Raw genomic sequence first — 223,126 nt, 5'->3', positions numbered from 1 at the left:
CGGCTTTGAAAACCTGTGCATGGCCCGCTAATGCTGGGCCATGCCACTCCATCTGATCAAGCTTGCCGTCGGCTGCGACTCCGTCAAGGAATTGAAGGGGTGGGTCGCCGAACGGATGCAGACAGCCAAGAAAAAAGGCCTGCCGCAACACCACATCCACATCACCCGCATGGTGCCGAAGCGCGACGCCGAGATTCTCGCCGGCGGATCGCTCTATTGGGTCATCAAGGGCGAGATCGCCGCACGTGAGAAGATCATCGGCATCGAGCCATTCCGGGACAAGGATGGCATCGGACGCTGCCGGATCGTGATGCAGCCGAAGGTCATTTCGGTGTCGCCGCGACCGATGCGTCCGTTCCAGGGCTGGCGCTATCTCACCGAGGATTCCGTGCCGCCCGATCTCGGCAAGTCGGCTGCGGGCACCATCGCGGCGATGCCTGAGCCGATGCGGCGGGAGCTGCGCGATCTCGGACTGCTCTAAACCGCGACATTGTCGATCAGCCGCGTCGTGCCGAGCTTGGCGGCGACCAGGATTCGCAGCGGCCCATCGTTGCGCGACGTGACAGGGGCCAGCGTCTTTGCGTTGCGCACCTCGAAATAGTCGAGTGCAAAGCCGGCAGCGGCGATGGTCTCGGCGCCACGGGCCATCGCGGGTCTGATCGCTTCGCCGGCGCGAACGCGGCCGGCACTGTCCTTCATGGCGCGGTAGAGCACGGTCGCGGTCTGGCGTTCCTCGGGCGAGAGGTAGACGTTGCGGGAGGACATCGCGAGCCCGTCGCGCTCGCGCACGGTGCGGGAGCCGATCACCTTCACGCCGAGGTCGAGGTCGCGTGCCAGCTGCGTGACCACGCGCAATTGCTGAAAGTCCTTCTCGCCGAAGATCGCGACGTCGGGCCGGCATTGCGTGAACAGCTTGCCGACGACGGTGGCGACGCCGCCGAAGAAGTGCGGGCGGAAGCGGTCCTCGAGGCCGGCCAGCGCCGGTCCCTCCGGGACGATGCGAGTCGCAAAACCCTCCGGATACATCGCCTCGACGCCGGGGTGCCAGACGATGTCGACACCCTCGGCTGCGAGCTTGGCGATGTCGGCTGTCCAAGTCCGCGGATAAGCGCCGAAATCCTCCGATGGCGCAAACTGCGTCGGGTTGACGAAGATCGATACGACGACGCGGCTGCCGCGCCGCTTGGCGAGGCGCACCAGCGACACATGGCCGTCATGGAGTGCCCCCATGGTCGGCACCAGCGCGACCGTGGCCGTTCGCTTGCGAAGATTGTCGACGGCGCGTCGCAGGGCGGGCACCGTGCGGGTGATCAAGGGGCTTGGTGACATCAGAGCTCGGGAAGGTTGGGGTGGGCGCCGCCAGCCGCGCAGCCGGCTAACCTTAACAAGCGCCGGCCGTGGACGCCATGCATCGACATCGGGCACAGCACGTGCTGACAGCGAGGATGTCGCGCCATTGTGGGCTGGATCACGCAGGCGAGGCCGCGCGCGATTCATGATGACCATCATCGCACTGTGATTTCGTTATCCTGTCACGCATTTCACTTGACCGCAGACGCGGCCAAATCGAAGATATTGCTTAAGGGGTGTTGAGGATCGCCATGCTTGTGCAGGCTAGCCAAAGCCAATCTGGCTCGGCGCACGTTGTTGTGCTCGGCAATGAGAAAGGCGGCTCCGGCAAATCGACCACCGCCCTGCACATCGCGGTTGCGCTCCTGAAGGCCGGTCAGCGCGTCGCCACCATCGACCTCGACTGCCGCCAGCAAAGCTTCACTCGTTACATCAACAACCGGTCCGCCTGGGCGCGCCGCACCAAGCTCGACCTCGAGCTGCCGGTGCATCGCTGCATCAAGCTCGGCGAGACCATGCTGATCGCCGAGAACGAGAATTCCGAGTTCCAGCAGTTCATGGAGGCGGTCTCGGCGGTCGAGAGCAGTTTCGACTTCATCGTCATCGACACACCTGGCACCGACAGCTATTTGATGCGGCTGGCCCATTCGATGGCCGACACGCTGGTGACGCCGATCAACGACAGCTTCCTCGATTTCGACGTGCTCGGCACCGTCGACCCCGCCAACTACGCGGTAACAGGGGAAAGCCATTACGCCGAGATGGTGCGCGATGTCAGGCGCAAGCGCCGTCAGCTCGACGGCTCGACCACCGACTGGATCGTGGTGCGCAATCGCCTGTCGATGCTCGGCTCGCGCAACAAGCAGCTCGTCGCCGATGGGCTGAAGGATTTGTCGCTGCGGCTCGGCTTCCGCTACGTCGACGGCTTCGCCGAGCGTGTCGTCTATCGCGAGTTCTTTCCGCGCGGCCTGACCGCCCTCGACGAGATCGACGAGGCGACGCTCGGGATGCGACCCAATCTCGGCCACCTCACCGCGAGGGAGGAGGTCACGAGCCTGCTGCGCCAGCTCAAGCTGCCGCTCGACGAGCGGGGCCGGCGACGTGCGGCAAATCGCGCCGAGTGGTTCAGCCAGGTGGACAAACCGCTCGAGGTCCACGACATCCTAGGCGCCTGAAGCGCGATGACATCGGGTTGAACCGTCATCGCGTTTTAGCTCTTTGTTTGAGCATGATCTCCGCACAAAACGCGTTCCGCTGATGTCGCGAGGGAAAAACCGCTTCACACTTTTCCGGATCATGTTTTAGGCGCGGTACGTCGCTACTTCCGGTCGATCAGGGCCGGCCGGTTCCCGCGGGAACCGGCTGGGCCTGAAGTTTGTTTTCACCTAGTATTCACCGTGAAATTGAACCCGATCGTGACGGGGTGCGTCGGATGGTCATCTGTATCCCGAAGTAGCGGTATCAGACGCGGTGCCCACCAAACGTGTGCGTCGCACAATGAAAGGGCTGTCGGTTCACAATATTTAGCCTTCCTGTCACGCGCCTGTGACATATATTCGGGAATAGGCGACCAGGGGCCGAAGAGCCTCGGAAGAAACACGATTTTCAACAGGGATCAGGCCGCACGGCCTGAGGCTGAGGACGAAAATGAAGCGTGGAATTGCCGTTCTGGTTTCTGTGGGAGCCCTCTTCAGTGTCGCCTATTTCACGGCGAGCAAGTGGGCCATCAAGCACGAGACCATCACCTTCTACGACGCTTCGCGCGACAATCGTCCCGTGCCTGTCGACATCGCAATCCGTCGCGACAAGGAAATGCAGGCCAATGCCGGCATGATCACGCTTCCGGTCGCGGTGATCAATCACGGCAACACCGTCAAGAACACCGAGTACGGCTTCCTCGCCAACATCTTCGCTGCGCGCGGCTACATGGTCGTGAGCCCGCAGCACGATTTGCCGACCGATCCGCCGATGGTGACCAAGCCCGGCGAGCTCTATGTCGGCCGCCTGCCGCAGATCCTGCGCGGTGTCGCCAATATCCATCTGGCGATGCAGGAGATGAAGAAGGTTCAGCCCAACGCCGACTACACCAAGGTGACGATGGTCGGCCATTCCATGGGTGGCGACATCACGATGTATTTCGCCAAGCAGTATCCGGACGAGGTCAAGAAAGTCGTGACGCTGGACAATCTCCGCGTCCCCTTCGTCACCGCCGGCAAGTTCAAGATCCTGTCGTTCCGCTCCCACGATCCGCAGTTCAAGACCGATCCGGGCGTGCTGCCGACCGACGAGGAGTGTGAGAAGGCCGGTATCCAGGTCGTGAAGACCGACTTCCAGCACAACGACATGCGCGACACCGGTCCGGACGATGCCAAGAATTCGATCCAGGGCATGCTCGATAAATTCCTGAGCGATACCGATAGTTCGATCGCGCCGGTCGACACGACGTCGTCGCCGCCGAAGGTGCTGGAGCCCGGTCCGGTTGCCCTGATGGCGCCCGCCAAGAGCTGATCCTGGAACAGCTGATCCGAGAAGAGCTGATCTGAAGAGCTGACCGAAACAAGTCTCAAAGCCTCCGCCGGCCCCGCCTGCGGAGGCTTTGCACATTGACCGGGCAGGGCACGCTATCCACATTGGTGGCGAGACACCAAGGGCGATGCCAGATGTCCGGCGATCCCATCAAACCGCGCCATAGCGATCCCGTGTCCGAGAGAGCCGAGAGCGACGGCGCGCTGCCGCAGGCAAAGACCTCGACCTCGGAGGATGTCGCCGCCTTCGTCGCCAAGGCGCGTGCATTGTCTCCGCATGCACCGGGTGCGAAGGGCCGCTTGATCTTCGCGCTGGATGCGACGATGAGCCGGCAGCCGACCTGGGACATGGCCTGCGCGCTTCAGGGTGACATGTTTCGCGAGGCTGCGGCGCTTGGCAGCCTCGACATCCGACTGGTCTACTATCGCGGCTACAATGAATGCCGCGCGACGGGGTGGATTTCCGACAGCAGCAAGCTGGCAACACTAATGAGCAAGATCGATTGCCGCGGCGGCGACACCCAGATCGGCAGAGTGCTGACCGATGCGCGGCGCGAGGCGGTTAGATCAGGCGTACGTGCCGTGGTCTTCGTCGGTGACGCCATGGAGGAAAAGGTCGACGCGCTCTGCGCCAAGGCCGGCGAGCTCGGCATGCTGAAGGTGCCGGTGTTCCTGTTTCAGGAAGGCCATGATGCGGTCGCCGAACAGGCGTTTCGCGAGATCGCGCGTTTGACCGGCGGTGCCTGGTGCCGGTTCGATCCGGGCGCGGCGGCACAGCTCCGCGAGCTGTTGCGAGCCGCCGCCGCCTATGCCGCCGGCGGCCGCGAGGCGTTGCTGCGATTGGCGAAGACGACGGGCGGAGCTGCACAGTTGATCGGACAGATGAAGTGAGGCTGGCCCCTCCGGTTCGGCGCGACAGCATGCTTTTTGGCAATTGGGCGACTATATTCACGCCATGACTCTGATCGCCGGCGTTGTCGCCGTTATCACGCTCTATTTGTTGCTCCAGATGTTCCGCGCCGCCAATCCGGCGGTGCTGGCGCGCACCATCAAGCTCGGCGGGGGTGTAGTTGCGCTCGCGGTCGCCGCCTTTACCGGCTTGAGGGGCGAACTGGCGGTGGCGATCCCGCTCGGACTTTTCGGAGCCGGACTGCTCGGCTGGACGCCGCTCGCGAATGCGGGCTTTGGCAATGTCGGAGGGCTGTTCGGTGGTGGCGCATCGCGCTCTTCCGGTCGGGCCTCGCGCGTGCGATCGCAATTCCTGGATATGCGGCTCGATCACGATTCCGGCCAGCTCTCGGGCGAGATCGTCTCCGGGCCGTATGCCGGGCGCAGCCTCGACGAGTTCGATCTTGCCGGCCTGCTGGCGATGGTCCCGGCGTTCGACGCCGAGAGCGTGGCCTTACTTGAAAGCTATCTGGACCGCCGGTTTCCCGCCTGGCGTCAGAACACGCAGGGCAACGCGGCAGGGGGGCAGCGCCGCACGGCGGCGAGCGGCAAAATGACGGCGGAGGAAGCCTATCAGATCCTTGGCTTGCAGCCGGGAGCGGGGCGCGACGACATCAGCCGGGCGCACAAATCCCTCATGAAGAAACTGCATCCCGACCAGGGGGGCTCGACGTACCTCGCTGCCCGGGTAAACGAGGCCAAGGATACTCTGCTTCGTACGCATAACGGCTAACTCCGGCACTACGCCACAAACGCCCGTACCGCGTGAGCTTCCTTGCTCTGTTTGCCGTCGCCCCGATGCCCGCCATTGTCGGCGTGGTCGATCCCTTGGGTAAAGTTTTAACCGTAAATTCTTGACGAGAGGTTGTCGCGGAACAGCCTGCAGCGCCACCACGTCCCCAAAAACAAAAATGCCCGCGCAAGGCGCGGGCATTTTGATTCGAAAGGATCGAGAGATCAGTTGCGGACGGTCATGCAGGAGATGTCGGCGCGCTTCAGCGTCTTGCACACGGCTTCGGCCTGGTCCCGTTCGAGCCCGGCAAAGCGGGCGCGGTAGAGCTTGCGATTGTCCCTGGCGACGACCGGCTCGGTGAACGGATCGGCCTTGCTGAGCAGGCCACGGGCCGAGCTGCGGGCAGCTTCAATGCGCTGCTGGGCCTCGCTCTCGCTCTCGAGCGCGCCGACCTGCACGATCCAGCCGCTATGGGTGACGGCTGGCTTGCTGGCGCTCATCTGGATCGGCTGCGGCGCCGGATCGGCGGAGGCAAGCTTGGCAACCGGCGCGGGCGCCGGTGCGGCAGCTGTGGCCGCCGGCAGGACGCCAAGAACGCCGTTGCCGGTGCCGAAGCCTGCCGGCTGCGGCGGCAATTCGGCTCGGGCGGGCTCCGGCTTGTTGACGATGTCGGCCCTGGCGACGACGGCGCCGGACGTCTCGGCGACGTCACCGCGGGCCGGAATCGTGTTGGTGACCTGCGGTGCGACCTGCGTCGGGGCGGCGGAGGCGACCTTGACTGCGCCGGCCTTGACTTGAACCGTCTTGACCCGGACCGGCTTCATCGGCTCGGACGAACCCGGAATGAGGGCAAGCGGCTGGCTCGAGATCACGCCGTTGGTGAGAGGCGCCGGCTCGATCTTGGACTCGGTAGGCTTGGCTTCAGGCTTGGGCTGCACCGGCGGCATCGCTGCGGTTGCAGCCGCCAGCGCCGCAAAGCGCGAGGCGGGACGCGGCGCGGGGGCCTCGGGAGCAGGAGCGGCCGCGACCTGGACCGGAGGGACGGGGCGTGCCGGGGTCTCCGATGCATCGGCGACGTCGGTGCTGGCATCGGCACTATTGCGCTCGGTCACTGCGGCAACCGTGTGGGTGGTTGCGCCCTTCTCGAGATTCTCGGCGAGCAGATTGCGCATGATGGCATCGCGCGAGCCGCCGCTGCGACCGCCAAGCACGACGCCGATGAGGTGGCGGTTGCCACGGCGCATCGAGGTGACGAGGTTGAAGCCGGAGGCGCGGGTGTAACCGGTCTTGATGCCGTCGACGCCCTCGACGCTGCCGAGCAGGTGATTGTGGTTGCGGATCTGCTCGCCACGCCAGGTGAACGAGGTGGTCGAGAAATAGCGATAGTAGCGCGGGAAGCGCTCCTGGATGGCACGGCCGAGCGTCGCCTGGTCGCGCGCGGTGGTCACCTGCTCGTCGTTGGGCAGGCCATTGGCGTTGCGATAGACCGTCTTCGACATGCCGAGTGCGCGCGCCTTGCGCGTCATCATTGCGGCGAAATCGTCCTCGTTGCCGCCGATCGCTTCCGCGATCACGACAGCGGCGTCATTGGCCGAGCGGGTGACGAGGCCCTTGATCGCGTCCTCGACGCGGATGGTCTGGCCGGCACGCAGGTTCAGCTTGGTCGGATCCTGGTCGGCGGCGTGCTGCGACACCGGCAGCTCGGTATCGAGCTTCATCTTGCCGGATTCCAGACGCTCGAACAGAAGATAGAGCGTCATGATCTTGGTGAGCGAAGCCGGATGGCGAATGCCGTCGGGGCTGGTCGATTGCAGCACCGCACCGGAATTACCGTCGACGATGATCGACGCGAATTGCGGGCTGTAGCTCTCGGAGGCCTCGTGATGCACCCGGTGGTGCGCATAGTGGCGCCGATAGCGCCGTGCGTCGGCTGCATCGGTCGTGAAGATGACGGCTGTGGTGACCGTGAGAAACCCGAAAACGCCAACCCGCGCCAAGCGCGAGGAAGACCAGTTGCTACGAAGCATGGAACCCCGTCCCCGTTTGTGACTTGATCACCGGCTCGTGAGGCGAAATTGTGCCCTGCGGACCCGGGATCATTACCTGCTCAGGCTGTCCCTCCGCTGGTGTTCACTGCGGGGGACGTTGGGCCTAAGCCGCTGTTCTGGCTAAGGTGATGTTCTCAAACGGCTTTTGGCCGCCTGCGGAAGCGAACACGTCCAGGGAATCAGGGTAGGGGCTGGCGGTTTCCAAAAGCTTAAGAAACCCTTGCGGGAAAGCCCGGGAATTTCCGTAACTGGTCTCGATTTTTTGTGCGTCGCACAAGATTCTTGACTTTTTTGTGCATTGCACTAATTGTGGGCAGAGTCAGGGAGCCGGGGCTTCCGGACGCGAGCCAGGGAAAAAGGATTCCAAGATGTTCAAGGTTGAAGACTTCCAGAACTACGGGAAAGAGCATTTCGAGACCTACGTTGCCTCCGCAACCTCGGTGCAGCACGGCCTCCAGGCGATCGCCAGCGCCTATGGCGACTACACCAAGAAGTCGTTCGAAGACACCAAGTCGTTCGTCGAGAAGCTTTCCGGCGTGAAGTCGCTGGACAAGGCGCTTGAAGCGCAGACCGATTTCGCCCGTTCCGCTTACGAAACCTTCGTCGCGGAATCGCAGAAGATCGCAGGCCTCTACAGCGACCTCGCCAAGCAGGCGTTCAAGCCGGTTGAGACGGTCGTGTCGAAGTTCACCCCGGCTGCCCACTAATTTTCTGAACTCCTGATCACAAAGCCCGGCTGCATCAGCCGGGCTTTTTTATTTTGCACGAGGCTCTCTTCGCATAGCGCTCCCGGTGTAGGTCCGCGGTGAGCGTGATGTTCGGCAGCGCGGACGTATCGACGAGCAGCGCATTGAAATAGGGCCGCCTTCGTCAAAGGCGGCTGTCAGCGGGCCGGCGAAATATGACGACGGCGTCATTGTGGTCTTGCTGGATCTCACGCCTCAGCGTTGAACAACGGATGAAGCGGACCGTAGAAACCCGGAGGAATGGCCGGGCCGAAACGTCGCGGTCATGTCGATGTCGGGTTCCTGATCAGCGTGTTCTGAACAGGCGGGCGGGAAGTTTTTGTCAAACCGGTCTGGATTGACTAACCTTGTCCAGGATCGCCCGGACCGGGAATCGGGGCGCCGCGGCCGCATCGGCTGGGCCTTTGCACGCTTGCGGCGAGCCGGGGGCGGGCCCATATTGCCTGCAATCGATCCGGCTCGACCGGACCGGTTGGAAGCGGCGATCCGACAAGGCGGCGCGCCGGCGCGAGACCCACGCGTGTGGGCGGCGCGGCGGACCGTCAGACGCTTCCGTGGGGAATTTGAACGCCTGAGCCATGCTGCAATTGACTTCCAGACTCGACCTGTCCGCGGCGGCCGCCGCCCATGCTCCCCGGATGAGCAACGACGAGAACCGTTCCGGTGGCCCGGCGGGGCCGAACACGTCTGTCATTACCAAGGTCAAACCCAAGACCAAGCGGCCGAACCTCTATCGTGTGCTGATCCTGAACGACGACTACACGCCGATGGAGTTTGTGGTCCATGTGCTGGAGAAATTCTTCCAGAAGGACGTCGAGGCCGCGACCAAGATCATGCTGCATGTCCATCATCACGGGATCGGCGAGTGCGGTGTGTTCACCTACGAGATTGCCGAGACCAAGGTGACGCAGGTGATGGATTTCGCCCGCAAGCACCAGCACCCCCTGCAATGCGTGATGGAAAAGAAGTAACCGCGCGTTCGAATCCGGCGTTCCTTGGAGTGCTTCTGTTCGTGCGGTGTGTGACGCCAGCGCATGCCGCGGCGTGATCCGGCCGACTCAGCGCCGGCGTCTGTCCTGCCCAAATGGGCAGTTTTGCCCAAATCGGAACGGGTTTTGCATTGAGGATGCGGTGGGCGCGCAATGCCCGTAGAGTCGCGGAACCGGTCTTTTGCCGCGATCTTGTATAACTATATGTGACAAAGGTTGTTGTTGCCTGACCGGGCGATGGCGATCATGATGGTGGGGGCCATAGAGGACGCGAATGCCGACTTTTTCCCAAAGCCTTGAACAATCCCTGCATCGTGCGCTGGCGATCGCCAATGAGCGTCATCACCAATACGCGACGCTCGAGCATCTTTTGCTCTCGCTGATCGACGACTCCGATGCAGCCGCGGTCATGCGCGCCTGTAGCGTCGATCTCGACAAGCTCCGCACGAGCCTTGTCAATTATCTTGAGACCGAATTCGAGAATCTGGTGACGGATGGCGCCGACGACGCCAAGCCGACCGCCGGCTTCCAGCGCGTGATCCAGCGCGCGGTGATCCACGTGCAGTCCTCCGGTCGTGAAGAGGTGACCGGCGCGAACGTGCTGATCGCGATCTTCGCCGAGCGCGAGAGCCATGCCGCGTACTTCCTGCAGGAGCAGGACATGACGCGCTATGATGCCGTCAACTATATCAGCCACGGCATCGCCAAGCGGCCGGGCGTCTCCGAGGCGCGGCCCGTGCGCGGCGTCGACGAGGAAACCGAGACCAAGGGCACCGACGACTCCAAGAAGAAGGGCGAGGCGCTCGAGACCTATTGCGTCAACCTCAACAAGAAGGCGCGCGACGGCAAGATCGATCCGGTGATCGGACGCAATTCCGAGATCAACCGCGCCATCCAGGTGCTGTGCCGCCGGCAGAAGAACAATCCGCTGTTCGTGGGTGAGGCCGGCGTCGGCAAGACCGCGATCGCGGAGGGCCTCGCCAAGCGCATCGTCGACAGCGAAGTGCCAGAGGTCCTGGCAGCCGCCACCGTGTTCTCCCTCGACATGGGCACGCTGCTCGCGGGCACGCGCTATCGCGGCGACTTCGAGGAGCGCCTGAAGCAGGTGCTGAAGGAGCTCGAGGCGCATCCCAACGCCATTTTGTTCATCGACGAGATCCACACCGTGATCGGTGCGGGCGCGACCTCGGGCGGGGCGATGGATGCCTCGAACCTGCTCAAGCCGGCGCTCGCCTCGGGCACGATCCGCTGCATGGGCTCGACCACCTACAAGGAATATCGCCAGCACTTCGAAAAGGACCGCGCGCTGGTGCGGCGTTTCCAGAAGATCGACATCAACGAGCCGACGGTCGAGGACGCCATCGCCATCCTCAAGGGCCTCAAGCCGTACTTCGAGGACTACCACCGGCTGAAATACACCAATGAGGCGATCGAGGCTGCGGTGCAGCTGTCCTCGCGCTATATCCACGACCGCAAGCTGCCCGACAAGGCGATCGACGTGATCGACGAATCAGGTGCGGCGCAGATGCTGGTAGCCGAGAACAAGCGCAAGAAGACGATCGGCATCAAGGAGATCGAGACCACGATCGCTTCGATGGCGCGGATTCCGCCGAAGAGCGTGTCGAAGGACGATGCCGAAGTGCTCAAGCATCTCGAGCAGACCCTGAAGCGCACCGTGTTCGGCCAGGACAAGGCGATCGAGTCGCTTGCCGCGTCGATCAAGCTGGCCCGTGCCGGCCTGCGTGAGCCGGAGAAGCCGATCGGCTGCTATTTGTTCTCGGGTCCGACCGGCGTCGGCAAGACCGAAGTCGCCAAGCAGCTCGCGGCGACGCTCGGCGTCGAGCTGCTGCGCTTCGACATGTCCGAGTACATGGAGCGGCACACCGTGTCGCGGCTGATCGGCGCGCCTCCCGGCTATGTCGGCTTCGACCAGGGCGGCTTGCTCACCGACGGCGTCGACCAGCATCCGCATTGCGTGGTGCTGCTCGACGAAATCGAGAAGGCGCATCCGGATCTCTACAACGTGCTGCTCCAGATCATGGACCACGGCCGGCTCACCGACCACAACGGCAAGCAGGTCAACTTCCGCAACGTGATCCTGATCATGACCACGAATGCGGGCGCGGCGGATCTGGCCAGGCAGGCGTTCGGCTTCACGCGCTCCAAGCGGGAAGGCGACGACCACGAGGCGATCAACCGGCAGTTCGCGCCGGAATTCCGCAACCGTCTCGACGCCGTCGTCTCGTTCGGTCATCTCAGTGTCGAGGTGATCGGCACCGTGGTCGAGAAGTTCGTGCTTCAGCTCGAGGCGCAGCTCGGCGACCGCGACGTAACCATCGAGCTGTCCGAGCCCGCCAAGACCTGGCTGATCCAGCACGGCTATGACGAGCAGATGGGCGCGCGGCCAATGGCCCGTGTCATCCAGGAGCACATCAAGAAGCCGCTGGCCGACGAGGTGCTGTTCGGCAAGCTCAAGGGCGGTGGCCACGTTCGCGTCGTCCTGGTCAAGGACGAGGCCGACGAGACCAAGGAAAAGATCGGCTTCGAGTTCGTCGAGGGGCCGGTCACCCCGAAGCAGGAAAAGCTGCCCGCCCGCAAGCGTCCGCCGGGCAAGCCCAACAAGCCGGGCGGCCCCGGCGGCTCCAAGGGGCCGACCTCGAAGGGCCCGCTGGTCAAGGCTTGATCGGCGCATCATGAATCGAAAAGGCCGGCTGCAGAGCCGGCCTTTTTGTTTGAGTCGCCGTCTGTGGTGGGCGGTGTTATTCGCCCCGCAGACGCTGATCGTCCTGTACGCGGACGTGCTCGGCGCCGCGCGCGCCGGCCGGCGACAGCCGCAACATGCTCAGCACGGCGCCGCAGAGCGCAAATCCGACGCCGACGAGCAGAGCGATCCGGGTCCCGTCGACCGGATAGCGGCCGAGGAACAGCGCAACCAGCGCCGCACCCGTGGTCTGGCCGAGCAGTCGCGCGGTGCCCAGCATGCCGCTGGCGCCACCGGCGCGCTCGCGCGGTGCGGCCGCGATCATCGTGCGGTTGTTGGGGGTCTGGAACAGGCCGAAGCCGGCGCCCGCCAGCGCCATCCGCCAGACCACGTCGAGCGGGGTCGGATTTGCCGGCAGGAAAGCGAGTGCGCCGAGGCCACAGGCAAACAGTGTCAGCCCGATGCCGCCGAGCAGGCCGGCTGGATAATGCTCGACCAGGCGGCCGGCGAGGGGAGCCGCGCACGCCACGGCGATCGGCCATGGTGTGATCAACAGACCCATATGCACGGCCGAATAGCCGAACCGGCTCTGGAGGTAGAAGGGGATCGCGACGAAGGCCAGCATCTGCCCGCAGAAAGAGGCGATCGAGGTCGCGATCGACAGTCCGAACACCGGGATGCGCAGCAGGTCGACCGGCAGCAGCGGCGACTTCATGTGCGTCTCGCGGTAGATGAGGAGCGCGCCGGCGACGATCGCAATCGCGAACTGGACGAGGCAGGTGAGCGTCGCCTCGCCATGACCGACGCTGTCGATCGCGGCGATGCCGACGCCGAAGGTGATCGCCGAGAGCGCCGCGCTCTGCCAGTCGAATGAATGGCTCGCCAGGATCGTGTGCGGCAGGCTGCGCAGGCCGAGCACCAGCGTGACCACGCCGAGCGGCACATTGATGGCGAACAGCCAGGGCCAGCTGCCGACCGCGAGGATGCCGGCGGCAAGCGTCGGCCCGACCGCGGCGGAGAAGGCGACGACCAGCGCATTAAGCCCGATGCCGCGGCCCAGCAGGTTGCGCGGATAGGTGAAGCGGACCAGCGCCGAATTGACGCTCATGATGCCGGCTGCGCCGAAGCCCTGGAGGATGCGCGCGATCGTGAGCAGCGGCAGCGTGTGCGCCAGCGCGCAGAAGGCTGAGGCGAGCGTGAACAGCGCAAGGCCGACCAGATAGACGCGGCGATAGCCGACGATCTCGCCGAGCGATGCCAGCGGCAGCAGCGAGATCGTGATCGCAAGCTGATAGCCATTGACGATCCAGATCGAGAAGGCCGGGCTCGCGTTCAGGTCGGTCGCGATCGTCGGCAACGCAACATTGGCGATGGCGCTGTCGACGACGGCCATGATGATGCCGAGCGCAATCGTCAGCACCGCCCGGTTGCGCTGGGGTTGCGGCAAGCCGTCGGCATGCTCGATCGGGACAGACGACATGGTGGGGGCGTGCTTGATTCGAGCCGTGAGTGTCCCCTCGATTAGGAAATTGCGCTGTCCATCGCAACCCGGCAGGACACGGCCGGTTCCTGTGCCGGAAGCAGGTCTGGCAGCGCTGGGGACATGGATCGGCGCGCTGTTCGCACACTCACCAGCGCGAGGTCGCCTTGCCGTAGACGTAGAGTGCTATCAGCCCAATCGTGACGGCCGTAGAGAAAATTACGATGCGGCGATCCCAGTCGATCCGTGTCCGCTCTGCACGGTCGAGATTGAGGGCTGTGAACAGAGCCTTCATGGCAAATCGGCGCATCGGATTGCCTCGTGGGGCCAGCATGGTGCCATGGTCAGCGTGGACCGGATTGATGCAGCTCAAGCCGGCTCTTACCGGAGAGCCGATCACACCGGCGGCGGATTGCGGTCGGAGAAGGTCCCGCGCTGGTGCCAGTACGGATAGGGCAGCGTCACCTTGCTCGCCGCGTCGAGCTTGGCGATTTGGTCCTTGGTCAGCGACCATCCGACCGCGCCGAGATTCTCGCGCAATTGCGTTTCGTTGCGGGCGCCGATGATCAGCGTCGACACGGTCGGGCGCTGCAGCAGCCAGTTCAGCGCGATCTGCGAAACGCTCTTGCCGGTCTCCCTGGCGACCTCGTCGATCGCGTCGACGACGCGATAGACGTGTTCGTCTGGCACGGGCGGCCCGAAATCGGCAGTCTGGGGCAGGCGGCTCACCTCAGGCCTCGGCTGGCCGCGGCGGATCTTTCCGGTGAGGCGGCCCCATCCGAGCGGTGACCAGACCACGGCACCTAACCCCTGGTCGAGGCCGAGCGGCATCAGCTCCCACTCATAGTCGCGCCCTACAAGCGAATAGTAGGTCTGGTTGGCGACGTAGCGCGGGAAGCCGTGCTTGTCGGCAATGGAGAGCGACTTCATCAGGTGCCAGCCCGAGAAATTCGACACGCCGACATAGCGGATCTTGCCGGCGCGCACGAGCACGTCGAGGGTGGCAAGCACCTCTTCCGGCGGCGTCATGGCATCAAAGCCATGAAGCTGGAACAGGTCGATATAGTCCGTGCCGAGACGGCTCAGCGAGCCGTCGATGGCCGCGAGCAGATGCTGGCGCGATGAGCCAATGTCATTGGGGCCGTCGCCAAAGCGGAAGGTTGCCTTGGTGGAGACCAGCACCTTGTCGCGCCGGCCCTTGATCGCTTCGCCGAGCACGCGTTCGGATTCGCCGAGCGAATAGACATCGGCGGTGTCGAACATCGACACGCCGGCTTCCACACAGATGTCCAGAAGGCGCCGCGCTTCGGTCGCGTCGGTCGTCCCCCAGGCCGCGAGGCGGCCGACGCCGCCGAACGTGCCCGTGCCAAGGCTCAAAGCGGGCACCATGAGGCCGGATCGGCCCAAGCGTCGGTGTTCCATCGAACTGCTCCTCGGCTAGCCGCTGATTGATTGGCGCGGCCCTGGGGAGAGATCGTAGTGCAAGCAGATGTGTTGTCCTACGGCGCGTTGACATACCCGCCTTGCTGGCGGAATGGCCTACTCGTGCAGACGCATGTCATCGAGTTGGCAGATCCTAGTGCCGTAGCTGGCTTTGCCTGTAGTCGCGCGGCGACATCCCGAAATGCTCGCGGAAGACGCGGCCGAAATGCGAGACGTCGTTGAAGCCCCAGGCAAACGCGATCTCGCTGATGTGGCGATGGGCGAGCAGGGGCGAGGCGAGGTCGCGCCGGCATTGCGCGAGACGTTCGGCAAGCACATGGCGTTGGAATGAAGTGTCCTCGTCGGCGAGGAGGTCGTTGACGTAGCGGGGCGAGATGCCGAGAGCAGCGGCCGTTTCGGCCAGCGAGAGATCGGGATCGGCGAGGCGCGCGCGGATATGCGCCTTGAGCCGGTAGAGCAGGGCGGAGCGATGCGTCGAGGACGGCAGTGATGTCCCGCCCAGCCGTTCGCTCAGCGCCATCGCCAGCAAGTCGACCGCCTGCTCGGAAAGGGCGGCCGCACTGCTCGGCGCGAGCCGATCCGCGCTTTGGCAAAGCTTGAAGATGAAATCATAGGCGAGCCGCTCGAGCGGCGCATCGGTCCCGAACGTGATCGCGGTGAGCGTCTCGGTGCCGCCCAGCCGCCGCTGCAGCATCTCGCGCGGCACCTTGAAGATGGTTTGGGAGAACGTGTCCTTGAACTTCAACTCATAGGGACGCGTGGTGTCGTAGAGCGCGAACCCGCCGGGATGGATCACGGTCTCGCGGCCGTCCTGCACCACGCCGCCATCGCCGCGATTGCCGAGTGCGACGAGGACATAGTCCTGATCCGAACGTGCGATGCGCGAGGGCGTGCGGAAGACGTGCTGGCGCTCGGAGCAGACCTCGGAGCAGACGGCCTTGCCGAGCGGGGCCTGCGTGACCGAGCCGTGAAAGGCGCTGCCGAGGTCGGACTTGCAGTCGAGCCCGACGAACACATCGCAGACGATGTCCTGCCAGAGAGCAAGCCGCCGGTAGCCCGGGCTGCCGTCTGTCGTGAACTGGATTGTCATTGTCAGGCCTCCCCTTCACGTCCAGCAAACCGCATGGGTGACACAGATCATGCCTGATCGCAGGCAAGTTCCATACCGGGTCGCGCTCCCTACTCGTGTTCTTGCCAGTCGAGTTTTTGTTCCGCCGTGGTCGAGCGCGGCCGCCCGGCTTGGCCCAATAGACTGCATCGGACGTGGTTTTGGATCAACCGGCAAGGGAGGCGGCAATGGGCATCGAACATCCGAAATACAAGGTCGCGGTGGTGCAGGCAGCGCCAGCCTGGCTCGATCTCGACGCCTCGATCGACAAGTCGGTCGCGCTGATCAGGGAGGCCGCCGAGAAGGGCGCCAAGCTGATCGCATTTCCGGAAGCGTTCATCCCCGGATACCCCTGGCATATCTGGCTGGACTCGCCGGCCTGGGCGATCGGCCGCGGTTTTGTGCAGCGCTACTTTGACAATTCGCTGGCCTATGACAGCCCGCAGGCGGAGCGACTGCGCGATGCGGTGCGGAAAGCTCGGCTCACCGCGGTGATGGGCCTGTCCGAGCGCGACGGCGGCAGCCTTTACCTGGCGCAATGGTTGATCGGACCCGACGGCGAGACCATCGCAAAACGCCGCAAATTGCGACCGACCCATGCCGAGCGGACGGTGTATGGCGAGGGGGATGGCAGCGATCTCGCGGTCCATGCGCGGCCCGACATCGGCCGCCTCGGCGCGCTGTGCTGCTGGGAGCATCTCCAGCCGCTGTCGAAATACGCGATGTACGCCCAGAACGAGCAGGTGCATGTCGCGGCCTGGCCGAGCTTCTCGCTCTATGATCCGTTCGCGCCGGCGTTAGGGGCCGAGGTCAACAACGCCGCCTCGCGCGTCTATGCGGTGGAAGGCTCCTGCTTCGTGCTGGCGCCGTGCGCGACGGTGTCGCAGGCCATGATCGACGAGCTCTGCGACCGGCCGGACAAGAATGCGCTGCTGCATGTCGGCGGCGGGTTTGCCGCGATCTACGGGCCCGACGGCAGCCAGATCGGCGACAAGCTCGCGCCGGACCAGGAAGGGTTGCTGATCGCCGAGATCGACCTCGGCGCCATCGGCGTCGCCAAGAACGCAGCCGATCCCGCCGGGCATTATTCGCGGCCCGACGTCACGCGGCTGCTGCTCAACAAGAAGCCGTACAAGCGGGTCGAGCAGTTCGCGCTGCCGGTCGACACCGTCGAGCCGGTGGAAATCGGCGCGGCAGCGAGCTGATCGCTGCGATCGAGGGGAGGGTATGATCATGGAATCCGCAATTCCCGCGCATCTCGAAACCCCGCGCACGCGTCACAAGCGCGTGCCTGATGATTATCAGCCGCCATATCCATCTTTCGTGGCGCGCTACAAACCCGGAGTGAGCCGCGTGGTGATGGCCTATTTCGGGGTGCAGCATCGTGGAGCGCTATCGGCGGCTGCGACGGAAGCGCTCGCCGAAATCGGCAGGCTGTTTGCCGGTGAGGGCGGTCCCACGCATTGGGACCGCGCGCACTATGTCGACCAGGCCGGACACGCCAACATCGTTTCGGTGGCCTATTGGGACGACATTGCACGCTTCGACACCTGGTTTGCGCCGGCGCGTGAGGCGTGGACCGGAGAGTCGCGCGACGGCATCGGCACCTTCATCGAGGCATTGCGCCCGGCGGTGGCACGGCACGAGACGCTATTCTCCTCGTTAGGCAGGCCCGAAGGCGTTGCGGCTATCGCCGAGGGCATGAGCGGTGAGGTGCAGGAGCATGCTTATTGGGGCGGCATGCGCGATCGCATTCCGCTGTCGCAGACCGACCCGATGTCGCCTGGTGGCAATCCTGAGCTGATCCGTGACGGTGCACGCCTGCGGGTGAAGGCGCACGACAATCTCTGCCTGATCCGCTCCGGGCAGGACTGGAGCGATACGGAAGCGTCGGAACGCAAGCTCTATCTCGACGATGTCGAACCGGTGCTGCGCGAGGGCATGGATTTCCTGCGCGATGACGGGCTCGGAATCGGTTGCTATGCCAACCGCTACATGCGGGTGCTCTCGGCTGACGGCAAGGCAAGTGAAAAATCATACGGCCAGAGCTGGTGGAGGAGCTTGGCTGCACTGGAGCGCTGGGCGGAATCGCACCCGACCCACGTCAAAATCTTCGGCGCGGCGATGAAATATCTCTCGACGCTGGGGCCGTCAGCGAAGCTGCGGCTTTATCACGAGGTTACGGTGGCGGCTGCTGATGAGCAGTTCTTCGAATATCTGAACTGCCATCCGAAGACGGGAATGCTTGCGGCGGTCGAGACGGTTGCCGCTTAGGCGACGCAGTGGCCGAGCAGCTCCGGATGCACCGCGCAAATGTGATGCGCGCCGGCATCCCTGAGCTCGGCCTCGCTGCCATAGCCGTAGAGCACGCCGATCGCCGTCATGCCGTTGGTCCGGGCACCGACCACGTCATGGCTGCGGTCGCCGATCATGATGGCACTGGCGGCGTCGACCTTGGTCTCCTCGAGCGCGTAGCGCAGCAGGTCGCGCTTGTCGACGCGAGTGCCGTCGAGCTCCGAACCAAACACCCGCTCGAAATATGATTTCAGGCCGAAGTGCTCGATGATGCGGCTTGCATAGACAGCGGGTTTGCTGGTCGCGACGAACATGCGCGCGCCCGTTGCGGCGATCGCCGCCAGCGTGTCGTGGATGGCCGGATAGGGTGTGTTCTCGAACAGCCCGACCTCGGAAAACCGTTCGCGGTAGAGCAGAAGCGCCTGGTCGGCCAATGCGTCGGTTCCGGTCAGCTTCTTGAGGCTCGCATGCAGCGGCGGCCCGATGCACCAGGTCAATTCATCCTGGCTAGGGACCGCTTGCCCAAGTTTTTTCAGGGCGTACTGGATCGAACCGGTGATCCCGGGCTTTGGATCGGTCAGCGTGCCGTCGAGATCAAAATAGATTGTCTGCATCCTGGCCGGGCTCAACGTTGCTAATTCCCGCCGTTGCTAGTTGCCTTGGGGGCCGAGTTCAAGGGCCGAGTTTGGGAGCGACATGGCATTCGTCGGGGCTCAGAAGCGGATCTGGTGGCTGCTCGCGGCGGCGTTCGTTTGCACGCCGGTGCTGGCCGAGGATGCTCCGGTCCCTCCGACGCAGCTTGGCCCCGAGGCGCCGGCAAAACCGGCAGGGAACGAGCCTGCGCGCGAGAGCGACACGCGGGAGTCGATCTGCCTGATCGTCGAGGCGGCCGCGCGTGACGCCAATCTGCCGCTGGAATTCTTCGCCCGTGTGATCTGGCAGGAAAGCCGTTTCCAGGCCGATGCGATCGGACCAGTGACGCGCAGCGGCGAGCAGGCGCAGGGGATCGCGCAGTTCATGCCGGGGACCGCAAGCGAGCGCGGGCTTCTCAACCCCTTCAATCCGGTTCAGGCATTGCCGAAATCCGCCGAGTTCTTGAACGAGCTGCGCAACCAGTTCGGCAATCTTGGCCTCGCCGCCGCCGCCTACAATGCCGGTCCGCGGCGGGTCCAGGAATGGCTCGCGGGCACTGGTCCCATGCCGGAGCAGACGCGCAATTACGTCTATGCCATCACCGGCGCGAGCGTTGATACATGGGCCAAGGCCGGCAGCAGCGGCAAGGGACCGCCGAGCTCGCCGCCGACGAGCTGCCGCGACCTGATGGCGCTGCTGAAGCGCGCGCCGAACCCGTTCGTCGCAGAACTCGAGCAGCATGTCGAGCTCGCCGCTGCGAAGATCTGGGGGGTTCAGCTGGCGGCGGGCTTCGACCGCAACAAGGCGCTGGCGATGTATTCCCGTGCCGTCACGCGGCTTAGCGGCGTGATCGGTGAGCGCGATCCGAGCCTGCTCAGTTCGGTGGTGCGCAGCCGCGGCTCGCACGCTTTCTACCAGGTGCGCATTGGTGCCGATACGCGAAGTGAGGCGGACGATCTCTGCAACCGCATCCGGAAAGCAGGCGGGGCTTGCTTCGTGCTGAAGAACCGCGGCGTGAGCGGATAGGCGGTGCGCTTCTCACCTCCTGTCATTGCGCGGCGCCCCGGAATGACGGCCGTTGGCTGTACGCGCATGCCAGCCCCGCCGCGGGCTTCCTTGACGAGGCGACCGGCATTGCCCGTTATGCAGGCACGATTCCGCAACCCTCGGCCAAGCTCCCGTGGCGCTCCCTCCGCTCGATTCCCCGCAATGGCAAAGTTCCTGGCGCGCCTTCGCCTGGGGAGTGCGCTCGATCACGCAGACGATCCTCACGCTCGTCCTGTTCGCGACCTATCTCGGCATCGGCGCGCTCGCGCATGACACCCATTTCAGCCTGCTCTGGGCGCTCTGCTCGACGCTGTTCGTTTGGGCGGGGCCGGCGCAGATCATCCTGATCACGACGCTCGGCTCCGGCGCCACCATCATCCAGTCGGCGATCGCGGTCACGGTCAGTGCGATCAGACTGTTTCCGATGGTGGTCTCGGTGCTGCCCCTGATGCGCACGCCGACGACCAAGCGGCGCGAGCTGTTCTTTGCAGCCCATCTCACGGCGGTGACGCTGTGGGTCGAATGCCATCGCTTCCTGCCGCTTGTGCCGCGCGAGCGGCGCATCGCCTTCGTCAACGGGCTCGGCTTCGGCCTGGTCTCGGTGTGTCTCACCGCGAATACGGTCGGCTACTTCCTCGCCGCCAATCTGACGCAGGCATTGGGCGCCGCGATCCTGCTGCTAACGCCGCTATCCTTCCTGTTTTCGACTGCGCGCAACAGCCGCGAGGTTGCCGACGTGGTCGCACTTGCGCTCGGCATCTTGCTCTATCCGCTGGCGGCGAAGATGAACTCCGGCCTCGACATCCTCGTCAGCGGCGTGGCCGCCGGCACCATCGCCTATGGCGTGCACTGGTGGCGCGAGGTGCGCGCATGAACGCTGCGCAACTGATCGGCGATTGGCATGCGCTGGTCGTGCTGTTCGTCGCCGGGGTCGTGCCCAACCAGATCTGGCGCATGCTCGGCCTGTGGTTCGGCGGCGGCATCGATGAGGGCTCGGAGTTGCTGGTTTGGGTGAGGGCGATCGCCACCGCGATCCTCGCCGGCGTCATCGCCCAGATCGTGGTCCAGCCGCCCGGCGCGCTCGCCAGCGTGCCGGATGGCTTGCGCTATGGCGCAGTGGCCGCCGGCCTCGTCGTCTTCCTGCTGACCCGCCGTTCGATCTTCGCGGGCGTTGTCGCCGGCGAAGTCTTCATGCTGGCCGGCAAGTGGTGGTTGGGCTAAAACCACCAGCGAATAGCCAAGGAACCGGAAATATGGTTCGCGAAAACGAGCTCCGCGAGGGCGAAGTCGCCATCGAGCTGCCGTCCACGGAAGATGCCGGCCTCGTCTTCATCGGCCGCATCCGCACGCCCTGGACCTCGCGGCTGGAGACCCCACGGCAGGGGCGCCAGGACGGCCCGATCTGCCGCCTCGAGATCTTTGAGCCGTTCGTGCCGGCGATCAAGGGCGTCGACTTCTACAGCAATCTCGAAGTGCTCTACTGGCTCGACCAGTCGCGTCGCGACATCGTGCTGCAAAGCCCGAAGAACAACGAGAAGACCCGCGGCACCTTTTCACTACGCTCGCCGGTGCGGCCCAATCCGATCGGCACCTCGATCGTCAAGCTGGTCGGCATCGAAGGCAATGCGATTCTGGTGCGCGGCCTCGATTGCATCGACAATACGCCACTGATCGATATCAAGCCGGATCGCTGCGAGTTCACCCCATTGGCCGCGGCGCGGGCTGGGGATTCCCAGACGGAGTGACGGTCAGGCTTTCAGCGCCGCGATCAGCTTGGCCGCGTTCTCTTCCAGTACCTTGACGTCTTCCTTGCGGCTCGCGGGCGGCAGCATGGCGACGCCGTCGTGCCGGGGCAACACGTGCATGTGGAGATGAAATACGACCTGTCCGCCGGCGGGCTCGTTGAATTGCTGCACGGTGATGCCGTCAGCCTTGAATGCCTTCATCGCGGCCGCGGCGATCTTGTGCGCGCCGCGGGCGACGTGGGCGTAGTCATCCGCCTTGATGTCGAGGATGTTGCGGGCAGGGGCCTTCGGGATCACCAGCGTGTGGCCCGTTACCCGCGGCATGATGTCGAGGAAGGCGAACACATGCTCATCCTCGTAGACCTTGTGGCAGGAAAATTCGCCGCGCAGGATCTTTGCGAAGATGTTGTTCGGGTCATAGGCGGTCATGGCGGCGGCTCCCGGGGATATTGAGCTCAATTTTGCGCTTACTGTCACCAGCCGCACCGGCGCGTCAAGGCGCCTCGTCGATGCCTTTCCGGAACGGGCCGAGCTCGGCCAACTCCCGCCCAGCCTCCGCAACATAGGCGCGCTCGCGCTTGAGGTAATCGTCGATGGCGCGACGCAGGCCCGGATCGGCGATGAAGTGGGCGGAATGGGTCGTTCGTGGCAGGTAGCCGCGCGCGATCTTGTGCTCGCCCTGCGCGCCGGCCTCGACATGCGCAAGACCATGTTTGATCGCAAAATCGATGGCCTGGTAGTAGCAGACCTCGAAATGCAGGAACGGATGATGCTCGACTGCGCCCCAGTTGCGGCCGAACAGCGTGTCCGAACCGATGAAGTTGATCGCGCCAGCAATCCAGCGGTCGTTGCGACGGGCCATCACCAGCAGCACATCCTCGCTCATGGTGTCGCCGATCAATGAGAAGAATTCGCGCGTGAGGTAGGGCCGGCCCCATTTGCGCGAGCCGGTCTCCATGTAGAATTTGAAGAAGGCGTCCCAGGCGTCCTCGGTGATGTCCTTGCCCGTGAGCCAGTGAATGCTGATCCCTGCGGCAAGCGCATCGCGCCGCTCGCGCTTGATGGATTTGCGGTGGCGTGAGTTCAGGGTCGCCAGGAAATCGTCGAAGGTGGCAAAACCCTCATTGTGCCAGTGGAACTGCTGGTCGGTGCGCTGGAGGAAGCCGTGCTGGGCGAGCAGCTTCCACTCCGCCTCGCGCGCGAACGTGACGTGCACCGAGGACGCCTTGCTGACACCGCACAGCGCCACCAGGCCGCTCGCCAGCGCTTCCATGATGCGCTCGCGGTCGACGCCGTCGCGCACCAGCAGCCGCGGCCCTGTGGCTGGTGTGAAGGGAACAGCGACCTGAAGCTTCGGATAGTACCGGCCGCCGGCGCGCTCATAAGCATCCGCCCAACCGCGGTCAAAAACGTATTCGCCCTGGCTGTGTGATTTCAGATAGCAGGGCACGACGCCGGCGACGCGGCCCTCGATCTTGGCCACGAGGTGCCGCGGTCCCCAGCCGGTGCGGATCGTGGCCGAACCCGATTTCTCGACCGCGGAAAGAAAGGCGTGAGAGACGAACGGGTTATAGGCGGGCTTTAACAGGCCGAGCGAATCGCCTGGAGGCCCGGATGAGGTTCCCAAGCCATGCCCGTTGCAGGCCTTTTCGTTGAGAGCCTTGCCAGGATTGGCGCAGGCGTCCCAATCCTCCGGCGAGACTTCGCCAATGGACGGGACCGCCTCCAGGGTGATTTCGGATGATGCCATTGCGCCCAAGATCGTGCATTGCAGCAGCGACTTCAAGGGTCCGGACCATCAAGCTTACGGGACGAAGCCCTCGAAGATCATCTGGTCGGCATATCGCGCGACCCGCGTCCGCTGCTCTGATGTGCGGGTGGTCCAGCCGAGCAGGGCGCAGCCGAAGATGTTCCGGGCGATCCAGGGGGCGGGCGCGGGCAGGTCGTCGACCCTGAAGGCGACGAAATGCGGCTGGGTCTGAAAGCCGTGACGCAGGTACAGCATGGTGTCGCGCTGTTCCTGGGTCAGGTACGCCCAGTACTCGTCCTCATAGCTCCGCTGCGCGACGATGCCGCGCGGGCGGGAGGGCAGCAGCTCGCGCAGCGCCAGCACCTGGTCGGGGTCAAAGGACATGCCGACCGCATGGCCCCGATAGGACGCCAGCACCTCGGCCATCCGCTTCACCAGCTTGCGGTCACCGTCGAAATGGCTCTTCACCTCGATCACCAGCGGCACGCGGCCGTCGACCATGGCGCAGAGGTCAGTGAGCGACATCATCCGCTCGGGCGTATCCTTGAACGTGATGGCCTTCAGCTCGGCGGCGGTCTTCGCGACCACCGGGCCGCTGGCGTCGGTGAGGCGGCCGAGCGCATGGTCGTGATGCACCATGGCCTCGCCGTCAGCGGAGAGCTGAATATCGACCTCGATCGCAAAATTGCCTGCGATTGCGGCCTGTACCGCCCCCGGCATGTTCTCGACGATGCCACGGGAGATGTCATGCAGGCCGCGATGGGCGACCGGCCGCGCTGTCAGCCAATCCGGAGCACGCATGAACGTCAGGCGACCTCGAACACGCCCTCGACCTCGACCGCCGCATCCGCGGGCAGCGAGGCGACGCCGACGGTGGTGCGGGCGTGGCGGCCCTTGTCACCGAACGCGGCGACCATCAGGTCGGAGGCGCCGTTCAGCACCTTCGGCCCGTCCAGGAAGTCCGGCGCCGAGTTGATGAAGCCGCCGAGGCGCACCACGCGCGTGACCTTGTCGAGGTCGCCGAGTGCGGCCTTGACCTGCGCGAGCAGATTGACGGCGCAGCCGCGCGCGGCTGCAGCGCCGTCCTCGATCGAGACGCCGGCGCCCAGCTTGCCCTTGGCGATCAGCTTGCCGGCGGGATCGAAGCAGACCTGGCCGGAGACGAACAGCAAATTGCCGGTCCGTACGAACGGGACGTAATTGGCCACGGGAGAGGGGGCCTCGTGCAGCTTGATGCCCTGTTCCGCCAGTTTCTGCTCGACCATGCCTGCCATGTCTCGACCTCGATGTCTGAAAACTCGTCCAAGCCCGGTGCGTCTGGGAACTGCCCGGGCGGCCCTGTTTCGCCCATCGTGCCGCCACATGCAAGCAAGCGGATTTGTCCGCGAGAGGCTGGCGCGCACTGCATTTTCCTGAGGCAGATCAGAAGGTTCGACGGAGGGGCGCAACTTTAAGTGAAGCCGCCGTAGTTGCGACGCAATGGAACGGTCATTATTGTGTCGAATCTGCGCGTCCCCAGGGAATAGATATGGTGCACCTTTTCCGGACTTCACTCGGTGTGATGGCGCTCGCGGTGGCCACTCTCGGCGCCGGTAGCGGCGCGCATGCCGCGAACGGTCCGTTCCTCGCGCACCAGGCGCTCTATGATCTCAGCCTGGTCAAATCGCGCTCCAATTCGATCAACAGCGCGCGCGGCCGCATCCTCTACAATTTCGCCGGAAGCTCTTGCGAGGGCTACACGTCCGAATTCCGCCAGGTCTCCGAGCTCGACAGCGGCGAGGGCAAGGTCACGCTGAGCGACCTCCGCTCCAATTCCTGGGAGGATGCCGCCGGGAAAAGCTATCGCTTCAAGATCGAGACGCGGATGAACGAGGCCGAGGCCGGCCTCGTCGACGGCTCGGCGGAGCGCGACGGCGACCACATCAACGTCAAGCTCAAACTGCCGGCGCCGAAGAGCTTCACCCTCGACGGCAAGATCGTGTTCCCGACCGAGCAGATCCAGCGCATCATTGCCGCCGCCAAGGACGGCAAGTCGCTGCTGGAGCTCTCCGTCTATGACGGCTCCGATGACGGCCAGAAGGTCTACAATACGCTGACTGTGATCGGTCAGCCGATCCCCGCAGACCGCACCGCCTCGCCTGATCCGTCGACGTCCGACGAGCACATGAAATCGCTGACGCGCTGGCCGGTGACGGTCAGCTATTTCGACCGCGAAGCCCAGCAGAAGGAAGGCGAGCAGACGCCGGTCTATGCGATGTCGTTCGAGCTCTACGAGAACGGCGTCTCCCGCCAGCTCGTGCTCGATTACAACGATTTCGTGATCTCGGGCGCGATGGGCAAGTTCGACGTCAAGGACAGCAAGCCCTGTAATTGAAGAAGCCTTGTAATTGAGCGGCGACACTAGCCCGGAGCGCCATCTCCGGTTACGCTCCCGTCCAACCATAAACGTCGGGAGGAAGCGTTGCCCAAGCTTGATCATCTCCGCCCCAGCGGCGTGCACCACAATCCCGCTTATTCTCACGTCGTCACCGCCTCCGGGGCGCGAACGATCTACATCTCCGGCCAGGTGTCGGTGGACGAAGAGGGGCGGATCGTCGGCGAGGGCGATATCGCCGCGCAGACCACGCAGGTGATGCAGAATCTCGGCCACGCCTTGAAGGCAGCGGGCGCCACCTACGCCAACATCGTCAAGATCACGACCTTCGTCGTCGGCTACAAGCCGGAGCTGCGCCCGATCATCGGCAAGGCCCGCTCGGCCTTCTTCGAAGGCATGGAGCCGCCGGCCTCGACGCTCGTTGGCGTCTCCGCGCTGGCCGCGCCGGAATGGCTGATCGAGATCGAGGCGATCGCGGTGGCGGATTGAGGTCGCAGGCCGCTTTCGCAAAAACTTGAAAACAACCCCATGCACAGTAGAAACGCCGCCTCGAACGGCGCGCCATTTCGTTTTTGCAGAATTTCCTTTGACCCGTCGGGCAAAACAGGAGTACTATGCCATCATGGCCGTTCGCGGCGGCTGATCCGCATGGGCAGGCCTTTGGCCGTTCGCAGCGTGATCCGCTGAACCGGCCAGACGTCGGCGTCCGCAGACAGGCGCATATCGAAGTTCCGGATCAGGACGGCCAGGATGATGGTGGCTTCCTGCAGCGCGAAAGAAGAACCGATGCAGGTCCGTGGACCGATACCGAACGGCAGATAGGTGAACCGCGGAATGGTGGACCGCGCCTCCGGCAGGAAGCGCGACGGGTCGAAAACATTGGGCCGGTCCCATATGGCCCTGTGCCGGTGCAGCACGTAAGGCGCGATCACGATCAGCGAGCGCCGCCCGACTTTGACGTCGCCCAGCAGGTCGCTCTCGAGGGCAGAACGGCTCAGCGCTGCGATCGGTGGGTACAGGCGAAGCGCCTCCTCCACGACCGCTCTGGCTACGACAAGCCGGTCGGCCAGGCCGTCCGGCGAAGAGAGCTCGCGCTCGGCCTCTTCGCGGACGCGCGCGCGCCACTCGGGCGATTGTGAAAGCAGAAAGAACGACCAGGTGAGCGTATTTGCCGTGGTCTCGTGACCGGCTGAAAGAAACGTCAGGATGTTCGAGCGGATCTCCGTCGAATCCAGCCGCTGGCCTGTCGACGGATCGAGCGCCTTCAGCAAGAGCGTCAAAAGATCGTCGGGGGCGTCTTCCCGGGCAAGCCGTTCGTGCCTCATCTGAACGATCCTGTCGATGATGCCCTCGAAATAGGCCATCGTGCGCCGCAGGCGTCCGTGGCCGGGACGCGGCACGAAGGTGGGCACCCCGAGCAGATCGAGAGCTCCGATGCGCCCGACCACGTCGAAGTAAGCGGTCATCGCCGAGCTGAATTCGCCGAGGTCGCCGCCGATTCCGTCGGAGAAGATCGTCAGCGTGAGCACCCTCAGAGTGATCAGAGTCATCTCCGCGGCAACGTCTATCGTGGTTGCTCCCAGCTTCGACCATTTCACCACCAACTCGTCTGCTGCCGTCAGCATCGCTCTCGTGAACGAATTCACCGTCCGCCGCGCGAACAACGGGGCGAGCGCCCTGCGCTGGATCTCCCACCGCTCGCCCTCGACGCTGAGCAGTCCGTCGGCGAGGCCCGAGGAGAGAATCCGGCGCTGGATCGCGTCTTTCGGATAGTTCTTCGCATTGTCCATCAGCACGCGCTTGATGGCTTGCGGCTCGTGAACCAGGAACGCGTCAAGGAAAGGAAGGCGAAGCTTGCAAATCGGATCGCGAAAGAAATCTTCGCTCCAGCATTCGAGCGGATTGCGCTTCAGCCGGATCAGGATGTCGACAAGGCCCAGCCGGCCCTGTGGAGGAACCGGCGCGGGTGGGCAGGGTTCGTTGCGATGCAACATGGGCCGTGAATGACTGAACCAGAATGTCGGAAACGGGAAAAATCGGCAAAAAGTTCCTGTTTCACCTTTTACTTGCCGCGGCCGCACTGATCAACCGCGTACACTTCCTTCGCGCTGACGAGAAGCGTAGGCTGCATCCGGAGCCATCGCGCAAGGTGATGTGCTACGACTCCGACATTCGGAACGACGACCATCTCCACCCTGACGGACCCGCAGCTTGACGATCCAAGTTCGGCTCTCGTTGGCTTCAATCATCAGCCTCGGAATGTCCGCCGACTGACTTAAGGCGGACTAAGATTCTACAAGCATCGTAAGCCTGCTTGTGACCCGATAGTGAAATGCTTAGCCACGCGACAGCCGCTCGGGCTTGCGCAGGGAAACAAGGGGCTCCCCGAAGCAGACGAAGGGTTGGGAAGCTTCGCAACAGCCGAACCGTCGTGGTGGGCCTGAGATTGACCGGAGCGCAATGACGTTCGTGGTGAGCTCCTAACCAGTGTTTCTGACCGCCTCAGCTAAAATGGCGTAAAGCTGCTGCCTGTTGAACTCCTTTGGCGGCTGGCTCTCTGCTGTATTCGACGCCACCTTCCGCGCGACGGGACGGGCGCAGGCTGCCGACGACGGCGTCAGCTTCGGGGCCGGCCTTATCTGGGGCCGAGCTGTGGGCGGCTTATGGCCCCGCTTGAGGCCCAAACGGTTCAGCATACCGCAGACCGCGTTACGGCTGCAGCCGAGGTGTCGCGCAATCTGCGCCGCGCTCTGTCCTGCGGACCAGAGCTTTTTGAGAAGCGCTATGTCTTTCGCATCCCAGCCCATGGTAGATATTATAACGCTGACTGCCAGACACCGGCTAGTCTAGTCTTCGTCCGGCTCGCGCACGACCGCCGGTTCGTCAGCATCATCTTCCTCGTCTTCGTCTTCGTCCTCCTCGTCCTCGTCGGGATTCCTGGGTGGCATCAAGCTGTGCGTCAGCATGAGTAGTGCCCGGCCGATCGCTGCAGTGGAAAATGCTTCGCAGGTGTGTTGCTTCATGTCCGTGTGCTCCTTGAAAACATATGCGCAGTCGCAAAGTCTTTGCCGGCAAACGCCGGTGCCAGGGCGCGATCGCCGCAAACGTGATGCGGGTCAGGTTGACTGCATCATCAGCGGGCGGCAGGCCATGCAGCAGGCAGCGTTTTCGGCTACTTGATGCCTGAGGACCCATTAGGCTCTATGTTTACCAAAACCTCGCCGGCAGCGATTTCAGGAACCCCAAGATCGAGGTCATGTAGACTGGCTTGAACAAATGCCAGTATCTTGGCGTTCGCCGCGTTGGCACTTTCGCGATCGTCAAAAATCATCACCGCGATACCGACGCCGTCGCCCGCATCCAGCACATGGTAAGATCTGAATCCCTGCGATTGCCTTAGGATCTCGCCAACGCCGCTCCGAGCGCGACGAGCGGCGTCCGCTACCGAACGAACCTTGCTGTACTTGCGAATGACCATGTACATGGGGCCACCACGCGCCCTTTTTCCAACAGGAGCCATCCTCGCCCTTGAAGGGGCGAGGTGCTGAGGCTCAGGAGCCCTCGAACTTGAACGATACGTTGAGCTTGGCGCGATAGGCCTCGACTTTCCCCTTGTCATCCAGTTGCATATCGAGCTTGACCACCTCTGCAACGCGAAGATCTCGGAGAGATCGAGCAGCTTGCTCGACCGCATTAGCGGCCGCCTTCTCCCATGAGTCGGTGCTGGTACCGACCAGTTCTATGACCTTGTAGACGCTGTCGGGCATATTCGTCCTCCTAATCGGTAGGAGCAGGAAGTCTAGCACCAGGATCTCGACGCTGATACGTCTCGGGAATGCGGCGGAAAGGGTCCGACTGGCTGTCACTTTCCTGTTCGGCCCGATGGCTTCGGGATCAGGACCTCGTACCCATTGAACAGGTATTCGATTGGGGGTCCCGCTCTACTTCTCGAAACTCGGCCACTTGCACCACAACTGAGCGATGCCGAACGGTCGCCCGTCATTACAGTGACCAAGATAAGCGGAGTTCATTGCACTTTGACCCATAGAAAGTCGGCCCCGAAAAATTGGTACGCCACCGCGTCCAATTCCAGAATCCCTCGATACCTGACATCAGACGTTCATCGGAGGGATCGATCGGACGCCTCGCGGGTCGATGTCCCGGTTCGAGGCGACGTGGTCGATCTCGCCGCGTGAAATCCCGATGTCCATCAGTTCCGCGTCATTTAGATTGGCCAAGACGGCGCATAATCTTTCGCGTTTGCGCCGCTCTTGAAACGCATCCCAATATCTCTCCAGGAAGCCGATAATTCGCCCCGCAAAAACGAGCCGTCTGGCCCGCCCCGTTGCACCATAGGTCGTGCTCATTGTGCAATCTCCGGATTCTTCAACTTGGCCGGCACGCGCATCAGCGTCGCGGTGCAATCCTCGAGATCGAGTAGACAGCAACGGACAGGATGACGACCGAAGCCGATCAGACCCGCAAATGCATCCGGTTGGATTATCGCGCTGACAATCCGACTGATGCCTGCTTCGCAACGATTGTAGCCGCCGTCACCTTGGAGCGCGGAGCCAAGACTGCAATCTGATGGGGGGAGGCGGACATGCCGTTGAGCATAAGCGTTGGTGTGGGCGCCTGCTCCTCAACATTCGTTCCTCCTATCAAGGCAACTTGGTGTGCCGTGATCGGGAAGGCCGCAAGTTCAAACGTTGGAAGCTCCGCAGCCGACGCTCTGGCTATACTGAGGAGAGCTGCAATAGCTCCGATCGAAAATAGCTTCTTCATGGAAATCTCCTACGCAAAGAAATATTCGCAGCACGACTTCCGTGTTCACTCTAGCCGGTTTCTCCGGCGTCCCCTGTGAGCCAGTTCACGTGTCGCATCGAATTCCGATGCACGTTATCAGCGAAGCATAACCAACTGCCGCACGTGGTGCTTAGTCGGATACCGCCGAACGAAAACGGTCTTCGCTTACTCGTGAAGTGCAGTAGCGCTGACCTGTTAAATTCGTAATGCGATTGAACTATGGGAAATCCGTCGGGACCCATAAGTGAACGGGCTAACACAACGCCCTCGGCGCTTACGCGTAAGGTAATCCTGGAATTTGCAGTATCCCAGAGCGGAGAGGAAATCCCAAGCAGTCACAGAACCAAATTCAAGGAGTTTTCCTATGGATTATTTTAGTGAGGATTCCGCCCACGTTACCAAGCCGTTTTCACTAGACGAACCTGCTGCCAGAACTCACGAAGACAGGATCACTCACAGGCGCTGGGCGAGAGCTGTCCTAGCCTTGTACGCCGTCTTGTTCTTCGCTGGCGCTGTCGCGATTGGTCTCCACCAGAGCATGGTTATGTCGGGTGGCATGGAACAACACGCCACCTTGCGCGACGACAATCGATCAGCTCACTAACTGTCATTTCACCACACACACCATCGCCTCGTCTCAGCACGCTCATCGAGCACAAACTGGAAGGACTTAGGTCATGGCAGCTAAAGCATATACTCACGCGCCGTCAGCCCAGCTAACAAGGGATTACGACGGACGGATTATCGCCGGCTACTGCGTCCTGGGGATTATCGCCCTAGCTGCGCTATGTTTTGCGGCAGCTGGTCCGGGAATTGGCGGGGCTGCTCTTGCTCTCATGGTGGCTATGCCTTGATTTGACAGCGCACGATGCGAGGGCTCTTAATACTCTTTGTCGTTTTCGCGCTGATGTTGGCGGCGCGCGGCCAGCATCAAACTGATTTCTTGCCGCGCGCGACGGCGCCTATGCCGCCAGTCAACGTGCCCTAGCTTTGACCCCATGTCGCCTCCTTGAAGTGGCTGAAAGCGCGGCGTCCCTGCCGGTGAACCCCCGGTAACCTGCGACTTAGTTGGTGCGCCCATGACGAAGGCGAGATACTTCGAGATCGGGGTGGACTGCCTCGAAATCATCGCGGTGTTGCTTGCGCTCCTTTTGGCCGTGTACGTCTCCATCTGGGCCGGCCTTCTTCTGCTCGGGGTGCTCCTCCTGGGATTGGTCTCGCTGATTTGCAACTATGATGCCTGGGTCGTGCGACGTCTATCGACGCTGGAAAACCCGCTGATCTTGCCGCTATGCAGAACTGGATTCGTTGGCAGGCACCGGCGAATGCTGAGGCTGCTCCCGTCAGAGCCGCGATGTAGGTTCTGCATGGTGCCGTTCGGTGGCCTGGGCAAAGTGTTCGGCATCAGGCCGTCGCCGCCCAACCCAAACTACTGCCGGAGCTGCTTCGAAGCCTTGCCGACAACAACTCATGAGCTGAAAGTCGGAGTGCTTTTCGCCGACCTACGTGGGTTCACCTCGTGGTCCGAGACCCACACCTCGAGCGCCGCAGCTGACTTGGTGAGCGCTTTCTACGCGAGAGCTAATCGGGTGCTCACCTCCGATGACGCCTTGGTCGACTTCATAGGTGACCAAGTCATGGCTATCTACCTTGTCGATATGCCCTCGCTCGGCGCGCGAACGGCGGACATCATGGTCGCAGCGACGAGACGGCTGATCCAGGCCGAGGGGAAGGTCACGGAGTCGCTGCCGGTTGGTGTCGGGATTCATATGGGCAAGGCGCAAGTTGGCTCCCTGGCCACAGGAGGATCGAAGAATTTTACAGCTATCGGGGACGTGGTGAACACGGCTGCACGCCTGCAGAGTGCGGCCAAAGCTAATGAGATTCTAATTTCCGAGACGGTTTACGATGCCCTTTCTGAGAAGAAGCCGCAGGCAGACCGCGCAACTTTGGAACTGAAAGGAAAGGCCGAGCTGCTGACAGCCTTTATCTTGCGTTAGCCGCCACTTGGCCGGATCAATCCGCCGTGCGGCTGCGGCAGCTATGGCTCCTTTGGCTGCAAACCAGAATCTTAAGTTGCAAGTCTTCGAATTAGCCTCGCTGCTGACGTGGACACAATTGCCCCCGAGCGGTCGAACATGGTTTGCGCGCTTGTGTTGAACAAGCCGAGCGCCTTCTGGGAGCTGTCGTCCCATTTGCCATCGACGCTGCCGCCGTAGCAGCCGACGCGTTTCAGTTGTTGCAAAAATCTTTCCCAGGGTTGAATCCCGGAGACGTGCACTCCGCGATGGCCGGGCCCGAGGCAATCACCAGATACAAGAAGCAAAGAGGACCCAATCTCGACAACATACCGATCCCTTCCGGCTGCCGCCCAAAAATCGCAAGCCTTAGGCCGCACCTTCCTCGACCGCTGGAGCCAACCTCGGGGTGGAAACCAGTGCGGCGAAGGCCCCGAGCAGCGGGATGGCGATAAAAAGCGCGACGGCTGCGACGTTGAAGGCGATGCCCGCACTGCCGGCCCGGTGCGCGAAGACGCCGGCGATCGGCGGCAACGCCAGCATGCTGCCGTAGAACGCGGAGAAGTAGATTCCCATTCCGACCGCGCGCGCCTGGACGGGAAGCGCCCATGTCGGCAGGCTGGCGAAGGTCGCACCGGACAGACCGGCCACCAGCCCCAGTGCTGCGAAGATGAGAACGTCGTGGTCGGACAGCGGAATGGCTGCCATCCCGAGCGCGGCGAGCAGGAGGGACGCGGCAGCGATCCAGATGCCGGCACCTCGCCGGATCGCAAGCGCGCCGCCGAGTGGGATGGCCGCGATGGTGACCCACAGCGCGACGCTGACGTGAGAGGCGGCGATCTCGGCCGTATAGCCCCTCTCGGTGAGAAGCAGCGGACCGAACGCAAACGCATTGGCGAAAGTGGCGTTGGCAGTGCCAGCGACGAGGCCTGCAATGACCACCGCGGCCGTGACGGCCGCGCCTGGGAAGGCCGCGGACAACGGCACGACCGGCCGCGCCTGCTTCGGCAGCGCGAACAAGAGGATCAGCGCCATCAGGGTCAGGATCACCATCGCTACCGACGCGCCGATCAGCCCGAACCTGTCCGCGATCGGCGGCAATGCGACCAAAGCCAGCGCTATCCCGCACGGCCACGAGCCGGCGAACGCCGCCATCGCAAGGCCGAACTGCCTCCCAGTGAATAGATCGGCGATCATCTTGGTGCCGGCGATGGTAAACACCACCGCCCCCGTGCCCGCGACGATTCTGGCCAGCAGGCGCGCGTTCCAGTCGCTCGACAGATCGACGACGGCGCCGGCGAACATCAGCGCCGCGCAGAGGAGAAGCGTCGTTCGTTCGCCAAGCCGTTGGACCACTATTCCGCCGGGAAGCGCAACCAGGACGCTGGGTGCCAGATAGGCGCCGACCAGGATGCCGAGCCGGGCGTAATCGAGGCCCTCAGCTCGAAGCAGCGGGCCGAGCGCTCCGACGCTTTCGAACTGCATGCCCATGACGCAGCGCGCGGTGAAAAGCAGCGCCAGAATTCGCCATTTCGATTCCACGTGGCCCCCCGGTCCAACGATTGCATCCGGCCAGTGTCACGTCGAAGCTCCCGCGAAGCAAGCCGCGATCTCGGCTTGACCCAAGAATCTGAGCCCAAACACCGAAAACTACGGGACAACCCGGTTCCAATCGCATGGGTTGAGCAGAGATCAGTCGGCCAGCGGCCTATGACACGGGCCCCGCCGTGCAATGACGATGTGGAGGCAGGTCGCCATCACTCCTGCGCCTTCTCGGGCCCCTCGTACGCAATGCCGCGAATGACGGCGTCATTGCCGAACTTCTTGCGCAGGCTGTCCACCGCACGCTCGGCATGCGCGGCGCGGCGGTCGAGCATGTCGGTGTCGTCGGCGGGCGAGCCGTCGCGCAGGGCGCTGACGCCGGCGCCCATCAGGCGGAAGGCGGTGCCGTCGATCTCTTTCGTCAGCATCTCGCGGCAGATCGAGAAGATCTTTGCGGCAAGCTGCGTCGGGGCTGCGATCGACTGCGAGCGGGTGCGTTGGCGGAAATCGGCGGTCTTGAGCTTCAGCGTGACGGTCGAACCGGCAAGCTCGCTGCTTTTCAGCCGCGACGATGTCTTCTCGCACAGCCGCCACAGGATCTTCTCCAGCGTCGCGAAATCGCGGATGTCGGTCTCGAACGTCGTTTCGCTGGAAATCGTCTTGGCGCCGCGATCGGGCTCGACGCGGCGATCGTCGATGCCGCGTGCGAGCCGCCAGAGCCGGCGGCCGTCGCTGGGAAACAGCCGCATCAGCTCGATCTCGTCGGCCTTTTGCAGATCGGCAATGAGACGGAAGCCGCGCTGCATGAGACGTTCTTGCGTTGCGGGGCCGACGCCGAAGATGAAGCCGACCGGCTTCTCGGCCAGCATGGTGCGCGCTTCCTCCTGGTCGAGCGCGGCAAAGCCGCGCGGCTTGTCGAGATCGGAGGCGATCTTGGCCAGGAACTTGTTGCAGGACAGGCCGACCGAGACGGTGATGCCGACGTCGCGCTCGACCTCGCGGGCAAAGCGCGCCAGCACCTTTGCCGGGATCATGCCGTGCACCCGCTCGGTGCCGGAGAGATCGAGGAAGGCCTCGTCGATCGAGAGCGGCTCGACCAGCGGCGTCAGCGCCTGCATGGCCTGCCGCACCTCGCGGCCGACGCGGACGTACTTCGTCATGTTGGGCGGGATCACGGTCGCATGCGGGCAGGCCTCCAACGCCTTGAACATCGGCATCGCCGAGCGGACGCCATAGGTGCGCGCGATGTAGCAGGCCGCCGAGACCACGCCGCGTTTGCCGCCGCCGATGATGACGGGCCTGTCGGCGATGTCAGGATTGTCGCGCTTCTCGACCGTCGCATAGAAGGCGTCGCAATCGACATGGGCGATGGTCAGCCCTGCAAGCGCGCGGTGGCGGACGAGGCGGGGGGAGCCGCAGGCGGAACAGCGCCGCCCGCCCATGTCCTGATCGGCCAGACAATCCCGGCAGAAGCAGCGGGGCCCGGCCGCCTCCAGGGCGGTCACGGCACGTCGCGCTCCCAGCTGCGGTCGCCGAGCGCATCGCCCAGCACCTGCCGCGCTGCGGCAACGTTGGTCGGATGCAGTTCCGAGGCCTTGGCAAAGGCCTTGACGGTGTCGTCATCGCGCAGCACGAAATCGAGCACGCTGAGCAGGAAATGCGGGTCCGAGGCGGCATTCCGGAGCGTTTCCGGGCCGACCCCGGTCTCGGCCAGGAACAGGCCCAGCCTTTCAGGCTCGCCGGCGACGAAGGACAGCGCCTGAATCGCAACGATTTCAGCGACTTCGCGGGGGTTGTGAACAGGCTTTTTCACGGGCCCGGTTTGCCTTTCCGTTAACTTTCGGTGTCTACTTTGGACTATGCCCGAGTCTCGAGACTGAGTCTTTATGTTGAGGCTTGGGCGTGAGCCTTGCGGCCCCAGACAAGCAACTGGAAACCACATCGCAGAAAGTGGCCCCTCGGGTTTAACCAAACTCAAGCGACTCTGGGGCTAGTTTGAATCCAGTTTTCGAAGCGCCGGAAAGCGGCGCCTGAGGCGTTACCATGCATCGGTCGTCGGGACCAAACAGGAGGGCGGGATGGCTAAGACCGTCCTGATCGTGGAAGACAACGAGCTCAACATGAAGCTCTTCCGCGACCTGTTGGAGGCGCATGGCTACCAGACCTCCGGCACCAGCAACGGTTACGAGGCGCTCGACCTCGTGCGCAAGATGCGGCCCGACCTCGTGCTGATGGATATCCAATTGCCCCAGGTCTCGGGGCTCGAAGTGACGCGCTGGATCAAGGACGATCCGGAGCTGCGTTCCATCCCCGTCGTCGCGGTCACGGCCTTCGCGATGAAGGGCGACGAAGAGCGCATCCGCGAGGGCGGCTGCGAAGCCTATTTGTCCAAGCCGATCTCGGTCGGCAAATTCATTGAGACGGTCCGGCGTTTTATCGGGTAGGGAGTGAGTTTCGGTGTCCGCGCGTATCCTTGTCGTCGATGACGTTCCCGCCAACGTCAAGCTCCTCGAAGCTCGTTTGTCGGCCGAATATTTCGACGTGATGACCGCCTCGAACGGCACCGAGGCGCTGGCGCTGGCCCGCCGCGCCGAATGCGACATCATCCTGCTCGACGTGATGATGCCCGACATGGACGGCTTCGAGGTCTGCCGCCGCCTCAAGACCGATCCGGCCACCCACCACATTCCCGTCGTCATGGTCACCGCGCTCGACAGCCCGGCCGATCGCAATCGTGGTCTCGAGGCCGGCGCCGACGATTTCCTGACAAAACCCGTCTCCGACGTCGTGTTGATCGCGCGCGTGCGCTCGCTGACGCGGCTGAAGATGATGACCGACGAGCTGCGCATGCGCGCCATCACCTCGCTCGAGATCGGCATGCAGGCGCCCGAGCGCAGTGCTGTCGCCGATACCGGCAAGGGCGGCCGTGTCCTGCTGGTCGACGATCGCGAGTCGTCCTATCAGCGGCTGGCGTCGATCCTTGCCGCCGAGCACACTGTCGACGTCGAGCCCAATCCGACCGAAGCGCTGTTCCATGCGGCCGAGGGCAATTACGACCTCCTGATCGTCTCGCTCGATCTGAACAATTTCGACGGCCTCAGGCTTTGCAGCCAGGCCCGCTCGCTGGAGCGCACGCGCCACGTGCCGATCCTGGCGATCGCGGAAGCGGAGAATTCGACCCGGCTGCTGCGCGGCCTCGAGATCGGCGTCAACGACTATCTGCTGCGCCCGCTCGACAAGACCGAGCTGCTGGCGCGCGCCCGCACGCAAATTCGCCGCCGCCGCTACACCGATCATCTGCGCGACAACGTGCAGAATTCGATCGAGATGGCGATCACCGATGCGCTCACCGGCCTGCACAATCGCCGCTACATGGAGAGCCATCTGGCAACGCTCGCCGAGCAGGCCGCGACGCGCGGCAAGCCGCTGGCGCTGATGATTCTGGACATCGACTATTTCAAGTCGATCAACGACAATTTCGGCCATGACGGCGGCGACGATGTGCTGCGCGAATTCGCGGTGCGCGTGCGCAAGTCGATCCGCGGCATCGATCTGGCCTGCCGCTACGGCGGCGAGGAGTTCGTCATCGTGATGCCGGAGACCGATTTGCACGTGGCAGGCATGGTCGCCGAGCGCCTGCGCCGCTCGATTGCCGGCGAGCCGTTCACCGTCCACAAGGGTACCAAGCGCGTCGAGGTGACGATCTCGATCGGGCTGACCACGCTGGAGCAGAAGGGCGAGGCGGTCGCCGACGTCCTCAAGCGCGCCGACATGGCGCTCTATCGCGCCAAGCATGATGGACGCAATCGCGTGGTGTCGCACGCGGCGTGAGACGGCGAGGGGCGCGCTGCGCGCCACATCCACCGGCGTCGTCCTGGCGAAAGCCATAACCACAGGAAGTGGTTGTAGCGCGAAGCTGGCAACTCCGAGTATTCGGGCAAAACAGGCGCATTTTGGCATGATGGGGTTCTGGCACCTGATACGGCCCGCGCTCATCACCATCTCGCGGGACGAGCCGCGAGTTTCCGCAGTTCATCGAGGAGCTTGATCGCTGGCGCGGGCAAGATTCCCTGTCTTCGTTTGAAAGCCGTCAGCGTTCTTGCGCTTGTGGCTCCCGGGATGTTCAGGGCGTCCACCATGCGAGCGCGGCGCTCGGCGTCGTAGATCGATTCCGGCATCCAGCCAAGAAAGCCCGAGCGAGCGATCAGGCTCTTCAGGACGAGGGTTGACCTGGTCTCGACAACGATGTTGGGCAGCCCTAGACCACGGGTGCGGAACACCCGCAGCAAATCCTCGTAGGGCGCGGTGCCGCGTGGCGTGATCGCCCATTGCTCCGTCATCGTATCTTCCAGTGTCAGCTTCCGCTTGCTGCGCAGCGGATGACGGGTGCCGGCGACCACGTGGCTCTGATCCTGCCAGCGGCAATCGGCGAGGGCTTCGATCTCATCGAGCGTCTCGGTCGCGGCACCCAATGCGAGATCGATCTCATTCTTGACGAGGGCCTCCGCAAGCCGGTCCCACACGCCTTCGATCACGAAGACGGTGAGGTTGGGCCACTTCTTCAGGACGGCGCTGATCGCCAGCGGAAGAATGAGGCTCGCGATGTTGCCGACGGCGCCGACGCGAATTGTTCCCTTCGCAAGTCCGCGCATCGCATTGATTTCTTCGGTCGCGTTTTCAGCCTCGCGCAGCAGTAGCGTTGCATGTGGAAGCAGGGCGCTGCCGACGGCCGTCAGTTGCATCCCCTTGGAATGACGCTCGAACAGCGGCGCACCAACCTGCCGCTCGAGGCGACGTACAGTGCGGCTGAGCGCAGGCTGCGTAATGTGCAGCAGGTCCGCGGCACGACCGAGGCTGCCGGCCGAGACGATCGTCATGAACGCGTTCAACTGTCGCAAATCGAAGGTCATGCACAAAGGTAATGACTTTGCCGTAAAAAGGCAATTTCAAAACAAGTCTCCGCTTTCCATAATTCGCGCCGGCCGGACGAAGCCGCCAACAACGCCGTCAAGAACATTTGGAAACGCCTATGCAGGAAGCCATACGCTCTGCGACCGACCGTGCGCGCTCGCAGGCCACGCACCTCACTGTTCGTGACGCCGTCTGCGACCTGATGCGCCGGCTCGGCATGACCACGGTGTTCGGAAATCCGGGGTCGACCGAATTGCCGCTGTTCCGGAATTTTCCGGACGACTTTCGCTACATTCTAGGCCTGCAAGAAGCCGTCGTGGTCGGAATGGCCGATGGCTACGCGCAGGCAACCCGCAATGCCGCGTTCGTCAACCTGCATTCGGCGGCCGGTGTCGGCAACGCGATGGGAAACATCTTCACCGCGTTCAAGAACCGCACGCCGATGGTGATCACGGCTGGTCAGCAGGCACGCTCCATGCTGGCCCTTGATCCGTTCCTTGCCTCGCGCGAGGCGACCGAGCTGCCAAAGCCATACGTGAAATGGAGCATCGAACCTGCGCGCGCCGAGGATGTGCCGCACGCGATCGCGCGGGCCTACTATCTTGCAATGATGCCGCCGCGCGGGCCGGTGCTGGTGTCGGTCCCGGTCGACGACTGGGATCGTCCGTCGGAATATCTGCCGGTCCGCCTCGTCAGTCAGCAGATCCGGCCCGATCCCGATGTTCTCGACCAGATTGCCCGGGCCCTCGACGGCGCGACGAGCCCGGCCTTCGTCGTCGGCGGTGCGGTCGACCGCGACTCGGCGTTCTCTGAAGTGGTCCGTCTGGCGGAAGCTCACAATGCCCGTGTCTTCGTGGCGCCGATGTCCGGCCGGTGCAGCTTTCCCGAGGACCATCGCCTGTTCGCCGGCTTCCTGCCGGCCATGCGGGAGAAAATTGTCTCTCTGCTCAAGGGCGCGGACCTCGTCTTCGCGATCGGTGCTCCGGCGTTCACGTATCACGTCGAGGGCTTCGGGCCACACGTGCCTGCCGGCGCCACGCTCGTCCAGTTGATCGACGATCCCCAAACCGCGACGTGGACGCCGCAGGGCATGGCCGCCGTCGGCAGCATACGGCTCGGGCTCATCGATCTGCTGGAACGGGCGAAGCCGCCTGCGCGTCTCGCGCCTCCACCGCGAGCGGCTGTGCCGCAGGTCCAGCCGACCGCTCCGCTATCGACGGCCTATCTCTTCCAGTCGCTCGCCGAGCGGCGACCGGCCGAGAGCATCATCGTCGAGGAGGCGCCGAGCGCGCGGTCGGTGATGCACGCTCATTTACCCATTGTCCGCAGCGAAGGCTTCTACACCATGGACAGCGGCGGACTCGGCTACGGCATGCCGGCGGCCGTCGGCGTCGCCTTGGGAAAGCGGGGCACGCGGGTGATCGGCGTGATCGGGGACGGCTCGAGCCTCTACTCGATCCAGTCGGTCTGGAGCGCGGCCAAGCTCTCGCTGCCGATCACCTTCGTGATCGTCAACAATGGCCGCTACGCCGCGCTGCAGGATTTTGCTCCGTCGTTCGGCTTTGCCTCGCAAGAGCCAGTTCAGGGCACCGACCTGCCGGACCTCGACTTCGTGGCGATTGCCAAGGGAATGGGCTGTCCCGCAGTCCGCGTCGACAATGCCGAGGCGCTGCATGCCGCGCTGGACAAGGCCTTTGCCTCGGATGGGCCGATGCTCATCGACGTTGAGGTCGACGATCGCCTGGCAGCAAAACAAATCGAGAAGGAAGGGGAGAAAACCATGAACACGATTTCCATGCTGATCGACGGAGAGCCGCAGCAGGCTAGCCATGGCGCAACCTTCGAACGGAAGAACCCGCTCGATTCGACCGTTGCGACACGGGCTCCTGCGGCGACCGCGGCCGATGCAGTTGCGGCGGTGCGGGCCGCCGCACGCGCATTTCCGTCCTGGTCTGCCGTCGGCCCCTCCGAGCGGCGCGCGCTTCTGACCAAGGCTGCGCATTGCCTCGAAGCCAAGGCCGATGCCTTTGCGGCGGCGATTGCCGCGGAGACAGGCGGGTCGGCGCTATGGAGCGGCTTTAATGTCCATCTTGCCGCCGGCATGCTGCTCGAGGCCGCCGCCATGACGACGCAGATCGGCGGCGAGATCATTCCGTCCGACGTGCCGGGGAGCCTGGCGATGGGCGTGCGCCGTCCGGCCGGCGTTGTCCTCGGCATGGCGCCCTGGAACGCACCGGTCATTCTCGGCGTGCGCGCGGTCGCATGGCCGCTCGCCTGCGGCAACACAGTAGTGCTGAAGGGCTCGGAGCTTTGCCCGGCGACGCATGGTCTCATCGTCGAAGCGTTGCGGGAGGCGGGCTTTCCCGCCGGCGTCGTCAACTACGTCACCAATGCGCCGAAGGATGCCGCCGCCGTCGTCGAGGCGATGATCGCCGAGCCCTCGGTTCGCCGCGTCAACTTCACCGGCTCGACCCGTGTCGGCAAGATCATCGCCGGCGTCTGCGCCAAGTACTTGAAGCCCGTCGTGCTCGAGCTTGGCGGCAAAGCGCCGCTCGTGGTGCTCGACGACGCCGATCTTGACGCCGCGGTCAACGGCGCCGCCTTCGGCGCGTTCGCCAATTCCGGGCAGATCTGCATGTCCACGGAACGGATCATCGTGGACGAGAGCATTGCCGATGTGTTCGTCCAGCGCTTGGCCGATAAGGCCGGCAAGCTGCCGGTCGGTGACCCCAGGAAAGGCCCGGTGGTGCTTGGCTCCGTCGTCGACATGGCGACGGTCGCTCGCTGCAACGAGCTGATCGACGATGCGCTCGCCAAGGGCGCGAAGCTGCTCTGCGGCGGCAAGGCGGACTCGACGCTGATGCCGGCCACTTTGCTCGACAACGTGACGGCCGACATGCGGATCTACAGCGAGGAATCCTTCGGTCCCGTCAAGCCGATCGTTCGCGTCAAGGGCGAGGAGGCCGCGATCGTCTGCGCCAACGACAATGCCTACGGATTGTCGTCGGCCGTATTCACCACGGACTCCGCCAGAGGCATGCGGGTGGCGGCGCGGATCGAATCCGGCATCTGCCACATCAACGGTCCGACCGTGCATGATGAGGCCCAGATGCCGTTCGGGGGTGTCAAGGACTCTGGCTTCGGGCGCTTCGGAGGCAAGGCCGGCATCGCCGAGTTCACCGAGCTGCGCTGGATCACCATGCAGACCTCCCCACGTCACTATCCGTTCTGAACAGAAGGCGAGAGATCATGAATCTCACGGGTGCACGCGCAGCGAATGCAATAGACGTCGGCCAGTTGCTCGACGAGGGTCCCTTCACGGCGTTCCAGAAGATCGTGGTCCTGCTGGCCGCGCTGTCGATCGTGATGGACGGGTTCGACGGTCAGCTCATCGGATTTGCGATTCCGGTGATCATCAAGGAATGGGGCGTCACTCGCGGGGCGTTTGCGCCGGTGGTCGCTGCCGGCCTGGTCGGCATGGCGATCGGCAGCGCATGTGCGGGATTGTTCGCGGACCGCTTTGGCCGCCGCTGGGCGGTGATCGGCAGCGTCCTTGTGTTCGGCACCGCGACTTGCGCGATCGGCCTTGCGCCGGATCTCCTGACGATCGGCTGCCTTCGTTTCGTCGCCGGGCTTGGCATCGGCGGTGCCTTGCCGACCTCGACGACGACGACCGCGGAGTTCACGCCGCTCCGCCACCGCACTTTGGCGGTGACGGCAACCATCGTCTGCGTGCCCCTGGGCGGGATGCTCGCGGGCCTGTTCGCCAGCGCCGTGCTCCCGGCCTTGGGCTGGCGTGCGCTCTTCTTCATCGGCGGCTCGCTGCCGCTGATCCTCAGTCTGCTGCTGGTGTTGGGCCTGCCGGAATCGCCGCGCTTCCTGGTCCGCCGCTCGGCGCGCTGGGCGGAACTGTCAGGCTTGCTCGCGCGCATGTCCCGGACGATCCCCGCGGACGCGACGTTCAGCGACAGGATCGAACAGCGCGCGGAGCAGCGCAAGGGACTGGCCGCATTGTTCGAGACGGGGCTTGCTCGCGACACCATTGCGATCTGGTGCGCGTTCTTCATGTGCCTGCTCGCCGTGTATAGCGCCTTCAGCTGGCTGCCGACGATGCTGACCTCGGAGGGCCTCGACGTGGCGGTGGCAGCTTCCGGGCTGACCGCCTACAACATGGGTGGCGTATTCGGCGCCTTGTTCTGCGCTGTCGCCATTGCACGCTTCGGGTCTCGCTGGCCGCTTCTGGCATGCTGTATCGGCGCGACCGCAAGCGCTCTCGTCATCCAGCAGCTCGGCACGAAGGACCACACGTCATTGTTAATTGCCGGCCTCGGCGTGCACGGGCTGTTCGTCAATGCGGTGCAGTCGACCATGTTTGCGTTGTGCGCCTATGTCTATCCGACGGCCGTGCGCGCGACCGGGACGGCGTCGGCGCTCGCCTTTGGCCGATTTGGTGCGATCCTGAGCGCGTTCGCGGGAGCTGCCGTGATCACTTCGGGAGGTGCGTCGGCCTATCTGCTCATGCTCGGCGGGGCCATGATCCTGGTCTTCGTCGCGCTTGCGGCCGTCAGGCGCCACATTCCGCCTCTTGAGAGGCCTCAAGCCGCCGCTGTCGCAATTCCGGCGAACGATCTGCAACGATCATGATCGAGACAATGCAGGGCAGGGACACCCTATGATGTCGAAACCTCGGGCGGTACGAACTGGAATACAATGTTCTGACGGGGTGATCTCTGCTCGGTTGTTGCGCTCGGCTATTCCCACAAACTCTGCTGTCATTCCCCGCGACCCGGCTACGCCAAGGCTTCGCCGGGGTTGAGGTCTAGGGGCGCCGAAGCTTTAGCGTAGGCGGCAGGCGGCAGGCGGGGATCCAGTACGCCGCGGCGTCTCGATTCAACTACAACTGCCTCTGGAATACTGGATCACCCGCTTTCGCGGGTGATGACACCGAGAGGTGCGGCGACACCGGTTATTGGGATGACCGCTTGCCCTTCACCGGCTTCGCATCGCCACCCACATCCACGCCGGCATTCCGCAGCAACACCTTGGCCGCTTCCTTCGCCGCGCGCGCCATCGCGGGATCGTCACGCACTAAATCCTGGGCGATCGAGCCGTCGACCAGCAGCACGAGCTGCGTTGCGAGCGCGTCCGCATCGGCGACGCCGAGCTCGGTCAGTCGCTCGCGAAACCAGACGCGGCGGCTTTCCTTGAAGGCGATGGCGATCTTCTTCACCGCGCGGTCCGTGGGCCCGAGCTCGGCGACCGCATTCACGAACGGGCAGCCGCGAAAATCCTTGGACGCAAAGCGCCGTTCCAGGGAATCGAAGGTGGCGAGGATCTGCTCGGCCGGCGGCTTGTCGGAGGGGCGGGCGCTGACGAAGCGGCGCTCCAGATAGGCCGCGATCAGCGCGTCCTTGGACGGGAAGTGGTTGTAGAGCGTGCGCTTGCTGATGCCGATCTCGGCCGCGATGGTATCGACGCCGATGGCGCGAATGCCTTGCAGATAGAACAGCCTGTCGGCGGTCTGAAGGATCCGTTCCTTCATGTCGGATTTTTCGGCGGACGGCATAACACAGACCTGTGTAACAAGCACCTTGACAGCGCCCGTTACCTATAGACTAATTACACAGGTCTGTGTAACCAAAATCGACCGATCATGCAGATGCCGGCGCGCGGCCAGCGCCCATGAGGGAGAACAAAAATGCCCCTGTTGCAGGTCCTGCGTCCGACATTGCCGATCCTGATCGGCGCCTCGATCATGCTGACGCTGAGCATGGGGCTGCGGCAGTCGCTCGGCATCTTCATGCCGCCGCTGACGCACGACATCCATCTCTCGGTGTCGGACTTCACGCTGGCGCTCGCCGTGCAGAACCTCGCCTGGGGCTTCCTCCAGCCGCTCGCCGGGGCGATGACGGTGCGCTACGGCTTCCGCCCGATCATGATCGCGGGCGCGCTGATGTACATCGCCGGCCTCGCTTTGATGGCGACGGCGAACGGGCTCGTCAGCATCATGATCGGCGCCGGCGTGCTGATCGGCACTTCGCTGGCCTGCACCGCGGCTGCGATCGCGATGTCGGTGGCGGCGCGCGCGGTGCCTGCGACGGTGCGCTCGACCGTGCTCGGCATCGTCTCGGGCGCCGGCTCGCTCGGTGCGCTGCTGTCGGCGCCGATCGGGCAGATGCTCAACGAGGGTTTTGGCTGGCGCATCGGCCTTGCCGGCTTTGTCGTCATGTCGGTGCTGATGATCCCGGCCGCGTGGTACGCCGGCCGGGTCGATGCCATTCCGCTGCCAAAGCCTGCTGCCGACGATATCGGCGATGCCACGGCCGCCTCCGTGACGAGGGCCGCGTTCGGCAACGCCTCCTTCGTGGTGATGACGTGCGCCTATCTCGTCTGCGGCATGCAGCTCGTGTTCCTCACTACGCATCTGCCGTCCTATCTCGCCATCTGCGGGCTCGATCCGATGCTGAGCGCGCAGACGCTCGGCATGATCGGCGGCTTCAACGTGCTGGGTTCGCTGTTCTTCGGCTGGGCCGGCCAGCGCTGGAACAAGCTGGCGCTGCTGGGCGCGATCTACCTCCTGCGTTCGCTCGCGCTGGCCTGGTACTTCATGCTGCCGGCGACGCCGTTCTCGACGCTGCTGTTCGGCGCCATCATGGGCTTCCTGTGGATGGGCGTCGGCCCGCTGGTTGCCGGCGCCGTCGCCGAGATGTTCGGCCTGCGCTGGCAGGCGATGATTCAGGGCCTGGCCTTCATGAGCCACCAGATCGGCAGCTTCCTCGGCGCCTACGGAGGAGGGCTGATCTATGACACGCTCGGCTCATACTCCATGGCCTGGCGCATCGGCGTCGCGCTCGGCCTTGCCGGCGGCATCGTCCAGATCGCATTCGCGCTGATCAAACCGACCGCGCCGCCCTTGCTGCGAACCGCGTAGGCATCATCAGCCGCTGCTCATCCGTTGGGCGATGCGCACCTCTGTGAAGCAGCGCGTGGCGCGGCTTCCGCACAGCAGCAAACTGGAATCGAAGCGCATTCAGCAGCTTGATTGAATCGTTTCGATGGTGCGAATCTTGCATCTCTCCTTTCGCCTGGAATTGGAACCGCGTCTAACGCTTTCCGATCTGGCGACAAGGGAAAGGCCGATAAGCCATGAGGCTGGTCGATGCCAGTCTCCAGACATCGACGCTCGACGACCTCATCGCGTCGAGCCTCGATCATTTTGCCCCGAAAATCCGAGCCGATCACGCTGGCGCTGTCGCTCCGGCGCGAATGATCATCCCTGCGGTTCCATGCAGACAATGCCCGGAAGCCAATCTCTCGCGATTGATCTCTTGAGACTTGGGAGGACGATGATGGAGTCGAGAACATCCACGCGCCAAAGGCTCGTGACACTGGTGGTCGCGCTGTTGGGAATTGCGCTTCTCTACCTCGCCCTCGGCGAGGTTGCGCTCGCCGAGGATGCGGCCCCGCCCGCCTGCGGCGGCAAGATCCTCGAAAAGTGCACGCCCAATTCCGGCGACACCGCCTGGATGCTCACCTCCGTTGCGCTGGTGCTGATGATGACGATTCCGGGGCTTGGGCTGTTCTATGGCGGCATGGTGCGCAAGAAGAACGTGGGCGACACCGTGATGACCAGCTTCGCGGTGACCTGCCTCGTCACCATCCTGTTCGCGATCCTGACCTACAGCCTGGCCTTCCGCGCCGGCACGCCGTTCATCGGCGGGCTGGACCGCATGTTCCTGAGGGACATCCTCAGCGACATCGGCAAGGGCGGGATCGGCAATCCCAATCCGCTCGCGGCGACGATTCCCGAAAGCGTCTACATCTGCTTCCAGATGACGTTCGCGATCATCACGCCGGCACTGATTGCAGGGGCGTTCGCCGAGCGGATGAAATTCTCCGCGATGCTCTGGTTCATCGGCCTGTGGGCGATCTTCGTCTACGCGCCGATCGCGCATTGGGTGTGGGGCCCCGACGGCATCTTCTCGTCCGGCAACGACGCCGCCTGGGTCAAGGTGCTCGATTTCGCCGGCGGAACCGTCGTGCATATCAACGCCGGCGTCGCGGGCCTGATGTGCGCCATCATGCTCGGCAAGCGCAAGGAAACGGGACCGGCGCACAACATGGTGCTGACCTTCATCGGCGCCTCGCTGCTGTGGGTCGGCTGGTTCGGCTTCAACGCGGGCTCCGCGGTGACGGCAGGCATGCAGGCCGGCATGGCGATGCTGGTGACGCAGATCGCAACGGCGGTCGCCGGCTTCACCTGGATGCTGGTGGAGTGGTCGCTCAAGGGCAAGCCGACGGTTGTCGGCATCTGCTCGGGCGCGGTCGCGGGCCTCGTCGCCATCACGCCGGCGTCCGGTTTCGTGGGCCCGGTAGGGGCCTTCGTGATCGGCATCGCGGCCGGCGTTCTCTGCTACTGGGGATGCACCGGGCTCAAGGCCATGTTCAGCTATGACGACGCGCTCGATTGCTTCGGCGTCCATGCCCTCGGCGGCATCGTCGGCGCGCTGCTCACCGGGGTCTTTGCCGTCGAGCAATATGGCGGCACTGCGGGCGTGCTGGAAGGAAATCCCGGCCAGTTCGTCAACCAGTGCATCGGCGTCGCTACCGTCTTTGTTTACGACGCCGTCGTCAGCCTGATCATCCTCTCCGTGATCAAGCTGTTCGTCGGTTTGCGGGTGTCGGAGGATATGGAGCGCGACGGTCTCGACCTCGCACTGCATGGCGAGGTCGTGCACTAGCTGCGGTAGTAGCGCCACATCCGCAGGAAGGTGCGATGGATCATGTCCGGCGGCTGATCGAACGGCTCGACATTGATCCGTACCATGTTGGTGTGGCTCATCCGCCAGGGCAGGCGCATCAGCCAGCGCCAGGACGGTTGCTTGCGCCAGTCGGCCACGAGCGCGCTGGTGAGCGGTGCGTTCAGCACGATCTGGAGTTCATGCACCGTCATGGCGCGCTCGGCGATCTCGACGAGATCGATGCGCTCGATGGCGCGCCACCGGATCAGGCCGAAGGCCTGGATGAAGATGCCGTATTGGTTCGCGCCGATCGTGGGCCGGCCGGTCTCGAGCAGCGGAATGTTGTAGTAGGTGAACCCGGCCGCGAGTGCCGCGAGCGCAAGCCAGTAGATCGCGCCGGTGAGAAGCGCAGCCGTGCAGAAGATCGCGGCGAGCGCCGCCGTGACGTAGACCGGAAAATAGGTATCGTCGCGGCCGTAAGCGACCGAATAGCCACCGACATGTCCCTCGTCCAAGGCTGCGATCATGGATTTGGAGGCTACGACCATTGGTCGCAAATAAAAACGGGGTCGCGAGCGCCCCGTAAAACTCGGCAGCATTGGCCGATCTTACTTTGATCTCGCCGACTTGGCCGCCTGCGCGCTCATCAGGCAGGCAGGAGGGACGCCTGATCCTCCCTTGCGCGCCACGCGGCGATCTGCTTTTCGAGTTCGCGGCATACGTCGTCCACCACGCTGGCCCAGTCGCCGCGCGTTGTTTGCCTGAACAGCCGCATCGATCGATACCACGGGCTGTCGTCGCGCTCGATCAGCCAGCGCCAATCCGGATTGAAGGGCAGCAGCGTCCAGACGGGCGCGGCTAGCGCGCCGGCGAGATGGGCGACGCTGGTGTCGACTGTGATCACCAGATCGAGACAGGAGATCAGCGCCGCTGTTTCGCTGAAGTCGGTGAGATGCTCCGTAAGGTCGACGATGTCATGGCGTTCGGCGAGGAAGGCGCGGTCCTGATCGCGAACGCCTTTTTGCAGGGAGACGAACTGGGCGTCGCAATCCAGCAGCGGCGCGAGCGTGCGCAGCGCCATCGATCGGTTGTGATCGTTCTTGTGGTCAGGATTGCCGGCCCAGACCAGGCCGACGCGGAAGCGATCGTGAGCGCCAAGCCGCTGTTCAAGCCGGTCTTCCCACGCTGTCATTCGCGTTGCCGGCGGCGCAGGAACGTAGCCGTGCGCGAGCGGGATCGTATCGAGCCGCGTGCCGCATGCCAGTGGCAGCGTTCCCAGGGGGCAGTGCAAGTCGAATTCCGGCGTCGAGGAGCGGCCGATGCATTCTGCGACCCCTTCGATGCCGCCCAGAAGCTGTTGGATCGGAGGCTCGACCTCGAGAATGACGCGCGCGCCTGATGCCGCCACCATGGGCACATAGCGGGCGAACTGGATCGCATCGCCCAGCCCCTCGTCGGAGTGCAGCAGGATGGTCTTGCCTGCGAGCGGCTGGTCGCCACGCCAAAGGGCTTGCGAAAATCCGCGATCGACCAGGCCGACTGAAGGCAACCGCCAACGCGCCTCACGCGCAACCCAGCCGTGCTCGAAATCGCCAGTGAGGAGCTGAAGCGTCGCCAGATAGAACAGCGTCTGCGCATCATCAGGTGCGGCGGCGAGCGATTTGCGCAGGGTCGCAAAGGCCTCGTCCAGCATTTGCAGATGCAGCAGGACCACGGCCTTGTTGTTGAGCACGGCGCGGAAATCGGGGCGGAGCGCGAGCGCGCGATCGAAGCAGGCAAAAGCCTGCTCCAGCCGGCCAAAGCGCCAGTGCAGGAGGCCGAGATTGTTGTGCGTCTCCGCAAGGTTCGGATCGAGCGCGATGGATTTTTCGTAGTCGGCCTCTGCTTCGTCGAAGCGGCCCAGCACCGAGAGACAAACGGCGCGCATCTGATGCAGGGCCGCGGAGCTTCGGTTCAGCCTCTCGGCGATGTCAAAGCATCTTACGGCTTCCGCATGCCGTTCGAGTTCAAGCAGCAGCATGCCGCAATTGTGCGCGGCTTCCCAATAGTGCGGATTGAGCTTCAAGGCCTGCAACAGGTGCTGCGCCGCTTCGTCCTTGTGCCCGAGCTGCCAGAGCAGGTTGCCGAGGTGATTCCACAGGCCGGCATCGTCCGGCGTCAGGCTCAAGGCATGGCCGTAGTGGTGCCGTGCGTCCTCGAGCCGGCCCTGTCGCTCCAGCAATGTGGCGAGGCTGAGGAGATACTCGGCCTTCGGCGCTTGCCGGACGGCTCGGCCGATCCATTCCTCGGCGGCGTCAGGCTGCTGCGCGTGAAAACAAAGCGCACCCAGGAGATGGAGCGCATCCGGGTGCTGCTCATCCAGTGTCAGCGCCTGCTGGCAGCACAGCTCGGCCTCGGCAATTCGCCCCGACTGAAAATGCGCAAAGCCGGCCTGGCAGAGTGCGGCCGGCGAGGTTCTTCCGGTTTGTTTGGCCGCCGCGGCCCGGCGCTGTCTGCGATTCATGAATGGTTGGAGCGGTGGTAGTCGGATCCACTCTAACCACGCCAGGATTTCGCGAGGCTGGCGGTGTGCTGCGCTCGCAATGACGTGTGGAGAGATCGGACACGCAAAAGAAAACGGGGCCCCGAAAGGGCCCCGCAAAACGTATCGACGCTTTCGCCGATCTTACTTGATCTTGGCTTCCTTGAACTCGACGTGCTTGCGCGCAACCGGATCGTACTTCTTCTTGACCAGCTTGTCGGTCATGGTGCGCGAATTCTTCTTGGCGACGTAGTAGAAGCCGGTGTCGGCCGAGGACACGAGCTTGACCTTGATGGTGACCGCTTTGGCCATGTTCTGAACCTCAGAAAATCAGGGGAATCTGGAGCCGGCCAAACGGCCCGCGTTGGCCGGCAACCTAGCCAGAAACCGGGGGAAGTCAAGGATTTAGGGCCGGAAAACCACTCAAATCGGGCCGATTAAGCCTCGAAGAAGCGGTTTTTCGGCCGGGGCAGGCCCAGATTCTCCCTCAAAGTGGCCCCTTCATACTCTTTGCGGAAAATCCCGCGCTTCTGCAGCTCCGGGACCACCTTGTCGACGAAATCGTCCAGACCGGCGGGCAGGAACGGGAACATGATGTTGAAGCCGTCGGAGCCACGCCCGACCAGCCATTCCTCCATCTGGTCGGCGATGGTCTTGGCCGTGCCGACGAAGGACAGCCCGCCATAGCCGCCGACACGCTGGGCGAGCTGGCGCACCGTGAGCTTGTCGCGCTTGGCGAGGTCAACCATGCGCTGGCGGCCGCTCTTGCTGGCGTTGGTCTCGGGGATCTCGGGGAGCTGTCCATCGGGATCGAAGCCGGAGGCGTCGGTGCCGAGGATCACCGAGAGCGAGGCGATGGCGCTGTCGTAATGCACGCGGCTGTCGAGCAGGGCGCGCTTCTCCTTGGCCTCGTCGACGCTGTCGCCGACGACGACGAAGGCGCCCGGCAGGATCTTGAGATGTTCAGGGTCGCGGCCGATCTTCTCCATGCGGCCCTTGATGTCGGCATAGAGCTTTTGCCCGTCGGCGAGGCTGCCGCCGCCGGTGAAGACGGCTTCCGCAGTCTCGGCCGCGAGCTGCTTGCCGTCTTCCGACGCGCCGGCCTGCACGATCACGGGCCAGCCCTGCACCGGGCGGGCGATGTTGAGCGGGCCGCGCACCTTCAGATATTTGCCGACGTGGTCGAGCACGTGCATCTTCGACGGATCGAAGAACAGCCCGCTCTCGACGTCGCGCACGAAGGCGTCGTCGGCGAAGGAATCCCACAGGCCGGTGACGACGTCGTAGAATTCGCGGGCGCGCTTGTAGCGCTCGGCGTGCTCCATGTGGTCGTCGAGGCCGAAATTGAGCGCCGCATCCGGGTTCGAGGTGGTGACAATGTTCCAGCCGGCGCGGCCGCCGCTGAGATGATCGAGCGAGGCGAAGCGGCGGGCGACGTGATAGGGCTCGTCGAAGGTGGTTGAGCCCGTCGCGATCAGCCCGATTCGCTCGGTGACGGCGGAAAGGGCGGAGAGCAGCGTGAACGGCTCGAACGAGGTCACGGTGTGGCTGCGCTTGAGCGCGTTGACCGGCATGTTCAACACGGCGAGGTGATCGGCCATGAAGAAGGCGTCGAACTTGCCGGCCTCGAGTTTTCTGATCAGCGTCTTGATGTGCGAGAAGTTGAAATTGGCGTCGGGCCAGGCCCCGGGATAGCGCCAGGCGCCGGTGTGGATGCTGATCGGGCGCATGAACGCGCCAAGCTTGAGTTGCCGTTGTGCCATCGCGCCCAAAATCCCGTTCTGGTGTTGTTGGGGAAAGACATAGGCACGCGGCGGAACTCCGCCATTGGGATGGCTAAGAAGAATTTTTTGTTTTTTGCGACACGTTCAGCACGTTTCCGTTATTCCGGGGCGCCGCGTTAGCGGCGAGCCCGGAATCCGTTGGGCCGCGGTGACCGTCGAGCCATGGATTCCGGGCTCGCGCCAAGGGGCGTGCCCCGGAATGACGGGGAGAGAGCAAGCCGTCGAACCAATCCGGCACCCGCGCCGACCAAGCCATGACCTTCGCTCCCGAGGAGACCTTTCATGGCCAGCGCAATGACCGTAGACGGCGGCATCGTCCGGATCGACCGACCGATGCCGTGGTTCGGCCGGCTGCTGTCGCTGCCGCTGCTGGCGGCGGGCTTCTATCTGCTGTGGAATGTCGCGCTCGGCCTGCGCCAGGATTTCTCCGGCTTCGGCCGGCTTGCCGACGACCTTGTGCCGGTGCTGGTGTTTTCGGGCCTCGGGCTGCTCGTCGGCATTCCCGGCCTGATCCTGCTGACCTTCCGCAGCTTCGTCGTGCTCAACGCGGCTCTGCGCCAGATCGTCGTCACCAGGCAATTCGGCCCGCTGAACTTTCGCAAATCGCGCGATCTCGCCGATTATCACTTCATCAGCATCACCGACGACTACGATCCCGAGCTGACGACCTACGACGTCAATCTCTGCGGCAACAAGGGCACCGAGCCGATCACACTGCAGAGCTTCACCAAGCGCGAGGATGCAAACAAGCTCGCCAGCGAACTCGGCCGCGTCTTAAAGCTGCCGGCGCGCGATTATGTCGGCACGGAGCCCGACGCGGATTAGAAAAAGCACGCAGTTGTCATTCCGGGGCGCCGCCAAGCGGCGAGCTACGATGCGCAATTGCGCATCTGAGAATCCATCGGGCCGCAGAGACTGACACGGGATGGATTCCGGGCTCACGCTGCGCGCGCCCCGGAATGACAGGTCAGCTCAAAATATCCTTCTGCATCTTGCCGCCGTAGAAATGGAAGAACGGCACCGGCGCGTCGTGGCGCAAGGGGCCGGTGGCAAGACGGGTGTGGAGCTCGTTGAGCACATTCCGCGTCATGGGATGCAGATCGGCGAGCGGCCTTGAGCCGAGCTCGACCCAGACCAGTTCGACCAGCTCCGCATCCGCATGGATCACGCCCTCGACGTGATGGGTGATCGCCGACGCATCGGCGGTGAAGAAGCGCGTGTCGAACCGCTTGACGCGGCCGGGCGGGGTGATTGCGCGGGCGATCAGGAACAGGCTGGAGGGATCGGGCAGGAGGCCCGCATCGGCGAACGGCTTCCAGGGGCCTTCGAGCCTCGCCTTGCCTTCAGCCTTGCGTCCGAGGCAGAGGCCGGTTTCCTCGCAGGCCTCGCGGATCGCGGCGATCGCCAGCGATTTGGCGCGCGAGGCCGGCGTCTTCGGGCTGCCCTTGGCGAGATTGGCCTCTAACTCTGGCGTGATGGGGGCCGCACACGGCACGCGATGATCATCCTTGTCGACGCGGCCGCCGGGGAAGACGAATTTTCCGGGCATGAACACGACCTTGTCGTGGCGCTTGCCGACCAGCACCTTTGGAATTCTGCCGCTGCGATCGACCAGGATCAGCGTTGCCGCATCCCGAGGGCGGAAATAGGGATGGTGATCGGCTTCCTTTTCCTCGTGGACTTTGGCCTTCTCGGCTGTCTGCGCCGTATCGCTCATATCCTCACCCAGACGGTTCTTGCTTATTGCTTACACAGGCGGAATACCACCCGGCGGGTTCTCGTCAAACCCGTGCATGCGCAGAGCCCATTGCAAGCCGACCACAGCTCCCTTCACCGGCTGCAGCAGGGCGAGCGAGGCGAAGAAGGTGAAGGGCAAATAGGCCACGAAGCTGAGCCAGACCGGCGTCGTGTAATTGGTTTCGATCCAGAGGATGGTGGGCACCACGATGTGGCCGACGATGACGATGACGAGATAGGCGGGCAGATCGTCGGCGCGGTGCGGCGTGAAGTCGAGGCCGCAAGCTGCACAATTGTCCGCCGTCTTCAGGAAGGCGCGGAACAGCTTTCCCTGGCCGCAGCGCGGGCAGCGGCCGCGAAAGCCGCGCTTCATCGCCGCCCAGAGGTCGCGCTTCTCGATGAGGCCAGTCTCGCGCGTCCAGATTTTTGGCGCCGTGCTCATGGTCACCAAGTCTTGCCCTTGTTGCCTTTGCTCTTGCCCTTGTTCTTTCCCTTGTTCATTCCCTTGCCCTTCGCCTTGCCGGATTTCTGCTTTGATGGCTTGCGTTTTTTATCCGGGCTGCGGCCGGGATGGGCCTTGAAGGAGGGGCGGCGTTGCGGATTGGGGCGCCTGCGATCGCGCGGGCTCGTCTCGCTGGAGGACGACAGCAGCTCGAAACGCAGCGCGCCGGCAACGGGGGCAGCTTCAATCAACCTGATGTCGACGACGTCACCGAGCTGGTACATGGTGCCGCTGCGCGTGCCGATCAGCGCGTGGCGGCTCTCGTCATAGTTGAAATATTCCGTGCCGAGGGATCGGATCGGGATCAATCCGTCGGCGCCGGTGTCGCTCAGCTTCACGAACAGGCCGGCACGGGTGACGCCGGAGACGCGGCCCTGAAAGGTCGCGCCGATGCGGTCGGCGAGGTGATGCGCGATCAGGCGGTCGACGGTCTCGCGTTCCGCCTTCATCGCGCGCCGCTCGGTCAGCGAAATGTGGGCCGCGACTTCGCTTAAAGTTTCCGGCGTCTCGCTGTCGGGCAGGGCGCCTTCGCCGAGCCCGAGCGCGCGGACCAGCGCGCGGTGCACGACGAGGTCGGCATAGCGACGGATTGGCGAGGTGAAATGCGCGTACCGACGCAAATTCAGGCCGAAGTGTCCATAGTTTTCCGACGAATATTCCGCCTGGGCCTGGGCGCGCAGCACCACCTCGCTCACCAGCGGGTAGTAGTCATGGCCTTCGAGCTGGGCCAGCACGCGGTTGAACAGGGTCGGGCGCAGCGCGCCTGATTTGGTGAAGGGGACGTCGAGCGTCTCCAGGAATTCTGCGAGCGCATGGACCTTCTCCAGCGTCGGCTCGTCATGGACGCGGTAGATCAGCGGGAGCGACTTCTTCTCCAGCATCTCGGCGGCCGCGACATTGGCGAGGATCATGAACTCCTCGATCAGCTTGTGCGCGTCGAGACGCTCCGGCACGACGACGCGGTCGACGGTGCCGTCGCTCTTCAAGAGGATCTTGCGTTCGGGCAGATCGAGATTGAGCGGATCGCGCTCATCGCGCGCGCGCTTGACGCAGGCGTAAGCCGCATAGAGCGGCCTCAGGATCGTGTCGAGCAGGGGACCGGTGGTGTCGTCCGGCCGGCCGTCGATCGCAGCCTGCGCCTGCGCGTAGCTCAGCTTCGCAGCCGAGCGCATCAGGATGCGATGAAAGCTGTGCGACTTCTTGCGGCCATCAGGGGCGATGATCATGCGCACCGCGAGCGCGCCGCGCGGCTCGCCCGGCACCAGCGAGCAGAGATTGTTGGAGATGCGCTCGGGCAGCATCGGCACGACACGGTCGGGGAAATAGACCGAGTTGCCGCGGTCGAGCGCGTCGCGGTCGAGCGCGGTGCCCGGCCGGACGTAGAAGCTCACGTCGGCGATGGCGACGTCGACGATGAAGCCGCCCTTGTTGTTCGGATCAGGGTCTGCTTGCGCATGCACCGCGTCGTCGTGATCCTTGGCATCAGGCGGATCGATGGTGACGAGGGGGACGTCGCGCCAGTCTTCGCGTCCCCTGAGATTCGCAGGCTCCGCCGCTTCCGCCTCGCGCTCGGCGGCGGTGGAGAACTGCAAGGGGATGTCGTGGGCGTAGATCGCAATCAGGCTGATCGCCTTCTCCGACTTGACCGAGCCGAGCTTCTCTTTGACGCGGCCTGAGGCTAGGCCAAAGCTGCGGGTGCGGACGATGTCGACACTGATGAGGTCGCCGTCCTGCGCGCCCTTCGTGTCGGCGGCGGCGATATTCAGCTCGCGGTCGGCCATCTTCTTGTCGACGGGGATGAGCCGTCCGCCGCCTTCAGGCAGCGCGCGGAACACGCCGAGGATGCGGCTCTTGACCTTGTCGATGAGCTTGATGATACGGCCGCGATAGGCCGGGCCTTCGCCCTCGTCCGTGCGCTCGACCCGCAGCAATGCGCGGTCGCCGATTCCGGCGGCGGTGCCGGGTTTGGGCCGGCGCGGCATCTCGATCAGGATCTTTGGCGGCTCGCCGCTCTCGACCTCGTCCCATTCGGCGGGGGAGGCGATCAGCTCGCCGTCGCGGTCGCGGCCGGTGATATCGGCGAGCAGCGTCGGCGGAAGGACGTCCGGCTCGGAGACCGTATGGCGTTTCTTCTTGATGGTGCCGTCGTCGGCGAGCTCGCGCAAAATGCGCTTGAGCTCGATGCGGTCGGCGTTCTTCAGGCCGAACTCGCGCGCGATGTCGCGCGTTCCGACCTTTCCTGGATGTGCCTTGATGAAGGCGACGATGGCTTGCCTGTCGGGAAAGCCACGGTCTTTCTTTGGTTTCACTTAACCTCTAATTCTTGCCGGCACTCTTCTTGGCCGGAGCCTTGGTGGCGGCGCTCTTGGTCGGCGACGTCTTGGCAGTCGTCGACACGGCAGCGCGCGCCTTGCTTGTGGATTCGGATTTGGCCGCGGCTTTCTTCGCGGCCGGTTTCTTTGGCTTCGGCGCGGTGTCGTCACCGTCCGCAGCCTGCTCTGTCGTCTTTTTGGCCTTGGCCGGCTTCGCGGCCTTCTTGGCCTTCGCCTTGCCGCCGCCCTTTCCGCCCCCTTTGGCCGCTCGCTCGTCGATCAATGCGATCGCCTGCGCCAGCGTTACCGTGTCCTTTTCGAACTCGGCCGGGATGGTCGCGTTGACGCCGCCCGCGGTGACATAGGCGCCATAACGGCCGCTCTTCACGGTGACGGTGCCGAGGGTGGGATGATCGCCGAGCGCCTTGCCGGGATCGGCACCAAAACGGCGGCTCGGGCCCTTGGCGACCTTCTCGGCAATCAGCGTCACGGCGCGGTTGAGGCCGATGTCGAAGACTTCGTCGCCGGCCTCGAGGCTGGCATAGGTCTTCTCGTGCTTCACGAACGGCCCGAAGCGGCCGAGGCCCGCCGTGATCGGCTGGCCGGTCTCGGGATGCTTGCCGATCTCGCGCGGCAGCGACAACAGCTTGAGCGCAAGCTCCAGGTCGACATCGCTGGGCGAGGTGCCCTTCGGGATGCCCGCACGCTTCGGCTTCTCGCCTTCCTCATAATCCTTCTGCTCACCGAGCTGGATGTAGGGGCCGAAGCGGCCGGCCTTGACCCAGACATCGCGGCCGGTCTCCGAATCCTGGCCGAGCGAGCGGTCGGCGGTGGTCTCTCCGTCGGCGGCGAGCTGACGGGTGTAGCGGCATTCCGGATAGTTCGAGCAGCCGACAAAGGCGCCGAACTTGCCGGCCTTCAGATTGAGCCGGCCGGTGCCGCAGCTCGGGCACTGCCTGATGTCGCCCCCATCGGCGCGCGGCGGATAAATGTGCTGGCCCAGCATGTCGTCGAGCACGTCGAGCACCTGCGCGACGCGCAGATCCTTGATCTCCTCGACGGCGCCGATGAAGCCGGTCCAGAAATCCCTCAGCACCTGCTGCCAGGAGATCTCGTTGTTGGAGATGCGGTCGAGCTGCTCTTCCAGGTTGGCGGTGAAGTCATACTCGACGTAGCGGTTGAAGAAGCTTTCGAGGAACGCGACCACGACGCGGCCCTTGTCCTCGCCATGCAGGCGCTTCTTCTCGAGCTTGACGTAGCCACGGTCCTTCAGCACCTGCAGGATCGAGGCATAGGTCGAGGGCCGGCCGATGCCGAGCTCTTCCATCCGCTTGACCAGCGAGGCTTCGGAGAAACGCGGCGGCGGCTCGGTGAAGTGCTGGGTGACGGAGAGCGACTGCCGCTTGATCGCCTCGCCCTGGCTCATCGCGGGCAGGCGGCGGGAGTCTTCGTCCTCCTCGTCGTCGCGGCCTTCCTGATAAAGTGCGAGGAAGCCGTCGAACTTGACGACCTGCCCGGTGGCGCGCAGCTCCAGCGTGCGACCGCCGGCCTTGGCCGTGATGTCGACCGTGGTGCGCTCCAGCTCGGCCGATTCCATCTGGCTCGCGATGGTGCGCTTCCAGATCAGCTCATACAGCCTGGCCTGATCGGCATCGAGCCTGCGGCTCATGTTGTCGGGACGGCGCGTGAGGTCGGTGGGGCGGATCGCTTCGTGCGCTTCCTGGGCGTTCTTGGCCTTGGCCTGGTACTGGCGCGGGGCGTCAGGCACATAGGCGTTGCCGTAATCCTCGCCGATCACCTTGCGTGCCTGGGTGATCGCGGACGGATCGATCTGCACGCCGTCGGTACGCATATAAGTAATGAGTCCGGTGGTCTCGCCGCCGATGTCGATGCCTTCATAGAGGCGCTGGGCGATGCGCATGGTGTGCGCCGGCGCAAAGCCGTATTTGCGGCTGGCTTCCTGCTGCAAGGTCGAGGTGGTGAAGGGCGCCTGCGGATTGCGGCGCGCGGGCTTGGCGTCGACCGCGGTCACCGCGTAGGTGGCCGCTTCCAGCGCCTTCTTGAAGTCCTCGGCTTCCGCGCCGGTACCGATGTCGAGGCGCTGGATCTTCTTGCCGTCGGCGCCAACCAGGCGTGCCTCGAAGGCGTCGCCGCGCGGTGTCAGCAGGGTCGCGATCAGCGACCAGTACTCACGCGGCACGAACTTCTCGATCTCCAGCTCGCGGTCGCAGACGAGGCGCAGCGCCACCGACTGCACGCGGCCGGCCGAGCGGGCGCCCGGCAGCTTGCGCCACAGCACGGGGGAGAGGGTGAAACCGACCAGATAGTCGAGCGCGCGGCGCGCCATATAGGCGTCGACCAGCGCGCCGTCGATCTGGCGCGGGTTCTTCATGGCGTCCGTGACCGCCTGCTTGGTGATGGCGTTGAACACCACGCGCTCGATCTTCTGATCTTTCAGCGCGCGCTTCTCCTTCATCACCTCCAGCACGTGCCAGGAGATGGCTTCGCCCTCGCGATCAGGGTCGGTCGCCAGAATCAGGCGGTCGGCACCCTTCAGGGATTTGGCGATATCGTTGAGCCGGCCGGCCGCCTTGGGGTCGACCTCCCAGATCATCTTGAAATTGGCCTCGGGATCGACGGAACCGTTCTTCGCGGGCAGGTCGCGAACATGGCCGAACGAGGCCAGAACCTCATAGGACGAGCCCAAATATTTGTTGATCGTCTTGGCTTTCGCCGGCGACTCCACAATGACGATATTCATGTAGTTCCAGTAACTTACGGGGAAATCTCGGGCCGATTTCCTCTAGATTCGGGTCGGCCGTTTCGTCCCGAACATGGGTGGTGGGGCGGGTCCTGTCAAATCGAAGGGTGTTGAAAGCCCGCCGAATGGGAAAAGTTTCATATCGAGAAAGTTGCAAATTACCACCTTGGAGTTGTGGTCGCTGTAGGCGTAATGTCCCCGCGGGGCATGGATTCGGGTGGACTGGTGGCAAAACCAGGACGGAAACGCGCGCGCGCCGCGTCGCGCGCGCAAGCACGTTCGCGCAACGAGGAACCGGGCGAGGGCGGCGCTGACGAGGCGGTTGCCTTCATAGCCGAGCAGGTGGCCAGCTTGCGCAAGCTCGCCGAGCGCCACAAGCTGGGCGTGCTCCATTATCTCCTGGGCATGACCAAGCTGGAGGCCGATGAGCACCTTCGGCTGCGGAGCAAGCGCAAGCTGTCATGAGGGAGTTCGTAGCCCGGATGCAGCGAAGCGAAATCCGGGGCCTTTGCGCGGGAGAATCCCGGATTGCGCTTCGCTGCATCCGGGCTACGGGGGCTGTCATGCCCCGCCACCGGGTCTCGCCTTCGGCGAGCCCGATGACAGGCTCCGGCGGGGCATCCAGTACGCCGCGGCTTCTCCGTATCCTTCGCCGTCTCTGGAATACTGGATCGCCCGCCCCAGTGCGCAAACGCGCACAAGGCGGCCGATGACATCGAGTGCTTGGTTATAGCTTTGCCACAGAGCGACTAGCGCGAGGGTTGTCAGGCCGACCGCCGGCGCGGTGCCGGCCGCAGCTTCACCATTGTATCGGGATGACTGAGCAGCCGGCCGTCCTCGGCGCGCAGTTCGAGCTTCTTCACCGGTCGGCCTTTCGCGCGATCGACCAGGATGGTCGCGATCTGCTCGGGATGATCGTCGAATTCCTCGCTCCATTGCCGAAGCGCGACCAGGATCGGGAAGAGGCCGCGGCCCTTCGGCGTCAGCACATATTCGTGGTAGGCGCTGCCGTCGGAGGCGGGGGCTGTATCCAGAATGCCGTGGTCGACCATCGACCGCAGCCGCGCCGACAGGATGTTCTTGGCCATGCCGAGCTTGCTCTGAAACTCGCCGAAGCGGCGCACGCCGAACAGCGCCTCGCGAATGATCAGCAGCGACCACCAGTCGCCAATCGCCTCCAGCGATCGTGCGATCGGGCAGGCATCACCCTCAAAACTCGTTCGCTTCACCATGGTGCTGGTCCTGTCGCATTCGCCCGGTCTTGGCGCCGATCACGCGGATGTGTGGTTGCATCATAAAACCATATGCCCTAGATGGCAACATAGTTTCATTATGCAACCACTGGAGACGAGCATGAGGCTGACGAACAAGACGGCATTGATCACCGGCGGCAACAGCGGCATTGGCCTGGCAACGGCGAAGCTGTTCGTGGCCGAGGGCGCCAAGGTGATCGTCACCGGGCGCAACAAGGAGACGCTGGAGGCCGCGGCCAGGGAACTCGGCCCGAACGCGATCGCGCTGGCTGCCGATGCCACCGACATCGCCGCGACCGAAGCTGCGATCAAGAAGGGCACCGACAAGTTCGGCAAGCTCGACATTTTGTTTGCCAATGCCGGCATTCCCGGCGCCACGCCGCTGGGATCTGCGACGCTCGAGGTGTTCGAGAAGGTGATCAGCACCAATCTCACCGGCGTGTTCTTCACGGTGCAGTCGGCGCTGCCTTATATCAACGACAATGCCTCGATCATTCTCAACGGCTCGGTGATCTCGGTGCTCGGCAACCCCGGCTACTCGGCTTATGGCGCGGCAAAGGCCGGCGTGCGGGCGATGGCGCGGATCATGGCTTCGGAACTGTCGCCGCGCGGCATTCGCGTCAATGTCGTCGCGCCCGGCGCGGTCCGCACGCCGATCTGGGGCGCGGCGATTGCAACGCCTGACGCGGAGAAGGCGTTCGAGAAGCGTATCGGGCTCGCGACGCCGTTGGGACGCATTGGCGAGCCGGATCACATCTCGAAGACGGTGCTGTTCCTCGCCTCGGACGATGCCGCCCATATTCAGGGCCAGGAGATCTTCGTCGATGGCGGCGCGGTTGCCTCACCCGCCGGCGCGCCGATCTATCGCGGCTGATCAATTCAGTTTCAAACTGAATCGGCCGGCCCTCCGAAAATGGTTGCGCCGGCCGGTTCCCGCGTCTCGGGAGAGGTATTTTCTGAAGCTTGCGTGACGCGTTGAACCTTTGCGTGCGCTGCCAAGACTTTTCTACGGGCAGGGGTCATAGGACTCATTTGAGGGAGCCCGTCATGCCAAAAGCAGCACGCATTTTAGCTCCGATTTCAGACCCGCGTATTTACACTGAACGCTCCGCAGTTCCTGCCAAGCACTCCGATATGTCTGAGTTCATCGGGGTTGCCATCTTCTCCGGCATCGGCCTGCTCATGTCGCTCGTGGCCGTAATCCTGGGCATCCAGGGCTCCTGGTTTTAGCTTCGCAAACAATCTGCCGATCTGTCAGCCGCCGCAGCACCGCTCGCGGCTGACGTCGTCGGCGTAGCCTCAGGCCGCCTGCAGACCCGTTGCGGCCTGGAGGGCCCCCGCAAGCGCCTTTTCGCGATGTTCGGGCCCGAGATTGACGCCGTCGGCGGAGATGAATTCCAGGCTCGTGATCCCCATGAAGCCGAACACCCAACGCAAATAGGTTTCCAGATGTTCGCCGGCCGCGTACGGCGTCTCGGCGCCATAATGACCGCCGCGCGAAATCGCCACGATCACGCGCTTGTCGCCAACAAGGCCTTCCGGGCCGCTCGCGTCATATTTGAACGTCTTCCCCTTCACCAGCACGCGGTCGATCCAGGCCTTGAGCTGGCTCGGAATCGTGAAATTGTACATGGGCGCGCCGATCACGACGATGTCGGCATCGAGGAACTCATTCAGGACAGTCTCGCTCGCGGCGAGGTCAGGTCCGAGCTCCGCAGGCGCGGGTGCGCCCTGGGCGGCGGCCAAGTGGGATCCGGACAAGTGCGCGAGCGGGGTCTCGGTCAGGTCGCGGTAGACGACCTCAAGCGAGGGCGTGGCCTGCCTGAGCCGGTCGACGATGGCGGCGGAAACCTGCCTGGAGACGGAGTGGGGGCCGAGGACGCTGGAGTCGATATGGAGGAGTTTCATTGGGGTCACCCATGGTATAGATTTGTAACCCGCACTACATGAGTGACTGTCAAAAACCCCGCAAGAACGCACATTTTTGAGCCATGGGCACATCTTTGGAACCGAGACACATCGATTTTCCTGCCGAACGGAGGCCCGATCCCAACCATTCCGACTGCCGCAACGTCGCCTCGATCCTCGCGCGCGTCGGCGACAAATGGAGCGTGCTCGTGATCATGATGCTCAGCGACGGGCCGAAGCGCTTCAACGAGCTGAAGCGAATGATCAACGGCATCTCGCAGCGGATGCTGACCCTGACGCTGCGCGGGCTGGAGCGCGACGGCCTCGTCACGCGCACGATTTTTCCGACCATTCCACCGCGCGTTGATTATGAGTTGACCGATCTCGGCCACGGGCTGCAGCAGCCGGTGAAGGCGCTGGGCGAGTGGGCGATCGCGCACCAGGAGAAGATCGCGGCGGCGCGCACGCGGTTCGACGAGCGCAACAACGCCTAGATCAGCGACACCAGTCCGCCGCCGTGGTGTTCGAGCCGGCCGGCGAGCTCGAGCTCCAGCAGCACCATGCGCACGATCGCGGGTGAGGCGCCGGACAAGCGCACGAGATCGTCAATCGAGATGGGGGCGGGGCCGAGCAGGCCGGTGATCTGGTCGCGGTCGTGGCCTTGCGGATCGCTCTCGAACGGCTCGCTGTCGGGCTCGCTCGCGGGACTCATCAGCGGCCGCTCCACGATCGGCTGCACCGCATTGATGATGTCGGACGCTTCCGTGACAAGCGTTGCACCCTGCTTGATCAGATCATTGGTGCCGGCGGCGCGCGGATCGAGCGGCGAGCCGGGCACCGCGAACACTTCGCGGCCCTGTTCGGCGGCCATGCGCGCGGTGATCAGCGAGCCGGAGCGGCGTGCGGCTTCGACCACGACCACGCCGAGCGATGCGCCCGAGATCAGCCGGTTGCGGCGAGGGAAGTCGCGGGCGCGCGGCTCGTGGCCGAGCGGCATTTCCGAGATCGCAGCGCCCTGATGATCGAGGATCGCGCTGAGCAGATCGCCATGCTCGGGCGGATAGATGCAGTCGTGGCCGCCGGCGAGCACCGCGATGGTGCCGCTCTCGACGCTGGCGCGATGCGCGGCCTGGTCGACGCCGCGGGCAAGCCCTGAGATGATGATGAAGCCGGCCTCGCCAAGCTCGCGCGCGAGCTGGCCGGCGAATTTCAGGCCGGCTCCGGAGGCATTGCGTGAGCCGACGATCGCAATCATCGGCCGCATCAGCGTCGCTCTGTCGCCGCGTATGGCAAGCAAAGGTGGGGCATCGTCGAGCGTCGAAAGCCGCGCCGGATATCCGTCCTCGCCGGGCGCGAGCCAGGCGATGCCGAACTTTCGGCTTGCGGCGAGCTCGGCCTTCGCTTCATCCACGCTGCAGATGCGCCCCGACCGCTGCGCGCCGCCGCGGCGGGCCAGATCCGGCAGCCGCTCCAGCGCCGCGCGGACGCTGCCGAAATGATCGACCAGCGAGCGGAAGGTGCGTGGCCCCACATTGTCCGAGCGGATCAGCCGCAGGCGGTCGATCCGCTCTTGCTCGCTCAGCTCCACGCTCTTGTTGATGGCGTCCACGGTGTCTCCTTGCAGAGGCAGCATGGAACAACCTGAGGCTGTGAGCAAGCGTTGGCATGCGCTTGCGCGGCCTTGTCGCAATGCTAAAAGCGATGCCAATAAGAAGGGTATTGCCATGATTTCACTCGCCGATCTCCAGCGCCGCATCGAAGCGGGCGAGCTTTCGCCCGAGCACGCCATCTCCCAGTCGCATGCGGCGATCGAGGCCAAAGAGAAGGACGTCCATGCCTTCGTCCGCCACGACATCTCGGCGAAGGCGCAGGCCTCCGGTCCGCTGCGCGGCATCGCCGTCGGGATCAAGGACATCATCGATACCGCTGATATGCCGACCGAGATGGGCTCGGAGATCTATCGTGGCTGGCAGCCGCGCGCCGATGCGCCTGTCGTGATGATGTTGAAGCGGGCGGGCGCCACCATCATCGGCAAGACCACGACCACGGCGTTCGCCTCGCGCGATCCGACGCCGACGCTCAATCCGCACAATCCCGGTCATACGCCTGGAGGTTCGTCGTCGGGCTCGGCGGCCGCCGTCGGCGCCGGCATGATCCCGCTGGCGCTGGGCACGCAGACCGGCGGCTCGGTGATCCGGCCTGCCGCCTATTGCGGGGCCGCCGCGATCAAGCCGTCGTTCCGGATGCTGCCGACGGTCGGCGTGAAATGCTATTCGTGGGCGCTCGACACGGTCGGCCTGTTCGGATCGCGCGCCGAAGATCTCGCGCGCGGACTGTTGGCGATGACCGGCCGCACCGAGTTCTCCGGCATTGTGCCGGCGAAAGCGCCGCGTATCGGCGTGGTCCGGCAGGAGTTTGCCGAAGCCGCTGAGCCGGCGGCAGAGGAGGGCTTGCTGGCCGCGATCAAGGCGGCCGAGAAGGCCGGCGCCAGCGTGCAGATCATCGATCTGCCGGAAGCGGTCAAGGAAGCCTGGCGCATCCACCCGATCATCCAGGATTTTGAGGCGCATCGCGCGCTCGCCTGGGAGTTCGACCAGCATCACGACGAGATCGCGCCGATGCTGCGTGCCAGCCTTGATGAGACCGTCGGGCTGACGCCGAAGGAATATGACGACGCGCGCCGCATCGCCCGCCGCGGCCGCCGCGAGCTCGGTGAGCTGTTCGAGGGTTTCGACGTGCTGCTGACTTATTCCGCGCCCGGCACCGCGCCGGCCAAGGAGCTCGCCTCGACCGGCTCGCCCCGCTATAACAGGCTGTGGACGCTGATGGGCAATCCTTGCGTCAACGTGCCGGTGATGAAGGTCGGCGGCCTGCCTGTTGGCGTCCAGGTGATCGCGCGCTTCGGCAACGATCCCGGCGCGCTGGCGGCGGCGTGGTTTTTGGAGAATGCGCTGGCGAAATCAGGCTAGCGCGGGTTCGGCGGCGGGCAACGGGCGCTGGGTCGCGGCGGCAGTTGCGCCAAGCCAACGCTCGGCGGCCTCGCGGCCGCTTCGGTGCAGCAGGCGGATGAAGCCGCGGCCGAGATCGGTCGACGAGCGCTGCGCAAGTCCGTCAACAGAGTCTTCGGCGGCGATCTTGGAGAGCCGCAGCGCTGGCGCTGCGTGCGCCTGCGCCCATTCGATCGCTGCGATCTCGGCCTTGAGCGCGGCATTGGCCGCAATCTGGTCGAGACGGCGGTCGATCGCGGCGAGCGTGATCGGTACATAGCTGTCGCGCGTCGGCGTGACCTGGACGAGCAGCAGATCGGCAGTCGTCGATTGCTGCGCAAGTTTCAGCAGCGGCGGATTGCCGCCGAAGCCGCCATCCCAATAGGCCTCGCCATCGATCTCGACGGCGCAGTGAACGAGGGGCGGACAGGTCGAGGCGAGCGCGACATCCGCGGTGATGGCGTCGTTGCCGAAAATCTGCTGCTGGCCGTCGCGGATCCGCGTCGCCGCGATCAGCAGCTTCGGGCATTTCGCATCGCGCAAGGCGGCAAAATTCATGTCGCGCGAGAGCGCCTGGCGCAGCGGGTCGAGATCGAACGGATCGAACTGGCCGGAGCGCAGCGTCGGTCCGAAGGCGACCGAGCTTCCTGCCGGCGAGAAGCCGCCGACCAGCATCAGCGAGCGGAAAGAGGCCTCGTGCATCAACCGGGTCCAGAACCGGTTCAGCCGGTTGCGGGCACCTTCGCGGCCGCCCTCGGCAAGGCCGCAGGCGAGGAGCAGCGCGTTGATGGCGCCGGCGCTGGCGCCGCTGATGGTGTCGAATTCGATGGATGGCTCTTCCAGGAGCCGCTCCAGCACGCCCCAGGTGAAGGCGGCGAACGTGCCGCCGCCCTGGAGCGCCAGCGAGAGTTTCCGCGGCGGCCATTGCTGGGGACGAGTCCGCGCAACGGGCGCGGCTGTCGTTACGACCGGCGCGGGCGCTTGCACGATGGTAGCGGGCGGCGGCGCCGGCGGAACGGGCGCGGGTTTTGGCGCGGGAGGCGGTGTAGGCACGTCAGACCAGATATTGGTCGTCAGCAGCAGGCGGCTCGCCGCAGTGCTCTGCGAGCTACCTTCCTCATGCGTGCCGTCAATCTTCTCGCTCATTCTGAGCAACCGCGTAACGCCATGTCCACTGTCAGGATGACAGGCATGGAACCTGACCGCCACTAGCTCCCGCGTGTGGGGTGAAAGTTTCGAACAGGATTTGGCATATAATGCGGAAGAGGCGCGGCGGTATCCGTAGTTTTTCCGATCTTGGATTCGGAAGCGCTGTTTAGGCCTTCTCGCCGATGCGGCCTTCTTTTCCTGATTGCAGCCGCTTGATGTTCTCGCGGTGCATGTAGAACAGCAGCAGCGTCAGCACGACGGACAGCGAGGCCAGGGCAAGGTGGCCGAACCACCACAGGAACAGCGGCGTGATGAAGGCTGCCACCAGCGCCGAGAGCGAGGAGTAGCGGGTGGTGAAGGCCGTCGCGAGCCAGATCAGGCAGAATACCAGCGCTGCCGGCCAGAACAGGCCGAGCAGGATGCCGATATAGACGGCGACGCCCTTGCCGCCCTTGAACTTGAGCCAGACCGGGAAGAGGTGCCCGAGGAAGGCGCCGAGACCTGCCAGCATCGCGGCATTGGGGCCGGCGATGTAGCCTGAGATCACCACGGCCGCGGTGCCCTTGAGCGCGTCGAGCAGCAGGGTTGCCGCGGCAAGGCCCTTGCGGCCGGTGCGCAGCACATTGGTGGCGCCGATATTGCCGGAGCCGATCGAGCGCAGATCCTGCGTGCCGGCAAGCCTGGTCAGGATCAGCCCGAACGGAATCGAGCCGAGGAGGTAGCCGATGATGAGGGCCACCGGCAGGAATGCATCAAGCCCCATGGCGGCCTCTCCATGGCTGACATAACCAGCGCCCATTAGACATGCTCGTAAACCGTTCGTCCGCCGACGATGGTCCTGATGGCCCGGCCTGTAAAGCGGGCTTCGTCGAACGGGGTGTTCTTGCAGGGCGATTTCAGTTCGGCGGGATCGACCACCCAGGGAACATCAGGGTCGATCACCACGACATCGGCTGGGCTGCCCACGCGCAGGGTTCCGCCCGGAAGGCCAAGCAGTTCGGCCGGCCGCGTCGACATGGCCCGGATCAGCGTCTTGAGGTCGAGCTCCTCATTGTGGACCAGCCGCAGGCCCGCCGGCAGCATGGTCTCGAGCCCGATGGCGCCGGGAGCCGCTTCCGCGAACGGCAGGCGCTTGACCTCGACGTCCTGCGGATTGTGGTCGGACATGATGACGTCGACGAGGCCGGAGGCCACCGCCTCGACCAGGGCGCGGCGGTCGTCCTCGGTGCGCAGCGGCGGCGACAGTTTCAGGAAGGAGCGGTAGGGGCCGATGTCGTTCTCGTTCAGCGCAAGATGATTGATCGAGACCGATGCGCTGACGGCAAGGCCGGCGTCGCGGGCGCGCTTCAGGATCTCGAGCGAGTCGATGCAGGACAGCGAGGCCGCGTGATAGCGGCCGCCGGTCAGCGCGACCAGGCGCATGTCGCGTTCGAGGATGACGGCCTCGGCGGCCTTCGGGATGCCCATCAGGCCGAGGCGCGAGGCGAACTCGCCCTCGTTCATCACGCCTTCGCCGACGAGGTCCGGGTCTTCGGTGTGATGCACGATCAGCGCGTCGAAATCGCGGGCGTAGGTCAGCGCGCGCCGCATCACCTGCGAATTGGTGACGCTGCGGTCACCATCGCTGAAGGCGATCGCGCCGGCGGCCTTGAGCAGGCCGAACTCGGTCATCTCCTCGCCGCGCATGCCCTTGGTGAGCGCTGCCATCGGCTGGATGTTGACGATCGCGGTGTCGCGCGCGCGGCGCATCACGAAATCGACGGTCGCGGAATTGTCGATGACGGGCGATGTATCCGGCTGGCAGATGATGGTGGTGATGCCGCCGGTCGCGGCCGCCTGGCTGGCGCTCGCAAAGGTCTCGCGATGGCTGAAGCCGGGCTCGCCGACAAAGGCGCGCATGTCGACCAGGCCCGGCGCCACGATCTTGCCGGAGCAGTTGATGACGTCGGTCCCCTCGGGGACGCCGGCCGCCCCAATGCCGCGGCGGGTCTCGCGGATGATGCCGTCGGCAATCAGGACGTCGCCGGGGCCGTCGAAATCCCTGGAGGGATCGACGACGCGGGCGTTGGCGAGCAGGATCGGGCGGCGGTCGATCAGCATGGGCATCACGCGTTCGGCAGGTTACGGGCGAGTGCTTCCAGCACCGCCATGCGCACGGCAACCCCCATCTCCACCTGTTCGCGGATCAGGGACTGCGCGCCGTCGGCAACCGCGGTGTCGATCTCGACGCCGCGGTTCATGGGACCGGGATGCATCACCAGTGCATCGGGCTTGGCGTAGGCGAGCTTCTTCTGGTCGAGCCCGAAATAATGGAAATATTCCGATGTCGACGGCACGAAGGAGCCGTTCATGCGCTCGCGCTGCAGCCGCAGCATCATCACAATATCGGCGCCGTTGAGGCCCTCGCGCATGTCGCGCGCGACCTCGACGCCCATCCGCTCGATACCCGGCGGCAGCAGCGTGGAGGGGCCGACGACGCGGACACGAGCGCCCATGGTGTTGAGCAGGATGATGTTCGAACGCGCCACGCGCGAATGCAGCACGTCGCCGCAGATCGCAACCACGAGGCCCTCGATCCGACCCTTATTGCGGCGGATGGTGAGCGCATCGAGCAGCGCCTGGGTCGGGTGTTCATGCGCACCGTCGCCGGCATTGATCACGGAACCGTCGACCTTGCGCGCCAACAGTTCCACCGCGCCGGAGGCGTGATGGCGCACCACCAGGATGTCGGGGTGCATGGCGTTGAGCGTCATCGCGGTGTCGACCAGCGTTTCGCCCTTCTTGATGGACGAGGAGGACACCGACATGTTCATGACGTCGGCACCCAAGCGCTTGCCCGCGAGCTCGAACGAGGATTGGGTCCGGGTCGAGGCTTCAAAGAAGAGGTTCACCTGCGTCCGTCCACGCAGGACGGTGCGCTTCTTGTCAACCTGGCGGTTGAGCTCGACATATTCTTCGGACAGGTCGAGGAGGCCGGTAATGTCGGCCGCGGAAAGGCCCTCGATGCCCAGCAAATGCCGGTGGCCGAGGACGAAGGTCGATTTCGATGTCATTAAAGCGAGAGCTATAGGCGCGGATGGCTGATGGAGCAAGGGCCAATGCCGGGGCGGGGAGTTATCCCCTGCGGACTCTGTTACACGCTCATTCCGGGATGGCGCGCAAGCGCCAGACCCGGAATCTCGAGATTCCGGGTCCGATGCTTTGCATCGCCCCGGAATGACCCGGAGGCATCGTGAGACTAATTCCTGCTGCATTCGTATCAATCGTCTCAATCTCCGCCGCCCACGCCCAGTCACTCCCCGGCGGCTTCGTCTATCTGCGGGAAATCGATCCCAGCATCATCCAGGACATCCGCTACGCCACGCCGAACAATTTCGTCGGCCGTCCGCTCGCCGGCTATGGTGCCGGCGAATGCGTGGTGAAGCGCGAAGTCGGCCTGCGGCTGAAAGCGGTCCAGCAGGAACTGGCGACGCAGAACCTGTCGCTGAAAATGTTCGACTGCTACCGGCCGGCGCGGGCCTCGCTCGACATGGTGAGATGGTCGCAGAACGGCCGCGAGACCGCGGCCGATCGGCGTTACAATCCGAAGATTCCCAAGACCGAGCTGTTCCGCCTCGGCTATATCGCGAGCCGCTCGCAGCATTCCACGGGCGCCGCGCTCGATCTCACGCTGGTCGATCTCAAGGCCGACAATTCCGCCAGGATCGATCCGTCAAGGTCCTACGCTGATTGCACGGCGCCGGTCGCGGCGCGGCTGCCGGAAGGCAGCGTCGACATGGGCACCGGCTATGACTGCACCGATGAGAAAGGGCATACCGCAGCACCGTCGATCTCGCCCGATCAGCGCGCCTGGCGCAGGCGGCTGGTGGCTGCGATGGCGAGGCAAGGCTTTGTGAACTATTCGAAGGAGTGGTGGCATTTTTCCCTGCCGGGGGCGGGCGGGGCGGCCTATGATTTCCCGATCCAGCCGCGGCGGAACTGATTCCGGCCCGAGACACGCCATGACACAGCCTGTATTCGCGACCCACGAGGTCTTCAATCAGTCGCCGCCATTCGAGGACGTGAATCTGTTCACGGTCGATCAGCCGCTGGTCGAGGCCGTGAAGGCCAATGGCGGCGCCGCCGCGGAACGGGAGCTGTCCGAATTCGGCAGGCATTGGGGCTCGGCGGCGATGGCCGATCGCGGCCGCATCGCGAACGAGAACACGCCCAAGCTCCGCACCTTCGATGCCAAGGGTAATCGCCGCGACCAGGTCGAGTTTCACCCTGCCTATCACGAGCTGATGGCGCACAGCGCGCATGCCGGCGTCCACAATTCGACATGGACCGCGGACGGCAGGCCTGCGGGCGACGCGGCCGAAGTCATTCGCGCCGCGAAATTCTACATGGCCGCGCAGGTCGAGACCGGGCATCTCTGCCCGATCACGATGACGCGCGCCTCGGTCGCCGCGCTGGCGATGCAGCCGGATCTGCTCGGCAAGGTGATGCCGGTGCTGTCGACGAGAAGCTACGATCCGAGCTTTGTGCCGTGGTGGGACAAGCGCGGCATGACGCTCGGCATGGGCATGACCGAGAAGCAGGGCGGCACCGACGTGCGCGCCAACATGACGCGCGCGGTGCGCGACGGCAGCGCCTATCGCATCACCGGCCACAAATGGTTCATGTCGGCGCCGATGTGCGATGCGTTCCTGGTGTTGGCGCAGGCCGAGCAGGGGCTGACCTGCTTCTTCATGCCGCGCTTCGCGCCGGATGGATCGGTCAACGCGATCCAGTTCCAGCGGCTGAAGGACAAGCTCGGCAACCGTTCGAACGCATCGTCCGAGGTCGAGTTCGTCGGCGCCTATGCCGAACGCGTCGGCGAAGAGGGCAAGGGCATCCGCACCATCATCCAGATGGTGCAGCTGACGCGGCAGGATTGCGCGATCGCCTCAAGCGGCCTGATGCGTTCGGGGCTCGCGCATGCGCTGCATCACGCCCGTCACCGCAGCGTGTTCCAGAAGCATCTCGCCGATCAGCCCTTGATGCAGGCCGTGCTCTCGGACATGGCGCTGCATGTGGAGGCGAGCACGGCGCTGGTGATGCGGCTCTGCCGCGCCTTCGACCGCACGCCGCATGATGCTGCGGAGGCCGCCTATATGCGGCTGCTGACGCCCGCGATCAAATACTGGACCTGCAAGAGCGCGCCGTCATTCCTTTACGAGGCGATGGAGTGCCTGGGCGGCAACGGCTATGTCGAGGACGGCATTTTGGCGCGCCACTATCGTGAAGCGCCGGTCAATGCGATCTGGGAAGGTTCTGGCAACGTGATGTGCCTCGACGTGCTCCGCGCGCTCTCGCGCGAGGGCGAGGCGGCGGTGGCGGTGCTGCAGGCTCTCGGGGCCGAGACGAAAGGCCTGCCCGGGGCAGGCGAGGCCGTCGCCTTCATCGGCAAGGCGTTTCGCCGCACTGACGGCGAGCGCGTCGCGCGGCTCGCGGTCGAGAAATTGGCGCTGCTGGCTGGCGCGGCCGCGCTCAATGGCGTGTCACCGCATCACGCAGAACTGTTCGCCGCCACGCGCCTCGCCATCCATCACGCCAGCATGTACGGCGCCGTCGAGCTCGACAACGGCGACGTGCGTGCGCTGCTCGAGCGGGCGCTGCCGTGATTATTGATCCGTCATTCCGGGGCGCCCAAAGGGCGAACTATGGTGCGCCGTTGCGCACCAGAGAATCTCGAGGTTCCGGGTTCGGTCCTCCGGACCGCCCCGGAATGACGGTGCGCAGCCAACGAAAGTCTCACTGATGGACTCCCTCAATCCCGACCATCCGCCGCTGACCGAGACGCCGGCGCAGCCGCGCGTCTGGAAATTCTGGGGCACGGCGTTGTGGGGTTTCATGCTCCTTGTCGCGATGTTCGTCGGACAGATCGGCGCGGTTGTGTGGCTCGTGGTGAGTCGCGGTCTGCCGCTCGATCTCGCATCGATGCAACTCGTCGGCGCTGAGCCTCAGGCGCTCGCACTGTCGGTCATCACCGGGCTGCCCGCGACGCTTCTCGTGGCGTGGCTTGCCATTCGCATCAGGAAGGCCTCCTTTGTCGATTATCTCGCACTGCATTGGCCGTCATGGCGGCAAATCCTGCTGGGTGCGGTCGGTCTCGTCCTGATCGTGCTCGCGTGGGAAGTTGTCTCGCGTTCGCTGGGCCGCGAGGCGACGCCTGGCTTCATGACCGATCTCCTCAAATCCGGCCGCGACAAGGGCGGCGCGATGCTGCTTCTGTTCGCCTTCAGCGTAGCCGCGCCGATGTCGGAAGAGGTGCTTGCGCGCGGCTTCCTCTATCGCGGCTGGTCGGAGAGCTTTCTGCGTGTGCCCGGCGCGATCGTGCTGACGTCGCTGGTGTGGACGGTGGTGCACATCCAGTACGATCTCTACTTCCTTGCCGAGGTTTTCTCGATCGGCCTGTGGTTCGGCTATATGCGCTATCGCGCGGGCTCGCTGTGGCTCACCATCGTGCTGCACGGACTGAACAACATGACCGCGGTGGTGCTGACGACGTGGCTGGGGGGCTAGCTCAGCGCTCGCAATGACCGAGAGAGATGTGCTCCGCCGATGACGGGTTCTACGCCACCAGCGCGATCGCGATCGGCATCGTGATTGCCGCCAGGATCGTCTGCAGCGTGATAATCTGCGCCAGCAATGGTGCATCGCCGCCCATCTGGCGAGCCAGCACATAGGCGCTCGGCGAGGTCGGCACCGCTGCGCAGATCGCGACGATCGCGAGGTTGGTGCCTGTCAGCCCGAACCAGGCGGCAAGCGTCAGCGCAAGCACCGGCATCAGCACCAGTTTGAACGCCACGCCGATCGTCGCCCCCAGGCTCGGACGGAGCAGGCCCTTGAGCTGGAGGCCGGCGCCGGTGACGAGCAGGCCGATGGCGAGCGAGGAGCGGCCGAGCGCGTCGGCGACCTCGTGCCAGATCTTTGGCAGCGGCAAATGGACGACATTGATGACGATGCCGATGGCGCAGGCCCAGATCAGCGGATTGCGGATCACGGTCATGGCGATGGCACGCGCGGATTGCTTCTCGGGCGAGGCGTAATGCGCGAGCACGGCGACGCTGAACACGTTCACCAGCGGGATGATCGCGACCATCGCGACCGAGGCCAGCGCGAGCCCGACCTCGCCGTACAGATTGGCGGAGACGGACAGCGCCACATAGGTCTGCCATCGCGTCGCGCCCTGGAAGATCGAGGTGAAGGCGGCACCGTCGATGTCGAGCCGCGACAGGGCCGGGCGCAGCGCGAGGCACAGCAGCGACATCGCCAGCGCCGACAGCAGCAGCGCGCCGCCGACGCCGGCGACCGGAACTTTTGAAAGATCGGCCTTCACCAACGTCTGGATCAGCAGCATCGGGAACAGCACGAAATAGGTCAGCCGCTCCAATCCGTGCCATTGCGTGTCGAGGCGCATCAGGCTGTGCCTGAGCACCACGCCGAGCACAATGAGGATGAAGACCGGCAGCAGCGCCGCGACCACGACGGCCATGAATCAGCCATTTCCCGATGCTGCGCGAAGATTGGCGAGCCGGTCGAGCGCGCCCTGCAGGATGAAGATGGCGGCGTGCTCGTCGATCACCTCGGCGCGCTTGGCGCGGCTGACATCCATGCCGATCAGCTCGCGCTCGACCGCGGCGGTCGACAGGCGCTCGTCCCAGAGGCCGATGGGCAGTGGGGTCAGATTGGCCAGATTGCGGGCAAACGCCCGTGTCGACTGGGCGCGCGGGCCCTCGCTGCCGTCCATGTTGATGGGCAGGCCGAGCACGAAGCCGACCACCTTGCGCTCGGTGGCGATGGCGAGCAGGCGGGCGGCATCCTGCTTGAACTGCTTGCGCTGGATGGTCTCGACGCCGGTCGCCAGCCGGCGGTCCGGATTGGACACGGCAACGCCGATGGTCTTGGTGCCGAGGTCAAGGCCGACAAGTGCGCCGCGTTCGGGCCAGTGGGTTGCAGCATCGACGAGGGGCAGGATAAGAGCGGGCATGGACTAGCGCATATCATGCCGCGATGGTTTCGTCGTCCTGCTTCAGGCAGGCGGCAAACCCGAGGAGCGCGCTGGTTTGATGGCCGGCACGGCGCTGGATGAACAGCGTGTCGACGCGCGCATGCGACGGGCCCAGCGCGTGCATGGTCACGCTGCCGGTCATGGCGCTGCGCTCGATCACCGCGCGCGGCAGCAACGTGACGCCCATATCGGCGGCGACGCAGCCGATCATGCCGTCCAGCGTGCCGAGCTCGAAGCGCGCCGCCGAGGGCCAGCCGAACTCGACAAAGATCTGCTCGAGGCGCTGGCGGTAGGTGCAGCCGGTGCGGAACACCAGCGCGGTCGGGCCTGACTCGGACGTAGCAGCGCGCAGCTCGGCGAGCGAGCCCCAGCGCCGTGCACTGACCAGCACCAGCTCTTCGCGGAATGCGCTTGTCACGGTGAGGTCGTCATGCGCGATCGGGCCGGCGACGAAAGCGCCATCGAGCGTGCCTTCGAGTACACCGGCGACGAGATCGGCAGTCGGCGATGTGCGCAAGGACAGGCGCACGGCGGGAAAGCGGCGGTGGAAATCGGCCAGCAACGGCGCCAGCCGCACCGCAGCCGTGGTCTCCATCGAGCCGATCGACAGCGGTCCCTTCGCCTCGCCATCGTCGCGCGCCGCGAGCAGGGCTTCGCGCGACAGCGCGGCCATCCGCTCGGCGTAGGGAAGGAGGCGCTTGCCGGCGCCTGTCAGCGCCATGCCGCGGCTATGGCGTTCGAACAATGGCGTGCCGATCTCGGCCTCCAGGGCCTTGATGCGCTGGGTGACATTGGATTGCACCGTGTGGAGCTCTTCGGCGGCGCGGGTGATGCCGCCGGTGCGGGCGACTGCAGCAAAGGTCTTGATGTCGCTCAGTTCCATGGCGTCGTTCCGCTTTTGTGATGGCAGCGTTCGCAACAATTCATTTTTCGAGAATGCTAGACGCGCCTAGTCTCCGTGTCCAGACCGGGGAGAGGCCATGCCCATTGCGACGCCGCTGACGCGGCTGTTGGAGATCAAGCATCCCGTCCTGCTGGCGCCGATGGACGTCATCGCAGGTAGCCGTCTGGTGAGGGCTGTTAGCTCCGCCGGCGGTTTCGGCATTCTCGGCGGCGGCTACGGCGAGAAGGCGTGGCTGGAGCAGGAGACTGCGAAGCTCGCCGAGTTGCGTGCGCCGTTCGGGATCGGCTTCATTACATGGAGCCTCGCCAAGCGGCCCGAATTGCTCGACATCGCGCTCGCCGCAAGGCCGTCCGCGATCATGTTGTCGTTCGGCGACCCCGCGCCGTTCGCGCCGCGGATCAGATCCGCCGGCGCGCGGCTGATCTGCCAGGTGCAGGACGAGACGATGGCGCGGCAGGCGCTCGATGCCGGCGCCGATATTGTGATCGCGCAGGGGACAGAGGCGGGCGGCCACGGCGCCTCACGCACCAGCGTCGATCTCGTGCCTGCCATCGTCGACCTCGCAGCGGGCCGTGTGCCCGTGGTGGCAGCCGGCGGCATCGCCGACGGCCGCGGTCTCGCCGCCATGATGATGCTGGGCGCAAGTGGCGTGCTGCTCGGCACGCGCTTTTATGCGAGCCTGGAGGCCGACGGCGCCGATGAGGCCAAGCGGCGCATCTGCGCGGCGAGCAGCGGCGCGACCGTGCGCGGCATCATCTTCGATCTCTCGCGCAACAATGTCTGGCCCGCGCCGTTCACGGGACGGTGTCTGGTCAATGACCACGCCCGCCGCTGGATCGGCCGCGAGGTCGAGCTGATGCAGAATGTCGCCGCAGTTTCGGCAGAGTATGCGGCGGCGAAAGCCGCGGGCAATTTCGACGTCGCTGCCGTGATCGCGGGCGAGGCGGTCGGCCTGATCCATGATATTCCGCCGGCGGCCGAGATCGTCGAGCGGATTGCGTCCGAGGCCGAGCAGCTTTTGGCCGGCCGACGCAACTCGATCGCATCGTTCGCCTGAACCAAGAGAGACGCACCATGTGGCCTGACCGTCGACTGATCGATCTGTTCAAGACCGAATTCCCGATCGTGCTGGCGCCGATGGCCGGTGTGATGGATGCCGAGTTGGTGATCGCGGCCGCGCAGGGTGGCGCGCTCGGTTCACTGCCTTGCGCGATGCTGTCGGCGGAGAAAGCGCGTGAGCAGGTTGGTCTCATCCGCCAGCGCGTCAAGGCGCCGGTGAACATGAACTTCTTCTGCCACAAGCCGGTCGATCTCACGCCTGAGGCCGAAGCGCGGTGGAAGCAGCGGCTTGCGGGATATTACACCGAGCATGGTCTCGATCCGTCGGCGCCGATCAACGCGGCGAACCGCGCACCGTTCGATGACGCCTTCTGCAAAATCGTCGAGGAGCTGAAGCCGGAGGTCGTCAGCTTTCATTTCGGCCTGCCTGACGCATCGCTGCTCAAGCGCGTGAAGGCGGCCGGCTGCCTCGTCATAGCTTCTGCCACGACGGTCAAGGAAGCGGTCTGGCTCGAACAGCGCGGCGTCGATGCCATCATTGCGCAGGGCGCCGAGGCCGGCGGCCATCGCGGCATGTTCCTGACCGACAAGATCTCGGAACAGCCCGGCACGTTTGCGCTGGTGCCGCAGGTCGTCGATGCCGTGAAGGTGCCGGTGATCGCCTGTGGTGGCATCGCTGACGGACGTGGCATCGCCGCGGCCTTCGCGCTCGGCGCCGCCGGCGTGCAGATCGGCAGCGCGTATCTGCGGTGTCCAGAATCCAAGGTCACGTCCGGAGGGCGCAAGGCGCTCGCCGAGGCGGGTGACGATTCCACCGTGATCACGAATGTCATGACCGGGCGTCCGGCGCGCGGGGTCCAGAATCGCCTGATGCGCGAAGCAGGGCCGATCTCACCCGACGCGCCGCCGTTTCCCCATGCGGCGACTGCGCTGGGGCCGTTGAAGGCGGCGGCCGAAAAGCAGGGCAGGGTGGATTTCACCAATCTCTGGGCCGGGCAGGCGATTGCGCTTGGCCGTGAGGTCCCGGCAGCCGAATTGACCCGGGATCTCGCCAAATCGGCGGTTGCCCGCATGAAAGCGCTGGCTGGATAGGGGAAAGGCGCCGGTTGCGGCGCAAAACCGGCCTCTGCTATACGGCACATAGGTTTTGCCGTGAGAGGCCTTATATAATGTCCGTCGACGCCACCACCGTCCGCCGCATCGCGCATCTGGCGCGCATTGCGGTTTCCGAGGACGAGGTTCCGCATCTGCAAGGCGAGCTCAACGCCATGCTCGCCTTTGTCGAGCAGCTCTCGGAGGTCAATGTCGAGGGCGTGGAGCCGATGACCTCGGTCACCCCGATGCAGATGAAGAAGCGGCAGGACGTGGTCAATGACGGCGGGATCGCCGACGATATCGTTGCCAACGCGCCGGCGACCGAGGGGCACTTCTTTCTGGTGCCGAAGGTCGTCGAGTAACTTGCATAGCGTTTTCGAGCGAAGTCGATACCGGTTCGCGTAAAGAAAACGCGTCAAACTAAAGAGTCTTAGGACGTGCTCCGATGTGTCTGCTTTGCGACGATGAGAAGGCCTATCAGGCCTACATGAATTACCTCGACAAGATGGAACGGCAGGGCAAGGCTGCCGATCCCAATGTCGCCGTCAATGAAGTGCTCGACGAGCTCCAGGCCGCCGCGAATGCGGCCGCCAAAAAAGACGACCCGGCCAACGACAAGACCCTGTCTCCGTTCTTCTGCAGCCCGATCAATAAATGACCGATTTGACATCGCTGACGCTCGCCGAGGCCCGCAAGGGTCTCGCCGATAAGACTTTCACGTCGCTCGAGCTGACCGACGCGCATCTTTCCGCGATCGAGCAAGCGCGCCTGCTCAACGCCTTCGTTCTGGAGACGCCCGACCAGGCGCGCGCGATGGCTCGCGAGGCGGACGCCAAGCTCGCCAGGGGCGAGGCGGGCCCGCTCGCCGGCATCCCGCTCGGCATCAAGGATCTGTTCGCGACCAAGGGCGTGCGCACCACGGCCTGCTCGAAAATCCTCGGCAATTTCGTGCCGACCTATGAGTCCACGGTGACCTCGCAGCTCTGGCGCGACGGCGCCGTGATGCTCGGCAAGCTCAACAATGACGAGTTCGCGATGGGCTCGGCCAACGAAACCTCGTGCTTCGGCCCCGTCGGCAATCCCTGGCGGCGCGAAGGAAGCAACACCACGCTGGTGCCGGGCGGCTCGTCCGGCGGCTCGGCCTCGGCGGTCGCCGCGCTACTCTGCATGGGCGCGACCGCGACCGACACCGGCGGCTCGATCCGCCAGCCGGCGGCATTCACCGCCACCGTCGGCATCAAGCCGACTTATGGCCGCTGCTCGCGCTGGGGCATCGTCGCCTTTGCCTCCTCGCTCGACCAGGCGGGTCCGATCGCGCGCACGACGCGCGATGCTGCGATGCTGCTGCGCTCGATGGCGGGGCATGACCCCAAGGACACCACCTCGGTCGACATTGCCGTGCCGGACTACGAGGCGGCGATCGGCAAGTCCGTGAAGGGCATGAAGATCGGCATCCCCAAGGAATATCGCCTCGACGGCATGCCGGCCGAGATCGAGAAGCTATGGAGCGAGGGCGCGGCCTGGCTCAGGAGCGCCGGCGCCGAGCTGGTCGAGGTGTCGCTGCCGCACACGAAATACGCGCTGCCGGCCTATTACATCGTGGCGCCGGCGGAGGCCTCGTCCAACCTCGCGCGCTATGACGGCGTACGCTATGGCCTGCGCGAGTCGGCTAAGAATATCATCGAGCTCTATGAGAACACCCGCGCCAGCGGCTTTGGCGCGGAGGTGCGCCGCCGCGTCATGATCGGCACCTATGTGCTTTCGGCCGGTTATTACGACGCCTATTATTTGCGGGCCCAGAAGGTGCGCACGTTGATCAAGAAGGATTTTGAGGATTGCTTCGCCAAGGGCGTGGACGCGATCCTCACCCCGGCGACGCCGTCGGCGGCCTTCGGCATTGGCGAGAAGGGCGGTGCCGATCCGGTCGAGATGTATCTCAACGACATCTTCACGGTGACCGTGAACATGGCGGGCCTGCCGGGCATTGCGGTGCCATCAGGCAAGGACGCACAGGGCCTGCCGCTCGGGCTTCAGCTGATCGGCCGCCCTTTCGAGGAGGAGACGCTGTTCTCGCTCGGTGAAGTGATCGAGCAGGCTGCCGGCCGCTTCACGCCCGCGAGGTGGTGGTGAATGTCGCTGATTTCATCGCGAGCCTCGACGGCGCGGCACCCGCGCCTGAGCTGAACGCGCCGCTCAGGGGTCTCTGGTGGGCTGCGAAGGGCGACTGGGACCAGGCGCACAAGATCGTTCAGGACGATAACAGCCGCGACGCCGCCTGGGTGCACGCTTATCTGCACCGCGTCGAAGGTGACCTTGGTAACGCCGGCTACTGGTATCGCCAGGCGGGCCAGGTCGCGGCAAAGGATTCATTGGAGGCGGAGTGGCAGCGGATCGCTGCCGCGCTGCTTGGGAGCAAGACATGAGCACGGCCACGCACAAGCTTCTCAAAGGCGCCACCGGTGACTGGGAGGTGGTCATCGGCATGGAGATCCATGCCCAGGTGACGTCGAACTCGAAGCTGTTCTCGGGTGCCTCGACCGCGTTCGGTGGCGAGCCGAACACGCAAGTGTCGCTGGTCGACGCGGCGATGCCGGGCATGCTCCCCGTCATCAACGAGGAATGCGTCAGGCAGGCTGTCCGGACCGGGCTTGGGCTGAATGCGACAATCAATCTTCGCTCGGTGTTCGACCGCAAGAACTATTTCTATCCCGATCTGCCGCAGGGCTATCAGATCAGCCAGTACAAGTCGCCGATCGTCGGCGAGGGCGAGGTGCTGCTCGAGCTCGAGGGCGGCAGGACCGCCACCGTCGGCATCGAACGGCTGCATCTGGAGCAGGACCCGGCAAAGATGCTGCACGACAAATTGCCGTCGCAGTCCTTGATCGATCTCAATCGCTGCGGTGTGGCGCTGATGGAAATTGTCTCCAAGCCCGACATCCGCGATGCCGAGCAGGCCAAGGCCTATGTGACCAAGCTGCGCTCGATCCTGCGCTATCTCGGCACCTGCGATGGCGACATGGAGAAGGGGTCTCTGCGTGCCGACGTCAACGTCTCCGTGCGCAAGCCCGGCGGGCCGCTCGGCACCCGCTGCGAGATCAAGAACCTGAACTCGATCAACTTCATCGGCCAGGCGATCGAGTACGAGGCGCGGCGCCAGATCGAGATCATCGAGGATGGCGGCAAGATCGACCAGGAGACGCGCCTGTTCGACGCCAACAAGGGCGAGACGCGCTCGCTGCGCTCCAAGGAGGAGGCGCATGACTACCGCTACTTCCCCGATCCGGATCTGCTGCCGCTCGAGTTCAGTCAGGCTTTCGTCGACGAGCTGAAAGCAAAGCTGCCGGAGCTGCCGGACCAGAAGAAGGCGCGCTTTGTCGCAGACTTCGGCCTGTCGGCCTATGATGCGAGCGTGCTGGTCGCCGAGCGCGAGAGCGCGGTGTTCTATGAGTCCGTGCTGGACAGGCTCGCCAACCGCACCCGCGACGGCAAGATGGCGGCGAACTGGGTGATCAACGAGCTGTTCGGCCGTCTCAACAAGGAGGGCCGGGATATTACGGACTCTCCGGTCGACGCCGAGCAGCTCGCCGCCATCATCGACCTGATCGGCGAGAGCACGATCTCGGGCAAGATCGCCAAGGATCTGTTCGAGATCGTCTGGCAGGAGGGCGGCGACCCGCGCGCGCTGGTCGAAAGCCGCGGCATGAAGCAGGTGACGGATCTTTCGGCGATCGAAAAGGTTGTCGACGACATCATCGCAGCCAATCCCGACAAGGCCGCGCAGGTGAAGGACAAGCCGCAGTCGCTCGGCTGGTTCGTCGGCCAGGTGATGAAGTCTTCAGGCGGCAAGGCCAACCCGCAGGCGGTCAACGAGCTGCTCAAGTCCAAGCTCGGCATCTAGCGTCGCGCGTTCGGACGAGGTGACGACACGCTTCGTCACCTCGCATCAGCCTCGCGATGCGACGCACGCACGCGTCGCCGATGGCGTTATCATCCCATCCGAGCGTGACGCGGCGAGGCGAATCGCAGCTCGTTCGATTCGCTCAAAACGGCGACTTGCACACGCTCAGACGAGCGCTTCCGCCGTTAAGCATGAAAATAATTTCATTGCCAAAAATCGCGACTCAGAGTCCGCGACTCCGCCTCGCGAGGCGACCGCTCGCATAGTCGCGCGCTTCATCGCATCGATCGCGCGCGATGCGCGCGTGCAGAATCATACTTGCTGCATAGTGTTTTCGTGCAATCGCATTGCACGGCCGCGTCGATACGGCGCGACGCATTTGCGATTGCGAACGCGTGTCTCTGCTGACCGGCAAATCAAGTGCGGCTGGCGCACGCGCGCGGCGTCGTCAACACTTCCTTAAGTGAGAAGATGTTTTTTTCGTCGTGTTGGTGTATTCGGGGTGAGTGCATTCGATCCCCGAATGCGCACAGCGATTAAAGCCATCTCACACATCGGAGGGCAACATGGCCAAGAAAGCGAAGAAGGCGAAGAAGGCGAAGAGCGCAGTGAAGAAGACTGCGAAGAAGACCCGCAAGGTCGCGAAGAAGAAGAAGTAACTTCGACTTCTGAAGTTGCCGGCTCCTGGTAGCCGGCACGTCATCAGCGCCTCCTAGAGGTTCTGGTCGACGAAAGAGGGTGTCGGCGAGACATCAGGTCAACGGTCGGATCGTTCGACTTTACGGTCCGGCAGAAGAAACAGAGTTTTCTTCGTTCGGTGCGGTCTCCCTCAAAAGGGCTCCGCAATTCCACAAGCGGCCTTCGGGCTCATTTGGAATCTGGTCCTGACGTGTTCGCCGACGCCCTCGTTCCCTGAGGCCGGGGTATTGCCGGCAATCCCTTTCCCCACATTGTTGATCTGACCGCGAGGCGTGCGCGCGCTGCCGCGGCCACTCTGCCCTGGATTTATCTGGGGGAAGCAAGAGCCGCGGCACGATTGCACGCTGTTCGCGCGGCGCTTCCCCATTCTCGGTGTCATCGCCCGGCTCCAACCGGGCGATCCAGTACGCCGAGGCGGCAGCGGTTGAAGCGATGGGCCGCGGTGGGCTGGATCCCCCGCCGGAGCCTGTCATCGGGCTCGCCGAAGGCGAGACCCGGTGGCGGGGAATGACGGGGCGGACGCGGTCCGCCACCGTGCGCGATGGTTATCGATGTCCGAAAACCGCAAGGTAAATCTATTCTGACGAATCGCAGAAGTGCCTGCGAATCAGGGACTTCCTAAAGTTCCCGCGTGCCCCGCGCGGCCTCGCGTTTACGTCTGCTTCATCGCGATACTTAAACTGCCATTCAAATTTGCCCGCCATCATCGCCTTCAACAAGCCGGCAAACGGCGATGGGCGAGAAGCCCTGGGGATGAGTTGAACGGCGCGCGATCCGGAAGGATCACGTACATCGGAGTTGGACGGGAGCCGCCCTCGGGGATTCGAGGGGGCAAAAGAAAAAGGGGATGCGTTATGTTTCAGGGGACTTTCGATCTCGATACGGCGACGCCGATCGATGCAAGCGCGCTGTCGGACGTTCTGTTCGAGCGCGGGATCTACTGGGCGAGCGGTCGCGCCGGCCTGGTCGATCTCGTTGCCGCGCACAAATGGTTCAACCTCGCCGCCCTCAAGGGCCGCAAGGACGCCATCGCGCTGCGCCAGGAAGTGGCCAGCCAGATGTCGGATGCCGAGATCTCGGCTGCGCAGCGCGAGGCGAGAGCCTGGGTGTCCGCGCATTGAGCCATCGCCGTTCATTGGAACGGGGACAGCGCCGTGGACCGCGCTCCATCAGTGGAGCGCCAGCCTGACGGGCGAGATCTGCCGCCGGCTTTCAGCGGTGCTTATCGGGTCGTTTGAATTGGGTGGCGGAGAGAGAGGGATTCGAACCCTCGATACAGCTTGAGACCGTATGACGCTTTAGCAAAGCGTTGCCTTCAGCCACTCGGCCACCTCTCCGGTGCGAGCCTTATGCATCTAATTGCTTGGGCTGGTCAATTTCGAAGCGCGTGTTTGGGCGCGAATTTTCCCAGCGATTTTTGCAAGCAACCCATCCGGAGCGCTGCCAAGGCCGTTTCTGCTGTCCGGAGAGATCGGGTGGGCGTCGGCGTCGGTTCAGAAAGCCAAATCAAAACAACACGATAAGAACGCTTGGGCGTTTGTTTGTGCCATTTGCGCAACACTGGCCGAGATCGGAACCCGTTCCCGCACAAATCTCATCCGCAAATGGAGCGGAGATGGCCGCTACTCCACGCTGCCGGCGCCGCGGTGCAGATCGGCCTCGATCTGAAGCCGCGTGCCGCCGCCAAAGCGGGCGCGGTAGACCTGAAGATTCTCCATGATCCGCTGCACGTAGTTGCGCGTTTCGGAGAACGGGATCAGTTCGACCCAGTCGACCGCGTCGACCTTGGGGTCGCGAGGATCGCCGTAACGGTCGATCCACTTCTTCACGCTGCCGCGACCGGCGTTGTAGGCGGCGAAGGTCATGACGTAGGAGCCGCGATAGTCCTCGAGCAGGCCGCCGAGCTCAGCCGCGCCGAGCGTGGCGTTGTAGGACGAATCGCTCTTCAGCCGAGACAGGTCATAGGTCGCGCCATGCCGCTTGCAGACATAGCGCGCGGCATCCGGCGTCACCTGCATCAGGCCATAGGCCTGGGCCGGCGAGACCACGGCCGGATTGAAGGCGCTTTCCTGCCGCGCGATCGCATAGACGATGCTGCGCTCGACCTCGGGGCCGATATGCGTGAACTGCGGAATGCCGTTGACGGGGTAGGCGTAGAAGTCGAACGGCAGCCCGCGATTGAGCGCGGCCTTGCCGACCAGCAGCATGCCGCGCGCATCGCCATAGCGCTGGGTCAGCTCGCCGAGGCCGGCGAGCGCCTCGGGATCGCCGTTCTCGCCCATATCGGCAAGCATGGGCACTGCCATCTCGCGCTCGTCGAGTTCGTAGAGCAATTGCGCCGCGCGCACGATCTCGAGCCGCTCCGCGCCGCGGCCGCGCGGCTGGCTGTTCAGCTCGATCTGCGGCAGGCCGAGCTTTGCGCGCGCGAGCTGGCCGTAATAGCTGGTCGACTGCTCGGCGGCGCGGGCATAGGCGCTGCGCGCCTCCTGCTGGCGGCCGGCGGCTTCCGCGGCGCGGCCTTGCCAATAACCAGCGCGTGCCAGCGTGGTCGGATTGACGCTGCCGACACCGATGCGGGCAAAATGCTGGGCGGCCGCGGCGGGATCGTTGAGGAAGCGCAGCGCGATCCAGCCGGCGGTGAATTCCTGCTCGGTCTTGTAGATGTCGCGCGAGGGCAGGGCCGCGTCACGTGCGATCAGATAGGCGCTGCGAAAATCCTCGGTGTCGATCATCTTGCGCGCCAGCAGGCGCCGCTCGATCCACCATTCGTCGAGATTGTAGAGCCGGTTCGGATCCTTCGGTGCCGCCAGCATCAGCTGGGCGGCCTCGGCAAACTTCTCTTCGCGGCGCAGCAGCTGGATCTTGCTGAAGATGAAGCCGGGATCGCTGTGCAGCTCGCGCGGCACCTCTTCCAGCAATGCGCGCGTGTTCGGCGCTTTCTTGAAGGAGGCAATGCGGGCTTTCGCAAGCGCGACATAGCCGGCGCCGAGACGTCGGGCGGCGCGCATCGCCGCCTCGTGCTCGCTGCCATAGAGCAGCGTGTCCATCCGCGCCTTCTGGTCGCCGGGCGTCAGCAGCGCGCCGAACTGGTCGAGCGCGTTGTTCTCGGTGTCCTCCGACATCGGATCGTTGCGCCAGGCTTCGCGCACCAGCCGCTCGGCATTGGCGCGGTCGCCGCGCGCCAGCATCGCCTTGGCGAGCACGAAGCGGCCCTTGGCCGAGACAGGGGATTCGTTCTCGAACCACGACCACGCGACGGAATCGTCGCGCCGGTCGTCCCACATCGCAGCTTCAAGGCGACGGCGCAGGAAGGTCTGCGACGGCCAGCTCGGATTGGCGGAGAGGAAGGCGCGGTAGCGTTCGACGCTGGCGCCATTGTCTTCGCTGCGCAGGATGATCCATTCGGCGAGTTTTCGCGCGACGGGATCGGAAATCGAATCTGCGTAACTGGTGGCATCGCCCGGCTTGCGCTTGCGCACGAGCTCGATGACGTTCTCCAGCGTGTCCTTGTCGGCTTGCGACGTCGATGAGGTCGCAGCGACCGCGGCTGGCGTCACAGGCTTGCGCGGTGCGGCATGCTGACGGGTCGCTGGCGCGAGCACGGGCGTTGCAACGGGTCTGGCGGAGGCTGGAGCAGGGGCAGTGGGTCTCACGGTGGCCGTCACCGCCGGCGCGGCCTGGGGCGCCGGCGCGCCAGCGGCTGGTCGTGACTTTGGTGCCGCGGCTGCAGCTGCAGGTCTCGGTTTGTCCTTTGCGGCGTCCTTGCCGGCAGGCTTCTTCGCAGCATCCTTGGCCGTCGGCGGAGTTGTTCCCTTGCTTGCACCCTTCGCCGTATCCTTTGCAGTATCCTTGGCGCTGTCCTTGCCCGCGCCCTTCGAGGTCTCCTTGGCGGACCCCTTCGCCGTATCCTTCGCGGGCTGCTTGGCGGCTGGCTTTGCGGTTCCCTTTGCCGCCTGCTTGGCGGGTTGCTTGGTGCCGTCCTCGGTCGTCTCGCTGGATTTGGCCAGAGCGACGCAGCCGACCGACAGGCCGGCCATCAGGCACAGCGCCAGACCGGCAGATCGCCATGCGGAACGGGATAAGGAGGTCACGGCGGTTCGTCGCCCCGAATCAGTCAATTGGCCCAAGACCTGTGTGTACAAGATCTGGCTTTATTTGATTGAATATGCGGACAAAATACCAACAGCCGCTTACCGTCGCCGGGTTTGCACCACCACCGCGGCAAAATCGCGGCTTAAACGGGTGCGTCACGCGGATGCAGGCCTTTTACGGGCGGGTGAGACCCGATATGAAAGGGCTTGCTCTAAAACTCGCCGCGTACGGAGGAAGTCCATGGCAGCCAAGACGAAATTCCGGGGGTCGTTCACCGCCTTGGTCACGCCGTTCAAAAACGGCTCGCTGGACGAGGCGGCGTTCCGCTCACTGGTCAACTGGCAGATTTCGGAAGGCACCAACGGCCTGGTTCCGGTCGGCACGACAGGCGAAAGCCCGACGCTTTCCCATGACGAGCACAAAAAGGTCGTCGAATGGTGCATCGAGGAGGCCAAGGGGCGGGTGCCCGTGATCGCCGGCGCGGGCTCGAACTCGACCAAGGAAGCCATTGAGCTCGCCCAGCACGCCGAGAAGGCCGGCGCCAATGCGGTGCTGGTGGTGACGCCATACTACAACAAGCCGACCCAGGAAGGCATGTACCAGCACTTCAAGGCGATCAACGACGCGATCGGCATTCCGATCATCATCTACAACATCCCGCCGCGTTCGGTGATCGACATGTCGGTCGACACCATGAAGCGGCTATGGGAGCTGAAGAACATCGCCGGCGTCAAGGACGCGACCGCCAGCATGGTGCGCGTGTCGCAGCAGCGCGCCGCGATGGGCGAGGATTTCAACCAGCTTTCCGGCGAGGATGCCACCATCATCGGCTACATGGCGCATGGCGGCCACGGCTGCATTTCGGTGACGTCGAATGTCGCACCGCGCCTGTGCGCCGAGTTCCACGCGGCGTGGGCGAAGGGCGACACCAAGGCGGCGCTCGCGATCCATGACAAGCTGATGCCGCTGCACAACAACCTGTTCATCGAGAGCAATCCGGCGCCGATCAAGTACGCGATGTCGCTGCTCGGCAAGTTCGACGAGACGCTGCGCCTGCCGATGGTCCCGGTGTCCGAGCCGACCCGCGCTGCCGTGCGCAGCGCGATGGTGCACGCCGGGCTGATCAACTGATTTTCCTGCCGGGGAGCCGTTTATGAGCGTCGACGAGAAGGGCCGGAAAATGCTCACGGAGTTCCGTGAGTTCGCCATGAAAGGCAACGTCGTCGACCTCGCCGTTGGTGTCATCATCGGCGCGGCCTTCGGCGCCATCGTCACCTCGCTGGTCGGTGACATCATCATGCCTGTTATCGGCGCGGCGACCGGCGGCCTCGACTTTTCGAACTACTACGTCCCCTTGTCGAAGGCGGTGACCGCCACCAACTTAGCGGATGCGAAAAAGCAAGGCGCCGTGCTTGCTTACGGAAACTTCCTGACGCTGACGATCAACTTCATCATCATCGCCTTCGTGCTGTTCCTGGTGATCCGCGCCATGAATACATTGAAGCGAAAGGAAGAGGCCAAGCCCGCGGAGCCGCCGAAGCCGTCGGCGGAGGTCGTTCTGCTGACCGAGATCCGCGATCTCCTCAAGAAGTGACGCGCGCGTTTCATCCAATCTGTTAGTTTCGCTGCGTATCTCGATCAGGTTTGTCTGATATGGCCGATAAGAACGAACGTCCCATCAAGGTCATGGCGGAAAATCGCAAGGCCCGCTTCAACTACGCCATCGAGGATACGATCGAGGCCGGCATTGCGCTGACCGGCACCGAGGTGAAGTCGATCCGCAACGGCAAGAGCACGATCGCGGAGTCCTACGCCGATTCCAAGAACGGCGAGATCTGGCTGATCAACGCCACGATCCCCGAATATCTCCAGGGCAATCGCTTCAACCACGAGCCGAAGCGGCCGCGAAAGCTGCTGCTGCACCGCCGGCAGATCAACAAGCTGATGGGCGCGGTCGATCGTGAGGGCATGACGCTGATCCCGCTCAAGCTCTATTTCAACGAACGCGGTCGAGCCAAGCTGCAGCTCGCAGTTGCCAAGGGCAAGAAGCTGCATGACAAGCGCGAGAGCGAGAAGAAGCGCGACTGGAGCCGTGAGAAGGGCCGCCTGATGCGGGCGAGGGGATAGGGCCCGAGAGGACGGCAAGAGGACGAGATGTCTCAGAAGAACTTGCTCGAGGTCGATTGGAGCCAAATTCCCGCTCCCGATGACGATGGCGGTGCCGCGCATCTGAAGGGGCTGATGGTGCCCGCGATCAGCCTGCTCGCAACCGATGACACCTCGGTCAATCTGGCGGCGCTACCGGGGCGCACCGTGGTGTTCGCTTATCCCCGCACCGGCGAGCCCGGCAAGATCTCTTTGGTCGACGATTGGGACATGATCCCGGGTGCGCGCGGCTGCACGCCGCAAACCTGCGCGTTTCGCGACCTGTTCGCGGAGTTGAAGGCTGCCGGCGCCGCCCACGTGTTCGGCCTCTCGACGCAGAGCAACGCCTACCAGACCGAGATGGCCTCGCGCCTGCATTTGCCGTTCCCCGTGCTCTCGGATGAGAAGCTGGCGTTCACGCGCGCGCTCAATCTGCCGACCATGGAGGTCGCGGGCTTGACGCTGATCAAGCGTCTTGCGCTGATCGTTGATGACGCCAAGATCACCCACGTGTTCTATCCGGTATTCCCGCCGGACCGGAACGCCGGCGACGTGCTGGACTGGCTGAAGGCCAATCCTGCCAAAGCCTAGTCGAGACCGGCCTTCACCTTCGCGAACACGCTGCGGAACATGTCCGGCGTCAGCACGCCGGTGTTCGTGTTGTAGCGGGAGCAGTGGTAGCTGTCGTAGAGCTTGAACGGGCCGGCCTGGTGCACGGCGCCGTGGCCGAAGGGAGCCTGGGATGCCTTCAGCTTCAGCGGCTTGAGCACGCTGTCGTGCGCAATCCGCCCGAGCGCGATGATCGCGCGCAGCTTCGGCATGGTTTCGAGATTCGCGACGAGGAACTGGCGGCAGGTGTTGATCTCGGCCGGCAGCGGCTTGTTCTGCGGCGGAACGCAATGCACGGCATTGGCGATCCTGCAGTCGACCAGCTTCAGCCCGTCGTCGGGCCGGGCCTGATAGCGGCCCTTCGCGAAGCCGTATTCCAGCAGCGTGGCGTAGAGCAGGTCGCCGGCATAGTCGCCGGTGAAGGGCCGGCCGGTGCGGTTGGCGCCCTGCATCCCCGGCGCGAGACCGACGATCAGGAGACGGGCCGTAATGTCGCCGAAAGGCGGGACCGGCGCGTTGTGCCAAAGCGGCTCCCGCGCGCGGTTCGCCTCGCGAAAGGCGACCAGGCGCGGACAGAGCGGACAGTCTCGGTCGGGGATGAGAGTCGGGGCCTTAAGGCTTGACCGGGCCGCCTCACTCCTCGAAGTCGTCATCGCCCCTCGGCGCCATCGTGGTTGCGCGCTGGAGGAATTGCGGGGCGTGGTGGCGTCCCTCGCCGCGCTCGCCGCGGTCGCGCGGGGCGGGGCGCTCGGACGGGTCGCGGCCAAGCTTGGACTGCAACTCGACGAGGTCGGTGAAGACGTCGGCCTGCCGGCGCAGCTCGTCGGCGATCATCGGCGGCTGGCTGGCGATGGTGGAGACCACCGTGACCCTGACACCGCGGCGCTGCACGGCCTCGACCAGCGAGCGGAAGTCGCCGTCACCGGAGAACAGCACCATCTGGTCGATGTGCTCGGCGAGCTCCATGGCATCGACCGCGAGCTCGATGTCCATGTTGCCCTTGACCTTGCGGCGGCCGGAGGCGTCGATGAATTCCTTGGTCGCCTTGGTGACGACGGTGTAGCCGTTGTAATCAAGCCAGTCGATCAGCGGGCGGATCGAGGAATACTCCTGATCCTCGATGATTGCTGTGTAGTAGAACGCCCGCAGCAGCGTCCCGCGGCTCTGAAATTCCTTCAGAAGGCGCTTGTAATCGATGTCGAAGCCGAGAGTTTTCGCCGTTGCGTAAAGATTGGCCCCGTCGATGAAGAGCGCGATCTTGTTGGTAGGGGAAGGTGACATTCAGTTTGCTCGCGTAGTGTGTTCGTGATTGATCGTTTTATTGTTGGCGCGGCGGCAGCGTGCCGCGCAGTTCAACGTGCTGCCGAAACCCGTCGAAACCGCAAATCCGGAGAAGTCGGGGCAATCAAGGTATAGTTATGGCGGCCCTGCTTACACCCGCCGCCACTTTCCATGGTCGCCCGGGGATCCACCCATCCCAGCCCTAATGTGGGGGTAGCAGAGCCGTTTGGCGAGGCCAAATCACAATTTGGCCTTGCGAAATCGGCCCGGCCCCTATAACTAGCCCCGATCATCCACATATTTCGTCCCACCCACAACGGAGCGACAGTCCATGGCTCGCGTCACCGTAGAAGATTGTATCGACAAGGTCGACAACCGGTTTGACCTGGTCTTGCTGGCCGCCCACCGCGCCCGCATGATTTCGTCCGGGTCACAACTAACGGTTGACCGCGATAACGACAAGAACCCTGTTGTATCTTTGCGTGAAATTGCCGACCAGACCATCTCGCCGGAGGACCTGCGCGAGGAACTGGTGCACTCCCTCCAGAAGTTCGTCGAGGTCGACGAGCCCGAGCCGGACACGGTTCCGCTGATCGGCTCCGCCGGCGCCAGCGTCGATGCGGACGATACCGAAGTTGCCGTGGAGCGCATGACCGAAGAGGAGCTTCTGAAGGGTCTCGAAGGCCTCGCGCCGCCCGAAGAGCAGCCCGAAGAGGACGAGTAATCGTCTTACTCGCGATCGTCGACTTCTTGTGATCTTATCAAAGGCCCGAACCCGCGTTCGGGCCTTTGCTTTTGTTGGCGTTTTCGTGGTTACCATAGCGTTGCTCGTTCGCGCCGCGGCTGTCAGTGAATTGATCGGCCGCAGCCGCGATCGGAGCTTAGGATGTATACAACGGGCCGCTTCCTGGTCCGTTTGAAGGCAGGACGGCATGGTGTATCGACGCCGCAGACCCACGCAGATGCTGGCCGCAACCGAATCGGTTGCCGTGGCCCCGACTGCGCCAGTGGCACGGCCGGCGAAGCCGCGCGCGCGGATGATGCGTCAATATGACCTCGTCGAGCGTGTGCGGTCCTACAATCCGAACACCAACGAAGACCTGCTGAATCGCGCCTATGTCTACGCCATGAAGGCGCATGGGTCGCAGACCCGCGCCTCCGGTGATCCCTATTTCTCGCACCCACTCGAAGTGGCGGCGATTCTCACTGATCTGAAGCTCGACGACGCCACCATTGTCGCCGCGCTGCTGCACGACACGATCGAGGACACGGAGGCGACGCGTGCCGAGATCGACCAGATCTTCGGCCCCGAGATCGGCGCGCTGGTCGAGGGCCTGACCAAGCTGAAGCGGCTCGAGCTGGTGTCGCGCGAGGCCAAGCAGGCCGAGAACCTGCGCAAGCTGCTGCTGGCGATTGCCGACGATGTCCGCGTGCTCCTGGTCAAGCTCGCCGACCGCCTGCACAACATGCGCACGCTCGATTTCGTGCCGACGGAATCGCGCCGGCGCATCGCCGAGGAGACGCTCGACATCTACGCGCCGCTGGCCGGGCGCATGGGCATGCAGGAGATGCGCGAGGAGCTGGAGGATCTGTCCTTCCGCACCCTCGACCCCGAAGCCTATTCGGTGGTGATGCAGCGGCTCGATGCGCTCGCCGAGCGTAACCGCAATCTGATCGGCGAGATCGAGGACCAGCTCTCCAATAATCTGCGTCATCGCGGCCTGGGGGCGCGGGTCTATGGCCGCCGCAAGAAGCCGTTTTCGATCTGGACCAAGATGGAGCGCAAATCGGTCGGCTTCGAGCAGCTGTCCGACATCTTCGGCTTCCGTGTCGTCGTCAACGACATCGAGGCCTGCTATCGCGCGCTCGGCATCGTCCACACCACCTGGCCGGTCGTGCCGGGGCGGTTCAAGGACTACATCTCGACGCCGAAGCAGAACGACTACCGCTCGATCCACACCACCGTGATCGGACCCGGCAACCAGCGCGTCGAGCTGCAGATCCGCACCGAAGCGATGGACCAGATCGCCGAGCGCGGCATCGCCGCGCATGTGTTCTACAAGGAAGGCGTGGGATCGCCGACCGAATTCCTCAAGCGTGAGTCCAACGCGTTCGCCTGGCTGCGCCATACCATCGGCATCCTCTCGGAGAGCGCCAATCCCGAGGAATTCCTCGAGCACACCAAGCTCGAACTGTTCCACGACCAGGTGTTCTGCTTCACCCCGAAGGGCAAGCTGATCGCGTTGCCGCGCCATGCCAACGTGATCGACTTTGCCTATGCCGTGCATACCGACGTCGGCAACAGCGCTGTGGGGTGCAAGATCAACGGCAAGTTCGCGCCGTTGTCCTCGGAGCTGCAGAACGGCGACGAGGTCGAAGTGCTGACCTCGGAAGCGCAGTCGGCACCGCCCTCGGCCTGGGAGACGCTCGCGGTCACCGGCAAGGCGCGTGCCGCGATCCGCCGCGCCACGCGGACCGCCGTGCGCGATCAATATGTCGGCCTCGGCCGGCGTATCGTCGAGCGCCTGTTTGAACGTGCCAAGATCGAATACGCCGACGACAAGCTCAAGGGCGCGCTGCCGCGGCTGGCTCGCACCTCGATCGAGGACGTCATGGCGGCTGTGGGGCGCGGTGAGATCAAGGCCTCCCATGTCGCCCGCGCGATGTATCCTGACTACAAGGAAGAGCGTGTCGCGCGGTACGGCATCAAGAAGGGTGCACTCGCGGCCAAGCTCAAGGAGAAGTCGCCGGAGCCGTCGCGCAGTCCGGTTGCGATCCCGATTGGCGGCAACAATTCCGCCCTGCCGGTGAAGTTCGCGCCGAACGGCGGTGCCGTCCCGGGTGATCGCATCGTCGGCATCGTCACGCCGGGCGAGGGGATCACGATCTATCCGATCCAGTCGCCGGCGCTGAAGGATTTCGAGGAGGAACCGGAGCGCTGGCTCGACGTCCGCTGGGACATCGAGGACTCCGCGCCGCAGCGCTTCCCGGCGCGTATCAAGGTCGAAAACGTCAACGAGCCCGGCGCGCTGGCGCAGATCGCGACCGTGATCGCCGAGCATGACGGTAATATCGACAATATCAGCATGCAGCGCCGCTCGCCCGACTTCACGGAGACGACGATCGATCTCGAAGTCTACGATCTCAAGCATTTGAGCGCGATCCTGGCCCAGCTGCGCGCCAAGGCGGTCGTCGCCAAAGTCGAACGTGTTAATGGATAGGCGTGTTTCGTCATCGCCTGTCTCTCCGAACTTGCGAGTCCTGAAATGCCTGCATCTCCGCTCCGCCTCGGCGTCAATATCGACCACGTCGCGACCGTCCGTAACGCCCGCGGCGGCCGCCATCCGGATCCGGTCCGCGCCGCGCTGCTGGCGATCGAGGCCGGCGCCGACGGCATCACTGCGCATTTGCGCGAGGACCGCCGGCACATCCGCGACGAGGACATGGCGCGGCTGAAGGCGGAGATCTCCAAGCCGCTGAATTTCGAGATGGCGGCGACCGACGACATGATGCGGATCTCGCTCGCCACCAAGCCGCATGCGGTGTGCCTGGTGCCGGAGCGGCGCCAGGAGGTGACCACCGAAGGCGGGTTAGATGCGGTCGGCCAGCAGAATGCGCTCGCGCCCTATATTGCGCGGCTGAACGATGCCGGCATTCGCGTCTCGCTGTTCATCGCCGCCGATCCCGCGCAGATCGCGATGGCGGCCCGCCTGCGCGCGCCCGTGATCGAGATCCACACCGGGGCCTGGTGCGACGCCGTCACCGACGGCCACACCGACAAGGCCGAGGCGGAATGGCAGCGGATCGTGGCGGGTGTGAAACTGGCGAAGGACGCGGGCCTCGAGGTCCATGCCGGGCACGGGCTTGACTATGCGACGGCGGAGAAGATTGCCGCGCTACCCGAGATCATGGAGCTCAACATCGGCTACTACATGATCGGCGAGGCGCTGTTCGTCGGTCTTGCCGAGACGGTGCGCCGGATGCGGGCGGCGATGGATCGCGGCCGGAGCCGTGCATGATCATCGGCATCGGCTCCGACCTGATCGACATCACCCGTGTGGCCAAGGTGATCGAGCGCCATGGCGAGCGCTTCCTCGACCGCATCTTCACCGCCGCCGAACGCGCCAAGGCGGAGCGGCGCGCCAAGAACGAGAAGATGGTGGTGGCGACCTATGCCAAGCGCTTTGCCGCCAAGGAGGCGTGCTCCAAGGCGCTCGGCACCGGCATCCGGCAGGGCGTCTGGTGGCGCGACATGGGGGTGATCAATCTGCCCGGGGGCAAGCCGTCGATGCGGCTGACCGGGGGAGCGCTGGTCCGCCTCCAGGCCCTGACGCCGGAGGGGTTCGAGGCCCAGATTGATCTGTCGATCACCGATGACTGGCCGCTGGCGCAGGCGTTCGTGATCATTTCCGCCGTGCCGCTGGCCAAGCCCTGAACGACGAGTGGTCAATTTATAATTCTTGTTACAAGTCAATGGCTTATGAGTTTTTGATGCGATCCTTGATTGCGTGGCCTGCGACAACCGTCTAAAAGTTTGCCGACGCAAATCAGGCTGGGTGAATTCGGCTTTACGCCGGAATTGGCCCTCACTATCAGAATCAGGACAATCTCCTTGGGCTGCGAGCCGGGTGGGCCGTTCGCGGAGGGAGAGCGTTCTGTGATCGCCGGCCGGAATTGAGAGAGCAATGAGCGTGACTTCAGGAACGAAAACTGAGAGCGGCGTCGGCGAAACGGTCCGGGTCGTGATCCATGCTCTCCTGATCGCGCTGGTGATCCGCACCTTCCTGTTTCAGCCGTTCAACATTCCGTCCGGCTCGATGAAGGCGACGCTGCTGGTCGGCGATTATCTGTTCGTCTCGAAATATTCCTACGGCTACAGCCACTATTCGATCCCGTTCTCGCCGCCGCTGTTCTCGGGACGGATCTGGAGCTCGGATCCGAACCGTGGTGACATCGTCGTGTTCCGTCTGCCGAAGGACGACAGCACCGACTACATCAAGCGCGTGATCGGACTGCCCGGCGACCACATCCAGATGAAGGACGGTCTGCTCTACATCAACGATACCCCGGTCGAGCGCCAGCGCATGAGCGAATATGTCGGCGAGGATCCGTGCGGCTCCGAAGGCGGCGGAATCTCGCGGGTGAAGCGCTGGAAGGAGACGCTGCCGAACGGCGTCTCCTACGAGACGCTCGACTGCGCCGACAACGGCTACATGGACAACACCAACGTCTATACGGTGCCGCCCGGCCACTTCTTCATGATGGGCGACAACCGCGATAACTCGACCGACAGCCGCTTCCTCGGCCAGGTCGGCTATGTGCCCGCGGAAAACCTGATCGGCCGCGCCCAGATGATCTTCTTCTCGATCGGCGAGGGCGAGCATGCCTGGATGTTCTGGCGCTGGCCGTGGTCGGTGCGCTGGAATCGCTTCTTCAAAATCGTCCGATGAAAGACGAAGCCAAGGACGTCGCGACCCAATCGATCGAGGCGCAAGCCGCCCCTGACGGCGAAGCTGCAACCAAGACGCTTGCGAGCAAGACTCCCGAGGGCAAGGCACCTGAAGGCAAGGCGCCGGCGAAGAAGAAGCGGACGCGGAGCAGCAAGGCCAAGGACAAGGCCAAGGCGGCGGCCGACGCCAACGCGGCGCTCGAGGCCCGCATCGGCCACCACTTCGCTGATCCGAACCTCTTGATGCAGGCGATCACGCATGTCTCGGCGCTGAAGTCCGGGCGCAAGCGCGGTGACAGCTATCAGCGGCTGGAGTTCCTCGGCGACCACGTGCTCGGGCTCGTCGTCTCCGACATGCTCTATCATGCCTTCCCGAATGCCGATGAAGGCGAGTTGTCCAAGCGGCTTGCCGAGCTCGTGCGCAAGGAGAGCTGCGCCGACGTTGCCAAGTCGCTCGGCCTGCTCGACGACATCAAGCTCGGCTCGGTCGGCTCCAGCGCCGATGCCCGCCTGCGCAAATCCATCCTAGGTGACATCTGCGAGGCCGTCATCGGCGCGATCTTCCTCGACGGCGGCCATGCGGCGGCGGACGAATTCGTCAAGCGCAACTGGACCGAGCGCATGCACAAGCCGCGGCGCCCGCTGCGCGATCCCAAGACCGTGCTGCAGGAATGGGCGCAGGGCAAGGGATTGCCGACGCCCGTCTATCGCGAGGTCGAGCGGACCGGCCCGCATCACGATCCGCAGTTCCGCGTCGCCGTCGACCTGCCGGGACTGGCGCCGGCCGAAGGCATCGGCGGCAGCAAGCGCGCGGCGGAGAAAGTAGCAGCTTCAGTGATGATCGAACGTGAAGGCGTTGGCGGTGGCAATGACGGCTGAAACAAGCGGCGAGACGCCCACTGCGACGCGCTGCGGCTTCGTCGCGTTGATCGGCGCGCCGAATGTCGGCAAGTCCACGCTGGTCAATGCGCTGGTCGGGGCCAAGGTCACGATCGTCTCGCGCAAGGTCCAGACCACGCGCGCGCTGATCCGCGGCATCGTGATCGAGAACAACGCACAGATCATTCTGGTCGACACGCCCGGCATCTTCCTGCCCAAGCGGCGGCTCGACCGCGCCATGGTGTCGACCGCCTGGAGCGGGGCGCATGATGCCGATCTCGTCTGCGTGCTGCTCGATGCCAAGACCGGCATCGACGAGGAGGCCGAGGCGATCCTCGCCAAGGCCGCCAGCGTCAATCACGACAAGATCCTTGTCATCAACAAGGTCGATCTGGTCCAGCGCGAGAAGCTCTTGGCGCTGGCGCAGGCGGCCAACGAGCGCATGAAGTTTGTCAGAACCTTCATGATCGCGGCGATCTCGGGCGATGGCGTCGACGACGTCCGCAGCACGCTTGCCGAAATGGTGCCGCCGGGCCCGTATCTTTACCCCGAGGACCAGATGTCGGACGCGCCGATGCGGCAACTGGCGGCCGAGATCACGCGCGAGAAGATCTATCAGAAGCTGCACCAGGAATTGCCCTACCAGTCGACGGTCGAAACCGACAAATGGGAGGAGCGCAAGGACAAGTCGGTGCGCATCGAGCAGACGATCTTCGTGGAGCGCGAAAGCCAGCGCAAGATCGTGCTCGGCAAGGGCGGCGCCACCATCAAGTCGATCGGCGCGGACTCGCGCAAGGAAATGATGCAGATCCTGGACGTGCCGGTCCATCTGTTCCTGTTCGTCAAGGTGCGCGAGAACTGGGGTGACGACCCCGATCGCTACCGCGAGATGGGCCTGGAATTCCCCAAAGAATAAGCAAGAACAGATCGGTATTTTATGAGCGTGCCCCGCAACGTCCAGCGTTTCGAAGCGCTGCTCTATGCCTCGCTGATGCTCGACTCGCTGTCGGTGGCGGTGCAGGACCGCACGCCATCCATCGAGATGACCGAGCAGATGATCATGACGGCGACGCTGCTCGCCGGCGGGATGATCCTGCTGCTGGTCTATTTCGTCTGGCTGGCTGCGCGCTGGCGCAAGAACTGGCCGCGCTGGGTGCTGGCAGCGGCGCTGGTGCTGTCGGCGATCTCGCTCGCTCAGATCCTCGGCGAGCGGGGCCTGGAGCTCGACAGCGCCATCGAGATCGTCTCCTGCGTGCTGACGGCATTCGGGCTGTATTTCTCCTTCACCGGCGATGCGAAGGGCTGGTTCAACGCCTAGATTTCGAGAGGTTCCGTAGGGTGGGCAAAGGCGCGCCCTTGCGCCGTGCCCACCACCTCTCTCGATCACGAAAAATGGGTGGGCACGCTTCGCTTTGCCCACCCTACGACAGCTCGAAATGCGATAAGCTTCATCCCCATGGAATGGACCGACGAAGGCATCGTGCTGGGTGTGCGGCGGCATGGCGAATCGAGCGCCATCGTCGAACTCTTGACGCGTCAGCACGGCCGGCATCTCGGCCTGGTGCGCGGCGGCGCCAGCTCGCGGCTGCGGCCGCTCTTGCAGCCCGGCAACAGCGTCAGCGCGATGTGGCGGGCGCGGCTCGACGAGCATCTCGGCACCTACGCGATCGAGGGATTGAAGCTGCGCGCCGCAACGCTGCTGGCATCCTCCCACGGTGTCTACGGCATCACCCATCTGGCCTCGATTGCGCGGCTGCTGCCCGAGCGCGATCCGCACGAGGACATCTTTGCGCTGCTCGAGCATTCGCTCGACGATTTCGACGACGTCGGCAGCGCGGCCGTGCATCTCATCCATTTCGAGCTGGCCATGCTCTCCGAGCTCGGCTTCGGGCTGGCACTCGAAAACTGCGCGGTGACCGGGGAGACCACGGATCTGATCTACGTCTCGCCGAAATCCGGCGGTGCGGTGTCGCGCGGCGCGGGCGAGCCGTGGCGCGACCGGCTGTTGCGGCTGCCGCCCTTCCTGCGCCATGGCGAAGCCGCTGACGACCTCACCGACGAGGATCTCCAGGACGGCTTTCGGCTGACCGGCCTGTTTCTGCTGCGCCATGTGCTGGAGCCGCGCGGGCAGGGCCATTCCGATGCGCGTGCCGGCTTCATCAACGCCCTGACGCGGCAGCAGGCCAAGGCGGCGCTGCCGGCGCCATGAGCAGATCGCGCTCCTGCAATACCTGATGACATGGGGTTTTCTGGAACAAAATGGGGGCTTCCGCGTTGGCCGGGCTGGTTCCACAACGGGGGACAGCCCAGATGTTGATCAAGGGTTTTGCGCTGACGGCGGCGCTGCTTGCTTTTGCGCCCGACGCAATGGCCGGCGAACCGCAACCTGGCGTGTTTCGGCGCGCCTCCTGCACCCTTGTCCGGTACTATGTGGCGAAATATTCCGCTGCGGCGGCAGAGACATGGGCGCGGTCCCATGGCGCAACCGATGCCGAGATCGAGGCGGCCCGCCGCTGTGTCACCAATATGCCGGCGACACCCCCGGCCAGCGTCCAGCCGACCGTGACGGCGGGTTGGGGAGGGTAGGAGCAGCCCACAGGGAACCACTCCCTCCTTGCCCGATTCGCTTCCACGGTTTAACCGGGCGGCATGGGAAAACGAATCGTTCCACCGGAAGAACCGGCCGAAATTCACGAGGTCCGGCTGCAGGAAGCGCTGGAAGAGCGCTACCTCGCCTATGCGCTTTCCACCATCATGCATCGCGCGCTGCCCGATGCGCGCGACGGCCTGAAGCCTGTCCACCGCCGCATCCTCTACGGCATGCGCCTGCTCAGGCTGGACCCGGGCACGGCTTTCAAGAAATCCGCCAAGATCGTCGGCGACGTGATGGGCTCGTTCCATCCGCATGGCGACCAGGCCATCTACGACGCCATGGTGCGTCTGGCGCAGGATTTCTCCTCGCGCTACCCGCTGGTCGACGGCCAGGGCAATTTCGGCAATATCGACGGCGATAACCCCGCCGCCTACCGCTACACCGAAGCGCGCATGACCGATGTCGCGCGGCTTTTGCTCGACGGCATCGACGAGGACGGCGTTGAGTTCCGCCCCAATTACGACGGCCAATCGAAGGAGCCGATCGTGCTGCCCGGCGGCTTCCCGAACCTGCTCGCCAACGGCGCGCAGGGCATCGCGGTTGGCATGGCGACCTCGATCCCGCCGCACAATGCCGCCGAGCTCTGCGACGCCGCGCTGCACCTGATCGAGAAGCCCGACGCGAAATCCAAGGCGCTGCTGAAGTGGGTCAAGGGCCCGGACTTCCCGACCGGTGGCATCTGCGTCGATTCCAAGCAGGCGATCGCTGAAGCCTACACCACCGGCCGCGGCTCGTTCCGTGTCCGCGCCAGGTGGCAGCAGGAAGAGGGCGCTCGTGGCACCTGGGTCGTCGTCGTCACCGAGATTCCCTTCCTGGTGCAGAAGTCGCGCCTGATCGAGAAGATCGCCGAGCTGCTCGACCAGAAGAAGCTGCCGCTGGTCGGCGACATCAGGGACGAGTCGGCCGAAGACGTCCGCATCGTGATCGAGCCGAAGTCGAAGAACGTCGATCCGGCGCTCATGATGGAGTCGTTGTTCCGGCTGACCGAGCTCGAGAACAAGATTCCGCTGAACCTCAACGTGCTGATCAAGGGCCGCATCCCCAAGGTCGTCGGGCTCGCGGAAGCCTTGCGCGAATGGCTCGACCATCTGCGCGACGTGCTGATCCGGCGCAGCAGCTATCGTAAGGCGCAGATCGAGCACCGCCTGGAAGTCCTCGGCGGTCATCTGGTCGCCTATCTGAATCTCGACAAGGTGATCAAGATCATCCGCACCGAGGACGAGCCGAAGCCGGCCCTGATCAAGGCGTTCAAGCTCACCGAGATCCAGGCGGAAGCCATCCTCAACATGCGTCTGCGCAATCTGCGCCGGCTCGAGGAAATGGAAATCCGCAACGAGGACCGGGATCTCCGCAAGGAGCTGAAGGGGATCGAGAGCCTGCTCGCGTCCGAAGCCGAGCAGTGGAAGAAGGTCGGCGAGCAGGTCGGCAAGGTCCGTGACATGTTCGGACCGAAGACGCCGCTCGGCAAGCGCCGCACCACCTTCGCTGATGCGCCCGAGCACGATCTCGCCGCGATGGAGGAAGCCCTCGTCGAGCGCGAGCCGGTGACCGTGGTCGTCTCCGACAAGGGCTGGATCCGCACCATGAAGGGCCATGTCGAGGATCTTTCCGGCTTGGCCTTCAAGCAGGACGACAAGCTCGGCTTCGCCTTCTTCGCCGAGACGACCTCGAAGCTCTTGCTGTTCGCCACCAACGGCAAGTTCTATTCGCTCGACGTTGCGAAGCTGCCGGGCGGTCGTGGCCACGGCGAGCCGATCCGCCTGTTCATCGACCTCGAGCAGGAGGCGGCGCCCGTCGCGCTGTTCGTGCACAAAGGGGGCCGCAAATTCCTGGTGGCGAGCCACGAGGGCCAGGGCTTCGTCGTCAACGAGGATGATTGCGTCGGCACCACCAAGAAGGGCAAGCAGGTCCTCAACGTCGACATGCCGAACGAGGCGCGCGCGATCACCGAGGTGCTTGGCGACACCGTCGCTGTCATCGGCGAGAACCGCAAGATGCTGATCTTCCCGCTCGAGCAGGTGCCGGAGATGGCGCGCGGCCGCGGCGTGCGCTTGCAGAAGTACAAGGACGGCGGCCTGTCCGACGTCGCTGTGTTCGACGCCAAGGCCGGCCTGACCTGGAAGGACTCCGCGGGGCGCGAATTCTCGGCGAGCATGAAGGAGCTCGCCGAATGGCAAGGCACCCGCGCCGACGCCGGCCGGCTGCCGCCGAAGGGTTTTCCGAAGTCGAACAAGTTCGGCAAGGTGATCGGGTAGGCGTGGCTCTCGTTCCTGATATGCAGCAATGCTCCTCCATTGCTGCATCGGTCTGCACGGTCTGATACCGTCCGTCATGCCGGTCTTTGGGAACTTTGAGAAGTAACGCGATGTACGATGTCATTGTTGTCGGCGGTGGCTCCGCCGGCGCCGCGGTTGCAGCAAGGCTGTCCGAGGATCCGGCACGACGCGTCCTGCTGCTCGAAGCGGGGCTCGACTGGCGCGCCGACGAGGCGCCCTGGGAAGTCAGGACGCCGAACCCGATCCCGATCATCCACCAGCGCGAATATCAGGAGAAGTGGCAATGGCCCGATCTGCTGACGCGCCGCGTCGCCGGGCAGGAGCCGCGATTCTATTGGCGCGGCAAGGGGCTGGGCGGCTCCTCGATGATGAACGGCCAGATCGCCATCCGCGGCGTTGCCGATGCCTTCGACGAGTGGGCAGCCAATGGCTGCACCGGCTGGTCGGCCCGGGAGGTGATGCCGCTGTTCTCCGTGATCGAGGACGATCTGGAGTTCGGCGACAACTCGGGCCATGGTCGCGGTGGACCGTTGCCGGTCTATCGCGCACCACCGGAGAAATGGGGCCCGATCGATCGCGGCTTGCGCGATGCGGCGCTCGCGAGCGGCTATCCCTGGTGCGCCGATCTCAACGGCCCTGACGGTGAGGGCGTCGCCTGCTATCCCATCAACAGCCGCGACAGCCGCCGTATCACCACCAATGAGGGTTATCTGGAGCCCGTGCGTGGCCGCGCCAATCTGGAGATCCGCGGGCGTGCGCTGGTCGATCGCGTCCTGATCAGCGACAACAGGGCGACCGGCCTTCGCGTCCACATCGAGGGGCAGGGCACCCACGAGATCAGCGCGCGCCAGATCGTGCTCTGCGCCGGCGCGATCCACAGCCCGGCGATCCTGCTGCGCTCGGGCATCGGGCCTGCGGAAGAGTTGAAGGCGATGGGCATCGCGGTGGAACGCGATCTGCCTGTGGGCAAGCATTTCTTCGATCATCCACTGTTTCGCGCCACGATCCAGCTCCACGAGGATCTGCGGCCGACCGATCCGGACACCCGCCACACCAATTGCTGCGTGACCTATTCCTCGGGTCTCGCCGAGGGCGGCAAGCGCGACATGATCCTGATCGCGTTCAATCATCGCGGCATCGGCATGCCCGGAGCGATCGGCGCCGGTCTGTTCAACGCCTATTCGCGCGGCACGCTCAAGCTGGCCTCGACCGATCCGTCGATCGATCCCATCGTCGAGGAGAACATGCTGGCCGATCCCCGCGATATGCTGCGCATGATGGATGCGGTGAAGCGGCTCGCGGTGATCACCTCGCAGCCGGCGCTGTCGGGCATCGCCGACTGGATCAGGCTCGCCGACACCGACCTGACATTGCCGCAGGCCGCCAGCCTGCCAGATCACGAGCTCGATGCATTGTTGCGGCGTGAAACCGGCGACATCCAGCATGCCGCCGGCAGCTGCCGCATGAGCGGCGTCAGTGATGCCGACGGCGTCGTCAATCCTGATGGCAGCGTGAAGGGCATCTCGGGCCTGCGCGTCGCCGACGCCTCGATCATGCCGTCCGACTGCCGCGCCAATACGCACTTCACGACAGTGGTGATCGGGGAAGCGATCGCGCGGATGATGATGCGGTAGTGCTGCGGGCCTCGTGTGCGCTGGTCCTCGCGGCTATCTCGGCGTCATTGCGAGCGCAGCGAAGCAATCCAGATCCCTCTGCGGAAAGACCCTGGATTGCTTCGCTGCGCTCGCAATGACGGAGCAAGCGGAGAGGCCATCGCTCTCCAATCTAAATTCCAAACGACAGACGCACCTTTGCCTTCTCGCGGCGAGTTGCAACGTCCATCGCGCCCGAAGGGCTTGACAGAAGCGCCTCCCGATCGCGGCTGCTTTGCCCGACCGGCGCATCATCCGTCACATGTATTGTCTCGTACTTTGGAGAAATCGTTCTTTTTCGCCCGGTGCGTAACCCTGGGAGGCGCCATAATAAGGTTCATTGAATTGATTGTACGGCGCGGCCCGGTAGTGGACCGGCGGCACAGGCGGCGTGTATGTTTGGTGAGAATTGCGCCGCTTCTTCCCTCCGGCCGTCGCACCGGCGTAATATGGGTTGAGGACGCACATCTGACCGTTGGCCGACGCCCTGCATTGGTCCATCGTCGTATAGGTGCACCGATAGTATGGACTGATTCCGCGAGAGACGACGTTCAAGCAAACGGGAAAAGCCGGATCGAATCTTTGGGCCCGTGCGTGCCCCGCTGCTAAGGCGATAGCCACGGTCAAAATCGTCAAAGCCCATTTACACATTGGAGCGTCCTCCAAGTCGGTACTCCAAGTCGGGTTCAACACACCGGTCGCACTCCCAACGTCGGCAGTATTGATCCACGTCAACGCTCGCGGAATTCCGCTTTAGATCACTCCCACCATCCGTAACGCCACGCCGGCGGCGCAGCTCCCGGCCAGCACCGTCAGCATGCCGAGCTTGAAGCGAAAGATCGCGGTCGCGGCCGCGATCGACAGCACGAGCGCCGGCAGATCGACGCTCGTCAATACCGGCCTGTCGAAATCCAGCGGAAAGGCGTGCACCGGCACGGTCTCGCGGAACAGCGTGTGCAGCGCGAACCAGATCGACAGATTGAGGATCACGCCGACGACCGCCGCTGTGATCGCGCTCAGCGCGCCGGCAAGGCCCGTATTGCCCCGCAGCCGCTCGATATAGGGAGCGCCGACGAAGATCCAGAGGAAGCAGGGCGTGAACGTGACCCAGGTGGCGAGCAAGCCGCCGAGGGTTGCCGCCAGCATCGGCGACAGCCCGCTGGGATCGCGATAGGCCGCCATGAAGCCCACGAACTGGAGCACCATGATGAGCGGGCCCGGCGTGGTCTCGGCCATGCCGAGGCCATCGAGCATCTCGTGCGGCTTCAGCCAGTGATAATGCTCAACCGCCTGCTGGGCGACATAGGCCAGCACGGCATAGGCGCCGCCGAAGGTGACCAGCGCCATCTTCGAGAAGAACAGCGCGATCTGGCTGAATACGCTGGCCTGGCCGAGCGCCAGCAGCAGAACGATCACCGGAACGAGCCACAGGGACAGCCAGAGCGCGGCGGTGCGGATCGCACGCGCGGTGTCGGGACGCACATGTTCGGGCACGGCTTCGCCGAGCATGCTGTCGATTGCGGCGTTGCTGCCGCCATGGCCATGACCCGCGGGCGCGAACTCGGTGCGGCCGGCGCGGGCGCCGGCATAGCCGATCAGGCCGGCGGCGATGATGATGACAGGGAAGGGCACCGCGAAAAAAAAGATGGCAACGAAGGCGATCGCGGCCAGTGCGATCATGATGCGATTCTTCAGCGCGCGCTTGCCGACGCGAAACACGGCCTCGACGACGATGGCGAGCACGGCGGCCTTCAGGCCGAAGAACAGCGCCTCGACGAAGCTGACATTGCCGTAGGCCGCATAGATATAGCTGAGGCCCATGATGGCGATGATGCCGGGCAGGATGAACAGCCCGCCCGCCATCAGTCCGCCCGCGGTGCGATGCATCAGCCAGCCGACATAGGTGGCGAGTTGTTGCGCCTCGGGTCCCGGCAGCAGCATGCAGTAGTTCAGCGCATGCAGGAAGCGGCCTTCGGAGATCCACTTCTTCTCCTCGACCAGGATGCGGTGCATCACGGCGATCTGGCCCGCAGGCCCGCCGAAGCTCAACGACGCGACACGGAGCCAGACACGAAAGGCCTCACCGAAGCTGATGCCGTGACCGGCATCAGCTCCTGCTTGAACGTTACGGGTGTCCATTACGCCTTCACCTTGTTGGTCGGCCAGTTGTGGGTCTCGGCCGTGGCGTCGCGGCACCAGCGATAGAAGGCGTCGTAGAGCAGCATGCCGGCCTCGAGCTGTTCGAGGTCGTCATCGTACATGCGCGACAGCCCGAGCGAAGCCGCGAGCAGGCCTGGGGCCTCCGGGGCCAGATCGGGCCGCGCCGTATCGGCGCCGCGCACCAAAGTCGCGAGCCGCAGCAGCGCCGGCGTCGCAATGCCGAACTCCTCGATCATCACGTCGAAGGTGCAGAGTTCACCGCGGTGGCTCCAGAACACGTTCTCGATGTCGAAGGGCGCAGCCTTGAAGCGCTCGCCGACCGCGACCACTTCGGGCGGCGCGACAAACAAGAACACCGCGGCGGGATCGACGAAGCGGCGGATCAGCCAGGGGCAGGCGATGCGGTCGATCTTGGGCCGGGCGCGCGTCACCCAGACCGTGCGCCCCTTGGCATCGCGTGGGGGCAGCTTGCGGGTGTCGAGCAGCGGCAGATTTGCTGCTTTCCAGCCCTCGAAACCGCCCTCGAGCGTTTCGGCCTCGGCGCCGAGCTGGCGCAGCCACGCCGCGGTGCCCTGCGCGAGCTTTTCTCCACGCAGGCAGGAGACGATGGTGCGGCGGCCGGCAAATTGCCCGCCCCATTCCGCAACCGTCTCGTGGCTGAGTTTGATCGAGCCGGGGATCAGCCGCCGGTCGGCAACAAAATCGTCCTCGGTGCGGACATCGATCAGGACAGGAGCATTGGCCGTGCCGATCAGGCGCGCCAATTTATCTGAAGATATGGTCGTGAATGTAGGCATGTTGATGCGTCCTCGTGGGAACTGAACGGGACGCGATACTTGGGCATGTCGCCTCGTGGGGAGATCGCTCAAATCCCCAGGTCATGATTACAGCGAAACCACGCCGACCTGTCAATCGCCTGATACCATGGCATTGTGCGCAAGAATGATATTCGCTCAGGCCTGGAGTGCGTGGAAGCGGAATTCTGCGGCGGGGGCGGGGTTGATCCTCGGTCGCAAAGAGAAGGCTGCAGGAAGGACCAAGGATGACCCGCAAATTCAAGCTCGCTCTCGCCATGGCCGCACTCGCGCTGTCCGCCCAGGCTGCGTTCGCACAGAAGCCGGGCGTCGAAAGGCTTTACATCATGAATTGCGGGGAGGGCGTCGCCGGCGATATCGGGCGCTGGTCACCGGGGGTAAACGAAGGCAAGTCGATGGATTTCGTCGACACCTGCTATCTCATCAAGCACAGCCAGGGCTGGTTCCTGTGGGACACCGGGATTCCCGACGCCGTCGCGACGATGCCGAACGGCCTCGTGCCGGCCGATCCCAAGGCCGTCACCTGGCGGCGCCCGAAGACGCTGGCTTCGCAGCTCGAGCAGATCGGCGTGAAGCCCGCCGACGTCAAGGTGATGGGCGTCTCGCACACGCACCCCGATCACATCGGCAATGTCGAGATGTTCCCGCAGGCGACGCTCTACGTGCAGAAAGCCGAGTATGACTGGCCCGGCGCCAACAACGAGCCGCGCTTCAAGCCCTCACATCCCGTCGAGCTGCTCGCCGGTGACAAGGACGTGTTCGGCGACGGCAGCATCACCATTCTCTCGACGCCCGGCCACACGCCGGGGCACCAATCGCTGATGGTGCGGCTGCCGAAGACCGGCGTGGTGGTGCTCTCAGGCGATGCCGTTCACTTCAAGGACAATTGGGACAACCGCCGCGTTCCCAGCATGAACGCGAACAAGGACCAGAGCGCGGCCTCGATGCAGAAGATTGCCGACACGCTCCACAGGGAAAAGGCGCAGCTCTGGATCAACCACGACAAGGCCCAGCGCGACACCCAGAAGATGTCGCCGGAGTTTTACAACTGAAACAGGATCAGCTCTTCGGTGCGGTGACCGGCGGCGGGCTTGCGTCCGGCGTCTTCTTCGGCTTCAGCGTCCCGGCATAGAACGAGACCAGCCACACCAGGAGCAAAGCCAGCAGATAGACGCCCCAGGCCTGCGGCGGCGTCATGGCCCAGCGGATCAGGCCTTTGAGGGTGCGGGGCGGGCTCTTGTCGTCGGTCATGCCAGCGCTTGTGCGCGAAAGCGGCGGCACGGTCAATCCGGCCGCTTTTCTGCGCGGATCAGGAACAGCGCGGCCAGCGCTGACAGGCTGAGCGCGGATGAGACCATCAGCACCTTGGCGCCCATCATGTCGATCAGCAGGCCAAAGGCCAGCGGCGCGATCGCCTGCGCCATCCGCGCCGGCGCGCCGATGATGCCGAGGCGGTAGCCGAAATCCTTCGGGCCGAAGATCGCCAGCGGCAGCGTTCCGCGCGCGATCGTCAAGATGCCGTTGCCGGAGCCGTGCAGCAGCGCAAAGGCGCTCGCGGCCGGCGCGCCGAAGATGGCGACGACGGCCGCGCCAATCGGGTGGGTGACGCAGGCCAGGCGGGTCGACCACAATGGATGGAAGCGGGAGAGGACGCTGGCTTCGAGAATGCGCGCGACCACCTGGGCCGGGCCGATCAACGCGCCGGCCGCGATCGCCTCGACATGGCTCGCACCGGTCGCCTCCAGGATGCGCGGAAAATGCACGGCCATGGCGCCGGTGACGGTCCAGACCGCGGCAAAGACGAAGGCGAGCAGGACCATGGTGCGGTCGAGCGGGACGTGCGGTTTCTCCGCCGTTGCCGCGGCCTGCCTGGCGCCCTTGATCGAAGGCAGCATGAAGAAATTGAGGGGCAAGCCGATCAGGACGTTGGCGGCAGCCCAGGCGAAGCACGTATCGCGCCAGCCGATATGGGCCAATCCCCAGGCGGTGAGCGGCCAGCCGACGGTCGAGGCGAATCCGGCCATCAAGGTGATGCCGGTGATCGAGCCGCGCGCTTCTGCGCCATAGATGCGGCCGAGCGCAGCGAAGGCGGCATCGTAAAGCCCCATCGCCATGCCGATGCCGAGCACGAACCAGGCGAAGGTCATCACCGCCACCGACTGGGAGAAGCCGAGCAGGACGAGGCCGGCCGCAAGGGTCAGGTTCGAGGCGGACAACACCTGCCGCCCGCCGACGAGGTCGATCTGTCGCCCGATGCGGGGCCCCAGCATCGCGGAGATCACGAGCGAGGCTGAGAACGCGCCAAAAATCCAGTTGCTGGAGATGCCGAGGTCGTGCGCCATGGGATCGGCAAGCAGGGCCGGCAGATAATAGCTCGAAGCCCAGGCCAGAGTCTGCGTGGTGCCGAGCGCGAGGATGATCGGAAGCTGGCGCTGGCTCATGTCGTCGAATTTCTGGCCTTTGGTGTCATCTTCGGCATTTGCGACCCGAGGCGAGAGCGCGTCAACAGCGTTGGCGGCATATTCGACCTGCTGGCCGTGCGAGCCTTGGTTGCGGCCTTTCGTTCGTCACGAATGCACGCCATAATGGCGTATGCAACTCACCTCCCGCCTTGCGCTGATGAACTGGGTGGCCGGCCAGGGGCTCACCGGCCTTCCCGAACCCGAACTCTTGCGCGGCTTCTGCGAGCGCTGCCGCGCTGAAGGGCTGGAACTCTCGCGCGGCCTCGTCGTCATCGACACGCTGCATCCGATCTACGAGGGCCGTGCCTTCCGCTGGAGCGACACGCCGAGCAACGAGAGCAACGTCATCGAATACGGCTCGACGGCGGATGGCGATGCGGCCAAGAACTGGCGCCGCTCGGTGTTCTACCACCTGCTCGAGCATGGCCACGACGAGATGGTGATCGATCTTGCCGACGCGCCCTCGCTCGATTTCGCGCAGATCGGCGAGCTCGCCGAACACGGTCACCGCCATTTCCTGGCCTTCGTGCACCGCTTCGGCGAGACCGGAGCGCTCGGGCAGATGGACTGCCTCTACTCCTACTGGACGACGCGGCGGGACGAAGGTTTTAGCGAAGCCGAGCTCGCCGCGCTGCGCGATCTCGTGCCGGTGCTGGGACTTGCGATCAAATCGGCGCAGCAGGTCGACATCGTGCGGACGCTGGGGCGGGTCTATCTCGGGCGCGATGCCTCCGAGCAGGTCCTGCGCGGGCGGATCTCGCGCGGCGTCACCGAGCGCATCAATGCCGTGCTCTGGTATTCGGATTTGCGCGGCTCGACCGGGATCAGCGAGAGCATCGCGCCGGACGAGATCATCCCGTTCCTCAACGATTACGCCCAGGCCGTGATCGACGCGATCCACGAGGCAGGTGGCGACGTGCTGAAGCTGATCGGCGACGGCGTGCTGGCGATGTTCTGGGGCGAGGACATGGCCGATGCGCGGCGGGCCGCGCTGCGGGCCGAGCACCTGTTTCGCCAGAACGTCGCGGCGCTGAATGCGCGCCGGGCGGCGGAGGGCCGCCCGACCACGTCCGCCTATATCGGCCTGCATGTCGGCGAGGTCTTTTACGGCAATATCGGCAGCGAGGACCGGCTCGATTTCACCGTGGTGGGGCCGACCGTGAACGAGGTCAGCCGCATCGCCTCGATGAGCCGCTCGGTCGATCGGGAGCTGCTGGCGTCAGCCGAGTTCTACAAGGGCCTGGATGCCGCCGGCCGCCGCTACCTCGTTTCCACCGGCCGCTATGCGCTCCGCGGCATCGGCCGCGCGCAGGATCTCTACACGCTCGACCCTGAAGTCGATGCGAGCGAGCCGGTGACCGGCAGCTATGAGCGGTATCTGGCGAATTAGCCCGGCTGCTTCCGCATCTCCGTCATTGCGAGGAGTCCTTGCGACGAAGCAATCCAGACTGCCCCGCCGAGAGATACTGGATTGCTTCGCTCGCAATGACGGTGCGCCTAGCAGCGCGCCGCGGCTTCGTCGCCCACCATCGCCGGCTGCCGGTCGAGCGCCACCGCCGGCGACAGCCAGATCACCAGCGCCTGCACGCCGAACACGGCTGCCGCAACATAGAGGCACGCTTCCGCGCTCCAGAGGCCGCCGACGATCGCGCCGAGCACTGATCCGAGCGGGCGGGCGCCGTAGCTCATGATGTTGATGGCGGAGACGCGCCCGAGCAGGCGCGGCGGCGTCACCGACTGGCGCAAGGTCGTGGTCGAGATCACCCAGAGGATCGGTCCGACGCCGAGCAGGAAGAAGCTCAAGGCCGCAAGCCAGGGCGAGGGCACCAGCACCGTCAGCGCCATCACCACAGCGGCAATAAAACCGGTGATCGGGCCGAGGCCGACCACGGTGCCGAAGGCGATGCGGTTCATCACGCGCGTGGCGAACAGTGCCCCGATCACCATGCCGACGCCGTACATCGTCAGCACCGTGCCGACGCCGGCCGCGGTCAGGCCAAGATGGCGCACCGCGTAGGGCACGAACACCGCGATCTGCAGAAACCAGCCGGTGTTGAAGATGAATTGGGTGATGAACACCGGCCGCAGCAGCGGATGGTGGAAGACAAAACCGGCGCCCTCGCGAATGTCCTGGAACGGATGGCGTCGTGGCACCGGTGCACGCGCGGGCTCGTAGAGGCCGGAGAGCAGCATCACGGCGATCGCTGACAGCGCCGCGGCGAAGCCGAAGGCCGGGCTCGCGCCCCACCAGCCGACCAGCGCGCCGCCGAGCGCGGGCCCGCTGGCAAAGGCGATGGTGCGCGCAAGCTCGATGCGGGCATTCGCGGCCGACAGCAGCTCGGCGCTCACCAGCGAGGGCACCAGCGCCGGCGCGGCGACGCTGTAGACGACGGTGCCACAGACGGCGCCAAAGCCGAGCAGCGCCAGCAGCGGCAGGTTGAGCGCGCCGAGCCAGAGCAGCAGCACGATCGCCGCCAGCGCCACCGCCCGCAGCGCCTCGGCACCTGCCATCAGCGCGCGGCGGGAGATGCGATCGGCCAGCAGGCCGGCGGGAATCGCGAACAGCACGAAGGGCAAAGTGAGCGCGGTCTGGAGCACGCCGGTCTGGCCCTCGGCAACGCCCAGCGTCAGCACGGCGACGATGGGGGCGGCCGCCAGCGCGATCTGCTCGGCCGATTGCGCCGTGAGGTTGGACCAAGCGAGGCGGTTGAAGGTGTCGGGAAGCCGATGGGCATTTGACATGGCGCATTTCCTGCAAACTCGTGATGCCGCCAGTATTCGCTTCCGGGAACGGTCAAACCCACCCGCTTCCCGACAGGAGCGGGCAAAGCCCGGGCGGGCAGTGGGAACCAATGCGCCTAGATGCAGTTGCAAATGAGTTGCAATAAGAATCGACTCCGGTATTCTGACCGCATGGATGCCCGATCGCCCGATCTGACCCAGGACCTGACCCAGGATGCCGCCGGCTGGCGCACCGATGCGCCGGCCACCAAGAGCCTCGCTGAGGTGAATGCCACCGTCGCCGTCCCCGCGGCCGGGGCATGGTGGCGGCGGTTGCTCGCCTTTGTCGGCCCGGGCTACATGGTCTCGGTCGGCTACATGGACCCCGGCAATTGGGCGACCGACCTCGCCGGTGGGTCAAGGTTCGGCTACACGCTGCTCTCGGTCATCCTGCTCTCGAACCTGATGGCGATCCTGCTGCAGTCGCTGGCGGCACGGCTCGGTATCGTCACCGACCGTGATCTGGCGCAGGCCTGCCGCGCCACCTATTCGCCCGCGGTGAACTTCTTGCTCTGGCTCGCCTGTGAAGCGGCGATCATCGCCTGCGATCTTGCCGAGGTGATCGGCACCGCGATCGCGCTGAAACTTCTGTTCGGCATTCCCCTGGTCGGCGGCGCGCTGATCGCAGCCCTCGACGCGTTCCTGCTGCTGGTCCTGATGAACCGTGGCTTCCGCTTCCTCGAAGCCTTCGTGATGGCGCTGCTTGCGGTGATCGCGGTCTGCTTCGCGGTTCAGATCGTCGCTGCGGCGCCGCCGGTTGCCGAGGTGCTGCGCGGCTTTGCGCCGAAGCGCGAGATCTTCACCAATCCCGAGATGCTCTACATCGCGATCGGCATCATCGGCGCGACCGTGATGCCGCATAATCTCTATCTGCATTCCTCGATCGTGCAGACGCGCGCCTATGCGCGCAACGACGAGGGACGCCGCGATGCCATCAAATGGGCGACGACGGATTCCACCATCGCGCTGATGCTGGCGCTGTTCATCAACGCTGCGATCCTCGTCGTCGCGGCCGCGACGTTCCATACCAGCGGCCATTCCGACGTCGCCGAGATCGGCCAGGCCTTCGAGCTGCTGTCGCCGCTGCTCGGCCTCGGCATCGCCTCGACATTGTTCGCGGTGGCGCTGCTGGCCTCGGGCCTGAATTCAACCGTCACCGCGACGCTGGCCGGCCAGATCGTGATGGAAGGCTTTCTCGATTTGCGTCTGCCGAGCTGGGCGCGGCGCCTGCTGACGCGCGGCATCGCCATCGTTCCGGTAATCATCGTCACGGCGATCTATGGTGAGCGCGGCACGGCGGATCTGCTGGTGTTCAGCCAGGTCGTGCTCTCGATGCAGCTTCCCTTCGCGGTCATCCCGCTGGTTCGCTTCGTCTCCGACCGCCGCAAGATGGGGCAGTTCGCGATACCGGCGTCAGTCGCTGTGACCGCGTGGATCGTCGCAGGCGTGATCGTGGTTTTGAACGTGAAGCTGCTGGCGGATACGCTGTTGGGGTGAGGACACCCACCGCTGTCGTCGCCCGGCTCGACCGGGCGACCCAGTATTCCAGAGACGGTTGCGATTGAAACGAGAGGCTGCGGCGTACTGGATGCCCCGGTCAAGCCGGGGCATGACAGAGAGTGTGAAGCAGCTAATCCTGCGGCTCGGAGGCCGTATCGCCCTGCGCATCGATGCGCAGCCAGCCTGAGGGAGCGAGGCGCTGCTGCGGCAGGAAGCGGGCCTTGTAGTCCATCTTCTTGGAGCCCTCGATCCAATAGCCGAGATAGACGTAAGGCAGGCCTTGTCGGCGCGCGCGGGCGATGTGGTCGAGGATCATGAAGGTGCCCATCGAGCGGGACACCTGGCTCGGCTCGAAGAACGAATAGACCATCGACAGACCATCGCTGAGCACGTCGGTGAGTGCGACCGCGATCAGCTCCTCGCCGCGGCCGGTGAGGCCGCTGTCGGGGCCGCGCTTGCGGTACTCGATGATGCGGGTCTCGACATGGCTGTCCTCGACCATCATGGCGTAGTCGAGCACGGTCATGTCGGCCATGCCGCCATGGCGATGGCGGGCATCGAGATAGGCGCGGAACACCGAATATTGCTCTGAGGTCGGCACCGCGCTGCGCTGCTCGCCGATGATGTCGGCGTTGCGCGCCATCACTTTGCGGAAATTGCGGGACGGGCGGAACTCGTTGGCGACGACCCGGACCGAGACGCAGGCCCGGCACTGGTCGCAGGCCGGCCGGTACGCGATCGACTGGCTGCGGCGGAACCCGCCATGGGTCAGGAGATCGTTGAGGTCGCCGGCGCGTTCCCCCACGAGGTGCGTGAACACCTTGCGCTCATGCCGGCCCGGCAGATACGGGCAGGGGGACGGCGCCGTGAGGTAAAATTGTGGGGTGTCGCGCGAATGCTGGGTCAAGGGACGTCGTGGGCCTCCGAACTGGGTATCAGCATCGCGCTACGAAAGCTCCCGGTCAATCGGTCTGCTCGGCTGGTCAGATCAGTCAGTCTAGCGGATCTAGGTTAGCAGGTCCTTGACCATCATGACCTCACCAGGTCCGTGCGCTCTGGGATACGGGCGCGCGAACGGAATTGTTGATCACGACCGTTCCCAGCACGAAATCGTGCAGCAGGCGCCGGCGGCTGTTGAAGAGGCCGACAAGCACCACGAAGGGCGACAGGAACGAGACCGAGACCCAGAACAGCACGGCGTGGGTGGCGCCGAGGACAAAGTAGCCCGGCGCGCCGTACCAAGTGCGCAGCTCCAGGTCCATGATCCGCATCCCGACCGTCGCCGACGAGGGCCCACCGATGCTGGCGCCGTAATAGACGATGGCCCAGATCACGGAGGCCGGCCAGGCCAGCCAGAACAGCGCCCAGCCGATGCCCAGCGTCACCACGCCGAACACGGCGATGAAGATGTAGCCGAGGATGACGGGAACGGAGATCACGATCATGTCGATCAGGAACGCGAACACTCGCCGAGTCGCAACGCCGCGGAACAGTTCCGGATGCAGATAGGGATCGTAGGCGTGCGGCTGCGCCCCGCCGTCATTGCGCCAGACGCCGCTGTCATCTGGCGAACCCGAGTAAGACATGAGCTTCCCTTCCGGTTTCGGATCTCTCACCCCGCAGCACATGGGCACCGTCCGGCCACACGCCAAGGCTGTCGGCCGGTCAACCCTGCAAAATATTCGGGCGATTCGACGGCCGGCGATGGCTTGCGCGGTTCATGATTTGCATCATGCTGCAGGGGCGAGGGTGCAATTCCGGCCCCGGACAGGATCATTTTCATGGGTGGTCAGATCGAATTGCGTTGCCGCTGCGGCGACGTCCGCGCCGTGGTAACGGACGTGTCGCCCAGGACGGTCAATCGTGTGATCTGCTACTGCGACGACTGCCAGGCCTTCGCCCACCAGCTCGGCCGCGCCGATCTGTTGAATAGGAAAGGCGGCAGCGACATTGTCCAGGTCGCGCCGTCGACGCTCTCCTTTGTGCAGGGACAGGACCGGATCGCGGGGGTGCGACTGAGCCCGAAGGGCCTCTACCGGTGGTATGCAAGCTGCTGCAACACACCGGTCGGCAACACGGTCTCGCCGACCATTCCCTTTGTCGGCATCATCGCGCAGGCGTTCGAGGGAGGCACGTCGGCCGTTGACGATGCCGCCGGCCCGCCGGTCGGCGCCATTCTCGGCAAGTATGCGGTGGGCGAGCCGCCGGTGGGCTCAACTGGAATTAATCTCTCTCTCATCCTGCGCGCTATCGGCAAGGTGCTTGCGTGGAAGGTGCGTGGGAAGACATGGCCGCATCCGTTCTTCAAGCGGGAGCCGCCCGAGCCGATCTATGCAGTGACGGTGTTGTCGCGGGAGCAACGCGACGCGCTACGTCCGTTGTGCGGGCCCCGGCCAACCGCGCAAACGGTGCTGTAGGGTGGGCATAGGCGCGTCAGCGCCGTGCCCACGATTTGTCGCGATCGCTAACGAATGGTGGGCACGCTTTCGCTTTGCCCACCCTACGGCACTACGAGAGCTACCCCAGCGCGCGCAGCTTCTCTGCCGCCTTCGGCGCAAAATAGCTGAGCACGCCGTCGGCGCCGGCGCGCTTGAAGGCGAGCAGGCTCTCCATCATGGCGCGGTCGCCGTCGAGCCAGCCGTTGTTCGCGGCGGCTGATATCATCGCGTATTCGCCGGAGACCTGATAGGCGAAGGTCGGCATCGCGAACGTGTCTTTCACGCGGCGGATCACGTCGAGATAGGGCATGCCGGGCTTCACCATCACCATGTCGGCGCCTTCGGAGATGTCGAGCTCGACCTCGCGCAGCGCTTCGTCGGTGTTGGCGCTGTCCATCTGATAGGTGCGCTTGTCGCCTACAAGCGTTTTGGCCGAGCCGATGGCATCCCGGAACGGGCCATAGAAGGCGGAGGCGTACTTGGCGGCATAGGCCATGATCTGCACGTCGAGCAGGCCTGAGCGATCGAGCCCCTCCCGGATCGCGGCGACGCGGCCATCCATCATGTCGGAGGGCGCGATGATGTCGCAGCCGGCTTCGGCCTGCACCAGTGCCTGGCGCACCAGCACCGCGACCGTCTCGTCGTTCAAAATCTTGCCGTCGGAGATCAGGCCGTCATGGCCGTGGCTGGTGAAGGGATCGAGCGCGACGTCGCAAAGGACGCCGATCTCAGGGAATTCCTTCTTGATTGCGCGCACCGCCTGGCAGACCAGATTGTTCGGATTGGTCGCTTCCGAGCCTTGCTCATCGCGCAGGGACGGGTCGGTGTAGGGAAACAGCGCGATGCAGGGAATGGTGAGCTTCATCGCGCGTTCGGCTTCGCGCACAGCCTGATCGACGCTGAGGCGATCGACGCCGGGCATCGAGGCGATGGGCTCGCGCTTGTTGTTGCCGTCGATCAGGAATAGCGGCCAGATCAGATCGTCTGTGGTGAGCACATTCTCGCGCACCATGCGCCGGGCCCATTCGGCCTTGCGGTTGCGGCGCGGGCGGACGGTCAGATCGAGGGCAGGGGAGGCGGTCGTGCCATCCCGGCGCGAAACCTCGCGCAGTTCGATCGGACGTCCGTATTTGATCGCCATTACACTCTTCCTCCGGCTGGAATTATTCTTATACCAGTTCGCATGGTTCCCGTCACCGCGGCTTGACCTCCCGCAAGGTGATGGCAGCCGATTGATTTTGCGGGGCGAAACAGCCAGAAGGGGGGCCATGTCCGACATATCCACCCGCGATAGTACCAATGCCAGGGATGCCGTCAGAGACAACGCCCGAGACAGCGCGATGTCGGTGGCTGCGATCTCGTCGGAGCGAGCTGAGTCCGACGACAATGTCTGGACGCGCCGGCTGGTGCTGTTCCTGCGGGTGATGGCGCTGCTGTCGATCCTCAAGGGCCTCTATCACTGGGCGCAGGTGACCGGCTTTGTCGGTGGCGAGGACGAGGCATTCGAGAACCAGTCGATGGCCTGGCAGGCCTCGACCATCTACTTCGCCGTGATCGAGCTCGTCGCCGCCGTCGGCCTGTGGCTCGCCACGCCCTGGGGCGCGGTGGTGTGGCTGACCACCGTGGTCTCGATGGCGGTGATCGAGCTGATGTTCCCGGGGATCTATGGCGGCAGCCTGATCGTCGTCGGCGTCGAGGCCTTCATGCTCGCCGCCTATCTCGCGCTCGCCTGGATGGCCGCGCGCGAACGGCCGCCGTAGCGCTGCAAACTCGTGCCCCGGACGCAATGCAGCGCGCCGCATTTGCGGCGTGATGCATTGCAGAGCCGGGGCCCATGTCTCTGCGATCTCGCTTGTAACTTCTGGGTCCCGGATCTTCGCTGCGCGCGTCCGGGACACGCGAGTGGCATTTGCCGAGTCGTGGTGACTTGGTTGACCGCTGGTTGCCTCAAATTCGAGGTAAGTTTTCATTGACCTAGCGCTTTCAGCCACAGCTCTTACGCGAGCGTTTCGAATTGGGGCGGGGCTGTTCTGGAATGCGACAACGGGGCCGGACGGAGGGTGAACAGGACCTTGCCACGGTCAACAGACGGTTGCGAAAAGTGCTTGTGGCACAGGCTTAATCCGCAATTCACTGTCTTAAATTCATGATCTCTTTATTCTCTTATTTAAGCCGATCTTCAAACGCCCCCCTTAAGTTGGACCTATCAGACGGAACACAAGTTGCGTCGAATAAGTGTCGACAAAAACGACAACAGGGGAAGTGTCATGATGAAAGCCGTCGCAACTGCGGCAGATACCGCAGAGCGCGTTTCCGGCCCGCAGGGTTCGGTGCAGTCGCTCTATCTGGAAGCTTTGACTCTGGTGGAGCGGCTGCATCGCCGGCTCCTCGACGTGATCAAGGACGAGTTCGATCGTCGTGGCCGCGCCGATATCAATTCCGTGCAGGCGCTCCTGCTCTATAACATCGGCGATAAGGAGCTGACCGCAGGCGAGCTGCGCACGCGCGGTTACTATCTCGGCTCCAACGTCTCCTACAACCTGAAGAAGCTCGTCGAGCTCGGCTTCCTCGATCATCAGCGCTCGCGCGTTGATCGACGCTCCGTGCGCATCCGCCTGACGCCGCAGGGCCAGGAAGTCCGCCGCATCGTCGACAGCCTCTACCAGAAGCACGTCAAGACCGTTGAACAGGTCGGCGGCATCTCGGGCGAGGAGTTCTCGACCCTCAACAAGTCGCTGCACCGCCTCGAGCGGTTCTGGACCGACCAGATCCTGTATCGCCTCTGAGTTCCAGAAGGGATCAAGGCCAAGCCGGCCGCAACAAGACCGGCAGGCCTCCCAACGTGCCTGACTTCCCCAAGCGCGTCGGCCCGGCTTGCCCGGACCGGCGCGTTTTGCCCTCTCTTCGCAGTTGCGAAAAAAAAGCCATCAGGGGCGGAACCGGATTCTCGCGTCGCAGTTGTCTCTCCGGATCGGAGGATGCGATGCTGGTCGAGCGCGGGCTTCAGGCTATGAACGTCGAACTCGTGAGCGATGCCTACGCCATCGCCGCGAATTACCTTCGCCGCTCCGGTGCAATCCCCGACACGCTCGCGACCAACGACCGCCTGCTCGAGATCATCGTCAAGCTGCTCCAGCACGGCGAAGTCAACAAGATCAGGCTCGCCAACAAGGCGATCACGCATTTCGAGACCCAGTCCGAGGCTCGCGCGGTTGCCTGATCAAGACTCCAAAAACATCGATGAACCAGAGGGTGCCATGGAAGCTGCCATCGACCGCATCATGCAGACCTATGACCTGCTCGCCAACCGGACGGCGGCGGCAAGCGCAGAGGCGCGGGAAAAGGTGACAAACTACCTCAATACCCTGATGGAAGCCGGCGAGAAGGACACCCACAGATTGACCGTCTGCGGCCTGACCTACCTGCGCCAGCTCGATGGCAGCGTGGACCCCGTGAAGGCGGGGTATACCGGGCTGTAGACGGGACGGCCTGAATGGCGGCAAGTCCGGTCAGCTTGACCCCCGCGGGAGCGACTTGCCGGCTTCGGTTGGGGATTGGGCCGCCTAAACCGGCCAGTCTCCATCTCCACGCCGACGCAGTCCCGTAAGCTTGCGGGCCTCCAGGTCAGCCATCTCCACCATATCTTGCATAATTCCGACGCCCGACCCGCAAATGCTTGGCCGGGGGCGGGCGATGTGGTAGATCGCGCGTGCTTCCAACCGCCACACAGGACCGACCGTAGCCCTTACCAACAGGCTGCGGCGGTGGAGATATTCGCCGATGACCTCTGCCTCCGCCAAAACCTCTGCGCCCGCTTCGTTTTTCACCGCCTCGCTCGAGCAGGCCGACCCGGAAATCGCCGCCGCCATCAAGGGCGAGCTCGGCCGGCAGCGCCATGAAGTCGAGCTGATCGCCTCCGAGAACATCGTCAGCCGGGCCGTGCTGGAAGCGCAGGGTTCGGTGATGACCAACAAGTATGCAGAGGGTTATCCGGGCGCACGTTACTATGGCGGTTGTGAGTGGGTCGACGTCGCCGAGAACCTCGCGATCGATCGCGCCAAGAAGCTGTTCGGCGCCAATTTCGCCAATGTGCAGCCGAACTCGGGCAGCCAGATGAACCAGGCCGTGTTCCTGGCGCTGCTCCAGCCCGGCGACACCTTCATGGGTCTCGACCTTGCGGCCGGTGGCCATCTCACCCACGGCTCGCCCGTCAACATGAGCGGCAAGTGGTTCAAGGCGTCGCATTACACCGTGCGCCGCGAGGACCAGATCATCGACATGGACGCGGTCGCGAGGCAGGCCGAAGAGGTCAAGCCGAAGCTGATCATCGCCGGCGGCTCGGCCTATTCGCGCGCCTGGGACTTCAAGCGCTTCCGCGAGATCGCCGACAGCGTCGGCGCTTACCTGCTCGTGGACATGGCGCACTTCGCCGGTCTCGTCGCCGGCGGCGTGCATGCTTCGCCAGTGCCGTATGCGCACGTCACCACGACGACGACGCACAAATCGCTGCGCGGTCCGCGCGGCGGCCTGATCCTCTCGAACGACGAAGTGCTCGCCAAGAAGCTCAACTCGGCGATCTTCCCGGGTCTGCAGGGCGGCCCCTTGATGCATGTGATCGCGGCGAAGGCGGTTGCCTTCGGCGAAGCGTTGCGTCCGGACTTCAAGGTCTATGCGAAGAACGTCGTCGAGAACGCCAAGGCGCTGGCCGCGGCGATGAAGAGCCACGGCTTCGACATTGTCTCCGGCGGCACCGATAACCATCTGATGCTGGTTGACCTCCGGCCGAAGGGCCTGAAGGGCAACGTCTCGGAGAAGGCGCTGGTTCGCGCCGCCATCACCTGCAACAAGAACGGCATTCCGTTCGACCCCGAAAAGCCGTTCGTGACCTCCGGCCTGCGTCTCGGCACGCCCGCAGCGACGACCCGCGGCTTCGGCGTCGCCGAATTCCAGCAGGTCGGCGGCATGATCGCCGAGGTCCTCAACGCGATCGCGCAGTCCGACGACGGCAAGGCGCCGCTGGTCGAGGCCGCGATCAAGGAACGGGTCAAGGCGCTCACGGATCGGTTCCCGATCTATCAATAAGAGGCCAAGTCTAAAGCGCGATGAGATTGGGTTGAATCATCACCGCGCTTTAGCTCTTTGTTTGAGCATGATTTTTCCGGAAAACCGCTTCACACTTTTCCGGATCATGCTCTAGGGATCAAGGTACTCGGATGCGCTGCCCGAACTGCAACAGTCTCGATACGCAGGTAAAGGACTCGCGTCCGACCGAGGATTCTTCCGTCATCCGCAGGCGGCGCGTGTGCATCGCCTGCAATTTCCGCTTCACCACCTTCGAGCGCGTGCAGCTGCGCGAGCTCACGGTGATCAAGCGCAACGGCCGCCGCGTGCCGTTCGACCGCGACAAGCTGATGCGCTCGGTGTCGATCTCCTTGCGCAAGCGGCCGGTCGAGCCTGAAAGGGTGGAGAAGATGGTCTCCACCATCGTGCGCGAGCTCGAGACCGGGGGCGAAGCCGAGATCTCGTCCGAGGTGATCGGCGAGACCGTGATGGAGCATCTGCGCACGCTCGACGACGTCGCCTATGTGCGCTTTGCCTCCGTCTACCGTAATTTCCGCGAGGCCAAGGATTTCGCCGACGTGCTCGGCGAGCTCTCCGGTGAGGAGGAAGCGCGGCTCGCCGCGATCCGCAAATGATCTTCCGCATCCTGGAAGATCAGTTCGCCGCGAGGATCCGCGAATCCAAGGATTCGGATCGCCGCTTCATGCAATTGGCACTGGCGCTCGGCCGGCGCGGGCAGGGACGCACTTGGCCCAATCCCGCCGTGGGCGCGGTTATCGTCAAGGATGGCGTCATTATCGGTCGCGGCTGGACGCAACCAGGTGGACGGCCGCATGCGGAGCGTGAGGCGCTCCGGCGTGCAGGCGAGGCGGCGCGCGGCGCAACGCTCTACGTCACGCTCGAGCCCTGTTCGCATTTCGGCAAGTCACCGCCGTGTGCCGATGCGGTGATCGCGGCCGGCATCAAGCGCGTGGTGGCGGCGATCGAGGATCCCAATCCTGAAGTGGCGGGGCAGGGCCATGGGCGCCTGCGCGCCGCCGGGGTCACCGTGGATGTCGGCCTATGCGCGGCGGAGGCGGCGTTCGACCATGCCGGTCATTTCCGCCGTATCAGGGACAAGCGTCCGCACGTGATCCTGAAGCTCGCGGTCTCGCCTGACGGCAAGATTGGCGCTGAAGGCGGCAAGCCGCTCGCGATCACGGGCGAAGCCGTGCGCAATCGCGTGCATCTTCTGCGCGCGCAGAGCGATGCCATCCTCGTCGGCATCGGCACGGTGCTGGCGGATGATCCGCAGCTCAATTGCCGCCTGCCTGATATGGAAGCGCGTTCTCCGGTGCGCGTCGTCCTCGACCAGAATTTGCGAATTCCCGCCTCCAGCCAGCTTGTTCGTTCTGCGCGCGAAACGCCGCTCTGGGTGATTGCTTCCGAGCTTGCCGAAGCGGCCGCCGCGACCCGCCTTGGCGCTGCCGGTGCACAGATCCTGCGCATGCCGCCGAATGGTGCAATCGGGCTCGACCTTCCAGCCGTGCTGCGCGCGCTCGCCGAGAAAGGCATCACACGGCTGATGGTCGAGGGCGGCAGCCGCGTTGCGGCCTCTTTCGTGTCCGCCGACCTCGTCGACGAGATCTGGCTGTTCCGCGGAGCGGAAGAGGTGGGCGCGGGCGGGGTCGATGCGCTCGATGCATTGCCCCTGTCGAAAATCACGCAGTCGCAGGCCTACAAGGTTCATGCTAGCGAGACCTTCGGCCCCGATACTCTCACCATCTACGAGCGCGCCTAGCATGTTCACCGGCATTGTCACCGATATCGGCGAGATCGTCAGCTTCAAGCCCGTGGCGCAGGGGCAATTGCACCGCCTGCGCATCGCCTGCAGCTACGACCAGACCACCATCGCCGATGGCGCCTCGATCGCCAACAACGGCGTCTGCCTTACCGTGGTCGCTTCCGGTGTCGCCGACGGCAAAACCTGGTTCGACGTCGATGCTGCCGCCGAGACGCTGGCGCTGACGACGGCGAAGCATTGGAAGCTCGGCACCAAGCTCAATCTCGAGCGTGCGCTCAAGATCGGTGACGAGCTCGGCGGCCACATCGTCGCCGGCCATGCCGACGGGATTGCGACCATCATCAGCCGCGAAGACCTGCCCGACATGGCGCGGTTCGAGCTCTCGACGACGCGGGAGCTGGCGCGTTTCATCGCCACCAAAGGTTCGATCACGCTCGACGGCGTCTCGCTGACGGTCAATACGGTTGAGGATACGACCTTTTCGGTGCTGATCATTCCGCATACGCTCGAAGTCACGACGATCGGCGGCTGGAAGGTGGGCGCTGAAGTCAATATCGAGGTCGATTTGATGGCCCGCTACGCGGCGCGGCTGACGGAAATGAAGTGACCGGCGAAGCCGGATTTGCGCTTTAAAACTTGGCTTACGCGGTCGCGGTGACTACATAACGCGCCGACCCCAGTAGAACGGATTGAACGATGGCTGACGCGCGGCGCGCACCCCTGAAGGACCAGACCGACATTTCCGGCGCACGGGCGCTTGTCGTCGAGGCACGGTTCTATGACGATCTCCAGGACGCGCTCCTGGACGGCGCGGTCGCGGAGCTGAAGGCGGCGGGGCTGACCCATGACATCATCACGGTTCCCGGCGCGCTGGAGATTCCGGCCGCGGTCGCCATCGCAGTCGACGCGGCTGCGGCGAACGGCAAGCCCTATGACGCGGTGATCGCGCTCGGCTGCGTGATCCGCGGCGACACCATTCATTTCGAGATCGTCTCGCAGGAATCCTCTCGCGCGCTGATGGATCTGGCGGTTTCGCGAAAACTGCCGCTCGGCAACGGCATCCTCACCGTCAACAACGAGGAGCAGGCCTGGGCGCGGGCGCGCGTCAGCGAGCTCAACAAGGGCGGCGATGCCGCACGCGCGGCGCTTGCGATGCTGCGCATCAAGCGCCGCCTGGCGCGGGCCTGAGCCATGTCTGATCCTAAGAAAACGGCTGACATCAGGAAACCGGGTGCGCCCGCCGAGAAGAAAGCCAACCGGCGCGGCGCGGCGCGGCTCGCGGCCGTTCAGGCGCTGTACCAGATGGACATCGCCGGCGCCGGCATCAACGACATCTTTGCCGAGTTCGAGAGCCACTGGCTCGGCAACGAGGTCGAAGGTGACACTTATCTGCCGGCCGAAGCCGCATTCTTCCGCGACGTCGTTTCCGGCGTCGTGCGCGACCAGAAGAAGCTCGATCCCTTGATCGACGAGGCGCTGTCGAAGGGCTGGCCATTGAAGCGGATCGAGGCGATCCTGCGCGCGGTGCTGCGGGCAGGGGCCTATGAGCTGCAGCATCGCAAGGACGTGCCGGGCCGTGTCGTGGTGTCCGAATATGTCGACGTCGCCAACGCCTTCGTCGACCGCGAGGAGACCGGCATGGTCAATGCCGTGCTCGACCAGATCGGCCGTCAGTTTCGCGGTGATGAGTTCGGGCGGGGGTAGGACGGGCGTAGGGCGGTGAATTGATGCGATGCTGCTGCCCCATATTCCGGTGTCATGCCCCGCGAAGGCGGGGCATCCAGTACGCCGCGGCCTATCGATTTCACATGACCGTCTCTGGAATACTGGATCGCCCGGTCAAGCCGGGCGATGACAGTTGTGTGTGGGGTTGACGCGATGACCACGTCGCACAAACCTTCCGCCGAAGACTCCCTCATCGCGCGCTATTTCAAGCCGCTGGCGACTGATCCGGGTGCACTCGCCCTGGTCGATGACGCAGCGATCCTGTCCGCATCCGGCGACGACCTCGTCGTCACCACCGACGCCGTGGTCGAAGGTGTGCATTATCTTGCCACCGATCCCCCTGATACCATCGCGCGCAAGGCGCTGCGGGTGAACCTGTCCGATCTTGCCGCCAAGGGCGCTTCACCTGCTGGTTTCGTGCTGACGCTGGCGCTGCGCAGCAAGGAGGATGCCTGGCTGAGACCGTTCGCGGATGCTCTCGGCGAGGACGCCAAGAGCTTTGCGTGTCCGCTGCTCGGCGGCGACACGGTGTCGACGCCGGGACCGCAGATGATCTCGATCACCGCCTTCGGTCGCGTGCCGAAAGGGCGGATGGTTGGACGCACCGGCGCAAGTCCGGGTGACCTTATCTTTGTGACAGGGACGATCGGCGATGCCGCCCTCGGCCTCGATGTGCTCACGGGCGGTGTGGCCGCCGCTGCGCTGACGGACCCGGCTGCTCGGGACTATCTGGTCGATCGCTATCGCGTTCCACGGCCGCGCAATGCGCTGGCGAGCATCGTGCGCGACTATGCGAGCGCGGCAATGGACGTGTCCGATGGTCTGGCAGGCGATCTTGCCAAGCTCTGTACCGCCTCTGGCGTCAGTGCCGTGGTCAATGCGCACCAGGTCCCGGCGTCACCGGCTGCCGCCATCGCGGTCTCCGCGGTCGGGTTCGAGAAGCTGGTGTCGGGAGGCGACGACTATGAGATCCTGTGCGCGGTTCCGGAAGGACGCAGCGCAGCCTTCTCGCGGGCGGCTGAGCAGGCCGGGGTCCAGGTCACGATGATCGGTACCATCCTTGCCGGCCAGGGGGCGCCGCAATGGATCGACGCACAAGGCCGCGAGATCACGCTGCGGCGATTGTCCTACAGCCATTTCTAGGCCCGGACAGGCCCGTGGTTCGCCGGGATACGAGCGCAGGCTCTCCGTTTTTCGCGATATCAGGGCAATATCGGCAACCGCAACGGACGGGCTTGATTCGGATGCCGGACGGCCAAACGATCGAGGTCGGATCCACGTCCCGCTACCCCGGGAGATCGGCCGCGTAAGGCCAGCCTCCCGCAATCCCCGCGAAAGCCTGCGGATGTATCAGCGCCGAGAGATGGGCGGCTGATGGATATGTTTCGATGACGGCGGTCATTTCGGGGGCGGGCGCGGCGCCGGCTGCTCAGGAGCGCGCGTGCGGAAGCTGCACGCTCTGCTGCAAGGTCTACAACGTTGTCGCGTTCGGCAAGCCTGCCGGCACGTGGTGCTCACATTGCGAGCCTACCCTCGGCTGCGCCATCCATGACAGCAGGCCAGGCGAGTGCGCGGCGTTCGATTGTCTCTGGAAGACCACGCCGGCGCTGCCCATGCACTGGAAGCCCGACCAGGCGAAGATGGTGCTGACGGTGCACCCCAAGACCAACAACATCCAGGTCGTGGTCGATCCTGACCTGCCATCGGCCTGGACGCGGCAGCCTTATCACAGCCAGTTGCGCGTGCTGGCGAAGAGCAACATGGCGAAAGGCCATCTTGTGATCGTGTTCATCGGCGAGCAGGCGACGCTGATCCTGCCCGATCAGGAAGTGCCGCTCGGTGTCCTCACGCTCGACCAGGTCATCTCGGTGACGCTGGAGGCCGGCGCGAGCGACAGCGTCTACGAGGTCAAAATCTTCAACCGACGCACAAGTGCTGACGGGCAGACGTGGGAATTGGCGTCTTCATCCCGGCATCCCGTGGGGGCGGCAGCTTAGGCCAAGCCTGCCAAACGTAGCGGCCGGCTGCATCGGAGCTGCCGGCCTGGCGCTCGGGACTAGGTCTAAATACTTGCCGAGATCGGCTTTTTCGCACCTATACGGCGTTGCACCCTCAATTTGATTTTGGCAAGGTTGTGGCCGACTAAAGCCGCCTGCGGGCGGCTTTGTTCAAAATCAAGGCGCCGCACCGCACGACGGACAACAAAAGGCGCCGGGGGTCGTACATCAAGGATCTGAGGCAAAAATCAAATGACAGCATTATGGTTGATAGTGCTCTGCGGAGTGCTTTCCGTCGTCTACGCGATTTGGGCGACGTCTTCGGTGTTGAGTGCGGATGCGGGGTCGCCGCGCATGCAGGAGATCGCGGGAGCCGTGCGTGAAGGCGCACAGGCCTATCTCCGGCGCCAGTACACCACGATCGGCATCGTCGGCATCGTCATCTTCGTGCTGCTCGCCTATTTCCTCGGCCTTTATGTCGCGATCGGTTTTGCCATCGGCGCCATCCTGTCGGGAGCCGCCGGCTTCATCGGCATGAACGTCTCGGTCCGCGCCAATGTGCGCACCGCCCAGGCCGCGACGACGTCGCTCGCCGGCGGCCTCGAGCTCGCCTTCAAGGCGGGCGCGATCACCGGACTTCTGGTGGCCGGTCTCGCACTGCTCGGTGTGACCCTGTATTTCGGCTTCCTGACCCATTCGCTGAAGCTCGCGCCCGACAGCCGCACCGTGGTCGACGCCATGGTGGCGCTCGGCTTCGGCGCCTCGCTGATCTCGATCTTCGCCCGTCTCGGCGGCGGCATCTTCACCAAGGGTGCCGACGTCGGCGGCGATCTCGTCGGCAAGGTCGAAGCGGGCATCCCGGAGGATGATCCGCGCAATCCGGCGACCATCGCCGACAATGTCGGCGACAATGTCGGCGACTGCGCCGGCATGGCGGCCGACCTGTTCGAGACCTATGCGGTGACCGCGGTCGCCACCATGGTGCTGGCTGCGATCTTCTTCGCCAAGACGCCGATCCTCGCCAACATGATGACGCTGCCGCTCGCCATCGGCGGCATCTGCATCATCACCTCGATCATCGGCACGTTCTTCGTCAAGCTCGGGCCGAGCCAGTCGATCATGGGCGCGCTGTACAAGGGCCTGATCGCAACCGGCATCCTGTCGCTGATCGGCATCGCCGTGGTGATCTATTATTTGATCGGCTTCGGCAAGCTCGAGGGCGTCGACTACACCGGCATGGCGCTGTTCGAATGCGGCGTGGTTGGCCTCGTCGTCACCGCGCTGATCATCTGGATCACCGAATACTACACCGGCACGGACTATCGTCCGGTGAAGTCGATCGCCCAGGCCTCGGTGACCGGTCACGGCACCAACGTGATCCAGGGCCTCGCCGTCTCGATGGAAGCGACCGCGCTGCCCGCGATCGTCATCATCGCCGGCATCCTGGTCACCTATAGCCTCGCCGGCTTGTTCGGCATCGCGATCGCGACCGCCACCATGCTGGCACTGGCCGGCATGATCGTCGCGCTCGATGCGTTCGGTCCGGTGACCGACAACGCCGGCGGCATCGCCGAGATGGCGGGCCTGCCGAAGGAGGTGCGCAAGTCGACCGATGCGCTCGATGCGGTCGGCAACACGACCAAGGCGGTGACGAAGGGCTACGCGATCGGCTCCGCCGGTCTTGGCGCTCTCGTCCTGTTCGCGGCCTACAACCAGGACCTCAAGTTCTTCGTTGCAGACAGCGCGCACCACACCTATTTCGCCGGTGTCAATCCGGACTTCTCGCTGAACAATCCTTACGTCGTGGTCGGCCTGTTGTTCGGCGGCCTGCTGCCGTATCTGTTCGGCGCAATGGGCATGACCGCTGTGGGGCGTGCGGCCGGCGCGATCGTCGAGGAGGTGCGGCGCCAGTTCCGCGAGAAGCCCGGCATCATGCAGGGCACCGACAAGCCCGACTACGGCAAGGCGGTCGACCTGCTGACGCGCGCGGCGATCAAGGAAATGATCATCCCCTCGCTGCTGCCGGTGCTGTCGCCGATCGTCGTCTACTTCGTGATTTACGCGATCGCGGGCGGCGGCCCCGCCGGCAAGTCGGCGGCATTCTCGGCCGTCGGCGCCATGCTGCTCGGCGTGATCGTGACGGGCCTGTTCGTCGCGATCTCGATGACCTCGGGCGGCGGCGCCTGGGACAACGCCAAGAAGTACATCGAGGACGGCCACTTCGGCGGCAAGGGCTCTGATGCCCACAAGTCGGCCGTGACCGGCGACACCGTCGGCGATCCCTACAAGGACACCGCGGGTCCCGCGGTGAACCCGATGATCAAGATCACCAACATCGTGGCCCTCCTGCTGCTGGCGATCCTGGCGCACTGAACCACGAAACTGGCCTGAAGACGGTGACCCCCGCGGCGCAGGCTGCGGGGGTTTTGTTTTGGGGCGAGGGGCCAGGCGTCCGCCTGTTAAGCGGCCGGTTCCAGAGCTCTCGTCTTTAAGGTTGCTTAACCCGCTGCATTCTAGAATCTTGCGAGGCTTTGGCGGCATTTTAGCGAATTTCCGTAGCACGCACGTTTGGGTCCTCTCATCCCGTCTACGGCGCGATGCGCTCTCAACATGTTCCGGCGCTCGTTGCCCTGGCGGCTGGCTGCAAGAGGAGGTTCGGTTGCGTGCACCCCCAATGAACGAGATTGAGCGTGCACTGACGGCGCATCCGGACGTGACGGATGCTGTCATCTGCGCCGAGGAGAGCGCCGATGGCCGCTCCTTCAAGGTCGCGTTCGCGGCCGTTGCTCCTGACCGCCTGAGCGCAGGCAAGTCGAAACACCTTCAGGCCGAAACCGATCGCAGGGTGACGCAATGGCGTCGGGCTTTCGATCAGGTGTACCGCCATGGCCCTGACAGTGTCGCGCCGTCGTTCGTGGGCTGGACCAGCAATTTCACCAACAAGCCCATTCCCGAAACCGAGATGATCGATTGGCTGGATTGCACGATCGAGCGTATTCGCTCTCTCGGTGCGAGGCGGATATTGGAGGTCGGGTGCGGGGTTGGGTTGCTCGTCGAAAGGCTCGCGCCTGGGTGTGAGGTGTATTGCGGGACCGATCTCTCACCGGTCGCTGTTCACCGATTGCGCGCGTTCGCGCAGTCGAAGGCCGAGCTTCGGCATGTCGAATTTCACGAGCGGGAGGCCACTGATATCAGCGGCTTGTCGCCGCAATCTTTCGATGCGGTGGTGATCAACTCCGTCGTGCAGTACTTCCCCGGCATCGAATATCTGCACACGGTCCTGGAGCAGGCCGTCAAGCTGGTGGCTCCTGGTGGCCACATCTTCGTCGGCGATGTTCGCAACCTCGAGCTCTTGCCGGTCTTTCACCGTGAGGTTCAATCCGCAAAAGCCCCGTCGGGTGTCACCCCGGCATCGCTGGAGCGCAAGATCATGCTGGCGATCGCCCAGGATCGCGAACTGGTGATCCACCCCGAGTACTTTAAAGGCATCCCCGAATTCATCCCGCAGATTTCGGTAGCCGAGATCCAGCTCAAGCGCGGATCGAGCTACGAGCTGACCCGGTATCGGTACGATGCGGTGCTGCGTGTCGATCCCGAGGCTGCTTCTGCGCGCGGCAAGAGCCGTGACCTCGCGCCGCAAACGGAACCCTGGATCAGGGCGGGGAGGGCGTTGGCGACCGACCCGATGGCCGCGGCGTTCCTCCAGCAACTCGGCATGGAGCTCAGCGATGCGTTGCGAGGGCAATTCCGCCAGGAGACATTGCCTGCGGCCGTGATTGCACTGAGCCAGCGCGATTTTGCCGACATCATGCCGGCGCCGTCGATCGTGCCTGATGATGCTGCCAACCATGAGCGGGTCGAGGCATAGCGATGGTCGCCCATAATCTGGCGCTGCATTTCGAAGCGGTTGCCGCGGCCTCGCCGGAGGCCGTCGCCCTGATCTGCGAAGGCGACAGCCTCACCTTTGCCGAGCTCAACAAGTTCGCAAACCGGCTGGCGCGATGGCTGACATCGCAGGGCGTGGACAAGGGCGCCGTCATCTGTCTCGAGCTGCCGAAGATGGTCGAAGCCTATGCGCTCGCCATGGCTTGCATCAAGATCGGAGCGCCGTACGCGTTCCTGGATCCGGTCGCTCCCGCGGAGCGCGCCCGACTGATGCTGGAGCGATGCCGCCCGGCGCTGATCGTCAGCGTGCGCGAGGGAGTTGGCAGCCGCGCATTGATCGGCGACGCCGATGCCCGCGCGGCCCTGCGCGATGCCGTGTCGCGCCTTGACGATTCGAACCTGCCGCAAACCGCTGTGATCACCGGGGTTGATCCCGCCTACGTGATGTTCACGTCGGGGTCGACCGGTGAGCCGAAAGGCGTGGTCATCCCCCATCAAGGAGTGCTGCACCTGATCGATTGGGCCAAGCACGATCTTGGCATCGGACCCGGCGACCGGCTGACGAACGTCAATCCGATTTACTTCGATAATTCGGTCTTCGATATCTATGCCGGATTGCTCAACGGCGCGGCGATCGTTGCGCTCGACGCGCTGAAGGGACGTCCGCCCGCGGAGCTGGTGTCGGAGATCACGAAGCATCAGTGCACGTTCTTCTTCGCAGTGCCGACGCTGTTCATGTTCCTGGACTCCATGCACCTGCTGAGTCCCGATTGGCTGCCGAGCGTCAGCCGGTTCATGTTCGGCGGCGAGGGATTTCCGCTGGCGCGGCTTCGCCGGTTCTACGACGCGTTTGCCGGCAAGGCGAAGCTGATCAATTGCTACGGCCCAACCGAAACAAGCTGCATCTGTAGCGGTTTCGAGATCGTCGAATCCACCTTTGACACCTCCGACGGGTTGGCTCCGCTGGGACGGCTCAATCCCAATTTCAGCTACCGGATTCTGGACGAGGACATGAAGCCGGTTCCCGCGGGCACCGCGGGCGAGCTGTGGCTCGGAGGTCCGGGCGTTGCGCTCGGCTACATCAACAATCCGCAAGAGACGGCCCGCCGCTTCCGTCAGGATCCGTTGATCCAGGGCTATCGATCGATCCTTTATCGCAGCGGTGATCTCGTCGAGGCCGAAGCTGGATCCGGTGTGCTCCGCTTTCGTGGCCGGGCCGACAATCAGGTCAAGCTTCGGGGCTACCGGGTCGAGCTCGAGGAGATCGATCACGCCCTCGTCGCGTGCAAGGGCGTCACGCGCGCGCTCGCCGTGGTGCTTCAGGATGCCGGCGGTGCAAGCCGGCTGCTGGCTGCCTATGCGGGTGCAAGACTGCCGGAGAGCGAGCTGCGCCAGCACTGCGCCGCGCATCTTCCCGCCTACATGGTGCCGGGCAGGTTCATCTGGCTGGAACACATTCCCGTCAACGCCAATGGCAAGGCAGACCGGCGTTCGGTGGCGTCACTGCTTGGTGAAGCCGTCGCAAGGGCCTCGTAGATGCCACAGCCCGCAGCGTCCACGCGCGTTGTCCGATGAGCGTCGAGAGCCAGCCCTATGATGGTGCGGCCACGGGTGTGCTCGCGAAGCCGTCGTGGCGGCTGATCCCTCAAATCGATCGTGACCCGACGCTTGTGGCGGGTGTGCAGGAAGCGCATGGACGCGTGTTGCTTTGCTGCGGGGTCGGGCTGCTGGCGCTGCTGTTCTGGCAGATCGGCATCGACTTCTCGGCCGCCGGTCTGGCGCTGGCCTGCGCCTACGCCGGGCGATACCGGCGCCTCCTGATTTTTCTCGCGACCTTGCTCCTGCTTTGGCGCAGCGGCTTCCTGGTCGACCGCACGTTTCTCGCCCGGCTCGCAATCGACGAAGGCGTCGCGGACCGGATCGATCAGCCATTGGTGTCGGCGGCCATGGTGGCCGTAACGTTCGCGCTGTTCTCCGTATTGCTGGCCATGCAGGGGGCGGGAGCCATCGTGCTCCGCCGCCCGACGCTCGGCCTGTTGGTCGCTTTCCTGGCGCTTGTTGTCGTAACGCAGGCCAGTTTCACGGCCGGCACGCCGCGTGTTCTGCTCTGGTCGTTCCTGATGACGTTCCAGCCATATCTGTGGTTCCTCGCCTACGGTCTGGTCGACGCGGCCAAGGAGCGAGTTCCGGTGTGGCAGCACCTCGGCGTCTTTCATCCCTTCTGGGGAGCAACGCTGACCCCGTTCGGGAAGGGACTGTCCTATCTTCGTCGTTTCGAGGCCAAGACGCCGGAGGAGCTCGCGGTCACGCAGCTCAAGGGCGTCAAGCTTGCGGCCTGGGTCCTGATCCTGGCGATCGGCAAGATCTGCTTCGGCGAACTCGTCCAGGGTCAGTTGCGGCTTCCGATGTTCGACGACAATCTGCTGCAATATCTCGCCGGTCATCCGCAGCCACGCCTGGTGGGGTGGGCAAGCGTTGTGGTCTTTTTTGTCGACGACCTGCTGAGCATGACCGTGTTCGGCGGCGTCATCGTCGCAACGGCGCGGCTTGCCGGCTTTCGGCTGTTGCGCAACACCTATCGTCCCCTGCAGTCGGCGACGCTCGCCGAGTTCTGGAACCGCTATTACTTCTACTACAAGGAATTGCTGGTCGATCACTTCTTCTACCCGACCTTCGTGCGCTGTTTCCGCGGCCATCGCCGGCTTCGCATGTTCTTCGCCACCTTTGCTGCGGCCTGCATCGGCAATTTGCTGTTCCATTTCATTCGCGACATTCACTTCGTCGGTGAGATGGGGCTTTGGCGCGCCGTGGTCGGCGAACAATCCCACGCGTTCTACACGTTCGTCCTGGCTGTCAGCGTGGGGCTCTCGCAGATGCGCCGCGTACCGCAGCCGGCCCCGAGAGGGTGGCTGCGCGGCCGCTTGCTGCCTTGCCTGTGGGTCTCCGGCTTCTTCTGTCTCATCCACATCTTTGATGCACCGTTGGACCGTGAGCACTCGCTCTGGCAACGCGCCGAATTCCTGTTCTATCTCCTGGGAGTCACGACATGACCACGACAGAGCGCCCTGAAGTCAGATCGCGGATGCGGCACTACATCACGCAGCGCCTCATCATGAAGGGCGATATGTCGCCGCTCAGTGACGACGATCTGCTGTTCACCAGCGGGCGTCTCGATTCCCTCGACGCGGTCGAGCTGATCATGAGCATCGAGACCGATTACGGGATCAATTTCTCCGACATCGGTTTCGACCTGACGCGCCTGGACTCGATTTCGGCGATTGCCGCTCTGGTGCAGCAGCCGTCGGCCGAGCCTGCCTAAGACCTGACCGGAAACAGGTCGGAGGTGCGGCACAGCGTTGACCACCCGAGTACCGCACGTCTATCTGCAATCCCTCCTTCTGGATGAAGCCGGAATTACGGGAATTGCGGTACAGTCCAGCACCGTCACCTCAATATCCTGGTCGCGTTTCAAGCCTGCAGGTCTCCTGCCTATTGCTGCTTTCCAAAACCGGAAGGATCTGCCGCAACTGCTTGTGCACATGCCGTTGAAGTTGGCTCGCCCGGTGCAGAGGATACAGCGAGCGCGCGCCACGCCCATTCAGGGCGGCTTGACACGTACAAACCCGCTGTTGACAATAGTTCGTACAGGTGCCCGTCAGTCCGCGACGATGGAAAAATCCCATGGCACTGCTCATTCGACCGGAAGAACTTCCGCGGTGGGTACCGGGCGAGCTGCTGCGCTGCAGTACCGGTCAAGGCTGGAAGGGTGTTGAGCTGCGGACTTACCGCTATCGTGGTCTCGACGTCCCAGTGCCCGCGATGGCCGATTTCATGATCGTCTCTTACAGGCGCGGCAGCACTATGATGGAGCGGCGTTTCGAGGGGCGCTGGACCCGGACTGAGTGTCACCCGGGGGATGTTTCGCTGTTGACGCGCTCGCAGGCCTCACACTGGCACTGGACCGAGCAGATTGAGGTCTCGCATGTTTATCTCTCGGACGCCGTGGTTTCCCGCGTGGCTGCCGACGTCCTCGAGCGACCGATCGCTGCGGTGCGGCTACACGACATATTGCGCACGCAAAGCTCGATCGTGACCGAAGTCGTCGAGGCCATATCTCGCGAAGCCGGCGGCAAGGGCATCGGCGGTGCGTTATACGTCGACGCGTTGAGCACGCAGCTTGTCGTCAATCTGCTTCGCAACTTTGCATCGGTTCAGTTTGTCGACAAGTCGGGCAGGGGCGAGCTGCCGCCGGCAACACGCAAGCGCATCGTCGACTACATCGAGGCCCGAATCGATCAGGCGCTCTCGCTCGAGGAACTCGCCGAAGTCGCCTCGATGGGCGTATGGACGTTCGGGAAACGCTTTCGCGCCTCGTTTCAGAGTAGCCCCCACCAATACGTCGTCGATCGCCGGCTCGAAAAAGCGCAGCAGATGCTGGCTCTTGGTCGATTGCCGCTGAAGGCGATCGCGTCGGAATGTGGCTTCGCCGATCAGGCCCATTTGACACGCGTCATGCGCGCACGGCTGGGGCGGACGCCGGCCGCCCTGAGGGACGACAGCTCTCGCTAGCGCTCCTTCACCTGATCCTTCAACAGACTCACCGGTTCATTCAAGACGAGGCTGCACGTCGCTTCTAACGTTCCTCCCCACGCCGAATGGTCATTCGGTCGCTCAAGCGGCCGATACAAAAGAGGGGAAACGTTATGGGCACCTTGTTGGAGCCGACACATGCGTCGCGTGCGGACGCACCGACAACGCGGTTGGACGCGCTGGTCATTGGCGCCGGTATCGCCGGTCTCTATCAGTTGTATCGCCTGCGCGAAATGGGACTGAACGTCCGCGCCTACGATACGGCATCGGGGGTGGGGGGCACCTGGTACTGGAATCGCTATCCGGGGGCGCGCTTCGACTCCCAGGTCGAGGTCTACCAATATTGGTTCTCCGAAGATCTGTACAGGGCCTGGAAGCCGAGCGAACGATTTCCCGCGCAGCCGGAGACCGAACGCTGGCTGAACTTCGTCGCGGATCACCTCGACTTGAAAAAGGACATTCAATTCAACAGCCGCATCGCCTCAGCGCACTATCGCGAGAAGGACGGCCGCTGGACGGTCACGACGGACGCTGGCGAGAAGATCGACACTCAGTACGTCCTCGCCTGTTGCGGCATGCTCTCGGCCCCGCTCGTCGACCGCTTTCCCGGCCAGTCGACGTTCCGAGGTGAGATCCACCATACGGGACGATGGCCGAAGGCCGGCGTCGATCTCAAAGGTAAGCGCGTCGCGGTGGTCGGCACCGGTGCGACCGGCATCCAGGTCATCCAGACCATCGCCTCAGACGTGGCCGAAATGAAGATCTTCGTGCGGACGCCGCAATACGTGGTGCCGATGAAAAATCCGCGATACAGCCAGGCCGAATGGGACGTTTGGGCCAGTCAATTCCACGACCTGAAGAAGCGCGTCCGTTCGACCTTCGCCGGCTTCCATTACGACTTCGAGAACCGTCCCTGGGCGGAGCTGACGCCCGGAGAGCGCACGGAAGTGCTGGAAAAGTTCTGGAAAGAAGGCTCGCTATCGATGTGGCTCGCGACCTTCCCGGAGATGTTCTTCGACGAATCGGTCAGCGCCGTCGTGTCCGACTTCGTACGGGGCAAGATGCGTGAGCGCCTGCGCAACGACCCGAAACTGTGCAACCTCCTGATCCCTTCTGACTATGGCTTCGGCACGCATCGCGTGCCGCTCGAGAACGGCTATCTCGAGGTCTATCTGCAGGACAACGTCGAAGCAATCGACTGCCGGTCCACGCCGATCGAGTGCATCGTACCGGAGGGTATCCAAACCTCCGACGGTAAGGTTCACGAAGTCGACGTCATTATCCTCGCTGTCGGTTTCGACGCCGGATCCGGCGCGCTGAGCCGGATCGACTTCCGCGGCCGCGACGGTCGTTCGCTGAAGGAACAATGGAAGCAGGAGATTCGTACCGCCATGGGCCTCCAGGTCCATGGCTATCCGAACTTGTTTACGACAGGCGCGCCGCTCGCACCTTCAGCGGCACTCTGCAACATGACCACTTGTCTGCAGCAGCAAGTTGACTGGATCACCGACTGCATCGGCTACGCGCGAACGCAAGGCAAGCAAACCATCGAGGCCACGCGGGAGTTCGAGGACAATTGGGTGAAGCACCATGACGACACCGCTGCCGCGACGCTCGTGATCAAAACCGACTCTTGGTACATGGGCTCCAACGTCGACGGCAAGCCGCGCCGGCTGTTGTCCTATATCGGAGGCGTCGGCAACTACAACAGACAATGCGACGAGCTGGCCGCCAACGGCTATCCCGGTCTCGCGATGAACTGACTCCAGTCCGAAGGAAAATTCAAATGAGCAACAATCCCTATTACGGGCCTGAAGGCCACGGCCCCTACGAGATGATCGACATCGGCGACCTGCCGCTCGAGGATGGCGGCACCATTCCCAACTGCAAACTCGCCGTCGCTACACACGGCGCGCTCAACGCTGCGAAGGATAACGCCATTCTCGTTCCCACCTGGTATTCGGGCACGAGCAAGATCATGGAGCAGGCCTATATCGGCGCGGGCCGGGCGCTCGATCCTGCGAAGTACTTCATCATCGTGGTCAACCAGATCGGCAGCGGATTGTCGACATCGCCGCACAACGCCAGTGGGGCGATGGCTGGACCAAATTTCCCAAAGATCCGCATCGCCGACGACGTTCGCGCCCAGCATCGGCTGTTGACCGAAAACTTCGGGCTTAAGAGCCTGGCACTCGTGGTCGGCGGCTCGATGGGCGCGCAGCAGACCTACGAGTGGGCCGTGCGCTATCCGGAATTCGTCAAGCGCGCGGCGCCGATCGCCGGTACGGCGAAGAATACCGAGCACGACTTCCTCTTCGCAGAGACACTGAATGAGGCAATCACGACCGATCCGGGCTTCCGCGAAGGACGCTACGACTCGCCGGCCGACGTTGCCGCGGGCCTCAAGCGACAGGCGAAGCTCTGGACCGTGATGGGTTGGAGCACCGACTTCTTCCGCGCCAACAGGCACAAGGCGCTGGGTTTCGAAACCGTGGAGGCCTTTGTCGACACCTTTATGACCGGATACTTCGCGCCGATGGACCCGAACAATCTGCTGTCCATGGCGTGGAAGTGGCAGCGCGGCGACGTCAGTCGCAACGCCGAGGGCGACCTTGCTGCTGCTCTCGGGCGTATAAAGGCGAAGACATTTGTGATGCCGATCAGTCACGACATGTTCTTCCCGCCGGCCGATTGCGAGGCCGAGCAGCGGCTCATTCCGGGAAGCGAGTTCCGCCCGCTGGCCAGCATCGACGGGCACCTGGGTCTATTCGGCACCGATCCGCAGATGCTCGCACAGCTCGACGCTAACCTGCACGAGTTGCTTGCCACACGAGTAAACTGAACGGTCGCATTCGTAGCCGCCGTTCGAAGGGATCAAGCTCAATCAGAGAACCAAAGCGCGATGATGATTCAATCGGAATTCATCGCGCTTCAGCAGTCAGGCTTCTCACTCCGATGCTCAATCGATGCCCGTCTGGTGTTGTAGCGGTCGAGACGAAAGCGTCTACCCCCGCGGGTGCGGCGGCGGAACTGGCAAGCGTTCTCCCGGCCAGTGGGCTTGCAGCGGTTCTCGTGTTTGTTTCGCCTTGTTACGACCCGCAACGGTTTGCGGCCGAAATGACAGCCCGCTTCATTGGCACGCCAGTCTTCGGTTGCACGACCGCCGGCGAGATTGCGCTGAACGGATGGGATGAAAACAGCATCGTCGCGCTCGCCTTCAGCGCTGCCGACTTCGACGTGACTGCTCACCCCATCCTGGGGCTCTCGGATTTTCGCATCGAAGACAACAGCACTATTGGCCCAGATATTCGGCATCGCTTCTTCCGACAAGACGGCAATGCCGATGGCGAGCGCTGTTTCGGGCTCTTGCTCATCGATGGCATGTGCCAGCGGGAAGAAGTCGTATTGGCCGCGGTGCATGCCTCGCTTGATCATATCCCGTTGGTTGGCGGCTCGGCCGCAGATGGCCTGCGATTTGAGCGTAGCTGGGTCTACTTCGGGGGCCGCGCCCATACAGATGCGGCGGTGCTCCTTGTGTTTAGGACGTCGCTGCCGTTCCTCATCTTCTCTTGCGACACTTGCGAGCCCAGCACGGAAAAGATGGTCGTAACGGAGGCTGATCCAGATCGACGCACTGTCAGCGAATTGAATGCCGAGCCCGCAGCAGCCGAGTATTCTCGCATGGCCGGCCTCGCCGGCGGCGTACTGGATGTGACTGCATTTGCATCCCATCCAGTGCTCGTACGGATCGGCGATGCGTATTACGCGCGCTCGATACGCCGGGTCGATGCGGACGGCACGCTACATTTTGCCGCCGCTATTGACAAAGGCCTCGTGTTTACAGTGGCCTCGCTGCGTGACCCGATCGATCCGACCAGCGATCTTTTCGCGCAAATCCAGGAAGAAATCGGGGAGGTCTCTCTCTACATCGGTTTCGAGTCCGTTCAGAGGCGCTTGGGCGTCGAGCATCAATGCGATCGCGACATGTCCGAACTGTACCGGGCCCATCGCGTGTTTGGATGCAATACCTATGGTGAACTGTATGGCCCGATGCACATAAACGGGACGCTCACCGGTGTGGCGATCGGCACGCCCCGTGCGAAGCAGGAACGCTGTTTTGCCCGACGCGTCAATGGAAATTCGTAAAATACGAATATTTCCTGACCTCGAACTGCAATTGCTGGGCGATTTCTGCGCGTTGGTCAACCTTGCCGCACATTTCCTCGACGCGGCAATAGTTTGATCGCATGGACACCGTGCCAGGCTGCGAGGTGCCTCTACTGTGCATGGGGTTGTTTTTCACTTTTTGTCGGAGGGGGCGTGTTGGCGCACTGAGCGGCGCAAACCACACGAGACAAAACCCCGTGGCGCTTTTGTTCGGTCGGCGATATCTCTCATCCCGTCATTACGAGCGCAGCGAAGCGTCACTGCACGTCCATCTGCAACCCTTCCTTCTGGATGATGCCGGCGAATTTCTTCGTCTCGGCCTCCACGAAGTCCGCGAACTGCTGCGGCGTGCCGTAGTCGGCGCGCGCCCCCATGGCGGCGATGTTCTTCCTGATGTCGTCGCGCTCCAGCATCGCCTTGACCTGGAGATTGAGCGCCTCGAGCACGGGCGCAGGCACGCCTTTCGGCAGAAACACCGCGAACCAGGACGACACGTCGAAATTCGCAAGCTCCGGCGCGCTCTCGCGCATGGTCGGCAAGTTTGGTGCGAGCTCGCTGCGTTCTGTCGTGGTGACGCAGAGGCCGTTGAGCGTGCCGTTCTGCACCTGCGGCAGGCTCGGATAGAGATTGTCGAACAGGACCTGGATGTCACCGGCGAGCGCGGCCTGGAGCGCGGGGCCGGCGCCGCGGAACGGAATGTGCGTCATCTTCAGCCCGGTGAGCTGGAGGAACCAGGCGCCGGTGAGGTGGGGGCTCTGGCCGACGCCTGATGAGGCGTAGCTCAGCTTGTCCGGATTGGCCTTCAGATAGGCGATCAGCTCAGAAACCGACTTGATGCCGGTCTTCGGATGCGCCGACACGATGTTGGGGATCCGGATCATGTTGGAGACCGGCTGGAGCTGGTCCGGCTTGTAGGTGAGGTTTTTGAAGATGCTGTAGGCGATCGCGTTCGGGCCGGGGTTGCCGATCAGGATGGTGTGACCATCCGGCTTGGCGCGCACGGCCTCGGCGGTCCCGATGGTGCCGCCGCCGCCGGAGCGGTTTTCCACCACGGCCGATTGGCCCCAGGCGGTTTGCAGATGCGCAGCCAGGAGCCGGCCCATCACGTCGGTCGACCCGCCGGCCGCGGCCGGCACGATGATGCGGACGTTCTCGGTCGGCTTCCAGTCGGCGAGGCTGGATCGCGGCAGGATCGCTGCGGCCGAGAGGCCCGCGGCCCCCGCAAGCACGCGACGACGGGACAACAATCTGTTCTGAAGTCTCTTGGGCACGAATCCACTCCCGGCTTCTTGTTTTGCTGGGAGCGTAGGGAACCTGGTGCGCAACGGCAAGTCGCGGGCGACGATGCGCGTCGTGCGGAGAGCGTCACGACGCCGCAGGCGGACAGATCAGCTCGATCTCAGTTGAAGCTGAGCAGCTTGAACAGCGGCGTGAGGTAGCTCATCTCCTGGCCCGAGGTCGGCGTGGTCCGGCTGATGGAGTCGAAGATCTTGCCGTCCTGCAGGCCGTAATTCGCAAGCCGGCGCACGCGCCGGTTCTTGTCGAAATAGATCGCGATCACGCGCTGGTCGACCACCTTCTGATTCATGAAGGCGACGGGGCGCTCCGAGCGCTGCGAGATATAATAGAACACTTCACCGTCCAGGGTCGCGACGGTGGAGGGGGTGCCCATCACGATCAGCACCTGGTCCTGGCTCGCGCCGATCGGAATCTGCTCGAGCGCACCCGGCGGCAGGATGTAGCCCTTCTGGAACTGCTCGCCGGTGCAGCCTGCGAGCGCGGCGCCAACCAGGGTCACGGCCGCGAGCATGCGCAGGCCGCGCCAGCATGCGTTAAGGCCGCGCCGCCGGGTTGCGCGCAGGCTGGTCTGGTTCGTTATCGTCATAGCGGAACTGATTCCGTCCCCTTGCGTCGCGCGAGGCGCTGAAGTACCGGGCTGGGCGTCTGAATGCAACTCGCGCGCGCCCGCTTGCGGAAACCACAATGCTTTGGCCGTTCAATCACTTCAGGAAACCCCGGCTCGCCCCGGCCGGCACCATTGAAGCCATCTATGGCATGATCGTGACGCAGGCGCGAGAACCCATATTTTACCGGGACTTGGGCGTGCCTGATACGGTTAACGGCCGTTTCGACCTGTTACTCCTGCACCTCTGGCTGTTGCTGCGGCGGCTGCGGGCTGTCGTCCAGGGCGGTGCGGAGTTGTCGCAGGCCCTGTTCGACCGCTTTTGCGAGGATATGGACGACAATCTGCGCGAGATGGGCGTGGGCGACCAGTCCGTTCCGAAGCGGATGAGGGCCTTCGGCGAGGCCTTTTACGGCCGCGTCCAGGCTTACGACCAGGCGATCGAGGCAGGCACGGAGGCGCTGGCGCAGGCGATCTGCAAGAATATCTTGAATGGCTCAGGGCTGGATCAGGCGCGGCGGCTCGCCGGCTACGCGGCGGCGGCTTATGCCGATCTCGGCCAGGCCGGCGATTCCGCCCTGTTGCAAGGCTCCTTCAAATTTCGCGCGCCGCTTCGGGAGGATGAGACGTCATGAACCGATCGATGACCGGGTCCGGGCCCGATCCCTGGCGTTCACCCATAACAGTGGCGCAAATTCCCGATACGGGGCTTCACCGTGAGCTCGAAGCCTCGGCGGCGGAACGCCAGGCCATGGCCGATGTCGCGGGGCTGCGCGACGTTCTGTCGGCCCATGCCGATTTCGACGTCGAGCCGAAGAGCGGCGGCCGGGTCCAGGTCACGGGCCGGGTGCGCGCCCGGATCGGTCAGAACTGCGTGGTCACGCTCGATCCGATCGAGAGCGAGATTGACGAGGAGGTCGATCTGACCTTTGCCCCGGAGGCCGAGACGCGGCGGCTGGAGGATCTGATCGAGGAAGGGCAGGACGACGAGGGGCCGCCTGATGTCGCCGATCCGCCCGAGGCGATCGTCAACGGCATCATCGACCTCGGCCGGATTGCGACCGATGCGCTGTTCCTGGCGATCGATCCATACCCCCGCAAGCCGGGTGCCGTGTTTGAGGCAGAGGTCGCCGCGCCTGATCCCGAGGACCATCCGTTCGCGGCGCTGAAGGCGCTCCAGGACAACAAGCAGGGCAAGAAGAAGGGCAAATAGCTGGGCATTCCCCGTAAGACCGCTGTCCTGCGTCGTGTGAGGTCCTTGCCGGACCGGTTTGAAAGTCCGCAACATCCATTTGATTATTATGATATTTCTGTGAATTCGAGCGCCCGCCATCAGATCGCCCTTAGTCCAAAAGGCTGGGGGCAAGAGGTTGTTTCGGGATAACAAAACGCTATTGTCGCGCCCCGGTCCGGGTGCGGCGTGGCGCTTGGCCGGTCGCCATGTCCATGGCGAACCCATTTTGCGGCCCGTCCGTTCAGGACCGTACCAGACCAGGTTTTCCGGGACTTTTATGCCAAGCAAGGTTCGCATCGCGCTGGACGCCATGGGGGGCGACGACGGCGCTGCCGTGGTCATTCCAGGCGCAGCCATTTCCCTCGCGAGGCATCGGGACACCGAATTCCTGCTGGTCGGGGACCGCGCCAGGATCGAGCCCGAGCTCGACCGGCATCCGCAGCTCAAGGCCGTCTCGAGGATCATTCACACCGACGTTGCCGTCAGCGGCTCGGACAAACCGAGCCAAGCCCTGCGGCGCGGCCGCAAAACCTCCTCGATGTGGCTCGCCATCGATGCGGTGAAGAAGGGGGAGGCCGATGTCGCGGTCTCCGCCGGCAACACCGGCGCGCTGATGGCGATGGCCCGGTTCCATCTGCGCACGCTGCCTGGCATCGATCGCCCGGCCATTTCAGCGATATGGCCGACCACGCGCGGCCAGACTGTCGTGCTCGATCTCGGCGCCACCATCGGCGGCGATGCGCGCCATCTGGTGGCGCTCGCGGTGATGGGCGCAGCCATGGTGAGCGTGGTGTTCGACAAGAAGCGCCCCACGGTCGGCCTGCTCAATATCGGGACCGAGGAGATCAAGGGGCATGAGGAGATCCGCGAGGCCGCTGAAATGCTGCGCGCGATGGACCTGCCGGAACTCGAATATATCGGCTTCGTCGAGGGGGACGGCATCGGCAAGGGCATGGCCGATGTGATCGTGACCGAGGGCTACAGCGGCAATATCGCGCTCAAGGCCGCCGAAGGAACCGCGCGCCAGATGGCGGACTTACTCCGTCACGAGATTCAGCGGAGCTGGCTGGCCAAGCTCGGCTATCTGTTTGCCCGCAATGCCTTCCAGGCCCTGCGCGACAAGATGGACCCGAACAAGTCGAATGGCGGCGTGTTGCTGGGTCTCAACGGACTGGTGGTCAAGAGCCACGGCGGAATCAACGCCGAAGGCTTTGCCTATGCGATCGATGTTGGCTATGAGATGGCTCACTACGATCTCCTGAACAAGATCAATCAGATGCTCAACCGCGAGGGTGGTGCACTCAATTCCGTGCAGACCGCGCAGGAGGCTGTTTCGTGACTCAGATTCGTTCGGTCGTGCTCGGCTGCGGCTCTTATTTGCCGGAGCAGGTGGTGACCAACGCCCAATTGGCGGCGCGTATCGACACGTCCGACGAATGGATCGTGCAGCGCACCGGTATTCGCGAACGGCACATTGCGGCCGAGGGCGAATTCACCTCGCATCTTGCGATCAAGGCGGCGCAGGCCGCGCTCGCCGATGCCGGCGTGGATGCGCAGTCGATCGAGCTGATCGTGCTCGCGACCTCGACACCTGACAACACCTTCCCCGCAACGGCCGTCGCCGTCCAGCACGCGCTTGGCATCAACCACGGCGCGGCCTTCGACCTGCAGGCGGTGTGCTCGGGCTTCGTATTTGCGCTTGCGACCGCCGACAATTTCCTGCGCACCGGCGCCTACAAGCGCGCGCTGGTGATCGGCGCCGAGACCTTCTCGCGCATCCTCGACTGGAACGACCGCGGCACCTGCGTGCTGTTCGGCGACGGCGCCGGCGCGGTCGTGCTGGAGGCGCAGGAGCAGCCGGGCAAGGCTGCCACCGACCGTGGCGTGGTGACGACGCATCTGCGCTCCGACGGCCGGCACAAGGCCAAGCTGTTCGTCGACGGCGGGCCGTCCTCGACCCAGACGGTCGGTCACCTCCGCATGGAGGGCCGCGAGGTCTTCAAGCACGCGGTCGGCATGATCACCGACGTGATCGTCGACGCCTTCCAGGCAACCGGGCTCAATGCCGACAGCATCGACTGGTTCGTGCCGCACCAGGCCAACAAGCGAATCATCGATGCCTCCGCCCACAAGCTCCATATCGCGCCGGAGAAGGTGGTGTTGACGGTCGACCGCCACGGCAACACCTCGGCAGCCTCAATACCGCTGGCGCTGGCGGTGGCGCGCAAGGATGGCCGCATCAAGCGCGGCGACATGGTTCTCCTGGAAGCCATGGGCGGCGGCTTCACCTGGGGCTCCGCGCTGGTGCGCTGGTAAAGCCACATCAGATAAAGTTTTGCCGGAATCTGCGCCTAATATCGATGCGTTTGCATTGATGAGCGGTGTTGACCGGCGTATCGTAAGCTCATAATTTCAGACAACAATTGTTCGCCGTGATGTGGGGCAGGGCGATGACCGATCAAAGCAAAACCGTAACGCGTGTGGATCTCTGCGAGGCCGTCTACCAGAAGGTGGGCCTATCGCGGACGGAATCGTCTGCCTTCGTGGAACTCGTGCTGAAGGAGATCACCGATTGCCTTGAAAAGGGCGAGACGGTGAAGCTGTCCTCGTTCGGCTCCTTCATGGTCCGCAAGAAGGGCCAGCGTATCGGCCGTAATCCGAAGACCGGCACCGAGGTGCCGATCTCGCCGCGGCGGGTGATGGTGTTCAAGCCGTCGGCGATCCTGAAGCAGCGGATCAACGCCCAGCACCGCACCAACGGCGATGCCAGCAAGGCTCAACCCGAGGCGTAACCGCCCAACGGATAAGGATTGGCATTTGGACAAGGCGCCGGATGCGTTCCGAACCATCAGCGAAGTAGCGCAGGAACTCGATATTCCGCAGCACGTGCTGCGGTTCTGGGAGACCCGCTTCTCCCAGATCAAGCCGATGAAGCGCAGCGGCGGCCGCCGCTATTATCGCCCAGACGATGTCGACCTGCTCAAGGGCATCCGCCGCCTGCTTTACGGCGAGGGCTACACCATTCGCGGGGTACAGCGGATCCTGAAGGAGCACGGTGTCAAATCGGTGCAGGGCCTGGCCGACGGCGCAGCCGCAGTCTCGTTCGGGGCGATCGAGGACGCCATCGGCGCCAGCCTGATGGAGCCGGACGAGGAGCCGCCCATCAAGGGCATCACCGATGCCGACGATGACGACTATCAGGGTGACGAGGAGGAGGGCATCGACTTCCGCTTCACCGAGGTCGACGACGAGGAAATCCTCACCACCTTCCGCAAGGGCGGCACGCCCGCCGCGCCGGCGGGGCCCAGCGCGCTGGACCGGGAACGGCTGGGTCGGGTGCTCGCCGACCTCGTGGCCTGCCGGGACATGCTAGATCAGGCGCTGAAGGACGGCTGACAGGCTTTTCCTCGGCTTTGTGGGCAGTTCCGGGGCTTTGGGCACGACACCAAAATGCTGCGGCTCGCCTTGCGCATCGCGCCGATCCTAGCTAATGGAACGACGTTCGGAGCGTGGCGCAGCCCGGTTAGCGCACTAGTCTGGGAGACTAGGGGTCGGAGGTTCAAATCCTCTCGCTCCGACCATTTTCTTCAGAGAAGGGCCAAAATGCTTGCGCGATCGCGGGATCGGCAAGCGATCTCCTGTGCTCCGAACAATCCGACGTCAGCGGTTGGTCATCGGCATCGGTCGCGCGGACACGGCTGGTCCGCAGCAGGCTTGCCAAGAGCCCAGGTCGGAACGGCGAACGCGAGCTGATATTGCCCCATCGTGTCCACGATGGAAGCTTGCGCACTCTCCAGGCGTTTGGTCAGCCCACCGACGTTCAGGTCCAGCGCTGCGTCGACGGCCAAAAGCGACATCGAGATGCCCGCAACCGTCGCCGCGATGGCGATCGCCTTCCATTCTGGTGACTTAATCATCTGATTTTATCAGGTAATTACCTTTCGCGCGGGATTCAATCCCTTGCGTGGCATGCGCACGGGTTCTTGAATCGCGACAGTTCGGTAACGGGGTGCGGCGTGCCGTCCCGGTCGCCCGCGAATCGATCGCGGCCTCGGTTCAATGACGTCCGGCGCCGGGGCTGATCTAGCTAGGCGGGCGGCCGCAGATATCCCACCACCATCCGCGTCGTCTCATCCACCAGCGTCCGCACGATCCGGTCCGGCAGCGTCTCGGCCTGGTTCAGCACCGTGTTGTGCGCGACGGCTTCGATGGTGCTGACGCAGATGAAGGTCGCGATATCGAGGTCGATCCTGCGCATCTCCTTGCGGTGGTTGTCGAGATAGGCGCGCATGAGGGTGTGGACCTCGCGGTTGAAGGCTTCGACGTCGAGCTTGCCCGCGCGCGGGATCTGCTCGGCGAGCACGCGATGCAGTTTGGGGTTGATGCGGTGCGCTTCGATCGCAACGGTGACGAGGCGGCGCACGGCTTTCCCGATCGGCATATCGGCAACCTCGATGAGCGCTGCACGGACGATCGCCATGATCTCCTCGTTGTGACGATCGATCACGGCGGCGACGAGCGCCTCCTTGCTCGGGAAATATTGATAGAGCGAGCCGATGCTGACGCCGGCGATTTCGGCGATGCGGTTGGTGCTGGTCTTCTCGAAACCGTCCTTGACCAGAATGCGAGCGGTCGCCTCGACCAGCGCATCGACCGTGGCGCGGGATCGCTGCTGCGAAGCGCTTTTTCGAGGTTTCGTCGGCGGCTTGCGGCCCACGGGCTTGTGATCTGAATGCGAGTAGGAAAAGCGAGTGAATGCTCGCATTATATTGCCGAGGGGCGGCGGGTCAGCAAGCCTCTTTGTCGCCGCCTCGGACGAGCCAGATGGGGATGTGGCCATGAGCGTTGCCAGGATCGTGTCGGCCTTGCAGTTTTGCCCGGTGGGTTGCGGGTTCAGTCCGCCGGCCGGCCGCGATCCCGCGCCGAGCCTGCAGAGCCGGCTGTTCAACCTGCTGCTGCGGCAGCTTCCCTACAAGCAGCAGCTCGCCTCCGCGGAGGCCGTGCAGGCCCATGTGCAGAAGCTCGCGCTGGAGCCTGCATCGTTCGAGCCGACGGGCTTGGGGCGCGGCGTCGATGCGATGCTGACCAAGATGGGCGGATGGCCGGTCTATTATACCGCGCCGTCGTCGGGACATGAGGGCTGCAATTTCGTCATGTTCCTGCATGGCGGCGGCTACATCAACGAGATCGTGCCGGCGCATTGGCGCTTTGTCGGCCAGATGACACGCGAGGCGGACGTCGTCTGCGTCGTACCGATTTATCCGCTGGCGCCGCGCGCCACTGCGAAGGATGTCGTGCCTGCAACCGCCGAGCTGTTGCGGATGCTGCTGGAGGATGCGGGGGAGGCAAAGGTCACGGTGGTGGGCAATTCGGCCGGGGCGGGTCTTGCGCTTGCAGCGTGCCAATGGTTGCGCGACCGCGGCCATCGCCAGCCGAACCGGCTGATGCTGATCTCGCCGGCCGCCGACGCCTCTCTCGGCCGCCCCGAGCAAGCGGAGATCGCCGTGCGCGATCCGATCCAGGATATTCCTGGCATGATCGAGGCCGCGCGGCTCTATGCCGGCGAGCTCGATGTCGGCCATCCCTTCGTCAGCCCGCTCAATGGCGCGTTCCGCGCGCTGGCGCCGATGACGATCTTTTCGGGCACGCGCGATCTGCTCTACCCCGACAGCGTCGATCTCGCGGTACGAGCACGGGCAGCTGGTGTGCCGGTCGAGTTGCATCTGTGGCGTGACCAGCCGCACAATTACGCGCTGATGCCGACGCCGGAGGGCCGGCGGGCGCGTGCGATGATTTTGGGGGCGGTGGCTTAAGGAAAGAGCGTGACCGATGTCACGCTGCGCGCGGCCTCGCGTGAGACCTTGCGTCGGTGGTGCCCGCACGGAGGGCCAATGCGGCTCCGCGGGCGTCTCCTCGATATCAGCGGTTTTGCGGGGCCTTAGGCGCGGCCCTTGATCTCGTAGTGACCCGGCACGCATTTGTAGCGCTCAAGGCGCCAATTTGCGCGATAGATCGGATGCTCGTCCATCCATTTTGCAAGCGGGGCCTGCGCACCGACCGCACATGCCATCATCGACATGTCGGGCGTCATGTTGCTGTCGGTCACGATTTCCTCGACACAGCTGCCCGAGGCAGCAGCGCCAAGCCGGCAGAGCACGGCAACGACGGTTATGAACATTCCAGTCACCTCATCGGCAGTTTCGACCACGAGGAGGATGCAAGCCGAGTGCCACAGTCTGTGTCGGAAACGACACGCTGGCTGGGCCTGCTCGCCCCAATGCCCCATTTGACGATTCGGATTGTAAAAAATTTGTCCCTTAATCGAAGCCGGACAAATACGGGGAACCCAAAGGAATCAGGGGAGAAACGCGCTGATTCGTGACGCCACGCGTCACCACCAGACACGACCGCAGCAACGGTCATTTTCAAGCTGCGGAATAAGCACTTCGGCGGCGCGCGAACCCCACCAGTCGACGGCGTGCCGATCTGGCAGACGCGGCCCCGGGCTCAATAAGGTGCAACCGTTTCATCAACTGACCGCGGTTGCGGTGCCAATGAGCGACGAACGAACCATCTTCGGTGAGACCACGATGACGTGTGGCTCATGCTGCGGCACGCGCCGCCGGCGGCGTCGCGCGATCCGTGACAGCGCGCCCAAGGCGCTGCTACAGTTCGCGCCGGCCCAGTGCATCGCGCTGGAAGGTCAACAGAAGAAAAACAAGGGGAGGGCCGAAAGTCCCATGAAGGAATTTGCTGGAAAGATCGCCGTCATCACCGGTGGCGGCACGGGCATGGGCCGGGAGCTCGCGCGGCAGCTCGTGGCCGAAGGCTGCAACGTCGCGATGTGCGACGTCTCGGAAGCTGCGATGGCCGAGACCAAGCGGCTTTGCGAGGTTGAGAAGCTCCCGCAGGGCCTGCGCGTAACCACCCATGTCGCCGACGTCTCGATCGAGGATCATCTGAAGCGTTTTCGCGATGAACTTGCCGAGCAGCAGAAGACGGACAAGATCCATCTCTTGTTCAACAATGCCGGCATCGGCGGCGGCGGCAGCCTGTTCACCAACACGCGCGAGCAGTGGGAGCGCACCTTCAACATCTGCTGGGGCGGCGTCTATCTCGGCGTCCGCACCTTCCTGCCGATGCTGGTTGCGGCGGACGAAGCCCACATCGTCAATACCGCCAGCGTCAACGGCTTCTGGGCCTCGATCGGCATGGGCCAGGCGCACACCGCCTACAGCTCGGCGAAATTTGCCGTGAAGGGATTCACCGAAGCGCTGATCACCGATCTCCGCCTGCATGCCCCGCACGTCAAATGCTCGGTGGTGATGCCCGGTCATATCGGCACCTCGATCGTCTCCAATTCGCGCAAGGTGCAGAGCGGCGACGGCTCGGAGCGGCTCAATGCCGACGAGGTCGCGCTGACCCGTAAGCGCATGGTCGCGGCCGGCGTGCCAGATGCTGACAAAATGTCGGACGAGGACATCCAGGCGGCGTTCGCCGAGCGCGCCCGCAGCTTCCTCGAGGATGCACCGACGACCGCTGCACAGGCCGCCAAGATCATCCTGGACGGCGTCAAGGCAGAGCGGTGGCGTATTCTTGTGGGAGATGACGCAAAGCGTCTCGACGAACGTGTCCGCGCGACGCCAGAGCAGGCCTATGACCGCGCCTTCTACGAAAGCTTTACCCAGGAGGTCGGCTGGCGGCTTGGCTGACTCTCCTTGGCGGCCTCGCCTTGGCTGAGGCTGCCAATAACGGCTTGCCTAAGTAGGGATGATCATCGTCATCGCAAGGGGCGCGCGATACATTTTACTCAGGTATTTGCCGGCGCCCCTTGCTCATCCTGACGACGTCATGGCGAGACCGAAAGTCACGCATGCAAGGATATTCCCGCGTTCAAGCGATGGTGATCTTGAATAGGTCTCATTCGGCGCAGCGCTGCTTGGTCGGGGAACCAAAATAGTTTAGTGAATCAGGAGTAATGCCACGACAGAGCGTCGCTCCGATGATACCCGCATGCCTCTCCGACGACTTCATCCTCTGCCCGGAGAGAGAAGATATCTCCGCTGAGTTCACCCGCTTGCTGACCGCGGCACAAGAGGGTGGCGCCACCATCGCCGAATGCTTGATGATCGCACGGCGGCTCAAGCACGGCGACGAACAGTCCTGGCATCGTGAGTGGAAGAAGCTGGCCCAGGCCAACAGGCATCGTGCCGAGGCGGCCTTCGCCGAAGGCCACAGGGTCACCGCGCAACGCAATTGGCTGCGCGCGATGAATTATTACGGTGCAGCCGCGATGCCGCTCGATCCCGCCGACGAGCGCCGCTGGGTCGCGGTGCTCGCGATGCAGGAATGCGCCCGCCGTTTCCTCGCGGCGCGCGGGCCCGCCGGCGAGGTCGTGACAATCCCCTGGGGCGAAGGGCATTCATTGCAGGGCTATTTCCTGCCCGCGCCCGCGGCGAACGGCCGCGCTCCGACCGTGATTTGCATCGGTGAGCCCGGGCATCGCAAGGAGGAATTCCTGGTCAAGCTTGCGCCGCATGCGCGCGAGCGCGGATTTGCGATGCTGGCGCTCGATCTGCTCGGCGTCGAGCGCGACGATTACGTGGACGTGCTGCTGCAGCGTCGGGACATCGAGAGCTCGATCACCAGCGCCATGGATTATTTGGAGCTGCGCAGCGATGTCGATTTCGATCGCGTTGCGATCGTGGCCGACGGGTGGGGCTCGTCGTTCGTCGCGCGCGCGGTGTTGCAGGAGCCGCGATTTGCCGCGGCCGTCTGCGATGGCGGTCTGTGGGATCTGCACGAGCGGTCGTTCTTTGCCAGCCGTTTTGCCATGAGGGACCTCAGCATCGTTCCGGTGCCGCATGCGCCGCTGATGGCGTCAAGCGCCGAATGCCCGGTGCTGATCACGCTGGGCGAGGACGGCTGGCTCGAGGCCGATCGTGCGCAGCAGATCGTGCAGAAATCCCGCCTCGGTAGCTCGGACATCGTGCTGAAGGTGTTCACCGCAGCGGAGACCGGCGCGGCACAGGCACATGCCGACAATCCGAGCCTTGCCAACGAATACATCTTCGACTGGCTCGAATCCCAGCTCGGGGCCGCCGGGAAGCGGATCTGAGCGGCCTTCAGGCCGAGAAGCCTTAAAGGTCCAGGGAGATCCTGACGCAGGCCTTCTCGAGCCGGCTCTTCAGCGTCGCGAGCTTGGCGGTGAATTCCGTCAGCTCGTTCTCGTCGAATTCCTGGAAGACGAATTCGCGAATCGTCTTGTACTGCTCGTTGAGGCTCGCGATGTGTTTCTGCGTTTTCTCGACCAGCGACAGCCGCACCACGCGGGCATCCGTTGGCGAGGGGCGGCGACGCAGCAGGCCCTTTTTCTCGAGAAGCTTGGACTGGGTGGTGACGAAGGACGGGTCGACGTGAAGCAGCTTGGAGACCACGTTGATGGGCACGCCGTCGTTCTTGTCGAGGTCGGAAATCGCCATCAGGATCAGCCATTGCGGTCCGCTGATGCCGAGCGTCCTGGCCCAGAACTGACGCAGCTCCTCCAGGTACATGTTGATCGAGGATATCTCCCAGGTAAATCGCCTGATGATATCGAGATTGCCGGCGGAGCGGAGGCGCGCCCCTTCTTTCCTCGTCGCTGACACCGCGTCACTCCCGCAAACTGATTCATTCTCGCCAGTCTTCGCGGCCGCATAGTCCACGCAAGTCTGCCCTGACGCAAGTGCAGAGCAGGGTAATTGTGTCACGGAAACTACAAATATGAGCCGGTCAGCATTTTGGCCCTGGGGCGGTGTTGCGCCGCAGACACAGGGTTAGTGAAACAACAAAGCTGATCTAATAAACTATTTTGATTAACGGAACGGCGCAGGCATATTGATCCGTGACGGTGGGGGGTTCTCGATCGTCCCGTTGCAGGTGGTTCGCTCACGTCCCTCGCGTCTTTCGCGGGTGCGTCCGAAAGCGCGAAGCGGCCGAGCGGATTTGATGAAGAGACGGGGATGTGGGGGGCCATGCGGTCCGATCTCCGTAAAATGAGCAACTTGGAGGTTTTAAATGAAAGTGGTGAAGAGCCTTTTGCTCGGCACTGCGGCGGGTCTGATCGCCGTCGGTGGAGCTCAGGCGGCTGATCTTCCGGTCAAGGCCAAGGCAGTCGAATACGTGAAGATCTGCTCGCTGTACGGTGCGGGTTTCTACTACATGCCGGGCACCGACACCTGCATCAAGTTCGGTGGTTACGTCCGCGCTGACGCTGTTCTCGGCGGTGGTGGCGACTATGATTTCAACAAGAGCACCAGCTCTGCGAACGGTGGGTCGAACAACCGTCTGACCAACTACTATCTCGCCCGCGCTCGTATGGACCTCAACGTCGATACGCGCACCGCGACCGAATACGGCGTCGTGCGAACCTATGCCGACATGGTCTTCACCTATAGTTCGTCCGATGTCACCGGCAGCAACCCGTCCGCGATCTCGTCCAGCTCGGCTGCGCTCGGTCTCTACCACGCGTTCATCCAGTTTGCCGGCTTCACCTTCGGTCGCACCGTCTCGATCTTCGATGCCCCGTGGCAGAGCTATGTGGCGGGCGGTCCCGACACCCTTCCGGGCGGCTCCAACCACGTCAACGGCATCAACCAGGTTGCCTACACGGCTGACTTCGGCCAGGGCATCACCGGTTCGATCGCGTTGGAGGAAGAGACGACGGCGTCGAACGGCCAGTCGAATCTCTGGAACGTCTCGTCGGGCACGGCCGCCCAGTTCGTGACCGGCGTCTATGGCGCCAACGATTGGGGTGGAACACGTTCACCCGACATCACCGGTGCGGTCCGTGTCGACCAGGCCTGGGGTCTGGCCCAGATTTCGGTCGCTGCGCATGACATGCATGCGGCCTATTACGGCGCGACGGAAACCAGCGGTCATCCCAGCGACAAGTGGGGTTGGGCTGTGCAGGGTTCGTTGTCGATCAAGAACATCCCGACCGGTGCGGGTGACGTGATCAACCTGCAGGCCGTCTATACGGATGGTGCGACCCGCTACAACTTCCAGAGCCTGTTCCCGCAAGCCTTCTTCATGTTCGGCGGCAGCAGCTCGGCGTATCAGAGCATCGGCTTCGCCGGTCTTGCTGACGGCGTCTTCGGAACCGGTACCGGCATCGATACCGTGAAGACCTGGGGCGTCCGCGGTGGTTATACCCACAACTGGAGCCCGAATTGGGCGAGCGCCGTCTATGGTGGTTATGGTTCGCTGAGCTACGGCTCGGCGGGCAAGTCCATGATCTGCGCCAACTTCGCTACCATCGCCGTGGCCGGTTCGACCTGTAACCCCGACTTCAACTTCGGTGTCGTCGGTGTGAACACCGTGTGGACTCCGGTCAAGAACCTGGCGTTCACGGCTGACCTGAGCTGGTCGCGCCTGGACCAGAAGTACTCTGGTTTCGTCAACGCTCCGGCGATTGCCAGCGCCGCCAAGCCGGCCGCTGTGTACGAGCTGAAGGACCAGGACTCGTTCACCATGATGCTGCGCGCCCAGCGCAACTTCTGATCATCGATCGCGTCAATCGATCGGAGAGCCTCGGCGGGCGACCGCCGGGGCTTTTTTCTTGGTCAAGGCTGATTTCAAAAATCAGAAATCACCTGCGCGGGCGGCGAAGACGAGCTATGCGATTCAAGCGTCACCAATCTTATTTACTTACCTGAGTTACTAAGCTATATAGCTCTCAGCCGATTTCGAAAGTCACGGCTCTTAGCTTCACGCTAAGCCTCCAGAAACCTCCGGTAGTGCCCTGCCGGAGGTTTTTTGTTGTGGGGAGAGGGTAGGACTCGCCTCAGCCGCGCATGACGCGGGCGCGGGAGTTCGGACGGTAGGCGAGGCGGCTGTGGCCGATGCAATAAGGCTGGCCCTCGTGCGCGGCGTTGCCGCAGAAGCAGAAATCCGCCGCGCCGGGCGTGGAGATCGGCCAGCGGCAGCGATTCGCATCGAGCTCCATCAATGAGCAACGGTTGGCGTCGTCGATCGGCCCGGTCACCCCTGCCGCGTCTGCTTCGCCGTAGATCGTGGCGAGCATTTCAAATTGCAGGCGAGGCACCGCTTTGGGCGGGCGCGGGACGGGCGTTCGGTCCTGCAGCCTGCGCTCGTCGAGCGTGCGGCCGCGCGTGAGATTGAGGCGCGACAGCTTGCCGATCACGGCGTTGCGGCTGACCCCGATGTCGGCCGCGATCTCGCGGCAGGATAGGCCAGCCTCGAAGTGTTGCTTCAGCAGTTCAATTCGTTCAACGGTCCAGGTCGGAGAGAGCACAGGCATTTGTAACGGTCCCAGGTTGCGACATCCGGCCATCAGCAGCTCGAGATCCGTCCGCTTCACGCTCGTCGCGCGTTCACGTCCTGCCATTGTCGCGGATCGACAAAAGCCCGTCCTTGATGGCGAGACGGATGCCCTCCTCGATCAATGTCCGTGCGACGCCGGGAACGCTGGTGCCGTGGGTGCCCTGTCTCACCAGTTTTTCCAGATAGGTGATGGTCGAGAGCGCCAAGGTTACGGGAATGCGGTCAGTCTCGGCTTTTTCGGTGGCCATGGCCCGAACGCTAGCCTCTTACTCGGGTACATAAAAGTAACGATTAAGACTCTATTTAGGTTCGAGGGTGGAAGTCAAATCCGGGCTTATCGGTGGCCCAGCGTATTGGAATCGCTCAGAAAAATTGACGAGCGCCAGCGCACCGCACGGGTTGCCGGGCAGCGCATGGTGTCGGCAGGGCAGGAGGTTGCGGCCGGGCTCAGCCGTGCACGATCGCTTTTTCGATCATGCAATGGATGCCCTTGGAGCCGTTGACGGTCTGGGTCACCCGCAGATCGGCCGCGAGGCTGCACAGCGTGTAGGCGTCCTCGCGCGAGAGGTTTCGCGTTTCGCCGAGCAGCGCGATCATGTCGCGCAGCGCGCGGACCGCGCATTGGTCGAGGTCGGGGTCCATCGCCATGGTGATGTAGTGGGTCGGCGTCTCCGCGCGCGGATAGGCGAACCGCAAATCCTTGCGCAGCGTCAGCCGGAAGCGGCCCGAGAGCGCGGTCTCGATCGCGGTGACGCACACCTCGCCGTCGCCCTGCACGCCATGGCCGTCGCCGCAGGAGAACATCGCGCCCGGGACGAACACCGGCAGATAGAGCGTCGCGCCGGCGCCGAGCTCCTTGTTGTCGAGGTTGCCGCCCATGGCGCGCGGGACGAGCGAGGAGATGCGGCCCCAGCTGGCGGGCGGCGAAACGCCCATCACGCCGAAAAACGGCTTCAGGGGCAGGTCGAGGCCCCAAGGCATACGGCCGACCATCCGCGCCCGGTCCAGCGGGATGTTGAGAAGTCGGGTCTCGTGGAAATCGTCGGGCAGGGTGCCGGCGAGCGGCTTGATCAGATTCCAGCCCCAATCCTGCCGAAGCTTGACGTCCAGGATATCAACCTGGAGGACGTCGCCGGGTTCGGCACCGCCGACGGCGATCGGCCCGGTGAGAATGTGACCTGGCACCATCCGATCGGATTTCGCATGCACCTCGGTCATCTCAGGCGGAACGTGAAACCGGCTGCGGTCCGGGATCACTTCGGGCCCGCCGCTGATGGTGTCGACCGTGACCTCGTCGCCGCTTGCGACAGTGAGGACTGGCTTGAGGCTGGCTTCGAAGAAGCCCCAATGGCAGGTTTCGGCGCTCGCATGCAGGTGGTGATGGGTCATTTGCGGGGTCCAGTCGTTGTCATTCGAAAGCGCTTGAGAACTTGCAATGGCCGGGCTTGACCCGGCAATCGATCCTCTTCCAAGAAGATTTCTGAAGACAAGCGGGCGGGTCAAGCCCGCGTGGCACAGCTACGATCATTTCAGCGAGGTTTCTTCTGTTCTTCGTTCTTTCCAAGACGCTCGGTGCCGCGGTGCTGCCGCTCAATCTTCTGGTCGAGCTCGGGATCATCGCGGTCGTGCTGATGGCAACGCGCTTTGCCCGGTTCGGCCGCAAGCTGGCCGTGTCCACGCTGGTCCTGCTCGCGCTCGCGGCATTTTCGCCGCTCGGCAATCTCCTGCTCTATCCGCTGGAATCGCGCTTTCCGCCGTGGGATCCGTCGCGCGGCGCGCCCGACGGCATCATCGTGCTGGGCGGCTCCGTCGATACCGATCTGTCGGCGGCGCATCGCACCCCGGTGGTCGCGCATGCGGCCGATCGCTTGTTGGCGCCGGCCGAGCTCGCACGCCGTTATCCGAAGGCGCGTATCGTCTTCACGGGAGGCTCAGCGAACCTGGTCTCGACGGACGCCAGAGAGGCCGACTATTCGGTGCCGATCCTCGAGGGCATCGGCATTCCGAAAGAGCGCCTGGTCGTGGAGCGGAACTCGCGCAACACTTACGAGAACGCGATCTTCACGAAGCGCCTGGTGCAGCCGAAGCCAGGCGAGCGTTGGCTGCTGGTCACTTCGGCTTTTCACATGCCGCGTTCGATGGGCATTTTCCGCAAGGCCGGATTTGACGTCGAGGCCTATCCCGTCGACTGGCGGATGGGCGGGCCCGACGATTTGTTTTCTTTCACCAATATCAGCGCGGACGGTCTCGGCCGCACCGATGTGGCGGTGCGCGAATGGATCGGCCTTCTGGCCTACCGCCTCATGGGCCGGACCAGCGAGTTGCTTCCGGGACCTGCGAAGGACTAGAACAGAGCGCAGAAACGCAAACGACCCGTCGGGAGGCTTCCAATGCAACAGCAGAGTGCAGACAGGATCGATCTTGCCGGTCTCGTCGCCGATCTCAACAATCTGTTGCGGCTGAAGACCACGGTGATCGGCATGAAGCTGTTCGCGCGTGCCGAAGACATGGAAGCGATCCCGAAGATCCGGCGGCCGACTGCGATCCACACCACCGACCAGATCGTCAGCATGGCCTCGCGGCTCGGCTGGACCGTGGGCATCACCGGCGACGATCTCGTCGGCAACCAGTGCCGCGCGGTGATCGGCCTTAGCCCTCAGGACGAGAAATGGCTCGCCGGCGAAAACTATGTCGGGGTCTGGCATGGCACCGCGGAGGATGCGCGCAAGCGCCAGGAGGCACTGGACGTGGTCCCGTTCGGTCAGTATCAGGCGCTCGCGGTCAGCCCGCTCGCAAGCGGCCGGCTCGATCCGCCCGACATCTGCCTCGTCTACGCCACGCCCGGCCAGATGATCATCCTGATCAACGGGCTGCAATATACCGGCTACAAGAAGTTCGAATGGGGGGTGGTCGGGGAGACTGCGTGCGCGGATTCCTGGGGGCGGGCGCTGAAATCAGGCGAGCCCAGCCTGTCCTTGCCATGCTATGCCGAACGGCGCTATGGCGGCGTGCCTGATGAGGAGATGCTGATGGCGCTGAAGCCGCATCATCTCGCCAAGGCAATCGAAGGCATGAAGGCGCTGGCCAAAAACGGTCTGCGCTATCCGATCCCGCCCTATGGAATTCAAAGCGACGTCCGCGCCGGCATGGGCGTGAGCTACGCAAAGAAGTAAAGGCCAGTCATGAGCTCTGCGAAATTCGACATCGTCGTCTACGGCGCGACCGGTTTCACCGGCCAGCTCGTGGCCGAATATTTGGCGGCGCATTACAAGAACGACAAGCAGCTCAAATGGGCGATGGCTGGACGCAGCCTCGACAAGCTGAAATCCGTGCGCGATGCGATCGGCGCGCCCGCCGACACGCCACTGATCGTTGCGGATGCGTCCGATGCTGCCTCGCTGAAGGCGATGGCGGAGCAGACGAGATCTGTCATCACGTCGGTTGGCCCGTATCAGCTCTACGGCGAGGCGCTGCTGGCGACCTGCGTCGCCACGGGTACGGACTATTTCGATCTCTGCGGCGAGCCGATCTGGATGCGGCAGATGATTGACAAATACGAGGCGGCTGCGAAGGCGAGCGGCGCGCGCATCGTGTTCTCCTGCGGCTTCGACTCCGTGCCGTTCGAGCTCGGTACGTTCTTCGTGCAGGAAGAGGCCAAGCGCGTGTTCGGCGCTCCGGCCCCGCGCGTGAAAGGCCGCGTGCGCGACATGCGCGGTACGCTTTCGGGCGGCACTGCCGCGAGCGCCAAGGCGACCTTCGATGCTGTCGCCAAGGACATCAGCCTCGTCGCGATCCTGAACGATCCGTTCGCATTGACGCCTGGCTTCACCGGTCCGAAGCAGCCGAGGGGCAACAAGCCGCTGATCGAGGAGGATCTGAACTCCTGGGCCGCGCCGTTCATGATGGCGCTGATCAACACCCGCAACGTCCATCGCTCCAACATGCTGATGGGCTTTCCCTACGGCCAGGACTTCGTCTATGACGAGATGGTCCTGACCGGTCCCGGCGAGAAGGGCGAGGCCAACGCCAAGCGCGTGATGGCGGCGAACGCCGAGAAGACCGGCCCGAGCGCGCCGAAGCCGGGCGAGGGGCCATCGAAGGAGGAGCGCGAGAACGGGCTCTTCAATTTGCTTTATGTCGCAATCGCGCCCGACGGCCGCATGGTTCGCGCCGGTGTGACCGGCGACCGAGATCCCGGCTATGGCTCGACCTCGAAGATGATCTCCGAATGCGCGATCTGCATGCTGCGTGACGCGACTGACGTCGCATCCGGCTTCTGGACACCGGGCGCAGCGATGCAGCACAAGCTGATCAGGCGGCTGCAGGAGCATGCAGGGCTGAGGTTTGAGGTGGAAGCTTAAGGTCCGTGTCCGCGAAGTTCGACATCGTCGTCTACGGTGCGACCGGATACACCGGCCGGCTTGTGGCCGAGTATCTCGCTGCGCATTACGTGGGTGACGGCGCGCCGACATGGGCGCTCGCCGGGCGCAGCAGGGACAAGCTTGCCTCCGTTCGCGATACGATCGGCGCGCCCACTGACACGCCGCTGATCGTCGCGGACGTGGCCGATCCGGCGTCGTTGCGGGCGATGGTCGATCAGGCGAAGCTCATCGTCACCACGGTCGGTCCCTATCAGCTTTATGGGGCCGATCTGCTTGCCGCCTGCGTCGCCTCGGGCACCGACTACATGGATCTCTGCGGCGAGCCGATCTGGCTCAAGCAGATGATCGACCGGCACGAGGCGGCCGCCAAAGCGAGCGGTGCGCGCATCATGTTCTCCTGCGGCTTCGATTCCATGCCGTTCGAGCTCGGCGCGTTCTTCGTGCAGGAGGAAGCAAGGCGCGTGTTCGGTGCGCCGGCGCCGCGCGTCAAAGGGCGCGTCCGCGACCTCAGCTGGAAGTTCTCCGGCGGCACCTCCGCGAGCGCAAGGGTCACCTTCGAAGCGGTTGCGCAGGATCTCAGCCTGGTGTCGATCCTCAAGGATCCTTTCGCATTTACGCCCGGCTTCGAAGGGCCGAAGCAGCCGCGTGGCAACCGGCCTGTTTTCGAGGAGGATCTGCAATCCTGGTCCGCCCCGTTCGCGATGGCGACGCTGAACACACGCAACGTCCATCGCTCCAACATGCTGATGGGATTTCCGTACGGCAGGGACTTTGTCTACGACGAGATGGTGCTGACGGGTCCGGAGGACGAAGGGCAGGCCAACGCCAAGCGCGTCATGGCCGCCAACAGCGAAAAGACCGGGCCCGAAGCGCTCAAGCCCGGCGAGGGACCGTCGAAGGAAGAGCGCGACAACGGTCATTACGATTTGCTCTATATCGCGATCGCGCCCGATGGCCGCCAGGTTCGCGCGGCGGTCAAGGGCGACCTCGATCCCGGCTACGCGTCGACGGCCAGGATGATCTCGGAATGCGCGGTCTGCCTGCTGCGCGATGCGCCTGACGTTCCGGCCGGCCTCTGGACGCCGGGCGCGGCGATGCAGCACAAGCTGATCAGGCGGCTGCAGGAGCACGCAGGGCTGAGGTTTGAGGTGGAGAGCTAGCCCGGCTCTCGTAGGGTGGGCAAAGGCGCATCGCGCCGTGCCCACCATCTCTCGGTGGTGGGCACGCTGCGCTTTGCCCACCCTACGGCACTGAAATTGTCTCTACGCTGCCCTCGCGTCATAGGCGTACATGAAATCCATGCTCTTCGAGCCCAGTGGCAACAGAAGTTTGATCATCTGATTTCTCATCCACGCGCCGGCGGCGCTGAACTCGCGTTTGTTGTTGCCGTTGCGCCGGGCGATGGCGACGATCTTTTCCGCGCGCGGCCGACGTTCGGCTTCGAAGGCCTGGAAGGTCGCCGTCAACTCCTGACCCTCCTGCATCAGCCGGGCGAGCCGCATCGCATCTTCCAGCGCGAGCGAGGCGCCCTGTCCGGCATGCGGGCTGGTTGCATGGGCGGCGTCGCCGATCAGCAGCGATCGCTTGCGTGACCAGGTCGGCAAGGTTGCGACGTCGAACGTGTCGGTGACCACAATGTTCTCGGCCGCCTCGATGATCCCAGGGATCGGATCGTGCCAGCCCTGATGGAAGCCGCGTAGATGCTGCTTCAGCGCCTGTGCGTCGAGCGCGCGAAACATCGCGGCATCCATGCCGTGCGCGGGCTGCGTGCTCCACCACATTGCGCCGTCCTTGGGATCCGGGCTGCAATAGCCGTAGCCGAAGAAGCCGCTCTGTCCGAACGTGGTCTCGACACGCCCGCCGATCGCCCTGCCGCCGAGGGCCGAATGAGGGACGAAGCCACCGAAGCCGATCAGTCCGGTGTTGAAGGGTTTGGGACCATCAGGCACAACCTGGCGCCGCGTGATCGAATGCACGCCGTCGGCGCCGATCAGAAAATCGCCCTCCGCGGTGGTGCCGTCGGCGAAATAGGCGATGATGGGCTGGTCGCCGCGATCCTCGATCTTGATCAGGCGCTTGTCGAAATAGAGCGAAGCGCACGTGCACCAGGCCTTGTCGATCAGCATCTCGTTCAGCGAGGCGCGGCAGACGTTCACGGCGGGTTGGCCGAACCGCCGCGCCATGTCGCGGTTGATCGAGCCGAGCCGTCGGCCGTCTTGCGAATAGAAGTCGAAGGATTCCGCGATCGAGCCGCGGCTGATCAGCTCGCCGGCAAGCCCGATCTCGTCCATGACATGCATGCCGTTCGGCGCGATCTGGAGGCCGCCGCCGATGCCCTTGGAGTAGGGCCAGGCTTCGTAGACCGCGGATTCGATGCCGGCGCGGCGCAGCAGGATCGCAGCGACGGGCCCGGCAATGCCGGCGCCGATGATGAGGGCCTTGCGGGGACGGTGAGGCATTGGCTTGCTCCCGAGGTTTCCGTGGTGCTAGGAGAAATTAAGGTCACTAAATCTCTTAGTGGCTAAGATATATATCGGCTAAGATATGAGGTGGGCCTTGTCAAGGGCAAAGGCGCGCGCGGCGTTGCTGGGAGAATTGGAAGAGGCGATGCGACGGTCGTCCGCGCAGGGCGTGCTCTATGGGCAAGCCGTTGCGAACGTGGCCGGAATTGCCAATTCCGACCTCGAATGCATGGACATTCTCTATCTCGAGGGGCGCGTGACCGCGGGCAGGCTTGCCGAGGTGACGGGGCTCACGACGGGCGCCATCACCGGCGTGGTCGATCGGCTCGAGAAGGCAGGGTTCGTGCGACGCGAGCGTGACGAGGCCGATCGTCGCAAGGTTTTCATCGCCGTCGTGCCCGAGACCGCGAAGAGGATCGGCCAGCTCTATGTGCCGATGCAGCAGGCGATGGAGAAGGTCTTCAGCGCCTATACCGACGAGGAGCTGCGCCTGCTGCTGCGTTTTGCCAATGAGGGCTACGAGGGCGTGGTCGCAGCGACCGCAGCATTGAAGGGCCTGCTTGATACGCCGCCGGAGCAGCGGCCCGATCTCAAGCTGAAGAAGCATCCTCGCCGGACCTGACCTTGTAGGCCTGTGCGGCCGCGATCATGCCCCACATCGCGCCCAGCATCATCCAGAAATGGCGCCAGTGGTCGGTGTCGATCACGAAACTTTCGCCGACGGTGCCGACGAAGGCGGAGAACACCGCGAGGTAAGCGCGCTGCCAGGGCACGCGGACGAAGATGTGGCGCAAGCCAGTGATGACGGTGGTGAAGACCAGCGCCGGATAGCAGACGCCGGAGAGCCAGCCGCCGGACATGAAGGCGTTCAGGTAGGAGTTGTGGGTGTCTTCGGGGAAGTAGCGGTGGAATTGCAGGGGGCCGATGCCGAACGGCAGGTCGAGCGCCATCTCCGCACCGAGGATGTGGCGGCCGAACCGGCCGAAGCGGCCCTCGTCATAGCTCTGGTCGAAGCTCGCGCGCTGCTTGAACATCTCGGCGACGGAATCGAACGACAGCAGCACCGCGATCAGCGCCAGGCCCAGCACGACCGCGACGATCGCCATGACGATGATGCGTGAGCGCTCGGCATTGCTGCGGCTGGTCAGCACCATCAGTGCCAGCATGAAGGCCGAGGTCAGGATCAGCCCGCCCCAGGCGGCGCGGGAAAAGGCGAGCAGGATCGCCAGCGACATAATGGCGAAGGCGATGGCGTTGCGGAACGCCTTGGCGAGCTTGTCCGAGACCACGCTCTGAAGTGCAAACAGCGCCGGCAGGATCAGGAACGCGCCAAGCACGTTCGGGTCCTTGAACGTGCCGCGAGCGCGCTCGTAGAGCGTCAACAGATCGTGGCCGCCGGGGACCAGGTTGAAATAGCCTGATATAGCCGAGAGCGAGGCGATCATCGCGCCGACCACGAGGCCACGGCGCAGCATGTCGAGCCGCGCCGCCGTGTCCTCGGAAATGACCATGGCAAAGAACACCACGGTGACGGCCATGTACCAGGAGGTCGCGATCCAGCTTGCGACCTCCGACTGGTCGAGCAGCGGGATCGCGCCGATGGTGTAGCCGACATTGAGCAGCACCAGGGCCAGCACCAGCGGCATCAGCACGAGCCGCAGGCGCAGGCCGGTGGCAAAGAAGGCGACGGTGGCGAGCAGCGTCGCGATCTCGTAAGGGCTCGGCTCGATGAAGACGATTGCGCCCGAGGCGCCGACCAGCCAGACCAGCGCGCGCTGGAGGGCAAGCACGCCGGGCGCAGCCGGTGCGGCTACGTTCATTCCACCGGCAGTTGCCGCATACGCCATCACACGCTCACGCAAATCTCACGCCACAAATACCGCTGTCATCGCCCGGCTTGACCGGGCGATCCAGTACTCTGCGGCGCCTGTTGCGGAAAACGGCTGGCGCCTCGGCGTACTGGATGCCCCGGTCAAGCCGGGGCATGACGGAAACTCAATACGCGTTCTCGTTCTTGGTCAGCAGCGAGAGCGGCGTTTTCAGCAGAATGACGAGGTCGAACAGCACCGACCAGTTCTCGATGTAGTAGAGGTCGAACTCGACGCGCTTCTGGATCTTCTCTTCATTGTCGATCTCGCCGCGCCAGCCGTTGATCTGAGCCCAGCCGGTGATGCCGGGCTTGACGCGGTGGCGGGCAAAATAGCCGTCGACGGCCTCGTCGAACAGCCGGCTCTGAAGCTTGCCCTGCACCGCGTGTGGACGCGGGCCGACCAGGGAAAGATTGCCCGAAAACACCACGTTGAAGAGCTGCGGCAGCTCGTCGAGGCTGGTTTTGCGGATGAAGCGGCCGACGCGGGTGACGCGCGGATCGTTCTTGGTCACGACCTTCGAGGCCGTCGGGTCGGCCTGGTGGTGATACATCGAGCGGAATTTATAGACGTCGATGCGCTCATTGTTGAAGCCGAACCGCTTCTGGCGGAACAGGACGGGACCGGGGCTGTCGAGCTTCACCGCCAGCGCCACCAGCGCCATCACGGGAAGGGCCGCAAGCAATGCGAGGCTGCCGACGACGCGGTCGAACAGCCATTTCATCACCAGATCCCAATCGGTGATTGGTGCCTCGAACACGTCGAGCGTCGGCACCTCGCCGAGATAGGAATAGGAACGGGGCCGGAAGCGCAGCTTGTTGGTGTGCGCGGAGAGACGGATGTCGACCGGCAACACCCAGAGCTTCCTCAGCATCTCCAGGATGCGCGTCTCCGCCGAAATGGGCAGCGCGAACAACACGAGATCGACGCGGGTGCGCCGGGCGAATTCGACGATGTCGTCGACCTTGCCGAGCTTGCGCGTGCCGGCGCAGGTATCGAGCGCGCGGCTGTCGTTGCGGTCATCGAACACGCCGAGCACGTGGATGTCGGAATCCTCCTGTGCCTTCAGCGCCTCGACCAGCTGCTCGCCGTTGCTGTCGGAGCCGACGATGATGGTGCGGCGATCGAGCCGGCCCTGGCGCGCCCAGCTGCGCACCAGCGAACGAAGGATGAGGCGCTCGGCGATCAGCGCGGCGAGGCCAAGGAAATAGAAGGCGGCGAGCCATAGCCGCGAGACCTCGCTGCCGAACTTGGCGAAGAAGGAGACGCCGATGAACAGCAGGAAGACGAACGACCAGGACGAGATCATCCGCGTCATCTGCCGGAGTTGGCCGCGGAACAGCTGCACCTGGTAGATGTCCGCGGCCTGGAAGCAGACCACGGCTGCGACTGCGACAGCGACGATCTCTAACGGATAGACCCAGCTGAAGCCGTTGTGCGGCATGACGTAGCCGACATAGACGGCGATGCCCACCACGATGAGCAGCACGAAGTCGATAGCGCGCACGACGCCGGCAATCACGATCGGCGAATAGGCGCGGGCGACTTTCTGATTGACGATCTCGAGCGCAGCCGGCGTGAGCCGGCGGCGGCGTTCCACGAAATTAGTCCCGGCAGGCCGGGCCGCGGCGCTGGTCGCGGCATCGAGCATCGAGCGTGCGTTGAGCGGTTCCACGGGCGTCTACGTCCATTCCAAAAACTCGCGGCACGGCTTGGCGCCCCGGGCTTCCAATCCCCTGGCACGTCGATTATCGGACAAATCGGAAGATTCTCTAAAGCCGGCTTAAGGGTGGTTAATGATTGGCAAATGCATCGCGGTAGCCCGCGAGCACACCTTCGACCATCGCCTGCTGGGAGAAATGCGCCGAGATGCGCTCGCGCAAGATCGATGCGCGCTGCGCGGTGGCCTGCGCGTCGTCCAGCGCGGCCGCGATCGCCTCAGCCATGGCTTCGGCGTTGCTGGCGGCGAACAGCGCCGGACTGTCGGGCCCGAAAATCTCCGGGATGCCGCCGACGCGCGCTGCGATCATGGGAATGCCGGCCGCACCGGCCTCGATGACAACATAGGGCATGGAATCGCCGCGCGAGGGGACGACCAGCAGTCGCCCCTTGGAAAAGCCGTAACGCGCCTTGACGTGGCCGATGAAGCGGATCGCCTCCTTCAGGCCGAGCCGCTCGACCTGCGCCTTCAGCGCCGCGGTCTCCTCACCGTCGCCGCCAAGCGTCAGCGTGACTTGCCTGCCGCTCTCGCGCAGCCGCGCCACCGCGTCGACCAGGAGGTCCGCGCCCTTGATGTGCCTGAACTCGCCGACATAGCAGAGGTCGGTAGCGTCATCGGCGATAGCGACGGGTTCGAACTCTTCCGGCGTCACGCCGTTGAAGACGCAATGCACCACGCCCTTGGGCGTACCGACGATGCGCTGGTAGGTGTCGCGCGCAAAAGCGCTCTCGAACAGGAACAGATCCGTCGCGTCCATCAGCGAGCGTTCGAGGCGCGCGTAAAATTCCCCCTTCAAGGTGTTGAGCGGATAGTGCAGCGAGCCGCCATGGGGCGTGTAGATGCGAATGGTGTCGTCAGCGCGGCGCCGCGCGCGAACGAAAGCGCCGGCCTTGGCGCCGTGGCCGTGCAAGACGTCGGGCTTGAGCGCGGCAATCAGGCGGCGCATGCGCAACCAAACCAGAAAATCCTCCACCGAGGGTTCCCGGCGGATCGCCATCCGATGCACGCCGAGCTTCAACCGCGGCGCAAGTTCGGCCAGCGCCTTGTCCGCGCGCTCGCCACCGGTGAGGCTGTCGGCGAGAATCCCGACGTGATGGCCGCGGTCGACCTGACCGTTGGCGACGTCGAGGATGTGCCGGAAGATGCCTCCGACGGGCGCGCGTACGGCGTGCAGAATGCGAAGCGGCCGGTCAGGAGAGGGAGGCATGATCAAAACCAGCGCGCGAAACTGGACAAAGTTTCTCGAAATATCGATGCGATTAAGGACCTCTCGTGGTTAACAAACGGTGACGAACGCTTCTGCGTTGCATGCCAGAGGTCGGGATTAACCCAGCGGCAACCTTAATGGAGTGTAATCGGCCTCATTGAGGTACACGAGTGGCTTGCCCTGCGGGAGTGTTCGATGCGTTTAGCGTTCTGGCGTGCCGGCAAGGACAAGGCCGTCATCGAGCGAGCCGTTTCGAACACCAAGCCCCGGGTCGAAGCCAAGCCGGCGCCGATCGTTGCAAGGCAGGCGCCAGCCGAATCCGGTGACGTCGATCTGCATGCGCTCGGCGGCGCGCTCGCGCGCAAGCGCGGCTGGGTCATCGTGCCGACGGTGTTGGCCCTCGTCGCCTCCGTCGCGATCGTCAATCTCATCACGCCGCGCTACAAATCCGAATCGCGCATCCTGATCGACGGCCGCGAGAACGTCTTCCTGCGGCCGAGCAGCGATCGCAGCACGGAGGAGCGGCAGGCACTCGACCCCGAGGCCGTCACCAGCCAGGTGCAGCTTGTGCTGTCGCGCGATCTCGCGCGCGAGATCATCAAGAAGAACAAGCTGGCCGAACGGCCGGAATTCGACCCGGTCTTGCAAGGCATCTCGCCGCTGAAATCGCTCGCGGCGCTGGTCGGCGTCGGCCGCGACCCGTTCTCGATGACACCGGAAGAGCGCGTGCTCGATGCGTACTATGATCGCCTTCAGGCCTACGCCGTCGACAAGTCGCGCGTGATCGTCGTCGAATTCCAGTCGCAGGATCCCGAACTCGCCGCGCGCGTCGCCAATTCGATCGCCGACGGCTATCTCGTGCTCCAGCAGAATGCGCGACAGGACCAGGCGCGCAACGCCAGCCAGTGGCTGGCGGGCGAGATCGAGAACCTGCGCAAAAAGGTCTCCGAGGCCGAAGCCAAGGTCGAGGACTTTCGATCCAAATCGTCACTGTTCGTCGGCACCAACAACACCACGCTGTCGAACCAGCAGATGGGCGAGGTCAACACCCAGCTCAACAATGCGCGCGCGCTGAGGGCCGACGCCGAGTCCAAGGCGCGGCTGATCCGCGAGATGCTCCAGAGCGGCAAGCCGATCGAGGCGTCCGAGGTCGTGAACTCCGAGCTGATGCGGCGCTTGTCGGAACAGCGTGTAACGTTGCGCGCCCAGCTTGCCGAGCAGTCGTCCACGCTGCTCGGCAATCATCCGCGCATCAAGGAACTGAAAGCGCAGCTGAGCGATCTCGATGGTCAGATCCGCGACGAGGCGGCAAAAATCTCGCGCTCGCTTGAAAACGATGCGCGGATCGCCGGCGGCCGGGTCGACGGCCTGACCACGAGCCTCGAGCAGCTCAAGAAGCAGGCGACCTCGACCAACGGCCAGGACGTTCAGTTGCGGGCGCTCGAGCGCGAGGCCAAGGCGCAGCGCGACCTGCTCGAGACCTATCTTGCCAAATATCGCGAGGCCAATACCCGCGAAACCATCGACACCGCGCCGACCGAGGGCCGCATCATCTCGCGTGGCATCGTCTCGAATACGCCGGCCTATCCGAAGAAGCTTCCGATCGTACTGATCGCGACGCTCGCGACGCTGCTGCTGTCCTCTGGTGTTGTCGTCACCGGCGAGCTGCTGCGCCAGACCGCGCCGCGCGCCGTCGCGACGCTCGCCCCCGCGGCGGTTCGTCGCGAGCCTGTTGTCGATCCGGTGGAGACGGTTGCGGCACCGCTCCAGCCGGAGATGACTGATGATGCCGACGTCAGCGAATTGGCCGAAATCGGACAACTGGCCGAGAGCCTGAGGGCTGCCGGTGCAGCTGCGAAGAAGGTCACCGTGCTCGGCACCGCATCGGGCGAGGCGATCACGCTGTCGGCGCTGACGCTCGCACGGCATCTGGCACGCGAGGCGCGCGTCGTCGTGGTCGATCTCGCCGCATCCTCGCTGACGATCGCCGCGGTGTCGGTCGATCCGGTGTCGCCCGGTCTTGCCGAACTGATGCAGGGGCAGGCCTCGTTCGCGCAGATCATTACGCGCGACAAATTCTCGCGGCTGCATCTCGTCCTGGCCGGTCGTCCAGGCTTCGACCAAAGCCTGCTCCAGTCGCCGCGGGTGACGCTCGCAATCGATGCGTTGCTGCGCGCTTACGATTACGTGCTGCTCGACGCCGGTGGCGCTTCCGAATTGCCGGCAGAACTCTTGACGACGAATGCCCGCGCTGTCGTGGTCCCCGACGCGTCGATGGAGGCTGATGCGCGCACGCTCATGTGCGAACAGCTCAAAGCGGTCGGCTTCAGCGAGGTGACGATGTTGAGCCGGCCCGTGCAGCCATCGAACGCCGGTCAAACTGCGCGCGTGGTGGCGGCATAAGTGATCTTACCTCTCCTTGGCGGGAGAGGGTGGACGTCTCCGCGACTTCGGAATCGTAGAGTGGGCAAAGGCGCGCTTGGCCGTGCCCACCATCTCTCTCCGATCGCACGCAGAACGTGGGCACGCTTCGCTTTGCCCACCCTACGACAATTCGTCGCTAACCGAACGCCTGCCTTAGCCGTCGGGCCAGGTCGAACAGCATCTGGTTCTGCTTCACCAGGCGCTTGCCGTGGCTGATCGAGGACATTGCCGCGGCCGCGAGCCTGCCGCGCGGGGTCAGGGGCACGAAGCTGTCGAAGATGTCCTCGTCATCCTTGCAGAACATGCGCTTGTAGTCGTCCGATCCGATGCCGAGGTCGAGGGAGCGGTAGCCGCGCTCGCCGTAGCGGTCGATGATGTAGCGCACCAGGATCAGGCCCGGGCTGTAGCGGGCGTGCTCCGACATCGTGTAGGTGTTGAACATCATCGAGAAGCGCTGGCCGTCGGCAACGCCGGCGAAGATCGCGATCACCTCATCGTCGCATTCCAGCGCATGAATGTCGATGACGTGCCCTTCGCCGCGCGGTGCCAGGCAGGCGCTGCGGATGAATTTCTCGACGACGGGCTCGGCGAAGACGTTGGGCAGCTTCTGCTCAGCCATTCGCGCCGGTTTGACGCGGAAGAACCAGTCGAGCAGGCGGGTGACGTCCGCGTCCGATGTGGCGAGGTGATAGCGGTAGCCGGCAAGCGCCTGGAGCTTCTTCTCCTTGCTCTTGAGCCGGCGGCGGAAGGAATTGCTGATCCGCGAAGTGGGCGGGCCGCCTGGCTCCATGACCAGTACCGGGCAGCCGTTGATTGCGCTCTGCTGCGGCAGGAATGCGAACGGATTTTGCTGATCGTGCCAGCGCTTCGGTTGCTGCGTCAGCGCGAGGACGTCGACCCGGTTGCGCAGCGGTGCGATCAGTGCGTCGAGGTCGCTAGCGACGGTTTGTGCTGCGAACTCGGCGTTCCACAGTCCCATGTTGAAGGTCGTATGCTTGCCGCCCATGAAGCAGGCCGTGCGCACGCCGTGACCTCGGCGCAATGCCAGCGGAAGCAGCGCGAGCGGGTTCTGCTCGGCATCGCGCGCGATCACGATGAAGGGGCGGGCGCCTTCGTGCTCCCCGACCGATCGTTGCCAGGTGCCCAGGAGATCGAACCGCTGATAGGGCGTGAAGAGGTGGCCGGGCTCCTCGAAAGCGCGCCAGACTCTCTCGGCTTCACCGAGATCGGCGACGATATCGACATACGCAATACGGCTGGCTTTGGACCGCGCTGGCGATTCCGCCGTCCGGCTTTGCATCGCCGCAGCCATGGTCATGCGCGAAACCTGTCGAGAAAGCGAAAAATACGTATTTCGGCCTGTGGCCGACCTTTGCAAATAAATGTCAACAAAGGGTAATGACAATGGGGCAGGGAACAGGCTGCCGGCAAAGGCGAAGGTGGGTATTGGCATCCGACGGCAGATGGCTGCAGCGGTTGCGGCTCGAGCTGGCCTGGTTCTCGGGCCGGCCCTTGCTGCGCAGCCGCGGCGCGGGCGCCATCCTGCGCTTCGAGCACGTGCGGCCGCGGCGAAGCGGCGCGTTCCAGCCGCTGCGCGAACACGAGATCACGCCACAATTCCTCGATCGTGCCATTCGCGCGCTGAATCGCTGGGACTATGAGTTTCTCGGTATGGACGAGGTTTGCCGGCGCGCGGTGACACTGCCGGAGAAGCGGCGCTTCGTGGCACTCACCTTCGATGGCGCGCCCAAGGACCTCATCAGCTTTGCCTATCCGGTGCTGGCGCGCCACGCCGTGCCGTTCACGCTCTATGTTCCGACCGCCTTTCCCGACGGCGTTGGAGAAGCGTGGTGGCTTGGGCTTGAGCAGGTGATCGCGCGCGAGAGCCGGATCAGCCTGATGATGGGCGACAGGGAACAGCGCTTCACCATCACTGATAATGCCGAGAAACAGGCACTGTTTTGGCATCTCGAGGGTTGGCTGCGCTCGCTGCCGCCGGCGGATCTCTCGGCCGCGATTGCCGATCTCTGCACACGCTACAGCATCGATCTCGCTGCACTCTCGCGCGAGGCGTCGATGGATTGGGAGGATCTGGCGAGGCTGGCTGCCGATCCGCTGGTCACGATCGGCAGTGCGACCGTGAACTATCCCAACCTCGCCAACATGAAGGATGCGGCGGCGCTGCGCGAGATGACGATGGGCAAGGCGGTGGCGGAAGCCGCGTTTCGCCGTGAGGTCAGGCACCTGGCATATCCGTTCGGCGATCGGTCCTCATTCCGGCGCAGCCACGTCGTGATGGCGGAAGAGGCGGGCTTTGCCAGCGCGGTATCGACCATCCCGGGTATCGTGGATGCGCAAGGGCGCACCAATCTGCGGGCGTTGCCTCGGATCTCCTGGGACGGACGGGTGCGCTCGCTGCGCGTGATGCGGGTGCTGGTGTCGGGCGTTGCCTTCGCACCGGTGAAACCGACGGGCAGCGCTACGAGCTGACGCTACGATGCTTAGGGCCTTCGCAACCGACAAACGCGCAAGCGCGTTTGCGGGGTTACGCCCGGTCCGGCCGCTGCATCCAGCTCACGATCGGCATGGCCGGCAGCACCCAGCCCATGCCGACCACCACGTAGTAGATCGCCTGGCGCCAGCCGGATACGGCGATCCATGGCATCTGCGCCGCCGCCATGCCGAGCAGGGCCCAGACGGTGGCCAGCACCAGCAGCAGAATGGCGCCGAGGAACTTGCGGGTGCGGATCGTCATGGCGGGGACTTGCGGCTTTCGCGTAACTTGCGCTGCGGGAGCGCGGGACTATAAGGGGCACGCAGTCCGGTTCAAGTCCGTTAGTGACAAGGCTTGGTTTGTCCCTGAAATGACGACGATTTCCGCCCCAACCCATCCGCATCGCGCCGTGCGCTGGTGGCTGATCTCCGTGGCCGCCCTGATCGCGCTAATGGTGCTGGTCGGCGGCGCCACACGGCTGACGGAATCCGGCCTGTCGATCGTCGAGTGGAAGCCGGTCACCGGCAGTATTCCACCGCTGTCGGAGGCGCAGTGGACCGACGCCTTCGAGGCCTACAAGAAGATCCCGCAATATCGCGAGCTGAACGCGGGGATGAGCCTGTCCGAGTTCAAAGAGATCTTCTGGTGGGAGTGGAGCCATCGGCTGCTCGGCCGCTTCATCGGCATCGCCTATCTGTTGCCGTTCCTGTTCTTCCTGTGGCGCGGCGGCTTGGCCGGTGAGCTGAAGCGACGGCTGTGGCTGCTGTTCGCGCTCGGCGGCCTCCAGGGCGCGGTCGGCTGGTGGATGGTGGCATCAGGACTCTCTGAAAGGGTCGAGGTGTCGCAATATCGGCTCGCAACACATCTGGTGCTTGCGCTGCTGATCTTCGCTGGCATCGTCTGGACGGTGCGGCGGCTCGAGGAGCGGCCGCAGATTGTCGCGCCTGTAAGGCTGCGCATCACCAGCGCGCTGCTGCTCGTCGTGACCTTCGTCCAGATCTATTTCGGGGCGCTGGTCGCGGGCCTGCGCGCGGGCCGCGCCTACAACACCTGGCCGCAGATCGACGGCGCGTTCATTCCATCGGTCGAGCGGCTGTGGTTCGAGACGCCGTGGTGGCGCAATATGTTCGACAATGTGCTGACGGTGCAGTTCGAGCACCGGATGACGGCGTACCTGCTGTTCACGCTGGCGGCGCTGCATGCGTTCGACGCGGTACGCTCGCGCGCAGGGGCGGCAACGAGGGGGGCGCTCTGGCTGTTCGCGGCGGTCGGCTTGCAGGTGGTGCTTGGTATCCTCACGCTGCTCAACCAGGTGCCGATTGATCTGGCACTGTCGCACCAGGCGGTCGCGATCGCCGTGCTGACATTGGCGGTGATGCAGGCGGAGCGGCTGGCGTCGCGGCAGAGCGCGGAAGCGCAGCCGCGCGCGGTTCCAGTGGGACAGCCGGGCTGATCAGCAATAGCCGTAGACGCCGCACGCATAGGGCAGGCGCCAGAAATAATCGACCTGCTTCCCGCCGTAATACCCGCCCTGATAGTCATAGCTCCAGGGGCGACCATAATAGCCCGGCAACGTATGCGAGCCCGGCAACAGCGGGGTGCCCGGCAGATTGCTGACGTAACTGCCGATGCCATCCGCGGGCGAGATCAGCGCGTCCGGATCGGTCTCGACATAGACCCTTGGCGGCGGAGCTGCGGCCCTTCGCTTCGGATTGGGCGGCAAGTCGGCGGCAAGCGCTGCTGAGGCCGTCAACATCACTGCCAGGGCAGGCACCATCCAGCGCAGCATCATTGGCTCCGAATCAAAGGCGATCCAAGAATGATGTATGCGGCAAATATGGTTAACGACTGTTAACCGGCCGTCGAAACAACGGCTGTCATTCCGGGGCGATGCAAAGCACCGAACTATGGTGCGCAATTGCGCACCTGAGAATCTTGAGATTCCCCGGTGCGCAATTGCGCACCTGGGGTCTGGTCCTTCGGACTGTCCCGGAATGACGGGGCAACTACCCCAGCGCCTGCTCCAGGTCGGCGATCAGGTCTTCCTTGTCCTCGATGCCGATCGAGAGCCGGACCACATCAGGACCGGCGCCCGACTTCACCTTGGCGGCGTCGTCGAGCTGGCTGTGGGTGGTCGAGGCCGGGTGGATGACCAGCGAGCGGGTGTCGCCGACATTGGCGAGGTGCGAGAACAGCTGCAGTTTCGACACCAGATTGACGCCGGCGTCGTAGCCGCCCTTGAGGCTGAAGGTGAACACGGCGCCTGCGCCCTTCGGCGCATATTTGCGTGCGAGCTGGTTGTACTTGTCACTCGGAAGGCCCGCATAGCTCACGGAAGCCACCGCCGGATGGCCGGCGAGGAATTCGGCGACCGCCTTGGCGTTGTCGCAGTGCTTCTGCATGCGCAGCGGCAGCGTCTCGATGCCGGTCAGGATCATGAAGGCGTTGAACGGCGACAGCGCAGGGCCAAGGTCGCGTAAGCCGAGCACGCGGCAGGCGATCGCGAAGGCGAAATTGCCAAAGGTCTCCTGCAGGCGGATGCCGTGATATTCGGGGCGCGGTTCCGACAGCATCGGATATTTGCCGCCGGTCGACCAATCGAAGGTGCCGGCATCGACGATGATGCCGCCGAGCGAATTGCCGTGACCGCCCAGAAATTTCGTCAATGAGTGCACCACGATGTCGGCGCCGTGATCGATCGGGCGGATCAGATAGGGCGAGGCCAGGGTGTTGTCGACGATCAGCGGCACGCCGGCCTTGCGCGCCACCGACGAGATCGCCTCGATGTCGGTGATGCTGCCGGCGGGATTGGCAATGGACTCGATGAAGATCGCCTTGGTGCGCGGCGTCACCGCGCGCTCGAAGCTCGCGATATCGTCGGGATCGGCCCACACCACGTTCCAGCCAAAGCTCTTGAACGCATGCGTGAACTGGTTGATCGAGCCGCCATAGAGTTTTCGCGCGGCGATGAATTCGTCGCCGGGCTGGAGCAATTGCTGCAAAACCACGACCTGGGCGGCATGGCCCGAAGCGACCGCAAGCGCGGCCGTGCCGCCCTCGAGCGCGGCAACGCGCTCCTCCAGCACCGCGTTGGTCGGGTTGCCGATGCGGGTATAGATGTTGCCGAAGGCCTGCAGGCCGAACAGCGAGGCGGCGTGGTCGGCGTCGTTAAAGACGAACGAGGTTGTCTGATAAATCGGAGTGGCGCGTGCACCGGTGGTCGGGTCAGGCTGTGCACCGGCATGCACGGCGAGGGTGGAAAATCCCGGAAGGCGATCGCTCATTGAGGCGTCCTGTTCTTGTGGTCTGAAATCGCGCGGCATGCTGATCGGCGCCGTGGCCGGCGTCAAGCCGCGGCTTCACATCGCAACGATGGTGCTACGCATCGACGCGTTCGCGAAACGAATCCTTCGCAAGTGCGTCAGCTTTGCTCGCTCTTGTTCTTGGCTGCGCGGTCGGAGGCCGCGGTGTCGCCACCGCCGACGCTCATCCGGTTGAGGGAGAGGCGCATGCCCTGCGTCGGCGCCGGCGCCCGCTTGGAGGAGAGCGTACGTGAATTGACGCCCATCCAGGAGATCTCGGACGACAGCCGGCCATATTCGATCTTGGGGCAGCGGTTCATCACGACCTTGATACCGGCCGCTTCCGCCTTTTCAGCTGCCGCATCGTCACGCGCGCCAAGCTGCATCCAGATCACCTTCGGCAGCGGGTCGAGCGTCAGCGCCTCCTCGACCACTGGCATGATGTGGCTGGAGTTGCGGAAAATGTCGATCATGTCGACGGGGCGGCCGACGTCGCGAAGCGAGGCGACGAAGGGCTTTCCGAGCAGCTCCTTGCCGACATGTCCAGGGTTGATCGGGATCATGTCGTAGCCGCGCTGCGCCAGATATTTGAACGCGAAATAGCTCGGCCGCACGTTGACCGGCGAGGCACCGACCATGGCGATCGACTTCACACTGTTGAGGATGCCGCGGATGTAATTGTCGGGATAGGCGTCGTGATTCATGTGATCCTTCATTCGTCATTCCGGGCGGCTCGAAGAGCCGACCCGGAATCTCGAGATTCCGGGTTCGATGCTGCGCATCGCCCCGGAATGACGGCGTAAGAAATAGAATTACTCATCCCGCCAGGTCGGCGTGCGCTTCTCGATGAAGGCGCCGATGCCTTCTTCGGCATCGCGGGCCATCATGTTCTCGGTCATCACCTCTGCCGCATAGCGATAGGCGTCGGCAAGGCTCATCTCGGCCTGGCGGTAGAACGCCTCCTTGCCGAGCTTGACGGTGTAGGCGGATTTCAGCGCGACCTGTTGCGCCAGCGCAATGGCGGCGTCGCGTTCGGTGCCGGCGGCGACCACGCGATTGACGAGGCCGATCTCGCGGGCGCGCGCTGCTGGGACCGGCTCGCCTGTCAGCAGCATCTCCATCGCCTGCTTGCGCGGCACGTTGCGCGACAGCGCCACCATCGGCGTCGAGCAGAACAGACCGATGTCGACACCGGGCGTGGCGAAACTCGCCGCTTCCGAGGCGATCGCAAGATCGCAGCTCGCGACGAGCTGGCAGCCGGCCGCCGTCGCGATGCCCTGGACGGCAGCAACCACGGGCTTGGGCAGATGCACGATCGCCTGCATCATCGCGCTACAGGCATTCATGGTCTCGGCGAAGAAGGCGCGGCCGCGGTCCGGATCGCTGCGGCGGGCGGTCAGTTCCTTCATGTCGTGACCGGCCGAGAAGGCGGGACCATTGGCCGCGAGCACGACGGCGCGGACGGCCTTGTCGTTGCCGATATCATCGAGTTCTGCATGGAGGGTGGCGATCATCGCCGTCGACAGGCTGTTGCGCGCCGCCGGCCGGTTCAAGGTCAGCACAGCGATGGGCCCGACCATTTCGCGCAGCAGAATTGGCTGATGAGGAGTGGGGGCGCGGGCGGCCTGGGTGGACATCGCGGCGTTTCCGATTGGATTATTACGGTTAGATGATGCAGATAACCTAGTGTAGCAGGCGACGTGAAGCGAGGGTGGGGAACGGCATGGCGGCAGCGAAAATGAGCGTGGCGGAGCTCGAGCAGTTTCTCCGCGACGAATTCCCCCAGGCCTTCAGCGGCGACGACATTACGATCGAGAGCGCGGACGGCCAGACCTGCCTTTTACGTCAACGCTACGGCGAGAAGATGCTGCGGCCGGGTGGAACCGTATCCGGCCCAACGCTGATGGCGCTCGCCGATTTCGCCATGTACGTGGTGCTGCTGTCAGCGATCGGGCCGATCGGACTCGCGGTGACCACCAATCTCAACATCAACTTCCTGCGCAAGGGCCAGCCCGGGCAGGACGTGCTGGCGGAGGCCCGCCTGCTCAAGCTCGGCAAGCGGCTTGCGGTCGGGGAGGTCAAGTTGCTGTCCGGGACGTCGCCCGATCCCATCGCCCATGTCACCTCGACCTATTCCATTCCAAATGTTTGAGCTTTTCGAAGGTAATATCGCACCATATTTTTAAGTCATTGATTCTAGTTATGTAAATTCGATCATCGGGCATTGACCGTTGCGCGTCTCTTCTCTAGAAACCCGCCCAGTCCGGCGTGGTGTTCGCGCCGCTATTCCCCGTCCACGGAAACTCTGACATGAAAACCTTTTCGGCAAAGCCGGCCGAGGTGACGAAGAAGTGGGTGCTGATCGACGCCAAGGGTCTGGTCGTCGGCCGTCTCGCCACCATCGTCGCCATGCGTCTGCGCGGCAAGCACCTCCCGACCTACACCCCGCACGTTGATTGCGGCGACAACGTCATCATCATCAACGCGCAGCATGCCGTCCTCACCGGTCGCAAGCGCGAGCAGAAGACCTATTACAAGCACACCGGCTATGTCGGCCACGTCAAGGAGCGCACCGCGCGCCAGATCCTCGAAGGCCGTCACCCCGAGCGTGTGCTCGAGAAGGCCGTCGAGCGCATGATCCCGCGTGGTCCGCTCGGTCGCGTCCAGATGGGCAACCTCCGCGTCTACGGCGGTGCCGATCATCCGCACGAGGCCCAGACGCCCGAGAAGCTTGATATCGCCAAGTTGAACCGCAAGAACACGAGGGCCGCATAATCATGGTCGAATCCATTCAGTCGCTCGACCAGCTCTCGCAGCTCAAGACCGCAGCCGTCGCGCCCGATGCGCCCAAGCACGAGAAGAAGGTCGACAAGTTCAACCGCGCCTATGCCACCGGCAAGCGCAAGGACGCGGTGGCCCGCGTCTGGATCAAGCCGGGCGCCGGCAAGGTCACCGTCAATTCGCGCGAGGTCGAGGTCTATTTCGCTCGTCCCGTGCTGCGCATGATGATCGAGCAGCCGTTCTCCGTGGCCCAGCGTTCGGGCCAGTACGACGTGATCTGCACGGTCGCTGGCGGCGGTCTGTCCGGCCAGGCTGGCGCCGTGCGTCACGGCATCTCCAAGGCTCTGACCTATTTCGAGCCCGAGCTGCGCAGCGTGCTCAAGAAGGGCGGCTTCCTCACCCGCGACTCCCGCGTGGTCGAGCGTAAGAAGTACGGCAAGGCCAAGGCCCGCCGGTCCTTCCAGTTCTCGAAGCGTTAATCGCTTCGGTCACATTCGCCGCGAAAGCGGCTTCAATGAGAAGCAAAAAGGCGCTGATTTCAGCGCCTTTTTTGTTGTTCGTTTGTACGCAAATTGAGCGCGTGTTTCCCGAAAACTTGGGCCCGCGTGAAAACCTGAATGGAACTTGCCGGACCTAGCGTCGCATCTGGAAGGGCGCGCAAGTCGGCTGGGCCGATCGCGTAACTGCTATGTTTAGAAGGGGGCCGACATGATGTCGCTCGATAGCATCACGCTCTATTTGGTCGCCACGATGGTCGCCGCATTGCTCGGCGCCATGATGGTGTTTTTCGGCAAGCAGGAGAACAGCCCCGCGCTGAAATGGTGGGGCACCGCCTATCTGCTCGGCGCGTCCTCTGTCGCGCTGTGGACCGCGACCGGCGACAAGCTCGGCCCGTATCTCTATCTCGCCTTGAACGCGGTCGGCTTCGTCGCCTGCGGCATGGTGTGGAATGCGGCGCGCGTCTTCCACGGCCGCAAGCCGAACTGGCTGGGTCTCGTATTCGGCGCACTGGCCTGGGTCGCGGCCGCCACGCTGCTCGATCCCACCGCCTCGATGCTGCGCATGATCATCGGCGCCGGCATCGTCTCGGTCTATGCGGCCCTGACCGCGAGCGAGCTCTGGGTGGAGCGGCGCAAGAGCCTGCAACGGCGCTGGCCGGCCTTCGTCGTGCCTGTGATGCACGGCTGCGTGCTGATGCTGCCGATCCTGATCGGCAGCTTCCTGCGGCCGCACGATGCCGGTTTCTCCACCAGCGTCTGGGTCACCGTGTTCGCGGTCGAGCTCATCCTCTATGCCGTCGGCACCGTGTTCGTGATCTTCATGCTGGTGTCCGAGCGCACCGTCACCGCGCACCGCACCGCGGCGTCGACCGATCCGCTCACCGGCATGCTCAACCGCCGCGGCTTCTCGGAAGCCTGCGCAAGGATGATCGACCGCGAGGCCAAGGGCGGCCGCCCTGTCACGGTGATGATCTTCGACATCGACCATTTCAAGTCGATCAACGACCGCTTCGGCCATCCCGCCGGCGACGAGATGCTGAAACTGTTCTCGACCATCGTCGTCAACAATTTGCGCATCTCGGACCTGTCTGGCCGCATCGGCGGCGAGGAATTCGCCGCGCTGCTTCCCTGCGCGCTTGAGGAAGGCGTGCTGGTCGCCGAGCGCGTGCGCGAGGCGTTCGAGACATCAGGCGTCGTGGTCGAGGAGGGCCCTGTCGACACCACCGTCAGCATCGGCGTGGCGGGCGGGCCTGCCGGCACCGAGCTCGAAGTGTTGCTGGCCTCGGCCGATACCGCGCTCTACCAGGCCAAGCGCGGCGGCCGTAACCGCGTCGAGGCGGCGGAGGAGCTGCCGCTGTCGCTGGAGAACTGGCGCCGCCAGAGCGCCGCGCGGATTGGCATTCCCAAGGCACAGCCGGCGACGGCCTGAGGTGGTTGGGGCTTGCGGTAATCGTCTGTTTACCATTCGGTTCCTACCATTGCCGTCATGGAATCGATCCGTCGACAGAACCCGCAAGCTGCCCTGATGTCGCTCGAAGCCGCCGCAAGCTCGGCACGCGGCGGTTTCGCCTGTCTGTTCTCGACCGCGGACGAATACGAGACGGCGCTGATTGCCGAGCGCCGCGCCCAGGGGCGCTACATCAAGAGCCGGAGCTATTGGCCGTTCACGTTGTTCCTCGGCTGCGCGCTCGTCGTCGCTGGCACCGCGCTGCTGTTCGCCTGAGAGCGCCGCATTTTCGGCCGGGCAGGGCGCCGTTTCGGCGCCTTTTTCTTTGCTTCCGTCTGCGCTAGACACGGCCACCAAACAATGGGGTGGAAACCGATGATCACCGAGATCGCGAAAATCGACGTCAAGCCGGGCAGCGAGAAGGACTTTGAGGCGGCCGTCGCCAAGGCCAAGGCCGCCTTCGGTCGCTCCAAGGGCTTTCACGGTTTTGAGCTGCACAAGTCGATCGAGAAGCCGCAGCGCTACCGGCTGATGGTGAAATGGGCGACGCTGGAAAACCACACCGTCGATTTCCGCGGCTCCGAGAATTTCACCGAATGGCGCGGCCTGGTCGGCCAGTATTTCGCCTCGCCTCCTGATGTCGAGCACACCGAGACCGTGCTGACGGCCTGAGCTATGGCACGACGCCTTACGCCGCCTCGGCGAGAGGCGGCGCCTCATAGGTCTTGAAATGATCGATCATGACCTTGGCAATGGCGACCAGTGGCAGCGCCAACGCGAGGCCCCAGATTCCGAAGACGACGCCGAGCAGGATCTGGAACGCGAACAGCGTGGCCGGCGGGATGTCCAGCGCCTGGCGCTGCAGCAGCGGCGTCAGCACGTAGCTCTCCATCGCATGCACACCGAGGAACAGGATCAGCGCCGATAGTGCCGAGATCCAGCCCGAGGCGAGGCTCGCCAGCACCACGACGACGCCGGCAATGATTGCGCCGACGGTCGGGATGAAGGCGAGCAGGCCGGCCTGAATCCCCAGGATGAACGAGCCGGGGATGCCGATGATGGCAAGCCCGATCCAGGTCACGACGCCGACCGCGAGCATGACGATCATTTGCGCCATCAACCAGCGCTCCAGCGTTTCGCTGATGCGGTCGATGATCAGAGCAACACGGGTGCGATGCTTCGCTGGTGCCAGGAACAGCAGGCCGTCGTGATAGACGCTTGGTTGGGCGGCGAAGGCGAGCCCCAGAAAGAACACGATGAAGATGTTGCCAACGCCGTGGATGGTGCCGAGAAGCAGCTTGAAGGTCTGGCTGACGATGGCTCCGCCGCTGGAGGCTAGGGCGTCAGCGGCGGGCAGGGGACCGCGCTGCGTCGCGGCTCGCGGAGACGTCGAATCCGGTGGCGTCGAGGCGTCGGATGCCGCATTGCCGAAATCGAAGAAGCTGGTGTCGATGCCATGACGATCCAGCAAGGATTTCACCGAGCCGATCTGCGATTTGATGGTCTTGCTCAGCGCCGAGGCTTGATCGGCAATGGTAGCGCCGCCGAGATAGGCGACGCCCGCGAGCAGGATCGCAAGCACGGCGCAAACCATTGCAAGCCGGACCGCATGGGGAAGGTGGACCAGGCGGCCGAGTGCATTGGTCAGCGCGTTGAGCCCGACGCCGAGCAGCATGCCGGCGAAGATCAGCAGCACGGTGGCGGCAAAATACCAGGTGAAGGCGAGCAGTGCCGTGAACAGCACCACGGCGATACCGCCGACGGCAATAGCCCACGCGAGGTCGGTGCGGGTCCGGGGCCGTTCGTCTCTGGAAATGGTCACATCGGATCCTTTTCAGGCTGCATCGAGCACTCTTCGCAAATTGCCGCCGGCGATCAAGCAGGGGCCGAGCCGATTTGGCCCGGCAGCCGGCCTTAAGGCCAACGCGTCCGGAGCCAAGGGGTGCCTTTTGGGATGCCCTCGGCCCCGATTTGCGCGAAAATAGCATTGCCGTCCCGCGATCCCCTCTGTTGAATTTGTTCCATACGAGGGGCATGTTTGGAGAATCTTCTTGCGGAGAGGTCGGAACGGGAGATGAGAAAGCCGGTCGTCGGCGTGATCGGGAACGCCCATCGCGTCGAAAATCGATTTCAGGTCCAGATGGTCGGTGAGCGCAATCTGCGCGCCGTGGCCGAAGTTTCCGGCGGCTTGCCGGTGATGTTCGCGGGCGCGCCCGACATTACCGATATCGCCGCGCTGCTCGATACCGTGGACGGCATCGTGCTCACAGGGGCCCGAGCCAACGTGCACCCGACCCGCTTCAATGTCGATCCCTGCGAGAAGCACGAGCCCTACGACGTCCACCGCGACGAGGTCGCGCTGGCGCTTTCGGTCGCCTGCGTCGCGCGCGGCATTCCGCTGTTCGGCATCTGCCGCGGCTTGCAGGAGATGAACGTGGCCTTCGGAGGCTCGCTGCATCCCGAGATCCGCGAAATCCCCGGCCGCATGAACCACCGCATGCCCCGGCTCGAGAACGGGGAAATCCATCCCGACCCGACTGTCGTGTTCGCCGACCGCCACGACGTCGACCTCACGCCGGGCGGCGCCTTCGCCAAAATCCTCGGCTGCGAGAAGATCCGGGTCAATTCGCTGCACGGGCAGGGCATCCTTGATCCCGGCAAGCGCGTGCTGATCGAGGGCGTCGCCGAGGACGGCACCATCGAGGCGATCCGCATCGCTGAAGCGCCGAGCTTCGCGCTCGGCGTGCAATGGCACGCCGAATACGACCCGCAGCGCAATCCCATCAACCGAAAACTGTTCGAAGCTTTCGGCGAAGCGATGGTGGCGAAGCAGAAGGCGGCGGCGTAGGGACACAGGCGAGAGGTCGTACGGCACGCTTTCGCCTCCTCGCCATCTCGGATTCTGGATTGCGTCGCTGCTTAAACCAATCGGCAAGAATTGGTTCGCGATGTTTTTGCGATTCCGATTCGTTCTTTGCGAACGAAATGGAGTCAGATGCAGAACGAAAAATAGCAGCCACGCCTTCGCGATTTCGCGACAGATTTCGCCCGAGCTGGGCCTCCTTTCGCGCCCCCTTCGGAATAGAAAGGAGTTGCCCCCCCTTTGCGCACCTATCCGGGAATGACGTTGTCCGCGACATGAGTGCCGCCGTTCGACCCCGCCCATTGCATCGCACAATCGCAATTGCCGGCGACCTCCCTCCGCATTGAGGTTTGTGTGACGGCCACCATATCTTCGGCAAGGGAGCCCTTGCCGTGCAGATCATGAAGGCGGCCCTCGTTGCGGCGATCGGAATCGTCGCTTGTCTTGCCTGTCTCCGTCCCGGCTCAGCGGAGGATCACCGCCGTCTTGCACTCACGGTCACGATCGACGGCGCCATTGGCCCGGCGTCGGCGAGCTATGTGAAGGAGGCGCTGGTCAAGGCAAGCGAACGACGCGCCGAGATCGTGATCCTTCGCTTGAATACGCCCGGCGGCCTGAACTCCAGCATGCGCGAGATCATCGCGGATGTGCTCGCCTCATCCGTTCCTGTCGCCGGCTATGTCGCGCCGCCTGGCGCCCATGCGGCAAGCGCCGGGACCTATATCCTCTATGCGACCCATATCGCAGCGATGGCGCCGGGCACCAATATCGGGGCCGCCACGCCGGTGCAGATTGGCGGGCCGCTTCCGGGCTTGCCGAGCGGTACGCCCGATAAGGACAGCAAGGACAAGAAGGACGAGCCGAAGGACGCGATGACGGCGAAGGTGACGAACGATGCCGTCGCCTTCATCCGCAGCCTTGCCGAGCTGCGCGGCCACAATGCCGATTGGGCGGAGAAGGCGGTCCGAGAAGCCGCCACGCTGTCCGCCAACGGCGCGTTGCAGGCGCATGCCATCGACATCGTCGCGCGCGATGAGGCCGATCTGCTCGGGCAAATCGACGGTCGAATGGTCGAACTCGGCGGCGGCACGACGCAGCGCCTGGCGACCCAGGATGCCGTCATCGAAGCCGTCGATCCCGGCACGATCTCCCGATTCCTGGCTGTCATCACCGATCCCAACGTTGCGTTCATCCTCCTGATGGTCGGCATTTACGGCCTCATCTTCGAGTTCATGTCGCCCGGCACCGTTGCTCCGGGCGTGATCGGGACGATCTGCCTGCTGCTCGGCCTCTACGCCCTCAACATGCTGCCGATCAATTATGCCGGGCTCGGCCTGATGCTGCTCGGCATCGCGCTCCTTGCCATCGAGGCTTTCAATCCCACCGTCGTGATCGGCCTTGGAGGCGTCGTCGCCTTTGTGCTCGGCGCCATCATGCTGGTCCGGGTCGAGTCGCCCAGCTACCGGTTGTCGTGGTCGGTCATCGCCATCGTCGCGGCGATTTTCGCGGGGTTCGTTCTGGTCGTGCTCGGTGCGGTCAGGCGCGCCCGCCGCGGTTCGCCACGCGTCGGCGCGCAGGCGATGCGAGGCTTGATCGCCGAGGTGCTCGACTGGAACGAGAACGAGGGGCACGTCTTTACGCATGGCGAACGCTGGCAAGCGCGCGGCGCCGACACCTTCAAACCCGGAGAGAGGGTCGAGGTCGCCAATATCGTCGACTTGACCCTGGTGGTTCGGCGGCCGAGCGGTGAGGGAGGTCAAGTCTGATGTTCGAATATTCGCTTTATGCAGTGCTTGCGCTGATCATCGTCCTGTTTCTCACCCAGGCCGTTCGCATCCTCAGGGAATACGAGCGCGGCGTGATCTTCACGCTCGGCCGCTTCACCGGGGTGAAGGGTCCGGGCCTCGTCATCCTCATTCCGGTCGCGCAGCAGCTGGTCAAGGTCGACCTCAGGGTGATGGTGCAGGTGGTGCCACCGCAGGATGTGATTTCGCGCGACAATGTCTCGGTCAAGGTCAATGCCGTTCTCTACTTCCGCATCGTCGATCCCGAGCGCGCCATCATCAAGGTCGGCGACTACATGGCCGCGACCAGTCAGCTCGCCCAGACCACGCTGCGCTCGGTCCTTGGCAAGCACGAGCTCGACGAGATGCTCGCCGAACGCGACAGGTTGAACGCCGACATCCAGGAGATCCTCGACAAGCAGACCGATGTCTGGGGCATCAAGGTCACCGGCATCGAGATCAAGGACGTCGATATCAACGAGACCATGGTGCGCGCGATCGCCAAGCAGGCCGAAGCGGAGCGGTTGCGGCGCGCCAAGGTGATCAACGCGATGGGCGAACAGCAGGCCGCCGAAAAGCTGGTCGAAGCGGGGCGGATTCTCGCGCAGGAGCCGCAGGCGATGCAGCTGCGATACTTCGCGGCCCTGCATGACATCGCCGGTGAGCGATCCTCGACCATCGTGTTTCCGCTGCCGACGGGCTTGCTCGATCATTTCACGTCGCGGCATGAGGCGAGGTGAGCGTGGATCGGCGTAGATAAGAGGGCAATGAATATCTCGAATAAACCAATTGTCAGGAATTGGTGCGTGCTGATTTTCGCGATTCCGATTCGTTCTTTGAGAACGAAATGGAGTCAGACGCAGAACGAAAGCTGATGGTATTCAAACGAAAAAAGGCGCCCCGAAGGGCGCCTTTTGCGTGTCGTGATCTCGAGCCGCTTAGCCCGAATAGTACATCTCGAATTCGACCGGGTGCGGGGTCATCTCGAAGCGGGCGACTTCGGTCATCTTCAGTTCGATGTAAGCGTCGATGAAGTCGTCGTCGAACACGCCGCCGTTCTTGAGGAAGCCGCGATCCTTGTCGAGGTTTTCCAGCGCCTCGCGGAGCGAGCCGCATACGGTCGGGATCGCCTTCAGCTCTTCCTTCGGCAGATCGTAGAGGTCCTTGTCCATTGCCGGGCCCGGATCGAGCTTGTTCTTTACGCCGTCGAGGCCGGCCATCAGCATCGCGGCGAAGCCGAGATAGGGATTGGCGAGCGGATCGGGGAAGCGCACCTCGACGCGCTTGGCCTTCGGCGAAGCGGTGTAGGGGATGCGGCAGGAGGCCGAGCGGTTGCGCGCGGAATAGGCGAGCAGCACCGGCGCCTCATAGCCCGGGACCAGACGCTTGTAGGAGTTGGTCGTCGGGTTGGTGAAGGCGTTGATCGCCTTGGCGTGCTTGATGATGCCGGCGATGTAGGACAGGCAGGTCTCCGACAGGTCGGAGTACTTGTTGCCCGCGAACACCGGCTTGCCGTCCTTCCAGATCGACTGGTGCACGTGCATGCCCGAGCCGTTGTCGCCATAGACCGGCTTCGGCATGAAGGTGGCGGTCTTGCCGTAGATGTGCGCGACCTGATGGATGCAGTATTTGTAGATCTGCAGATGGTCGGCCATCAGCGTCAGCGTGTCGAACTTCATGCCGAGCTCGTGCTGCGCCGATGCAACCTCGTGGTGATGCTTCTCGACCTTCACGCCCATCTTGGCCATGGCGCCCAGCATCTCCGAGCGCATGTCCTGCACGGAATCCTGTGGCGGCACCGGGAAGTAGCCCATCTTGGTGCGGATGCGGTGGCCGAGATTGCCGCCTTCATATTCGGTGTCGGAGTTGGTCGGGAACTCCGAGGAATCGAGCCGGAAACCGGTCTTGTAGGGATCGGACGAATAGCGCACGTCGTCGAACACGAAGAACTCGGCTTCGGGACCGACGAACACGGTGTCACCCACGCCCATCGACTTCACCATGGCCTCGGCCTTCTTGGCGATGCCTCGGGGGTCGCGGTTGTAGGGCTCGCCCGTGGTCGGCTCGAGCACGTCGCAGACGATGACCATGGTGGTCTCGGCGAAGAACGGGTCGATCGTGGCCGTGACCGGATCGGGCATCAGGCACATGTCGGACTCATTGATCGCCTTCCAGCCCGCGATCGAGGAACCGTCGAACATCACGCCCTCAGCGAACGTGTCCTCTTCGATCATGGTGACGTCGAAGGTCACGTGCTGCCACTTGCCGCGCGGATCGGTGAAGCGCAGGTCGACGTATTTGACGTCGTTGTCCTTGATCGATTTCAGGACGTCTTTGGCGGTCTTCATGCATACCCCTTTTGGCTCTGCGGGTCGGTTTCCAGATGAGCAAAATTATTCTCGCTTTCGGCGAGTTTTTGCGCGAGCGCACAAACGAAATCAGGCCGCCGAAGCAGCCTTATTTCTTGTCAGAGTGTCGCAAAATGCGAGATAGCACCCGGCTCAGATAGCGTCCAGCCCGGATTCGCCGGTTCGGATGCGGATCGCCTCTTCGATATTGGAGACGAAAATCTTGCCGTCGCCGATGCGCCCGGTTTGCGCGGCGCGGCGGATCGCATCGATCGCGCGCTCGACCAGGTCGTCGCCGATCACGATCTCGATTTTCACCTTGGGCAGGAAATCGACGATGTATTCTGCGCCGCGATACAGCTCGGCGTGGCCCTTCTGGCGGCCAAAACCCTTGGCCTCGGTTACGGTAATCCCCTGGAGACCAACTTCCTGAAGCGCTTCCTTCACCTCGTCGAGCTTGAATGGCTTGATGATGGCTTCGATTTTCTTCACTGCGCGCCTCCCGGCATTTCGATCAAATAGCAACGTCGTCGTCAGGATGCGCTTGTCTCACGCACGATTTGTCTTCGTCATGCCGGGACCTGACCAGCCCGGCAACAACGGCCGGCCACACCCAGAAGATGCCAGTGAGCACGACGAACCGAAGCGGCTTCCTCGAAAGCAGGGTCTATGCCAAGTTGCAAATGCCCTGGATATTGGAGCGTTATCAGCCTTTTAACGTGCATCTCAGATAGGTGGGGCCGGCCGGCTCAAAATACCGCAGGCTACGAAATAGGCAAACGGTTCAATATCTGTGCAATCAATTGTTTCGTTGGGTGTGTGGGCACAGGACGTGCCTGTTGAAAGGGCGTTTGGACCAGGGAAGTGGCATGGAAGTACTGACCAACGCTGAGATGCAGCGGGCTGACCAGCTCAGCATTGCGGCAGGCACGCCCGGCTTCAAGCTGATGCTGGGCGCGGGCCAGGCGGTTGCGGAGGCCGCCAATGCGCTGGTGGAGGAGGGGCCGATCCTGATCGTCGCCGGTCCCGGTAACAATGGCGGCGACGGTTTTGTCGCAGCCGCCGAGCTCGCTGCGCAAGGGCGCGAGGTCTCGGTCATCCTGATGTGCGAGCGCGACCAGCTCCAGGGCGATGCGGCCTCGGCTGCGCGCGGCTGGAAGCATCCGGTGCTGCCGTTCAATCCGCAGGCGATCGGAAAGCCGGCGCTGATCATCGATGCATTGTTCGGCGCCGGCCTCAGCCGCCCTGTTGACGGCGAGGCGCGCGCGATGATCGAGGCCATCAACGCTAATGGCGCGCCCGTGCTTGCAGTCGATCTGCCGAGCGGCATCAACGGCACCAGCGCTGCGGTGATGGGCGTCGCGGTGAACGCGACCGAGACCGTCACCTTCTTTCGCAAGAAGCCCGCGCATCTCCTGTTGCCCGGCCGCATGCATTGCGGTCGCGTCCGCGTTGCCGATATCGGGATCGACGCGCAGGTGCTCGACGAGATCACGCCGAAGATTTTTGAGAACGATCCGGATTTCTGGGGCGCCGCTTTCCCGGTGCCGCGTATTGATGGCCACAAATATGCGCGCGGCCACGTGCTTGCGGTATCGGGCGATGCCGCTGCGACCGGCGCGGCACGGCTTGCTGCCCGAGCGAGCTTGCGCGCCGGCGCGGGCCTGGTGACGCTCGCGACCCCGCGCGATGCGCTTGCGATCAACGCAAGTGCGCTGACAGCCGTGATGGTTCGCCCCGTGGACACCGCGATCGAGTTCGGCGAGCTGCTTGGAGACATCAGGTACAACACCTGCATGATCGGGCCCGGCGCGGGTGTTGGCGAGCGCACCTGCGACATGGTCCACATCGCGCTCACCGCGCAGCGGCATCTGGTGCTCGACGCTGACGCGCTGACGAGCTTTGCCGCAAAGCCGGAGCGGCTATTTGAATCGATCAAGTCGTCGCCGGACACAGCCGTGGTGCTGACCCCACACGAGGGCGAGTTTCCGCGGCTGTTCTCCGATCTCAGCAACAAGACTCCTGGCCGCTCGAAGCTCGAGCGCGTGCGTGCTGCCGCTGAACGCTCCGCCGCCGTCGTTCTGCTGAAGGGCCCCGACACCACCATCGCCGCGCCCGACGGCCGCGCCACCATCGCCGCCAACGCGCCGCCCTGGCTCGCCACCGCCGGCGCCGGCGACGTGCTCTCGGGCATCATCGCAGGGCTCCTGGCGCAGGGCGTACCGGCCTTCGAGGCCGCCAGCATCGGGGTGTGGATGCACGGTGAAGCGGCCAGCGAAGCAGGGCCGGGACTGATCGCGGAAGATCTCACCGAGACCCTGCCGGCCGTGCACCGGCGGATCTATAACGCGCTCGGGATCGAGTATTGATGCTGAGACCGCTTGCGCTCACCGATATGGGCGCCGCGGCGCAAGTCCATCGGATCGCGTTCGATCACGCAATGCCATGGCTCGTCGGGCTGCGCCCGCCGGATCAAGACCGCTGGTTCTATCGCGAGCTGGTTTTCCCGGCCTGCCGCGTGTGGGGACATTTCGACGGCGATCAGCTCTGCGGGATCATCGCCTTTCGCGACGGCTGGATCGAGCAGCTCTACGTCCACCCCGCCGCACACGGCCGCGGCATCGGCACCGAACTCCTCAACGTCGCCAAAGCCGCCAGCGAACAGCTTGAGCTTTGGACCTTCCAGCGCAACGCACCGGCGCGGCGCTTCTATGAGGCGCGCGGGTTCACGCTGGTTGAGCAGACCGATGGAATGCGGAACGAGGAGAAAGAGCCAGACGCGCGGTACGTTTGGTCGCGGTCGGGCCGATAGCTCACTCCACCCCGTACCAGCGCACCAGCCGCGGTGCGGACCAATCGGTCACGACGGATTCGATCAGCCAGCGCCCCGGCGAGGTTGCGGCAAAGGCAATGCGCTCGGTCTGGCCGGGCTCGATGGCGAGCGTGTCGAGCCAGTAGGGCTTCCAGCCGTCGTCGAGCTTGTCGAGCAGGCGGAAATGGTGGCCGTGCAGAGAGAAGACGTTGGCAACGGGGGCCGGGTTCTTCAAGGCGAGCATGACGGTGCGGCCGGCTTTGGTGCGGAAGGCGGGGTCAGAGGCGGTGGAAAAGTTGGCAGTCCGCGCCCATCCGGTTTCGGGTGCGCCGAGCACGACATCCAGCCGCAGGGCTCCTTTGAGGTCGAGCCTTTCGGGCAAATCGTTCGAGGGCAGCGGCCGCGGCGGCAGGAGAGGCGCGCGCCGCTCCAGCCAGCCGGTGACCATGAGGGCCCCAATCCGGCGCGCCTCCTTGCCATCGTGTAAAAGGAATTGGGCCGATCTGGCCGTATCCACAAAAGCATCGGCCCTTGCGCCGGGAGCTAGCACGAGGGCGCCGTTGCGTGCCGGGAATGGTTCGGCCGGCTGGCCGTCCAGGGCCATGACCCGGACTTCGTGACCCTCCAATTTGATCGCCAGAACAGAGCGTTGCGAGCCATTGATAAATCGCAGCCGCAGTCGCTCGTTGCCGGAGGCTGAGAGTTCGAATGAAGTCTGCCCGTTGATCGTATAGAGCGCCGTGGTGTCCTTCGGATCCTGGCCCGGCGGGACGGCGCTGCCGTCCTGCCTCAGGCGCCATTCCTCGATCAGCAGGACCTCGTCGCGATCAACGGCGACGAGCCCTGTCTCCTCAGCGATGATCGGAAGCGGCCGCGCGGGCTGCTTCAGTCTGTCTTCGAACAGCCGGAAGTCAGTCAGCAGGGTTCCCGCTGATAATACTGAAATCGTTGATGTTTCCGTGGTCCCCGGAGCTGTGGGCGCGCGCCCCCGTTGGGGGTCGGCCACGGCTGCGCCGTTCAGGCCGTACCAGGCCGGCGCAAGCGGCACAGGCAGGTCGTTACGAAACACCACTTCGCAGAGGTCGCCGCGCCTGAGATGGACGCCCCTGGTGTGGCTTGCGGCAGCAAGCTCCCAGATCGCTGTAGTCGGCTGACCCGGTCTCAGATCCAGAGTTGCGGGTCTGGCCTGGAGAAGGACCTGGGCGGTGGGGAGCGGGGCTGCGCCACCGGCCAGGAACCCGGCCGCCGGGGCTCCGAGCGAGGCTGCCAGCCCCGCCAGAACCTGACGCCGATCAGGGGCAAGAATCCGCGGTTTCATGGCTGGATCCGGATCACGCCGCGCTGGATAAGTCCAGCCATCGTACCTACTTGAGGGCTGCCTCCATCAGGCCATTTTTTTGCTGCGAACAGTCGGGCACATGCTATAAGCCCGGCCGCCCGCGGCATCGCGGCCGGTGTTGATGCAAATTCACGCGGGCGTGGCGGAACTGGTAGACGCGCTGGATTTAGGTTCCAGTGACGAAAGTTGTGGGGGTTCGAGTCCCTCCGCCCGCACCAAGCGCTTATCGCGTTTGCACGGATTACTGAGGGGCCTTGGCTCCCGTTCGGAAGTTTTTCCGTCTGGGGCCGGGCTCGATGAACCACCGGCGTTGAGGCGTTTGCCTCGCGCTGGATCGATTAATGACAGCGTCCCGACGCGGTTAGCGTGCCGGGGCCGAACGAGAAGAAGATTGGACGCCATGCAGGTCACAGAAACCCTCTCGGAAGGTTTGAAGCACGAGTTCAAGATCAGCGTTCCCGCGTCTGATCTCGACGCCAAGGCTGGCGCCAAGCTCGTCGACCTCAAGGACAAGGTACGCCTCAACGGCTTCCGTCCCGGCAAGGTGCCGGTCACTCACCTCAAGAAGGTCTATGGCCGCTCGGTGATGGCCGAGACCATCGACCAGACCATCCGCGACACCAACACCCAGCTGTTCTCCGAGCGCGGCTTCAAGCTCGCGACCGAGCCGAAGATCACGATGCCGACCGAGAAGGCCGAGGTCGAGGAGCTGCTGAACGGCAAGACCGATCTGACCTACACGGTTGCGATCGAAGTGGTGCCTGCCATCGCGCTCGCCGACTTCAAGAGCTTCCAGGTCGAGAAGCCCGTCGCCGACGTGTCCGATTCGGACGTCGACGAGGCGATCAAGCGCATCGCTGACAGCAACCGCACCTATGCCGCCAAGGCCGAGGGCGAGAAGGCCGCGTCCGGCGACCGCGTCACCATCAACTTCAAGGGCACCATCAACGGCGAAGCCTTCGAGGGCGGCACCGGTGAGGGCATCCAGGTCGTGATCGGCTCCAACAGCTTCATTCCGGGCTTCGAGGAGCAGCTGATCGGCATTGGGGCGAATGAGACGCGCACGCTGAAGGTCTCGTTTCCCAAGAATTACATGAGCGAGATGCTCGCCGGCCAGCCGGCCGAGTTCGAGACCACCGCGACGCTGATCGAAGCGCCGCAGGACATCACCGTCGACGACGAGTTCGCCAAGACGCTCGGCCTGGAATCGCTGGAGAAGCTGAAGGAAGCCGCGCGCGAGCGCCTGGCTGCCGAGTTCGCCGGTGCGACGCGCCAGCGCGTCAAGCGTGCGCTGCTCGATCGTCTCGATGAGGCGCATCGCTTCGAGGCGCCGTCCTCGCTCGTCGAGGAGGAGTTCAACCTGATGTGGAACTCGGTCAAGGCCGAGATGGATTCCGCCGGCAAGACTTTCGCCGACGAGAACACCACTGAAGAGGCCGCCAAGGAAGAGTACCGCAAGATCGCCGACCGCCGTGTCCGTCTCGGCCTCGTGCTCTCGGAGATCGGCGAGAAGAACAAGATTACCGTCACCGACGACGAAGTCGGCCGCGCGGTGATCGAGCGGGCGCGCCAGATGCCGGGCCGCGAGAAGGAAGTCTGGGACTTCTATCGCAACAATGCCCAGGCCTTGGCCCAGCTTCGCGCACCGATCTATGAGGACAAGGTCGTCGACTTCATCCTCGAGCTTGCCAACGTGACCGAGAAGAAGGTCTCGCGCGAGGACCTGTACAAGGACGACGAGGAAAAGACTGCAGCCTGAAGGCTTTGACACAGTCTTCTATTAAGGATGATCAGCGAACGGGCCCAGCTAGCCAGATGGCCGGCTGGGCCTTTTTGCGAGAATCAGCTTCAAGTGCCGCAAAGGGCTCGGTGGATTAAGCCTTAATTCGCTCCGCACTTGTCTGGCGCGAATTGCGCTATATCTGTCGGTACCTACGCGTTCTACCTCTACCAACTTCCTGCATCACGGGACGTCCATCGGCCTTCAGGCACATCCAGTCCGACCGGCAGCCAGGACGGCAGCCAGGACTGCAGCCAGGACTGGCGATGTCCGTCTCTAAAACCCTAGGTGACTCATGCGCGATCCGGTTGAAACCTACATGAACCTCGTGCCCATGGTGGTCGAGCAGACCAACCGTGGCGAGCGCGCCTACGACATTTTCTCGCGCCTGTTGAAAGAGCGCATCATCTTCGTGACCGGACCGGTCGAGGACGGCATGTCGACGTTGATCGTCGCGCAGCTGTTGTTCCTTGAGGCGGAAAATCCGAAGAAGGAAATCTCGATGTACATCAACTCGCCGGGCGGCGTGGTGACATCGGGCCTTGCAATCTATGACACCATGCAATTCATCCGCCCGCCGGTCTCGACGCTGTGCACCGGCCAGGCGGCTTCGATGGGTTCCCTGCTGCTCGCCGCCGGCGAGAAGGACATGCGCTTCTCGCTGCCGAACGCGCGCATCATGGTTCACCAGCCCTCCGGCGGCTTCCAGGGCCAGGCTACCGACATCATGCTGCACGCGCAGGAAATCCTGAACCTGAAGAAGCGGCTCAACGAGATCTACGTGAAGCACACGGGCCAGACCTACAAGTCGATCGAGGATGCGCTGGAACGCGACAAGTTCCTGACCGCGAACGACGCCAAGGAGTTCGGTCTGGTCGACAAGGTCATCGACAAGCGCGCCGAAGAGGCCGCGCCTGTGAAGACCCCGTAGCAGGACCGGGACTGCGACGGCGATCGCCGCAATCAGTGGGGATCGTCAGCGCCGCGTTTATGTCGGGAACGCGTTCGCGAGGGCGCAAAAAGCCGTTTTGCGCCCTGCGACAAGCGGAAAGTTCCGCTTTCGTGCTCGTTTTTTCGTGGTAATCCAGCAACGTCGGGGTGATTTCGGTCACTTCGCCCGTGCCAAGACCTGAAATCACGGTATTGTAACGGGTAGCCGGCGCCCCCCGATTAGCGAATTCTTGATAGTCGGGTGACAGCATGGTTGGCTACGATTGATCGGCTATGATCGCGGAGAATCGAGTGACCCTGATTCGCACGAGATGTAACGCGTAGGGTCTTTTTTGGTACGGAATTTGCTCTATTTGAATCCCTTACCCGCCAACGTTTCGGGATGGGACGATCGAGCGGACGGGATCGAACCGCGGACGGAGACATGAATGAGTAAGGTCGGCACGAGCGACTCCAAGAACACGCTATATTGCTCGTTCTGCGGCAAGAGCCAGCACGAAGTCCGCAAACTGATCGCGGGTCCCACGGTCTTCATCTGCGACGAGTGCGTCGAGCTCTGCATGGACATCATCCGCGAAGAGAACAAGTCTTCGCTGGTCAAGTCGCGCGACGGCATTCCGACGCCGAAGGAAATCTGCAAGGTGCTGGATGACTACGTCATCGGGCAGAGCCATGCGAAGAAGGTCCTGTCGGTCGCGGTGCACAACCACTACAAGCGCCTCAATCACCAGACCAAGCACAACGACGTCGAGCTCGCGAAGTCGAACATCCTGCTGATCGGTCCGACCGGCTCGGGCAAGACGCTGCTCGCCCAGACGCTCGCCCGCATCCTGGACGTGCCGTTCACCATGGCGGATGCGACCACGCTGACCGAGGCCGGCTATGTCGGTGAGGACGTCGAGAACATCATCCTGAAGCTGCTCCAGGCTGCCGACTACAATGTCGAGCGCGCTCAGCGCGGCATCGTCTACATCGACGAAATCGACAAGATCAGTCGCAAGTCCGACAATCCCTCGATCACGCGCGACGTGTCGGGTGAGGGCGTGCAGCAGGCGCTGCTGAAGATCATGGAAGGCACGGTGGCCTCGGTCCCGCCGCAGGGCGGCCGCAAGCATCCCCAGCAGGAATTCCTGCAGGTGGACACCACCAACATCCTGTTCATCTGCGGCGGTGCGTTCGCCGGCCTCGAGAAGATCATCTCGGCGCGTGGCCGGTCCACCTCGATCGGTTTCGCCGCCCAGGTGATGGCGCCGGAAGACCGCCGGACCGGCGAGATCTTCCGTCACGTCGAGCCTGAGGATCTCTTGAAGTACGGGCTCATCCCCGAATTCGTCGGTCGTCTGCCCGTCGTGGCGACGCTCGAGGATCTGGACGAGACCTCGCTGAAGAAGATCCTCACCGAGCCGAAGAACGCGCTGGTGAAACAGTACCAGCGGCTGTTCGAGATGGAGAACATCGAGCTGACCTTCGCCGACGAGGCGCTTGGCGCGGTCGCCCGCAAGGCGATCGAGCGCAAGACCGGCGCGCGTGGTCTGCGTTCGATCCTCGAAGCGATCCTGCTCGAGACCATGTTCGACCTGCCGGGCCTGGAAGGTGTGGAAGAAGTCGTGATTTCCCGCGAAGTTGTGGAAGGCACGGCGCGTCCGCTCTACATCTACGCCGATCGGACCGATCGCGCGGTCGAGAACGCCAGCGCCTGATTTCCCGGCGCTGGAACGCTTCCTGCCGTGTTTGATAGTAGCGGCTGCGGACATCTTCTCCGCAGCCGGAATTGCGTCGCTTGCAGGTTGCGTAAGCGCCTGATGGCGCGTGTTTTTCAATGACTTGACACCCCCCCGGTCGATAGCCACCTAATGTCCGCGGCGAGCGAGAATTCTGTTCAAGATTCGCCTCAGTTTCGATCCGGCAAGCCCGGTCCAACCTAAGAAGGGTAGACCGGGTTCGTGGATCATCTCGGCACCTTGTGGCGGTTGCGCACCAGATGCGGGCTGCGTGCGAGGGGGCAAAGCAAAAGGAAAAGGCCATGACTAATCCAAAACCCCGGCCAACCATCGTCCATGGCGAGACGCACGCTTATCCCGTGTTGCCGCTGCGCGATATCGTCGTCTTCCCGCACATGATCGTTCCGCTCTTCGTTGGTCGCGAGAAGTCGATCCGCGCGCTCGAAGAGGTGATGAAGAACGACGCGCTGATCATGCTCGCGACGCAGAAGAACGCGTCCGACGATGATCCGGCGCCCGATGCCATTTACGAGACCGGTACGCTTGCCAGCGTGCTGCAGCTCTTGAAGCTCCCTGATGGCACCGTGAAGGTGCTGGTCGAGGGGCTCGAGCGCGCACGCGTGTCAAAATACACCGATCGCGCCGACTATTATGAGGCCACCGCCGTTGCGCTCGCCGACACCGATGCGAAGTCGGTCGAGGCGGAAGCGCTGGCGCGCTCCGTCGTGTCCGACTTCGAGAGCTATGTGAAGCTCAACAAGAAGATCTCGGCGGAGGTCGTCGGCGTCGTGCAGGCGATCACCGATTTCGCCAAGCTCGCCGACACCGTTGCCTCGCATCTTGCGGTCAAGATCGCGGATCGGCAGGGCATCCTGGAGACGCTGTCCGTCACCACGCGCCTGGAGAAGGTGCTGGGCCTGATGGAGAGCGAGATCTCTGTGCTGCAGGTCGAGAAGCGCATCCGCTCACGCGTCAAGCGCCAGATGGAGAAGACCCAGCGCGAGTATTATCTCAACGAGCAGATGAAGGCGATCCAGAAGGAGCTCGGCGACGACGACGGTCGCGACGAGCTCGCCGATCTCGAAGAGAAGATCGCCAAGACCAAGCTCTCCAAGGAAGCGCGCGACAAGGCGCAGCATGAATTGAAGAAGCTGCGCCAGATGTCGCCGATGTCCGCGGAAGCGACCGTTGTGCGCAATTATCTGGATTGGCTGCTGTCGATCCCGTGGAACAAGAAGTCCAAGGTGAAGAAGGACCTGGAGCAGGCGCAGGCCATCCTGGACTCCGATCACTACGGTCTCGAGAAGGTCAAGGAACGTATCGTCGAGTATCTCGCGGTGCAGTCGCGCGCCAACAAGCTGACCGGGCCGATCCTGTGCCTCGTCGGACCTCCCGGCGTCGGCAAGACCTCGCTCGGCAAGTCGATCGCGAAGGCGACGGGGCGCGAGTTCGTGCGCGTGTCGCTCGGCGGCGTGCGCGACGAAGCCGAGATCCGCGGTCACCGCCGCACCTATATCGGCTCGATGCCCGGCAAGATCATCCAGTCGATGCGGAAGGCGAAGTCCTCCAATCCGCTGTTTCTGCTGGACGAGATCGACAAGATGGGCGCCGACTTCCGCGGCGATCCGTCCTCGGCCTTGCTGGAGGTGCTCGACCCCGAGCAGAACGGGACGTTTGCCGACCACTATCTGGAGGTTGACTACGATCTGTCGAACGTCATGTTCATCACGACCGCGAATACGCTCAATATTCCCGGCCCGCTGATGGATCGCATGGAGATCATCCGGATCGCGGGCTACACCGAGAACGAGAAGGTCGAGATCGCGCGCAAGCACCTGATCCCGAACGCGGTGTCCAAGCATGGCCTGGACTCCAAGGAATTCTCGATCGACGACGATGCGTTGCTGCTTCTGATCCGTCGCTACACCCGCGAAGCGGGCGTGCGCAATCTGGAGCGTGAGCTCTCCACGCTCGCCCGCAAGGCGGTGAAGGAGCTGATGATCTCCAAGAAGAAGTCGGTCAAGGTCACCGAGAAGACTCTGGAAGAGCTCCTCGGCGTGCCGAAGTACCGCTTCGGCGAGATCGAGAGCGAGGCGCAGGTCGGTATCGTGACAGGCCTGGCGTGGACCGATGTCGGCGGCGAGCTCTTGACCATCGAAGGCGTCATGATGCCCGGCAAGGGCAAGATGACGGTCACCGGAAACTTGCGCGACGTCATGAAGGAATCGATCTCGGCGGCGGCATCCTATGTCCGCTCGCGGGCGATCAACTACGGCGTCGAGCCGCCGCTGTTCGACCGGCGCGACATCCACGTGCATGTGCCCGAGGGTGCGACGCCGAAGGACGGTCCATCGGCGGGCGTGGCCATGGCCACCGCGATCATCTCGGTCATGACCGGCATCCCGGTCCGCCACGATGTCGCGATGACCGGCGAGATCACGCTGCGCGGCCGCGTGTTGCCGATCGGCGGCCTGAAGGAGAAGCTGCTGGCTGCGGCCCGCGGCGGCATCAAGACGGTGCTGATCCCCGAGGACAACGCCAAGGATCTCACGGAGATTTCCGATGCGATCAAGGGCGGCATGGAGATCATTCCGGTCTCGCGTCTCGACGACGTCATCGCCAAGGCGCTGGTGAAGAAGCCTGTGCCGATCGTCTGGGAAGAGGATACCAAGGTGACCGTGAAGCCCGACGGGGATGAGGCCGCCGGCGGCCTGACCGCTCACTGAGATCGCAACTTCAAAAACATGATAAAACGGCGCCTTCGGGCGCCGTTTTTATTGTGGGGGAAGGGGATGGTGATGCAGGTCGACGGGCAGTGCCACTGCGGCAAGATCAGCTATGAGGCCGAGATCGATCCCGAGGCGGTGTCAGTCTGCCACTGCACCGACTGCCAGACCCTCACGGGCTCGCCGTTCCGGGTGACAGCCGTCTGCACAGCGGCCGATGTCAAGCTCACCAGCGGCGCGCCCAAGGTCTACGGCAAGCGCGGTGACAATGGACGGATGCGCTTCCAGCACTTCTGTGCCGATTGCGGTTCCCCGCTGTTCACCAGCGGCGAGGGCGACCAGGCCGACGATTGGGGCATCCGCTGGGGCTCGATCCGCCAGCGCGACAAATTGCGCCCCGTCAGGCAGATCTGGTGCCGGTCGGCTGCGGTGTGGATCGACGCGGTGCCACTGCTGCCGGGCCGGCCGGGGGATTGAGGGGCCGGCTTGCCGAGCCGTAGCGTAGCTTGCGGCCCAAAGCCCGCCTTCGCCCAACGGCTTCGGCGCGGCAGCCTTCACTCGCTTCGCGTCAATGAAGTTCCTGGCTGGCCTGCCTAGCCGAAGCTCGCGAAGCGAGCGAAGGCTGGTGGGCGGTCACGGATTCGAACCGCGGACCCTCTCGGTGTAAACGAGATGCTCTAACCAGCTGAGCTAACCGCCCCACGGCGCCTCTTTAGCGCTCCACCGGGTCTCGGAGCAAGAGGTGGCCTTGTCATAAAACGGGCCCCTTTGCCCCCTGAACGGCGGCCGTCGTGGTATGACCCCGCCCTAGAGAACGGCAGAGGCCCCAATGCAGCAACCGAGCGGACACGAACAAAACGCCGACCAGATCGCTTACTGGAACGGTCCCGGCGGGCAGCGCTGGGCCGATCGCCATGCGGCGCAAGAAAACCTCCTCGGACCTATCGCGGATGTCCTGATCGACCGCGCCAAGCCCAGGCCGGGCGAGCGCGTTCTCGACGTTGGCTGCGGCTCGGGGGCGACGACCTTTGCATTCGCGAAAGCGGTCGCACCTGACGGCTTCGCCCTTGGCCTCGACGTGTCCGATCCGATGCTGTCGCAAGCGCGGGCGTTCGCGCCGAAGGGCCTGCCGCTCGATTTCGTGCTGGCGGATGCGACGGTGTATCCGTTCGAGCCTGGGAGCTTTGATCTGCTCGCCTCGCGCTTCGGCGTGATGTTCTTTGCCGATCCGATTGCGTCCTTCACCAATCTTCGCCGGGCGCTCAAGCCGACGGGACGGCTCGCCTTCGTCTGCTGGCGCGAGCCGAAGGAAAATCCGTGGATGATGGCGCCGCTGATGGCGGTCTACAAGCACGTGCCGAAGATGCCGCCGGTCGGGCCGGAGGAGCCGGGCCCCTTCGCGTTTGCTTCCGAGGAGCGCGTGATGCGCATCCTCAAGGGCGCCGGTTTCGCGGACGTGGCGATGGAGCCGCATAATCTGCCGATGGACATCGCCATCGGCGGCGGGCTCGATGCGGCCGTCGACGGCTCGCTGCAGATCGGTCCCGCAAGCCGCGCGCTGCAGGGCCATCCGCCCGAGACGGTCGCGGCGGCCAAGGCCTCGATCCGCGAGACGCTCGCGCCGTTCGTGAAGGGGCAGAACGTGGCGCTGCCGGGCGCGATCTGGATCGTGACGGCGAGGGTGGGGTAGGCCCGTCGCGGCTTGCGTCTCATTCAGACCCGTCATCCCCGCGCAATGGCAAGCCATTGTCGCTGGAGGTGCGAGCGGCGCGATGCTCGGCATCGCGCCGGGAGCCTCGAAGGAGGAACGGCCGGGATGCAGCCGGGCCGTCGCCCTTCGAGGGCCGCTGAAGAAGCGGCCACCTCAGGGTTACGGCGAGAGATATGCTCTCTCAAACGGTGATCTCACACCACATCGTCCGGCGCCAGCGCGCAGCCATTGTCCGGATGGGTCTCGACTTGAAGGGTGGTGTGACCGATGCGGAAGGTCGTCTTGAGCTGGTGCGCGGTCTCCATCAGGAACGCATCGGCGGTGCCTGATGGCATCACGAGATGACATGTCAGCGCGGTCTCGGTGGTGGAGATCGGCCAGACATGGAGATCGTGGATCGCCGAGACGCCCGGTCGCGCCAGCAAGAATGTCTTGATCGCAACGAGGTCGGTGCCTCTGGGCGCGGCCGCCATTGACATGTCGATGGAGCCGCGCAGCAGGCTCGTCGTGCCCCATAGGATGCTGGCGCAGATCGCGAGGCTGGTGACGGGGTCAAGCCAGAGCCAACCGGTCCAGATGATCAATGCCGCCGAGACCACGACGCCGAGCGAGACCGCGGCGTCGGCAGCCATGTGCAGATAGGCGCCCTCGATGTTGATGTCGTCCTTGCGGCCGCTCGCAAACAGCATGGCGGTAAAGCCGTTGATGAGGATGCCGATGCCGGCGACCACCATCACGGTGACGCCTGCGATGGGCTCCGGCTCGCGCAGTCGCAGGATCGCCTCCCAGCCAATAGCGCCGGTGGCGACCAGCAGGAACACCGCGTTGGCCAGCGCCGCCAGAATCGTGGAGGCGCGGAAGCCGTAGGTGAAGCGGCCGCTCGGCGCGCGCTTCGCCGCGACCGAGGCGCCCCAGGCCACGACCAGGCCGAGCACGTCGGACAGATTGTGGCCGGCATCGGCGAGCAGGGCGGTGGAATTGCCGATATAGCCATAGACCGCCTCCGCCACGACCAGCGCGGTGTTGAGCGCGATGCCGATCGCGAACGCCTTGCCGAAATTGGCGGGCGCATGGACATGGGCGTGACCATGACCGTGGGAATGGTCATGGCCATGATGATGCGCGTGGCCGTGGTCATGATGGTGATGACCATGATGGTCGTGGCTACCCAAACCTGGCGCTCCCCCGCATCAGCCAAATCAGCCGCCATTGTAGGCGTTTCGCTCGTGCCGTCACGCCGGAACAACAGGTCAAGCGCCGGCAGCGCCAGCTCGTTGGCGCTATCGGGGGCCCCATCTTCGGAACTTGATGTCGCACAGCCAAACGAAAAGGCCCCAGCCCGGGGCTGACCGGCTGAGGCCTCGTGTGCTCACAATCTTCATCCGTTGGGACTTGCAGAGACAATTCAGGTCTCGTCAATTCGTTCCGGCAGCCTGCAAAATTTAGGAACGTTCTCCGCTCCCCCTCATTAGCGCCCAGAGCGTTTGAGGAGGATGGGATTATGGACGGACTGATCTATCTGATTGGCCTGATCGTCGTGATCATGGCGATCTTGTCGTTCTTCGGCCTGCGCTGAGAGACCCGCTATGGCGATCGAAACTCTTGTGCAGGACAACGTCATGGAAGGCGGCTTTATCACCGCCGAGGAGGGGCGGAGCATCCAGTGGAGCTCCGTCCTCGCCGGCGCTTTTGCGGCGGGCGCAATGTCATTCATTCTGGTCAGCTTCGGCGTGGCCATGGGCCTCGGTGTCAGCTCGGCCTCGCCGACCTGGCGCGATGCCTCGGCCGCGCTGGCGCTGTTATCAGGACTGTATCTGATCATCCAGGCGATCATCAGTTTTGGCTTCGGCGGCTATATCGCCGGCCGCACGGCTCGGCCGGCACCGGCGCTGGCAACCATCGAGGATGACGGCGAACGGCGCGACGGGCTGCATGGGCTGACGTCATGGGCGTTGGCCGTGCTGATCGGTGCGGCGCTGCTGGCAATTATCGGTGCGGCTGCGCTCGACCGTTCGCCGACGCGCAGCGGCGCCGGCAACGCGAGCTCCGCCGAGCCGCTGCTCAGCTACGAGCTCGACAAGCTGTTCCGCGCCCCACGCCGACCTCCTAACACTGATATGCGGGAAGCCCGTGCCGAAGCCGGGCGCATTCTGATGACCACATCGAGCCACAGCGGTATCAGCGTCGACGACCGTGCTTATCTGGTGCAGCAAGTCGCCGCGCTGACGGGATTGGGTGCGCCGGACGCCGAGAGGCGCGTCGATGCATCGATCGTCGAGTCCCATGCGGCGATCAACCGTGCCAGGCGCAATTCGGTGATCGTCGCTTTCTCGGTCGCGACGGCCGCCCTGATCGGCGCCGCCGTGGCCTGGGCCGCGGCCGTCGCCGGTGGGCGGCACCGCGATGGCGAGCCGCTGCCGAGCTGGATGGCAAGCTCCAACCGCTTCCATCGCGGCCGGCGCGCCATGACGATGCCGTAAGGAGAAGGCTTAAGCCTTCTCCTCCCAGATCATCGCCAGATGCACGATGGTCTGCACCGCCTTCTCCATATCCTGCCGGCTCACCCATTCGAGCCGCGAGTGGAAGGCGTGCTCGCCCGCGAAGATATTGGGGCAGGGCAGGCCCATGAAGGAGAGGCGCGAGCCGTCGGTGCCGCCGCGGATCGCGGTCCGCATCGGACGCAGGCCGGCCCGGCGGATCGCCTCGATGGCATATTCGAGGATGTGCGGGTAACGATCGATCACCTGCTTCATGTTGCGGTACTGCTCGCGCACCTCGAACTTGTAGGTCGAGCGCGGGTAATCCTTCATCACCTCCTTGACGATGGCCTCGAGCAGGGCCTCCTTTTCCTTCAGCCCTTCCTCGGTGAAGTCGCGGACGATGAAGGAGAGGGTCGCCTGTTCCAGCGCTCCTTCGATGCCGACCGGATGCAGGAAACCCTGCTTGCCTGAGGTGGTCTCGGGCGAGCAGCCTTCTTTGGGCAGGCGCTCGATGATGGCCGCCGCGATCTTGATCGCGTGCTCCATCTTGCCCTTGGCATAACCAGGATGGGCGCTGACGCCCGTGATGGTGATGGTGGCGCCGTCGGCAGAGAACGTCTCGTCCTCGACGCTGCCGGCGCTTTCGCCGTCCATGGTGTAGCCGAAGTCGGCGCCAAGCTTGTTGATGTCGACATTGTCGACGCCGCGGCCGATCTCTTCATCCGGCGTGAACAGGATCCTGATGGCGCCGTGCTTCACATCAGGGTTGTTGATGAAGAAATGCGCGGCATCCATGATCTCGGCGACGCCGGCCTTGTTGTCGGCGCCCAGAAGCGTGGTGCCGTCGGTGGTGATGATGTCGTTGCCGATCTGGTGCTTCAGCGCGGGATGCTCGGTGAAGCGGATCACCTGGCTGGTATCGCCCGGCAGCGTGATGTCGCCGCCGCGATAGTTCTTCACGACCTGCGGCTTTACGTTCTTGCCGGTGACGTCGGGCGAGGTGTCCATGTGTGAGCAGAAACAGATCACCGGCACTTTCTTGGTCGTATTGGCCGGGATTGTTGCGTAGACATAGCCGTAATCGTCGAGATGGGCGTCGGCGATGCCCATGGCCTTCAGCTCTGTCACGAGAACGCGGCCGAGATCCTTTTGCTTCTCGGTCGATGGCGAGGCCGGGGAATTCGGATCCGACTGGGTGTCGATGGTGACGTAGCGCAGGAAGCGCTCGGTCACGGTGTGCGAAAAGGTCAGGGACATTTCTGGTCAAACCGCCGCGGCTGTGGGGGAGCAGATGCTGGGAAGCATCGATATACCAGAAAGCGGCGGCGTTGCGGCGTGCGAGACGCCGGATCAGGCTTAACGAGGCGTAAGCGCTCAGATCGCCTCTTTCAGCTCCTTGACCGGGCGGAACGCGACCTTCTTGCTGGCCTTGATGTGGATGGCTTCGCCCGTGGCCGGATTCCGGCCGGTGCGGGCGGCGCGCTTGCGGACCTGGAGGATGCCGAGCCCGACAATACGGACGCGGTCACCCTTCTTGAGATGCTTGGTGATGAGATTGACCATGTCGGTCAGGACGGCCTCGGCATGCTTCTTGGAGACGTCCTGGCGTTCCGCGATATCGGCTGCAAGGTGTTTGAGGGTGATGGTGACGGGACTAGCTGCCTTCTTCGCCATGCTGTCTGGCCTCCTCGATTGCCAGGGAAGCCCCGGAAAAACCGGAAAAGCGCGGGGATCCCCTAAGTTCCTGGAAGGCGTAGACGATTCGGACGTGGGCTGACTATGCCGAGGGTTCCATCGGCGTGCCGAGAACAGCCGGCGCAGCCGGGAAAGGCGTCGAGAATTTCGAGCTAAGACAATGAAGGGATTGCCAAAAATGGCGCGAGAGACGGGGCTCGAACCCGCGACCTCCGGCGTGACAGGCCGGCGCTCTAACCAACTGAGCTACTCCCGCGTGACGCGATGTCCGCGGAACGAGGGGGGACTTAAAGGCGGGGCTTGGTGAAGTCAAGGACGTTGCGATGCGCCGGAGCATCTCGGCTAAGCATTGCTTGGGAAAACGAAAAAGGCCGCCGGACGGCGGCCTCTGGTCAGCCCGGAATAGGGCGTGTCAGCGAATCTCGGCGGCCCCCGAACTCGTGACCGCCACCGGCTTGCCGGCCTTGATCACATGGGTGGACTGGGCGGTCTGGCTGAATTCGGCATTGGTGCGGGCTGCGATCCCGAAGGCGGCGACTGCGATGCCGGCCACCAGCGCCACCACCACGATCTTCAGGTGGGTACCCCGATCTGCAGAGTGAATTGAGTGGTTCATCGAAGCCTCCCGACGGGCTTTGGCGCCGTCTGCAGGCTGACGTCTTAAGGATCATCTGTTTCCGGATCGTTTCGCGGTTCCGCAAAATGGTTTCATTCTCCCCATTTCGCCGCTTCGCCCTGGGCAGTCTTACCTGCCGCGTAATCGCGCGGGCGCAATCCCTCGTCATGATCGCTTCCATCGTCCGCGAACCATCCGGCAAGGGAGAAGCCCCATGAACCGTCCAGCCATCCAAGCCTCGCTCCTCGAAACCGCCCAGCCGGCGGCGCGATCGCCTTATGTGACCGCCAGGGACGGCACCAAGCTGTTCGTGCAGGATTGGGGCAACGGAAAACCGGTGCTGCTGCTGTCGGCCTGGACCTTCGATGGCAGCATCTGGGGCAGTCACATCGAAGCGCTCACTGCGAAGGGCTTTCGTTGCGTTGCGCCTGATCGGCGCGGGCATGGCCGGTCCGAGATGCCGTCCACGGGTTATGACCTGGAGACCCTGACCGACGACGTCGCTGCGGTGATCGAGGCCCGCAATCTGCGCGACGTCACGCTGGTCGGCTTCTCGATGGGGACGGTCGAGGCAGTGAACTATCTCGGACGATATGGCTCGGACCGGATCGCTAGGCTGGTGCTGGTCGCGCCGACGACGCCGTTCCTGGTCCAGACCGAGGACAATCCGGATGCGGTGCCGAGGGAGATGATCGAGGCCGGCCACACAGCCATCGCCCGCGACTTCGCCAAATGGATCGCAGCGAACGAAGCGCCATTCTTCCTGCCCGAGACACCGGAGATCACGCGGAGCTGGATCCGCGACATGATGATGCGCGTGCCGCTGCCGGTGGCGCTGGCATGCCGCAAGACCATCTCCTTCTCCGATCTGCGCTCGGCTGCCGCCAGCATCGATCGCCCGACGCTGATCCTCCATGGCGACAAGGATGCCAGCGCGCCGCTGCCGTTGACAGGAGCCAAGACCGCAAAGCTTATCAAGGGCAGCAGGCTCGTTGTCTACGAAGGCGGCCCGCATCCGCTGCCACTGACGCATGGCGAGCGGGTGATTGCGGACATGCTCGCCCTCATGGCGGCTTGAGGGAAGCTCAGCTCGCCCTGACGATGTCGGCGCGGAGGGGCCGCGCCGCCCAGATGAACAGAAGCGCGCCGAGCGTGGTCGTGACCGCTGCGGAGAGTAGGGAATAGCGCACGGCCCATCATGGGCTGCGTCAGCCTTCGCGGATGTAATTCCCCGCTTCAAACTCTATTGGCGGCATGTTCGCATCGAAGGACACGCCGATCGGGTCACGGCCCGCTTCCATCGCTTCCAACTGCTCGCCCAGCATGCGCCGGATCATCAGGATGCCGCGGTCGCTCTGGCCGAAATGCTCCTCGGAGTGCACGGTCACCGGGCCCTGGCCGACCTGGGCTTCGTAGTCGCCGGGGAATTGCTGGTGCTCTTCCTCCGTCATGTCCCACCAGAATTTGCCGTTGAACGTCGAGCGCATGCGGCCGATGTCGCCTGATGTCTTGACGCGGCCGGCAACATAGATGCGGAAGGAGGTGTCGTCGATCGGCAACGTCCAGCCGATCGACTCGACACGGGCGAATTGCGCCACGCGCGGATTGGGCACCACGCGCAGCGTGGGCAGGGCGGCTTCGGTGACGCGGTAGAACACACGGCCGTCGTCCTGCTTGCGGATCGAGCGAACGGCGATGCCGCGCGGCGTCTTGTCGAACGTCACCTCCGGCATCGAGGCCATCATGTTGGTGAATTGCGGCCCCGAGAACGAGCCGTGCAGCACCGGCACGTGATAGGGATCGACCACGTTCTCGAAATGCTGCAGCCAGTTGCAGGGAATGATCGCCGGTCCGCCGCCGCCGATCGATGAATCGTCGGCCTCGACGAACTCGCCGTCGTCCATGTTTTCGAGGCACTCATAGCGCGGCAGTACCGGACGTCTCTCGGCCGGGCCCATATAGGCGAAGATCAGCCCGTAACGTTCCGCGACCGGATACCAGGGCTGGCGCACCTTATCCTTGAACTGGCCGCCATCGGGCTCGCACGGCTGCTCCAGGCAAAGGCCCTCGGTGTCGAACTTCCAGCCGTGATAGCAGCAGCGGATGCCGTCCTCCTCGACCTTGCCATAATAGAGCGTGGTGCCGCGGTGGCAGCAGCGCGCGTGGAGCAGGCCGGCGCGGCCGTGCTTGGCGCGGAACAGGATCAAATCTTCGCCGAGAGCGCGGACTTTCTTCGGCGTGTCGGTGGCATCGCCGGTGAGCCCGATCGGATGCCAGTAGCGGCGCAGCAGTTCGCCCATCGGCGTGCCGCGTACGACGGAAGTGAGCTCGGTGCGCGTCTGCGCCGGCTTCATCGCATAGGCCGTGCCGAGATCGCGATCGCGCTGGGTGATCGTCATGCTGGTTCCTCCCAACCGCTGCCCTTGGGTAGGCCGGGTCGTTTTCAGTGCGTTGACCCAATGGAAAATAATTAGATGACAATGTCAACGATCATCCAGGGGAACCTCCCGGTCGCATTCGGAATAGATTGGAGAGGTTGCGCTACCAAGGCTCTACGACCACTTGGCACGTCCTGGCTTTCTTGGCAGAGGTGAGCCATGAGCCAGACTGTGAGCAGGGACGGGCGTGTATCGTCCGATACGGACGACAATCATTCGCCGGCCCCGATCACCGAGATGCTGTCGTCGCGGCTGATCGTGCTTGCCAATCTGCTCAAGCGCGGTGCCATCCTGCGCTACAAGCGCCTCGCTGGGTTGTCATCGGTCGAGTTCGGTCTGGTCGCCTCGCTTGGCCGGCGGCCGCCAATGAGCGTGGCGCGGCTCGCCGAAGCCGTCGGCCAGGACAAGGGCCAGATCAGTCGTGCATTGGCTGAGCTGGTCGCGCGCAAGCTGATCGAGAAGTCGGCAAATCCCAGGGATAGCCGCGAGGTGCTGGTGTCGCTGACGCCGGCAGGCCTCGCCGCGCATGATGTGATCGTCGAAGGCGCGCAGGAGCGCAACCGGATACTGCTGGCGCAATTGAGCAAGGACGAGCTCGAGACGCTGCTCGCTCAGATCGATCGTCTCACCGCGACCGCGGAGGCGATGCTCGAGGCCGAGAAGGATGCGCGCTGATAGCGCCGAGATCCTTGGACCTGCTGGAGCGCTTCTAAGAGACTCTCTAAGAATTTTTCTAAGAGCCTTTCAATTGGCGATATCGCGCGCGCTCTCCTAAGCGTCACCGCAACGCATGCCGTCCTGGGACAGGCGGCATGACGATCAGATGCATATCGGGGTGGCGTGTTGAACAGTCTTGGAATGCTGCGGTCGGCCGCGTTGGCGACCGCATCCGCTTGGGTTTTGATGCCGCAGGCATCGCTCGCACAATCGTTGGCACAGAACGGTGCGCAGAGCCTGCCGCCGGTGAACGTCGCTGCGCCTGAACAGCGCCGCCGCGCGACCGTTCGCGCACCGCGCCGGGCGCAAAGCCAGGTGCAAACCGCCAACAGCCGCAGACCGCAGCCCCAACGTAACGTCGGCGTCGTCGAGACTCCGCGCGGCCCGGTGCAGGGCTATGTTGCCCACCGCAGTTCGTCCGGCACCAAGACCAACACGCCGATCATGGAGACGCCTCAGGCGGTGTCGGTGATCGGCGCCGATCAGATCCGCGACCAGAAGCCGAACAAGCTCGACGAAGCGCTGCGCTACGCCGCAGGCGTGCGCGCCGGCACGTTCGGCGCCGATACTCGTTACGATTGGTGGCTGATCCGCGGCTTCAAGTCCGATGATGTCGGCCTCTTCCTCGACGGCACGCAGCTGTTCTACACTTCCTATGCGAGCTGGAAGCTGCAACCCTCCAACATGGAGCGAGTCGAGGTGCTGCGCGGTCCCTCGGCCGTGCTCTATGGCGGATCGAGCCCGAGCGGCATCGTCAACGTCATCAGCAAGATGCCGCCGACCGAGCCGGTTCGCTACATCGAGACCGGCGTCAACGCTTTCGGCAACGCCTATGTCGGCTTCGATGTCGGCGGTCCGGTCGCGACGCAGCCTGGCAACGGCCAGTTGCTCTACCGCGTGGTCGGCCAGGTCCAGAACGGCGGCACGCAGGTCGACTTCACGCCCGACAACAACTACTTCATCGCGCCGTCCGTCACCTGGAAGCCGGACGCCGACACGACCTTCACGGTGCTGGCCTCGGCATCGAAGCAGGACACCCGCGGCATCAACTTCCTGCCGTACCAAGGCGCGGTGACGAGCGCGCCGTTCGGCAAGATCCCGACCGGCTTCTTCGCCGGCGATCCCGGCGTCGACAAGTTCACACGCGAGCAGGAGATGCTCGGCTATCAGTTCGAGCGTAACCTCACCGAGGATCTGACCTTCCGGCAGAACGCGCGCTTTGCCCATGTCGACCTGACCTATCGGGGCTTCGTCGGCAACGGTTGGGACAACATCAACACGGCCACAATGGGCCGCTACAATTGGTATGCGAAGAACACCGCCAACCAGGCCAATCTCGACAACCAGCTGGAGTATCGCTTCGGCACCGGTCGGGTGCAGCATACCATGCTGTTCGGGGTCGATCTGAAGGGCTATCGGATCGACGACTACCAGGCATTCAACTTCGGCACCGTGCCGTCCATCAAAGTGTTCAATCCCGCCTATGGCTTGCACATTCCGCTGACGGGCGCACCATTCCGCAACTTCCTGATCACGCAGAAGCAGGCCGGCACCTACGTCCAGGACCAGATGAAGCTCGGCAACTTCACGCTGGTCTTGAGCGGCCGCAATGACTGGGTCGAGACGACGCAGGCCGCGCGCGACACCGGCGCGAATATTGCCCAGCGCGACGACAGCCAATTCAGCGGTCGCGCCGGGTTGATCTACAATTTCGACAACGGCATCGCGCCCTACGTCTCCTATGCGACAAGCTACAATCCGATCATCGGCCTCAACGCGCAGAACCGGCTGTTCCTGCCGGAGACCGGCAAGCAGGCCGAGATCGGCGTCAAAGTCGCGCCCACGGGATTTGATGGCTATTTCACCGCGTCGCTGTTCGACCTGAAGCGGCAGAACGTGGCGACCACCGATCCCGCGAATGTGCTGCTGCAGAACCAGACCGGCGAGGTGACCTCGCGCGGCATCGAGCTCGAAGCGGTGGCCAATGCCAGCAAGGAGCTGAAGCTGATCGGCGCCTTCACCGCCTACCATCTCTTCACCAGCAAGGATCTCGATCCGTCGCTGGTTGGCAAGACGCCGGCCAACGCGCCGGAGATGTTGATCTCGGGCTGGGCGGACTATACTTTCAAGGAAGGACCGCTGGAGGGTTTCGGCTTCGGCGGTGGCGTTCGTTACGTCGGCTCGTCCTGGGCCGACGCCGCCAATACGCTCGAAGTCCCCGCCGTCGTACTCGGCGACCTCGCGCTTCATTACGAATGGCAGAACTGGCGCACCGCCCTCAACGTCATCAACCTGACCGACAAGATCTACGTCGCGAGCTGCGCCTCGGCCTCGTCCTGCTTCTACGGCGACCGCCGCCGCGTCACCGCCAGCGTGTCCTACAAATGGTGAGTGTGGGCGAGGGATGCTGACGTGAAGGCGCGCACGGTCAGGCTCTGGTCGGTGGTCCACACCTGGACCAGCCTGGTCTCGACCCTGTTCCTGCTGTTGCTCTGCCTGACCGGCTTGCCGCTGATCTTCCATCACGAGGTCGATGAGCTCCTGGGCTACGCCCCCCAGCCCGAAGCTCATGCGAGCGCGGCGCGCGCGACGCCCCAAGTCGTCGCCGACGCCGCGCTCGCCGCCGATCCCGGCCGCGTCTTGCAATATGTGTCCTGGGACAGGGACGAGCCGGGCATCGTGATGGCCTTCACCAACAGCGCGACTGACGGGGCGCCCGATAACGCGACCGTGCGTGCTTTCGATGCGGTCTCGGCCAAATTGCTCGGGCCGGTTGGCGTCGGGCCGATGTTGATCGTGCTCAAGCTGCACACCGACATGTTTGCGGGACAGGTCGGAAAGCTGTTCCTAGGTGCGATGGGAGTGTTGTTTGCGATCGCGATCGTCTCCGGCGTGGTGCTGTACTGGCCGTTCACCCGCCGCCTGCGCTTTGCCACCATCCGCGATCATGCCTCGCGCCGGGTCCGCTGGCTCGACTGGCACAATCTGATCGGCGTGGTGACGGTGGCCTGGGCGCTGGTGGTGGGCCTCACCGGTGTCGTCAACACCTGGGCTGAGCTGATGCTGAGCCAGTGGAAGGCGACCGAGCTCGCCAGCATGGTGGCGCCCTATGCCGGCAAGCCGCCGCCGGTGCATCTCGCCTCGCTCGACGATGTCGTCGCGCGCGCGAAGCAGGCGGCTCCGGGTATGGAGATCGCCTTCGTCGCGTTCCCGGGGACGCCGTTCACGTCCTCGCACCATTTCGCGGCCTTCATGCGTGGTGACACGGCCCTGACCGCGCGGCTGCTCCAGCCGGTCCTGCTCGACGGCGAAACCGGGGAGGTTGCCGATAGCAGGGCGCTGCCGCTCTATCTCCAGGCGCTGCTGATCTCGCAGCCGCTGCATTTCGGCGATTATGGCGGCACGCCGCTGAAGCTGATCTGGGCCGCGCTCGACGGGCTCACCATCGTCGTGATCGGCAGCGGCCTCTATCTCTGGCTGGCGCGCCGGCGGAAGAAGGCGCCGGCCCGCCGTGACACATTCGCCAGACGAGCCCAGGCCTCGTCGTGATGCATGGCTCCTCTGACAGCTCACGGCTGTGGATACGTGTCTTCGCGGCACCTGGCCTGCTCGCGGCCGCGACCATGACAGGTCTCCTGGCTGCGTTGCTGTGGGGAACGATCGGCCAGTATGTCGCCTGGGCGACGGTCGGGGCGCCGGTCGTGGTCGTTGCCCGGGTTTGGGTGCGCCGCCGCAGCCAAGAAACCGGGCCATTTTCGCCGACAAGACGTGGCAAATAGCGGGCCGCGGGCCGTCCGCCGCAATCCCAGAACAGCTGCCCTGCAAAGCTGTGGCCGCCCTTGTCGCGTCCGGCGATCTGCTTCATACCAGCCGCGGGGTGATTCCGGGATTCCACCGGTCCGGGAGCAGCAAAGGGCCTGAAAAGAGCGTGTCTTGCGCCCATTGGTGCACTGCGCTAAGGCTCAGAATAATTCCAAATCGGACGAATCCGTGGCTGTCCCGAGGCTGCGGGAAAAAGGGCTCGTCAATGAGCGGCATTCTACAGAACTATCTTCCACTCGTCGTCTTTATAGGGGTAGCGGCCATCATCGGCCTGGTGCTCCTGATCGCGCCCTTCATCGTGGCGTTCCAGCAGCCGGACCCGGAAAAGCTGTCGGCGTATGAGTGCGGTTTCAACGCCTTCGACGATGCCCGCATGAAGTTCGACGTCCGCTTCTATCTGGTCGCGATCCTCTTCATCATCTTCGACCTCGAGGTGGCGTTCCTGTTTCCCTGGGCGGTGGCGTTCGGCAAGCTTGGCGCGACCGGTTTCTGGTCCATGCTGGTGTTCCTCGCCGTGCTGACAGTCGGCTTCGCCTATGAATGGAAGAAAGGGGCACTCGAATGGGATTGAACCCTGTATCGTCCTCGGGTCCGGCGATCGCGCCGGCCCCGAAGGGCATTCTGGATCCCTCCACCGGCAAGCCGGTCGGGGCCAATGATCCGTTCTTCCTCGAGGTCAATTCCGAGCTGTCCGACAAGGGCTTCTTCACGGCCGCGACCGACGATCTCATCACCTGGGCGCGCACCGGCTCGCTGATGTGGATGACCTTCGGCCTCGCCTGCTGCGCGGTCGAGATGATGCAGGTGTCGATGCCGCGTTATGACGTCGAGCGCTTCGGCTTTGCGCCGCGTGCCTCGCCGCGCCAGTCCGACGTGATGATCGTCGCGGGCACGCTGACCAACAAGATGGCGCCGGCGCTGCGCAAGGTCTATGACCAGATGCCCGAGCCGCGCTACGTCATCTCGATGGGCTCCTGCGCCAATGGCGGCGGCTATTATCACTATTCCTACTCGGTCGTGCGCGGCTGCGACCGCATCGTGCCGATCGACATCTACGTGCCGGGCTGTCCGCCCACGGCGGAAGCGCTGCTCTACGGCGTGCTGCTGCTGCAGAAGAAGATCCGCCGCATCGGCACCATCGAACGCTAAGGTTTTACGTCATGGACGACGCCAAGCTCGACGCCCTGGGGCAGACGATCGTGAGCGCGCTTCCGGGCGCCGCCACCGGTTATCAGGTGGCCTTCAACCAGCTCACGGTTGATGTCGAGGTCAGCAAGATCGTCGAGGTGGTCAAGTACCTCCGCGACGATCCGAACTGCCGTTTCGTCAACTTCACCGACATCACGGCGACCGACTATCCGTCGCGCGAAAAGCGTTTCGACGTGATCTATCATTTCCTGTCACCCACCCTGAACACTCGCGTCCGCCTCAAGGCCCAGGCCGACGAGACCACGCAGGTGCCGTCGCTGATCGAGGTGTTCCCCGGCGCCGACTGGTTCGAGCGCGAGGCCTACGATCTCTACGGCGTGTTCTTCGTCGGTCATCCCGACATGCGCCGCATCCTCACCGATTACGGTTTCGAGGGACATCCGCTGCGCAAGGATTTCCCGCTGACCGGCTTCCTCGAGGTCCGCTACGACGACCAGGAGAAGCGCGTGGTGTACGAGCCCGTCCGGCTCAACCAGGAATTCCGCAAGTTCGATTTCCTCTCGCCGTGGGAAGGGGCGGACTATCCGCTTCCCGGCGACGAGAAGGCGGGACCGAAGGCCTGATCATGAACGAGCAATCCGAACAGCTTCGCAATTTTACGATCAACTTTGGACCGCAACATCCGGCCGCGCACGGCGTGCTGCGTCTGGTGCTGGAGCTTGACGGCGAGGTTGTCGCCCGTGTCGATCCCCATATCGGTCTGCTTCACCGCGGCACCGAGAAGCTGATCGAGCAGAAGACCTATCTGCAGGCGATCCCTTATTTCGACCGGCTCGACTACGTCGCGCCGATGAACCAGGAGCACGCCTTCTGCCTGGCCGCTGAAAAGCTGCTCGGCATCGAGGTGCCGCGCCGCGGCCAGCTGATCCGCGTGCTCTATTGCGAGATCGGCCGTATCCTCTCGCATCTTCTCAACGTCACCACGCAGGCGATGGACGTCGGCGCCCTGACCCCGCCGCTGTGGGGCTTTGAAGAGCGCGAGAAGCTGATGGTGTTCTACGAGCGCGCCTCGGGCAGCCGTATGCATGCAGCCTTCTTCCGCGTCGGCGGCGTGCATCAGGACCTGCCGCAGAAGCTGATCGACGATATCGAGGCCTGGTGCGATCCGTTCCTGAAAGTCGTGGACGACCTCGATCGCCTGCTCACTGCAAACCGCATCTTCAAGCAGCGAAACGTCGACATCGGCGTGGTGCCGCTGAAGGAAGCCTGGGAGTGGGGTTTTTCGGGCGTGATGGTGCGCGGCTCGGGCGCGGCCTGGGACCTGCGCAAGTCGCAGCCTTATGAGTGCTACGCCGAGATGGATTTCGACATTCCGATCGGCAAGAACGGCGATTGCTACGACCGTTACCTGATCCGCATGGAAGAGATGCGTCAGGCCGTGCGCATCATGAAGCAGTGTATCCAGAAGCTGAACGCGCCTGACGGCAAGGGGCCCGTCGTCGTCGAAGACAACAAGGTCGCACCGCCCCGTCGTGGCGAGATGAAGCGCTCGATGGAAGCGCTGATCCATCACTTCAAGCTCTACACCGAAGGCGTGCGCGTGCCGGAAGGCGAGGTCTACGCCGCGGTCGAGGCGCCGAAGGGCGAGTTCGGCGTCTATCTCGTCTCCGACGGCACCAACAAGCCCTACAAGTGCAAGATCCGCGCGCCGGGCTTTGCCCATCTCCAGGCGATGGACCACATCTGCCGCGGCCATCTGCTCGCCGACGTCTCGGCCATTCTCGGCTCGCTCGACATCGTGTTCGGAGAGGTCGATCGGTGATGGCGCAGGCGCCAATCCAGTTTGACCGTGCCTCGGGGGCCCTTGAAGGGGCCAACCTGTGGGAGCGGACGGCTGCCTTGGCGCTGGTGACGGGATCGAAGATCTCCTCGCATTTCTCGCATATGGGCTACATCGCCTGCGCGAATTTGCTGCGGAAGACGCTGCCCGAGCGCAACATCGCCATCAAGCTCAACCCGGACGCGGTGTTCGAATTTCCTTACGGCGATGGCTATTGGAGCAAGCTGCTCAACCGTACCTATTGCTACGAGGACGAGCTGGAGCTGTTGTTCACCGACTCCATCGACGTCGATTACACGCTGCTCGATTGCGGCGCCAATTACGGCTACTGGTCGGTGCTGGTATCGAGCAGGCCGTTCGGCGCGCACAAGGCGATCGCGATCGAGCCGTCCGGCCAGAACTATCCGAAGCTCGCCAACAATGCCCGCATCAACGGCAATCGCTTCGAGACCATGAAGTGCGCGATCGGCGCTGCCCGCGGCACCGCGCGTCTCTCCGGCACCAAGCACGAAGCCTTCAGCATCGCCGGCGCCGCGTCGGCTGGCGGTGAAGAAGTGCCTGTCCTTGCGCTCGACGACCTGATCGACGACGGCAAGGTTGCAGCGACTGGCAAATACCTGATCAAGCTCGACGTCGAGGGCGTCGAGATCGAGGCGATCAAGGGCGGCGCCCGCCTGCTTCAGACCGACAGCGTCATCATGTGCGAGGAGCACGGCAGCGACCGCTCGCATGCGGTGTCGCGCTACATCCTCGAACAAACCCCCTTGAAGCTGATCGTGCTCGATCCGCGCACCAACCAGCTGGAGACCGTGACCGAGCTGTCGATCCTCGACCGCATCAAGGTCTCGACCCATGTCGGCTACAACGTTTTCGGCACCGCAAGCGCGTTCTGGCAGGACAGGATCGATGCCCTGAACGCCAAAAACGCGCGCCGTATGCAGTGAGAGATTAAGAGATGTCCGTTCGCCGATTAGCACCGAAGGAAGTCCAGCCCGCGAGCTTTACGTTCACGGAGGAGAACCTCGCGTTCGCCAAGCAGCAGATCGCGAAATATCCGGCCGGACGCCAGGCCTCGGCCGTCATCGCCATTCTCTGGCGCGTCCAGGAACAGCACGAGGGCTGGGTGTCGGAAGCCGCGATCCGCGCCGTCGCCGACCTGCTCGACATGCCCTATATCCGCGTGCTCGAGGTCGCGACCTTCTACACGATGTTCCAGCTCGCACCGGTCGGTAAGAAGGCCCACGTCCAGGTCTGCGGCACCACGCCGTGCCGGCTGCGCGGTGCCGAAGATTTGATCCATGTCTGCGAGAGCCGGATCCATCACGATCCCTTCCACCTCTCCAAGGACGGCAATTTCAGCTGGGAAGAGGTGGAGTGCCTCGGGGCCTGCGTGAACGCGCCGATGGTGCTGATCGGCAAGGATACCTATGAGGACCTGACCGCGGAAAGCTTTGGCAAGGTGCTCGACGGCTTTGCCTCGGGCAACCCGCCCAAGCCCGGCCCGCAGAACGGCCGCCAGTTCTCCGCACCGATGGGCGGGCCGACCACGCTGAAGGAGACCTCCTGATGGGTCTTCCGTCCAAGGCGAACCGTGGGAGCGAAGCCGTGAAGAAAGTTGGCTTCATCGCCATGCACGCCGCGCTCGCCGCCACCTTCATGTTCCTGCTGCAGCGCTTCGTGATGAACGCGACGCAGGAAACCAGTCTGCTCTGGGCGCTGACCTTCGCCGTCTGCGCCGCCGGGCTTGCCTACAAGCAGGCCAACCGTTGATCGGAAAGCACTGATATGCTCGAGGACAAGGACCGTATCTTCAAGAACCTCTACGGCCTCCACGATTGGGGGCTCGAGGGCGCGCGGCGCCGCGGCGCCTGGGATGGCACCAAGAACATCATCGACAAGGGCCGCGACTGGATCATCAACGAGATGAAGGCCTCGGGGCTGCGCGGCCGTGGCGGCGCCGGCTTCCCGACCGGTCTGAAGTGGTCCTTCATGCCGAAGGAATCCACCGACGGCCGTCCGAGCTATCTCGTCGTCAATGCCGACGAATCCGAGCCCGGCACCTGCAAGGACCGCGAGATCATGCGGCACGATCCGCATCTGCTGGTCGAGGGCTGCCTGATCGCGAGCTTCGCGATGAACGCGCATGCCTGCTACATCTATGTCCGCGGCGAGTTCATCCGCGAGCGCGAGCGCCTGCAGGCCGCGATCGACCAGGCCTATGAGGCCAAGCTGATCGGCAAGGACAATGTCAACGGCTGGCCGTTCGACCTCTACGTCGCGCACGGCGCCGGTGCCTATATCTGCGGCGAGGAGACCGCGCTGCTCGAAAGCCTCGAGGGCAAGAAGGGCCAGCCGCGCCTGAAGCCGCCGTTCCCGGCCAATGTCGGCCTGTTCGGCTGCCCGACCACCGTCAACAACGTCGAGTCCATCGCCGTTGCCCCGGACATCCTGCGCCGCGGCGCGGCCTGGTTCGCCGGCATCGGCCGTCCGAACAATGTCGGCACCAAGCTGTTCTGCATCTCCGGCCATGTCGAACGGCCCTGCAACGTCGAAGAGGCCATGGGCATTCCGTTCCGTGAGCTGATCGACAAGCATTGCGGCGGCGTTCGCGGCGGCTGGGACAACCTCAAGGCCGTGATCCCGGGCGGCTCGTCGGTGCGCATGGTGCCGGCCGAGCAGATCATCGACACGCCGATGGATTTCGACAGCCTGAGCAAGCTGCGCTCGGGCCTCGGCACCGCGGCCGTGATCGTGATGGACAAGTCGACCGATTTGATCCGCGCGATCGCCCGCATCTCCTATTTCTACAAGCATGAGAGCTGCGGCCAGTGCACGCCGTGCCGCGAGGGCACCGGCTGGATGTGGCGCGTCTTGACCCGCATGGCTGAAGGCCGGGCGCATAAGCGCGAAATCGACATGCTGCTCGAGGTGACAAAACAGATCGAGGGCCACACCATCTGCGCGCTCGGCGATGCAGCCGCCTGGCCGATCCAGGGCCTGATCACGCATTTCCGTCACGAGATCGAAGCGCGCATCGACCAGTATTCGCACAAGGCCGACATCGACGATGCCGGCGTCCGCGATCCCGTGAACATGGTCGCGGCGGAGTAGAGAGAATGACCAAGCTCATCATCGACGGCAAAGAGATCGATGTCCCCGCCGATTACACGCTGCTTCAGGCGTGCGAGGCGGCCGGCGCCGAGATTCCGCGCTTCTGCTATCACGAGCGCCTGTCGATCGCCGGCAATTGCCGGATGTGCCTCGTCGAGGTGAAGGGCGGCCCGAAGCCGGTCGCATCCTGCGCCTGGGGCGTGCGCGATTGCCGTCCGGGCCCGAAGGGCGAGCCGCCGGAGATTTCGACTCGTTCGCCGATGGTGAAGAAGGCACGCGAAGGCGTGATGGAATTCCTTCTCATCAACCATCCGCTGGACTGCCCGATCTGCGACCAGGGCGGCGAGTGCGATCTGCAGGACCAGGCGATGGGCTACGGTGTCGACACCAGCCGTTTCGCCGAGAACAAGCGCGCGGTCGAGGACAAATATCTCGGCGCGCTAGTCAAGACCTCGATGAACCGCTGCATCCAGTGCACGCGCTGCGTCCGCTTCTCGGCGGAAGTTGCCGGCGCCCCCGAAATGGGCGCGACGGGGCGCGGCGAGGACATGGAGATCACGACCTATCTCGAGCACGCGCTGACCTCGGAGCTGCAAGGCAATCTCGTCGACATCTGCCCGGTCGGCGCGCTGACCTCTAAACCCTATGCTTTCGCTGCGCGTCCCTGGGAGCTCGGCAAGACCCAGTCGATCGACGTCATGGACGGCGTGGGCTCGGCGATCCGCGTCGACACCCGCGGCCGTGAAGTGATGCGCGTGCTGCCGCGCATCAACGAGGCCGTGAACGAGGAGTGGATCTCCGACAAGACCCGCCACATCGTCGACGGTCTGCGCACCCAGCGCCTCGACCGGCCCTATATCCGCGAAGCCGGCAGGCTGCGCGCGGCGAGCTGGCCGGAAGCCTTTGCGGCGATCGCCTCCAAGGCGGCGCGCACCGACGGCAAGCGCATCGGCGCGATCGCCGGCGATCTCGCCGGCGTCGAAGAGATGTTCGCGCTGAAAGACCTGCTCGCCAAGTTCGGCTCGGCCAACCTGGCGGTGCAGGGCGGCGACGCCTTCGATCCCGCGCTCGGCCGCGGCTCCTACATCTTCAACCCGACGCTGGCAGGCGTCGAGCAGGCGGATGCGCTGCTCATCATCGGCGCCAATCCGCGCAAAGAGGCGGCCGTGTTCAACGCCCGCATCCGCAAGCGCTGGCGCGCCGGCGGCTTCAAGGTCGGCGTGATCGGCGCCAAGGTCGATCTCACCTATGACTATGACCATCTCGGCGCAGGCACCGAGACGCTCGGCGAGCTCGCCGCCGGCAAGCATTCCTTCATGGACGTGCTGAAGAACGCCAAGAACCCGATCATTCTCGTTGGCGCAGGCGCGGCCGCGCGCCACGACGGCGCTGCCATTCTGGCTGCCGCCGCCAAGCTCGCGCTCGACGTCGGCGCGGTGAAGGACGGCTGGAACGGCTTTGGCGTGCTGCACGAGACCGCCTCGCGGGTCGGTGCGCTCGACATCGGCTTCGTCGCCGGTCCGGGCGGGCTGAACGCCGCGCAGATGACGACGTTCGGCACGCTGGACCTCTTGTTCCTGCTCGGCGCCGACGAGATCAAGGCGCCGGACGGCACTTTCGTCGTCTACATCGGCACCCATGGCGACCGTGGCGCGCATCGCGCCGACGTGATCCTGCCGGCGGCCGCCTACACCGAGAAATCAGCGATCTACGTCAACACCGAAGGTCGCGTGCAGATGACCGGTCGCGCGGCGTTCCCGCCCGGCGAAGCCCGCGAGGACTGGGCGATCGTCCGTGCGCTCTCGGAGGCGCTCGGCAGGAAGCTCGGCTATGACTCCCTTAGCGCGCTGCGCCAGGCGATCTTCAAGGCCGTGCCGCATCTGATCCGTCTCGACCAGATCGAAGCCGGCTCCGCCGACCAGATCAAGAAGCTGGCGGGGAAGGGCGGCTCGCCCGAGAAAGCCCCGTTCAAGCCTGTTATCGAGGACTTCTATTTGACCAACCCAATCGCGCGTGCGTCCGCCGTGATGGCGGAATGCTCGCGGCTTGCCTCCGGGCAGATGCTGACCGCAGCGGAGTGAGCTGATGGAATTCTTCGAAAGCGCATTCTGGACCGGCTTCCTCTGGCCGCTGATCATCATGATCGCGGAGAGCGTGCTGGTGCTCGTCGTGCTCTTGGTCGCGATCGCCTACATCCTGCTGGCCGACCGCAAGATCTGGGCGGCGGTGCAGATCCGCCGCGGCCCGAACGTGGTCGGGCCCTGGGGCCTGTTCCAGTCCTTCGCCGACCTGCTCAAATTCGTGCTGAAGGAGCCGATCATTCCGTCAGGCGCCAACAAGGGCGTGTTCCTGCTGGCGCCCTTGGTGTCCTGCGTGCTCGCGCTGGCGGCCTGGGCGGTGATCCCGACCAATCTCGGCTGGGTGATCTCCGACATCAATGTCGGCATCCTCTTCATCTTCGCGATCTCGTCGCTATCGATCTACGGCATCATCATGGCCGGCTGGTCGTCGAACTCGAAGTATCCGTTCCTGGCCGCGCTGCGCTCGGCGGCGCAGATGGTGTCCTACGAAGTCTCGATCGGCTTCGTCATCATCACCGTGCTGCTCTGCGCCGGCACGCTGAACCTGTCGGCTGTGGTCGAGGCCCAGCATGTCCGCGGCCTTGCCAGCCTGATCGGGCTGCCGCAGCTCACCATCCTGAACTGGTACGTCTGGCCGCTGTTCCCGATGTTCGTGGTGTTCTACGTCTCGGCGCTGGCGGAAACCAACCGTCCGCCCTTCGACCTCGTCGAAGCCGAATCCGAGCTGGTCGCCGGCTTCATGGTCGAATACGGCTCGACGCCGTATCTCTTGTTCATGCTCGGCGAGTACGTCGCAATCGTCACCATGTGCGCGATGGCCACGATCCTCTTCCTTGGAGGCTGGCTGCCCCCGGTGGACCTGCCGCCGTTCAACTGGGTGCCGGGGATCATCTGGTTCTCGCTGAAACTGTTCTTCATGTTCTTCCTGTTCGCGATGGCAAAGGCGATCGTGCCGCGCTACCGCTACGACCAACTGATGCGCCTCGGCTGGAAGGTGTTCCTGCCGCTCTCGCTGGTAATGGTGGTGGTGGTGGCGGGCGTGCTGCAATTCGCCGGCATCGCGCCGAAGTGAGGGCCGTCATGGGTATCAACATCAACGCCACCGCGCGCTCGCTTCTGCTGTCGGAATTCGTCTCGGCGTTCTTCCTCGCCATGCGCTATTTCTTCCAGCCGAAGCCGACGCTGAACTATCCGTTCGAGAAGGGCCCGATCTCGCCGCGTTTCCGCGGCGAGCATGCGCTGCGCCGCTATCCGAACGGCGAAGAGCGCTGTATCGCCTGCAAGCTGTGCGAAGCGGTCTGCCCGGCGCAGGCCATCACCATCGAGGCCGGCCCGCGCCGCAACGACGGCACCCGCCGCACCGTGCGCTACGACATCGACATGGTGAAGTGCATCTATTGCGGCCTCTGCCAGGAGGCCTGTCCGGTCGACGCCATCGTCGAAGGTCCGAACTTCGAGTTCGCGACCGAGACCCGCGAGGAACTGTTCTATGACAAGGCCAAGCTGCTCGCCAACGGCGACCGCTGGGAACGCGAGATCGCGAAAGCGATCGAGCTCGACGCGCCGTACCGGTGAGGTGAGGGCATGATCCTTCCCGCCATCACCACGTCATTCCGGGGCGCGCGCAGCGCGAACCCGGAATCTCGCGCCGCAACCTCTGGGTTCCGGGTTCGCGCTGGCGCGCGCCCCGGAATGACGGGAGTTTCTCGATGATCCTTCCCGCGCTCTTCTTTTATCTCTTCGCAACCGTCTGCGTCGCCTCGGCCGTGATGGTGATTGTCTCGCGCAATCCCGTGCACTCCGTGCTGTACCTGATCCTGGCCTTCGTCAACGCCTCCGGCCTGTTCGTGCTGATGGGCGCCGAATTCCTCGGCATGATGCTGATCGTCGTCTATGTCGGCGCGGTCGCGGTGCTGTTCCTGTTCGTGATCATGATGCTCGATGTCGACTTCCTCGAGCTGCGCGAAGGCTTCATCCAGTACCTGCCGGTCGGCGTCGTGATCGGCGGCATCTTCCTGTTCGAGCTGCTCTTGACCGTCGGCGCCTGGGTCATCAACCCGACCGTCAGCAAGACCATCACGTCGCCGATCCCGAGCAACGTCTCGAACACCGAGGCGCTCGGCCTCGTGCTCTATACGAAGTACATCCACTACTTCCAGCTTGCGGGCATGGTGCTGCTGGTCGCCATGATCGGCGCCATCGTGCTGACACTGCGCCACAAGGCGAGCGTGAAGCGGCAGGACATCAACGTTCAGAACGCACGCACGCCCGACATGGCGATGGCGATGCGCCAGGTGGCGCCGGGGCAGGGGCTCTCGGATGCCGACGCGGCGGAGTGGGTGAAATGACGATCGGGCTCGGACATTATCTGGCGGTCGGCGCGATCCTGTTCACGCTCGGCATCCTCGGCATCTTCCTGAATCGCAAGAACATCATCGTCATCCTGATGTCGATCGAGCTGATCCTGCTCTCGGTCAACATCAACCTGGTGGCATTCTCGACCTTCCTCGGCGACATCGTCGGTCAGGTCTTCGCGCTGCTGGTCTTGACCGTTGCGGCCGCCGAAGCCGCGATCGGCCTTGCCATCCTGGTGGTCTATTTCCGCAACCGCGGCTCGATCGCGGTTGAGGACGTCAATCTGATGAAGGGCTGAGCTCTCAAATGGTTCAGGCAATCGTTTTTCTGCCGCTGCTGGGCGCCATTCTGGCCGGCCTGATCTCGCTCGTCGGCGCGCACGGCCGCAACCCCTCGGGCGACGAGGTCGAGCATCACGGCGATCACGGCCATGGTGCGCACGCCCATGCGTCCGATACGATCAACGAGGATGCGTCCGTCATCCACGAGTCTCATCACGAGCCCGGCGACGGGCATGATGACCACGGTCACGGCCCGGCCGAGCCGGCCGCAGCCGGCTCGCGCGGTGCCGAGCTGATCACGACGGCGCTGCTGTTCGTCTCGGCGGCGCTGTCCTGGATGACGCTGGTGGATGTCGGCTTCAACGGCCACGACGTCCGCTACCAGCTGCTGCCCTGGATATTCTCCGGCGAGCTCGAAGTCTGGTGGAGCTTGCGCGTCGACACGCTCACCGCCGTGATGCTGGTGGTGGTGACGACGGTGTCCTCGCTCGTGCACCTCTATTCCATCGGTTACATGGACGAGGATCCGTACCGGCCGCGCTTCTTCGGCTACCTCTCGCTGTTCACCTTCGCCATGCTGATGCTGGTGACGGCCGACAACCTCGTGCAGCTGTTCTTCGGCTGGGAAGGCGTGGGCCTGGCGAGCTACCTCCTGATCGGCTTCTGGTACCAGAAGCCGTCGGCCAACGCCGCCGCCATCAAGGCCTTCGTGGTCAACCGCGTCGGCGACTTCGGCTTCGCGCTCGGCATCTTCGCGATCTTCGCGCTGGTCGGCTCGACCGATTTCGAGACCATCTTCCATGCCGCGCCCGGCCTCACCGGCAAGACTATCAACTTCTTCGGCTGGAATGCCGATGCGCTGACGCTGACCTGCGTGCTGCTGTTCATGGGCGCGATGGGCAAGTCGGCGCAGTTCCTGCTGCACACCTGGTTGCCGGACGCGATGGAAGGCCCGACCCCCGTGTCGGCGCTGATCCACGCCGCGACCATGGTCACCGCCGGCGTGTTCATGGTGGCGCGGCTGTCGCCGCTGTTCGAGCTCGCCCCGAACGCGCAGGCCGTCGTGATGTTCTTCGGCGCCACCACGGCGTTCTTCGCCGCGACCGTCGGTCTCGTCCAGAACGACATCAAGCGCATCGTCGCCTACTCGACCTGTTCGCAGCTCGGCTACATGTTCGTGGCGATGGGAGCTGGGGCCTATTCGGTCGGCATGTTCCATCTGTTCACGCACGCCTTCTTCAAGGCGCTGCTGTTCCTGGGCTCCGGCTCGGTGATCTACGCGATGCACCACGAGCAGGACATCCGCAACATGGGCGGCCTCTGGAAGAAGATCCCGTACACGTTCGCGGTGATGACCGTCGGCACGCTGGCGCTGACCGGCTTCCCGCTGTTCGCGGGCTACTTCTCCAAGGACGCGATCATCGAATCCGCCTATGCCTCGCATAACCCGTTCTCGACCTACGCCTATCTGCTGACGATCGTCGCCGCCGGCCTGACCTCGTTCTATTCCTGGCGTCTGGT

The 223,126-nt window shown here is 64.1% G+C and carries 216 protein-coding genes, 5 tRNA genes and 1 pseudogene (1 of these 222 running past the window's edge); 138 read left to right on the top strand and 84 right to left on the bottom strand.

Annotated elements, in window-relative coordinates:
• Positions 1-40: 40 nt before the first annotated feature.
• The gene (locus XH98_RS32860) at positions 41-481 is read left to right on the top strand and encodes a DUF1489 family protein (protein WP_057751487.1); all 441 of its coding nucleotides are present in this window, start codon (positions 41-43) and stop codon (positions 479-481) included.
• On the opposite strand, the gene panC is transcribed toward XH98_RS32860, so the two are convergent.
• Entirely contained in the window at positions 478-1,329 is an 852-nt protein-coding gene (panC, locus tag XH98_RS32855) for a pantoate--beta-alanine ligase (protein ID WP_271621055.1), read from the bottom strand. The genes XH98_RS32860 and panC overlap by 4 nt on opposite strands.
• 272 nt (positions 1,330-1,601) lie before the next feature.
• On the opposite strand from panC, the gene XH98_RS32850 reads away from it, so the two are divergent.
• From XH98_RS32850 to XH98_RS32835, 4 genes are all read left to right on the top strand, one after another.
• Entirely contained in the window at positions 1,602-2,525 is a 924-nt protein-coding gene (locus XH98_RS32850; RefSeq protein ID WP_057751483.1) for a division plane positioning ATPase MipZ, read from the top strand.
• 472 nt (positions 2,526-2,997) lie between these two features.
• On the top strand, positions 2,998-3,858 hold the full coding sequence (locus tag XH98_RS32845) for an alpha/beta fold hydrolase (RefSeq protein ID WP_057751481.1): 861 nt from the start codon (positions 2,998-3,000) through the stop codon (positions 3,856-3,858).
• A gap of 152 nt (positions 3,859-4,010) precedes the next feature.
• On the top strand, positions 4,011-4,766 hold the full coding sequence (locus XH98_RS32840; protein ID WP_271600385.1) for a VWA domain-containing protein: 756 nt from the start codon (positions 4,011-4,013) through the stop codon (positions 4,764-4,766).
• Between the two features lie 64 nt (positions 4,767-4,830).
• Complete coding sequence (locus tag XH98_RS32835) at positions 4,831-5,556, top strand: DnaJ domain-containing protein (RefSeq protein ID WP_271600386.1); 726 nt, start codon at positions 4,831-4,833, stop codon at positions 5,554-5,556.
• Between the two features lie 224 nt (positions 5,557-5,780).
• Here XH98_RS32835 and XH98_RS32830 read toward each other — a convergent pair whose 3' ends face one another.
• Positions 5,781-7,583, bottom strand: coding sequence for a D-alanyl-D-alanine carboxypeptidase (locus XH98_RS32830; RefSeq protein ID WP_271600387.1), 1,803 nt, complete (start codon positions 7,581-7,583; stop codon positions 5,781-5,783).
• A gap of 389 nt (positions 7,584-7,972) precedes the next feature.
• Between XH98_RS32830 and XH98_RS32825 the strand changes: the two genes are divergently transcribed.
• From XH98_RS32825 to clpA, 3 genes are all read left to right on the top strand, one after another.
• A complete protein-coding gene (locus XH98_RS32825; RefSeq protein WP_271600388.1) occupies positions 7,973-8,311 on the top strand; it encodes a phasin family protein in 339 nt (112 codons plus the stop codon).
• A gap of 677 nt (positions 8,312-8,988) precedes the next feature.
• Entirely contained in the window at positions 8,989-9,321 is a 333-nt protein-coding gene (gene clpS, locus XH98_RS32820) for an ATP-dependent Clp protease adapter ClpS (RefSeq protein WP_027530069.1), read from the top strand.
• Between the two features lie 292 nt (positions 9,322-9,613).
• A complete protein-coding gene (gene clpA / locus XH98_RS32815; protein ID WP_271600389.1) occupies positions 9,614-12,022 on the top strand; it encodes an ATP-dependent Clp protease ATP-binding subunit ClpA in 2,409 nt (802 codons plus the stop codon).
• Between the two features lie 76 nt (positions 12,023-12,098).
• Here the strand turns inward: clpA and XH98_RS32810 are convergent, their stop codons facing one another.
• From XH98_RS32810 to XH98_RS32795, 4 genes are all read right to left on the bottom strand, one after another.
• Positions 12,099-13,520 carry an MFS transporter gene (locus tag XH98_RS32810; protein ID WP_271621054.1) on the bottom strand — a complete coding sequence of 474 codons (1,422 nt, stop codon included), beginning with the start codon at positions 13,518-13,520 and terminating at the stop codon, positions 12,099-12,101.
• A 148-nt stretch (positions 13,521-13,668) separates the two neighbouring features.
• The gene (locus XH98_RS32805) at positions 13,669-13,830 is read right to left on the bottom strand and encodes a hypothetical protein (RefSeq protein WP_271621053.1); all 162 of its coding nucleotides are present in this window, start codon (positions 13,828-13,830) and stop codon (positions 13,669-13,671) included.
• 86 nt (positions 13,831-13,916) lie between these two features.
• Positions 13,917-14,942, bottom strand: a complete 1,026-nt coding sequence (locus tag XH98_RS32800) for an aldo/keto reductase (RefSeq protein ID WP_271600391.1) — start codon at positions 14,940-14,942, stop codon at positions 13,917-13,919.
• 154 nt (positions 14,943-15,096) lie between these two features.
• Positions 15,097-16,053 carry a helix-turn-helix domain-containing protein gene (locus tag XH98_RS32795; protein WP_271621052.1) on the bottom strand — a complete coding sequence of 319 codons (957 nt, stop codon included), beginning with the start codon at positions 16,051-16,053 and terminating at the stop codon, positions 15,097-15,099.
• A 206-nt stretch (positions 16,054-16,259) separates the two neighbouring features.
• On the opposite strand from XH98_RS32795, the gene XH98_RS32790 reads away from it, so the two are divergent.
• Positions 16,260-17,276 carry a carbon-nitrogen hydrolase family protein gene (locus XH98_RS32790; RefSeq protein ID WP_271600393.1) on the top strand — a complete coding sequence of 339 codons (1,017 nt, stop codon included), beginning with the start codon at positions 16,260-16,262 and terminating at the stop codon, positions 17,274-17,276.
• Positions 17,277-17,304: 28 nt separating this feature from the next.
• On the top strand, positions 17,305-18,345 hold the full coding sequence (locus XH98_RS32785; protein ID WP_271621051.1) for a phenylacetaldoxime dehydratase family protein: 1,041 nt from the start codon (positions 17,305-17,307) through the stop codon (positions 18,343-18,345).
• Here the strand turns inward: XH98_RS32785 and XH98_RS32780 are convergent.
• Positions 18,342-18,980 carry an HAD family hydrolase gene (locus XH98_RS32780; protein WP_271600395.1) on the bottom strand — a complete coding sequence of 213 codons (639 nt, stop codon included), beginning with the start codon at positions 18,978-18,980 and terminating at the stop codon, positions 18,342-18,344. The genes XH98_RS32785 and XH98_RS32780 overlap by 4 nt on opposite strands.
• Before the next feature lie 82 nt (positions 18,981-19,062).
• Here XH98_RS32780 and XH98_RS32775 point away from each other — a divergent pair, with 82 nt between their 5' ends.
• The 4 genes from XH98_RS32775 to tsaA all read left to right on the top strand — a co-directional run bounded on the left by XH98_RS32775 (position 19,063) and on the right by tsaA (position 21,791).
• Positions 19,063-20,025 carry a lytic transglycosylase domain-containing protein gene (locus XH98_RS32775; RefSeq protein ID WP_271600396.1) on the top strand — a complete coding sequence of 321 codons (963 nt, stop codon included), beginning with the start codon at positions 19,063-19,065 and terminating at the stop codon, positions 20,023-20,025.
• Between the two features lie 154 nt (positions 20,026-20,179).
• Positions 20,180-20,920 carry an AzlC family ABC transporter permease gene (locus XH98_RS32770; RefSeq protein WP_271600397.1) on the top strand — a complete coding sequence of 247 codons (741 nt, stop codon included), beginning with the start codon at positions 20,180-20,182 and terminating at the stop codon, positions 20,918-20,920.
• Entirely contained in the window at positions 20,917-21,267 is a 351-nt protein-coding gene (locus tag XH98_RS32765) for an AzlD domain-containing protein (protein WP_271600398.1), read from the top strand. Before XH98_RS32770 ends, XH98_RS32765 begins: the two co-directional genes overlap by 4 nt.
• 32 nt (positions 21,268-21,299) lie before the next feature.
• Positions 21,300-21,791 carry a tRNA (N6-threonylcarbamoyladenosine(37)-N6)-methyltransferase TrmO gene (tsaA, locus tag XH98_RS32760; RefSeq protein ID WP_271621050.1) on the top strand — a complete coding sequence of 164 codons (492 nt, stop codon included), beginning with the start codon at positions 21,300-21,302 and terminating at the stop codon, positions 21,789-21,791.
• Positions 21,792-21,794: 3 nt separating this feature from the next.
• Here tsaA and XH98_RS32755 read toward each other — a convergent pair whose 3' ends face one another.
• From XH98_RS32755 to XH98_RS32740, 4 genes are all read right to left on the bottom strand, one after another.
• Positions 21,795-22,220 (bottom strand): HIT domain-containing protein, encoded by a 426-nt coding sequence (locus XH98_RS32755; protein WP_271621049.1) that lies wholly within the window; start codon positions 22,218-22,220, stop codon positions 21,795-21,797.
• 64 nt (positions 22,221-22,284) lie between these two features.
• On the bottom strand, positions 22,285-23,541 hold the full coding sequence (locus XH98_RS32750; protein ID WP_271621048.1) for a GNAT family N-acetyltransferase: 1,257 nt from the start codon (positions 23,539-23,541) through the stop codon (positions 22,285-22,287).
• Between the two features lie 54 nt (positions 23,542-23,595).
• Positions 23,596-24,342 (bottom strand): glycerophosphodiester phosphodiesterase, encoded by a 747-nt coding sequence (locus XH98_RS32745; protein WP_271600402.1) that lies wholly within the window; start codon positions 24,340-24,342, stop codon positions 23,596-23,598.
• A gap of 5 nt (positions 24,343-24,347) precedes the next feature.
• A complete protein-coding gene (locus XH98_RS32740; protein WP_271600403.1) occupies positions 24,348-24,815 on the bottom strand; it encodes a RidA family protein in 468 nt (155 codons plus the stop codon).
• Between the two features lie 254 nt (positions 24,816-25,069).
• Between XH98_RS32740 and XH98_RS32735 the strand changes: the two genes are divergently transcribed.
• Complete coding sequence (locus tag XH98_RS32735) at positions 25,070-25,915, top strand: cell envelope integrity EipB family protein (protein WP_271600404.1); 846 nt, start codon at positions 25,070-25,072, stop codon at positions 25,913-25,915.
• A gap of 87 nt (positions 25,916-26,002) precedes the next feature.
• On the top strand, positions 26,003-26,404 hold the full coding sequence (locus tag XH98_RS32730; protein ID WP_271621047.1) for a RidA family protein: 402 nt from the start codon (positions 26,003-26,005) through the stop codon (positions 26,402-26,404).
• A 131-nt stretch (positions 26,405-26,535) separates the two neighbouring features.
• On the opposite strand, the gene XH98_RS32725 is transcribed toward XH98_RS32730, so the two are convergent.
• The 7 genes from XH98_RS32725 to XH98_RS32695 form a co-directional block, all read right to left on the bottom strand.
• Positions 26,536-27,996 carry a cytochrome P450 gene (locus XH98_RS32725; protein ID WP_271621046.1) on the bottom strand — a complete coding sequence of 487 codons (1,461 nt, stop codon included), beginning with the start codon at positions 27,994-27,996 and terminating at the stop codon, positions 26,536-26,538.
• Between the two features lie 399 nt (positions 27,997-28,395).
• Positions 28,396-28,722 carry a GcrA family cell cycle regulator gene (locus XH98_RS32720; protein ID WP_271621045.1) on the bottom strand — a complete coding sequence of 109 codons (327 nt, stop codon included), beginning with the start codon at positions 28,720-28,722 and terminating at the stop codon, positions 28,396-28,398.
• A 39-nt stretch (positions 28,723-28,761) separates the two neighbouring features.
• Positions 28,762-28,938, bottom strand: coding sequence for a hypothetical protein (locus tag XH98_RS32715; RefSeq protein WP_271600407.1), 177 nt, complete (start codon positions 28,936-28,938; stop codon positions 28,762-28,764).
• Positions 28,939-29,087: 149 nt separating this feature from the next.
• Positions 29,088-29,399 (bottom strand): hypothetical protein, encoded by a 312-nt coding sequence (locus XH98_RS32710; protein ID WP_271600408.1) that lies wholly within the window; start codon positions 29,397-29,399, stop codon positions 29,088-29,090.
• Positions 29,400-29,466: 67 nt separating this feature from the next.
• Positions 29,467-29,682 carry a dodecin family protein gene (locus XH98_RS32705; RefSeq protein ID WP_271621044.1) on the bottom strand — a complete coding sequence of 72 codons (216 nt, stop codon included), beginning with the start codon at positions 29,680-29,682 and terminating at the stop codon, positions 29,467-29,469.
• A 345-nt stretch (positions 29,683-30,027) separates the two neighbouring features.
• Complete coding sequence (locus tag XH98_RS32700; RefSeq protein ID WP_271600409.1) at positions 30,028-30,282, bottom strand: DUF1127 domain-containing protein; 255 nt, start codon at positions 30,280-30,282, stop codon at positions 30,028-30,030.
• Between the two features lie 133 nt (positions 30,283-30,415).
• A complete protein-coding gene (locus XH98_RS32695) occupies positions 30,416-30,700 on the bottom strand; it encodes a hypothetical protein (protein WP_271600410.1) in 285 nt (94 codons plus the stop codon).
• Positions 30,701-31,800: 1,100 nt separating this feature from the next.
• On the opposite strand from XH98_RS32695, the gene XH98_RS32690 reads away from it, so the two are divergent.
• Complete coding sequence (locus tag XH98_RS32690) at positions 31,801-32,721, top strand: adenylate/guanylate cyclase domain-containing protein (protein WP_271621043.1); 921 nt, start codon at positions 31,801-31,803, stop codon at positions 32,719-32,721.
• A gap of 387 nt (positions 32,722-33,108) precedes the next feature.
• Here the strand turns inward: XH98_RS32690 and XH98_RS32685 are convergent, their stop codons facing one another.
• From XH98_RS32685 to XH98_RS32675, 3 genes are all read right to left on the bottom strand, one after another.
• Positions 33,109-34,281, bottom strand: a complete 1,173-nt coding sequence (locus XH98_RS32685; protein ID WP_271621042.1) for an MFS transporter — start codon at positions 34,279-34,281, stop codon at positions 33,109-33,111.
• Between the two features lie 215 nt (positions 34,282-34,496).
• Positions 34,497-35,786: a DNA polymerase IV gene (locus tag XH98_RS32680; protein WP_271621041.1), complete on the bottom strand. Its 1,290-nt coding sequence runs from the start codon at positions 35,784-35,786 to the stop codon at positions 34,497-34,499.
• Positions 35,783-36,094, bottom strand: a complete 312-nt coding sequence (locus tag XH98_RS32675; RefSeq protein WP_271621040.1) for a DUF3572 domain-containing protein — start codon at positions 36,092-36,094, stop codon at positions 35,783-35,785. Before XH98_RS32675 ends, XH98_RS32680 begins: the two co-directional genes overlap by 4 nt.
• 265 nt (positions 36,095-36,359) lie before the next feature.
• Between XH98_RS32675 and XH98_RS32670 the strand changes: the two genes are divergently transcribed.
• Positions 36,360-36,725, top strand: a complete 366-nt coding sequence (locus XH98_RS32670; RefSeq protein ID WP_008130064.1) for a response regulator — start codon at positions 36,360-36,362, stop codon at positions 36,723-36,725.
• A gap of 13 nt (positions 36,726-36,738) precedes the next feature.
• Entirely contained in the window at positions 36,739-38,112 is a 1,374-nt protein-coding gene (locus XH98_RS32665; protein ID WP_057756587.1) for a PleD family two-component system response regulator, read from the top strand.
• A gap of 164 nt (positions 38,113-38,276) precedes the next feature.
• Here XH98_RS32665 and XH98_RS32660 read toward each other — a convergent pair whose 3' ends face one another.
• Positions 38,277-39,191, bottom strand: coding sequence for a LysR family transcriptional regulator (locus XH98_RS32660; protein WP_271621039.1), 915 nt, complete (start codon positions 39,189-39,191; stop codon positions 38,277-38,279).
• Between the two features lie 119 nt (positions 39,192-39,310).
• Here XH98_RS32660 and mdlC point away from each other — a divergent pair.
• The 3 genes and pseudogenes from mdlC to XH98_RS32645 form a co-directional block, all read left to right on the top strand.
• Positions 39,311-40,915: pseudogene (gene mdlC / locus XH98_RS32655) on the top strand (benzoylformate decarboxylase); the annotation flags it as partial.
• Between the two features lie 57 nt (positions 40,916-40,972).
• Entirely contained in the window at positions 40,973-42,424 is a 1,452-nt protein-coding gene (locus XH98_RS32650; protein ID WP_271621063.1) for an aldehyde dehydrogenase, read from the top strand.
• A 17-nt stretch (positions 42,425-42,441) separates the two neighbouring features.
• Positions 42,442-43,836: an MFS transporter gene (locus XH98_RS32645; RefSeq protein ID WP_271621038.1), complete on the top strand. Its 1,395-nt coding sequence runs from the start codon at positions 42,442-42,444 to the stop codon at positions 43,834-43,836.
• Between the two features lie 322 nt (positions 43,837-44,158).
• On the opposite strand, the gene XH98_RS32640 is transcribed toward XH98_RS32645, so the two are convergent.
• Positions 44,159-44,734: a TetR/AcrR family transcriptional regulator gene (locus tag XH98_RS32640; protein WP_271621037.1), complete on the bottom strand. Its 576-nt coding sequence runs from the start codon at positions 44,732-44,734 to the stop codon at positions 44,159-44,161.
• A gap of 156 nt (positions 44,735-44,890) precedes the next feature.
• Here XH98_RS32640 and XH98_RS32635 point away from each other — a divergent pair, with 156 nt between their 5' ends.
• A complete protein-coding gene (locus XH98_RS32635) occupies positions 44,891-46,123 on the top strand; it encodes an MFS transporter (protein ID WP_271621036.1) in 1,233 nt (410 codons plus the stop codon).
• Positions 46,124-46,538: 415 nt separating this feature from the next.
• Positions 46,539-47,933: an ammonium transporter gene (locus XH98_RS32630; RefSeq protein ID WP_271621035.1), complete on the top strand. Its 1,395-nt coding sequence runs from the start codon at positions 46,539-46,541 to the stop codon at positions 47,931-47,933.
• Here XH98_RS32630 and XH98_RS32625 read toward each other — a convergent pair.
• The 4 genes from XH98_RS32625 to XH98_RS32610 form a co-directional block, all read right to left on the bottom strand.
• Positions 47,930-48,460: a hypothetical protein gene (locus XH98_RS32625; RefSeq protein ID WP_271621034.1), complete on the bottom strand. Its 531-nt coding sequence runs from the start codon at positions 48,458-48,460 to the stop codon at positions 47,930-47,932. The two genes, XH98_RS32630 and XH98_RS32625, sit on opposite strands and share 4 nt — an antisense overlap.
• Positions 48,461-48,579: 119 nt before the next feature.
• Entirely contained in the window at positions 48,580-50,436 is a 1,857-nt protein-coding gene (locus XH98_RS32620) for a tetratricopeptide repeat protein (protein ID WP_271621033.1), read from the bottom strand.
• A 162-nt stretch (positions 50,437-50,598) separates the two neighbouring features.
• Positions 50,599-50,766 (bottom strand): 50S ribosomal protein L33, encoded by a 168-nt coding sequence (gene rpmG, locus XH98_RS32615; RefSeq protein ID WP_057756569.1) that lies wholly within the window; start codon positions 50,764-50,766, stop codon positions 50,599-50,601.
• 125 nt (positions 50,767-50,891) lie between these two features.
• Positions 50,892-52,217 (bottom strand): LLM class flavin-dependent oxidoreductase, encoded by a 1,326-nt coding sequence (locus tag XH98_RS32610; RefSeq protein WP_271621032.1) that lies wholly within the window; start codon positions 52,215-52,217, stop codon positions 50,892-50,894.
• 303 nt (positions 52,218-52,520) lie between these two features.
• Here XH98_RS32610 and XH98_RS32605 point away from each other — a divergent pair, with 303 nt between their 5' ends.
• A complete protein-coding gene (locus XH98_RS32605) occupies positions 52,521-53,063 on the top strand; it encodes a hypothetical protein (protein WP_271621031.1) in 543 nt (180 codons plus the stop codon).
• Between the two features lie 142 nt (positions 53,064-53,205).
• Here the strand turns inward: XH98_RS32605 and XH98_RS32600 are convergent, their stop codons facing one another.
• The 4 genes from XH98_RS32600 to topA are packed head-to-tail and all read right to left on the bottom strand — an operon-like array spanning position 53,206 to position 59,550.
• Positions 53,206-53,955, bottom strand: a complete 750-nt coding sequence (locus XH98_RS32600; RefSeq protein ID WP_271621030.1) for an NUDIX hydrolase — start codon at positions 53,953-53,955, stop codon at positions 53,206-53,208.
• Positions 53,956-53,985: 30 nt separating this feature from the next.
• Positions 53,986-54,426: a DUF983 domain-containing protein gene (locus tag XH98_RS32595; protein WP_271600423.1), complete on the bottom strand. Its 441-nt coding sequence runs from the start codon at positions 54,424-54,426 to the stop codon at positions 53,986-53,988.
• Positions 54,420-56,786: a ribonuclease R gene (gene rnr, locus XH98_RS32590; protein ID WP_271621029.1), complete on the bottom strand. Its 2,367-nt coding sequence runs from the start codon at positions 56,784-56,786 to the stop codon at positions 54,420-54,422. Before rnr ends, XH98_RS32595 begins: the two co-directional genes overlap by 7 nt.
• Before the next feature lie 7 nt (positions 56,787-56,793).
• Positions 56,794-59,550, bottom strand: coding sequence for a type I DNA topoisomerase (gene topA / locus XH98_RS32585; RefSeq protein WP_271621028.1), 2,757 nt, complete (start codon positions 59,548-59,550; stop codon positions 56,794-56,796).
• Between the two features lie 225 nt (positions 59,551-59,775).
• Here topA and XH98_RS32580 point away from each other — a divergent pair, with 225 nt between their 5' ends.
• Positions 59,776-60,015, top strand: coding sequence for a hypothetical protein (locus XH98_RS32580; protein ID WP_271600426.1), 240 nt, complete (start codon positions 59,776-59,778; stop codon positions 60,013-60,015).
• Between the two features lie 299 nt (positions 60,016-60,314).
• Here XH98_RS32580 and XH98_RS32575 read toward each other — a convergent pair whose 3' ends face one another.
• Positions 60,315-60,782: a winged helix-turn-helix transcriptional regulator gene (locus XH98_RS32575; RefSeq protein WP_271600427.1), complete on the bottom strand. Its 468-nt coding sequence runs from the start codon at positions 60,780-60,782 to the stop codon at positions 60,315-60,317.
• A 121-nt stretch (positions 60,783-60,903) separates the two neighbouring features.
• Between XH98_RS32575 and XH98_RS32570 the strand changes: the two genes are divergently transcribed.
• Together XH98_RS32570 and XH98_RS32565 are read left to right on the top strand one after the other, a co-directional pair.
• Positions 60,904-61,677, top strand: a complete 774-nt coding sequence (locus tag XH98_RS32570) for an SDR family NAD(P)-dependent oxidoreductase (protein WP_271600428.1) — start codon at positions 60,904-60,906, stop codon at positions 61,675-61,677.
• 173 nt (positions 61,678-61,850) lie between these two features.
• The gene (locus tag XH98_RS32565; RefSeq protein WP_057756550.1) at positions 61,851-62,033 is read left to right on the top strand and encodes a hypothetical protein; all 183 of its coding nucleotides are present in this window, start codon (positions 61,851-61,853) and stop codon (positions 62,031-62,033) included.
• Positions 62,034-62,102: 69 nt separating this feature from the next.
• On the opposite strand, the gene XH98_RS32560 is transcribed toward XH98_RS32565, so the two are convergent.
• Positions 62,103-62,711, bottom strand: a complete 609-nt coding sequence (locus XH98_RS32560; protein WP_271600429.1) for an FMN-dependent NADH-azoreductase — start codon at positions 62,709-62,711, stop codon at positions 62,103-62,105.
• An 83-nt stretch (positions 62,712-62,794) separates the two neighbouring features.
• Between XH98_RS32560 and XH98_RS32555 the strand changes: the two genes are divergently transcribed.
• On the top strand, positions 62,795-63,205 hold the full coding sequence (locus XH98_RS32555; RefSeq protein ID WP_271600430.1) for a winged helix-turn-helix transcriptional regulator: 411 nt from the start codon (positions 62,795-62,797) through the stop codon (positions 63,203-63,205).
• Here XH98_RS32555 and dprA read toward each other — a convergent pair.
• Entirely contained in the window at positions 63,202-64,344 is a 1,143-nt protein-coding gene (gene dprA, locus XH98_RS32550) for a DNA-processing protein DprA (protein ID WP_271621027.1), read from the bottom strand. The genes XH98_RS32555 and dprA overlap by 4 nt on opposite strands.
• Before the next feature lie 91 nt (positions 64,345-64,435).
• Between dprA and XH98_RS32545 the strand changes: the two genes are divergently transcribed.
• Entirely contained in the window at positions 64,436-65,680 is a 1,245-nt protein-coding gene (locus XH98_RS32545) for an amidase (RefSeq protein WP_271621026.1), read from the top strand.
• Here the strand turns inward: XH98_RS32545 and XH98_RS32540 are convergent.
• The 4 genes from XH98_RS32540 to XH98_RS32525 form a co-directional block, all read right to left on the bottom strand.
• Entirely contained in the window at positions 65,672-66,844 is a 1,173-nt protein-coding gene (locus XH98_RS32540; RefSeq protein ID WP_271621025.1) for a patatin-like phospholipase family protein, read from the bottom strand. The genes XH98_RS32545 and XH98_RS32540 overlap by 9 nt on opposite strands.
• A 169-nt stretch (positions 66,845-67,013) precedes the next feature.
• Positions 67,014-67,610, bottom strand: a complete 597-nt coding sequence (gene plsY / locus XH98_RS32535; protein ID WP_271600434.1) for a glycerol-3-phosphate 1-O-acyltransferase PlsY — start codon at positions 67,608-67,610, stop codon at positions 67,014-67,016.
• A 35-nt stretch (positions 67,611-67,645) separates the two neighbouring features.
• A complete protein-coding gene (locus tag XH98_RS32530) occupies positions 67,646-68,947 on the bottom strand; it encodes a dihydroorotase (RefSeq protein WP_271621062.1) in 1,302 nt (433 codons plus the stop codon).
• Positions 68,948-68,952: 5 nt separating this feature from the next.
• On the bottom strand, positions 68,953-69,900 hold the full coding sequence (locus tag XH98_RS32525; protein ID WP_143845774.1) for an aspartate carbamoyltransferase catalytic subunit: 948 nt from the start codon (positions 69,898-69,900) through the stop codon (positions 68,953-68,955).
• Between the two features lie 179 nt (positions 69,901-70,079).
• Here XH98_RS32525 and XH98_RS32520 point away from each other — a divergent pair, with 179 nt between their 5' ends.
• From XH98_RS32520 to XH98_RS32510, 3 genes are all read left to right on the top strand, one after another.
• Positions 70,080-70,829, top strand: a complete 750-nt coding sequence (locus tag XH98_RS32520) for a M15 family metallopeptidase (protein ID WP_271600436.1) — start codon at positions 70,080-70,082, stop codon at positions 70,827-70,829.
• 19 nt (positions 70,830-70,848) lie between these two features.
• Positions 70,849-72,492 carry an acyl-CoA dehydrogenase family protein gene (locus XH98_RS32515; RefSeq protein WP_271621024.1) on the top strand — a complete coding sequence of 548 codons (1,644 nt, stop codon included), beginning with the start codon at positions 70,849-70,851 and terminating at the stop codon, positions 72,490-72,492.
• A gap of 136 nt (positions 72,493-72,628) precedes the next feature.
• A complete protein-coding gene (locus XH98_RS32510) occupies positions 72,629-73,393 on the top strand; it encodes a CPBP family intramembrane glutamic endopeptidase (protein WP_271621023.1) in 765 nt (254 codons plus the stop codon).
• A gap of 49 nt (positions 73,394-73,442) precedes the next feature.
• Here the strand turns inward: XH98_RS32510 and XH98_RS32505 are convergent, their stop codons facing one another.
• From XH98_RS32505 to XH98_RS32495, 3 genes are read right to left on the bottom strand one after another with little or no spacing between them, the layout of a single operon-like run.
• Entirely contained in the window at positions 73,443-74,366 is a 924-nt protein-coding gene (locus tag XH98_RS32505; protein WP_271621022.1) for an AEC family transporter, read from the bottom strand.
• 3 nt (positions 74,367-74,369) lie between these two features.
• Positions 74,370-74,861 (bottom strand): Holliday junction resolvase RuvX, encoded by a 492-nt coding sequence (gene ruvX / locus XH98_RS32500; RefSeq protein WP_220005175.1) that lies wholly within the window; start codon positions 74,859-74,861, stop codon positions 74,370-74,372.
• Positions 74,862-74,874: 13 nt separating this feature from the next.
• Positions 74,875-75,765, bottom strand: a complete 891-nt coding sequence (locus XH98_RS32495; RefSeq protein WP_271621021.1) for a LysR family transcriptional regulator — start codon at positions 75,763-75,765, stop codon at positions 74,875-74,877.
• A 97-nt stretch (positions 75,766-75,862) separates the two neighbouring features.
• On the opposite strand from XH98_RS32495, the gene XH98_RS32490 reads away from it, so the two are divergent.
• The 8 genes from XH98_RS32490 (at position 75,863) to XH98_RS32455 (ending at position 83,658) form a co-directional block, all read left to right on the top strand.
• Positions 75,863-76,843, top strand: a complete 981-nt coding sequence (locus XH98_RS32490) for an NAD(P)H-dependent flavin oxidoreductase (RefSeq protein ID WP_271621020.1) — start codon at positions 75,863-75,865, stop codon at positions 76,841-76,843.
• A 17-nt stretch (positions 76,844-76,860) separates the two neighbouring features.
• A complete protein-coding gene (locus XH98_RS32485) occupies positions 76,861-77,937 on the top strand; it encodes an NAD(P)H-dependent flavin oxidoreductase (protein ID WP_271621019.1) in 1,077 nt (358 codons plus the stop codon).
• Between the two features lie 77 nt (positions 77,938-78,014).
• On the top strand, positions 78,015-78,302 hold the full coding sequence (gene gatC / locus XH98_RS32480) for an Asp-tRNA(Asn)/Glu-tRNA(Gln) amidotransferase subunit GatC (protein ID WP_220005171.1): 288 nt from the start codon (positions 78,015-78,017) through the stop codon (positions 78,300-78,302).
• 83 nt (positions 78,303-78,385) lie between these two features.
• Positions 78,386-78,598, top strand: a complete 213-nt coding sequence (locus XH98_RS32475) for a hypothetical protein (protein ID WP_057756502.1) — start codon at positions 78,386-78,388, stop codon at positions 78,596-78,598.
• Complete coding sequence (gene gatA / locus XH98_RS32470) at positions 78,595-80,070, top strand: Asp-tRNA(Asn)/Glu-tRNA(Gln) amidotransferase subunit GatA (RefSeq protein WP_271621018.1); 1,476 nt, start codon at positions 78,595-78,597, stop codon at positions 80,068-80,070. The genes XH98_RS32475 and gatA overlap by 4 nt, the downstream gene beginning before the upstream one ends.
• Entirely contained in the window at positions 80,061-80,363 is a 303-nt protein-coding gene (locus XH98_RS32465; protein ID WP_271621017.1) for a hypothetical protein, read from the top strand. Before gatA ends, XH98_RS32465 begins: the two co-directional genes overlap by 10 nt.
• The gene (gene gatB, locus XH98_RS32460; RefSeq protein WP_271621016.1) at positions 80,360-81,838 is read left to right on the top strand and encodes an Asp-tRNA(Asn)/Glu-tRNA(Gln) amidotransferase subunit GatB; all 1,479 of its coding nucleotides are present in this window, start codon (positions 80,360-80,362) and stop codon (positions 81,836-81,838) included. The genes XH98_RS32465 and gatB overlap by 4 nt, the downstream gene beginning before the upstream one ends.
• A gap of 1,553 nt (positions 81,839-83,391) precedes the next feature.
• Positions 83,392-83,658: a hypothetical protein gene (locus tag XH98_RS32455; protein WP_057756490.1), complete on the top strand. Its 267-nt coding sequence runs from the start codon at positions 83,392-83,394 to the stop codon at positions 83,656-83,658.
• A 123-nt stretch (positions 83,659-83,781) separates the two neighbouring features.
• Here the strand turns inward: XH98_RS32455 and XH98_RS32450 are convergent.
• Both XH98_RS32450 and XH98_RS32445 read right to left on the bottom strand, forming a co-directional pair.
• A tRNA-Ser gene (locus tag XH98_RS32450) sits at positions 83,782-83,874 on the bottom strand.
• Positions 83,875-84,159: 285 nt separating this feature from the next.
• A complete protein-coding gene (locus XH98_RS32445) occupies positions 84,160-86,574 on the bottom strand; it encodes a transglycosylase SLT domain-containing protein (protein WP_271621060.1) in 2,415 nt (804 codons plus the stop codon).
• A gap of 295 nt (positions 86,575-86,869) precedes the next feature.
• On the opposite strand from XH98_RS32445, the gene dapA reads away from it, so the two are divergent.
• Genes dapA through XH98_RS32425 form a run of 4 tightly spaced genes read left to right on the top strand, consistent with a single transcriptional unit; the run spans position 86,870 to position 89,365 of the window.
• Positions 86,870-87,760: a 4-hydroxy-tetrahydrodipicolinate synthase gene (gene dapA, locus XH98_RS32440; RefSeq protein WP_057756483.1), complete on the top strand. Its 891-nt coding sequence runs from the start codon at positions 86,870-86,872 to the stop codon at positions 87,758-87,760.
• A gap of 49 nt (positions 87,761-87,809) precedes the next feature.
• A complete protein-coding gene (mscL, locus tag XH98_RS32435) occupies positions 87,810-88,223 on the top strand; it encodes a large conductance mechanosensitive channel protein MscL (protein WP_057756776.1) in 414 nt (137 codons plus the stop codon).
• A gap of 59 nt (positions 88,224-88,282) precedes the next feature.
• Positions 88,283-88,756 carry an SsrA-binding protein SmpB gene (gene smpB / locus XH98_RS32430; RefSeq protein WP_024341117.1) on the top strand — a complete coding sequence of 158 codons (474 nt, stop codon included), beginning with the start codon at positions 88,283-88,285 and terminating at the stop codon, positions 88,754-88,756.
• A 27-nt stretch (positions 88,757-88,783) separates the two neighbouring features.
• Positions 88,784-89,365: a peroxiredoxin gene (locus XH98_RS32425; protein ID WP_057756480.1), complete on the top strand. Its 582-nt coding sequence runs from the start codon at positions 88,784-88,786 to the stop codon at positions 89,363-89,365.
• On the opposite strand, the gene XH98_RS32420 is transcribed toward XH98_RS32425, so the two are convergent.
• Both XH98_RS32420 and XH98_RS32415 read right to left on the bottom strand, forming a co-directional pair.
• Positions 89,362-90,036, bottom strand: a complete 675-nt coding sequence (locus XH98_RS32420; protein WP_271600448.1) for a uracil-DNA glycosylase — start codon at positions 90,034-90,036, stop codon at positions 89,362-89,364. The genes XH98_RS32425 and XH98_RS32420 overlap by 4 nt on opposite strands.
• Positions 90,017-90,664 carry a LabA-like NYN domain-containing protein gene (locus XH98_RS32415; protein WP_018644573.1) on the bottom strand — a complete coding sequence of 216 codons (648 nt, stop codon included), beginning with the start codon at positions 90,662-90,664 and terminating at the stop codon, positions 90,017-90,019. Before XH98_RS32415 ends, XH98_RS32420 begins: the two co-directional genes overlap by 20 nt.
• Positions 90,665-90,995: 331 nt before the next feature.
• Between XH98_RS32415 and rpoZ the strand changes: the two genes are divergently transcribed.
• The 12 genes from rpoZ (at position 90,996) to XH98_RS32355 (ending at position 103,555) form a co-directional block, all read left to right on the top strand.
• Positions 90,996-91,388 carry a DNA-directed RNA polymerase subunit omega gene (gene rpoZ / locus XH98_RS32410; protein ID WP_027522935.1) on the top strand — a complete coding sequence of 131 codons (393 nt, stop codon included), beginning with the start codon at positions 90,996-90,998 and terminating at the stop codon, positions 91,386-91,388.
• Between the two features lie 208 nt (positions 91,389-91,596).
• Positions 91,597-93,885 (top strand): RelA/SpoT family protein, encoded by a 2,289-nt coding sequence (locus tag XH98_RS32405; protein WP_057756474.1) that lies wholly within the window; start codon positions 91,597-91,599, stop codon positions 93,883-93,885.
• A gap of 45 nt (positions 93,886-93,930) precedes the next feature.
• The gene (locus XH98_RS32400; RefSeq protein WP_271621015.1) at positions 93,931-94,683 is read left to right on the top strand and encodes a pyridoxine 5'-phosphate synthase; all 753 of its coding nucleotides are present in this window, start codon (positions 93,931-93,933) and stop codon (positions 94,681-94,683) included.
• A complete protein-coding gene (gene acpS, locus XH98_RS32395; RefSeq protein ID WP_271600451.1) occupies positions 94,680-95,099 on the top strand; it encodes a holo-ACP synthase in 420 nt (139 codons plus the stop codon). The genes XH98_RS32400 and acpS overlap by 4 nt, the downstream gene beginning before the upstream one ends.
• 250 nt (positions 95,100-95,349) lie before the next feature.
• The gene (gene lepB / locus XH98_RS32390; protein WP_271621014.1) at positions 95,350-96,114 is read left to right on the top strand and encodes a signal peptidase I; all 765 of its coding nucleotides are present in this window, start codon (positions 95,350-95,352) and stop codon (positions 96,112-96,114) included.
• Positions 96,111-96,992: a ribonuclease III gene (rnc, locus tag XH98_RS32385; RefSeq protein WP_271600452.1), complete on the top strand. Its 882-nt coding sequence runs from the start codon at positions 96,111-96,113 to the stop codon at positions 96,990-96,992. The genes lepB and rnc overlap by 4 nt, the downstream gene beginning before the upstream one ends.
• Positions 96,982-97,908: a GTPase Era gene (gene era / locus XH98_RS32380; protein ID WP_271621013.1), complete on the top strand. Its 927-nt coding sequence runs from the start codon at positions 96,982-96,984 to the stop codon at positions 97,906-97,908. Before rnc ends, era begins: the two co-directional genes overlap by 11 nt.
• 21 nt (positions 97,909-97,929) lie before the next feature.
• Entirely contained in the window at positions 97,930-98,310 is a 381-nt protein-coding gene (locus tag XH98_RS32375) for a hypothetical protein (RefSeq protein ID WP_271600453.1), read from the top strand.
• A gap of 138 nt (positions 98,311-98,448) precedes the next feature.
• The gene (recO, locus tag XH98_RS32370; protein ID WP_271600454.1) at positions 98,449-99,201 is read left to right on the top strand and encodes a DNA repair protein RecO; all 753 of its coding nucleotides are present in this window, start codon (positions 98,449-98,451) and stop codon (positions 99,199-99,201) included.
• A gap of 101 nt (positions 99,202-99,302) precedes the next feature.
• Positions 99,303-99,578 (top strand): hypothetical protein, encoded by a 276-nt coding sequence (locus XH98_RS32365; RefSeq protein ID WP_220005286.1) that lies wholly within the window; start codon positions 99,303-99,305, stop codon positions 99,576-99,578.
• A gap of 63 nt (positions 99,579-99,641) precedes the next feature.
• Positions 99,642-101,900, top strand: a complete 2,259-nt coding sequence (parC, locus tag XH98_RS32360; protein ID WP_271621012.1) for a DNA topoisomerase IV subunit A — start codon at positions 99,642-99,644, stop codon at positions 101,898-101,900.
• Between the two features lie 110 nt (positions 101,901-102,010).
• Positions 102,011-103,555, top strand: coding sequence for a GMC family oxidoreductase (locus tag XH98_RS32355; RefSeq protein WP_271621011.1), 1,545 nt, complete (start codon positions 102,011-102,013; stop codon positions 103,553-103,555).
• A 276-nt stretch (positions 103,556-103,831) separates the two neighbouring features.
• Here XH98_RS32355 and XH98_RS40955 read toward each other — a convergent pair whose 3' ends face one another.
• The 3 genes from XH98_RS40955 to XH98_RS32340 all read right to left on the bottom strand — a co-directional run bounded on the left by XH98_RS40955 (position 103,832) and on the right by XH98_RS32340 (position 106,530).
• Positions 103,832-104,224 (bottom strand): DUF3551 domain-containing protein, encoded by a 393-nt coding sequence (locus XH98_RS40955; RefSeq protein ID WP_333932791.1) that lies wholly within the window; start codon positions 104,222-104,224, stop codon positions 103,832-103,834.
• A 102-nt stretch (positions 104,225-104,326) separates the two neighbouring features.
• Positions 104,327-105,712 carry a chromate efflux transporter gene (chrA, locus tag XH98_RS32345; protein ID WP_271621010.1) on the bottom strand — a complete coding sequence of 462 codons (1,386 nt, stop codon included), beginning with the start codon at positions 105,710-105,712 and terminating at the stop codon, positions 104,327-104,329.
• On the bottom strand, positions 105,712-106,530 hold the full coding sequence (locus XH98_RS32340; protein WP_271621009.1) for a chromate resistance protein ChrB domain-containing protein: 819 nt from the start codon (positions 106,528-106,530) through the stop codon (positions 105,712-105,714). The genes chrA and XH98_RS32340 overlap by 1 nt, the downstream gene beginning before the upstream one ends.
• 245 nt (positions 106,531-106,775) lie before the next feature.
• On the opposite strand from XH98_RS32340, the gene XH98_RS32335 reads away from it, so the two are divergent.
• Positions 106,776-107,600, top strand: coding sequence for an N-acyl homoserine lactonase family protein (locus XH98_RS32335; RefSeq protein WP_271621008.1), 825 nt, complete (start codon positions 106,776-106,778; stop codon positions 107,598-107,600).
• A 7-nt stretch (positions 107,601-107,607) separates the two neighbouring features.
• Here the strand turns inward: XH98_RS32335 and XH98_RS32330 are convergent, their stop codons facing one another.
• Together XH98_RS32330 and XH98_RS32325 are read right to left on the bottom strand one after the other, a co-directional pair.
• A complete protein-coding gene (locus tag XH98_RS32330) occupies positions 107,608-107,799 on the bottom strand; it encodes a hypothetical protein (protein WP_057756774.1) in 192 nt (63 codons plus the stop codon).
• A gap of 32 nt (positions 107,800-107,831) precedes the next feature.
• Positions 107,832-108,989, bottom strand: coding sequence for an MFS transporter (locus XH98_RS32325; protein WP_271600459.1), 1,158 nt, complete (start codon positions 108,987-108,989; stop codon positions 107,832-107,834).
• A 151-nt stretch (positions 108,990-109,140) separates the two neighbouring features.
• On the opposite strand from XH98_RS32325, the gene XH98_RS32320 reads away from it, so the two are divergent.
• Positions 109,141-110,400 carry an adenylate/guanylate cyclase domain-containing protein gene (locus XH98_RS32320; RefSeq protein ID WP_220005294.1) on the top strand — a complete coding sequence of 420 codons (1,260 nt, stop codon included), beginning with the start codon at positions 109,141-109,143 and terminating at the stop codon, positions 110,398-110,400.
• A 107-nt stretch (positions 110,401-110,507) separates the two neighbouring features.
• Here XH98_RS32320 and XH98_RS32315 read toward each other — a convergent pair whose 3' ends face one another.
• Positions 110,508-111,752, bottom strand: coding sequence for an MFS transporter (locus XH98_RS32315; protein ID WP_271621007.1), 1,245 nt, complete (start codon positions 111,750-111,752; stop codon positions 110,508-110,510).
• A 171-nt stretch (positions 111,753-111,923) separates the two neighbouring features.
• On the opposite strand from XH98_RS32315, the gene XH98_RS32310 reads away from it, so the two are divergent.
• The gene (locus XH98_RS32310) at positions 111,924-113,288 is read left to right on the top strand and encodes an Nramp family divalent metal transporter (RefSeq protein WP_271621006.1); all 1,365 of its coding nucleotides are present in this window, start codon (positions 111,924-111,926) and stop codon (positions 113,286-113,288) included.
• A gap of 133 nt (positions 113,289-113,421) precedes the next feature.
• Here XH98_RS32310 and XH98_RS32305 read toward each other — a convergent pair whose 3' ends face one another.
• Together XH98_RS32305 and XH98_RS32300 are read right to left on the bottom strand one after the other, a co-directional pair.
• Positions 113,422-114,198, bottom strand: coding sequence for an arginyltransferase (locus tag XH98_RS32305; RefSeq protein ID WP_057756417.1), 777 nt, complete (start codon positions 114,196-114,198; stop codon positions 113,422-113,424).
• A gap of 130 nt (positions 114,199-114,328) precedes the next feature.
• Complete coding sequence (locus XH98_RS32300) at positions 114,329-114,877, bottom strand: RDD family protein (RefSeq protein ID WP_271600463.1); 549 nt, start codon at positions 114,875-114,877, stop codon at positions 114,329-114,331.
• Positions 114,878-115,072: 195 nt separating this feature from the next.
• Between XH98_RS32300 and XH98_RS32295 the strand changes: the two genes are divergently transcribed.
• Positions 115,073-115,708, top strand: coding sequence for a DUF6151 family protein (locus tag XH98_RS32295; RefSeq protein WP_271621005.1), 636 nt, complete (start codon positions 115,073-115,075; stop codon positions 115,706-115,708).
• A gap of 100 nt (positions 115,709-115,808) precedes the next feature.
• Here XH98_RS32295 and hemB read toward each other — a convergent pair whose 3' ends face one another.
• Positions 115,809-116,870 (bottom strand): porphobilinogen synthase, encoded by a 1,062-nt coding sequence (gene hemB / locus XH98_RS32290; RefSeq protein ID WP_271600465.1) that lies wholly within the window; start codon positions 116,868-116,870, stop codon positions 115,809-115,811.
• A gap of 127 nt (positions 116,871-116,997) precedes the next feature.
• Between hemB and XH98_RS32285 the strand changes: the two genes are divergently transcribed.
• From XH98_RS32285 to XH98_RS32185, 21 genes are all read left to right on the top strand, one after another.
• Entirely contained in the window at positions 116,998-117,489 is a 492-nt protein-coding gene (locus tag XH98_RS32285) for a DUF6163 family protein (RefSeq protein WP_057756408.1), read from the top strand.
• Positions 117,490-117,996: 507 nt separating this feature from the next.
• Positions 117,997-118,515 (top strand): transcriptional regulator LdtR, encoded by a 519-nt coding sequence (gene ldtR / locus XH98_RS32280; protein WP_027529973.1) that lies wholly within the window; start codon positions 117,997-117,999, stop codon positions 118,513-118,515.
• Positions 118,516-118,712: 197 nt separating this feature from the next.
• Positions 118,713-118,949, top strand: a complete 237-nt coding sequence (locus XH98_RS32275) for a hypothetical protein (protein ID WP_271621004.1) — start codon at positions 118,713-118,715, stop codon at positions 118,947-118,949.
• Positions 118,950-118,986: 37 nt separating this feature from the next.
• Entirely contained in the window at positions 118,987-119,208 is a 222-nt protein-coding gene (locus tag XH98_RS32270; RefSeq protein WP_057756403.1) for a hypothetical protein, read from the top strand.
• A gap of 301 nt (positions 119,209-119,509) precedes the next feature.
• Positions 119,510-120,811, top strand: coding sequence for a serine hydroxymethyltransferase (gene glyA, locus XH98_RS32265; RefSeq protein WP_057756400.1), 1,302 nt, complete (start codon positions 119,510-119,512; stop codon positions 120,809-120,811).
• A 131-nt stretch (positions 120,812-120,942) separates the two neighbouring features.
• Positions 120,943-121,425 carry a transcriptional regulator NrdR gene (gene nrdR / locus XH98_RS32260; RefSeq protein WP_057756398.1) on the top strand — a complete coding sequence of 161 codons (483 nt, stop codon included), beginning with the start codon at positions 120,943-120,945 and terminating at the stop codon, positions 121,423-121,425.
• Positions 121,422-122,570: a bifunctional diaminohydroxyphosphoribosylaminopyrimidine deaminase/5-amino-6-(5-phosphoribosylamino)uracil reductase RibD gene (gene ribD / locus XH98_RS32255; RefSeq protein WP_271621003.1), complete on the top strand. Its 1,149-nt coding sequence runs from the start codon at positions 121,422-121,424 to the stop codon at positions 122,568-122,570. The genes nrdR and ribD overlap by 4 nt, the downstream gene beginning before the upstream one ends.
• A gap of 1 nt (position 122,571) precedes the next feature.
• Positions 122,572-123,180, top strand: a complete 609-nt coding sequence (locus XH98_RS32250; RefSeq protein ID WP_271600468.1) for a riboflavin synthase — start codon at positions 122,572-122,574, stop codon at positions 123,178-123,180.
• 89 nt (positions 123,181-123,269) lie between these two features.
• A complete protein-coding gene (gene ribH, locus XH98_RS32245; RefSeq protein WP_271621002.1) occupies positions 123,270-123,761 on the top strand; it encodes a 6,7-dimethyl-8-ribityllumazine synthase in 492 nt (163 codons plus the stop codon).
• A 3-nt stretch (positions 123,762-123,764) separates the two neighbouring features.
• Entirely contained in the window at positions 123,765-124,277 is a 513-nt protein-coding gene (nusB, locus tag XH98_RS32240; RefSeq protein WP_271600469.1) for a transcription antitermination factor NusB, read from the top strand.
• 174 nt (positions 124,278-124,451) lie between these two features.
• The gene (gene thiL, locus XH98_RS32235) at positions 124,452-125,441 is read left to right on the top strand and encodes a thiamine-phosphate kinase (protein WP_271600470.1); all 990 of its coding nucleotides are present in this window, start codon (positions 124,452-124,454) and stop codon (positions 125,439-125,441) included.
• A 245-nt stretch (positions 125,442-125,686) separates the two neighbouring features.
• The gene (locus tag XH98_RS32230) at positions 125,687-126,295 is read left to right on the top strand and encodes a hypothetical protein (protein ID WP_271621001.1); all 609 of its coding nucleotides are present in this window, start codon (positions 125,687-125,689) and stop codon (positions 126,293-126,295) included.
• A 252-nt stretch (positions 126,296-126,547) separates the two neighbouring features.
• A complete protein-coding gene (locus tag XH98_RS32225) occupies positions 126,548-128,668 on the top strand; it encodes a sodium-translocating pyrophosphatase (RefSeq protein ID WP_271600472.1) in 2,121 nt (706 codons plus the stop codon).
• Between the two features lie 148 nt (positions 128,669-128,816).
• Positions 128,817-130,163, top strand: coding sequence for a class I SAM-dependent methyltransferase (locus tag XH98_RS32220; protein WP_271621000.1), 1,347 nt, complete (start codon positions 128,817-128,819; stop codon positions 130,161-130,163).
• A gap of 2 nt (positions 130,164-130,165) precedes the next feature.
• Entirely contained in the window at positions 130,166-131,716 is a 1,551-nt protein-coding gene (locus tag XH98_RS32215; protein WP_271620999.1) for an amino acid adenylation domain-containing protein, read from the top strand.
• Positions 131,717-131,751: 35 nt separating this feature from the next.
• Positions 131,752-133,230, top strand: a complete 1,479-nt coding sequence (locus XH98_RS32210; protein ID WP_271600475.1) for a hypothetical protein — start codon at positions 131,752-131,754, stop codon at positions 133,228-133,230.
• A complete protein-coding gene (locus XH98_RS32205; protein WP_271600476.1) occupies positions 133,227-133,499 on the top strand; it encodes an acyl carrier protein in 273 nt (90 codons plus the stop codon). Before XH98_RS32210 ends, XH98_RS32205 begins: the two co-directional genes overlap by 4 nt.
• 362 nt (positions 133,500-133,861) lie before the next feature.
• Positions 133,862-134,749 (top strand): helix-turn-helix domain-containing protein, encoded by an 888-nt coding sequence (locus XH98_RS32200; RefSeq protein ID WP_271620998.1) that lies wholly within the window; start codon positions 133,862-133,864, stop codon positions 134,747-134,749.
• A gap of 134 nt (positions 134,750-134,883) precedes the next feature.
• Complete coding sequence (locus XH98_RS32195) at positions 134,884-136,533, top strand: flavin-containing monooxygenase (RefSeq protein WP_271600478.1); 1,650 nt, start codon at positions 134,884-134,886, stop codon at positions 136,531-136,533.
• 23 nt (positions 136,534-136,556) lie between these two features.
• A complete protein-coding gene (locus tag XH98_RS32190) occupies positions 136,557-137,612 on the top strand; it encodes an alpha/beta fold hydrolase (protein ID WP_271600582.1) in 1,056 nt (351 codons plus the stop codon).
• 113 nt (positions 137,613-137,725) lie between these two features.
• On the top strand, positions 137,726-138,916 hold the full coding sequence (locus XH98_RS32185) for an FIST N-terminal domain-containing protein (protein ID WP_271620997.1): 1,191 nt from the start codon (positions 137,726-137,728) through the stop codon (positions 138,914-138,916).
• Between the two features lie 278 nt (positions 138,917-139,194).
• Here the strand turns inward: XH98_RS32185 and XH98_RS32180 are convergent, their stop codons facing one another.
• Together XH98_RS32180 and XH98_RS32175 are read right to left on the bottom strand one after the other, a co-directional pair.
• The gene (locus XH98_RS32180) at positions 139,195-140,208 is read right to left on the bottom strand and encodes a Bug family tripartite tricarboxylate transporter substrate binding protein (protein ID WP_271620996.1); all 1,014 of its coding nucleotides are present in this window, start codon (positions 140,206-140,208) and stop codon (positions 139,195-139,197) included.
• Positions 140,209-140,336: 128 nt separating this feature from the next.
• The gene (locus tag XH98_RS32175; RefSeq protein ID WP_220005319.1) at positions 140,337-140,822 is read right to left on the bottom strand and encodes an outer membrane protein assembly factor BamE; all 486 of its coding nucleotides are present in this window, start codon (positions 140,820-140,822) and stop codon (positions 140,337-140,339) included.
• A 98-nt stretch (positions 140,823-140,920) separates the two neighbouring features.
• Between XH98_RS32175 and XH98_RS32170 the strand changes: the two genes are divergently transcribed.
• The 7 genes from XH98_RS32170 to XH98_RS32140 all read left to right on the top strand — a co-directional run bounded on the left by XH98_RS32170 (position 140,921) and on the right by XH98_RS32140 (position 145,655).
• Positions 140,921-141,475 (top strand): ubiquinol-cytochrome C chaperone family protein, encoded by a 555-nt coding sequence (locus tag XH98_RS32170; RefSeq protein WP_271620995.1) that lies wholly within the window; start codon positions 140,921-140,923, stop codon positions 141,473-141,475.
• Positions 141,472-142,053, top strand: coding sequence for a YceD family protein (locus XH98_RS32165; RefSeq protein ID WP_271620994.1), 582 nt, complete (start codon positions 141,472-141,474; stop codon positions 142,051-142,053). The genes XH98_RS32170 and XH98_RS32165 overlap by 4 nt, the downstream gene beginning before the upstream one ends.
• Positions 142,054-142,351: 298 nt before the next feature.
• Positions 142,352-143,413, top strand: coding sequence for a phosphate acyltransferase PlsX (plsX, locus tag XH98_RS32160; protein WP_271600483.1), 1,062 nt, complete (start codon positions 142,352-142,354; stop codon positions 143,411-143,413).
• Positions 143,410-144,390 carry a beta-ketoacyl-ACP synthase III gene (locus tag XH98_RS32155; RefSeq protein WP_271600484.1) on the top strand — a complete coding sequence of 327 codons (981 nt, stop codon included), beginning with the start codon at positions 143,410-143,412 and terminating at the stop codon, positions 144,388-144,390. The genes plsX and XH98_RS32155 overlap by 4 nt, the downstream gene beginning before the upstream one ends.
• Positions 144,391-144,524: 134 nt before the next feature.
• Positions 144,525-144,866, top strand: a complete 342-nt coding sequence (locus tag XH98_RS32150) for an integration host factor subunit alpha (protein ID WP_018456841.1) — start codon at positions 144,525-144,527, stop codon at positions 144,864-144,866.
• Between the two features lie 25 nt (positions 144,867-144,891).
• Positions 144,892-145,470 (top strand): MerR family transcriptional regulator, encoded by a 579-nt coding sequence (locus XH98_RS32145; RefSeq protein WP_271600485.1) that lies wholly within the window; start codon positions 144,892-144,894, stop codon positions 145,468-145,470.
• Positions 145,471-145,577: 107 nt separating this feature from the next.
• Positions 145,578-145,655 (top strand) — tRNA-Pro (locus tag XH98_RS32140).
• Positions 145,656-145,745: 90 nt separating this feature from the next.
• Here XH98_RS32140 and XH98_RS32135 read toward each other — a convergent pair.
• A complete protein-coding gene (locus XH98_RS32135; RefSeq protein ID WP_271600486.1) occupies positions 145,746-145,991 on the bottom strand; it encodes a hypothetical protein in 246 nt (81 codons plus the stop codon).
• 170 nt (positions 145,992-146,161) lie between these two features.
• Positions 146,162-146,791, bottom strand: coding sequence for a TetR/AcrR family transcriptional regulator (locus XH98_RS32130; RefSeq protein ID WP_271620993.1), 630 nt, complete (start codon positions 146,789-146,791; stop codon positions 146,162-146,164).
• A 121-nt stretch (positions 146,792-146,912) separates the two neighbouring features.
• Here XH98_RS32130 and XH98_RS32125 point away from each other — a divergent pair, with 121 nt between their 5' ends.
• A complete protein-coding gene (locus tag XH98_RS32125; RefSeq protein WP_271600488.1) occupies positions 146,913-147,887 on the top strand; it encodes an alpha/beta hydrolase fold domain-containing protein in 975 nt (324 codons plus the stop codon).
• Positions 147,888-148,012: 125 nt separating this feature from the next.
• Here the strand turns inward: XH98_RS32125 and XH98_RS32120 are convergent, their stop codons facing one another.
• A complete protein-coding gene (locus tag XH98_RS32120; protein WP_057756768.1) occupies positions 148,013-148,252 on the bottom strand; it encodes a hypothetical protein in 240 nt (79 codons plus the stop codon).
• A 562-nt stretch (positions 148,253-148,814) separates the two neighbouring features.
• On the opposite strand from XH98_RS32120, the gene XH98_RS32115 reads away from it, so the two are divergent.
• The gene (locus tag XH98_RS32115) at positions 148,815-149,786 is read left to right on the top strand and encodes an SDR family NAD(P)-dependent oxidoreductase (protein ID WP_271621059.1); all 972 of its coding nucleotides are present in this window, start codon (positions 148,815-148,817) and stop codon (positions 149,784-149,786) included.
• Positions 149,787-150,076: 290 nt separating this feature from the next.
• Positions 150,077-151,192, top strand: coding sequence for an alpha/beta hydrolase family protein (locus XH98_RS32110; protein ID WP_271600489.1), 1,116 nt, complete (start codon positions 150,077-150,079; stop codon positions 151,190-151,192).
• A gap of 22 nt (positions 151,193-151,214) precedes the next feature.
• Here XH98_RS32110 and XH98_RS32105 read toward each other — a convergent pair whose 3' ends face one another.
• The gene (locus XH98_RS32105) at positions 151,215-151,721 is read right to left on the bottom strand and encodes a MarR family winged helix-turn-helix transcriptional regulator (protein ID WP_271600490.1); all 507 of its coding nucleotides are present in this window, start codon (positions 151,719-151,721) and stop codon (positions 151,215-151,217) included.
• Positions 151,722-152,130: 409 nt separating this feature from the next.
• Here XH98_RS32105 and XH98_RS32100 point away from each other — a divergent pair, with 409 nt between their 5' ends.
• On the top strand, positions 152,131-153,615 hold the full coding sequence (locus XH98_RS32100; protein ID WP_271600491.1) for a porin: 1,485 nt from the start codon (positions 152,131-152,133) through the stop codon (positions 153,613-153,615).
• A gap of 283 nt (positions 153,616-153,898) precedes the next feature.
• Here XH98_RS32100 and XH98_RS32095 read toward each other — a convergent pair whose 3' ends face one another.
• From XH98_RS32095 to XH98_RS32085, 3 genes are all read right to left on the bottom strand, one after another.
• Positions 153,899-154,375, bottom strand: coding sequence for a GcrA family cell cycle regulator (locus tag XH98_RS32095; RefSeq protein WP_271600583.1), 477 nt, complete (start codon positions 154,373-154,375; stop codon positions 153,899-153,901).
• Positions 154,376-154,448: 73 nt separating this feature from the next.
• Entirely contained in the window at positions 154,449-154,646 is a 198-nt protein-coding gene (locus XH98_RS32090) for a hypothetical protein (protein ID WP_007603456.1), read from the bottom strand.
• 199 nt (positions 154,647-154,845) lie between these two features.
• A complete protein-coding gene (locus XH98_RS32085) occupies positions 154,846-155,787 on the bottom strand; it encodes an acetamidase/formamidase family protein (protein ID WP_271620992.1) in 942 nt (313 codons plus the stop codon).
• Between the two features lie 191 nt (positions 155,788-155,978).
• Here XH98_RS32085 and XH98_RS32080 point away from each other — a divergent pair, with 191 nt between their 5' ends.
• From XH98_RS32080 to XH98_RS32065, 4 genes are read left to right on the top strand one after another with little or no spacing between them, the layout of a single operon-like run.
• Positions 155,979-156,746, top strand: a complete 768-nt coding sequence (locus XH98_RS32080; RefSeq protein ID WP_271620991.1) for a YdcF family protein — start codon at positions 155,979-155,981, stop codon at positions 156,744-156,746.
• A 42-nt stretch (positions 156,747-156,788) separates the two neighbouring features.
• Positions 156,789-157,571, top strand: coding sequence for a DUF169 domain-containing protein (locus tag XH98_RS32075; RefSeq protein ID WP_057756320.1), 783 nt, complete (start codon positions 156,789-156,791; stop codon positions 157,569-157,571).
• A gap of 9 nt (positions 157,572-157,580) precedes the next feature.
• Entirely contained in the window at positions 157,581-158,759 is a 1,179-nt protein-coding gene (locus XH98_RS32070; RefSeq protein ID WP_271600494.1) for a saccharopine dehydrogenase family protein, read from the top strand.
• 5 nt (positions 158,760-158,764) lie between these two features.
• Positions 158,765-159,940, top strand: a complete 1,176-nt coding sequence (locus tag XH98_RS32065; protein WP_271620990.1) for a saccharopine dehydrogenase family protein — start codon at positions 158,765-158,767, stop codon at positions 159,938-159,940.
• A 102-nt stretch (positions 159,941-160,042) separates the two neighbouring features.
• Here XH98_RS32065 and XH98_RS32060 read toward each other — a convergent pair whose 3' ends face one another.
• Positions 160,043-161,239 (bottom strand): FAD-dependent monooxygenase, encoded by a 1,197-nt coding sequence (locus XH98_RS32060; RefSeq protein WP_271620989.1) that lies wholly within the window; start codon positions 161,237-161,239, stop codon positions 160,043-160,045.
• 148 nt (positions 161,240-161,387) lie between these two features.
• Here XH98_RS32060 and XH98_RS32055 point away from each other — a divergent pair, with 148 nt between their 5' ends.
• On the top strand, positions 161,388-161,864 hold the full coding sequence (locus XH98_RS32055) for a MarR family transcriptional regulator (protein ID WP_271600497.1): 477 nt from the start codon (positions 161,388-161,390) through the stop codon (positions 161,862-161,864).
• Here XH98_RS32055 and XH98_RS32050 read toward each other — a convergent pair.
• The 3 genes from XH98_RS32050 to XH98_RS32040 form a co-directional block, all read right to left on the bottom strand.
• Positions 161,833-163,089, bottom strand: coding sequence for an O-antigen ligase family protein (locus tag XH98_RS32050; protein ID WP_271620988.1), 1,257 nt, complete (start codon positions 163,087-163,089; stop codon positions 161,833-161,835). The genes XH98_RS32055 and XH98_RS32050 overlap by 32 nt on opposite strands.
• A gap of 148 nt (positions 163,090-163,237) precedes the next feature.
• Positions 163,238-164,785 carry an undecaprenyl-phosphate glucose phosphotransferase gene (locus tag XH98_RS32045; RefSeq protein WP_271620987.1) on the bottom strand — a complete coding sequence of 516 codons (1,548 nt, stop codon included), beginning with the start codon at positions 164,783-164,785 and terminating at the stop codon, positions 163,238-163,240.
• A gap of 118 nt (positions 164,786-164,903) precedes the next feature.
• Positions 164,904-166,037 carry a glycosyltransferase family 4 protein gene (locus XH98_RS32040; RefSeq protein ID WP_271600500.1) on the bottom strand — a complete coding sequence of 378 codons (1,134 nt, stop codon included), beginning with the start codon at positions 166,035-166,037 and terminating at the stop codon, positions 164,904-164,906.
• Between the two features lie 195 nt (positions 166,038-166,232).
• Here XH98_RS32040 and XH98_RS32035 point away from each other — a divergent pair, with 195 nt between their 5' ends.
• The gene (locus XH98_RS32035; protein ID WP_271620986.1) at positions 166,233-168,440 is read left to right on the top strand and encodes a GumC family protein; all 2,208 of its coding nucleotides are present in this window, start codon (positions 166,233-166,235) and stop codon (positions 168,438-168,440) included.
• Positions 168,441-168,597: 157 nt separating this feature from the next.
• Here the strand turns inward: XH98_RS32035 and XH98_RS32030 are convergent, their stop codons facing one another.
• Positions 168,598-169,779, bottom strand: coding sequence for a GNAT family N-acetyltransferase (locus XH98_RS32030; protein WP_271620985.1), 1,182 nt, complete (start codon positions 169,777-169,779; stop codon positions 168,598-168,600).
• A 128-nt stretch (positions 169,780-169,907) separates the two neighbouring features.
• Between XH98_RS32030 and XH98_RS32025 the strand changes: the two genes are divergently transcribed.
• On the top strand, positions 169,908-170,951 hold the full coding sequence (locus XH98_RS32025) for a polysaccharide deacetylase family protein (RefSeq protein WP_271620984.1): 1,044 nt from the start codon (positions 169,908-169,910) through the stop codon (positions 170,949-170,951).
• Positions 170,952-171,006: 55 nt separating this feature from the next.
• Here the strand turns inward: XH98_RS32025 and XH98_RS32020 are convergent, their stop codons facing one another.
• Complete coding sequence (locus XH98_RS32020; RefSeq protein ID WP_057756297.1) at positions 171,007-171,216, bottom strand: DUF2842 domain-containing protein; 210 nt, start codon at positions 171,214-171,216, stop codon at positions 171,007-171,009.
• Positions 171,217-171,325: 109 nt separating this feature from the next.
• On the opposite strand from XH98_RS32020, the gene XH98_RS32015 reads away from it, so the two are divergent.
• Positions 171,326-172,408 carry a COX15/CtaA family protein gene (locus tag XH98_RS32015; protein ID WP_271620983.1) on the top strand — a complete coding sequence of 361 codons (1,083 nt, stop codon included), beginning with the start codon at positions 171,326-171,328 and terminating at the stop codon, positions 172,406-172,408.
• Here XH98_RS32015 and XH98_RS32010 read toward each other — a convergent pair whose 3' ends face one another.
• The 4 genes from XH98_RS32010 to XH98_RS31995 form a co-directional block, all read right to left on the bottom strand.
• Positions 172,409-172,744, bottom strand: coding sequence for a hypothetical protein (locus tag XH98_RS32010; protein WP_271600505.1), 336 nt, complete (start codon positions 172,742-172,744; stop codon positions 172,409-172,411).
• Positions 172,745-172,961: 217 nt separating this feature from the next.
• Positions 172,962-174,239: an O-acetylhomoserine aminocarboxypropyltransferase gene (locus XH98_RS32005; protein WP_220005348.1), complete on the bottom strand. Its 1,278-nt coding sequence runs from the start codon at positions 174,237-174,239 to the stop codon at positions 172,962-172,964.
• Positions 174,240-174,376: 137 nt separating this feature from the next.
• On the bottom strand, positions 174,377-174,961 hold the full coding sequence (locus XH98_RS32000) for a CoA-binding protein (protein WP_271621058.1): 585 nt from the start codon (positions 174,959-174,961) through the stop codon (positions 174,377-174,379).
• Positions 174,962-175,069: 108 nt separating this feature from the next.
• Positions 175,070-175,894, bottom strand: coding sequence for an enoyl-CoA hydratase (locus XH98_RS31995; RefSeq protein WP_271620982.1), 825 nt, complete (start codon positions 175,892-175,894; stop codon positions 175,070-175,072).
• An 86-nt stretch (positions 175,895-175,980) separates the two neighbouring features.
• Between XH98_RS31995 and XH98_RS31990 the strand changes: the two genes are divergently transcribed.
• The 6 genes from XH98_RS31990 to XH98_RS31965 all read left to right on the top strand — a co-directional run bounded on the left by XH98_RS31990 (position 175,981) and on the right by XH98_RS31965 (position 179,657).
• Complete coding sequence (locus XH98_RS31990) at positions 175,981-176,409, top strand: PaaI family thioesterase (protein WP_057756285.1); 429 nt, start codon at positions 175,981-175,983, stop codon at positions 176,407-176,409.
• A gap of 158 nt (positions 176,410-176,567) precedes the next feature.
• A complete protein-coding gene (gene rplM / locus XH98_RS31985) occupies positions 176,568-177,032 on the top strand; it encodes a 50S ribosomal protein L13 (protein WP_057756282.1) in 465 nt (154 codons plus the stop codon).
• 2 nt (positions 177,033-177,034) lie between these two features.
• On the top strand, positions 177,035-177,517 hold the full coding sequence (gene rpsI, locus XH98_RS31980; RefSeq protein WP_271600509.1) for a 30S ribosomal protein S9: 483 nt from the start codon (positions 177,035-177,037) through the stop codon (positions 177,515-177,517).
• A gap of 229 nt (positions 177,518-177,746) precedes the next feature.
• Positions 177,747-178,967, top strand: a complete 1,221-nt coding sequence (locus XH98_RS31975; protein WP_271600510.1) for a GGDEF domain-containing protein — start codon at positions 177,747-177,749, stop codon at positions 178,965-178,967.
• A 57-nt stretch (positions 178,968-179,024) separates the two neighbouring features.
• On the top strand, positions 179,025-179,261 hold the full coding sequence (locus tag XH98_RS31970; RefSeq protein ID WP_057756275.1) for a hypothetical protein: 237 nt from the start codon (positions 179,025-179,027) through the stop codon (positions 179,259-179,261).
• A 99-nt stretch (positions 179,262-179,360) separates the two neighbouring features.
• On the top strand, positions 179,361-179,657 hold the full coding sequence (locus tag XH98_RS31965) for an antibiotic biosynthesis monooxygenase family protein (RefSeq protein ID WP_271620981.1): 297 nt from the start codon (positions 179,361-179,363) through the stop codon (positions 179,655-179,657).
• Positions 179,658-179,673: 16 nt separating this feature from the next.
• Here the strand turns inward: XH98_RS31965 and XH98_RS31960 are convergent, their stop codons facing one another.
• Positions 179,674-180,807 carry an AI-2E family transporter gene (locus XH98_RS31960; protein WP_271620980.1) on the bottom strand — a complete coding sequence of 378 codons (1,134 nt, stop codon included), beginning with the start codon at positions 180,805-180,807 and terminating at the stop codon, positions 179,674-179,676.
• Positions 180,808-181,059: 252 nt separating this feature from the next.
• Between XH98_RS31960 and XH98_RS31955 the strand changes: the two genes are divergently transcribed.
• The 3 genes from XH98_RS31955 (at position 181,060) to XH98_RS31945 (ending at position 184,372) form a co-directional block, all read left to right on the top strand.
• Positions 181,060-181,833 carry a gamma-glutamyl-gamma-aminobutyrate hydrolase family protein gene (locus XH98_RS31955; RefSeq protein WP_057756266.1) on the top strand — a complete coding sequence of 258 codons (774 nt, stop codon included), beginning with the start codon at positions 181,060-181,062 and terminating at the stop codon, positions 181,831-181,833.
• 407 nt (positions 181,834-182,240) lie between these two features.
• Positions 182,241-183,614: an NfeD family protein gene (locus XH98_RS31950; RefSeq protein WP_271600512.1), complete on the top strand. Its 1,374-nt coding sequence runs from the start codon at positions 182,241-182,243 to the stop codon at positions 183,612-183,614.
• The gene (locus XH98_RS31945; RefSeq protein ID WP_442868663.1) at positions 183,614-184,372 is read left to right on the top strand and encodes a slipin family protein; all 759 of its coding nucleotides are present in this window, start codon (positions 183,614-183,616) and stop codon (positions 184,370-184,372) included. The genes XH98_RS31950 and XH98_RS31945 overlap by 1 nt, the downstream gene beginning before the upstream one ends.
• Before the next feature lie 198 nt (positions 184,373-184,570).
• Here XH98_RS31945 and glnA read toward each other — a convergent pair whose 3' ends face one another.
• Positions 184,571-185,980 carry a type I glutamate--ammonia ligase gene (gene glnA, locus XH98_RS31940; protein ID WP_057756260.1) on the bottom strand — a complete coding sequence of 470 codons (1,410 nt, stop codon included), beginning with the start codon at positions 185,978-185,980 and terminating at the stop codon, positions 184,571-184,573.
• A gap of 153 nt (positions 185,981-186,133) precedes the next feature.
• Positions 186,134-186,472 (bottom strand): P-II family nitrogen regulator, encoded by a 339-nt coding sequence (locus XH98_RS31935; protein WP_007603495.1) that lies wholly within the window; start codon positions 186,470-186,472, stop codon positions 186,134-186,136.
• 377 nt (positions 186,473-186,849) lie between these two features.
• On the opposite strand from XH98_RS31935, the gene XH98_RS31930 reads away from it, so the two are divergent.
• On the top strand, positions 186,850-188,349 hold the full coding sequence (locus XH98_RS31930; RefSeq protein WP_271620979.1) for an NAD(P)H-hydrate dehydratase: 1,500 nt from the start codon (positions 186,850-186,852) through the stop codon (positions 188,347-188,349).
• The gene (locus XH98_RS31925) at positions 188,349-188,792 is read left to right on the top strand and encodes a GNAT family N-acetyltransferase (protein ID WP_271620978.1); all 444 of its coding nucleotides are present in this window, start codon (positions 188,349-188,351) and stop codon (positions 188,790-188,792) included. Before XH98_RS31930 ends, XH98_RS31925 begins: the two co-directional genes overlap by 1 nt.
• A gap of 1 nt (position 188,793) precedes the next feature.
• Here XH98_RS31925 and XH98_RS31920 read toward each other — a convergent pair whose 3' ends face one another.
• The gene (locus tag XH98_RS31920; RefSeq protein WP_271620977.1) at positions 188,794-190,110 is read right to left on the bottom strand and encodes a multicopper oxidase family protein; all 1,317 of its coding nucleotides are present in this window, start codon (positions 190,108-190,110) and stop codon (positions 188,794-188,796) included.
• Positions 190,111-190,264: 154 nt separating this feature from the next.
• Here XH98_RS31920 and XH98_RS31915 point away from each other — a divergent pair.
• From XH98_RS31915 to XH98_RS31890, 6 genes are all read left to right on the top strand, one after another.
• Positions 190,265-190,349, top strand: a tRNA-Leu gene (locus XH98_RS31915).
• A 182-nt stretch (positions 190,350-190,531) separates the two neighbouring features.
• Positions 190,532-191,890 carry a trigger factor gene (gene tig / locus XH98_RS31910; RefSeq protein ID WP_271620976.1) on the top strand — a complete coding sequence of 453 codons (1,359 nt, stop codon included), beginning with the start codon at positions 190,532-190,534 and terminating at the stop codon, positions 191,888-191,890.
• 316 nt (positions 191,891-192,206) lie between these two features.
• On the top strand, positions 192,207-192,842 hold the full coding sequence (locus XH98_RS31905; RefSeq protein ID WP_271600517.1) for an ATP-dependent Clp protease proteolytic subunit: 636 nt from the start codon (positions 192,207-192,209) through the stop codon (positions 192,840-192,842).
• Positions 192,843-193,290: 448 nt separating this feature from the next.
• Positions 193,291-194,562 (top strand): ATP-dependent Clp protease ATP-binding subunit ClpX, encoded by a 1,272-nt coding sequence (gene clpX, locus XH98_RS31900; RefSeq protein ID WP_018642420.1) that lies wholly within the window; start codon positions 193,291-193,293, stop codon positions 194,560-194,562.
• A gap of 323 nt (positions 194,563-194,885) precedes the next feature.
• Positions 194,886-197,309, top strand: a complete 2,424-nt coding sequence (gene lon / locus XH98_RS31895) for an endopeptidase La (RefSeq protein ID WP_271600518.1) — start codon at positions 194,886-194,888, stop codon at positions 197,307-197,309.
• Positions 197,310-197,381: 72 nt separating this feature from the next.
• Positions 197,382-197,786: a GFA family protein gene (locus tag XH98_RS31890; protein ID WP_271621057.1), complete on the top strand. Its 405-nt coding sequence runs from the start codon at positions 197,382-197,384 to the stop codon at positions 197,784-197,786.
• A 146-nt stretch (positions 197,787-197,932) separates the two neighbouring features.
• Here XH98_RS31890 and XH98_RS31885 read toward each other — a convergent pair.
• Positions 197,933-198,009 (bottom strand) — tRNA-Val (locus XH98_RS31885).
• A gap of 129 nt (positions 198,010-198,138) precedes the next feature.
• On the opposite strand from XH98_RS31885, the gene XH98_RS31880 reads away from it, so the two are divergent.
• Positions 198,139-198,999 carry a class I SAM-dependent methyltransferase gene (locus XH98_RS31880; protein ID WP_271620975.1) on the top strand — a complete coding sequence of 287 codons (861 nt, stop codon included), beginning with the start codon at positions 198,139-198,141 and terminating at the stop codon, positions 198,997-198,999.
• Positions 199,000-199,214: 215 nt separating this feature from the next.
• Here the strand turns inward: XH98_RS31880 and XH98_RS31875 are convergent, their stop codons facing one another.
• The gene (locus tag XH98_RS31875; RefSeq protein WP_271620974.1) at positions 199,215-200,192 is read right to left on the bottom strand and encodes a cation diffusion facilitator family transporter; all 978 of its coding nucleotides are present in this window, start codon (positions 200,190-200,192) and stop codon (positions 199,215-199,217) included.
• A 414-nt stretch (positions 200,193-200,606) separates the two neighbouring features.
• Between XH98_RS31875 and XH98_RS31870 the strand changes: the two genes are divergently transcribed.
• A complete protein-coding gene (locus tag XH98_RS31870) occupies positions 200,607-201,500 on the top strand; it encodes a hypothetical protein (protein WP_271600521.1) in 894 nt (297 codons plus the stop codon).
• Positions 201,501-201,509: 9 nt separating this feature from the next.
• On the opposite strand, the gene pepT is transcribed toward XH98_RS31870, so the two are convergent.
• From pepT to XH98_RS31850, 4 genes are all read right to left on the bottom strand, one after another.
• Positions 201,510-202,757, bottom strand: coding sequence for a peptidase T (gene pepT / locus XH98_RS31865; RefSeq protein ID WP_057756237.1), 1,248 nt, complete (start codon positions 202,755-202,757; stop codon positions 201,510-201,512).
• 117 nt (positions 202,758-202,874) lie between these two features.
• On the bottom strand, positions 202,875-203,174 hold the full coding sequence (locus XH98_RS31860; RefSeq protein ID WP_057756233.1) for an HU family DNA-binding protein: 300 nt from the start codon (positions 203,172-203,174) through the stop codon (positions 202,875-202,877).
• Between the two features lie 200 nt (positions 203,175-203,374).
• Positions 203,375-203,451: transfer RNA gene (locus XH98_RS31855), tRNA-Asp, on the bottom strand.
• Positions 203,452-203,607: 156 nt separating this feature from the next.
• Complete coding sequence (locus XH98_RS31850; RefSeq protein ID WP_057756230.1) at positions 203,608-203,811, bottom strand: hypothetical protein; 204 nt, start codon at positions 203,809-203,811, stop codon at positions 203,608-203,610.
• Positions 203,812-204,025: 214 nt separating this feature from the next.
• On the opposite strand from XH98_RS31850, the gene XH98_RS31845 reads away from it, so the two are divergent.
• Complete coding sequence (locus tag XH98_RS31845; protein WP_271620973.1) at positions 204,026-204,889, top strand: alpha/beta fold hydrolase; 864 nt, start codon at positions 204,026-204,028, stop codon at positions 204,887-204,889.
• A gap of 130 nt (positions 204,890-205,019) precedes the next feature.
• Here XH98_RS31845 and XH98_RS31840 read toward each other — a convergent pair whose 3' ends face one another.
• Positions 205,020-206,210: an aromatic ring-hydroxylating dioxygenase subunit alpha gene (locus tag XH98_RS31840; RefSeq protein ID WP_271620972.1), complete on the bottom strand. Its 1,191-nt coding sequence runs from the start codon at positions 206,208-206,210 to the stop codon at positions 205,020-205,022.
• Positions 206,211-206,408: 198 nt separating this feature from the next.
• On the opposite strand from XH98_RS31840, the gene XH98_RS31835 reads away from it, so the two are divergent.
• The 17 genes from XH98_RS31835 to nuoL form a co-directional block, all read left to right on the top strand.
• On the top strand, positions 206,409-206,924 hold the full coding sequence (locus tag XH98_RS31835; RefSeq protein ID WP_271600524.1) for a MarR family winged helix-turn-helix transcriptional regulator: 516 nt from the start codon (positions 206,409-206,411) through the stop codon (positions 206,922-206,924).
• A gap of 183 nt (positions 206,925-207,107) precedes the next feature.
• A complete protein-coding gene (locus XH98_RS31830; protein ID WP_271620971.1) occupies positions 207,108-209,357 on the top strand; it encodes a TonB-dependent siderophore receptor in 2,250 nt (749 codons plus the stop codon).
• Between the two features lie 21 nt (positions 209,358-209,378).
• The gene (locus XH98_RS31825; protein WP_271620970.1) at positions 209,379-210,515 is read left to right on the top strand and encodes a PepSY-associated TM helix domain-containing protein; all 1,137 of its coding nucleotides are present in this window, start codon (positions 209,379-209,381) and stop codon (positions 210,513-210,515) included.
• A 478-nt stretch (positions 210,516-210,993) separates the two neighbouring features.
• Entirely contained in the window at positions 210,994-211,359 is a 366-nt protein-coding gene (locus tag XH98_RS31820; RefSeq protein WP_092290902.1) for an NADH-quinone oxidoreductase subunit A, read from the top strand.
• Positions 211,350-211,937 (top strand): NuoB/complex I 20 kDa subunit family protein, encoded by a 588-nt coding sequence (locus XH98_RS31815; protein ID WP_220005645.1) that lies wholly within the window; start codon positions 211,350-211,352, stop codon positions 211,935-211,937. Before XH98_RS31820 ends, XH98_RS31815 begins: the two co-directional genes overlap by 10 nt.
• An 11-nt stretch (positions 211,938-211,948) precedes the next feature.
• Positions 211,949-212,560, top strand: coding sequence for an NADH-quinone oxidoreductase subunit C (locus XH98_RS31810; RefSeq protein ID WP_271600527.1), 612 nt, complete (start codon positions 211,949-211,951; stop codon positions 212,558-212,560).
• A gap of 2 nt (positions 212,561-212,562) precedes the next feature.
• Positions 212,563-213,759: an NADH-quinone oxidoreductase subunit D gene (locus XH98_RS31805; RefSeq protein ID WP_271600528.1), complete on the top strand. Its 1,197-nt coding sequence runs from the start codon at positions 212,563-212,565 to the stop codon at positions 213,757-213,759.
• Complete coding sequence (locus XH98_RS31800) at positions 213,759-214,721, top strand: FkbM family methyltransferase (protein ID WP_271620969.1); 963 nt, start codon at positions 213,759-213,761, stop codon at positions 214,719-214,721. Before XH98_RS31805 ends, XH98_RS31800 begins: the two co-directional genes overlap by 1 nt.
• A gap of 11 nt (positions 214,722-214,732) precedes the next feature.
• Positions 214,733-215,344, top strand: a complete 612-nt coding sequence (nuoE, locus tag XH98_RS31795; protein ID WP_212232502.1) for an NADH-quinone oxidoreductase subunit NuoE — start codon at positions 214,733-214,735, stop codon at positions 215,342-215,344.
• Positions 215,344-215,547 carry a hypothetical protein gene (locus XH98_RS31790; RefSeq protein ID WP_057756207.1) on the top strand — a complete coding sequence of 68 codons (204 nt, stop codon included), beginning with the start codon at positions 215,344-215,346 and terminating at the stop codon, positions 215,545-215,547. Before nuoE ends, XH98_RS31790 begins: the two co-directional genes overlap by 1 nt.
• Before the next feature lie 15 nt (positions 215,548-215,562).
• On the top strand, positions 215,563-216,888 hold the full coding sequence (gene nuoF, locus XH98_RS31785) for an NADH-quinone oxidoreductase subunit NuoF (protein ID WP_271600531.1): 1,326 nt from the start codon (positions 215,563-215,565) through the stop codon (positions 216,886-216,888).
• Between the two features lie 5 nt (positions 216,889-216,893).
• Complete coding sequence (gene nuoG / locus XH98_RS31780) at positions 216,894-218,969, top strand: NADH-quinone oxidoreductase subunit NuoG (protein ID WP_271620968.1); 2,076 nt, start codon at positions 216,894-216,896, stop codon at positions 218,967-218,969.
• Between the two features lie 4 nt (positions 218,970-218,973).
• Entirely contained in the window at positions 218,974-220,041 is a 1,068-nt protein-coding gene (gene nuoH / locus XH98_RS31775; protein WP_271600533.1) for an NADH-quinone oxidoreductase subunit NuoH, read from the top strand.
• Between the two features lie 14 nt (positions 220,042-220,055).
• Positions 220,056-220,544 (top strand): NADH-quinone oxidoreductase subunit NuoI, encoded by a 489-nt coding sequence (gene nuoI, locus XH98_RS31770; protein WP_026232873.1) that lies wholly within the window; start codon positions 220,056-220,058, stop codon positions 220,542-220,544.
• 134 nt (positions 220,545-220,678) lie between these two features.
• Positions 220,679-221,317, top strand: a complete 639-nt coding sequence (locus XH98_RS31765; protein WP_271600534.1) for an NADH-quinone oxidoreductase subunit J — start codon at positions 220,679-220,681, stop codon at positions 221,315-221,317.
• Positions 221,314-221,622, top strand: coding sequence for an NADH-quinone oxidoreductase subunit NuoK (gene nuoK, locus XH98_RS31760; RefSeq protein WP_008547737.1), 309 nt, complete (start codon positions 221,314-221,316; stop codon positions 221,620-221,622). Before XH98_RS31765 ends, nuoK begins: the two co-directional genes overlap by 4 nt.
• A gap of 8 nt (positions 221,623-221,630) precedes the next feature.
• Positions 221,631-223,126: the 5' portion of an NADH-quinone oxidoreductase subunit L gene (nuoL, locus tag XH98_RS31755; protein WP_271600535.1), read on the top strand. Its footprint extends 613 nt past the window's final position; only the first 1,496 of its 2,109 coding nucleotides appear in the window; its start codon is at positions 221,631-221,633; its stop codon lies off the right edge, out of view.

This window comes from Bradyrhizobium sp. CCBAU 51745 (genome assembly GCF_028128715.1).
GTDB classification, from domain to species: Bacteria; Pseudomonadota; Alphaproteobacteria; order Rhizobiales; family Xanthobacteraceae; genus Bradyrhizobium; species Bradyrhizobium manausense.
This window is presented reverse-complemented; position numbering and strand designations above follow the sequence as displayed.

What these genes read in the sequence shown, in the direction of transcription:
- XH98_RS32860 (WP_057751487.1), top strand. Translation starts at nt 41, where the DNA reads ATGCCACTCCATCTGATCAAGCTTGCCGTCGGCTGCGACTCCGTCAAG.
- panC (WP_271621055.1), bottom strand. Translation starts at nt 1,329, where the DNA reads ATGTCACCAAGCCCCTTGATCACCCGCACGGTGCCCGCCCTGCGACGC.
- XH98_RS32850 (WP_057751483.1), top strand. Translation starts at nt 1,602, where the DNA reads ATGCTTGTGCAGGCTAGCCAAAGCCAATCTGGCTCGGCGCACGTTGTT.
- XH98_RS32845 (WP_057751481.1), top strand. Translation starts at nt 2,998, where the DNA reads ATGAAGCGTGGAATTGCCGTTCTGGTTTCTGTGGGAGCCCTCTTCAGT.
- XH98_RS32840 (WP_271600385.1), top strand. Translation starts at nt 4,011, where the DNA reads ATGTCCGGCGATCCCATCAAACCGCGCCATAGCGATCCCGTGTCCGAG.
- XH98_RS32835 (WP_271600386.1), top strand. Translation starts at nt 4,831, where the DNA reads ATGACTCTGATCGCCGGCGTTGTCGCCGTTATCACGCTCTATTTGTTG.
- XH98_RS32830 (WP_271600387.1), bottom strand. Translation starts at nt 7,583, where the DNA reads ATGCTTCGTAGCAACTGGTCTTCCTCGCGCTTGGCGCGGGTTGGCGTT.
- XH98_RS32825 (WP_271600388.1), top strand. Translation starts at nt 7,973, where the DNA reads ATGTTCAAGGTTGAAGACTTCCAGAACTACGGGAAAGAGCATTTCGAG.
- clpS (WP_027530069.1), top strand. Translation starts at nt 8,989, where the DNA reads ATGAGCAACGACGAGAACCGTTCCGGTGGCCCGGCGGGGCCGAACACG.
- clpA (WP_271600389.1), top strand. Translation starts at nt 9,614, where the DNA reads ATGCCGACTTTTTCCCAAAGCCTTGAACAATCCCTGCATCGTGCGCTG.
- XH98_RS32810 (WP_271621054.1), bottom strand. Translation starts at nt 13,520, where the DNA reads ATGTCGTCTGTCCCGATCGAGCATGCCGACGGCTTGCCGCAACCCCAG.
- XH98_RS32805 (WP_271621053.1), bottom strand. Translation starts at nt 13,830, where the DNA reads ATGCGCCGATTTGCCATGAAGGCTCTGTTCACAGCCCTCAATCTCGAC.
- XH98_RS32800 (WP_271600391.1), bottom strand. Translation starts at nt 14,942, where the DNA reads ATGGAACACCGACGCTTGGGCCGATCCGGCCTCATGGTGCCCGCTTTG.
- XH98_RS32795 (WP_271621052.1), bottom strand. Translation starts at nt 16,053, where the DNA reads ATGACAATCCAGTTCACGACAGACGGCAGCCCGGGCTACCGGCGGCTT.
- XH98_RS32790 (WP_271600393.1), top strand. Translation starts at nt 16,260, where the DNA reads ATGGGCATCGAACATCCGAAATACAAGGTCGCGGTGGTGCAGGCAGCG.
- XH98_RS32785 (WP_271621051.1), top strand. Translation starts at nt 17,305, where the DNA reads ATGGAATCCGCAATTCCCGCGCATCTCGAAACCCCGCGCACGCGTCAC.
- XH98_RS32780 (WP_271600395.1), bottom strand. Translation starts at nt 18,980, where the DNA reads ATGCAGACAATCTATTTTGATCTCGACGGCACGCTGACCGATCCAAAG.
- XH98_RS32775 (WP_271600396.1), top strand. Translation starts at nt 19,063, where the DNA reads ATGGCATTCGTCGGGGCTCAGAAGCGGATCTGGTGGCTGCTCGCGGCG.
- XH98_RS32765 (WP_271600398.1), top strand. Translation starts at nt 20,917, where the DNA reads ATGAACGCTGCGCAACTGATCGGCGATTGGCATGCGCTGGTCGTGCTG.
- tsaA (WP_271621050.1), top strand. Translation starts at nt 21,300, where the DNA reads ATGGTTCGCGAAAACGAGCTCCGCGAGGGCGAAGTCGCCATCGAGCTG.
- XH98_RS32755 (WP_271621049.1), bottom strand. Translation starts at nt 22,220, where the DNA reads ATGACCGCCTATGACCCGAACAACATCTTCGCAAAGATCCTGCGCGGC.
- XH98_RS32750 (WP_271621048.1), bottom strand. Translation starts at nt 23,541, where the DNA reads ATGGCATCATCCGAAATCACCCTGGAGGCGGTCCCGTCCATTGGCGAA.
- XH98_RS32745 (WP_271600402.1), bottom strand. Translation starts at nt 24,342, where the DNA reads ATGCGTGCTCCGGATTGGCTGACAGCGCGGCCGGTCGCCCATCGCGGC.
- XH98_RS32740 (WP_271600403.1), bottom strand. Translation starts at nt 24,815, where the DNA reads ATGGCAGGCATGGTCGAGCAGAAACTGGCGGAACAGGGCATCAAGCTG.
- XH98_RS32735 (WP_271600404.1), top strand. Translation starts at nt 25,070, where the DNA reads ATGGTGCACCTTTTCCGGACTTCACTCGGTGTGATGGCGCTCGCGGTG.
- XH98_RS32720 (WP_271621045.1), bottom strand. Translation starts at nt 28,722, where the DNA reads ATGGGCTGGGATGCGAAAGACATAGCGCTTCTCAAAAAGCTCTGGTCC.
- XH98_RS32715 (WP_271600407.1), bottom strand. Translation starts at nt 28,938, where the DNA reads ATGAAGCAACACACCTGCGAAGCATTTTCCACTGCAGCGATCGGCCGG.
- XH98_RS32710 (WP_271600408.1), bottom strand. Translation starts at nt 29,399, where the DNA reads ATGTACATGGTCATTCGCAAGTACAGCAAGGTTCGTTCGGTAGCGGAC.
- XH98_RS32705 (WP_271621044.1), bottom strand. Translation starts at nt 29,682, where the DNA reads ATGCCCGACAGCGTCTACAAGGTCATAGAACTGGTCGGTACCAGCACC.
- XH98_RS32700 (WP_271600409.1), bottom strand. Translation starts at nt 30,282, where the DNA reads ATGAGCACGACCTATGGTGCAACGGGGCGGGCCAGACGGCTCGTTTTT.
- XH98_RS32695 (WP_271600410.1), bottom strand. Translation starts at nt 30,700, where the DNA reads ATGAAGAAGCTATTTTCGATCGGAGCTATTGCAGCTCTCCTCAGTATA.
- XH98_RS32690 (WP_271621043.1), top strand. Translation starts at nt 31,801, where the DNA reads ATGACGAAGGCGAGATACTTCGAGATCGGGGTGGACTGCCTCGAAATC.
- XH98_RS32670 (WP_008130064.1), top strand. Translation starts at nt 36,360, where the DNA reads ATGGCTAAGACCGTCCTGATCGTGGAAGACAACGAGCTCAACATGAAG.
- XH98_RS32660 (WP_271621039.1), bottom strand. Translation starts at nt 39,191, where the DNA reads ATGACCTTCGATTTGCGACAGTTGAACGCGTTCATGACGATCGTCTCG.
- XH98_RS32650 (WP_271621063.1), top strand. Translation starts at nt 40,973, where the DNA reads ATGAACACGATTTCCATGCTGATCGACGGAGAGCCGCAGCAGGCTAGC.
- XH98_RS32645 (WP_271621038.1), top strand. Translation starts at nt 42,442, where the DNA reads ATGAATCTCACGGGTGCACGCGCAGCGAATGCAATAGACGTCGGCCAG.
- XH98_RS32640 (WP_271621037.1), bottom strand. Translation starts at nt 44,734, where the DNA reads ATGAAGGAACGGATCCTTCAGACCGCCGACAGGCTGTTCTATCTGCAA.
- XH98_RS32635 (WP_271621036.1), top strand. Translation starts at nt 44,891, where the DNA reads ATGCCCCTGTTGCAGGTCCTGCGTCCGACATTGCCGATCCTGATCGGC.
- XH98_RS32630 (WP_271621035.1), top strand. Translation starts at nt 46,539, where the DNA reads ATGATGGAGTCGAGAACATCCACGCGCCAAAGGCTCGTGACACTGGTG.
- XH98_RS32625 (WP_271621034.1), bottom strand. Translation starts at nt 48,460, where the DNA reads ATGATCGCAGCCTTGGACGAGGGACATGTCGGTGGCTATTCGGTCGCT.
- XH98_RS32620 (WP_271621033.1), bottom strand. Translation starts at nt 50,436, where the DNA reads ATGAATCGCAGACAGCGCCGGGCCGCGGCGGCCAAACAAACCGGAAGA.
- rpmG (WP_057756569.1), bottom strand. Translation starts at nt 50,766, where the DNA reads ATGGCCAAAGCGGTCACCATCAAGGTCAAGCTCGTGTCCTCGGCCGAC.
- XH98_RS32610 (WP_271621032.1), bottom strand. Translation starts at nt 52,217, where the DNA reads ATGGCACAACGGCAACTCAAGCTTGGCGCGTTCATGCGCCCGATCAGC.
- XH98_RS32605 (WP_271621031.1), top strand. Translation starts at nt 52,521, where the DNA reads ATGGCCAGCGCAATGACCGTAGACGGCGGCATCGTCCGGATCGACCGA.
- XH98_RS32600 (WP_271621030.1), bottom strand. Translation starts at nt 53,955, where the DNA reads ATGAGCGATACGGCGCAGACAGCCGAGAAGGCCAAAGTCCACGAGGAA.
- topA (WP_271621028.1), bottom strand. Translation starts at nt 59,550, where the DNA reads ATGAATATCGTCATTGTGGAGTCGCCGGCGAAAGCCAAGACGATCAAC.
- XH98_RS32575 (WP_271600427.1), bottom strand. Translation starts at nt 60,782, where the DNA reads ATGGTGAAGCGAACGAGTTTTGAGGGTGATGCCTGCCCGATCGCACGA.
- XH98_RS32570 (WP_271600428.1), top strand. Translation starts at nt 60,904, where the DNA reads ATGAGGCTGACGAACAAGACGGCATTGATCACCGGCGGCAACAGCGGC.
- XH98_RS32565 (WP_057756550.1), top strand. Translation starts at nt 61,851, where the DNA reads ATGCCAAAAGCAGCACGCATTTTAGCTCCGATTTCAGACCCGCGTATT.
- XH98_RS32560 (WP_271600429.1), bottom strand. Translation starts at nt 62,711, where the DNA reads ATGAAACTCCTCCATATCGACTCCAGCGTCCTCGGCCCCCACTCCGTC.
- XH98_RS32555 (WP_271600430.1), top strand. Translation starts at nt 62,795, where the DNA reads ATGGGCACATCTTTGGAACCGAGACACATCGATTTTCCTGCCGAACGG.
- dprA (WP_271621027.1), bottom strand. Translation starts at nt 64,344, where the DNA reads ATGCTGCCTCTGCAAGGAGACACCGTGGACGCCATCAACAAGAGCGTG.
- XH98_RS32545 (WP_271621026.1), top strand. Translation starts at nt 64,436, where the DNA reads ATGATTTCACTCGCCGATCTCCAGCGCCGCATCGAAGCGGGCGAGCTT.
- XH98_RS32540 (WP_271621025.1), bottom strand. Translation starts at nt 66,844, where the DNA reads ATGAGCGAGAAGATTGACGGCACGCATGAGGAAGGTAGCTCGCAGAGC.
- plsY (WP_271600434.1), bottom strand. Translation starts at nt 67,610, where the DNA reads ATGGGGCTTGATGCATTCCTGCCGGTGGCCCTCATCATCGGCTACCTC.
- XH98_RS32530 (WP_271621062.1), bottom strand. Translation starts at nt 68,947, where the DNA reads ATGCTGATCGACCGCCGCCCGATCCTGCTCGCCAACGCCCGCGTCGTC.
- XH98_RS32525 (WP_143845774.1), bottom strand. Translation starts at nt 69,900, where the DNA reads ATGACATCGAAATCGACCTTCGTCCTCGGCCACCGGCATTTGCTGGGC.
- XH98_RS32515 (WP_271621024.1), top strand. Translation starts at nt 70,849, where the DNA reads ATGACACAGCCTGTATTCGCGACCCACGAGGTCTTCAATCAGTCGCCG.
- XH98_RS32510 (WP_271621023.1), top strand. Translation starts at nt 72,629, where the DNA reads ATGGACTCCCTCAATCCCGACCATCCGCCGCTGACCGAGACGCCGGCG.
- XH98_RS32505 (WP_271621022.1), bottom strand. Translation starts at nt 74,366, where the DNA reads ATGGCCGTCGTGGTCGCGGCGCTGCTGCCGGTCTTCATCCTCATTGTG.
- ruvX (WP_220005175.1), bottom strand. Translation starts at nt 74,861, where the DNA reads ATGCCCGCTCTTATCCTGCCCCTCGTCGATGCTGCAACCCACTGGCCC.
- XH98_RS32495 (WP_271621021.1), bottom strand. Translation starts at nt 75,765, where the DNA reads ATGGAACTGAGCGACATCAAGACCTTTGCTGCAGTCGCCCGCACCGGC.
- XH98_RS32490 (WP_271621020.1), top strand. Translation starts at nt 75,863, where the DNA reads ATGCCCATTGCGACGCCGCTGACGCGGCTGTTGGAGATCAAGCATCCC.
- XH98_RS32485 (WP_271621019.1), top strand. Translation starts at nt 76,861, where the DNA reads ATGTGGCCTGACCGTCGACTGATCGATCTGTTCAAGACCGAATTCCCG.
- gatC (WP_220005171.1), top strand. Translation starts at nt 78,015, where the DNA reads ATGTCCGTCGACGCCACCACCGTCCGCCGCATCGCGCATCTGGCGCGC.
- XH98_RS32475 (WP_057756502.1), top strand. Translation starts at nt 78,386, where the DNA reads ATGTGTCTGCTTTGCGACGATGAGAAGGCCTATCAGGCCTACATGAAT.
- gatA (WP_271621018.1), top strand. Translation starts at nt 78,595, where the DNA reads ATGACCGATTTGACATCGCTGACGCTCGCCGAGGCCCGCAAGGGTCTC.
- gatB (WP_271621016.1), top strand. Translation starts at nt 80,360, where the DNA reads ATGAGCACGGCCACGCACAAGCTTCTCAAAGGCGCCACCGGTGACTGG.
- XH98_RS32455 (WP_057756490.1), top strand. Translation starts at nt 83,392, where the DNA reads ATGTTTCAGGGGACTTTCGATCTCGATACGGCGACGCCGATCGATGCA.
- XH98_RS32445 (WP_271621060.1), bottom strand. Translation starts at nt 86,574, where the DNA reads ATGGCCGGCCTGTCGGTCGGCTGCGTCGCTCTGGCCAAATCCAGCGAG.
- dapA (WP_057756483.1), top strand. Translation starts at nt 86,870, where the DNA reads ATGGCAGCCAAGACGAAATTCCGGGGGTCGTTCACCGCCTTGGTCACG.
- mscL (WP_057756776.1), top strand. Translation starts at nt 87,810, where the DNA reads ATGCTCACGGAGTTCCGTGAGTTCGCCATGAAAGGCAACGTCGTCGAC.
- smpB (WP_024341117.1), top strand. Translation starts at nt 88,283, where the DNA reads ATGGCCGATAAGAACGAACGTCCCATCAAGGTCATGGCGGAAAATCGC.
- XH98_RS32425 (WP_057756480.1), top strand. Translation starts at nt 88,784, where the DNA reads ATGTCTCAGAAGAACTTGCTCGAGGTCGATTGGAGCCAAATTCCCGCT.
- XH98_RS32420 (WP_271600448.1), bottom strand. Translation starts at nt 90,036, where the DNA reads ATGACGACTTCGAGGAGTGAGGCGGCCCGGTCAAGCCTTAAGGCCCCG.
- XH98_RS32415 (WP_018644573.1), bottom strand. Translation starts at nt 90,664, where the DNA reads ATGTCACCTTCCCCTACCAACAAGATCGCGCTCTTCATCGACGGGGCC.
- rpoZ (WP_027522935.1), top strand. Translation starts at nt 90,996, where the DNA reads ATGGCTCGCGTCACCGTAGAAGATTGTATCGACAAGGTCGACAACCGG.
- XH98_RS32405 (WP_057756474.1), top strand. Translation starts at nt 91,597, where the DNA reads ATGGTGTATCGACGCCGCAGACCCACGCAGATGCTGGCCGCAACCGAA.
- XH98_RS32400 (WP_271621015.1), top strand. Translation starts at nt 93,931, where the DNA reads ATGCCTGCATCTCCGCTCCGCCTCGGCGTCAATATCGACCACGTCGCG.
- acpS (WP_271600451.1), top strand. Translation starts at nt 94,680, where the DNA reads ATGATCATCGGCATCGGCTCCGACCTGATCGACATCACCCGTGTGGCC.
- lepB (WP_271621014.1), top strand. Translation starts at nt 95,350, where the DNA reads ATGAGCGTGACTTCAGGAACGAAAACTGAGAGCGGCGTCGGCGAAACG.
- rnc (WP_271600452.1), top strand. Translation starts at nt 96,111, where the DNA reads ATGAAAGACGAAGCCAAGGACGTCGCGACCCAATCGATCGAGGCGCAA.
- era (WP_271621013.1), top strand. Translation starts at nt 96,982, where the DNA reads ATGACGGCTGAAACAAGCGGCGAGACGCCCACTGCGACGCGCTGCGGC.
- XH98_RS32375 (WP_271600453.1), top strand. Translation starts at nt 97,930, where the DNA reads ATGAGCGTGCCCCGCAACGTCCAGCGTTTCGAAGCGCTGCTCTATGCC.
- recO (WP_271600454.1), top strand. Translation starts at nt 98,449, where the DNA reads ATGGAATGGACCGACGAAGGCATCGTGCTGGGTGTGCGGCGGCATGGC.
- XH98_RS32365 (WP_220005286.1), top strand. Translation starts at nt 99,303, where the DNA reads ATGTTGATCAAGGGTTTTGCGCTGACGGCGGCGCTGCTTGCTTTTGCG.
- parC (WP_271621012.1), top strand. Translation starts at nt 99,642, where the DNA reads ATGGGAAAACGAATCGTTCCACCGGAAGAACCGGCCGAAATTCACGAG.
- XH98_RS32355 (WP_271621011.1), top strand. Translation starts at nt 102,011, where the DNA reads ATGTACGATGTCATTGTTGTCGGCGGTGGCTCCGCCGGCGCCGCGGTT.
- XH98_RS40955 (WP_333932791.1), bottom strand. Translation starts at nt 104,224, where the DNA reads ATGTGTAAATGGGCTTTGACGATTTTGACCGTGGCTATCGCCTTAGCA.
- chrA (WP_271621010.1), bottom strand. Translation starts at nt 105,712, where the DNA reads ATGGACACCCGTAACGTTCAAGCAGGAGCTGATGCCGGTCACGGCATC.
- XH98_RS32340 (WP_271621009.1), bottom strand. Translation starts at nt 106,530, where the DNA reads ATGCCTACATTCACGACCATATCTTCAGATAAATTGGCGCGCCTGATC.
- XH98_RS32335 (WP_271621008.1), top strand. Translation starts at nt 106,776, where the DNA reads ATGACCCGCAAATTCAAGCTCGCTCTCGCCATGGCCGCACTCGCGCTG.
- XH98_RS32330 (WP_057756774.1), bottom strand. Translation starts at nt 107,799, where the DNA reads ATGACCGACGACAAGAGCCCGCCCCGCACCCTCAAAGGCCTGATCCGC.
- XH98_RS32325 (WP_271600459.1), bottom strand. Translation starts at nt 108,989, where the DNA reads ATGAGCCAGCGCCAGCTTCCGATCATCCTCGCGCTCGGCACCACGCAG.
- XH98_RS32320 (WP_220005294.1), top strand. Translation starts at nt 109,141, where the DNA reads ATGCAACTCACCTCCCGCCTTGCGCTGATGAACTGGGTGGCCGGCCAG.
- XH98_RS32315 (WP_271621007.1), bottom strand. Translation starts at nt 111,752, where the DNA reads ATGTCAAATGCCCATCGGCTTCCCGACACCTTCAACCGCCTCGCTTGG.
- XH98_RS32310 (WP_271621006.1), top strand. Translation starts at nt 111,924, where the DNA reads ATGGATGCCCGATCGCCCGATCTGACCCAGGACCTGACCCAGGATGCC.
- XH98_RS32300 (WP_271600463.1), bottom strand. Translation starts at nt 114,877, where the DNA reads ATGTCTTACTCGGGTTCGCCAGATGACAGCGGCGTCTGGCGCAATGAC.
- XH98_RS32295 (WP_271621005.1), top strand. Translation starts at nt 115,073, where the DNA reads ATGGGTGGTCAGATCGAATTGCGTTGCCGCTGCGGCGACGTCCGCGCC.
- hemB (WP_271600465.1), bottom strand. Translation starts at nt 116,870, where the DNA reads ATGGCGATCAAATACGGACGTCCGATCGAACTGCGCGAGGTTTCGCGC.
- XH98_RS32285 (WP_057756408.1), top strand. Translation starts at nt 116,998, where the DNA reads ATGTCCGACATATCCACCCGCGATAGTACCAATGCCAGGGATGCCGTC.
- ldtR (WP_027529973.1), top strand. Translation starts at nt 117,997, where the DNA reads ATGATGAAAGCCGTCGCAACTGCGGCAGATACCGCAGAGCGCGTTTCC.
- XH98_RS32275 (WP_271621004.1), top strand. Translation starts at nt 118,713, where the DNA reads ATGCTGGTCGAGCGCGGGCTTCAGGCTATGAACGTCGAACTCGTGAGC.
- XH98_RS32270 (WP_057756403.1), top strand. Translation starts at nt 118,987, where the DNA reads ATGGAAGCTGCCATCGACCGCATCATGCAGACCTATGACCTGCTCGCC.
- glyA (WP_057756400.1), top strand. Translation starts at nt 119,510, where the DNA reads ATGACCTCTGCCTCCGCCAAAACCTCTGCGCCCGCTTCGTTTTTCACC.
- nrdR (WP_057756398.1), top strand. Translation starts at nt 120,943, where the DNA reads ATGCGCTGCCCGAACTGCAACAGTCTCGATACGCAGGTAAAGGACTCG.
- ribD (WP_271621003.1), top strand. Translation starts at nt 121,422, where the DNA reads ATGATCTTCCGCATCCTGGAAGATCAGTTCGCCGCGAGGATCCGCGAA.
- XH98_RS32250 (WP_271600468.1), top strand. Translation starts at nt 122,572, where the DNA reads ATGTTCACCGGCATTGTCACCGATATCGGCGAGATCGTCAGCTTCAAG.
- ribH (WP_271621002.1), top strand. Translation starts at nt 123,270, where the DNA reads ATGGCTGACGCGCGGCGCGCACCCCTGAAGGACCAGACCGACATTTCC.
- nusB (WP_271600469.1), top strand. Translation starts at nt 123,765, where the DNA reads ATGTCTGATCCTAAGAAAACGGCTGACATCAGGAAACCGGGTGCGCCC.
- thiL (WP_271600470.1), top strand. Translation starts at nt 124,452, where the DNA reads ATGACCACGTCGCACAAACCTTCCGCCGAAGACTCCCTCATCGCGCGC.
- XH98_RS32230 (WP_271621001.1), top strand. Translation starts at nt 125,687, where the DNA reads ATGACGGCGGTCATTTCGGGGGCGGGCGCGGCGCCGGCTGCTCAGGAG.
- XH98_RS32225 (WP_271600472.1), top strand. Translation starts at nt 126,548, where the DNA reads ATGACAGCATTATGGTTGATAGTGCTCTGCGGAGTGCTTTCCGTCGTC.
- XH98_RS32215 (WP_271620999.1), top strand. Translation starts at nt 130,166, where the DNA reads ATGGTCGCCCATAATCTGGCGCTGCATTTCGAAGCGGTTGCCGCGGCC.
- XH98_RS32210 (WP_271600475.1), top strand. Translation starts at nt 131,752, where the DNA reads ATGAGCGTCGAGAGCCAGCCCTATGATGGTGCGGCCACGGGTGTGCTC.
- XH98_RS32205 (WP_271600476.1), top strand. Translation starts at nt 133,227, where the DNA reads ATGACCACGACAGAGCGCCCTGAAGTCAGATCGCGGATGCGGCACTAC.
- XH98_RS32200 (WP_271620998.1), top strand. Translation starts at nt 133,862, where the DNA reads ATGGCACTGCTCATTCGACCGGAAGAACTTCCGCGGTGGGTACCGGGC.
- XH98_RS32195 (WP_271600478.1), top strand. Translation starts at nt 134,884, where the DNA reads ATGGGCACCTTGTTGGAGCCGACACATGCGTCGCGTGCGGACGCACCG.
- XH98_RS32190 (WP_271600582.1), top strand. Translation starts at nt 136,557, where the DNA reads ATGAGCAACAATCCCTATTACGGGCCTGAAGGCCACGGCCCCTACGAG.
- XH98_RS32185 (WP_271620997.1), top strand. Translation starts at nt 137,726, where the DNA reads ATGCTCAATCGATGCCCGTCTGGTGTTGTAGCGGTCGAGACGAAAGCG.
- XH98_RS32175 (WP_220005319.1), bottom strand. Translation starts at nt 140,822, where the DNA reads ATGACGATAACGAACCAGACCAGCCTGCGCGCAACCCGGCGGCGCGGC.
- XH98_RS32170 (WP_271620995.1), top strand. Translation starts at nt 140,921, where the DNA reads ATGCTTTGGCCGTTCAATCACTTCAGGAAACCCCGGCTCGCCCCGGCC.
- XH98_RS32165 (WP_271620994.1), top strand. Translation starts at nt 141,472, where the DNA reads ATGAACCGATCGATGACCGGGTCCGGGCCCGATCCCTGGCGTTCACCC.
- plsX (WP_271600483.1), top strand. Translation starts at nt 142,352, where the DNA reads ATGCCAAGCAAGGTTCGCATCGCGCTGGACGCCATGGGGGGCGACGAC.
- XH98_RS32150 (WP_018456841.1), top strand. Translation starts at nt 144,525, where the DNA reads ATGACCGATCAAAGCAAAACCGTAACGCGTGTGGATCTCTGCGAGGCC.
- XH98_RS32135 (WP_271600486.1), bottom strand. Translation starts at nt 145,991, where the DNA reads ATGATTAAGTCACCAGAATGGAAGGCGATCGCCATCGCGGCGACGGTT.
- XH98_RS32125 (WP_271600488.1), top strand. Translation starts at nt 146,913, where the DNA reads ATGAGCGTTGCCAGGATCGTGTCGGCCTTGCAGTTTTGCCCGGTGGGT.
- XH98_RS32120 (WP_057756768.1), bottom strand. Translation starts at nt 148,252, where the DNA reads ATGTTCATAACCGTCGTTGCCGTGCTCTGCCGGCTTGGCGCTGCTGCC.
- XH98_RS32115 (WP_271621059.1), top strand. Translation starts at nt 148,815, where the DNA reads ATGAAGGAATTTGCTGGAAAGATCGCCGTCATCACCGGTGGCGGCACG.
- XH98_RS32110 (WP_271600489.1), top strand. Translation starts at nt 150,077, where the DNA reads ATGATACCCGCATGCCTCTCCGACGACTTCATCCTCTGCCCGGAGAGA.
- XH98_RS32100 (WP_271600491.1), top strand. Translation starts at nt 152,131, where the DNA reads ATGAAAGTGGTGAAGAGCCTTTTGCTCGGCACTGCGGCGGGTCTGATC.
- XH98_RS32095 (WP_271600583.1), bottom strand. Translation starts at nt 154,375, where the DNA reads ATGCCTGTGCTCTCTCCGACCTGGACCGTTGAACGAATTGAACTGCTG.
- XH98_RS32090 (WP_007603456.1), bottom strand. Translation starts at nt 154,646, where the DNA reads ATGGCCACCGAAAAAGCCGAGACTGACCGCATTCCCGTAACCTTGGCG.
- XH98_RS32085 (WP_271620992.1), bottom strand. Translation starts at nt 155,787, where the DNA reads ATGACCCATCACCACCTGCATGCGAGCGCCGAAACCTGCCATTGGGGC.
- XH98_RS32075 (WP_057756320.1), top strand. Translation starts at nt 156,789, where the DNA reads ATGCAACAGCAGAGTGCAGACAGGATCGATCTTGCCGGTCTCGTCGCC.
- XH98_RS32070 (WP_271600494.1), top strand. Translation starts at nt 157,581, where the DNA reads ATGAGCTCTGCGAAATTCGACATCGTCGTCTACGGCGCGACCGGTTTC.
- XH98_RS32060 (WP_271620989.1), bottom strand. Translation starts at nt 161,239, where the DNA reads ATGCCTCACCGTCCCCGCAAGGCCCTCATCATCGGCGCCGGCATTGCC.
- XH98_RS32055 (WP_271600497.1), top strand. Translation starts at nt 161,388, where the DNA reads ATGCGACGGTCGTCCGCGCAGGGCGTGCTCTATGGGCAAGCCGTTGCG.
- XH98_RS32050 (WP_271620988.1), bottom strand. Translation starts at nt 163,089, where the DNA reads ATGGCGTATGCGGCAACTGCCGGTGGAATGAACGTAGCCGCACCGGCT.
- XH98_RS32040 (WP_271600500.1), bottom strand. Translation starts at nt 166,037, where the DNA reads ATGCCTCCCTCTCCTGACCGGCCGCTTCGCATTCTGCACGCCGTACGC.
- XH98_RS32035 (WP_271620986.1), top strand. Translation starts at nt 166,233, where the DNA reads ATGCGTTTAGCGTTCTGGCGTGCCGGCAAGGACAAGGCCGTCATCGAG.
- XH98_RS32030 (WP_271620985.1), bottom strand. Translation starts at nt 169,779, where the DNA reads ATGACCATGGCTGCGGCGATGCAAAGCCGGACGGCGGAATCGCCAGCG.
- XH98_RS32020 (WP_057756297.1), bottom strand. Translation starts at nt 171,216, where the DNA reads ATGACGATCCGCACCCGCAAGTTCCTCGGCGCCATTCTGCTGCTGGTG.
- XH98_RS32015 (WP_271620983.1), top strand. Translation starts at nt 171,326, where the DNA reads ATGACGACGATTTCCGCCCCAACCCATCCGCATCGCGCCGTGCGCTGG.
- XH98_RS32010 (WP_271600505.1), bottom strand. Translation starts at nt 172,744, where the DNA reads ATGCTGCGCTGGATGGTGCCTGCCCTGGCAGTGATGTTGACGGCCTCA.
- XH98_RS32005 (WP_220005348.1), bottom strand. Translation starts at nt 174,239, where the DNA reads ATGAGCGATCGCCTTCCGGGATTTTCCACCCTCGCCGTGCATGCCGGT.
- XH98_RS32000 (WP_271621058.1), bottom strand. Translation starts at nt 174,961, where the DNA reads ATGAATCACGACGCCTATCCCGACAATTACATCCGCGGCATCCTCAAC.
- XH98_RS31995 (WP_271620982.1), bottom strand. Translation starts at nt 175,894, where the DNA reads ATGTCCACCCAGGCCGCCCGCGCCCCCACTCCTCATCAGCCAATTCTG.
- XH98_RS31990 (WP_057756285.1), top strand. Translation starts at nt 175,981, where the DNA reads ATGGCGGCAGCGAAAATGAGCGTGGCGGAGCTCGAGCAGTTTCTCCGC.
- rplM (WP_057756282.1), top strand. Translation starts at nt 176,568, where the DNA reads ATGAAAACCTTTTCGGCAAAGCCGGCCGAGGTGACGAAGAAGTGGGTG.
- rpsI (WP_271600509.1), top strand. Translation starts at nt 177,035, where the DNA reads ATGGTCGAATCCATTCAGTCGCTCGACCAGCTCTCGCAGCTCAAGACC.
- XH98_RS31975 (WP_271600510.1), top strand. Translation starts at nt 177,747, where the DNA reads ATGATGTCGCTCGATAGCATCACGCTCTATTTGGTCGCCACGATGGTC.
- XH98_RS31970 (WP_057756275.1), top strand. Translation starts at nt 179,025, where the DNA reads ATGGAATCGATCCGTCGACAGAACCCGCAAGCTGCCCTGATGTCGCTC.
- XH98_RS31965 (WP_271620981.1), top strand. Translation starts at nt 179,361, where the DNA reads ATGATCACCGAGATCGCGAAAATCGACGTCAAGCCGGGCAGCGAGAAG.
- XH98_RS31955 (WP_057756266.1), top strand. Translation starts at nt 181,060, where the DNA reads ATGAGAAAGCCGGTCGTCGGCGTGATCGGGAACGCCCATCGCGTCGAA.
- XH98_RS31945 (WP_442868663.1), top strand. Translation starts at nt 183,614, where the DNA reads ATGTTCGAATATTCGCTTTATGCAGTGCTTGCGCTGATCATCGTCCTG.
- glnA (WP_057756260.1), bottom strand. Translation starts at nt 185,980, where the DNA reads ATGAAGACCGCCAAAGACGTCCTGAAATCGATCAAGGACAACGACGTC.
- XH98_RS31930 (WP_271620979.1), top strand. Translation starts at nt 186,850, where the DNA reads ATGGAAGTACTGACCAACGCTGAGATGCAGCGGGCTGACCAGCTCAGC.
- XH98_RS31925 (WP_271620978.1), top strand. Translation starts at nt 188,349, where the DNA reads ATGCTGAGACCGCTTGCGCTCACCGATATGGGCGCCGCGGCGCAAGTC.
- XH98_RS31920 (WP_271620977.1), bottom strand. Translation starts at nt 190,110, where the DNA reads ATGAAACCGCGGATTCTTGCCCCTGATCGGCGTCAGGTTCTGGCGGGG.
- tig (WP_271620976.1), top strand. Translation starts at nt 190,532, where the DNA reads ATGCAGGTCACAGAAACCCTCTCGGAAGGTTTGAAGCACGAGTTCAAG.
- XH98_RS31905 (WP_271600517.1), top strand. Translation starts at nt 192,207, where the DNA reads ATGCGCGATCCGGTTGAAACCTACATGAACCTCGTGCCCATGGTGGTC.
- clpX (WP_018642420.1), top strand. Translation starts at nt 193,291, where the DNA reads ATGAGTAAGGTCGGCACGAGCGACTCCAAGAACACGCTATATTGCTCG.
- lon (WP_271600518.1), top strand. Translation starts at nt 194,886, where the DNA reads ATGACTAATCCAAAACCCCGGCCAACCATCGTCCATGGCGAGACGCAC.
- XH98_RS31890 (WP_271621057.1), top strand. Translation starts at nt 197,382, where the DNA reads ATGCAGGTCGACGGGCAGTGCCACTGCGGCAAGATCAGCTATGAGGCC.
- XH98_RS31880 (WP_271620975.1), top strand. Translation starts at nt 198,139, where the DNA reads ATGCAGCAACCGAGCGGACACGAACAAAACGCCGACCAGATCGCTTAC.
- XH98_RS31870 (WP_271600521.1), top strand. Translation starts at nt 200,607, where the DNA reads ATGGCGATCGAAACTCTTGTGCAGGACAACGTCATGGAAGGCGGCTTT.
- pepT (WP_057756237.1), bottom strand. Translation starts at nt 202,757, where the DNA reads ATGTCCCTGACCTTTTCGCACACCGTGACCGAGCGCTTCCTGCGCTAC.
- XH98_RS31860 (WP_057756233.1), bottom strand. Translation starts at nt 203,174, where the DNA reads ATGGCGAAGAAGGCAGCTAGTCCCGTCACCATCACCCTCAAACACCTT.
- XH98_RS31850 (WP_057756230.1), bottom strand. Translation starts at nt 203,811, where the DNA reads ATGAACCACTCAATTCACTCTGCAGATCGGGGTACCCACCTGAAGATC.
- XH98_RS31845 (WP_271620973.1), top strand. Translation starts at nt 204,026, where the DNA reads ATGAACCGTCCAGCCATCCAAGCCTCGCTCCTCGAAACCGCCCAGCCG.
- XH98_RS31840 (WP_271620972.1), bottom strand. Translation starts at nt 206,210, where the DNA reads ATGACGATCACCCAGCGCGATCGCGATCTCGGCACGGCCTATGCGATG.
- XH98_RS31835 (WP_271600524.1), top strand. Translation starts at nt 206,409, where the DNA reads ATGAGCCAGACTGTGAGCAGGGACGGGCGTGTATCGTCCGATACGGAC.
- XH98_RS31830 (WP_271620971.1), top strand. Translation starts at nt 207,108, where the DNA reads ATGCTGCGGTCGGCCGCGTTGGCGACCGCATCCGCTTGGGTTTTGATG.
- XH98_RS31820 (WP_092290902.1), top strand. Translation starts at nt 210,994, where the DNA reads ATGAGCGGCATTCTACAGAACTATCTTCCACTCGTCGTCTTTATAGGG.
- XH98_RS31815 (WP_220005645.1), top strand. Translation starts at nt 211,350, where the DNA reads ATGGGATTGAACCCTGTATCGTCCTCGGGTCCGGCGATCGCGCCGGCC.
- XH98_RS31810 (WP_271600527.1), top strand. Translation starts at nt 211,949, where the DNA reads ATGGACGACGCCAAGCTCGACGCCCTGGGGCAGACGATCGTGAGCGCG.
- XH98_RS31805 (WP_271600528.1), top strand. Translation starts at nt 212,563, where the DNA reads ATGAACGAGCAATCCGAACAGCTTCGCAATTTTACGATCAACTTTGGA.
- XH98_RS31800 (WP_271620969.1), top strand. Translation starts at nt 213,759, where the DNA reads ATGGCGCAGGCGCCAATCCAGTTTGACCGTGCCTCGGGGGCCCTTGAA.
- nuoE (WP_212232502.1), top strand. Translation starts at nt 214,733, where the DNA reads ATGTCCGTTCGCCGATTAGCACCGAAGGAAGTCCAGCCCGCGAGCTTT.
- XH98_RS31790 (WP_057756207.1), top strand. Translation starts at nt 215,344, where the DNA reads ATGGGTCTTCCGTCCAAGGCGAACCGTGGGAGCGAAGCCGTGAAGAAA.
- nuoF (WP_271600531.1), top strand. Translation starts at nt 215,563, where the DNA reads ATGCTCGAGGACAAGGACCGTATCTTCAAGAACCTCTACGGCCTCCAC.
- nuoG (WP_271620968.1), top strand. Translation starts at nt 216,894, where the DNA reads ATGACCAAGCTCATCATCGACGGCAAAGAGATCGATGTCCCCGCCGAT.
- nuoH (WP_271600533.1), top strand. Translation starts at nt 218,974, where the DNA reads ATGGAATTCTTCGAAAGCGCATTCTGGACCGGCTTCCTCTGGCCGCTG.
- XH98_RS31765 (WP_271600534.1), top strand. Translation starts at nt 220,679, where the DNA reads ATGATCCTTCCCGCGCTCTTCTTTTATCTCTTCGCAACCGTCTGCGTC.
- nuoK (WP_008547737.1), top strand. Translation starts at nt 221,314, where the DNA reads ATGACGATCGGGCTCGGACATTATCTGGCGGTCGGCGCGATCCTGTTC.